202 protein-coding genes, 3 pseudogenes and 3 riboswitches (1 of these 208 only partly in view) are annotated in these 214337 nt (G+C 67.8%); of the genes and pseudogenes, 95 read left to right on the plus strand and 110 right to left on the minus strand.

All coding sequences use genetic code 11. The annotated features are described in order from the left end of the window. Nucleotides 1–157 carry the start of an alkane 1-monooxygenase gene (locus CA951_RS21850; RefSeq protein ID WP_087558810.1) on the minus strand. 1076 nt of this gene lie to the left of the window's left edge, so the window shows 157 of its 1233 coding nt (coding positions 1–157); the start codon lies at nt 155–157; its stop codon lies off the left edge, out of view. Nucleotides 158–424: 267 nt separating this feature from the next. Further along, the gene (locus CA951_RS21855) at nt 425–775 is read right to left on the minus strand and encodes a YrdB family protein (RefSeq protein ID WP_087558811.1); all 351 of its coding nucleotides are present in this window, start codon (nt 773–775) and stop codon (nt 425–427) included. A 63-nt stretch (nt 776–838) separates the two neighbouring features. Here CA951_RS21855 and CA951_RS21860 point away from each other — a divergent pair, with 63 nt between their 5' ends. Both CA951_RS21860 and CA951_RS21865 read left to right on the plus strand, forming a co-directional pair. Continuing rightward, nucleotides 839–2887, plus strand: coding sequence for a M13 family metallopeptidase (locus CA951_RS21860; protein ID WP_143543084.1), 2049 nt, complete (start codon nt 839–841; stop codon nt 2885–2887). Between the two features lie 119 nt (nt 2888–3006). Beyond that, nucleotides 3007–4089, plus strand: coding sequence for a diacylglycerol kinase (locus CA951_RS21865; protein ID WP_087558813.1), 1083 nt, complete (start codon nt 3007–3009; stop codon nt 4087–4089). 32 nt (nt 4090–4121) lie between these two features. On the opposite strand, the gene CA951_RS21870 is transcribed toward CA951_RS21865, so the two are convergent. The 5 genes and pseudogenes from CA951_RS21870 to CA951_RS21895 form a co-directional block, all read right to left on the minus strand. Further along, nucleotides 4122–4820 (minus strand): HAD family hydrolase, encoded by a 699-nt coding sequence (locus tag CA951_RS21870; protein WP_087558814.1) that lies wholly within the window; start codon nt 4818–4820, stop codon nt 4122–4124. 52 nt (nt 4821–4872) lie between these two features. Then, nucleotides 4873–5196 carry a putative quinol monooxygenase gene (locus CA951_RS21875; RefSeq protein ID WP_087558815.1) on the minus strand — a complete coding sequence of 108 codons (324 nt, stop codon included), beginning with the start codon at nt 5194–5196 and terminating at the stop codon, nt 4873–4875. 603 nt (nt 5197–5799) lie between these two features. Beyond that, nucleotides 5800–6036: pseudogene (locus CA951_RS43820) on the minus strand (DUF1348 family protein); the annotation flags it as partial. Nucleotides 6037–6041: 5 nt separating this feature from the next. Continuing rightward, nucleotides 6042–7424 carry a recombinase family protein gene (locus tag CA951_RS21890; protein ID WP_087558816.1) on the minus strand — a complete coding sequence of 461 codons (1383 nt, stop codon included), beginning with the start codon at nt 7422–7424 and terminating at the stop codon, nt 6042–6044. Nucleotides 7425–7616: 192 nt separating this feature from the next. Beyond that, nucleotides 7617–8096 (minus strand): nuclear transport factor 2 family protein, encoded by a 480-nt coding sequence (locus CA951_RS21895; protein WP_087558986.1) that lies wholly within the window; start codon nt 8094–8096, stop codon nt 7617–7619. A 203-nt stretch (nt 8097–8299) separates the two neighbouring features. On the opposite strand from CA951_RS21895, the gene CA951_RS21900 reads away from it, so the two are divergent. Together CA951_RS21900 and CA951_RS21905 are read left to right on the plus strand one after the other, a co-directional pair. Continuing rightward, the gene (locus CA951_RS21900) at nt 8300–8905 is read left to right on the plus strand and encodes a TetR/AcrR family transcriptional regulator (protein WP_179220270.1); all 606 of its coding nucleotides are present in this window, start codon (nt 8300–8302) and stop codon (nt 8903–8905) included. A 131-nt stretch (nt 8906–9036) separates the two neighbouring features. After that, nucleotides 9037–10227: an acyl-CoA dehydrogenase family protein gene (locus tag CA951_RS21905; protein WP_087558817.1), complete on the plus strand. Its 1191-nt coding sequence runs from the start codon at nt 9037–9039 to the stop codon at nt 10225–10227. Nucleotides 10228–10328: 101 nt separating this feature from the next. Here CA951_RS21905 and CA951_RS21910 read toward each other — a convergent pair whose 3' ends face one another. The 6 genes and pseudogenes from CA951_RS21910 to CA951_RS21935 form a co-directional block, all read right to left on the minus strand. Beyond that, nucleotides 10329–10658: a VOC family protein gene (locus tag CA951_RS21910; RefSeq protein ID WP_087558818.1), complete on the minus strand. Its 330-nt coding sequence runs from the start codon at nt 10656–10658 to the stop codon at nt 10329–10331. A 117-nt stretch (nt 10659–10775) separates the two neighbouring features. After that, complete coding sequence (locus CA951_RS21915) at nt 10776–11555, minus strand: thioesterase II family protein (RefSeq protein ID WP_256974028.1); 780 nt, start codon at nt 11553–11555, stop codon at nt 10776–10778. 58 nt (nt 11556–11613) lie between these two features. After that, nucleotides 11614–11994 carry a VOC family protein gene (locus CA951_RS21920; RefSeq protein WP_087558819.1) on the minus strand — a complete coding sequence of 127 codons (381 nt, stop codon included), beginning with the start codon at nt 11992–11994 and terminating at the stop codon, nt 11614–11616. Nucleotides 11995–12007: 13 nt separating this feature from the next. After that, nucleotides 12008–12766, minus strand: coding sequence for an ArsR family transcriptional regulator (locus tag CA951_RS21925; RefSeq protein ID WP_087558820.1), 759 nt, complete (start codon nt 12764–12766; stop codon nt 12008–12010). Nucleotides 12767–12835: 69 nt separating this feature from the next. Then, nucleotides 12836–13084 (minus strand): annotated as a pseudogene (locus CA951_RS21930) (cupin domain-containing protein); the annotation flags it as partial. A gap of 119 nt (nt 13085–13203) precedes the next feature. Further along, entirely contained in the window at nt 13204–14031 is an 828-nt protein-coding gene (locus CA951_RS21935; RefSeq protein WP_087558822.1) for an LLM class flavin-dependent oxidoreductase, read from the minus strand. Between the two features lie 144 nt (nt 14032–14175). Between CA951_RS21935 and CA951_RS21940 the strand changes: the two genes are divergently transcribed. Beyond that, nucleotides 14176–14877, plus strand: a complete 702-nt coding sequence (locus tag CA951_RS21940) for an MspA family porin (protein WP_087558823.1) — start codon at nt 14176–14178, stop codon at nt 14875–14877. A 248-nt stretch (nt 14878–15125) separates the two neighbouring features. Here the strand turns inward: CA951_RS21940 and CA951_RS21945 are convergent, their stop codons facing one another. The 3 genes from CA951_RS21945 to CA951_RS21955 form a co-directional block, all read right to left on the minus strand. Next, nucleotides 15126–15503 (minus strand): CD225/dispanin family protein, encoded by a 378-nt coding sequence (locus tag CA951_RS21945; RefSeq protein ID WP_087558824.1) that lies wholly within the window; start codon nt 15501–15503, stop codon nt 15126–15128. 89 nt (nt 15504–15592) lie between these two features. After that, a complete protein-coding gene (locus tag CA951_RS21950) occupies nt 15593–16030 on the minus strand; it encodes a carboxymuconolactone decarboxylase family protein (RefSeq protein WP_087558989.1) in 438 nt (145 codons plus the stop codon). 32 nt (nt 16031–16062) lie between these two features. Continuing rightward, the gene (locus tag CA951_RS21955; protein ID WP_087558825.1) at nt 16063–16701 is read right to left on the minus strand and encodes an HD domain-containing protein; all 639 of its coding nucleotides are present in this window, start codon (nt 16699–16701) and stop codon (nt 16063–16065) included. Nucleotides 16702–16826: 125 nt separating this feature from the next. Here CA951_RS21955 and CA951_RS21960 point away from each other — a divergent pair, with 125 nt between their 5' ends. Next, the gene (locus CA951_RS21960) at nt 16827–17813 is read left to right on the plus strand and encodes a GlxA family transcriptional regulator (protein ID WP_087558826.1); all 987 of its coding nucleotides are present in this window, start codon (nt 16827–16829) and stop codon (nt 17811–17813) included. A 27-nt stretch (nt 17814–17840) separates the two neighbouring features. Here the strand turns inward: CA951_RS21960 and CA951_RS21965 are convergent, their stop codons facing one another. Next, entirely contained in the window at nt 17841–18485 is a 645-nt protein-coding gene (locus CA951_RS21965) for a TetR/AcrR family transcriptional regulator (RefSeq protein WP_087558827.1), read from the minus strand. Between the two features lie 235 nt (nt 18486–18720). Here CA951_RS21965 and CA951_RS21970 point away from each other — a divergent pair, with 235 nt between their 5' ends. Both CA951_RS21970 and CA951_RS21975 read left to right on the plus strand, forming a co-directional pair. Beyond that, on the plus strand, nt 18721–19233 hold the full coding sequence (locus CA951_RS21970; RefSeq protein WP_087558828.1) for a DUF4863 family protein: 513 nt from the start codon (nt 18721–18723) through the stop codon (nt 19231–19233). Nucleotides 19234–19266: 33 nt separating this feature from the next. Next, nucleotides 19267–20007, plus strand: coding sequence for a nitroreductase (locus tag CA951_RS21975; protein WP_256974029.1), 741 nt, complete (start codon nt 19267–19269; stop codon nt 20005–20007). A gap of 48 nt (nt 20008–20055) precedes the next feature. Here CA951_RS21975 and CA951_RS21980 read toward each other — a convergent pair whose 3' ends face one another. After that, a complete protein-coding gene (locus CA951_RS21980; protein ID WP_087558830.1) occupies nt 20056–20568 on the minus strand; it encodes a DoxX family protein in 513 nt (170 codons plus the stop codon). Nucleotides 20569–20863: 295 nt separating this feature from the next. Between CA951_RS21980 and CA951_RS21985 the strand changes: the two genes are divergently transcribed. The 5 genes from CA951_RS21985 (at nt 20864) to CA951_RS22005 (ending at nt 25794) form a co-directional block, all read left to right on the plus strand. Beyond that, nucleotides 20864–22231 (plus strand): MFS transporter, encoded by a 1368-nt coding sequence (locus CA951_RS21985; RefSeq protein ID WP_087558831.1) that lies wholly within the window; start codon nt 20864–20866, stop codon nt 22229–22231. A 172-nt stretch (nt 22232–22403) separates the two neighbouring features. Then, nucleotides 22404–22784: a hypothetical protein gene (locus CA951_RS21990; protein WP_087558832.1), complete on the plus strand. Its 381-nt coding sequence runs from the start codon at nt 22404–22406 to the stop codon at nt 22782–22784. A gap of 18 nt (nt 22785–22802) precedes the next feature. After that, nucleotides 22803–23597 (plus strand): methyltransferase, encoded by a 795-nt coding sequence (locus CA951_RS21995; protein ID WP_087558833.1) that lies wholly within the window; start codon nt 22803–22805, stop codon nt 23595–23597. 80 nt (nt 23598–23677) lie between these two features. Then, nucleotides 23678–25153 (plus strand): MFS transporter, encoded by a 1476-nt coding sequence (locus tag CA951_RS22000; protein WP_087558834.1) that lies wholly within the window; start codon nt 23678–23680, stop codon nt 25151–25153. Continuing rightward, nucleotides 25150–25794: a TetR/AcrR family transcriptional regulator gene (locus CA951_RS22005; RefSeq protein ID WP_087558835.1), complete on the plus strand. Its 645-nt coding sequence runs from the start codon at nt 25150–25152 to the stop codon at nt 25792–25794. Before CA951_RS22000 ends, CA951_RS22005 begins: the two co-directional genes overlap by 4 nt. A gap of 22 nt (nt 25795–25816) precedes the next feature. Here CA951_RS22005 and CA951_RS22010 read toward each other — a convergent pair whose 3' ends face one another. From CA951_RS22010 to CA951_RS22030, 6 genes are all read right to left on the minus strand, one after another. After that, a complete protein-coding gene (locus CA951_RS22010; RefSeq protein WP_256974030.1) occupies nt 25817–27025 on the minus strand; it encodes a S9 family peptidase in 1209 nt (402 codons plus the stop codon). 215 nt (nt 27026–27240) lie between these two features. Next, a complete protein-coding gene (locus tag CA951_RS22015) occupies nt 27241–27726 on the minus strand; it encodes an SRPBCC domain-containing protein (RefSeq protein WP_087558837.1) in 486 nt (161 codons plus the stop codon). A gap of 3 nt (nt 27727–27729) precedes the next feature. After that, a complete protein-coding gene (locus CA951_RS22020; RefSeq protein WP_087558990.1) occupies nt 27730–28071 on the minus strand; it encodes a helix-turn-helix transcriptional regulator in 342 nt (113 codons plus the stop codon). A 392-nt stretch (nt 28072–28463) separates the two neighbouring features. Continuing rightward, a complete protein-coding gene (locus tag CA951_RS22025; RefSeq protein WP_087558838.1) occupies nt 28464–28742 on the minus strand; it encodes a hypothetical protein in 279 nt (92 codons plus the stop codon). A 170-nt stretch (nt 28743–28912) separates the two neighbouring features. After that, nucleotides 28913–29053: a hypothetical protein gene (locus CA951_RS43495; protein WP_179220272.1), complete on the minus strand. Its 141-nt coding sequence runs from the start codon at nt 29051–29053 to the stop codon at nt 28913–28915. A gap of 549 nt (nt 29054–29602) precedes the next feature. Then, nucleotides 29603–30619, minus strand: coding sequence for an AraC family transcriptional regulator (locus tag CA951_RS22030; RefSeq protein ID WP_087558991.1), 1017 nt, complete (start codon nt 30617–30619; stop codon nt 29603–29605). A gap of 204 nt (nt 30620–30823) precedes the next feature. On the opposite strand from CA951_RS22030, the gene CA951_RS22035 reads away from it, so the two are divergent. The 4 genes from CA951_RS22035 to CA951_RS22050 are packed head-to-tail and all read left to right on the plus strand — an operon-like array spanning nt 30824 to nt 35535. Beyond that, on the plus strand, nt 30824–32431 hold the full coding sequence (locus CA951_RS22035; RefSeq protein WP_087558992.1) for a bifunctional 3-(3-hydroxy-phenyl)propionate/3-hydroxycinnamic acid hydroxylase: 1608 nt from the start codon (nt 30824–30826) through the stop codon (nt 32429–32431). Further along, entirely contained in the window at nt 32428–33531 is a 1104-nt protein-coding gene (locus CA951_RS22040) for an alpha/beta hydrolase (protein WP_256974031.1), read from the plus strand. Before CA951_RS22035 ends, CA951_RS22040 begins: the two co-directional genes overlap by 4 nt. Next, complete coding sequence (locus CA951_RS22045) at nt 33521–34612, plus strand: maleylacetate reductase (protein ID WP_087558839.1); 1092 nt, start codon at nt 33521–33523, stop codon at nt 34610–34612. The genes CA951_RS22040 and CA951_RS22045 overlap by 11 nt, the downstream gene beginning before the upstream one ends. Then, nucleotides 34609–35535: a dioxygenase gene (locus CA951_RS22050; protein WP_087558840.1), complete on the plus strand. Its 927-nt coding sequence runs from the start codon at nt 34609–34611 to the stop codon at nt 35533–35535. Before CA951_RS22045 ends, CA951_RS22050 begins: the two co-directional genes overlap by 4 nt. A gap of 13 nt (nt 35536–35548) precedes the next feature. Here CA951_RS22050 and CA951_RS22055 read toward each other — a convergent pair whose 3' ends face one another. The 11 genes from CA951_RS22055 to CA951_RS22105 all read right to left on the minus strand — a co-directional run bounded on the left by CA951_RS22055 (nt 35549) and on the right by CA951_RS22105 (nt 48015). Continuing rightward, complete coding sequence (locus CA951_RS22055) at nt 35549–36454, minus strand: NAD-dependent epimerase/dehydratase family protein (protein ID WP_256974032.1); 906 nt, start codon at nt 36452–36454, stop codon at nt 35549–35551. A gap of 34 nt (nt 36455–36488) precedes the next feature. Further along, nucleotides 36489–37376 (minus strand): SMP-30/gluconolactonase/LRE family protein, encoded by an 888-nt coding sequence (locus CA951_RS22060; RefSeq protein ID WP_087558842.1) that lies wholly within the window; start codon nt 37374–37376, stop codon nt 36489–36491. A 42-nt stretch (nt 37377–37418) separates the two neighbouring features. After that, on the minus strand, nt 37419–38393 hold the full coding sequence (locus CA951_RS22065) for an LLM class flavin-dependent oxidoreductase (RefSeq protein WP_087558843.1): 975 nt from the start codon (nt 38391–38393) through the stop codon (nt 37419–37421). Between the two features lie 42 nt (nt 38394–38435). Beyond that, on the minus strand, nt 38436–38834 hold the full coding sequence (locus tag CA951_RS22070; RefSeq protein ID WP_179220273.1) for a nuclear transport factor 2 family protein: 399 nt from the start codon (nt 38832–38834) through the stop codon (nt 38436–38438). A gap of 16 nt (nt 38835–38850) precedes the next feature. Then, nucleotides 38851–39816 carry an alpha/beta hydrolase gene (locus tag CA951_RS22075; protein ID WP_087558845.1) on the minus strand — a complete coding sequence of 322 codons (966 nt, stop codon included), beginning with the start codon at nt 39814–39816 and terminating at the stop codon, nt 38851–38853. A 70-nt stretch (nt 39817–39886) separates the two neighbouring features. After that, nucleotides 39887–40717, minus strand: a complete 831-nt coding sequence (locus CA951_RS22080; protein WP_087558846.1) for an SDR family NAD(P)-dependent oxidoreductase — start codon at nt 40715–40717, stop codon at nt 39887–39889. Between the two features lie 65 nt (nt 40718–40782). Further along, on the minus strand, nt 40783–42384 hold the full coding sequence (locus CA951_RS22085) for a class I adenylate-forming enzyme family protein (RefSeq protein ID WP_087558847.1): 1602 nt from the start codon (nt 42382–42384) through the stop codon (nt 40783–40785). Nucleotides 42385–42416: 32 nt separating this feature from the next. Next, nucleotides 42417–43364 (minus strand): VOC family protein, encoded by a 948-nt coding sequence (locus CA951_RS22090; protein ID WP_087558848.1) that lies wholly within the window; start codon nt 43362–43364, stop codon nt 42417–42419. A gap of 75 nt (nt 43365–43439) precedes the next feature. Continuing rightward, nucleotides 43440–44642, minus strand: coding sequence for an amidohydrolase family protein (locus CA951_RS22095; protein WP_087558849.1), 1203 nt, complete (start codon nt 44640–44642; stop codon nt 43440–43442). Beyond that, a complete protein-coding gene (locus tag CA951_RS22100) occupies nt 44639–46330 on the minus strand; it encodes an NAD(P)/FAD-dependent oxidoreductase (protein WP_087558850.1) in 1692 nt (563 codons plus the stop codon). The genes CA951_RS22095 and CA951_RS22100 overlap by 4 nt, the downstream gene beginning before the upstream one ends. Nucleotides 46331–46356: 26 nt before the next feature. Then, nucleotides 46357–48015: an NAD(P)/FAD-dependent oxidoreductase gene (locus CA951_RS22105; RefSeq protein ID WP_256974033.1), complete on the minus strand. Its 1659-nt coding sequence runs from the start codon at nt 48013–48015 to the stop codon at nt 46357–46359. Between the two features lie 388 nt (nt 48016–48403). On the opposite strand from CA951_RS22105, the gene CA951_RS22110 reads away from it, so the two are divergent. Then, nucleotides 48404–48928: a DoxX family protein gene (locus tag CA951_RS22110; protein WP_087558852.1), complete on the plus strand. Its 525-nt coding sequence runs from the start codon at nt 48404–48406 to the stop codon at nt 48926–48928. An 11-nt stretch (nt 48929–48939) separates the two neighbouring features. Here CA951_RS22110 and CA951_RS22115 read toward each other — a convergent pair whose 3' ends face one another. The 3 genes from CA951_RS22115 to CA951_RS22125 all read right to left on the minus strand — a co-directional run bounded on the left by CA951_RS22115 (nt 48940) and on the right by CA951_RS22125 (nt 52033). Next, a complete protein-coding gene (locus CA951_RS22115; RefSeq protein WP_087558853.1) occupies nt 48940–49230 on the minus strand; it encodes a hypothetical protein in 291 nt (96 codons plus the stop codon). 54 nt (nt 49231–49284) lie between these two features. Then, on the minus strand, nt 49285–51594 hold the full coding sequence (locus tag CA951_RS22120; protein ID WP_087558854.1) for a LuxR C-terminal-related transcriptional regulator: 2310 nt from the start codon (nt 51592–51594) through the stop codon (nt 49285–49287). Between the two features lie 136 nt (nt 51595–51730). After that, on the minus strand, nt 51731–52033 hold the full coding sequence (locus CA951_RS22125) for a putative quinol monooxygenase (protein ID WP_179220274.1): 303 nt from the start codon (nt 52031–52033) through the stop codon (nt 51731–51733). Nucleotides 52034–52244: 211 nt separating this feature from the next. Here CA951_RS22125 and CA951_RS22130 point away from each other — a divergent pair, with 211 nt between their 5' ends. Next, on the plus strand, nt 52245–52919 hold the full coding sequence (locus CA951_RS22130; protein WP_179220275.1) for a TetR/AcrR family transcriptional regulator: 675 nt from the start codon (nt 52245–52247) through the stop codon (nt 52917–52919). A 237-nt stretch (nt 52920–53156) separates the two neighbouring features. On the opposite strand, the gene CA951_RS22140 is transcribed toward CA951_RS22130, so the two are convergent. Beyond that, complete coding sequence (locus CA951_RS22140) at nt 53157–54281, minus strand: helix-turn-helix transcriptional regulator (protein ID WP_087558858.1); 1125 nt, start codon at nt 54279–54281, stop codon at nt 53157–53159. Between the two features lie 107 nt (nt 54282–54388). Between CA951_RS22140 and CA951_RS22145 the strand changes: the two genes are divergently transcribed. Both CA951_RS22145 and CA951_RS22150 read left to right on the plus strand, forming a co-directional pair. Next, the gene (locus CA951_RS22145) at nt 54389–55408 is read left to right on the plus strand and encodes a methyltransferase (RefSeq protein ID WP_087558859.1); all 1020 of its coding nucleotides are present in this window, start codon (nt 54389–54391) and stop codon (nt 55406–55408) included. 27 nt (nt 55409–55435) lie between these two features. Then, complete coding sequence (locus CA951_RS22150) at nt 55436–56563, plus strand: NAD(P)/FAD-dependent oxidoreductase (RefSeq protein WP_087558860.1); 1128 nt, start codon at nt 55436–55438, stop codon at nt 56561–56563. A gap of 285 nt (nt 56564–56848) precedes the next feature. Here the strand turns inward: CA951_RS22150 and CA951_RS43500 are convergent, their stop codons facing one another. The 8 genes from CA951_RS43500 to CA951_RS22190 all read right to left on the minus strand — a co-directional run bounded on the left by CA951_RS43500 (nt 56849) and on the right by CA951_RS22190 (nt 65371). Beyond that, a complete protein-coding gene (locus CA951_RS43500) occupies nt 56849–57082 on the minus strand; it encodes a hypothetical protein (protein WP_087558861.1) in 234 nt (77 codons plus the stop codon). A 124-nt stretch (nt 57083–57206) separates the two neighbouring features. Beyond that, nucleotides 57207–59282, minus strand: a complete 2076-nt coding sequence (locus CA951_RS22160) for a 3-hydroxyacyl-CoA dehydrogenase NAD-binding domain-containing protein (protein WP_087558862.1) — start codon at nt 59280–59282, stop codon at nt 57207–57209. Between the two features lie 43 nt (nt 59283–59325). Then, nucleotides 59326–60102 carry an SDR family oxidoreductase gene (locus tag CA951_RS22165; RefSeq protein WP_087558863.1) on the minus strand — a complete coding sequence of 259 codons (777 nt, stop codon included), beginning with the start codon at nt 60100–60102 and terminating at the stop codon, nt 59326–59328. After that, the gene (locus tag CA951_RS22170; protein WP_087558864.1) at nt 60102–61301 is read right to left on the minus strand and encodes an acetyl-CoA C-acyltransferase; all 1200 of its coding nucleotides are present in this window, start codon (nt 61299–61301) and stop codon (nt 60102–60104) included. The genes CA951_RS22165 and CA951_RS22170 overlap by 1 nt, the downstream gene beginning before the upstream one ends. A 55-nt stretch (nt 61302–61356) precedes the next feature. Then, a complete protein-coding gene (locus tag CA951_RS22175; protein ID WP_087558865.1) occupies nt 61357–62340 on the minus strand; it encodes a phosphotransferase family protein in 984 nt (327 codons plus the stop codon). A gap of 143 nt (nt 62341–62483) precedes the next feature. Next, nucleotides 62484–63905, minus strand: a complete 1422-nt coding sequence (locus CA951_RS22180) for an NAD(P)(+) transhydrogenase (Re/Si-specific) subunit beta (RefSeq protein ID WP_087558866.1) — start codon at nt 63903–63905, stop codon at nt 62484–62486. Beyond that, nucleotides 63905–64258, minus strand: a complete 354-nt coding sequence (locus tag CA951_RS22185) for an NAD(P) transhydrogenase subunit alpha (protein ID WP_087558867.1) — start codon at nt 64256–64258, stop codon at nt 63905–63907. The genes CA951_RS22180 and CA951_RS22185 overlap by 1 nt, the downstream gene beginning before the upstream one ends. Continuing rightward, nucleotides 64259–65371: a Re/Si-specific NAD(P)(+) transhydrogenase subunit alpha gene (locus tag CA951_RS22190; protein WP_087558868.1), complete on the minus strand. Its 1113-nt coding sequence runs from the start codon at nt 65369–65371 to the stop codon at nt 64259–64261. It abuts the gene before it with no gap. Nucleotides 65372–65642: 271 nt separating this feature from the next. Between CA951_RS22190 and CA951_RS22195 the strand changes: the two genes are divergently transcribed. Both CA951_RS22195 and CA951_RS43505 read left to right on the plus strand, forming a co-directional pair. Next, nucleotides 65643–66044 carry a DUF488 domain-containing protein gene (locus CA951_RS22195; RefSeq protein WP_072945947.1) on the plus strand — a complete coding sequence of 134 codons (402 nt, stop codon included), beginning with the start codon at nt 65643–65645 and terminating at the stop codon, nt 66042–66044. Then, on the plus strand, nt 66041–66205 hold the full coding sequence (locus CA951_RS43505; RefSeq protein ID WP_179220276.1) for a hypothetical protein: 165 nt from the start codon (nt 66041–66043) through the stop codon (nt 66203–66205). Before CA951_RS22195 ends, CA951_RS43505 begins: the two co-directional genes overlap by 4 nt. Before the next feature lie 11 nt (nt 66206–66216). Here CA951_RS43505 and CA951_RS22200 read toward each other — a convergent pair whose 3' ends face one another. Beyond that, nucleotides 66217–67758, minus strand: coding sequence for an AMP-binding protein (locus CA951_RS22200; protein WP_087558869.1), 1542 nt, complete (start codon nt 67756–67758; stop codon nt 66217–66219). 167 nt (nt 67759–67925) lie between these two features. On the opposite strand from CA951_RS22200, the gene CA951_RS22205 reads away from it, so the two are divergent. Together CA951_RS22205 and CA951_RS22210 are read left to right on the plus strand one after the other, a co-directional pair. Next, nucleotides 67926–68744 carry a maleylpyruvate isomerase family mycothiol-dependent enzyme gene (locus CA951_RS22205; RefSeq protein WP_087558870.1) on the plus strand — a complete coding sequence of 273 codons (819 nt, stop codon included), beginning with the start codon at nt 67926–67928 and terminating at the stop codon, nt 68742–68744. Between the two features lie 5 nt (nt 68745–68749). Then, on the plus strand, nt 68750–69433 hold the full coding sequence (locus tag CA951_RS22210; protein WP_087558871.1) for a Type 1 glutamine amidotransferase-like domain-containing protein: 684 nt from the start codon (nt 68750–68752) through the stop codon (nt 69431–69433). Nucleotides 69434–69462: 29 nt separating this feature from the next. On the opposite strand, the gene CA951_RS22215 is transcribed toward CA951_RS22210, so the two are convergent. Further along, nucleotides 69463–69792 carry a hypothetical protein gene (locus CA951_RS22215; RefSeq protein ID WP_011594545.1) on the minus strand — a complete coding sequence of 110 codons (330 nt, stop codon included), beginning with the start codon at nt 69790–69792 and terminating at the stop codon, nt 69463–69465. A 513-nt stretch (nt 69793–70305) separates the two neighbouring features. On the opposite strand from CA951_RS22215, the gene CA951_RS22220 reads away from it, so the two are divergent. From CA951_RS22220 to CA951_RS22245, 6 genes are all read left to right on the plus strand, one after another. Beyond that, a complete protein-coding gene (locus CA951_RS22220) occupies nt 70306–71679 on the plus strand; it encodes an FAD-binding oxidoreductase (protein ID WP_087558994.1) in 1374 nt (457 codons plus the stop codon). A gap of 110 nt (nt 71680–71789) precedes the next feature. Then, nucleotides 71790–72980 carry a DUF4185 domain-containing protein gene (locus CA951_RS22225; RefSeq protein ID WP_087558872.1) on the plus strand — a complete coding sequence of 397 codons (1191 nt, stop codon included), beginning with the start codon at nt 71790–71792 and terminating at the stop codon, nt 72978–72980. A gap of 64 nt (nt 72981–73044) precedes the next feature. Then, nucleotides 73045–73320: a GNAT family N-acetyltransferase gene (locus tag CA951_RS22230; RefSeq protein ID WP_012688515.1), complete on the plus strand. Its 276-nt coding sequence runs from the start codon at nt 73045–73047 to the stop codon at nt 73318–73320. Continuing rightward, the gene (locus CA951_RS22235) at nt 73304–73843 is read left to right on the plus strand and encodes a DUF3558 domain-containing protein (RefSeq protein WP_087558873.1); all 540 of its coding nucleotides are present in this window, start codon (nt 73304–73306) and stop codon (nt 73841–73843) included. The genes CA951_RS22230 and CA951_RS22235 overlap by 17 nt, the downstream gene beginning before the upstream one ends. After that, on the plus strand, nt 73840–74367 hold the full coding sequence (locus CA951_RS22240) for a DUF3558 domain-containing protein (RefSeq protein ID WP_087558874.1): 528 nt from the start codon (nt 73840–73842) through the stop codon (nt 74365–74367). Before CA951_RS22235 ends, CA951_RS22240 begins: the two co-directional genes overlap by 4 nt. Before the next feature lie 83 nt (nt 74368–74450). Continuing rightward, nucleotides 74451–75692 carry an MFS transporter gene (locus CA951_RS22245; protein WP_087558875.1) on the plus strand — a complete coding sequence of 414 codons (1242 nt, stop codon included), beginning with the start codon at nt 74451–74453 and terminating at the stop codon, nt 75690–75692. On the opposite strand, the gene CA951_RS22250 is transcribed toward CA951_RS22245, so the two are convergent. After that, entirely contained in the window at nt 75685–77238 is a 1554-nt protein-coding gene (locus CA951_RS22250; protein ID WP_087558876.1) for a carboxylesterase/lipase family protein, read from the minus strand. The genes CA951_RS22245 and CA951_RS22250 overlap by 8 nt on opposite strands. Nucleotides 77239–77350: 112 nt before the next feature. Here CA951_RS22250 and CA951_RS22255 point away from each other — a divergent pair, with 112 nt between their 5' ends. The 5 genes from CA951_RS22255 (at nt 77351) to CA951_RS22275 (ending at nt 81544) form a co-directional block, all read left to right on the plus strand. Next, entirely contained in the window at nt 77351–78028 is a 678-nt protein-coding gene (locus tag CA951_RS22255) for an NUDIX hydrolase (protein ID WP_087558877.1), read from the plus strand. A gap of 57 nt (nt 78029–78085) precedes the next feature. Then, nucleotides 78086–78181: riboswitch (TPP riboswitch) on the plus strand. Then, nucleotides 78175–78897 (plus strand): TenA family protein, encoded by a 723-nt coding sequence (locus CA951_RS22260; protein WP_087558995.1) that lies wholly within the window; start codon nt 78175–78177, stop codon nt 78895–78897. (Overlaps the previous riboswitch by 7 nt.) Continuing rightward, the gene (locus CA951_RS22265; protein ID WP_087558878.1) at nt 78882–79940 is read left to right on the plus strand and encodes an ABC transporter substrate-binding protein; all 1059 of its coding nucleotides are present in this window, start codon (nt 78882–78884) and stop codon (nt 79938–79940) included. The genes CA951_RS22260 and CA951_RS22265 overlap by 16 nt, the downstream gene beginning before the upstream one ends. Beyond that, on the plus strand, nt 79918–80739 hold the full coding sequence (locus CA951_RS22270) for an ABC transporter permease (RefSeq protein WP_087558879.1): 822 nt from the start codon (nt 79918–79920) through the stop codon (nt 80737–80739). The genes CA951_RS22265 and CA951_RS22270 overlap by 23 nt, the downstream gene beginning before the upstream one ends. Next, on the plus strand, nt 80732–81544 hold the full coding sequence (locus CA951_RS22275; protein ID WP_087558880.1) for an ABC transporter ATP-binding protein: 813 nt from the start codon (nt 80732–80734) through the stop codon (nt 81542–81544). Before CA951_RS22270 ends, CA951_RS22275 begins: the two co-directional genes overlap by 8 nt. A 13-nt stretch (nt 81545–81557) precedes the next feature. Here CA951_RS22275 and CA951_RS22280 read toward each other — a convergent pair whose 3' ends face one another. Next, a complete protein-coding gene (locus CA951_RS22280) occupies nt 81558–82916 on the minus strand; it encodes a wax ester/triacylglycerol synthase family O-acyltransferase (protein WP_087558996.1) in 1359 nt (452 codons plus the stop codon). Nucleotides 82917–83094: 178 nt separating this feature from the next. Between CA951_RS22280 and CA951_RS22285 the strand changes: the two genes are divergently transcribed. Then, complete coding sequence (locus CA951_RS22285; protein WP_087558881.1) at nt 83095–84084, plus strand: alpha/beta hydrolase; 990 nt, start codon at nt 83095–83097, stop codon at nt 84082–84084. Between the two features lie 10 nt (nt 84085–84094). Here CA951_RS22285 and CA951_RS44935 read toward each other — a convergent pair whose 3' ends face one another. The 4 genes from CA951_RS44935 to hutH form a co-directional block, all read right to left on the minus strand. Beyond that, nucleotides 84095–84238 carry a 4Fe-4S binding protein gene (locus CA951_RS44935; protein WP_373414146.1) on the minus strand — a complete coding sequence of 48 codons (144 nt, stop codon included), beginning with the start codon at nt 84236–84238 and terminating at the stop codon, nt 84095–84097. Next, nucleotides 84187–85011: an FAD-binding protein gene (locus CA951_RS22295; RefSeq protein ID WP_256974035.1), complete on the minus strand. Its 825-nt coding sequence runs from the start codon at nt 85009–85011 to the stop codon at nt 84187–84189. Before CA951_RS22295 ends, CA951_RS44935 begins: the two co-directional genes overlap by 52 nt. Before the next feature lie 149 nt (nt 85012–85160). Continuing rightward, nucleotides 85161–86303 (minus strand): RNA-guided endonuclease TnpB family protein, encoded by a 1143-nt coding sequence (locus tag CA951_RS22300; protein WP_179220277.1) that lies wholly within the window; start codon nt 86301–86303, stop codon nt 85161–85163. A gap of 96 nt (nt 86304–86399) precedes the next feature. After that, nucleotides 86400–87947, minus strand: a complete 1548-nt coding sequence (gene hutH, locus CA951_RS22305) for a histidine ammonia-lyase (RefSeq protein ID WP_087558883.1) — start codon at nt 87945–87947, stop codon at nt 86400–86402. Nucleotides 87948–88423: 476 nt separating this feature from the next. Here hutH and CA951_RS22310 point away from each other — a divergent pair, with 476 nt between their 5' ends. From CA951_RS22310 to CA951_RS22335, 6 genes are all read left to right on the plus strand, one after another. Then, nucleotides 88424–88879, plus strand: a complete 456-nt coding sequence (locus CA951_RS22310; protein WP_087558884.1) for an SRPBCC family protein — start codon at nt 88424–88426, stop codon at nt 88877–88879. A gap of 43 nt (nt 88880–88922) precedes the next feature. Continuing rightward, nucleotides 88923–89435, plus strand: coding sequence for a hypothetical protein (locus CA951_RS22315; protein WP_087558885.1), 513 nt, complete (start codon nt 88923–88925; stop codon nt 89433–89435). Next, nucleotides 89410–90447 carry a MerR family transcriptional regulator gene (locus CA951_RS22320; RefSeq protein ID WP_087558886.1) on the plus strand — a complete coding sequence of 346 codons (1038 nt, stop codon included), beginning with the start codon at nt 89410–89412 and terminating at the stop codon, nt 90445–90447. Before CA951_RS22315 ends, CA951_RS22320 begins: the two co-directional genes overlap by 26 nt. A 63-nt stretch (nt 90448–90510) precedes the next feature. After that, on the plus strand, nt 90511–91224 hold the full coding sequence (locus tag CA951_RS22325) for a phosphatidylserine decarboxylase (RefSeq protein ID WP_087558887.1): 714 nt from the start codon (nt 90511–90513) through the stop codon (nt 91222–91224). Further along, complete coding sequence (gene pssA, locus CA951_RS22330) at nt 91221–92084, plus strand: CDP-diacylglycerol--serine O-phosphatidyltransferase (protein WP_087558888.1); 864 nt, start codon at nt 91221–91223, stop codon at nt 92082–92084. The genes CA951_RS22325 and pssA overlap by 4 nt, the downstream gene beginning before the upstream one ends. A 27-nt stretch (nt 92085–92111) precedes the next feature. After that, nucleotides 92112–94295: an AAA family ATPase gene (locus CA951_RS22335; protein ID WP_087558889.1), complete on the plus strand. Its 2184-nt coding sequence runs from the start codon at nt 92112–92114 to the stop codon at nt 94293–94295. Nucleotides 94296–94334: 39 nt separating this feature from the next. On the opposite strand, the gene CA951_RS22340 is transcribed toward CA951_RS22335, so the two are convergent. After that, the gene (locus tag CA951_RS22340) at nt 94335–95087 is read right to left on the minus strand and encodes an isocitrate lyase/phosphoenolpyruvate mutase family protein (RefSeq protein WP_087558890.1); all 753 of its coding nucleotides are present in this window, start codon (nt 95085–95087) and stop codon (nt 94335–94337) included. Nucleotides 95088–95197: 110 nt separating this feature from the next. Here CA951_RS22340 and CA951_RS22345 point away from each other — a divergent pair, with 110 nt between their 5' ends. After that, nucleotides 95198–96550, plus strand: coding sequence for a hypothetical protein (locus CA951_RS22345; protein WP_087558891.1), 1353 nt, complete (start codon nt 95198–95200; stop codon nt 96548–96550). Here CA951_RS22345 and CA951_RS22350 read toward each other — a convergent pair. Beyond that, on the minus strand, nt 96547–97005 hold the full coding sequence (locus CA951_RS22350; protein WP_087558892.1) for an NUDIX domain-containing protein: 459 nt from the start codon (nt 97003–97005) through the stop codon (nt 96547–96549). The two genes, CA951_RS22345 and CA951_RS22350, sit on opposite strands and share 4 nt — an antisense overlap. Nucleotides 97006–97171: 166 nt before the next feature. On the opposite strand from CA951_RS22350, the gene CA951_RS22355 reads away from it, so the two are divergent. Genes CA951_RS22355 through mnhG form a run of 6 tightly spaced genes read left to right on the plus strand, consistent with a single transcriptional unit; the run spans nt 97172 to nt 103352 of the window. Next, nucleotides 97172–100003, plus strand: a complete 2832-nt coding sequence (locus tag CA951_RS22355) for a Na+/H+ antiporter subunit A (RefSeq protein WP_087558893.1) — start codon at nt 97172–97174, stop codon at nt 100001–100003. Next, nucleotides 100003–100572, plus strand: coding sequence for a Na(+)/H(+) antiporter subunit C (locus tag CA951_RS22360; protein WP_087558894.1), 570 nt, complete (start codon nt 100003–100005; stop codon nt 100570–100572). Before CA951_RS22355 ends, CA951_RS22360 begins: the two co-directional genes overlap by 1 nt. Continuing rightward, nucleotides 100569–102191, plus strand: coding sequence for a Na+/H+ antiporter subunit D (locus CA951_RS22365; protein ID WP_087558895.1), 1623 nt, complete (start codon nt 100569–100571; stop codon nt 102189–102191). Before CA951_RS22360 ends, CA951_RS22365 begins: the two co-directional genes overlap by 4 nt. Then, nucleotides 102188–102760 carry a Na+/H+ antiporter subunit E gene (locus tag CA951_RS22370; RefSeq protein ID WP_087558896.1) on the plus strand — a complete coding sequence of 191 codons (573 nt, stop codon included), beginning with the start codon at nt 102188–102190 and terminating at the stop codon, nt 102758–102760. Before CA951_RS22365 ends, CA951_RS22370 begins: the two co-directional genes overlap by 4 nt. Beyond that, the gene (locus CA951_RS22375) at nt 102757–103017 is read left to right on the plus strand and encodes a monovalent cation/H+ antiporter complex subunit F (RefSeq protein WP_005251754.1); all 261 of its coding nucleotides are present in this window, start codon (nt 102757–102759) and stop codon (nt 103015–103017) included. Before CA951_RS22370 ends, CA951_RS22375 begins: the two co-directional genes overlap by 4 nt. After that, on the plus strand, nt 103014–103352 hold the full coding sequence (gene mnhG, locus CA951_RS22380) for a monovalent cation/H(+) antiporter subunit G (protein WP_005264391.1): 339 nt from the start codon (nt 103014–103016) through the stop codon (nt 103350–103352). The genes CA951_RS22375 and mnhG overlap by 4 nt, the downstream gene beginning before the upstream one ends. Here the strand turns inward: mnhG and CA951_RS22385 are convergent. The 5 genes from CA951_RS22385 to CA951_RS22405 form a co-directional block, all read right to left on the minus strand. Beyond that, nucleotides 103321–104604: a phosphatase PAP2 family protein gene (locus CA951_RS22385; protein ID WP_087558897.1), complete on the minus strand. Its 1284-nt coding sequence runs from the start codon at nt 104602–104604 to the stop codon at nt 103321–103323. The two genes, mnhG and CA951_RS22385, sit on opposite strands and share 32 nt — an antisense overlap. A 118-nt stretch (nt 104605–104722) precedes the next feature. After that, the gene (locus CA951_RS22390; RefSeq protein ID WP_087558898.1) at nt 104723–105847 is read right to left on the minus strand and encodes a glutamate--cysteine ligase; all 1125 of its coding nucleotides are present in this window, start codon (nt 105845–105847) and stop codon (nt 104723–104725) included. Between the two features lie 75 nt (nt 105848–105922). Further along, nucleotides 105923–106624, minus strand: coding sequence for a superoxide dismutase family protein (locus CA951_RS22395; protein WP_087558899.1), 702 nt, complete (start codon nt 106622–106624; stop codon nt 105923–105925). Nucleotides 106625–106697: 73 nt separating this feature from the next. Next, on the minus strand, nt 106698–107246 hold the full coding sequence (locus tag CA951_RS22400) for a LytR C-terminal domain-containing protein (protein ID WP_087558900.1): 549 nt from the start codon (nt 107244–107246) through the stop codon (nt 106698–106700). A gap of 24 nt (nt 107247–107270) precedes the next feature. Next, entirely contained in the window at nt 107271–107612 is a 342-nt protein-coding gene (locus CA951_RS22405) for a DUF3263 domain-containing protein (RefSeq protein ID WP_087558901.1), read from the minus strand. Nucleotides 107613–107790: 178 nt separating this feature from the next. Here CA951_RS22405 and CA951_RS22410 point away from each other — a divergent pair, with 178 nt between their 5' ends. The 3 genes from CA951_RS22410 to CA951_RS22420 are packed head-to-tail and all read left to right on the plus strand — an operon-like array spanning nt 107791 to nt 110174. After that, entirely contained in the window at nt 107791–108381 is a 591-nt protein-coding gene (locus tag CA951_RS22410) for a peptide deformylase (protein WP_087558902.1), read from the plus strand. Beyond that, nucleotides 108371–109336: an N-acetyltransferase gene (locus CA951_RS22415; RefSeq protein ID WP_087558903.1), complete on the plus strand. Its 966-nt coding sequence runs from the start codon at nt 108371–108373 to the stop codon at nt 109334–109336. Before CA951_RS22410 ends, CA951_RS22415 begins: the two co-directional genes overlap by 11 nt. Nucleotides 109337–109370: 34 nt before the next feature. After that, entirely contained in the window at nt 109371–110174 is an 804-nt protein-coding gene (locus CA951_RS22420) for an exodeoxyribonuclease III (RefSeq protein ID WP_087558904.1), read from the plus strand. Nucleotides 110175–110209: 35 nt separating this feature from the next. On the opposite strand, the gene CA951_RS22425 is transcribed toward CA951_RS22420, so the two are convergent. Both CA951_RS22425 and CA951_RS22430 read right to left on the minus strand, forming a co-directional pair. Beyond that, the gene (locus CA951_RS22425) at nt 110210–110593 is read right to left on the minus strand and encodes a GNAT family N-acetyltransferase (RefSeq protein ID WP_087558905.1); all 384 of its coding nucleotides are present in this window, start codon (nt 110591–110593) and stop codon (nt 110210–110212) included. Nucleotides 110594–110698: 105 nt separating this feature from the next. Beyond that, entirely contained in the window at nt 110699–111082 is a 384-nt protein-coding gene (locus CA951_RS22430) for a GNAT family N-acetyltransferase (RefSeq protein WP_087558906.1), read from the minus strand. A 134-nt stretch (nt 111083–111216) separates the two neighbouring features. Further along, a riboswitch (TPP riboswitch) is annotated at nt 111217–111325 on the plus strand. Between CA951_RS22430 and thiC the strand changes: the two genes are divergently transcribed. Beyond that, nucleotides 111318–112961 carry a phosphomethylpyrimidine synthase ThiC gene (thiC, locus tag CA951_RS22435; protein ID WP_087558907.1) on the plus strand — a complete coding sequence of 548 codons (1644 nt, stop codon included), beginning with the start codon at nt 111318–111320 and terminating at the stop codon, nt 112959–112961. It overlaps the preceding riboswitch by 8 nt. 10 nt (nt 112962–112971) lie before the next feature. Next, nucleotides 112972–113817 carry a bifunctional hydroxymethylpyrimidine kinase/phosphomethylpyrimidine kinase gene (gene thiD, locus CA951_RS22440; protein ID WP_087558908.1) on the plus strand — a complete coding sequence of 282 codons (846 nt, stop codon included), beginning with the start codon at nt 112972–112974 and terminating at the stop codon, nt 113815–113817. A 32-nt stretch (nt 113818–113849) separates the two neighbouring features. Here the strand turns inward: thiD and CA951_RS22445 are convergent, their stop codons facing one another. From CA951_RS22445 to thiO, 7 genes are all read right to left on the minus strand, one after another. Further along, the gene (locus CA951_RS22445) at nt 113850–114704 is read right to left on the minus strand and encodes an adenylate/guanylate cyclase domain-containing protein (RefSeq protein WP_087558909.1); all 855 of its coding nucleotides are present in this window, start codon (nt 114702–114704) and stop codon (nt 113850–113852) included. A gap of 52 nt (nt 114705–114756) precedes the next feature. After that, on the minus strand, nt 114757–116211 hold the full coding sequence (locus CA951_RS22450; protein ID WP_179220278.1) for a M20/M25/M40 family metallo-hydrolase: 1455 nt from the start codon (nt 116209–116211) through the stop codon (nt 114757–114759). A gap of 145 nt (nt 116212–116356) precedes the next feature. Next, nucleotides 116357–117151 (minus strand): ABC transporter permease, encoded by a 795-nt coding sequence (locus CA951_RS22455; RefSeq protein ID WP_087558911.1) that lies wholly within the window; start codon nt 117149–117151, stop codon nt 116357–116359. Beyond that, nucleotides 117151–118092 (minus strand): ABC transporter ATP-binding protein, encoded by a 942-nt coding sequence (locus tag CA951_RS22460; RefSeq protein WP_005251715.1) that lies wholly within the window; start codon nt 118090–118092, stop codon nt 117151–117153. Before CA951_RS22460 ends, CA951_RS22455 begins: the two co-directional genes overlap by 1 nt. Before the next feature lie 113 nt (nt 118093–118205). Next, a complete protein-coding gene (locus CA951_RS22465; protein WP_179220279.1) occupies nt 118206–118973 on the minus strand; it encodes a thiazole synthase in 768 nt (255 codons plus the stop codon). Beyond that, a complete protein-coding gene (gene thiS, locus CA951_RS22470; protein ID WP_087558912.1) occupies nt 118966–119190 on the minus strand; it encodes a sulfur carrier protein ThiS in 225 nt (74 codons plus the stop codon). The genes CA951_RS22465 and thiS overlap by 8 nt, the downstream gene beginning before the upstream one ends. Before the next feature lie 2 nt (nt 119191–119192). Continuing rightward, nucleotides 119193–120260, minus strand: a complete 1068-nt coding sequence (gene thiO, locus CA951_RS22475; protein ID WP_087558913.1) for a glycine oxidase ThiO — start codon at nt 120258–120260, stop codon at nt 119193–119195. Further along, a riboswitch (TPP riboswitch) is annotated at nt 120257–120371 on the minus strand. It overlaps the preceding gene by 4 nt. A gap of 24 nt (nt 120372–120395) precedes the next feature. Between thiO and thiE the strand changes: the two genes are divergently transcribed. Next, complete coding sequence (thiE, locus tag CA951_RS22480; protein WP_072948505.1) at nt 120396–121094, plus strand: thiamine phosphate synthase; 699 nt, start codon at nt 120396–120398, stop codon at nt 121092–121094. On the opposite strand, the gene CA951_RS22485 is transcribed toward thiE, so the two are convergent. After that, nucleotides 121095–121853, minus strand: coding sequence for an NUDIX hydrolase (locus CA951_RS22485; protein ID WP_087558914.1), 759 nt, complete (start codon nt 121851–121853; stop codon nt 121095–121097). Between the two features lie 123 nt (nt 121854–121976). Between CA951_RS22485 and CA951_RS22490 the strand changes: the two genes are divergently transcribed. The 3 genes from CA951_RS22490 to CA951_RS22500 are packed head-to-tail and all read left to right on the plus strand — an operon-like array spanning nt 121977 to nt 126699. Continuing rightward, nucleotides 121977–123359, plus strand: a complete 1383-nt coding sequence (locus CA951_RS22490) for a hypothetical protein (protein WP_087558915.1) — start codon at nt 121977–121979, stop codon at nt 123357–123359. Then, nucleotides 123356–124330: a glutamate ABC transporter substrate-binding protein gene (locus tag CA951_RS22495; RefSeq protein ID WP_087558916.1), complete on the plus strand. Its 975-nt coding sequence runs from the start codon at nt 123356–123358 to the stop codon at nt 124328–124330. The genes CA951_RS22490 and CA951_RS22495 overlap by 4 nt, the downstream gene beginning before the upstream one ends. An 8-nt stretch (nt 124331–124338) precedes the next feature. Then, nucleotides 124339–126699: a serine/threonine-protein kinase gene (locus CA951_RS22500; RefSeq protein WP_087558917.1), complete on the plus strand. Its 2361-nt coding sequence runs from the start codon at nt 124339–124341 to the stop codon at nt 126697–126699. Between the two features lie 3 nt (nt 126700–126702). Here CA951_RS22500 and CA951_RS22505 read toward each other — a convergent pair whose 3' ends face one another. Next, nucleotides 126703–127896, minus strand: coding sequence for an acetate kinase (locus CA951_RS22505; protein WP_087558918.1), 1194 nt, complete (start codon nt 127894–127896; stop codon nt 126703–126705). Further along, complete coding sequence (gene pta, locus CA951_RS22510; RefSeq protein ID WP_087558919.1) at nt 127893–130013, minus strand: phosphate acetyltransferase; 2121 nt, start codon at nt 130011–130013, stop codon at nt 127893–127895. Before pta ends, CA951_RS22505 begins: the two co-directional genes overlap by 4 nt. A 63-nt stretch (nt 130014–130076) precedes the next feature. Between pta and CA951_RS22515 the strand changes: the two genes are divergently transcribed. After that, entirely contained in the window at nt 130077–130586 is a 510-nt protein-coding gene (locus tag CA951_RS22515) for a nitroreductase/quinone reductase family protein (RefSeq protein WP_087558920.1), read from the plus strand. A 32-nt stretch (nt 130587–130618) separates the two neighbouring features. On the opposite strand, the gene CA951_RS22520 is transcribed toward CA951_RS22515, so the two are convergent. The 9 genes from CA951_RS22520 to mdo all read right to left on the minus strand — a co-directional run bounded on the left by CA951_RS22520 (nt 130619) and on the right by mdo (nt 142223). After that, the gene (locus CA951_RS22520) at nt 130619–131932 is read right to left on the minus strand and encodes an HNH endonuclease signature motif containing protein (protein WP_087558921.1); all 1314 of its coding nucleotides are present in this window, start codon (nt 131930–131932) and stop codon (nt 130619–130621) included. Between the two features lie 252 nt (nt 131933–132184). Next, nucleotides 132185–133849 carry an ABC transporter permease gene (locus tag CA951_RS22525; protein WP_087558922.1) on the minus strand — a complete coding sequence of 555 codons (1665 nt, stop codon included), beginning with the start codon at nt 133847–133849 and terminating at the stop codon, nt 132185–132187. Continuing rightward, nucleotides 133846–134781 (minus strand): ABC transporter ATP-binding protein, encoded by a 936-nt coding sequence (locus CA951_RS22530; protein WP_087558923.1) that lies wholly within the window; start codon nt 134779–134781, stop codon nt 133846–133848. Before CA951_RS22530 ends, CA951_RS22525 begins: the two co-directional genes overlap by 4 nt. Before the next feature lie 71 nt (nt 134782–134852). Next, nucleotides 134853–135539 carry a response regulator transcription factor gene (locus CA951_RS22535; RefSeq protein WP_087558924.1) on the minus strand — a complete coding sequence of 229 codons (687 nt, stop codon included), beginning with the start codon at nt 135537–135539 and terminating at the stop codon, nt 134853–134855. After that, nucleotides 135536–136876 (minus strand): GAF domain-containing sensor histidine kinase, encoded by a 1341-nt coding sequence (locus CA951_RS22540; RefSeq protein WP_087558925.1) that lies wholly within the window; start codon nt 136874–136876, stop codon nt 135536–135538. The genes CA951_RS22535 and CA951_RS22540 overlap by 4 nt, the downstream gene beginning before the upstream one ends. A 4-nt stretch (nt 136877–136880) precedes the next feature. Then, nucleotides 136881–138068, minus strand: a complete 1188-nt coding sequence (locus tag CA951_RS22545) for an iron-containing alcohol dehydrogenase (RefSeq protein WP_306300856.1) — start codon at nt 138066–138068, stop codon at nt 136881–136883. A gap of 131 nt (nt 138069–138199) precedes the next feature. Then, entirely contained in the window at nt 138200–139738 is a 1539-nt protein-coding gene (locus CA951_RS22550) for a VWA domain-containing protein (RefSeq protein ID WP_087558927.1), read from the minus strand. A gap of 2 nt (nt 139739–139740) precedes the next feature. Further along, nucleotides 139741–140847 (minus strand): MoxR family ATPase, encoded by a 1107-nt coding sequence (locus tag CA951_RS22555; RefSeq protein ID WP_087558928.1) that lies wholly within the window; start codon nt 140845–140847, stop codon nt 139741–139743. A 104-nt stretch (nt 140848–140951) separates the two neighbouring features. After that, nucleotides 140952–142223 (minus strand): NDMA-dependent methanol dehydrogenase, encoded by a 1272-nt coding sequence (gene mdo / locus CA951_RS22560; protein ID WP_072948386.1) that lies wholly within the window; start codon nt 142221–142223, stop codon nt 140952–140954. Nucleotides 142224–142544: 321 nt separating this feature from the next. Between mdo and CA951_RS22565 the strand changes: the two genes are divergently transcribed. Beyond that, a complete protein-coding gene (locus CA951_RS22565) occupies nt 142545–143600 on the plus strand; it encodes a ferredoxin--NADP reductase (RefSeq protein WP_087558929.1) in 1056 nt (351 codons plus the stop codon). Between the two features lie 5 nt (nt 143601–143605). Here CA951_RS22565 and CA951_RS22570 read toward each other — a convergent pair whose 3' ends face one another. Together CA951_RS22570 and CA951_RS22575 are read right to left on the minus strand one after the other, a co-directional pair. Then, the gene (locus CA951_RS22570) at nt 143606–144202 is read right to left on the minus strand and encodes a CHAP domain-containing protein (RefSeq protein WP_087558930.1); all 597 of its coding nucleotides are present in this window, start codon (nt 144200–144202) and stop codon (nt 143606–143608) included. Between the two features lie 25 nt (nt 144203–144227). Beyond that, the gene (locus tag CA951_RS22575; protein WP_373414167.1) at nt 144228–144956 is read right to left on the minus strand and encodes a DNA alkylation repair protein; all 729 of its coding nucleotides are present in this window, start codon (nt 144954–144956) and stop codon (nt 144228–144230) included. A gap of 161 nt (nt 144957–145117) precedes the next feature. Between CA951_RS22575 and CA951_RS22580 the strand changes: the two genes are divergently transcribed. Together CA951_RS22580 and CA951_RS22585 are read left to right on the plus strand one after the other, a co-directional pair. Further along, nucleotides 145118–145483 carry an SPW repeat protein gene (locus tag CA951_RS22580; protein WP_179220280.1) on the plus strand — a complete coding sequence of 122 codons (366 nt, stop codon included), beginning with the start codon at nt 145118–145120 and terminating at the stop codon, nt 145481–145483. Between the two features lie 86 nt (nt 145484–145569). Continuing rightward, complete coding sequence (locus CA951_RS22585) at nt 145570–146223, plus strand: TetR/AcrR family transcriptional regulator (protein WP_087558933.1); 654 nt, start codon at nt 145570–145572, stop codon at nt 146221–146223. On the opposite strand, the gene CA951_RS22590 is transcribed toward CA951_RS22585, so the two are convergent. The 4 genes from CA951_RS22590 to CA951_RS22605 all read right to left on the minus strand — a co-directional run bounded on the left by CA951_RS22590 (nt 146211) and on the right by CA951_RS22605 (nt 151578). After that, nucleotides 146211–146984, minus strand: a complete 774-nt coding sequence (locus CA951_RS22590; protein WP_087558934.1) for a glutamate racemase — start codon at nt 146982–146984, stop codon at nt 146211–146213. The two genes, CA951_RS22585 and CA951_RS22590, sit on opposite strands and share 13 nt — an antisense overlap. 32 nt (nt 146985–147016) lie before the next feature. Further along, on the minus strand, nt 147017–148198 hold the full coding sequence (locus CA951_RS22595; RefSeq protein WP_256974036.1) for an NAD(P)/FAD-dependent oxidoreductase: 1182 nt from the start codon (nt 148196–148198) through the stop codon (nt 147017–147019). A gap of 70 nt (nt 148199–148268) precedes the next feature. Continuing rightward, on the minus strand, nt 148269–150800 hold the full coding sequence (locus tag CA951_RS22600; RefSeq protein WP_087558936.1) for an ABC transporter permease: 2532 nt from the start codon (nt 150798–150800) through the stop codon (nt 148269–148271). A 4-nt stretch (nt 150801–150804) separates the two neighbouring features. Continuing rightward, nucleotides 150805–151578, minus strand: a complete 774-nt coding sequence (locus tag CA951_RS22605) for an ABC transporter ATP-binding protein (protein ID WP_087558937.1) — start codon at nt 151576–151578, stop codon at nt 150805–150807. 143 nt (nt 151579–151721) lie between these two features. Here CA951_RS22605 and CA951_RS22610 point away from each other — a divergent pair. The 5 genes and pseudogenes from CA951_RS22610 (at nt 151722) to CA951_RS22630 (ending at nt 157328) form a co-directional block, all read left to right on the plus strand. Continuing rightward, nucleotides 151722–152640: pseudogene (locus CA951_RS22610) on the plus strand (hypothetical protein). A 72-nt stretch (nt 152641–152712) separates the two neighbouring features. Continuing rightward, entirely contained in the window at nt 152713–154275 is a 1563-nt protein-coding gene (locus tag CA951_RS22615) for a long-chain-fatty-acid--CoA ligase (RefSeq protein WP_087558938.1), read from the plus strand. Next, on the plus strand, nt 154272–154700 hold the full coding sequence (locus tag CA951_RS22620) for a YchJ family protein (protein ID WP_087558939.1): 429 nt from the start codon (nt 154272–154274) through the stop codon (nt 154698–154700). The genes CA951_RS22615 and CA951_RS22620 overlap by 4 nt, the downstream gene beginning before the upstream one ends. Before the next feature lie 24 nt (nt 154701–154724). Next, nucleotides 154725–155327: a hypothetical protein gene (locus CA951_RS22625; protein ID WP_087558940.1), complete on the plus strand. Its 603-nt coding sequence runs from the start codon at nt 154725–154727 to the stop codon at nt 155325–155327. 102 nt (nt 155328–155429) lie between these two features. Beyond that, a complete protein-coding gene (locus tag CA951_RS22630; protein ID WP_087558941.1) occupies nt 155430–157328 on the plus strand; it encodes an ABC transporter ATP-binding protein in 1899 nt (632 codons plus the stop codon). Here CA951_RS22630 and CA951_RS22635 read toward each other — a convergent pair. Then, nucleotides 157309–158712, minus strand: coding sequence for a phosphotransferase (locus tag CA951_RS22635; protein WP_087558942.1), 1404 nt, complete (start codon nt 158710–158712; stop codon nt 157309–157311). The two genes, CA951_RS22630 and CA951_RS22635, sit on opposite strands and share 20 nt — an antisense overlap. Further along, the gene (gene treS, locus CA951_RS22640; RefSeq protein ID WP_087558998.1) at nt 158709–160565 is read right to left on the minus strand and encodes a maltose alpha-D-glucosyltransferase; all 1857 of its coding nucleotides are present in this window, start codon (nt 160563–160565) and stop codon (nt 158709–158711) included. Before treS ends, CA951_RS22635 begins: the two co-directional genes overlap by 4 nt. Before the next feature lie 183 nt (nt 160566–160748). Here treS and CA951_RS22645 point away from each other — a divergent pair, with 183 nt between their 5' ends. Continuing rightward, the gene (locus CA951_RS22645) at nt 160749–161300 is read left to right on the plus strand and encodes a DinB family protein (protein WP_087558943.1); all 552 of its coding nucleotides are present in this window, start codon (nt 160749–160751) and stop codon (nt 161298–161300) included. 87 nt (nt 161301–161387) lie between these two features. Beyond that, a complete protein-coding gene (locus CA951_RS22650; RefSeq protein ID WP_087558944.1) occupies nt 161388–162017 on the plus strand; it encodes a hypothetical protein in 630 nt (209 codons plus the stop codon). 33 nt (nt 162018–162050) lie between these two features. Here CA951_RS22650 and CA951_RS22655 read toward each other — a convergent pair whose 3' ends face one another. After that, nucleotides 162051–163817 carry a DEAD/DEAH box helicase gene (locus tag CA951_RS22655; protein ID WP_087558945.1) on the minus strand — a complete coding sequence of 589 codons (1767 nt, stop codon included), beginning with the start codon at nt 163815–163817 and terminating at the stop codon, nt 162051–162053. Between the two features lie 109 nt (nt 163818–163926). On the opposite strand from CA951_RS22655, the gene CA951_RS22660 reads away from it, so the two are divergent. The 4 genes from CA951_RS22660 to CA951_RS22675 all read left to right on the plus strand — a co-directional run bounded on the left by CA951_RS22660 (nt 163927) and on the right by CA951_RS22675 (nt 168147). Then, nucleotides 163927–164724 (plus strand): carbon-nitrogen hydrolase family protein, encoded by a 798-nt coding sequence (locus tag CA951_RS22660; RefSeq protein ID WP_087558946.1) that lies wholly within the window; start codon nt 163927–163929, stop codon nt 164722–164724. A 59-nt stretch (nt 164725–164783) separates the two neighbouring features. Next, nucleotides 164784–165413 carry a phosphoribosyltransferase gene (locus tag CA951_RS22665; RefSeq protein ID WP_087558947.1) on the plus strand — a complete coding sequence of 210 codons (630 nt, stop codon included), beginning with the start codon at nt 164784–164786 and terminating at the stop codon, nt 165411–165413. A gap of 99 nt (nt 165414–165512) precedes the next feature. Then, entirely contained in the window at nt 165513–166217 is a 705-nt protein-coding gene (locus CA951_RS22670) for a heme peroxidase (protein ID WP_087558999.1), read from the plus strand. Nucleotides 166218–166356: 139 nt separating this feature from the next. Further along, the gene (locus tag CA951_RS22675) at nt 166357–168147 is read left to right on the plus strand and encodes a long-chain fatty acid--CoA ligase (protein WP_087558948.1); all 1791 of its coding nucleotides are present in this window, start codon (nt 166357–166359) and stop codon (nt 168145–168147) included. Between the two features lie 51 nt (nt 168148–168198). On the opposite strand, the gene CA951_RS22680 is transcribed toward CA951_RS22675, so the two are convergent. Next, entirely contained in the window at nt 168199–168822 is a 624-nt protein-coding gene (locus CA951_RS22680) for an alpha/beta hydrolase (RefSeq protein ID WP_143543087.1), read from the minus strand. A 78-nt stretch (nt 168823–168900) separates the two neighbouring features. Between CA951_RS22680 and CA951_RS22685 the strand changes: the two genes are divergently transcribed. Then, a complete protein-coding gene (locus CA951_RS22685; RefSeq protein WP_087558950.1) occupies nt 168901–172368 on the plus strand; it encodes a bifunctional RecB family nuclease/DEAD/DEAH box helicase in 3468 nt (1155 codons plus the stop codon). On the opposite strand, the gene CA951_RS22690 is transcribed toward CA951_RS22685, so the two are convergent. Together CA951_RS22690 and CA951_RS22695 are read right to left on the minus strand one after the other, a co-directional pair. Beyond that, nucleotides 172353–173531: an amino acid deaminase/aldolase gene (locus tag CA951_RS22690; protein WP_087558951.1), complete on the minus strand. Its 1179-nt coding sequence runs from the start codon at nt 173529–173531 to the stop codon at nt 172353–172355. The genes CA951_RS22685 and CA951_RS22690 overlap by 16 nt on opposite strands. An 81-nt stretch (nt 173532–173612) precedes the next feature. Beyond that, nucleotides 173613–174257, minus strand: coding sequence for a TetR/AcrR family transcriptional regulator (locus CA951_RS22695; protein ID WP_087558952.1), 645 nt, complete (start codon nt 174255–174257; stop codon nt 173613–173615). A gap of 101 nt (nt 174258–174358) precedes the next feature. Here CA951_RS22695 and CA951_RS22700 point away from each other — a divergent pair, with 101 nt between their 5' ends. Together CA951_RS22700 and CA951_RS22705 are read left to right on the plus strand one after the other, a co-directional pair. Further along, entirely contained in the window at nt 174359–175675 is a 1317-nt protein-coding gene (locus CA951_RS22700; protein WP_087558953.1) for a D-arabinono-1,4-lactone oxidase, read from the plus strand. A gap of 10 nt (nt 175676–175685) precedes the next feature. Then, nucleotides 175686–177050, plus strand: coding sequence for an amidase family protein (locus CA951_RS22705; protein WP_087558954.1), 1365 nt, complete (start codon nt 175686–175688; stop codon nt 177048–177050). A gap of 12 nt (nt 177051–177062) precedes the next feature. Here CA951_RS22705 and CA951_RS22710 read toward each other — a convergent pair whose 3' ends face one another. The 3 genes from CA951_RS22710 to CA951_RS22720 all read right to left on the minus strand — a co-directional run bounded on the left by CA951_RS22710 (nt 177063) and on the right by CA951_RS22720 (nt 180148). Then, entirely contained in the window at nt 177063–178028 is a 966-nt protein-coding gene (locus tag CA951_RS22710) for an adenosine deaminase (protein ID WP_072948338.1), read from the minus strand. A gap of 26 nt (nt 178029–178054) precedes the next feature. Further along, entirely contained in the window at nt 178055–179251 is a 1197-nt protein-coding gene (locus tag CA951_RS22715) for a class I adenylate-forming enzyme family protein (RefSeq protein ID WP_087558955.1), read from the minus strand. Nucleotides 179252–179344: 93 nt separating this feature from the next. Continuing rightward, complete coding sequence (locus tag CA951_RS22720; protein ID WP_087558956.1) at nt 179345–180148, minus strand: enoyl-CoA hydratase/isomerase family protein; 804 nt, start codon at nt 180146–180148, stop codon at nt 179345–179347. A gap of 40 nt (nt 180149–180188) precedes the next feature. Here CA951_RS22720 and CA951_RS22725 point away from each other — a divergent pair, with 40 nt between their 5' ends. Further along, complete coding sequence (locus CA951_RS22725) at nt 180189–181553, plus strand: FAD-binding oxidoreductase (protein ID WP_087558957.1); 1365 nt, start codon at nt 180189–180191, stop codon at nt 181551–181553. On the opposite strand, the gene CA951_RS22730 is transcribed toward CA951_RS22725, so the two are convergent. Continuing rightward, the gene (locus CA951_RS22730) at nt 181507–183006 is read right to left on the minus strand and encodes an MFS transporter (protein ID WP_087558958.1); all 1500 of its coding nucleotides are present in this window, start codon (nt 183004–183006) and stop codon (nt 181507–181509) included. The two genes, CA951_RS22725 and CA951_RS22730, sit on opposite strands and share 47 nt — an antisense overlap. 2 nt (nt 183007–183008) lie before the next feature. Further along, nucleotides 183009–183623, minus strand: coding sequence for a PadR family transcriptional regulator (locus tag CA951_RS22735; RefSeq protein ID WP_087558959.1), 615 nt, complete (start codon nt 183621–183623; stop codon nt 183009–183011). An 81-nt stretch (nt 183624–183704) separates the two neighbouring features. Here CA951_RS22735 and CA951_RS22740 point away from each other — a divergent pair, with 81 nt between their 5' ends. Beyond that, nucleotides 183705–184427: a GNAT family N-acetyltransferase gene (locus tag CA951_RS22740; RefSeq protein ID WP_087559000.1), complete on the plus strand. Its 723-nt coding sequence runs from the start codon at nt 183705–183707 to the stop codon at nt 184425–184427. 32 nt (nt 184428–184459) lie between these two features. Continuing rightward, nucleotides 184460–185497, plus strand: coding sequence for a glutathione S-transferase family protein (locus CA951_RS22745; protein WP_087558960.1), 1038 nt, complete (start codon nt 184460–184462; stop codon nt 185495–185497). Nucleotides 185498–185507: 10 nt separating this feature from the next. Here CA951_RS22745 and CA951_RS22750 read toward each other — a convergent pair whose 3' ends face one another. Together CA951_RS22750 and CA951_RS22755 are read right to left on the minus strand one after the other, a co-directional pair. Continuing rightward, nucleotides 185508–185903 (minus strand): VOC family protein, encoded by a 396-nt coding sequence (locus tag CA951_RS22750; RefSeq protein ID WP_087558961.1) that lies wholly within the window; start codon nt 185901–185903, stop codon nt 185508–185510. 4 nt (nt 185904–185907) lie between these two features. After that, nucleotides 185908–186762: an AraC family transcriptional regulator gene (locus tag CA951_RS22755; protein ID WP_087558962.1), complete on the minus strand. Its 855-nt coding sequence runs from the start codon at nt 186760–186762 to the stop codon at nt 185908–185910. A gap of 99 nt (nt 186763–186861) precedes the next feature. Here CA951_RS22755 and CA951_RS22760 point away from each other — a divergent pair, with 99 nt between their 5' ends. Next, a complete protein-coding gene (locus tag CA951_RS22760) occupies nt 186862–187548 on the plus strand; it encodes a hypothetical protein (RefSeq protein ID WP_087558963.1) in 687 nt (228 codons plus the stop codon). A 1-nt stretch (nt 187549) separates the two neighbouring features. Here CA951_RS22760 and CA951_RS22765 read toward each other — a convergent pair whose 3' ends face one another. Further along, on the minus strand, nt 187550–188935 hold the full coding sequence (locus CA951_RS22765; RefSeq protein ID WP_087558964.1) for a glutamate decarboxylase: 1386 nt from the start codon (nt 188933–188935) through the stop codon (nt 187550–187552). 126 nt (nt 188936–189061) lie between these two features. On the opposite strand from CA951_RS22765, the gene CA951_RS22770 reads away from it, so the two are divergent. The 4 genes from CA951_RS22770 to CA951_RS22785 all read left to right on the plus strand — a co-directional run bounded on the left by CA951_RS22770 (nt 189062) and on the right by CA951_RS22785 (nt 198805). Beyond that, the gene (locus tag CA951_RS22770) at nt 189062–190210 is read left to right on the plus strand and encodes an ABC transporter ATP-binding protein (protein WP_087559001.1); all 1149 of its coding nucleotides are present in this window, start codon (nt 189062–189064) and stop codon (nt 190208–190210) included. Further along, nucleotides 190207–190986, plus strand: a complete 780-nt coding sequence (locus CA951_RS22775) for an ABC transporter permease (protein WP_087558965.1) — start codon at nt 190207–190209, stop codon at nt 190984–190986. The genes CA951_RS22770 and CA951_RS22775 overlap by 4 nt, the downstream gene beginning before the upstream one ends. A gap of 49 nt (nt 190987–191035) precedes the next feature. Next, nucleotides 191036–194914, plus strand: a complete 3879-nt coding sequence (locus CA951_RS22780) for an ABC transporter ATP-binding protein (RefSeq protein ID WP_087558966.1) — start codon at nt 191036–191038, stop codon at nt 194912–194914. Nucleotides 194915–195025: 111 nt separating this feature from the next. Further along, nucleotides 195026–198805 carry a multifunctional oxoglutarate decarboxylase/oxoglutarate dehydrogenase thiamine pyrophosphate-binding subunit/dihydrolipoyllysine-residue succinyltransferase subunit gene (locus CA951_RS22785; protein ID WP_087558967.1) on the plus strand — a complete coding sequence of 1260 codons (3780 nt, stop codon included), beginning with the start codon at nt 195026–195028 and terminating at the stop codon, nt 198803–198805. A gap of 152 nt (nt 198806–198957) precedes the next feature. Here the strand turns inward: CA951_RS22785 and CA951_RS22790 are convergent, their stop codons facing one another. Further along, nucleotides 198958–199596, minus strand: a complete 639-nt coding sequence (locus tag CA951_RS22790) for a TetR/AcrR family transcriptional regulator (protein ID WP_087558968.1) — start codon at nt 199594–199596, stop codon at nt 198958–198960. Between the two features lie 70 nt (nt 199597–199666). Here CA951_RS22790 and CA951_RS22795 point away from each other — a divergent pair, with 70 nt between their 5' ends. From CA951_RS22795 to CA951_RS22805, 3 genes are read left to right on the plus strand one after another with little or no spacing between them, the layout of a single operon-like run. Further along, a complete protein-coding gene (locus CA951_RS22795; protein WP_087558969.1) occupies nt 199667–201268 on the plus strand; it encodes an NAD(P)/FAD-dependent oxidoreductase in 1602 nt (533 codons plus the stop codon). After that, nucleotides 201265–202095 (plus strand): SDR family oxidoreductase, encoded by an 831-nt coding sequence (locus CA951_RS22800; protein WP_087558970.1) that lies wholly within the window; start codon nt 201265–201267, stop codon nt 202093–202095. Before CA951_RS22795 ends, CA951_RS22800 begins: the two co-directional genes overlap by 4 nt. A 7-nt stretch (nt 202096–202102) precedes the next feature. Then, nucleotides 202103–203023, plus strand: coding sequence for an alpha/beta hydrolase (locus CA951_RS22805; protein WP_087558971.1), 921 nt, complete (start codon nt 202103–202105; stop codon nt 203021–203023). Here CA951_RS22805 and CA951_RS22810 read toward each other — a convergent pair. Next, a complete protein-coding gene (locus CA951_RS22810; RefSeq protein ID WP_087558972.1) occupies nt 202982–203929 on the minus strand; it encodes an ABC transporter substrate-binding protein in 948 nt (315 codons plus the stop codon). The two genes, CA951_RS22805 and CA951_RS22810, sit on opposite strands and share 42 nt — an antisense overlap. Nucleotides 203930–204073: 144 nt before the next feature. Between CA951_RS22810 and CA951_RS22815 the strand changes: the two genes are divergently transcribed. The 4 genes from CA951_RS22815 to CA951_RS22830 are packed head-to-tail and all read left to right on the plus strand — an operon-like array spanning nt 204074 to nt 207620. Next, nucleotides 204074–205048 (plus strand): ABC transporter substrate-binding protein, encoded by a 975-nt coding sequence (locus tag CA951_RS22815; protein WP_087558973.1) that lies wholly within the window; start codon nt 204074–204076, stop codon nt 205046–205048. Between the two features lie 10 nt (nt 205049–205058). After that, the gene (locus CA951_RS22820; protein WP_087558974.1) at nt 205059–206216 is read left to right on the plus strand and encodes an ABC transporter ATP-binding protein; all 1158 of its coding nucleotides are present in this window, start codon (nt 205059–205061) and stop codon (nt 206214–206216) included. A 4-nt stretch (nt 206217–206220) separates the two neighbouring features. Then, nucleotides 206221–206919, plus strand: a complete 699-nt coding sequence (locus CA951_RS22825; protein ID WP_087558975.1) for an ABC transporter permease — start codon at nt 206221–206223, stop codon at nt 206917–206919. After that, nucleotides 206916–207620, plus strand: a complete 705-nt coding sequence (locus CA951_RS22830) for an ABC transporter permease (RefSeq protein ID WP_087558976.1) — start codon at nt 206916–206918, stop codon at nt 207618–207620. Before CA951_RS22825 ends, CA951_RS22830 begins: the two co-directional genes overlap by 4 nt. Nucleotides 207621–207701: 81 nt before the next feature. Here CA951_RS22830 and CA951_RS22835 read toward each other — a convergent pair whose 3' ends face one another. The 3 genes from CA951_RS22835 to CA951_RS22845 form a co-directional block, all read right to left on the minus strand. Further along, nucleotides 207702–208895 (minus strand): NADP-dependent malic enzyme, encoded by a 1194-nt coding sequence (locus CA951_RS22835; protein WP_087558977.1) that lies wholly within the window; start codon nt 208893–208895, stop codon nt 207702–207704. A 378-nt stretch (nt 208896–209273) separates the two neighbouring features. Next, nucleotides 209274–209633 carry a hypothetical protein gene (locus tag CA951_RS22840; RefSeq protein ID WP_087558978.1) on the minus strand — a complete coding sequence of 120 codons (360 nt, stop codon included), beginning with the start codon at nt 209631–209633 and terminating at the stop codon, nt 209274–209276. Further along, nucleotides 209630–210484 (minus strand): PHP domain-containing protein, encoded by an 855-nt coding sequence (locus CA951_RS22845; RefSeq protein ID WP_087558979.1) that lies wholly within the window; start codon nt 210482–210484, stop codon nt 209630–209632. Before CA951_RS22845 ends, CA951_RS22840 begins: the two co-directional genes overlap by 4 nt. A gap of 146 nt (nt 210485–210630) precedes the next feature. Here CA951_RS22845 and corA point away from each other — a divergent pair, with 146 nt between their 5' ends. After that, nucleotides 210631–211722, plus strand: coding sequence for a magnesium/cobalt transporter CorA (gene corA / locus CA951_RS22850; protein ID WP_087559002.1), 1092 nt, complete (start codon nt 210631–210633; stop codon nt 211720–211722). Here the strand turns inward: corA and CA951_RS22855 are convergent. Further along, nucleotides 211719–212306 (minus strand): suppressor of fused domain protein, encoded by a 588-nt coding sequence (locus CA951_RS22855; RefSeq protein WP_179220281.1) that lies wholly within the window; start codon nt 212304–212306, stop codon nt 211719–211721. The genes corA and CA951_RS22855 overlap by 4 nt on opposite strands. Nucleotides 212307–212371: 65 nt before the next feature. On the opposite strand from CA951_RS22855, the gene CA951_RS22860 reads away from it, so the two are divergent. Together CA951_RS22860 and CA951_RS22865 are read left to right on the plus strand one after the other, a co-directional pair. After that, nucleotides 212372–213067: a metallophosphoesterase gene (locus tag CA951_RS22860; RefSeq protein WP_015889788.1), complete on the plus strand. Its 696-nt coding sequence runs from the start codon at nt 212372–212374 to the stop codon at nt 213065–213067. After that, a complete protein-coding gene (locus CA951_RS22865; RefSeq protein WP_087558981.1) occupies nt 213057–213938 on the plus strand; it encodes a chromosome partitioning protein ParB in 882 nt (293 codons plus the stop codon). The genes CA951_RS22860 and CA951_RS22865 overlap by 11 nt, the downstream gene beginning before the upstream one ends. Before the next feature lie 25 nt (nt 213939–213963). On the opposite strand, the gene CA951_RS22870 is transcribed toward CA951_RS22865, so the two are convergent. Then, nucleotides 213964–214337: zinc ribbon domain-containing protein (locus CA951_RS22870; protein WP_143543086.1), on the minus strand; the 374-nt coding region annotated here is incomplete at its 5' end.

Here is a 214337-nt window from a genome sequence, read left to right on the forward strand (position 1 = left end):
CCGACCATCCGAGTTGGTTGAAGGCCCACACCAGCCCCGCGGCGAGGAACAGTGCGGTCGGGGGTATCAACCCCATCAGCCACAGGTAGCGCTTGCGGTCGCGCCAGGCTTCCGGGGGTGCTTCCTCTGTCGTCCTGCCGATATCCGACGTCGTCACGGTCCGAACCTCCTCGTCCAGTAGCTGTCGCGGTATGAACCAGCTCACTCTCCCTTGGACAGTACACGGACTTGGATCCAAGGTCTAGACAAAATTAGTAATTTGTAAATCACGACAGGACGCCGCTTTAACGCCGGGGTCGTCCCGGCCGATAGACGGTGCGACACCGTTTCCCTGTGCGGAGGAGGTCCTCGATGTTCCGCGACCCCGGACTGCCCGACTGGCTCGAATTCGTTCTCGGCCTGCTCGGGTACCGCTGGTAGTCCTCTACTCCGGCGTGCGTAAGCGCGCCGCGAATGTCGCCGTCGCCACGACGGCGAAGACCAGCCCCCACCACGGGTGACCGGCGAATGCGACGAGCACGCCGGTGACCGCGAACAGTGCGGTCTGGGCGACCAGTCGCGCGGGGTTGGGTAGTCGTCGGGTCGATTTCGGGGCCATCGCGACGCCCCAGATCACGGCCGCTGCCACTGGGAGGAGCACCGCGAGTACCACCTGCACGACCGTCGAGTTCGCGAGCGACCACCCCGCGACGGCAAGCAGGACCAGCATCGCCATCTCGCAGGCGAACGCCACGACGTCGAGAGCACCCACTCGTTGCGCGCCGGCCTCGCTCATCGACCCAGCTTAAATGCGTACGTTGGAAGGGACGGCGAATACGGGACGACGGAAGAGAGACTGGTGCAGTTCGGGCGCAGACGATGGTTCGCGGTAGTGGCGACGGGGGCGGCCCTGACGATGGGCGTCGCGAGTTGCTCGTCGCCGCCGGCCTCGGACACCGCGTTCGACACCACCGAACTGGACTCCGCGATCAACCCCTGTGACGACCTCTACGGGATGGTCAACGACACCTGGCTCGCGGAGACCCCGATCCCGGACGACGAATCCGGGTACGGCGTCTTCAACCAGCTGCGCGACGAGAGTCTGGAGACGCAGCGGGGGATCGCCCAGGACGCCGCGGAGACGCTCGGGAGTGAGGACGCCAATTCGGACCGGTCCAAGATCGGCGCGCTCTACGAGTCGGCGATGGACGAGAAGTCCATCGATGCAGCCGGTGTCGCCCCGCTGCAACCGGAGTTGGCTCGGATCGATGCCATCGGATCCGCTGCGGACGTCGCGACATTTCTCACCGAGGATGCCGCGGACGGCGGATCGATCGTCTTCGGCCTCACCGCGGGCGCCGACTACCGGGATGCGACGAAGCAGATCGGATTCGTCGCCCCGACCGGAATCTCGTTGCCGTCCAAGGACTACTACAGCGACCCGCAGTACGCACCGATCCTCGATGCCTACCGCAGCTACCTCGGAACGTCACTCGACCTGATCGGCGCCGACGCGGCGCAGGCCGATCAGGCCGTCGAACTCGAGAAGGCGCTGGCGGACGCGTCGCTGTCACCCGAACAGGCACGCGATCCCGCGACGCAGTACAACCTCGTCACCGTGGATCAGGCGAACGCGACGACGCCGGCATTCGACTGGCGGCAGTACCTCGCCGCGCAGGGCGTCTCGCCCGACGCGGGATTCTCCCTCGCCGCCACCCCCTACTTCACTCGCGTGAACGAACTCCTGGAACGCGCTCCCGTCGACCAGTGGAAGTCCTACCTGCGCGCACAGGTGGTGTCCCGCTCGGCCGAGCGGCTGTCGAAGCCGTTTCGGGACAACCAATTCGCATTCGACAAGCAGATCTCGGGCAGCACCGCGCAGAAACCCCGCTGGAAGACTGCCGTCGCGGACGTGAACACCGCGATGGGTGAGGCGATGGGCGAACTGTACGTGCAGGAGGCGTTCGACCCGGCAGCGAAGGACCGCGCCCAGCAACTCGTCCGGCACGTCCTCGACGCGCTGAAGGTGCGCATCGAGAACGTGGACTGGATGAGTCCGGAAACCAAGCAGAAGGCACTCGACAAGTGGTCGCAACTGGTCCCCAAGATCGGCTACCCCGACACGTGGCGCGACTGGTCCGGTTTGCAGATCAGCCGCGGCGACTACTTCGGCAATCTCGCCGCAGCCGACAAGTTCAATCACGCCTACGATCTGGCGAAGATCGGGAAACCGTCCGACCGCACGCAGTGGGCGATGACCCCACAGACCGTCAACGCGTATTACAGCCCGAGCGACAACACGATCAATTTCCCCGCCGCGATCCTGCAGGCCCCGTTCTTCGACCCGAACGCCGACGACGCCCTCAACTTCGGCGGCATCGGCTCCGTCATCGGGCACGAGGCCACCCACGGGTTCGACGACCAGGGCAGCCAATTCGACGGCAAAGGTAACAACGTGAACTGGTGGACCCCCGCGGACAGCGAACAGTTCGCGGCCCGGACGGAGAAACTCGTCGACCAGTTCGACGGCTACGCCCCGATCCCCGGCCGGCCCGACATCCACGTCAACGGCAACCTGACGCTCGGGGAGAACATCGCCGACCTGGGCGGCGTCAACGCGTCGTACGACGCACTGCAGGCCGCGCTCGATTCCGACCCCGGGTCGGCGGAGGAGAAGATCGACGGCTACACGCCCGGTCAGCGGTTCTTCCTCAACTACGCCCGGGTGTGGCGCGAGAAGACCCGCGACGAGGCCCTGATCACCCAGCTGAGCAGCGACCCGCACGCGCCGTCGGATCTTCGCGTCAATGGGGTCGTCGCGAATGTCCCGGGATTCGGGGAATCCTTCGACTGCCCGCCGGGATCCCCGCTGGTGCACGAGGGCGACGAACGGGTGGTGATCTGGTAGTGGCTTCGCCCCGTGAGTACTTGTTAACCGCCGGCGGTTAATAAGTACTCACAGGTCGGAGCGCTAGAACCTGTTACATTCGCGGGAGGGGTACTGCTTCTGGAACGAGGAGAGAACTCATGAGCTACCGCGTCGTCGAATGGTCCACCGGTACGGTCGGGCGTCACGCCATCGCAGGCATCGACGCCCGCGACGACCTCGAATTGGTCGGCGTGTGGGTGTCCGACCCGGCAAAGGTCGGGAATGACGCCGGCGAACTGGCGGGACTCGGCCGCGACCTCGGGGTGACGGCGACCGGCGACAAAGCCGCACTTCTCGCGCTGAAACCGGACTGCATAGTGCACACCGCGATGACGGACGACCGCATCTTCGACGCCATCGAGGACCTGATCTCCTTCCTCGAGGCGGGCATCAACGTGGTGTCGTCGGGGCCGGTTCTGTTGCAGTACCCCATCGGGGTGGTCCCGGACGAACTCGTCGACCGCCTCCGGAGCGCCGGCGAACAGGGAGGCGCGAGTCTCCACGTCAACGGTATCGATCCGGGGTTCGCGAACGACGTTCTCCCGCTGGCCATGACGAGCCTGTCGCAGCGGATCGACGAGGTGCGCTGCTCCGAGATCGCCGACTACTCCACCTACTACCAGCCGGTGGTGATGAGCGAGATCTTCGGCTTCGGCAAACCCGTCGACGAGACGCCGATGCTGTTCCAGCCGGGCGTGCTGTCGCTGGCGTGGGGGAGCGTCGTCCGCCAGATCGCCTCGGGACTGGACCTCACCCTCGACGAACCGCTGGTCGAGAAGTTCGAACGCATCCCCGCCGAGGAAGACCTGGACATCCTGTCGTGCCACATCGCGAAGGGAACGGTGGCGACGGTGCGGTTCGAAGTAGTCGGCACGGTCGACGGGGTGCCGCGCGTGGTGCTCGAGCACATCACCCGCACCCACCCCGGCCAGCAACCGGACTGGCCGAAACCCACCCGCGGCGACGGGTGCTACCGCATCGACATCACGGGCGAACCGATGATGACGCTCGAATTCGACCACCACGGCGAGCACGGCGACCACAATGTGTCGGGGATGATCGTCACCGCGATGCGTCTGGTGAATTCGGTGCAGGCGGTGGTCGAGGCGAAGCCCGGGCTGGTGACCGCACTGGACCTGCCGCTCGTCACCGGTCGCGGCTTGTGCGCTCCGCGCCCGTGAGTACTTGTTAACCGCCCGACGTTAATAAGTACTCACAGGCCGAAGGCACTCAATGCATTCCGGAGACCGTCCGGGCGCTCCGCGAGGGGGACGGGTTCGACGAGCGCGAACGCGCAGCCCACGTTCCGCGCGGCGCCGTCGGCTTCCTCGCTGTCGCCGATCATCAGGGTGCGCCCGGGCTCGGAACCGAGTGCGGCGAGGGCATGCTCGAAGATCTTCGGGTCCGGTTTGAACGCGCCCACCTCGAACGACAGCACGAACGCGTCGACGAGGTGCTCGACTCCCAGATCCGCGAACGCGGGCCGGATGTCGAACGCGATGTTGCTCAGCACCGCGACCTTGATTCCACGGTCCTTCAGCGACGCAAGCACTTCCGCGGTGTCGGGGTATGCGCTCCAGCATCCCGGGTCGATCACCCGCTCGTACAGCCCGACCGCCTGGTCCTCGTGCGCGACCCCGGACTTGCGCAGCACGTCGAGGTACGCCTGCCGGTGGAACCGCGGGTCGAGGTCGCGGTTGGTCCACGCGTGGTGTTCGGCGGCGTCCATCTCGACGGTCTGACCGACCGGCGCCGTCATGCGCCGCATCAACTCGGCCTGCTGGTGCAGGTCGAACGGTTCACCGTCGTGGTCGGTGAGGTCGGCCATCCAGCTGTCGTCCTCCTCGAGCCGGAACAGCGTGCCGGAGAAGTCGAAGATCACTGCGTCGAATTCGGTGAGATCGGAAGCCACGATTCCAGGCTAACGCGCCGTGCGTGTGGCTTCAGCGTGAAGCCGGACGCGGTCAGTCGACCTCGAGCTCACCCATCTGTGACCACTCGGTGCCGTCGATCGTGGTGTTGATGATCCGCGGCGTCCGGGCGAGGGCGGGCTTCAATACGCGCAGCGCATTCTGGAAATGCTCGCTCTGCACGTGGGCGGCCGCGGCGTCGTCGTCGCGGAACGCTTCGACGAGAACGTACAGGTTGGGATCGTTCACCGACCGCGACCAGTAGAACCACAGGTTGCCCGGTTCGTTTCGGGTCGCGTCGGTGAACGGCTGCACCAGGTCGAGCCAGCCGTTCGCGTGGTCCGGTTTCATGGTGAAGTTCACGACGATGAAGATCACGGCTGCCTCACTTCGCGAGTTTCCGCATTCGGTGACGAATCGTACGCGCGTGATTGCGTCGAATCCGCGACTGCGCGGCGAAGCCGGATCAGGATCCGCGTGAAGCTGTCTGGATCCCCGTGCCAACCTCCTCGGCAAGCGCACGCGACTGCCTGCCGTGGCCGGCGTCGGCGACGGCACCGGCGAGCGAATCGACCCAGTCGGTGAAGTAGGCCCGGACCCGATCCGCGACGCGTTCGCGTTCGAGGCCAGGCGCGAACGCGCCGAACAGGCAGATTCGGGCGTCCCGACCGGAAGTGCGTCTCGACCCCGTCGAACATCCGCTCTAGACGGGCGGCGGCGGGCTCGGACGCTCGCAGCAGCCCGTACACGGCGGTCTGGGACCAGGCGTCAGCCACGTCGAGGACGGCCTCGGCCATCTCGTCCTTTCCGCGGGGGGAGAGGTTGTACGGACTGCCTTTGCCGAGTCCGGTGTGTTCGGTGAGAACGGCCAGACTTGCGCCGTTGATCCCGTGGGATCGGAATTCCGCCGCCAGCACCGGGACGACGTCCCCGCGCTCGGCTACTGCTCGTGGCATGACTAGTCCTCGTGTGCCGGTCAGAGCCGAGATCGCTCAGCCCGGGGTGATCTGACGGTCGCACGCCGGACATGTCCCAGAAGAACTTGCGGTCGGATTCGTCGATCGGCACGTCGTTGATGCTGGCGTGACGCCACCGCATAAGACCGTTGTCGTCGAACTGCCAGTTCTCGTTGCCGTACGCGCGCAACCGCTGTCCATCGGTGTCGTGGAACTCGTACGCGAACCGGGCCGCGATCCGACTACCTTCGTGCGCGAACAATCATTTCAGACACGCCACTCCAGTACGACGCAAGCCTTGTCGAAGAATCGCGTCGGCTGTTTGAGTACCGTGACCCGCACAATCGACCGCACGAGGTCGCGTTGCTCGATGAGGGACAACCCGGTCCAACTTTCCTGTGCGCCAGGTCCTGCGACCTTTGTCACCATCGGGTTGATGAATACCTGACGCCCGCGCTGTTCGGCTTCCTCGATCTGTGGCAGAAGTCGAGACTCGATGTGGCCCAGGGCAGCAGCCGTAATATCGCCTTCTGACGCAGCTATGTAGAACTCTTCAAGGCGAATTCGAAGGGCTCGCGCCGTATCGAGGTGTTCGTTTTCGGCACGCTCATCATTCATCGCCGCGATCAGGCGGGGATCTTGTAGTACTGCCAGCACAGCACCCGTCACGTACTCGTCGAGGTGCTTCACGCTCCGGCTGACATGTCGACCTTTCGCATCGCAGGTGTATGCCGGGTAACCGTGGCCCTTCAAGCGGCGCATTGGTCCGCCGCAGACGCCACACTCCGCGATACCGGACAGCAGATGGGCGGGCTCGGGGCCTCGGTGCGTTAACCGCTCGGGAGCCTCGAGTATAGCTGTCAGCCTGCGGTATTCCTGTTCGGTGATCAGTGCTTCCCACCGGCCGGGTCCGATGATCTCGCCGTTGTGCGATCTGAGCCCGGCATACGTGGCGCGCCGCATCATTTTCGAGATGTGGGAGCCGTGCCACTTGGTCGACTTGCCTGGTGTTGGCACGCTTCGCTCGGTGAGATCAGCGGCGATTCGGTAGAGCGACTCGCCACCGAGTAGGCGCTCGACGATTTCGCGAATCACCTTCGCCTCGGCATCATCGCGCGCTCGCTGGACAATCCGACCAGTGACGGGATCGCGGACAGCTTTGTAGCCGTACGGGATCTTTCCGTGGGCTCGTCCGGCTGCGGCGTTCGCACTCAGCGCTCGGAGAGTGCGTGCGCTCATCTCATCTGAAGCCCGCTCGGCAAGCAGTGCATCGAGTGCGGTCGTGAATCGGTCATTGCCCTTGCTGAGGTCGTAGGTCTGGCCGCTGTAGGACAGCAGCACGCTGCGGTCATGGCATAAGTTCCGCAGCTGTACGTAGGCTTCGAGGTCCCGTTGCGCGCGTGACGCTTCCCAAACGACAAGCACATCATTGGGGCGCAGTACTTCCCAGAGTCGTTCGTATCCCGGTCTTGCCTTGCGGGCGTAACGACTCGCCGACAGGTCATTATCCTCGATAACCATTGCGACACGCCAACCTTCGCGTTCGCAGATCATGCGGCACTCGGCTTTCTGCTCGGCGACCGATCGACCGTGACCCTTAGCGTCGCTGCTCACACGGACGTAGACGATCGCCCTACGCAACTCAGTCATGTGGGACTCCCCCCGAAGTCGGCAATCATGTTGAGCTGTAATGATATCTCCGATGTCGATGAGTTGTGAGCGCATCGCCCCTCGAGTCACTTTTCGCGACGTACAGCCGGCGGCGACGCCGCAGTTCGACGAACTCGGGTAGCGCGAGGATCGGCGACCATGCTCTCGACGCCGCGGTGGGCGATTCGGTGGTCATGCGTTCACCGCCGCGCGCCGCGCCGACTCGAGGGCGAACCGGTTCTCGTCCCAGCCCTCGGCCAGCGGCCCGAAGTAGTGGAAACGCACCTGCTTGACGCGATACAACCAGCGACCGTCGACCTTGACGGCCTCGTCGGTGTAGCGGCCGGCGGCGATCGAGGCGGTGCCGTCGGTCACGCACGGCTGCCACAGGAACGAGCGGACGGTCGCGCGATCTCCGTCGAGGTCGATCTCCAGGTTGGTGATGAAGTGCCAGAACGCGGTGAGCCCACCGGGAGCGAGTCCGGCGAAGAACTCCCGCACCTCGCTCTTGCCCTTCGGGTTGGACAATCCGTCGAATTCGCCGTCGTCGGTGAACAGGTCCATCAACGCGTCCCAGTTGCCGTCGTCGAGATGGCGGCAGTACTGCGCGTCGAGGTATCGGATGGCCTCCAGGTCTTCCAGTCGGCCAATTCGTTCTTCGAGGGTGCTCAAGGTGGCATACCTCCACGGTGCGATGTGCGGAATGTGCGAAGCGATCATTAACGACCGTTCATGTGATGGGGACCATAATCGACGTTGTGTCGTGGGTCAAGGCCGAGCGTCGGTCCCACGCATCCCCTCCATGGAGTGGCGCTGAACAGCTATTTCCGGCCGGATCGTTGCCCGCGTCGCGCGCTGCCTCTACCCTCCGAGGGATGAACACTCGGTCAAGCAGCGCGTTGATTCCCCACGTCAGGGAGCGGATTCTGGACGCAGCACTGGAGGAGTTCTACACCGCCGGCTTTCATGCCGCGACCATGCGAACCATCGCCAAACGTGCCGGGTGCAGTGCCGCCAACGTCTACAACCACTTCGACAACAAGGACGAACTCCTCGTCGAGATCCTGCGCGCGGCCAGCGACGAGCAGTTCACCGCGACCCGGAACGCGCTGCGCAAGGCGGGTGCCGCGCCCGCGGAGCAGTGGACGGCCGCGGTGGTCGCGCACTCGCTCTACACCGCACGCAACCAGCGCGCATGCCTGGTGGCCAACACCGAACTACGCTATCTCGACGAGGTCGATCGCAAACGGGTCGTGGGCTCGCGCGACGCCCAGGAGCACCTGTTCGTCACCATCGCCGAGGCGGGGGTCGCGGGCGGTGACTTCGACGTCCCGCACGTCCACCAGGCGGTGACCGCCGTGCTGACCATGTGTGCAGGCATCGCGCTCTGGTACCGGCCGGACGGCCCCCTGTCCGCGCAGGCGGTAGCGGATTCGTACGGCGTGTACGCGCTCAACCTGGTGGGCTACCGCCCGGCCTGATCCGCGCAGTTCGGCATTGACGATGCGCTCCCGGCCGTGCTCTACTGGGTGAACAAGCGTTAATGTGATCCGAGTGCGGAACCGCGAGTTCCCCGTTTCACGCGCCCCGTAGTACGAGTGGAGGAGCCTTCATGACGCATCGGCCGTCGCAGCCGCGTACCGATTCACCGCGGTATCTGACCGAGGACCGCNTGGCGATCCGGGACCTGGCTCGCGAGTTCGCGATGACGCAGGTGCTGCCGGTCGCGAACGAGTTGGATCCGGTGCAGGGCACGATCCCGGANACGTTGAAGAAGGCGATGGCCGAGGTGGGGTTCTTCGGGATCATGATCCCGGAGGAGCACGGTGGTCTGGGGTTGGGGGTGTTCGAGTACTGCCTGGTGGCGGAGGAGTTGTCGCGGGCGTGGATGAGTGTGTCCGGNNTGCTGGCCCGCGGCAACGGGATGGGCGGCGGNTTCACCCCGGAGCAGGAGTCGGCGCTGCTGCCGAAGGTCGCGCGGGGTGAGTATCTGGGGGCGTACGCGTTGTCGGAGGCCGAGGCNGGGTCGGATGTGGCGAACATTTCCTGCCGCGCGACCCGCGACGGCGACGACTGGGTGGTCAGTGGCACGAAGATGTGGTGCACCTACGCCGACGAGGCCGATTANCTGGTGTTGTTCGCGCGCACCGACCCGCACAAGGATCCGGCGAAGCCGCACCGCGGGATCAGNGCGTTCCTGATCGACAAGGAGCGCGGGGGGTTCCCGGCCGGGGTCAGCGGGACGAAGATCCGCAAGATCGGGTACTTCGGGTGGAGCACCTGGGAGCTGTCGTTCGACAATTTCCGGGTGTCGGCGACCGCGATGCTCGGCGAGGAGGGCAAGGGCTTCTACCTGGCGGTGTCCGGGTTGGAGGTGGGTCGGGCGCACACGGCGGCGCGGGCGATCGGGTTGGCGCGGGCGGCGTTGGAGGATTCGATCGCGTATCTGCACACCCGNCGNCAGTTCGGGCGCGAGTTGGCGGATTTTCAGCATCTGCGGTTCAAGGTCGCGAAGATGGCGGCCGATATCGAGGCNGCGCGGCAGTTGATGTATGCGGTGGCCACCGATATCGATACCGGTCGGCGGTGTTCGTTGGAGGCGTCGATGTGCAAGTTGGTGGCGACGGAGATGGCGGAGCGGGTGACCAGTGAGGCGGTGCAGATCCACGGCGGTGCCGGGTACACCACGGATTTCCAGGTGGAGCGGCACTGGCGGGATGCCCGGTTGACGAAGATCTTCGAGGGCACCAGCGAGATCCAGATGCGGATCATCTCCGACGAACTGCTCGGCGCCACAAGGTAATTGTCTGAATTCACTGCCCGCGTCGAAGCCGGTTCAACGTGATAAAGCGGACAAGGGCCGGGACCCGCCGAACGTGGCGTAGGTCCCGGCCACGCCGACTGCTACTTGCCGCGCAGACCGATCGGGTTGCCGTCGGCGTCGGCGAGCACGCACACCCGCGCCTCCGGGGCGACCTGGCGCGGGGCGCTGCGCTCGGTCGCACCTGCCGCGAGCAGGGTCTCGCGGGCCGCATCGAGATCCTCGACGTCGGCGAAGGCCACCGGTCCCCCGCCCTCTTCGCCGGGATTCAAGGCGACCTCGAAGCCGTCGACGTTGTATCCGACGTAGTAGGGCTGGTCGGTGTGCGGTTCGCCGAGCAGCGCGGTGTAGACGGCCTTCGCGGCGTCCAGGTCGGATACCGGAATCACCAGGCTGCGGATCGTGGCACTCATACTTGTCTCCTCAGGGTCCGGCGGCCGAGTCGGCGACCGCTCGATGTCCACGCTAAGGGCAGTCCTAGGACCGGCGCTTCTTTATTCCTGATCGGTCTGCTACCTGTTTCGTCCGGCTCAGTCGAATCGGGAGCCCACCAGAGAAGCGATCTCGTCCACGTGGTCATCGATATAGAAATGACTGCCCGAGAATTCGCGGGTGTCGAAGGACCCGGTCGTGAATTCGCTCCAGAGCCGGATGTCGGTCTCGGTCACCGACGGGTCGGCGTCGCCGCGAAGGGCGACAATCGGACATGACACGTCCGGCCCGGACTTGTACCTGTAGGTCTCCACGGCCTTGTAGTCGTTACGCACGCTCGGTAACACCATCTCCGCCAGGTCGGGGTTCTCGATCAGCATCTGCACCACGTTCGAGTCCGCACCGCCGAGCCGGCGCATGTCGCCGAGCAAGGCCTGATCGCCGGCCAAGTGCAACATCGTCGGCTGGACGACACTCGGTGCCGTTCGACCAGAGACGAACAGTGCCACGAGCGCGTGACCTCGCTGCTCGAATCGTCGCGCCGCCTCGAACGCAACTGTGGCACCCATACTGTGACCGAACACTGCAAGACGCCTACCCGCAGGCGGAGTCGACTCGCGCACAACCTGCTCCGCGATAGCGCCGATGTCGGACATCATCTCGTCGCCGAGGCGATCCTGCCGACCCGGATACTGCACCGCGAGCAACTCGATTCGCGGGAAAAGTGCCTGGGCCAGTTTTCGATAGGCACCTGCTGTCCCACCACCATGTGGAAAGCACAACAAAACCCCGGATGCGTTCGGGGAGGCCTGGAAACACCTGATCCACATTTTCACTGACCACTCCCCGCTGTCGAGATGACGGTGGACGGTGTTCACGGTAGCGCGTCTCGTGTCGATCACCCGGACGAGCCGGCCAGCCGATCCCACCGGCTCCTCAGGTGGCGGGCTGGAACAGTTCGATCAGATTGCCGGCAGGGTCGGCGATCAGGATCTGACGCCCGCCCGGACCGGCGACCACATCGCTGTGGAATGCGACGCCGGCATCGCGCATGCGGGTGACTTCGGCGTCGAGGTCGCCGACGATGAGGTGAATGCGGTTTCTGCCCGCACCGGCATTGTCGGCCGGGGTTGCGCGAGCACCCGAACTGGCCGGGCCCGACAGCAGGAGCCTCAGCGACCCGCGGATCACGTCGGCGAAGGCGGGGGCCGGATTGGAGTGCAGGGTGAAACCGAGGTGGCTGGTGTAGAAGTCGATGGCTGCGGCCACATCATCGACAAGGTAGCGAACACTGGCGTATTCGTCGGGTGAGGTCATCGCAAACTCCTTTTCACGTTTCGGCGGTGAGGATTGGTAACAGGTACCGGATGCGGGTGTCGATCTCGGCGGCGGTCGCCTGGAATGCCGGGTATGTGTCCGCGTCGGTGCCGCCGGGAGCCGACGGGTCCGGGATGCTCCAGTGGATCCAGCGCGCGTCGTCGCCGAAGTCCGGACAGACTTCACGGGCTTTGTCGCACAGGGTGACTACCGTGTCGAACCGGTGGTCGGCGAGGGTATCGAGGTGGCGGGGATCCTGGCCGGAGATGTCGATCCCGAACTCTTCTCGCAGCACCCGCACCACATTCGGGTGCATTACTGATTTCGGACGGGTACCGGCACTGTGCGCTTCGACCCCGCCGTTCGTGCGCTGCCGCAGCAGAGCCTCCGCCATCACGGAACGGGCACTGTTGCCGGTGCACACGAACAGCACCGAGACCGGTGCGTGCGAATCTAACCGCGGGGATGCGGGATTCAGTCCGAGCGCCGGGTGCAGCGCGGCGGCGGCGCCGGTCAGCATCTCGGCGCAGCAGTCCAGATCCAGGTGGTAGTAGCTGTCACGGCCGTCGAAGCTGCTGCGGGTAGCCCTCACCAGCCCGCCGTCGCGCAGCAGGCGCAAGTGATAGGAGATGAGGTTCTGCGGTTGACCCACCAGAGTCACCATCTCCCGGACCCGGTAGTCGCCGCCGGACAGCGCCGCCAACAGCTGCCACCGCAACGGATGAGCAGCCAGTTGCACGAACGACGGGACGGGCTGACGCACCAACACCACAACACCAGGATACCACCAGATACATCAAATCAGTTTGATGTAAATGCCCGGACGGGTGCGTGAGGACGGCTATCCCGCCAGGTATTCGTCGTCGGTGACGTGGTCGAGCCAGGTCGTGGTGGTGGCCGGGTCGTCAGCGTTGTCGAGCATGGCCAGGTGTTCCATGAACGAGTCGGAGCTGGCTCCGTGCCAGTGTTCTTCGTTCGGTGGGCAGTAGAGGGTTTGGCCGGCATGCGCTTCGACCTTCTGGCCGCCGCGAGACTGCAAAAAGGCGGTTCCCTGGATGATGTGCAGGGTCTGACCGTGGGCGTGCGAGTGCCCAGGAAGAAGTCGACACCGAACACGACGCTCCCCACAGTCCGCGGTGATCTCAAAGCACACGGGTGACCGTCGCCGACATCAGGACACGAGCATGCGTCGCAGACCCCTTACGGTCTCTACCGATCCGGGACGCGAGGCGGTCCGGCCCGCAGGCGGTCCCGCATCTGCCCGGCGCGCCCACCGAACGGGTACAGACTCTCCAGCCACCATGTCGCACCGGCCCCGACCCACTCCGACACCGCGGCAACATCATCGGGCCCAGACGTCGAGCCGCTCGCCACGTACGCGAAATCGTCCTCCCGCCCGACCGCGACCCGGATCGCACGGAGGTCATCGGTGGTGATCAGCCCCGTTTCGTCGTCGGCCTTGCGGGGAACCACGCCTTCGAAGCGAACCGCCCGCTCGAACGGCGCCCGGTTCGGCCAGTGACCGCCGACCCAGATCGGGATCGCGCCGTTCACCGGCGTCGGCAGCATCGGTGGGCAATGCACGTGGTGGTATCGGCCGTCGAAGTCGACCGGACCACCGGCGAACATCGCCGCCAGGACGGCCAACGATTCGTCGAGGACCTCACCGCGAGCCGTCAACGGCTCCCCGAAGACCTTGAAGTCGTAGTCAGCGCCCAAGCCCACGCCCAGGAGCGCGCGTCCACCCGAGAGATGGTCGACGGTCAGGACCTGACGTGCCAAAATCTGCGGCCGCCGACGCGCCAGCGGCGTCACCAGCGTCCCCAGCAGCACGTGAGAAGTTGCCGTCGCCGCGGCAGCCAGACACGTCCACGCGTCAGCGATGGGCGGCGCGCCACCCCACGCAGGGTTCCACGTCACGTGATCCCACAGGAAGAAGCCATCCCAGCCCGCCGCATCCGCCTCGGCTGCCATCTCGACAACCGTCAACGGGTCGGACCACTCCACGAACGGTGGCAGCGTGACGCCATAACGCATGAGGCCAACCTACCGAGACGACGCCCCTCGGACGCAGGAAGTTCGTCGTGAACTTCTGATCAATACCGAGATTCTGTGCGGCCCCGTGGTTACGCTTCGCATATTTCTTCATCTCTGTTTTGAAGCACTCTGAATGGGGTCGGCATGACGGACATCAGCACATCTCGCTTTGGGTACATGAGATTGACTCGGACTGTCGCTGTCGCGGGCATCGCAGCGCTCGCCATGGTCATGGGCAATGGCACGGCGTCGGCCGGCGTGGACAATTCCAGCTCGGTCGTCGACGCCGCCGGTAACCGGATCGAAGTCCTGCAGGGCGACACCTCGTACCAGGTTGTACCGCCGCTCGACGGCGTACCCACCAGCGTGGAGTTCTTCCACAACGGCTATGCCGGGGTCAACATCACTGGGCCGAATGCGGCGGAATTCAAGGGCACACAGCTCACCGTCGGCTACCAGATCGGTTACCCGATTGCGTTGGCAGGCGCAACGATCGTCCTGAACACACCCGGTCTCGGGTTTGCGATCGGCTCGAGCAACGGCATCGACCTCGGGCTCGTCCCGGACCTCACTCTGGGACTGAACGCGGGCACCAGCGCCACACTCGCGGGCGACATCATTCCGTCGCAGGAACTCGACATCGACCTGGAGCCGGGCGGAATCACCACCGTCCCGATCCTGGAGGGACAGGAGTTCGACGGACCGGCGGCCTCGGTGAGGATGCAGGGCGTCCACGGTTCCATTTCCGGCGCTCTCGGTGCGGTCACGATCCGTCCGTACGCCATGGCAGTCACCGCGGACGGTGACACGGTCATGACTTACGGTGTGCCGCAGAAGCTCAACTAGTTCACACCGGCACGAACGACGATGCGCAGGCCGACGCGACACAGTCGCGTCGGCCTGTCGTTGCGCACGGTCCGCACAGTACATTACCGAGACTTGTTCGGAAAGAACAGAATTCGTCGCTGTTCGGTCGATTTGTACGAGTAGCATTCAGTATGTGCTGCAAGTTCGATGCAACCGATCCAGCGGCATGTCGGCCCCCGCTCACTGCCCTCGAAAGCAGTGGCGGGGGCGCGTCGCGCGTACGTCGGTTACCCGTATCGGTAGTGCATCATGCCGTGATGGCCACCGCCATGAGTGATGACCACGACAGCGACCAGGATGTAGAGGATCACGAAGAGGAGCAGCAGACCCCCGAAGATCCACAACGAGAGTTGCCCGAGTCGGCGCACTCGGTCCGACGCGTCCTGTGCGCCGTCGACGTCGCCGCTCGCCCATAGCGGATACACGTTGAATGCATGCGTGAATGCGGAAAAGGCCAGCGGCCAGAAGAACAACACGGAGGCCACGGCCCAACCGGCATTGGCCGCCGGCCGTGGCTGCGGCCTGAGCGACTCACCCGAAGTGCGGGCGGCAGTACTGGGCGAGGTCGGATCCGAAGGAATCGGATCGGTGGCGGAGGACGACATGGCAGCGCTCCTGGGGATCAATGGGTTCTCTGCTCACGGTAGGAGCCGAAGCTGAGCAGCGCCTGAGATCCCGCTGGCAATGTTGCACTCTACGGCGCAACCGGATAGTGGCTGGTGACCGCGACCCGGTTCCAGGCGTTCATCACAGTCGCGAGCCAACTGATCGCGGACACCTGCTCGTCGGTGAGCGAGCCGTCGTCCCAGGTGCGCCGTTCCGGAACGGCAAGAGCGGTGACCTGTTCGGCGAGAGCGAGCGCAGCGCGCTCCTGATCGCTGAAGTACTGCGCCTCCCACCACGCCGCGACAACAGCGAGCCGATCGGTCGTCTCCCCCTTCGCGACGGCGTCGCGGGTGTGCATGCGAAGGCAGAAGGCACAGCCGTTGAGTTGCGAGACGCGAATCTTCACCAACTCCACCAGGAGCGGATCCACTCCCGCCGTTTCCAGGGCAGCCTTCACGTCCGCGTCCAGCTTCATCAAACTCTTGTACACGGACGGGTGCTGCTTACTGAGATTCACGCCGGTCATGATGTTCCCTTCGAGTAGGCGGTGCGTGCCGGTCACGCAGACCAGGCCGATTCCATGATCCGCTCCACCATGCTCACGCGGCGGAAACCCGGAACGAAATGTTCGAGCACGTCGGCATTGACGGTGCCGTACGTCGTGTCCGGCCGGTAGCCGAGCCCGTCGACGAATGCCTGCAGAAACTCGTTCTTGAAATCGCCTCGCGGATGAACGGCGAGGATCTCCTCCACCTGCCCCGGATCCAGCCCGTCCAAACCCAACCCCACCACATCGGTGAGGACACCGAAGTTGGTCGCAGCGACCTCGTCCCCCATCCGGCCCGGAATCCCCGGCGTGGTGTGCAACGCGATCGCCGTCCAGACCACCTCGGCAGCGGTACCGGAAAAACCCCGATCGAGCAGGAATTGGCGAGCGTGGTCGGCGCCATCGAGCTCGAACCGCTGCTCGACATCCGAGAACGGGCGGAGCAGGCCCGCGTCATGGAACAGGGCAGACAGGTACAGCAGCTCGGGGTCCGGCCGCAGGCCGAGCTCCCGGCCCCTGAGCGTGCTGAAGAGGAACACCCGCCGAGAGTGGTGGAAGATCAGCGGGTTCGTCGTCTCTCGAATCAGGCGCGTCGCCTCCTCCGCCGCCGGTGTCTCGGGAATTTCCACTCCTGCGATGATTTCGGACATGGGCCCTGCCCTTCCAGATGTCGATGTTGTAGAACGGACGGTGTGCCCGTCCCCCTTACGATGCCGAACATCCCGGCCCAGCGCCGCCCCCTTTTGGCCATGAAGCACCCGAATCAGGACAGGCGATAAGAGTGGACAGCAGCCCCCACCCGCATCGGGTCGCGATCCTCGTCTACGACGGCGTGAAACTGCTCGACGTCGCCGGTCCTGCCGAGGTGTTCGCAGAAGCCAATCGCTGCGGCGCCGACTACCGGATCGCGCTGCTCTCCCCCACCGGCGCCGACGTGGCCTCGTCGATCGGCATCCACCTCTCAGTCGACGGCAACGCCGAATCGGAGCCCGCCCCCGACACCTTCCTCGTCGCCGGCGGCGACATCTACCCCCGAACCGCCGTCGCCCGCGACCTCGTCGACGCCACGAACACTCTCGCCGCGCGCGCGACCCGGGTCGGGTCGATCTGCACCGGGGCGTTCATCCTCGCCGCGGCCGGACTCCTGGATGGCAAACGCGCCACCACACACTGGAAAGTCGCACACCAACTCGCCGCCCGGCACCCCACGACCCACGTCGAACCCGATTCGATCTACGTCCGCGACGGCGCCACCTACACCTCCGCCGGTGTCAGCGCGGGCATCGACCTGGCACTGGCACTCGTCGAGGAAGACCACGGCCCCGACCGGACCCGCGACGTCGCCCAGCACCTCGTGGTCTACCTGCAGCGCGCCGGCGGACAATCACAATTCTCTGCCCCACTCCAGGGCCCACCACCACGAACACCCGCCCTGCGACACATCGTGGACCTGGTGACAGCGGACCCCGCCGGGAACCACTCCCTCACCGAACTCGCCACACACCTCAACGTCAGCGCCCGACACCTCACACGCCTGTTCCGAACCGAACTGTCCACCACCCCGGCCCGCTACGTCGAACTGATCCGCTTCGACATGGCAAAGGCCCTCCTCGACCAGGGACACAACGCAACACAGGCAGCATCACTCGCCGGATTCCCCAGCTACGAAAGTCTCCGACGCGTCTTCGTCCGAGAGCTGTCGATGTCACCGACCGCCTTCCAACGCCGCTTCGGCACTGCCCAGCGCGCCGACGCCGAGTAACTGGGCGCGGGACTGTCGTGGCTACGGTTACTCGGCCGCGATTCCCGGCCACAGCGTCGCCGCGACCTTCTCGGCCAGATCCTCGCGATCGCTGTCGCCGCGGAGAAAGGCGGCGTAATAGCTGCCGAAGCAGATGGTGGCCAGGGTGTGGGTGTCGATGTCCTTGCGCACTTCGCCGCGACTTCGGAGATCATTGAGCACGCGCTCGACCAGATCGACGCGTGGTTCCACTGCGTGTTCACGCACGATCTCGAGTAGTTCGGGTGTTCGGAAGGCCTCGCCCATGAAGTTGCCCATGAGAATCATCGCGTCCGGATTGAAGTAGCACGGGTCGACGCGCCTGATGGCCTCGGTGAAGGCCTCGAACGGTCGCAATCTCGCGAGTTCCAGATTCGGGTAGGTCGCACGTTGCGCGCGGAAGCCGAAGTCGAGGGCGTCGACGACGAGTTCGAATTTTCCCGGCCACCGCCGGTAGAGCGTGGGGCGGGTGACACCTGCATCGGATGCGATGTCGCCCAATGTCATTCGCGAGTAGCCGTCGACCACCAATCGTCGGCGCGTCGCCTGGATGATGGCGTCGTCGAGGGATGGATCACGGGGCCGGCCCCCTCGGGTGGCGGCCTCTGCGTCGGCACCCTCCTGCGAATCCGTGCCGACTGCCTTCTCCGCCATGACCCACCCCTTGCTCGTTCCGTTACGGTCGACAATCGTAACCGAGCCAGCTCCCGCTTCGGGGACCGAGGCTGGAACCTCCGATTGCGTGCCGGCGGCGCTACGAGGCTGTCGAGTTGCCGAATCGGCCACCTCACAGTCCAACAGTTTCGTTACACATATTGACTGTAACTTAACTGAGTCATATTCTGGCTGTAGCCACAGACGTGGCAGAAGTCTCATCCAGGAGCGCGTCATGAATCCCAGCCAGGCCCTGATCGATCGCAGTATCCCGTTTCTCGACGAGGTCAAGAACCGGACCGCCGGCGGCGAGTTGGAGGGGTGGCTCAACACCAACTACGGCCCCGGGACCGAGTTGTACGACGACCTGGCTCGAATGATCACCGAAGGCGTCAACGACGGGTGGGCCGCAAATGTGGAACTCGACGGACCGAAATATCGCCGCAGCCGAATCGCCTCGCCGACTGAGGAACTCCACTACTTCAGTGTCACCGCGGTCTACATGAACAGCATTTCCCGGTACCGCGGCCAGTATCACCAGCATCCGTACGGTGAACTCAACTTGGTAGTACCCCTCGATCCCGGCGCCGAGTTGGCCGGTCCGCGCGGATGGTGCGGCGCAGGCTGGACCGCACCCGGACCGGGAAGCCACCATTACCCGGAGGTGCGAGGCGGTGCCCTGATCGCTCTGTTCTACCTGCCCGCTGGACGGATCTCCTACGACATCACACCCGCCGCCACCGTCTGATCAAGGAAAGGGGGTGCATGCACTGTGAATGACGTGACCACCACCGCCCCGCCGTCGTCCCGCGCCGCACGCCGTGCGAATGACGACACGACCGTCGAGCAGGCGTTACTGAGCAGGCGAAGTGTTCGGGCCTTCCTGCCGACACCGGTCCCCCGCGACGATGTCGAACACCTGCTCGAGTTGGCCGCACGGTCAGCCAGCAATTCGAACTGCCAGCCGTGGCAGGTCCATGTCGTCACCGGCTCAGCGAAGACGCGCCTGACATCAGCACTTCTCGCTGCCCACGAATGCGAGGAGCATGTCAGTACGCGGGAGTACAACTACCAGCCCAAACCGGACGAATGGGCGGAGCCGTTTCGTACGCGTCGGCGCCAATTCGGTGAGGGCCTGTACGGCAACACCTTGGGCATCGCGGCAACCGACTCAGCGGCCAGGCTGGCCCACCATCGCCGCAACTACGACTTCTTCGGCGCTCCCGTCGGCATCATTCTGTCGGTCAGTCGGCATCCACTCGACGGTGCGCTCGTAGACGCGGGCCTCTTCCTGCAGGCATTGATGCTCGCTGCCCGTGGCGCTGGACTCGCCACATGCCCCCAGGCATCGTTCATCGACTTCTACCCGGTTCTGCGCAGGCATCTCGACATCCCCGACGATCAGGTGATCGTCTGCGGACTTGCGCTGGGATATGCGGACCATGAGCACCGGCTCAGCCGGCACCGAACTCCCCGAGAACCCGTCGCCTCATTCGCCACCTTCCACGGCGACTCCCCATAGGCCGGTGGCCCCCACACGAGTGTGGGGGCCACCGCCGTTTTCGGATTCCTAGGCGCCCACCGCGACCTTCGAGGGCCGATAGAACAGCACCAGTTGTCCTACTCCGCCGAGAATTCCCACCCCGGCAGCAATGACGAGGCCCGCCCACCCGGCGACCGGATTGCCGCCGAACACCAACTGCTCGATACTGAGCCGCCCCGCACCGAGCACCGCAACGCACACCGCGGATACCGCGATGACCAGTGTGTACTCCCAACCCGAGGTCATCACGTAGAAGCCCTTGGTGCGGTGCACGGTCCACGCTGCAACAAGCATCAGCGCCACAAACACTGCCGCGGCGACGGTTGTGAAGAGTCCGGCCGCGAGACCGATTCCGGCGACGATCTCCGTCCCGGCCGCCACCCGAGCATGCAGGAAGCCCGGACGCATGCCCAAGCTTTCGAACCACTTGGCGTTACCTGAAATTCGGCCACCGAGAAAGATCTTGTGGTAGCCGTGAGCAGCCATCGTCACGCCGAGCGTGACGCGCAGCAGCAGCATGGCGAGATCGAATGAGTTCATCGTTGGTTTTTCCTTCGGGATGATGGGTAGATCGGCCCCGGCGGCATCGAGTGCCCCCAATGGTTTCGCACCGACCTCCGGCGGTCGAAGCCTAGATTGACGTTTCGTTACAGTCAATGTTCGTAATGTAATACCGCCTGTTTAGTTACAGCTATTGACTGTAACGGAACACGATTCTATGGTTTCAGCACCGGCCCCGATCCACCGTCCGCTCCCAGAAGGGCTCGCGGCACGCGACGAAAGCCGCAGAACCACCATTCAACTCACCTCGCACCTGAGCGAAAGCGAAGTCTCAATGGCCTCTGAACTCTCCAGTTCGCACGCATCCGTCACCGACATACGCGTCGGTGAACTCATCGACCGGCAGCCCGTGGGCCGCTTCCACCACCTTCTAATCGCTCTCGCAGGCGCGGTCATGTTTCTCGATGGCTTCGACACTCAGGCAATCAGTTTCGCGGCCCCGTCCATCGCCCGCGAGTGGGGACTACCCGTTGCCTCCCTCGGTCCGATCTTCTCCGCGGCCATCGTCGGCCTGATGGTCGGCTACCTGTGTCTTGCACCGCTCGCTCATCGATCCGGACAGCGACGCGCAGTTGTCTTCTGCACCGCGATGTTCGGCATCTTGACCCTGCTGTGTGCATTCGCAGAATCGCCGCTGCAATTGATCGCACTGCGATTCCTCACGGGGGCTGGGCTCGGCGCCGCCATTCCCAGTCTCGTCGGAATTGTCAGTGAGTTCGCGCCGGCACGGCGACGCTCGTCCTTCGTGATGTTCATCTACTGCTGGTACGCCTTCGGATTCGTTGCGGCCGGGGTCGTCTCCGGATTCCTCATTCCGCTGTGGGGTTGGCGCGCGATGTTCATCGTCGGAGGCACCGTACCTTTGGTGCTGTTGATGTTCTTGCTGCGTTACCTTCCGGAATCCCCCCGATACCTGCTTCTACGCGGCGCCGGCGATCGCGCAAATGCCACTCTTCGCCGCCTTGATCCCGCCCTGCCCTGCAACGCCATCGTCCGGACGGACGCATCAGAAGACAGCCACCCCGCGGAAAAGGGGAAAACCTCAGCGGTTCTCGACCTCGTACGGGGTCGGTGGTTGCTGAGCACCCTTCTACTCTGGCTTGCCTTCGGTGCGAACCTGGCGGCGTTCTATGCCATCCAGAGCTGGCTTCCGACAATCGTCGGCTCCCTGGGTGAATCGTCACGCGTCGTCATCGCTTGCACTGTTCTCACCACTGTGGGTGGCATCGCCGCGGCCATGTTCATCGGCCCTGCCATGGACCGCACCAACCCATTTCGCACACTCGGAACGGTCTATCTCGTCGGTGCCGGTTTCGTGGCCCTACTTGGATGGGTGCTCGGCGGCGGCAGCACCGTGGTCCTTCTGGTCGCGGCGTTCCTCACGGGGACATGCGTCACCGGCGGTCAGATGAGCGTGATCGCGTTGGCGACAGTCCTCTATCCGACCGACATGCGCTCGACCGGAGTGGGGTGGGCACTCGGAATCGGCCGACTCGGTGGAATCGCCGCCCCACTGATCGTCGGTGCCGCGCTGAGCGCCGGCGTTGCGCCCCGCGAGGTCTTCTCCGCGATGGCGATGATCCTCGTCGTCGCGGGCTTCAGTGTGCTCACACTCGAACGGCGTGTGCGGGCCGCTCTGTAGCCGTAGCCCCCGGATCGCCGTCCCCCGCGGATCCACCCCGAGGAGTGGAATTCGACCCCGCACAGGGTGGGGGGGATGCCCACCCTGTGGGTGTTACCACCGGCCCGCTCCCGGAGCAGAGTGGGTGTCGTTCGCAAGACGCGGACGACACCCACCAGGCAGGAGTAACACAATGACCTCGATCAACACCCGCACCGCCGTCGCAGCCGCCGCAGGCGTCGCCGTAGGACTGGGGGTGTTGATGGCGCAGGGTGCCACCGCTGGTGCCGCACCCGCCGACGGGGCCGCTCCACACGCAGTGTCCCCGTACACCGTCCAGGTACGAGACCGCATCGGATGCGCCGACGCCTGGCCCATGGTCTCCTGCGACGCCCCGGACGAGGACCGGCCCCCGCAGGTCACCCTCGTCGAACCCGGCACCTCGCTGACCCAGCCCGGCGGCACCGACCTCTTCGGATCCTCGAGCGCCCAGTTCCACCCGGCGAACTACCCCCTCGAGCCCGACGACGGCGTGATCTCCCACCCACTCGATCCCGACATGCCCTGGATGTGAACCCAATATCGTGGAGTGGTGGGCGACGACAGCTGGGAAAGTTTGGCCGACCATTTTGCCGACGAGGCGTACGCCTCGGTGAAGGGGCTCGTGCGCACCACTGTGTTGCACCAGCAACTGCTCGAGCATCTCCCGGCGCCGCCGACGGCGGTGCTCGACGTCGGAGGCGGCGCCGGCCATCAATCGTTTCCGCTCGCCCGAGCCGGCTACGACGTGACCCTGCTCGACCCGTCCGCGGCGATGCTGGACAAAGCCCGGCAGCGACTCCGGCAATTGCCCGATGACTCCCGGCGCCGTGTGACGGTACTACAGGCCGACGGCGAGAACGCCGACGAGGCGGTCCACGGCCGACGCTTCGCCGCTGTGCTGTGTCATGGTGTTCTCGGATACCTCGACGACCCGGAACCGTTGATCGACCAACTGTGCCGGTGCGCCGATGACGGAGGAGTCGTCTCGATCATGGCGGGCAACGCCCGCGCGATGGCGGTTCGCCCGGCTCTGGAACGACGGTGGGACGACGCCCTGGCCTCGTTCGATGCCCGCAGCGAGATCGGGGTGCTGGGCGTTCCGACCCACGCCCACACCGTCGAGGAACTCAGCGGCCTCATACGGGACCGCGGTATCGAGCCGGTGCGCTGGTACGGGGTCTGGCTGTTCGTGGACTGGCTCGACCTCGGCGGCGCCCGGCTGGATCCGGGCGATTCCGAGCAGGTCGCCGCGGCCACCGCCGTCGAACTCGAAGCCGGCCGACGGGACCCCTACCGCCAACTCAGCCGCATCTTCCACCTCGTCGGACGCAAAGGCCCGAACTGACCGGGATCACGCACCCGCACCGCGTCGAATGATAGATTCCCACTATGCGGAGTGAACGCTCCGCTTCGTAGGGAGTATTCATGAAAACCGCTTCGCCGCGGACGCACTATCAATTGACATTTTCCGTTCTCACTATCGGTGTCGGCGCCTTCGCCCTTCTGCAGTCGCTGGTGATGCCGGTGCTGCCGACCCTCGAGTCGGCACTGGGCACGAATCAGGCCGACGTCACGTGGGTGTTGACCGCCTACCTGTTGTCGGCGTCGATCTTCACCCCGGTCATGGGACGCCTCGGCGACATGCACGGGAAGAAGCGCGTGTTCGTCATTGCACTCACCGCGCTGGCGGTGGGGTCCCTGCTCGCCGCCCTCGCCACGTCTCTGCCGGTGATGATCGCGGCTCGGGTGATCCAGGGCATCGGTGGCGGTGTGCTGCCCTTGGCGTTCGGCATCATCCGCGACGAGTTCCCCGAGGAGAAGGTGGCGGGAGCAGTCGGCACCATTGCCGCACTCAGCGCTGTCGGCGCAGGTCTCGGCATCGTCCTCGCCGGTCCCATCGTGGCCGTGCTGAGTTACCACTGGCTGTTCTGGATTCCGCTGATCATGGTCGTCCTCGCGGGGGTGGCCGCGCAGATCCTGATCCCCGATTCCCCCGTGCACACCGCCGGCAAGATCAACGGGCTCACCGCACTGCTGCTCTCCGCGTGGCTGGTCGCACTACTGCTCGGTGTGAGTCAGGCGCCGTCGTGGGGTTGGGGCTCACCGATCGTCATCGGGGTGCTGGTGGCTGCCGCGATCCTCGTCGTGACGTGGGTGGTCGCCGAAGCGCGATCTGCCAACCCGCTGATCGACATGCGGATGATGCGGGTCCGCAGCGTGTGGGCGGCCAACCTGCTGGCGCTGCTGATGGGCGTCGGCATGTATGCCGCATTCGGCTTCCTGCCGCAGTTCCTGCAGACACCCACGTCCGCCGGATACGGCTTCGGAGCTTCGGTCACCGAGTCGGGTCTGATGCTGCTGCCCCTGAGCGTGGGAATGTTCGTACTCGGACTCGCCTCCGGTCGCCTGGCCGCTCGACTGGGTTCGAAATTCCTGCTCATCGCTGGGTCGATCGTGGGTGCGATCGGTTACTTCGTGGTGGCTTTCGCGCATGACACCGAGATCGACATCTACCTCGCCACGTCATTGATCGGGATCGGTTTCGGGCTGGCCTTCTCGGCGATGTCGAATGTCGTGGTCGCGGCGGTGCCGCCCGAACAGACCGGTGTCGCGAGCGGGATGAACGCGAACATCCGCACGATCGGCGGCTCTGTAGGCGCTGCACTCATGGCCAGCATCGTCACCGCGGGGGCGTCCTCCACGGGAGTTCCCCCGGAATCCGGTTACACCCATGGATTCGTCATGTTGGGCGCGGCAGTGGGTCTCGGCGCAGTTGCGGCCATGTTCATCCCGGCGATGCAGCGGGACGAGATCACGCGTCTCGAGGAATCGGCCGCGCTGCGGCACCCGGAACTCGCGATGGTCGCGGGAGGCACTCTGGTGGGCGACGAATCCGAATGAAGTCCGACGTGAGGGTTCGGGGAAGCGAAAGGGCGCTGCGCCGCGACGCCGCGGAGAATCGGCAGCGGCTACTCGACGCGGCAGCGACGGTGTTCAGCGAGCGCGGCCTGGATGTGGGTGTCGACGAGATCGCCCGGGTCGCCGGCGTCGGGATCGGCACCCTGTACCGCCGGTTCCCCACGAAGGATGCATTGGTCAGTGAACTCGTCAGACAGGTATACGACGACTTCCTGGCCGTGGCCGACGAAGCCCTGTCCGCGCCGGACGGTGAAGGCCTCGAGCAGGTTCTGTACGGCACCGGTGCAATCCTGGCGTCCAACCGCGGATGTTTGTCTCGTATGTGGAACGACGACGAGACCAGGATCCTGCGGGACGAGTACCGGCGGATCCTGTTCGAACTCCTGGCGCGGGCCAAGCAGCACGGCCGCATCCGCGAGGACGCCGTCGACGCCGACCTGGACCTCATCTTCTGGTCCGTGCGTGGCGTCGTCGCGACAACCCGCGGCGTCACCGACACCGGGTGGCGGCGGACCATGGCGATCATGATCGCGGGACTGCGGCCCGGCGCGGACACACTCGACGCGAGCCCGATGAGCGCCCAGCACGTTGCACAGATCATCGACAACATGTCGGCCCGATAGGGCACAGCGGATCCCTGCTGCTTCAGGCACGGCGCAGGTGGCCGGCCGTCCAGTCGGCCACCTGCGACAGCACCTCCGGATCCACGGCGTCGCGCACGAGTCGCCGATAGGCGCGCAGCGACGGCGGATCCGCATCGCGCCGGATCAGATGCGTCAGGTCCGGCACCCGTACGGTGTCGACCTCGCCGGGCACGAGTTCTGCGATCACCGCGAGGTCGTCGGGATCCACTTGCACGTCCTTGGCTCCCGTGATCGCGAGAACCGGCGCGGTGTTCTCCCGCAACAGCGGTGCCGGGTCGAAGTCGAGAAACTCGCGGAACCATCGCGCATTCACCCTGCGACCACCCATCCGCGCAGTATCCGTGGTGGTCCGGGACAGCTTCTCGAGCGCCGCGCGTTGGCGTTCCTTCACGTCGATGCGCAGTGCCCGCAGGACTGCGCGCACCGGAGTGGGCAGGCCGGCGATGACCTTATCCGACTGCCAATGCAGCACCTGCCGTCCCGTCACCGCCGGACACGCGAGTAGCACCAGCGCGGCCGGGTCGACCCCTCGATCTGCTCCCAGCGCCACTGCCAGGCAGGCGCCCTCGCTGTGTCCGATGACCGCGATCGCATCTCGTCCGAATCCCCCGGTCGTGCGTAACCAGTCGACGGCGGCAGCGGCGTCGGCGATGTTGTCCGACAGGCCCGCCGACAGGTAATCGCCGCCCGAGCGCGCGACCCCGCGTTTGTCGTATCGCAGCGACGCGACACCGGCCTGGGCCAACGCCTCCGCGAGGGCACGGCTCACGCCGATCGGGAGCTTTGCGTGGTCGCCGTCGCGATCGAGCCGGCCGGACCCGGTCAGAATCACCGCCGCCGGACCACTCTCAGCACCCGCCGGAACCGTCACAGTGCCGGTCAGTACGGTGCCGTCGCCGGACCGGAACCTCACGTCGCGTTCGGATACTCCCACTGGTTCGAATTCGAGCACGTCGCGGATCTGCGCCGTGACGTCAACGGCATCGGGCACGGTCACGATCAGTTCGTCGAACTCCGCTCCCGAGCCCCGTCCGAGGGTGCGCACGCGAACCGCCGGGACACCCGCCCGGGCCACGACGAACGTGCGCACTCCCCTGCCGCGCCAGGTCCCGATACACCGACGCCGCGGAATCCCCAGACCCGGTGACCGCACACCCCGGATGTTCGCGAACGGGTCGGCGATCACCTCGGCGCCCCGAATCAGTGGCATGGGGACGGCGACGTCCCCGTGCAGTCCCGCGATTTTTTCGAACCTGGACAAAGTCAGACGTACCTCGCTCGCGCTCACACCGATCTCGACCATCGGACGCCCTCCCGTCGGTGCTGTCCCATGTCGATCTCATCACTGTGTGACCGCTTCGCGCACTGAATTGGAGTCGCCGCCTCGCACCGGGACGGCGAGGCGGCGATGGTGAACCGGCACGCTCAACCCTTTATCAGGTCGTCGATCTGGCCGATCGCCTGCGAGGATCCCTCGACCACGCCCATGTCGAGCACCTGCTGGAGACCTTCGGCGGTCGCGTAGGTACTGACGTAGGTGGCGACGGTGCTGCCGTCCTTGTCCTCGAAGGAGAACTCGTTGGTGGATACCGGCATCGATTCGACCGGGGTGAAGTCCGCATCGGCAAATCCGTCGGTGAAGGTGAAGCCGGTCGGCTCGTCGACGGAGATGATGTTCCAGTAGCCCGCGTGCTTGTCGCCCTCGGGGCCGGTCATGTAGTAGGTGACCCGGCCCCCGGGGGCGAACTCGTGGTCGACGACCGTCGCCGGGTACGTCGGCGGGCCCCAGACCTTCTCGAGCTGGCGGGGATCGGCGTAGATCTGCCAGATCCGCGCTCGGGGTGCGGCGAACTCGGCTGTGATGGTCAGGGTCAATGCGTCGGTGTCCTGGCTGACATTGGTGACAGGCATCGTTCATTTCTTCCGTTGCGGTTCGGTTGCGATCAGTTCGTCGATGCGGGCGATACGGCCACGCCAGACCTGTTCCAACTCGGCGAGCATGGACGACACCTCGCGCACTGCTTCCACATCGCCCGTGGCGAGTTGTTCACGGCCGCTGCGTCGCTTGACGAGTAAGCCGGACTTCTGGAGGACGGCGACGTGCTTCTGGACGGCAGCGAAACTCATGTCGTACTTCGCTGCCAGTGCCGAGACGGAGTGTTCTCCGGCCAGCACGCGACGCATGATGTCGCGCCGCGTTCGGTCGGAAAGCGCGTGGAACAGGGCGTCGGCCCGGTCCTCATCTGTCTTTGACACACCCAAAACATACAACCAATTGGTTGTACGTGCAAGGCTTCGAGCCCTGACCCTTCCGGGCGCGACCATCGAACGGCCAGGAAATACATGTGTGGTATAGATCACATGTCCGCGATACGGCCGACCGGTGGATCTACCATTTTCTCGCGACGGTACACACCCAGTGCGCCTTCCCGATACACTCTTCGCCAGCCAAATCCTCACCGGCCGACGGCGATTGGCGCCATTTGTTGCGCCGAGAGCCACCGACCCGACGAGTGCGGCGGGGACCGAAGCGGTGTCCTGCAATACGTCACGGCGAGGCCCGGTCAGAGCGGAAATCCACTCCGACCGGGCCGCTTCGATTCATCCGGAGAATGACCGCATCGACGGACGGACCGATGCTCGCGATCTCATCCGACGCAGATCAGCACACCGACGATCACTACCGCAACCAGCGAGGCGCCGCCGCAGATCAGCCACGCCTGGGTTGCAAGTTGTCGCCACCGATCGCACCGACCGGTCATTTCGGCGACGGCGACCGATCGCCCCTCGTTCACATCGGACGCAGGTGACTCCGAAAGACGGCGGGCCTTCGCGTCCGCGCGTGCCGCCACACCGAACGATACGGGGACAACCAGCAGCGCAACCACCAGCAGGCCCACCATCGCACCCAAACCCGTCCCGAACATTCCCAATTCCTTCCACACCGGACGACGCCCGTCACAGGTGCCGCGCGTCTGTCACCGCCCACCCGCACCCACGGGCACAATCAATCCCCCGTCAGCTATATCGCCAGACGGCGGCCTGGTGTTGCACCCCCGACCGCGGGCACTCGCGAAGGACAAGATTCATAGCCGGACTACACGCCCGGTACCGGGAAGTTCCACATCGCCACGACGATCACACCCATGACCAGTCCTGCGCACACGACGGTGCCAATGACGCTGACACGTAACGCATCCAATAGATCGGCCCCCGATTTCTTGCTGATCCATGCCATGACAACTCTTTCTTTTACGTGCAGGGGTTCCTGACTGCCACGTCGATGACGCTGCACCACATACACTCGCCCGACTTCACCACCGGCACAACGGCCGATATACGTACACCCATACCTCCATCGGGCTTCGGGCGGGGTCGTGAATCACAACTCACACCTGAGCGCCGACCTTCTCCGCAGAATTACGTGTGTTTCATGTCACATGTTTGGGTTTCGGCTTGGTCGAAGCGCCATGGACTTCGAAATCACACCTACCGGTCGGTAATTCAGGTCGCCGGAAAATTATGCAATGGCATAGGTCACACTCTATGGACTTCCGCGCTGCGCCTCACGAAAATCGTTGATACGCCGCTCATTACTACGGGCGGGCTGTCCGTGTAGCGCCCCTGCCAGCTGATATCCATCGTTGGCGGGGGCTGCGCTTGGTTTGCGCCGCAAGATCGCATACGAAGCCCCGGCAACCCGACCTCAGAGCCGACCGTACGGCCTTGTATTGCGGCGCAATTCGCCGGGGCATCATGAGATGTCGACAGACTTTTGATCCGTGCATCAATGATTTATCGCGCGAAACCTTGTGTCAGAAGGGGTTTCGCCGTAACGCCGCCGATACGCTGCCGCGAAGCGGGAGAGGTGAACGAATCCCCACCGGTAGGCGATGTCGGTCACCGACTCCGCGTCCCGACTGCTCGGTGCGAGAAGATCCTCTCGGACCCGGGCCAATCGAAGCGATTGGAGATAGCGGCTCGGGGACGTGCCGAGATCCTCCTGGAACGCGCGTTGCAACGACCGCACGCTGACACCGACGTGCTGGGCGACGTCGCCGATCGCCACCGGCTCGGTGAGGTGTTGTTCGTAGTACTCCATCGCGCGGGTGAGTGCGCGGCGCGCCAGCCGCGGCTGATCGTGTTGGTGGAGGACAGCCGAGTAGGTGTGTGGCTGTGCGAGGAGCAGACCGGTGAGCAGCATGTCCTGCACGCTCGCGGCGGCCAAGGGGTGGGCGGTCAGGCCGCCGTCCGCGTCCAGGTCGCGGATCAGTACCTGCAGTGACGACATCCAGGTGGACAGTTGGGGCGTCGTCAGGTCCACGGACAGATCGAAGATCACGGGCGCGGGAACCGACCGTCCGATCAGGCACTCCAGTCGACGGTCGAGGGCGTGTTGTTCGATGCGCAGGTGCATCTGCCGGTAGTCGGCATCCATCTGCATCCGGGCGCGCATCCTGGGCGACAGCACTGCGGCGTGGGCAGGCCCGACGTAAGTACGAGCGTCGTCGCAGGTGATCTGGTTGGTGCCGTCCACTGCGAGCATCAGGTCGTAGTAGTCGAGGTGTTCGAGGATGTCGACGTCGATACCGATGCCTTGTTCCAGATAGACCAATTGCAGATCGCCGAGCGACGCCGCACGCACCCGGCCCCGGAACGGCGCCGTGTCGACCGCACGGCGGATGCGGTGTTCGCTGAGCAGACTGGAGGCCCGGTGGCGGAACTCGTCGACGCTGGCGGTGTCGAGTGTGCAGTGGCGCGCCAGTGGGCCCGGCAACGCGGAGGCGTGTCCTGGGTTGTGCATTTCGAATTGGTGAGTGCCCACGTCAACCTCGTCCGATCGAGCGTCCGGTCATCCCGATGGTATCCCCGGCGGGCACCCGGGCGGCCGCCTCCGGAAGTTCTGGCGTGATGCGGCTACGACTGGCGCGTTGCGGATAGCTACCTCGGTCACACCCTCGTAGCTTCGTGGCATCGGGCAGAAAGCCCCAGGTAGCAAGGAGTTGTGGTGTCCCCAGATTTCGATGTCGCGGTGGTCGGATACGGGCCGACCGGTCTTGTGCTCTCGTCGCTTCTCGGTCGCGCGGGCCACCGGGTGGTGGTGTTCGAGCGGTGGCCGGATTTGTACGGTCTTCCGCGCCTGACTCACATCGACGGTGAGACCGCGCGAATCGTTCAGGCGGCGGGCGATATCGAGTTCGCACTGCGTGACGCGTCCCCGAAGCAGGTGTACGAGTGGCGCGGGTGCGACGGCGAATTGTTGCTGGAGGTGGACTGGTCCGGGCAGTCCAGCGGATTCGACGCCCATTATTCGATGTACCAGCCGGACATCGAGTCGGCGATCGATCAGCGCACCCGGTCGTACCCGAATGTGGAGGTCAACCAGGGAGTCGGCGTGGTCGCCGTCGAGCAGGATCCCGGCCAGGTGGCGCTCGTGGTGCGGCCGTGGAAGCGGGACCGGGACGAGCAGTGGTCCAGCGGAACCGAGGACCGGACTGTGACCGCGCGGTATGTGGTGGGCGCCGACGGCGCCAACAGCTTCGTGCGCAACGCGTTGGGTATCGAACGCTCGGACTTACACGTCGAGGACCGCTGGTTGAACATCGACACCGAGCGTCTTCGCCCCCTCGGCCCCGAGTTCGAGGTCACTCGCCAGTATTGCGATCCGGCGCACCCGAACATGTTCATGCCCATCGGACGCAGCCGGCAGCGATTCGAGGTCGCAGTGTTGGCGGGCGACGATCCCGAGCAGATGGAGTCCACGGAATTCGCGTGGCGGTGGTTCCGCGAGCGGCACGGCCTGGGCCCGGAGGACATCCGGATCCTGCGGCAGATCGTCTACACCTTCTCTGCCCGCACGGCCGACAGCTGGCGCAGTGGTCGGGTGCTGCTCGCCGGCGATGCCGCGCACACGATGCCGCCGTACATGGGCCAGGGCGCGTGCTCCGGGATGCGGGACGGGATCGCGCTGGCATGGAAGTTGGATCTGGTGTTGTCCGGGCGGGCAGGCCACGGTCTGCTCGATACCTACGAGTCCGAACGCCGGCCCCACGTCGAGGTCATCCAGCGGTGCGCGGTCGAACTCGGCCGGGTCGCGAATCTGAAGGATCCCGCGGCGGCGGCCGCCCGCGACGCCGCGTTCCGCCGCGGCGAGATTCCGCCGATGCCACCGTTTCCCATCCTCACGACCGGGATCATCGCCACCACTGCGGACGGGACTCCGCAACCCTTGGCGGGGACGTTGTCACCGCAAGGCGTCGTCGCGGTCGGAAGCCGGGTGGGCCGATTCGACGACGTACTCGGGTGGGGCTTCGTCGTCGTCACGGCAACCGATCCCCTCGCGGTGCTCGATGCCGACCACCTGGACTTCCTGAATTCGCTCGGCGCGGTCCTCGCAACCATCGAGCCGGACAGCGCGCATTCGTTCACCGACGTCGACGGGACCTACACCGATTACCTGGCCGCGCACGGAATCGAGGCGTTCCTCGCGCGGCCCGACTTCCATCTCTACGGCGCGGGAACGATGCTGGAGCTTCCCGGCCTCGTCGATGGGCTGCGTGCCGCGTTGGGCACTGCAGAGGTGCCGGCCCGCCGGCCCGAGGGAGCCGCACTGTGACCGACACCGTCATCGACGCTGCGCTCTCGGCGGAGAATGCGGCGCACCGTCGGGCGATGCCGGCCACCCGGTTGCTCGACGGCGGCATGCTCTACGCCGATGTCGTCCTCCTCGAACAGGCGATCGTCGCCGGCGACCACTGGGATGTGGCCGCCGAACGCCTGGGCGAGCACCGGTTGGAGCTGGCCGAGTGCGCGCTGGGGTCCGGGCACGCGGTGACCGCCCGGCAGCAGTTCCGGGCCGCGGCCGCCGCCTTCGTGTTCGCGCAGATGGCGATCAATTCGGACACGGACCGCAAACGGGAGCTGTACGGCAGATTCGGGGCCGCGGTCTCCGCGGCAGCCGCGGTGGTTCCGTCGTCGATGCGGAAGGTCGAATTGCCCTTCGCGGGTGGTTCGTTGGTCGGCTGGCATGTGCAGCCGGCGGGCACTCCGGTGGGCACGGTGGTGGTGTTCGGCGGCCAGAGCGGTTGGGGTGCCACGTATCTGCGCTATGCCGACGCGCTCGCCGAGCGTGGTGTGGCGACCATTCTGGCCGAGGGCCCCGGGCAGGGCGAGACGCGCCTGCGGCACGGAATCTACCTGAACGTCGACGTTGCTGACGCGTACGGCCACTTCGTGCGATACGCGGCCGAACAGGCAGGCGGCCCGGTCGGAGTGTGGGGCAACAGTGTCGGCGGACTGTTCGCGGCACTGACTGCCGCCCGCAATCCCGCCGTCCGCGCATGTTGTATCAACGGTTCGTTCGCCGCGCCCCGGTTGCTCCCGTTCCGCACGTTCACCGAGCAGGCCGCCGCCATGTTGGGCACCACCGACGAGGCCGCGATCACGGCCAACTTCGCCCGTCTGCGCTTCGACCCGGGCATAGAATCGATACGGTGTCCACTACTGGTACTGCACGGAGGCGCCGATCCACTCGTGACCGTGGAGGACCAGCAACCGTTCCTCGACGGAGCGACAGGCGGCGACGTGGCCCTGCGGGTCTGGGACGATGGTGAGCACACCCTCTACAACCACGCCGACGAACGCAATGACGTCGTTGCCGACTGGTTCGCCGACCGACTCTCACTGAGCAAAGGGAACACCCACCATGCGTTTTGAACACGAAACCCTGCCGCAGCGTGTCTGTTTCGCCACGGGTGAGGCGAAAGCGATGCTCGCCGGCGAGGTCGCACGGCTGGACGCGTCGAGGGTGATGGTGATCGCCTCGGCGGCCGAGGCCGGGCGCGCCGAACACGTCGTCGGCGACCTTCCGGTCGTGTACCGCCACGACGAGGTGGTGATGCACGTGCCGGTGTCGGTGGCCGAGCAGGCCCGGGCCGCGGCCAAAGCACACGACGTCGACGTCGTGGTCTGCGTCGGGGGCGGGTCGGCCACCGGGCTGGCGAAAGCGGTGGCGTTGACCACGGGGCTGCCGATCGTGGCGGTCCCGACCACCTACGCCGGCTCGGAAGCGACGAACGTGTGGGGTCTGACCGAGGCATCGCGCAAGACCACCGGCATCGACGACCGCGTGCTGCCGGTGTCGGTGATCTACGACGCCGAGCTGACGCTCTCGCTCCCGGTGGGGCTGTCCGTCGCGTCGGGTGTGAACGGGCTCGCGCATTGCATCGACTCGATGTGGGCGCCCCGCGCCGACCCGATCAACGGCGCCCTGGCAGTGGAGGGTATTCGGGCACTGGCCGCCGGACTGCCCGCGATCGCGACGGACCCGCACAACGTTCCCGGCCGCGAGCAGGCCCTGTACGGGGCCTACCTCTCCGCGGTTGCCTTCGCGTCCGCCGGCTCCGGGTTGCATCACAAGATCTGCCACGTTCTCGGCGGTGCCTTCGACCTCCCGCATGCCCAGACCCACGCCACCGTGCTGCCCTACGTTCTCGCCTTCAACGCCGCGGCGGCCCCGGAAGCCGAACGTCGTATTGCCTCCGCTTTCGGGGCGTCGACAGCCGTCGATGGGCTCGAGCGGCTGCGGCGGCAACTCGGTGCTCCGACAGCGTTGCACGACTATGGATTCCGCTCTGCAGATATCGACGGAGCGGTCGAGGCGATCCTGCCGGTGGTGCCGAGATCCAACCCCCGCCCCGTCGCGGCCGAGGAACTGCGGCGTCTTCTCGACGCGGCACAGCGCGGATCCGATCCGAGAACGATGACCATGAAGACGACCGACCGGAGCCAACCATGACCGAGCAGAGCGCGACTGCATCCGATTCAGCCACCGCTGAGCGTGACGACGAGCAGCGAGCAGTCGAGGAGGAGCTTGTCGAACGAGTGGCCGCCTCGTTTGCCGGCACTGCGGATCCGCGGCTGCGGCAGCTCATGCAGTCCCTGGTGAAGTATTTGCACGGTTTCATCCGGGAGGTCCGGTTGACCGAGGCCGAATGGAACACCGCCATCACGTTTCTCACCGAGTGCGGGCGCATCACCGACGACACGCGGCAGGAGTTCGTCCTGCTCTCCGACGTGCTGGGCGCTTCCATGCAGACGATCGCGGTGAACAATCAGGCCTACCAGGGCGCCACCGAGGCGACCGTGTTCGGCCCGTTCTTCGTCGACGACGCCCCCGAAATCCCGTGCGGTGGCGATATCGCCGGCGGTGCGACCGGACAACCATGCTGGATCGAGGGCACCGTCACCGACACCGACGGGCGTCCCGTCGCCGGCGCCCGCATCGAGGTGTGGGAATGCGACGAGGACGGCTACTACGACGTCCAGTACGACGATCATCGGATCGCCGGCCGGGCCCACCTGTATTCCGACGACAACGGACGGTACCGATTCTGGGGGCTGACACCGGTCCCGTACCCGATCCCGCACGACGGTCCGGTCGGCCGGATGCTCGAGGCCACTGGCCGCTCCCCCGTGCGGGCGGCGCACCTGCACTTCATGGTGTCCGCACCGCACCAGCGGACGCTGGTCACCCACATCTTCGTCGCGGGCGATCCGCAGATCGACATCGGAGACTCCGTCTTCGGTGTCAAAGACTCGCTGATCACCCGCTTCGATCAACAACCCGCCGGAACCCCCACCCCGGACGGACGCGAACTGACTGGGCGCAGCTGGGCCAGAGCCGATTTCGACATCGTCCTGGCCCCCGAAGGCACCTAGAGTGGGGTTTTCGTCAGGTCGCCGGTCGGCGCAACGCCGGGTGCCCCACCTCCTCGAGGATGTCGAGACGATCGGGATCGGGCATCCAACCGAGTTCGACGCGACTGCGCGGCGCCCGCGAGCGACTGCACACACTGAACGCGATGATCGCGGTGAACTTGTCCCAGATGCCAACGGCTTCGGCGAGATCGATACTGCGTGTCGGTACGCCGAGGTCCCGGGCCACCGCTTCGGCGATGGTCCGGAAGTTCGTCTCTCCCGACACCGCGTGATACAGCGCACCGGGCTTCCCCTTCTCCAGCGCGAGGTGGAACAGTTCCGCCACGTCGTCGACATGGACGTTGGAGTAGAGGTTGAGTCCCCGGCCCACGTAGCAGACGGATCCGGTCTGCGCAGCCGACGCGTAGAGGTTCCTGATCATCGGACAGCCGCCGCGACCCCAGACCATCGAGGGCCGCACCACGATGCCCCGGATTCCTCGGCGGTTCGCGGCGAGAACGAGATCCTCCGTGTTTCGGCGAGCCCCGATGTATTTCGACGGTACGAAGTCGTCCTCCTCCGCGAATACATCGGCACTCCACTCCCCGTCTGTCCGCTGGGACAGCACTGCGGTGCCCGAGGTGAAGATGAAGGTCTTCCCGGTGCCGTCGAGTGAATCCAGCATGGCCGAGACGACGCGATATTCGGGCTCGAGCATGAGTTGTGCGGCGAATACCACCGCGTCCGCGTCCCGAAGCAACCCGAGTGATCCGTGTGGGTCGGTAAGCTCTACCAGGGCAGGGACCGCACCGAGGTCGCGTACGTTCGCGGCCGCTGCATCGCTTCGCACCGCCCCGGTCACGGAATGTCCTGCTGCCACGAATCTCTCGACGAGCGCGGCGCCGAGGTAGCCGCTTGCACCGAACACGACTACGTGCACTGGTGTGTCTCCTCTCCGTTCGACTGTTCGTCGGCTACGCCACGGACTCCCGGGCCGCTCCGTCGACTCGTGCCCCGGACCGGCCGACGGTCGCGGTGGCGATGTACCCGGCGGAGCGGCCCTCCTGGAATTCCTGCAGGCTCGTGGCATTGCAGGTGAGGTAGAGGGTCTCCAGATCCGGCCCGCCGAATGCGCAGGCAACGGCCCAGGCGCCGTCCACCGGGATCTTGTCGGTGATTTCACCGCCTTCGACAACTCGGTAGAAGCCACTGTCGTCGTCGGAGGTCATGGCGTTGCCGAACCACACACCGCCCGCGGCGTCGAAGGCGATGCCGTCGGGATGGTAGGTGTCCGGGAGTTGTGCCCAGACTCGGTGGTTGGTCAGCGATCCGTCACCGTTGATGTCGAACGCACTGATGCGGTGAGCGAAGGTTTCGGCCAGAAGGAGCGATCCGTCAGGGGTCAGTGCCGCACCGTTGGGGAACGTGACGTCTCCCTCGACACGGGTGACCTTGCCCGCGGCGTCGATGTGCGCGAGGTTGGTCGGCTTCGGGGCCTCCTGCAGGACTGCGAATCCGAAGTTTCCCACGTAGGCATGCCCGGTTTCGGTCACCAACATGTCGTTACCCAGTCCGCCGGCGATGTCGCTGAAATCGGCGTACTCCGCTGTGGAGCCGGAAGTATCGATGCGGAGGACCTTGGCGTCCGCTTGGGAGACGACCAGGACGGATCCGTCGCCGAGGAATCCGAGGCCCGAGGGGGCGCCGGAGAGCTCGGCAACGGTGTCTGCGGAACCGTCGGGGTGAAATCTCAGAACCTTCTTGGCGAAGAAGTCGCTGGCCCAGAGTTGGCCGTCATGCCATCGAGGTGTCTCGAGGAACTGATGCCCGGACGAAAACACGTTCAGACCATGTTGTTTCATCGTTCTCTCCTGGTTGTCGATGATGAGTGTCGGGTCGGTCGCTCACGTTGTGACCGCCTTCATGAACGCCTCCAGCTCGTGCGGGACGTCTGGCCCGGAGGGTGTGTAGGTGACCTCGGTCGCTCCGCCCGCCTCGAGCGCGTCGACCTTGTCCCGCCATGCACCGGCGGAGAGCGCCATTCCGCTCTTGATGAGGATGTCGCCGTCGATGAACGGGCGGTCGACGGCCGATACGAATACACCGTGTCCCTCGTGCAGCACCAGGTGACGGGTATCGGCGGGAACGTCGGAATACGCGTTCGCCCAGTCCGTCGCATCGAAGGGAAGCTGGTTTACGCCGTTGAATTCGATGGCGTAGTGCAGCATGATCGCGGCGCCCGGTCCCCCGGCGTCGAGAACCCGTTGCGAGCCCGGGTCCTCCCCCTCGTCGAGAACGGTGCCTTGCGCCATGACCATGCTCCAGTCCCAACCACGGTGTGGTGCGAAGGCTCCGATCGCGCCGTCTGCGAGTTCCCGGGCAACCGCCATCCCCTTCGGTCCGTCGGCCGCTACGAGAAAGGGGACGTCGATCGGCCGGTCCGGGCCGGTGAGCGGTCCGTGCAGCAGTTTGACGCTGCTGCCTTCCCACGGGACGGTCTCGCCGCGCAACAACGCACGGACGGTCTCGATATACGCCGCGACATAGCTCCATTTCGACGGCCGCTGACCAGTGACGATTGCGCCGCTGAACCCGCTTCCCACGCCGACCGCCACACGGTCGCGGCCTGCGATCGAGACGAGTGTCGATATCGCATTGGCGGTGGTGATCGGGTGACGCAATGCCGGAGCCAATACGCCCGTCGCGAGTCTGATGCGACCGGTGCGATCGGCCGCTCGGCCGAGTTGCATCCACACATCCGCGCACACCGGCGCCGTATCGAACATCCACGCCGTGTCGTAACCGAGTTCTTCGGCGATTCGCGCGTGTTCGTGGCTGTCGAGTGATGTTGCCAGGCCGCACGACAGGGTCAACGCCATTGTGGATCTCCTCCGGACGTGGTCGAGGGCAGCATGCCCGGCTCAGCTGTCCTGGGCGCTGGTGAAGGTCTGCTCGCCATAGAAGATGGTCAATTCCACAACCTTGCCGTCGCGCACAGTCGACTGTTCGGCGATGTAGACGTCCTGACCCGACGCCACCTCCGGCGCATGGAACGTGACGAAGCACTTCTCGCCCTCGGCCACCATGCCCTCGATCACGATCTTGGTGAGGTCGATCTTCTGCACGAGGGTGCCGAAGAGTCCGAGGAACTGCTCGTGCCCCGTATACGTCCCACCCCAGGGGAGGTAGGCGGGCTCGTGGACGACGACGTCCTCGGCAAGGCTCGCGAGCAGACCTTCGACGTCCCCTGCGGAGCCGGCGGCGTAGAGCCCTGCCACCACTGTGCGGGTCTGCTCGGTCTGCGAAATCGTGTCGGTCATGGTGTCTTCCCTTTCATCAAGACGCCCACGTCGAGTGAGTGAGCGGTTCGTTCTGTTCGCCGGCATGCGGCGGCATCGCCAGGCCGAGCAATGGTCGGACCCACGAGCCCATCCGCTCGATCGCCCGATCTGCTTCGGGCGCCCGGCCCGCGAGGCATGGATAGATGTGCTGCATCCCAGGTTCGGTCTCGACGGTCACGTCGACCCCGGCGGACCGTGCTTTCGCGGCGAAGCGAATCGAGTCGTCGAGCAGAGCTTCGTTGGAGCTGACGTGGATGAGAATCGGTGGCAGTCCCGTCGGATCCGCGTACAGCAGGTTGATCGACGGATTCGATATCGCGTCGTCGGGCACAGCCAGACGGCGGATCGTCTCCAGCATCGCCCGGTTCACCGTCAGATCGTGTTCGGCGTTGGTGTCGAGGCTCGCGCTCCCGAGTTCCATGTCCAGCCACGGCGATATCGGCATGATGGCCGCAGGCGGGGCGTCACCGTCCGCTATCAGCTCGAGAGCTACTGCAATGCAGAGGTTTCCACCTGCCGAATCCCCGGCGGTGGCGATGTGCTGCGCGTCGATACCCTGCTGCCGCAGCCAGCGGTATACGGTGACGGCGTCCTCCAGCTGTGCGGGAACCGGATGCTTGGGTGCCCGTCGATACTCCGGCACGAGAACCCGGGCTCCGACCGCCTTTGCCAGGTGCCCGGCCAGCTTGCGGTGCGAATGCCGGGACCAGAACAGGAACCCGCCGCCGTGCAGGTAGAGCACCGCCCGGTCCATCGCGCCGCCGCTCGGTACGCACCACATCGAGGGCACGCCGTCGGCATCGATCTCCTCGTATCTCACGCCGGTCGGCTCGATCGTCGCACGGTGCCACTCTTCGAGCATTTCCCGGTTGGCGGCGAGGCTCATGTCCGGCTGAGCGGCGGCGCGTTCCGTCCAGCTGGAGTACAGCTCTGCCAGGTAGCCCGATTCCGTGCTCGCCATCTCGTCTCCGTTCGTGTTCTCGCGTCCGTGTCGGCAGCGAAGGGTGAATCTCCGGCAGGTGCGCCGATGGTCAGCTCGGGCTGGGTGTCTCGTACGGGAAGATGACGTTCAACCCACCGTCCACCGTGATGTTCTGGCCGGTGATGTAGCCGGACAGCGGGGTGGCCAGGAACAGGAGCGCCGACGCGATGTCCTCGGGGTACGCCCTGCGGCGCAGAGGGGTGTTGTTGCCGTTCCGCTCCCCCAGCTCCTCACCGAGCATTTCAGCGATTCGCGGAGTCCAGACGAGACCGGGGGCGATCGAATTGACCCGAATGCCCTCGGGCCCCAGCTCGACAGCCGCGGTGCGGATCAGCGACATCAGGCCGGCCTTCGCGACGCCGTATCCGACATGTCCGGGCGCACTCGAGATGCCGGACACCGACGACACGAACACGAGCGGTCCGCCGCCGTTCCGGGCCATCAAGGGCGCCGCACTCTGGATCACGTAGTACGCGTGCCGGAGCACGATGTCGTGGTGGAAGTCCCAATGCTCGTCATCTGCGTCGAGCAACGAGGTCCAGCGACCCATTCCGACGATGTCGACGACACCGTCAACCCCTCCCATCTCGGCGACGGCGACGTCGAAGATTCGCTCGACCTCGTCCCGCCGGGTGACGTCGGCGACGAGAGGTATCCCGTCGATCTCCGCGGCGACCTGGTCCGCCCGCGTCTGGTCGACGTCGACGAGCAGCACCTTGGCGCCGACACCGGCGAGGGCATGGCAGGTCTGCCGGCCGATGCCCACGCCGCCGCCGAGTACGACGAAACGCTGTCCGTCGAGTCTCGACATCGCCGCGTAGTCGGGGACCTCGCTGTAATCCTGTTCGATGGCGGGCTCAGCGCTTGTTGTAGTCGTCATGGTCTTCTCCTGCGGTCGAATTGTTCAGCTGAAATGTCGTGCACGGCCGTGTCGACGGCCGGGAGTTACGCGGGCTGCCGCTGCGTGAACCGCTCGCGCAGAGCCAATTTGGCGACCTTCGCCAGGCCTGTGCGAGGCAAGGTGTCGACCAACTCGAGTTGCTCGGGCAGCTTCTGGCGAATCAAACCGGCTTCGCTGAGCCACTCCGTCAGGGACCGCAGATCGATCACCGGGGCGCCTTCCCGCAGCGCGACCACCGCGCAGATCCGCTCGCCACGCTCCTCGTCCGGAAGCCCGATGACCGCGACCTCGGCCACCGAGGGGTGGCCGGCGAGCAGCCCTTCGATCTCCGCGGGAGCCACGTTCTCACCCTTGCGGATGATCATGTCCTTGGTGCGACCGACGACCTCGACGATGTCCCCGTCGCGGACCCTCCCGGTGTCGCCGGTGCGGAGCCAGCCGTCTTCGGTGAAGTTCACCGAGGTCGCCGCCTCTTCCGTGTAGCCGAGGCACAGCGCGCGTCCGGACACCTCGAGTTCACCCGTCGATCCGTCCGTCAGCAACTGCCCGTCGAGGCCGCGCACCCGCACCCGATTTCCCGGGAGAATGTGACCGTCGGTGTCGGCGAGGAGATCCTGCGAGTCCTGGGGATCGCCCACCGCGATCAAGGGGACCTCGGTCATTCCGTAGTCGTGGGCAATGACCACGCCCAGTTCGTCTCGCGCCGCCTCGAACAGACTCGCCGAGCACGGTGCCCCACCACCGACGAGTTTGCGCAGGTCCGGATACAGCGGAGTGCCCGGGTGAGCGCGCTGGTGTGCGAGCAGCATCTGGTAGAACGGCGTGGCGCCGCCGGTGACCGTCACCCGATGGCGGGCGAAGAGTTCCACGGCGCCCGCGGCGTCGAACGCCTCGATCAGCAGAGCCGGGAACCCGCCGGACAGCAGGGTGGCAGTGAACGAGATTCCTCCGCTGTGCGCGAACGGGAACCCGAGTGCCGCGACTTCGTCCTCGCGTTCGCCCAGGCGGCCGTGCGCCGCGAAACCGAATGCGCCGCTGAGCAGACTGCGGTCGCAGTGCCGGACGCCCTTGGGCATCCCGGTCGAGCCGGAGGTGAAGTACATCCACAGTGCGGCCTCGGGATCGACCGGATTCGGAGGCAGGGTCGTGAGGTCGTCGCTTTCGGGTGCGTCTTGGTCGATGACCTCGACGCGTGTCGCGATCGCCCCGCTCGCGTTCAACTCGGCTGCCATCGCGGAATGGTCGAAACCGTTCCACGTGCCCGGCACCAACAGGAGGTCGGCCTGCGCGAGTTGCACCGCGGTGGTGACCTCACGTTCCCGGTAGATCGGGATGATGGGGGCCTGCAGTGCGCCGAGTCGGCGCAGTGCCACCATGACCAGGACCGTGCTGATCCGGGTCGGTAGCTGCCATGCCACATGACTTCCGGGTCCGACTCCGAGTCCGGCGAGTGCAGCCGCGACTCGTTCGGCCTTGTCGCGGAACTCTCGGCAGCTGAGCACGGTCCCGTCCTCGGCGATCAGGAGTCGTCGATCCGGAGTGGTGGCGGCTCGCCGTTCCACCAATTCCCAGATCGTCGGCGCGGTCAGTACCCAGGGCCAGGCCTGGAATGCCTCGGCGAGGTCGAAGTCTTCGTCTGATGTCATCAGGGCTCCTGCGGGGTGAGCGGATCGTGGTCCTAGATCGTCGAGACGCGCGGCATGTAGGTCTGGTCAGGTGCCGCGGGCCGGCGGACCGCCGATCGAGGTCGCTCGACAAGCTCGACCATGGTGCCGTCCGGATCGCGAAGGAACAGGATGGTGAATCCACCGGTCGGAATGTCCTCCATCGAGATGTGCGCGGGTTCGGGGATCCCGTCGTACTTGTCGGCGAGCGCGTTTCGGGACGCCCACACGTCGTCGACGGCGAGTGCGATGCGGTACAGACCCTGTGTGTTCGCCGCAAGGTTCCGGTGCGCGGCGATCTGCGAGGCGTCGACGTCGGCCTGTTCGAACTCGAGGGAGAAGGTCGGGTCCTCGGGCAGAACCAGCGAGACCACGTCGCCGCGGGTCTCCCCGGCCACCACCTCGAAGCCGATGTCGCGGTACCAGGCAACCGTTGCGGCCAGGTCGGCGCAGCGGGCGCGCAGGTGTGAGAACAACGTGGTGTGCGGCTCGTCGGCACTGGGAGCGACCTCGACTACTTCGAAACCGATGCCCTCGCCGTCGATGCCTTTCACTGCCCTGCGCGAGTGTCCCAGAACGGTGACGTCGACCTTCTCGGTTGCGCGGCCGGCGCTGTCGAGTCGCGCCGCGACCACGTCCAGTGCCGGCGTGCGGAAGCCTGCCGCGAGGTAGCCCAGCACCTTGTCGCCCGAGGAGGGAATGACGGCGGGATGCTGCCAGTCGACGAGTTCGAACGAAGGCGCGGATCGCGGGCCGCGGGCATCCCACAGGAAACGGGTGTCGCTCGTGGCGGGTTCGGTGAGGCCCATGGGGGTGACGTCGGTGCCGTTTCCCAGCGACGTCATCTTCGTGGTGTGGTCGAACGCCGTGTTGTAGAAGGTCTCACTGGCTGTGATGTCGGTCGTGTTGAGATTGCAGTGGAGGACGGCGTGCGCGCGTAGCGCGTCGGTGTGTTCGGACAAGGAATGTCTCCGGATCGATGTCGTAGGTGGTCGGTCACGGGCAGGCATCAATGCGACCCCGTGAGGTGCACGAAACTAGACGCCCGCCGGCGTGGCCACCGGGAGATTCATCAGGCGTCTGGCGTTGTCGCCCATGAAGTCCCGGGTTCGCTTCTCGTCCATCCCTTCGGCGTAGGCGAAGAAGCCCTTCGGTTCGGTCAGGCCCTCCGGGTGCGGCCAGTCGGAGCCGAACAGCACCTTGTCCCAGCCCAGCCACTCGACGACGTCGGCGACGTTGCCTTCCCAGAACGGGCTGACCCAGCAGTTGCGGCGCAGCACCTCGATCGGGTTCTCCTCGAAGTTCTGCGGCATCTTGGCGTAGGTCGCCTCGAGGTCGTCCATCAGCGGCTTGATCCACGCACTGCCGTTCTCGACGCTGGCGATTCGCAGTTTCGGAAAGCGCGTCAAGGTGCCGTGGCAGACGAGGCTGGCGAGCATGTCGGAAATCTCGCGGTGGCCCAGCGCCACGTACTTGAAGGCGGATCCTTCGAAGACGTTGACGGAGTTGTCGGGCTCCCACTTGAGCACGTAGTCCTCGAGAGGCGGTTGACTCGCGTGCAGGCCGACCGCGATGCCCGAGTCCTCGACGTCCTTCCAGAACGGGTCGAACTCCGGCAGGGCCGGGGAGCGCCACCCGCGGTAGCCGTACACCGGTGCCGGCTTGATCAGCACGATCTTGGCGCCGTTTTCGACGACGTATTCGAGTTCACGGCGGGCCTCGTCGACGAGCGCACAGTTGATCACCGGCGTCATGAAGAGACGGTCCTGGTAGGTGTATCCCCAGACGTCGAGCATCCAGCGGTTCAGGGCGTGGATGACCGCGACAGTCAGATCGGGGTCCTCGGCCGTGGAATGCTCGACCAGGTTCGCCAACGTCGGGAACACCATCGCCTGCTGAACCCCCTGCTCCTCGAGCACCTTCATGCGGGGCTCGGGCTCACGGAACGCCGGAATGGATTCCATCGCGTGTTCGTGGGACATCTCTTTGAGCGACTTGCCTTCCGGATTCTGGCCCGAATAGAAGGCCTCGTGTGCACCGGGGGCAGCGACCCGCTCGAACGTCGGATTCGGGATGAACTCCCTGATCTTGCCGAGGATGGAGATCTTCGTCCGGCGACCGGACTGGACGAACTCGATCGCATTCTTGAACCGGTCCGGCAAGTACCGGGTCAGCGCATCCGGGGTTTCGTACATGTGAGTGTCGAAGTCGAAGATGGGTACGTCGGTGTACTGAGTCACTGTGTGCCTCCAATGAGTTGAGATGTGCGAATTGTGCGACGGCGATGTGAATGAATACTTTCGATGCTGAATCCGCCATAGCCACCGTCCGCGGCGGCCTGACACGTCTTGCGGTAGGTGCCGACCCCACCGAAGAAGAACAACACTCCGCGGGGCTTGCCGGGAATGTTCGCGCCGAGAAACCAGGAATGGCGGCCCCGCGGCAACAATGTCGCGTTGATGTAGTCCTGTAAGAGTTGCCACCAGGATTCGACGGACTCGGCTGTCGGCTCGATGGTGTCGAGTTCGTTCATCCGCAGGTGCGCGATTGCGTCACCGATCCACTCGACTGTCCCTTCGACCACGACCGGGATGTTGCCGAACGGACTCTGAGGCCCGCTGACCATGAACATGTTCGGGAATCCGTCCACGGAGATACCCAGATGTGTGCGTGGACCTTCCGCCCACTTCTCTCTGAGGGTCTGTCCGCCCCGTCCGCGGATGTCGATGTGGTTGTAGGCCCCGGTGCCCGCGTCGAAGCCGGTGGCGAACACGATGACGTCGGCGGAATACTCGTCATCGCCGACACGAACGCCATCCGCCGTGATCTCGGTGATCGGGGTACTGCTGATGTCGATCAAGCTGACGTTGTCCCTGTTGAAGGCCTCGTAGTAGAAATGCCCGAGCGGGGGCCGTTTCGACACGATCGGATAGTCCTTGGGGCAGAGCACATCCGCCGTGTCCGGGTTCTTCACTATCGTCCGGATCTTCTCGCGCACGAACTCCGAGGCGATCTCGTTCGCCTCCTCGTCGAGCGTGATGTCGTCGAAGGTCTCGAAGATGAACCGGAACCCGCCTGTCTCCCAGCCGCGCTCCAGAATGTTCCGGTGCTCGTCCGCGGTGACGTCCTTCTTGGTGACACCGGCCCGGTCGAACGCGTACCCGAAGGGATGCTTCCTGGCCTTTCGCCAGATTTCGTCGTACGAAGCGCGGATACTCTGACGATCGAAATCGGTCAGGGTGTGGTTGCGGGCCGGAAGTACGTAGTTCGGCGTCCGCTGGAACACGGTGAGCTGTTCGGCTGTCTGCGCGATCAGCGGAATGGCCTGAACAGCTGTGGCACCGGTGCCGATGACCGCAACGCGCTTGCCGGCGAACTCGACGTTCTCCCGGGGCCACCGACCGGTCACGTACCACTCTCCTTCGAACTTGTCGATGCCGTCGAAGTCGGGCTTGTAGGGCAGTGACAGCAGGCCGAGCGCCGTGACGAGGTACTGGCAGTGGTAGCGCTTCCCGTCCTCCGTGGTGACCAGCCAGCGGCCTGTCTCCTCCTCGTAGACCGCGGAGACGACCCGGGTGTCGAAGACGATGTCCTTGCGAAGATCGAATTTGTCCGCCACGTGACGTAGATACCGATGAACCTCGTCCTGAGTTGGAAAACGCTCGGACCAGTCCCACTCGTCCTGCAACTCCGTCGAGAACGAGTACGCGTAGGTCCAGCTCTCGCTGTCGGTCCGCGCTCCTGGATAGCGGTTCCAGTACCACGTGCCGCCGAGGTCCGGGGCGGCCTCGAGAATGTGCGCACGGAGTCCTCGCCCGCGAAGCTCGTGCAGCATCCGCAGTCCGCCGAAGCCGGCGCCGATCACGACCGCATCGATCTCGACGACATTCGCGCCCGCCACCGCGTGGTTGTTCGATTGGTCTGACATCACGTGCCTCTCTGGTTCGTGTGGTGTCACGGGATGGCCGGTGCCGCGGCACGCAGTTCGAAGCCCTCGTACCCGTTCGCTGTCGCCTTGTCGATCAGCTCGTTGTACGCGGGACCGCCACCCAGATACACCAGGCAGGCCCGCGGCTTCCCGGGGATGTTGGCGCCCATGTACCAGGAGTTCGCGTGAGGCAGCAGGGTGTATGACGCGATCTCACGCGTCTGCCGATCCCATCCGTCCTCCGCTTCGGCCGACGGCTCCACCGTCTCGAGACCGTTCTCACGCATGTGCCGTATCAGATCGGCAGTCCAGTCCGCAGTGTCCTGCACGGCGAAGGGGATGCTGTAGAGCGCCGACGGGCTCTGCGGTCCGAGCGCCATCACGAGATTCGGGAACTGGTGCATCATCCGGCCGAAGTACGTCCGCGCTCCGTGCTCCCAGTGCTCCGCCAGCGGAACTCCGCCACGACCGCGCAGGTTCATCCTCAACAGCGGACCGGTCAGTGCATCGAATCCCGTCGCGAGGATGATGTCGTCGAATTCGTACTCGACGTCACCCGCCTGGATGCCGTTTTCGGTGATCCGCACGATCGGAGTGGTTCGAAGATCGATGAGTTCGACGTTCTCCCGGTTGTAGGTCTCGTAGTAGTTCGTTTCCAGCGGCGGCCGTTTCGTGGCATACGGGTGATCCCGAGGAGTCAGCAGATCCGCGACCGCCGGATCCGTCACGCGCTGGCGAATCTTGGCCCGAATGAACTCGGCCGCCAGTTCGTTCGACTCCGGATTGAATGCCAGGTCGGCAAAGGAGTCGAAGCAGAGTCGAAATCCGCCTTGACGCCATTTCTCCTCGAAAGTGGCGATCCGCTCCTCGTCGCTGACCGCCACCGCGGAGGGCTGGGCGGTGTCGTACGGGATGCCGGCATAGGTTCGGCGTGAACGCTCGATCAGCGTGGCGTGATTCGCCTTGATCTGCGCCTGGAACTCGGGGTCCATGACACCGTTTCCGAGGGGGGTGGCGTAGTTCGGAGTCCGTTGGAACACCGTCAATGCGCGGGCCTCCTGTGCGACCAGGGGGATGAGCTGAATGCCGCTCGATCCGGTGCCGATGACAGCCACTCGCCGACCGGTGAAATCGACGCCCTCGTGGGGCCAGTGCGACGTCCGGTACACATTGCCCGTGAAGTCCTGCAGACCCTCGAACGCCGGTTCCTTCGCCGCCGACAGGAAGCCCACACCGGAGTGGAGGAACTGCGCGGTATAGGTGTCGCCGTCCTTCGTCTCGATCACCCAGCGGTTACGCTCTTCATCGAACGTGCCCGAGCTGACTTGCTTTTCGAACAAGTAGCTTCGCCGCAGGTCGTACCGGTCGGCGACATGGTTGAGATAGCGCAGAATCTCCGGTTGGCCGGCAAACCGCTCGCTCCAGTTCCAGTCCTGAACCAGTTCCGGGTCGAAGGAGTACGAGTAGTTGTAGCTTTCGACGTCGCAGCGTGCACCGGGGTAGCGGTTCCAGTACCACGTTCCGCCGACGTCGGTCGCTGCGTCCAGACCGAGCACCGCCAGTCCCTCGATGTTGCGGTACTTGTGCACGGCGTAGAGCCCGGCGAAGCCGGCGCCGACGACGATGACGTCGAAGTCTTTCTGTGGCGTTGCGTCGCCGTTCTGGCCGTGAGTCGAACTGGGCACCGTTCCTCCTCGGTAGTTTTCGGTCGAGCCGTGCGCTGATTGCATTCCGCGGCAGGGCGCGTACAGGTATCGGTGTGCGGTTCGGGCGGAGCAACTCTCGCCCTGACGCTGTGGCCGGTCACCGCCGGGATGTTCGAAGCTCTCCTGTTGACGTGACCTATGCCACTATCGGCCTCCGGGCCCCGTCGCCGCATCCCGCAAAGTACGTAGAGGCATGACTAGACGCGCGAGATACGCACTTCTTCGGCCTCTCCATCCCCCGTTTGGCGTCAATAATCAAAGTTGACGACAGGTTCAATTGGCTTGTTCGCTCAGACTGCGTCCAGCCTCCGCAATCCGCTCGGTGGCGCGAGGCGCAAAGAATTCCCACTTGAAGAGGTGAACTCGAATGAGCAATTTTGACGTCGCAGTAGCGATGATTCGCGTTGTCGTCGGCGGCACGATGATCGCGCACGGCTACAACCACCTATGGGGCGGCGGGGGGCTCGCGGGGACCACACGCTGGTTCGATGCCCTCGGAATGCACCCAGCGAAGTTGCACGCCCTGCTCTCGGGCGCCGGGGAACTGGCCGCGGGCGTCGCGCTCGCGGTGGGACTTCTCACTCCCTTGGCCGCAGCGTTCGTGGTCGGCACCATGACGGTCGCCGCCGTCACCGCCCACCGCCGCAACGGCTTCTTCGTCTTCAAGGACGGCTACGAATATGTGTTGATGATCGGCATCGTGTCCATTGCCCTCGCGATACTGGGGCCGGGCAGCCTATCGATCGATCACGCGGCGGGACTTCACGCTGGACTGGACGGAGGCGTCGGTGCAGCTGTCGCAGCCGGTGGAGGTGCGCTCGGCGCGGTCGTACTCCTCGGGACGACGTGGCGCCCACCACGGCGCGACCCGGTCGAGACTGCCCAGCAGTGACCACGGTGACGCTATCGGTGGAAGCTGAATCCGACCGTGCACGGAGCGGCGATCGAAACCGACTCGACGCGATCGTCACGCCCATCGGGAAGGCCGGTGAAGAGCGCGGCAGCATGCTCGGCTCGCATGACGACCTCGACCCGGTCGCACGATTCAGGCTCTTCGATGTCCCCGAAGAGGACATGGAAGGACAGTGTGCCGTCGGCGCCGACCGACGCGACAACCGAACCGTCGACGACGCCGGGGATGGACCGCAGGACGGCCGGAGGGGTTGCCGGAATCGGCGACGATCGAGTGTTCACCGCACGGACACTAGTTGAAGTTCATGTCACGTTCAAGCGAGACCCTAAGGCGGATCAGGCTTTTCGCGCCGTGATCCACGCAGCGATACTGGTCCGCGAGGTGAAGCCCAGTTTGACGAGGACATTTTCGACGTGCGTTGCGACCGTCCGCGGCGAGATCACGAGCCGCTCGGCGATCTCGCGATTGGACAGGCCCTCGCTCACCAAGCCGGCGACCTCCGTTTCGCGCGGTGTCAGTATGTCGCGCTGCGACGACGGCGCCACCGGCGCCGGGACCGGGCGCCCCTCGAGCGCGTATGCCAGCACCTCCTCCGGAGGCAGTCCCGCACCGCGCTCGAAAGAACTGTCGAACAACCGGTTACCTGCATCCCGCCGCGCCGACTCTTCACAGCGCTCGCGATGCACCTGCCACGATCTGGAGCCGAACAACTGCTGTCCGAGGCTCGACCACAGACGTTGAGCACATCCGAGGAAGAAGGCGGCTCGCTCGGGCTCACGATTGTCCGCACACACCCAGGCGTACAGGTCGAGCGCCATGGCTCGGCCGAGCGAGTCCGGAAAGACTTGGTACAGGCGCAATGCGTCGCGCACACCGCGTTCGGCCGGTTCGAGTTGGCCCTGCGCGAAATCGACGAAGGCACGGCCGTAGATTGCGTAAGACAGCATCCAGCGTTCGCCGTGGCTCTCGGACAGCGTTCGACTGCTCTCGAAATGCTCGAGGGCGACCTCGGGTTGCTCCAGGAAGATGTATGCCAGTCCCAGCCCGATCCGCAGGTTGGAGACCAGGCCGGCGGGAGCGCCCAGCCTCGTGTACCGAGCCAGGGCCTCGGTCATCGCCTGTACACCGAATTCCCCATCACCTGCGAGGTATGCCAGCATGCCACGGATATGACGGCCGTACGCCACGGTCAACTCGTCGCCGAGGTCGGTGGCCTCGGCAAGGCAGTCGTCGAGTGAAACCGCCGCAACCGCATGGTCCCCCTGCAGAGCGGTGACGAATCCTCTCGTTGCGAGCGCCCATGCGTGCTCCTGGCTGCGTCCGGATTCGACAGCGAGCAGCCGATCGAGCCAGTGCCTGCCTTCGGCGAGGGAGAACGCCCAGAGAAACCACGCCGGCCCGGCGATGCGTAGACCCGAGGACAGCTTCCCCGATTCCGTGAGGCAGTACTCGAATGCGGCGCGCAAGTTCGGCTGCTCCTGGCGTAGGCGCGCGAACACATGCTCCTCGGTCGGGCCGAACCAATCCTCCACGGCGGAATCCATCAGCGCCGCAAACCAGCTCAGGTGCCGATCACGTAACGCCGGTACCGCCCGGCTGTCGCGCAGCTTGTCCTGGCCGTACTCGCGGAGCGTCTCCAGCAACCGGAACCGAACGTGACCGTCACGATCCTCCCGCGCGATGATCGACTGGTCGATCAATCCGGAAAGTCCGTTCAGAATCGAATTCTGATCGAGCCCGTCGCCGCTGCATACTGCCGTCGCCGCAGCCAGATCGAAACTCCCGGCGAACACCGCAACCCGAGTCCACAGGAGTTGCTCCGACGGGCTGCACAGATCGAAACTCCAATCGATCGTCGCCCGCAGCGTCTGATGCCGAGCCGGTGTGATGCGTGAGCCTTCGGTCAGAAGCTGCAACCGGCGATCGAGCCGATCGGCCAGATCGGATACCGACAGCACCTTGAGCCGCACTGCCGCCAATTCGATCGCCAGCGGGATACCCTCGAGCTGCTGACAGATACGGGCCACCTCGGGAAGGTTGGTCGGCGACACCTCGAAACCAGGCACCGCGGTCGCTGCCCGATCGGCGAACAGGACCAGCGCGGCGTAGCGCTGATCGGACCCGGCGGCCACAGGTTCGTCCGGGGCGGGAACCGGTAACGGCGACACCGACAGCACCCTCTCGCCGGGGACCCCCAGTGCTTGGCGGCTGGTGGCGATGATGCGCAGGTGAGGAGCACTGTGCAGCAGCCTCACGCCGAGCCGAGCAGTTTCGGCCAGCAGTTGCTCGCAATTGTCGAGGACGAGCAACACATGCCGCGATCGAAGATAGTCCTCGATGGCTTCGACCGAGTCCCGCGCCGACACTTCGGTCAATTTGAGCGAGTCGACGACGGTCTGCGCCAGGAGCCGTGGTTCCCGCAGCGCCGCGAGTTCGACTATACGAACGCCGTCACGGAAGGACCGCTGCACTTGCGTGGCCGTCCTAAGAGCCAGCCGCGTCTTTCCCACTCCCCCGAGACCGGTCAGGGTCACCAGACGATTCTCGGCGAGCAACTGACGTGTGTGCGACAGTTCCTCCCGGCGACCGACGAAGGTCGTCAACTCCGGGTCGAAATTCGTGCGGGGCGCTGACTCCGATCCCATCGCGCCAACCACCCCTATCTCGTGCGATGCCGGCGTCGGTGTCGACTGCCACCTGCCTCGGCGATCTCGAGGTGAACCTCGAGAATCACGGTAGCACCAATCGGCGACGGTAAGAACCCCGGGACAGGTAACACGATCAGGTCGTCAGCGACACACGGCGCTCGTAGTGCTCCGCTCCGCCGGTACCCGCCAGGTGCGCGCCCATCGCGGCATAGAATTCTTTGAATTCTGGAGTGCTCCGGTAGTTTTCGTGCGATTCAACGCTGTCCCAGGTGATGACTATCAGGCAGGCATCCGGACTCTCGACCCCCTGCAACACCTCGGCGCTCGTGGGGACACCGTCCGACAGCAGACCGAGCAGGCCTGCCTCGACGTCCGCGAGGAAGGTGTGCAGACGACCTTCCGCGACCTGGACCCGCACCACTTCGACAACACTCACTGGGACTCCCTGGGCCCCGGCGACAGGGGCACTTGTCGGATCGACACTCGCCGACCATGACGGAGTGGCCGGCGGATCAAGAGTTACAGTCGACATCAAGTTCGACTTCTATGTCCAAAGTAAACAGCCAGCCGTCGAGAAGTCAATGGCCGCCCGGCCACTCATCGTCGATAATTGAAGTTGACCATAAGTTCAGGGTAGGTTGAAGGGCGTGACAGCCGCTCCGAAGTCGAAGAAGTCGCCGGGACCGTCGAAAACCCCGCAGGGCCTCCTCCGGGAGCTGCCTCCCACCGACCGCGGCGCCCGTCGCCGCGCCGCCCTGATCGCCGCCGCGCGCAAGGTGTTCGAACGATCGGGCTACGTCAACACGCGTTTGTCGGATATCACGGAAGAGGCCAAGTGTTCGGCCGGAACCTTCTACACCTATTTCAAGACCAAAGAAGAGATCTTCGCTGCACTCCTGGAGACGGTCCAGGAAGAAATGCTGCATCCGGGCGCCGGCAGCGAGGTCGTCGACGCGGCCTCCGCGTACGAGGTGCTCGAGGCCAGCAACCGTGCCTACCTGGCGTCGTACAAGCGTAACGGTAAGTTGATGGGCCTCCTCGAGGAAGTGGCGCTTGTCGACCCGGTCTTCGGCGACCTGCGGCAGCGTCGCGCAGACGCATTCATCAGCCGGAATGCCCGCAACATCGCCGAACTGCAGAAGCGCGGGGTTGCCGACCCGGATCTCGATCCCGAATTGACGGCGCGGGCGTTGTCCGCAATGGTCAGCCGCACCGCGTACCGATATTTCGCCGCTGCCACCGGGCGCAAGCGCGTGAACTTCGACAAGCTCGTCGAAACGATAACGCGGATCTGGGCCAATGCGTTGCGGATTACGCCCTGACGCTATCGCTCCGAGGGGAATTCACCATGCCCCACGGTGAGGACGAACGGAGGAAATCGGGGCCACCTCCGTTCGTTGCGGCGGCGACAGAATGTGCAAGGGGCACCTTCCTGGTCGACGGCAAACTGTCGGTGAGCGCCAGCGTCGTGGAAGTAGAGATGGTTCGGGCGGTGAACCTTCTTGGTTGGCGCGCCATTTGCCGTGAAGCAGATGCGGACAGCTGAGAGTTCGGCGAATTCAGTTGATGCCCTTCGCCCACCATCCGGATGGCGGGGATGCCGCACGCTCCCAGCGTGGCGCGTAGTGCTCGAGGAATATCTGCCCCACCAGTTCCCCGCGGCTGCGCACCCCGGTCTTGGCGAAGATCGACTTCATGTGGTCTTGAATTGTGTAGACGGATAACGACATTGCGTGCGCCATCTCCCTTGTCGATCGCCCCTGGACGCACAGCGCAGTGAGATGGCATTCGCGTTGGGACAGTCCGTAGGCCATGGCTATGACGGGCGCGATCTCATGCGGCGTCGCGGGTTGGACGATGACGGCGGTGCGTCCGTCTTCGACGCCGGAAAGCCTGGTCCCGTACAGCAACAGCCAGGCGCCGGATCGCGTGCGTACCCGCGAGCGCGCGGCAAGTTCCAGCGGATCGGTGCCCGGTTCGATCGCCCTCGCCCGGGCCGCGATGGCCTGCACGACCTTCGATTCGAACGGCGTCGACGGCGCCGGGACCTCGACAATTTCGTCGATCCAGCGTTCCGCGGCGGGTGAGACCGATTCCGGGTTGCCCGCGGCGTCGAAGACCACCACGCCGGGGCCGTAGTCCACGGTCGTCACGGCGACCTCGACCTCGTGGAGCATCGAACGTCGCAGACCGGTCGCGAGCGCGGGCGCCAGCGCGGCGATTGCGCGGACGTGCTCGGCGGTGTACCACGGCGCGCCCGCATCGCGCAGGAATGCCGCTGCACCCCAGTAGACCCCGTCCGACACCAGGGAGACCCGCAGCTCGTCGCCGATTCCGTACGCCTCGTGCGAACGGTGCCGTGCACTGCGGGACAAATCTCCGTGGGTATCCAGACCAAGTGCACCCGCCAGGCGGCCACTGTGCGCAAGAAACGCCCACTTGTCGACGTCCTCGACCTCGTATTCGTAGTGCGCCAACCAGGATCCGGAACACCCAACGTTCCGGTTGACGCTGCCGGTGAACAGGATGGTGCCCGGGTCGACGGTGTGCCAGCAGCAGCGGTCATGTGGGATCACCGTGCGCAGAGCCTCGCTCATTCGCACGCTGTACCCCACCCAGTCCAGCTGGTCGGCGACGGCACGCGAGATTTGATCACGGACGTGTGGCAGCAAGCTCTGCGCCATGTCCAAAGTGTATCGCAGCAGGTTAGGGCTGCCTACCCCAGAAATCTGGGTGAATTCCCCAGGATTCAGGGCTATGACGCAGAACCGACGACGACGACGCTGGTTTCATGACGATGACAGCCCATACCTCCGCCGAAACCGACCACGACCTGCCTAGCCCGGAGCTGATCATGCATCTGGCGTCCGGGTTCATGGCCGCCAAACACCTCTTCGCCGCCAGCGAACTCGGTTTGTTCGAGGCGTTGGGCGAGGGCCCCACCGACCTGCACGGCCTGGCCGCCCGCACCGGGCTTACTGCCCGAGCGACCCGGATCAGCGCCGACGCCATGGTCGCGCTGGGTATGCTCGAACGCCGAGGCGAACAGTATGTCAATACCGAGACGGCGGCCGCGTTCCTCGCCGGCGGATCGCCCGCCGACCTGCGTCCGCTGCTGCGGTTCTGGGACAAGATCAGCTTCCCGGTGTGGGAAGGCCTGGCCGGCGCACTCGCCCGCGGACCGAAACGTCAGATCTTCGACCTAGACGCCGCCCTGCAACCCATCGCCTCGATCGGTATCGAGGCGTTTTCGGCCGGCCCCTCGCTCGCCCTGCCGGACACGGTCGACCTGTCCGGCAGTCATCGACTCCTCGACATCGGCGGCGGCACCGGCTCCTGGTCCATCGCGGTGGCGCGCCACTGCCCGCAACTGAGCGCGACTGTGTTCGAGCTGCCGGCGGTTGCCCAGACCTCGCAGGACCGCATCGCGTCGGTCGGCCTGGAGGGGCGAATCGACGTATGCGCCGGCGACGCGATGGCCGACCCGCTGCCCGTCGGGTACGACGCCTTCCTGGTCGCGAACCTGGTGCATTACTGGTCGCCGGAGCAGAACCGTGCGCTGCTACAACGCATTCGCGACGTCGCCGCACCCGGCGCCACGCTACTGATTGCCGAATTCTGGACGGACCCCACCCACACCCAGCCGGTCGCGGCCGCCCTGATGGCGGGGGAATTCGCGGTCCACCTCGAACACGGCGACGTCTACAGCGTCGGAGAAGGCGTCGCCTGGCTGCAGGACACTGGCTGGCGCTACCGCGACCATCGCTCGCTGACCGGCCCGATGAGCGTCATTGTCGCCGAAACCGCATGAAACAAGACAATACCCAAGGAGCACACGATGAGCGAGCATCAAGTCGCAATCGTCGGCGCCGGCACCTCCGGGGTCGCGGCGGCGGTGGCCCTCGCCGACCGTGGCATCAACCCGTTGCTGATCGACCGAGCCGACCAAGTCGGTTCGTCGTGGCACTCTCGTTATGACCGGCTGCGACTGAACACCGGCAGGCAGTTCTCCCACCTGCCGAACCGCCCCTACCCGAAGGGCACACCGACCTTTCCCACGCGGGAACAGGTGATCGAGCATCTCGAGCGGCACGCACGCGCGGACGGGATCGAGCTGCGCCTGGGCTGCCCGGTGGAACGGCTCGACCTAACGGACGGGCACTGGCGGTTGACCACCGCTGCCGGTTCGGTCGACGCTGCCGAGGTGGTGGTCGCGACCGGCTTCGATCATGAGCCCTTCGTCCCGGACTGGCCCGGACGCGAGTACTGGCGGGGTGCACTGGTTCATTCGTCGCAGTACCGGAATCCCTCGCAGTACAACGGGAAACGGGTCCTCGTGGTGGGAGCGGGCTGCTCGGGCATGGAAATTGCCTACGACCTCGCCACCGGAGGCGCGGCAAAGGTCTGGCTTTCGGCTCGCACGCCGCCGAACATCATGCTCCGCCAGGGACCTGGTGGCATAGCGGGAGACTTCATCGCGACGCCGCTCTACCATGCCCCGGTCCCTATCGCGGACGCAATCGCTCGGTTCGGCCGGGAGAGGAGCATCGGCGACCTGCGCGAGTTCGGATTACCGATCCCCGACGAGGGGATCTTCGCCCGCAGCGCCCGCCTCGGCGTGGCACCGGCGATCGTCGACAAGGAGCTCATCGCCGCGATCCGAGACAGGTCCATCGAGGTCGTTCGCGGAGTCGAGTCACTCGACGCGGACAGCGTGTGGCTGGTGGACGGTATGCGAATCGACCCGGACGCGATGGTCTGCGCGACGGGGTTCCGCCGGGAACTCGAAAAGCTGGTCGGGCACCTCGGCGTACTGGACGAGCGAGGTTGGCCGCACGCCACCGGTGAAAAGCCGGCCGCCGAGAGGTTGCGTTTCATCGGATTCGTGCCCAGGCCGTCGCAGATCGGGTTCGCGGCGAAGCAGGCTCGCCGCGCGGCCCGAGCGATCGCGCGGGAACTGCAGTGAGCGTCGGCGGTAGGATTCTCCCGCCCTGCCCCGGCGCTCGAACAATGGCGGGTCTGCGCGGAGACGGCCGACCGGTCAAATCCCCCCGCACAAACGGTCGTTCATGAGACATCACTGACCGGTTGACGTTTACCCGGTCGGATGTGTAGAGAACACCGTGTACGGAACAACGTCACGTTGTCGGGGGTACGCGATACATTCCCCGATATGAGGATCGGGTACGGCCGAGTGTCGACTCGGGGGTTGGATCGTGGGCGGCGTGCCGGGTTGGTGCGCCCGAGAAGTTTATCGATGACGCCAGAGCGCAGCGACGGCTTTATGGTCGTGATGGGGAAATGCGCTGTGCGACAGTGATCGGCGGGTGATCCGCAGGGCGGCGACGAAGGACATTCGGTCCGGGCCGTGCCCGCCGGCGGTGTGACCGAACTCCTCCGCATCGACGAATCCGGCCGCCTCCAACTCCGACGCGAGAGTCGCAGCCGGATTTCGCTGGGTGTTAGAGGAGTCCGGTTCGGCCATCGTCGAACTCAGCGTCCGTGGAGTGCAACGTCCGGCGCACCGCGTTCAAAGGCATCCATCTGTCCGGTGTCCCTTCGCCGATTCGGGCGTACTCCTCAGGGCGCGGGCCTCTGGCAGTGCGTGTTCAGAGCCGGCTGAAGGTCCCGCCTTCACGTGCCAACCGCACCAACAGCGATGCCGGTTCCCAGCCCGGAGGGGCAAAGCGGCGCAGCGCTGTCAGAACGATGCCCAGTCCGACGGTGTCTGCATAGAACATCGGCCCACCGCGGTGGCGCGGGAACCCGTATCCGGACATGTACACCACGTCGATGTCGGACGCGCGCGAGGCGATTCCCTCCTCGAGAATCCTCGCGCCCTCGTCGACCAGGGCGAAGATCAGTCGTTGCACGATCTCTTCCGGCTCGAAGGTCTGGAGTGCCGCATCCCGCGATGCGCGGAAGGATGCCAGCAGCGCATCGACCGTCGGGCTGGGCAGCGCGACCCGACTCCCGGCCTCGTAGTCGTACCATCCACCTCCGGTCTTCTGCCCGAATCGACCCAGCTCGCAGAGAGCGTCACTGATCGCGTCACGGGGAGATTCCGGTTGCTCGGCGTAGCGACGCTTGCGGATCGCCCAACCGATGTCGTTGCCTGCAAGATCAGCCATCCGGAACGGCCCCATCGCGAGGCCGAACCCCTCGATCGCGTTATCGATCTGTGCGGGCGTCGCACCCGCGTTGAGGACCACCTTGGCGGCGGCCTGGTATCTGGCGAGCATCCGGTTCCCGATGAACCCATCACACACCCCGGAGACCACACCGATCTTGCCCACCCGGCGTCCGGTCTCCATCGCGGTGACCAACACGTCGTCGGCGGTCTCTTTGCCACGGACGACTTCCAGCAACGTCATCACGTTTGCGGGGCTGAAGAAATGCATGCCGACGACGTCGCCCGGCCGCGAGGTGATCGCCGCGATCGCGTCGATATCGAGGGTCGACGTGTTGGAGGCGAGGATCGCACCTCGCTTCGCGGTCGCGCCGAGGGCGGCGAAGACGTCTCTCTTGACGTCCATGTCCTCGAACACTGCTTCGATGACGAGATCGCAGTCTGCTATGTCCACGTAGTCGAGCGTCGGCGTCAACAGGTCCATCCGTTGTTGCAGCGCGGCGGCGTCAAGTTTTCCCTTGTCGACCTGCACTTGGTAGTTCCGCCGGATGGCCTGGATTCCCCGGTCGAGTGATTCGGACTTCGTTTCGACGAGCGTGACGGGGATCCCGGCGTCGAGGAAGTTCATGGCGATGCCGCCGCCCATCGTCCCGGCCCCGATCACCCCCACCGTCTCGACTGCGCGGGAGCGGATCCCCCGGGGCAGACCGGGGATCGTGCGTGCTGCTCGTTCTGCGAAGAAGGCATGCCGAAGCGCGGCCGATTGCTCCCCGGCGACCAGGGCAGCGAAGGTGTGGCGTTCGGTGTCCAGCCCCTCCGCGAAGGGCAGGGTGGTGGCCTTCGCGATGAGGTCCAGGGCGGCGAGTGGAGCGAGAGAACCGCGGCTTCGCTGATGAAGCTGTTTTCGCGCCGCGTCCGTCACAGCGCCATTGTCCGGCGCCGCGAGATCGCGGATACGCGGCAAGTGCTGCACCCCCGTGACCCGCTGAGCAAACTGCGATGCCGCGCCGACCGCATCATCGTCGACGACGAGGTCGAACAGCCGTTGCCCGGGCAGGTCGGCGAGACTGCGAGCCGTGCGCGGATTTCCGTGGGCGATCATGTCGATCGCGGTCTCGAGATCGACGACCCGCGGTAGACGCTGCGTGCCGCCCGCACCGGGCACCAGTCCGAGCTTCACCTCGGGTAGCGCTATCCGGCTGTCGGCGGTGGCCACACGGAAGTGCGCACCGAGTGCCAGTTCGAGGCCGCCTCCGAAACAGATGCCGTCGATCGCGGCGATTACCGGCTTGTCGGCGGCGTCGAATGCGTCGATCACGGTCTGCAAGGATGGTTCCGCCGCGGCATTCGGTGTTCCGAATTCGGTGATGTCGGCGCCGGCGGAGAAGAAGTCTCCCCCTCCGGTGAGGACGACAGCGTCCACCTCGGGTGACTCGAGAGCGCGGCGCAGGTCTGCCAGGATCCCGGCGCGGGTGGAGTGCCCCAGTCCGTTGACGGGAGAATTGTCGAGGCGAATCGTCGCGACGTTGCCCGCGACACTGTACTGGGTTGGCATGGTGGCTTCTTTCTGAATGGTGTGATGGCGCGACGAGTAGAGTTCAGTTCGCTCCGCTGACGCCTCCGTCGACAGGGATCACCGCGCCGGTCAGGTACGCACCGGCGCGCGAGGACAGGAAGAGCGCCGTGCCCGCGATATCTTCCGGTGTGCCCGTCCGGTGTAGCGGCACTTTGTCCGTCATCCGTCGGCGGGCCGCATCGTCGTCCAACGCATGCGCCATCATCTTCGTCGGAAAGAGGCCCGGGGCAATGGCATTGACGGTGATGTGCTCGGCTGCGAGGGCTGCGGCCGTCTTCCTGGTCAGCATATGGACCGCGGCCTTGCTCGCGGCATAGGAGAAATTGTCGGCACTCGATACGCGGAGTCCGTCGATCGAACCGATGTTGATCACCCGCGCGGGGTCTTCGACGCTCGCGGCCACTCGGAGCTGGGGCAGCAGTTTCTGGGTGAGCAGGAAGACCGCCTTCACGTTGACGCCCATGACCTTGCCGAATCCGCTGCCGGGGAACTCGCCGAGCGGTGCCCCCCATGTTGCTCCCGCATTGTTGACGAGCACGTCGAGTGATGGTGCGATCTGTGCCGTCCGCTCGGCAAGACTGTCGATACCCTCGTCGGTGGTGAGGTCGGCGGCGTGGGCGATGCACGTCCCGAACCGGGACAACTCCGTCTCCGCCTCCTTACAGATGTCGGCCTTGCGAGAGGAGATGATCACGGTTGCCCCGGCCTCGACGAATCCCCGGGCGATCATCAGACCGATGCCACGGGAACCACCGGTCACCAGCACGTTCTTGCCGGTGACGTCGAACAGGCCCCGCATCACAGAACCTCGAACAGTCCGGCTACGCCCATCCCGGCGGCGACACACATCGTGACCACGACATACCGCACTCCGCGACGTTTACCCTCGATCAGGGCATGGCCGACAAGGCGCGCCCCTGTCATCCCGTACGGGTGTCCGACCGAGATTCCGCCGCCGTCGACGTTGAACCGGTCGGGGTCGATCCCGAGTTCGTCGCGGCAATACACCGCCTGGGATGCGAACGCCTCGTTCAGCTCCCACAGGCCGATGTCGTCGACGGTGAGATTGTGGGTCCCGAGTAGTTTCGGGATCGCGAACACCGGGCCGATACCCATCTCGTCGGGCCCGCAACCGGCCACCGCGATACCCCGGTAAAGTCCGAGCGGTGTCAGGCCACGCCGCTCCGCCTCCCCCGCTTCCATGAGTACCGACGCCGACGCGCCATCGGAGAGCTGCGACGAGTTACCCGCCGTGACGGTCGATTGCTTGGTCACCTGCCCGTCGGGCAGTACCGGGCGCAGGCCGGACAACCCGTCGAGAGTGGTGGACACTCTGTTTCCTTCGTCATGCGTGAGGATCACCTCCTCGGAGCGCACGGCGCCGGTGGCTTTGTCGGTGAGTGTCTTGACGCTCGGCATCGCGACGATCTCCTCATCGAATCGCCCGCCGTCCTGCGCGGCGGCGGTGCGCCGCTGCGACGCCAATGCGTACTCGTCCTGACGGTCTCTGCTGACGCCGTACCGCTCCGCGACGATCTCCGCCGTCTGCAACATCGGCATGTAGAAGTCGGGCTTGTGCTCGGTGAGCCACGGATCCGCCGCGCGGTGCCGGTTCATGTGGTCGTTCTGGACCAGCGAGATCGATTCCACCCCACCGCCGACCGTCACCTGCATGCCATCGGTGATGATTTGTTTTGCGGCGGTGGCGATCGCCATCAGTCCCGATGAGCACCTCCGGTCGATCGTCATCCCCGGGACCGAGTCCGGTAGCCCGGCGCGAATCACGGCCTGGCGGGCGATGTTGCCACCCGCAGTGCCTTCCTGGAGCGAGCAACCGAGGATCACGTCCTCGACTTCGCCGCCGTCGATTCCCGCGCGCTGGACAGCGTGCGACAACGCGTGAGCGGCGAGTTCCTGCGCTTGGGTGTCGTTGAATGCCCCGCGGTACGCCTTGCCGATCGGCGTGCGTGCAGTGGAGACGATGACTGCTTCTCTCATGGTGCTACTTCACTTTCTTCATCATGGTCGATTCTTTGCCCGCTTCGCCTACGTCTCACATGCCGGCGTCATCGGCGATCTCGTGGGCCTTGTCGACGAGAGCGCTGACCCGTGCCGCCGTGGGAGTTCCCGCGGCAGCCCTGTTCTGGGGCTCGTCGATCGCGCGTTTGCGCACTCCCTCTGCGATGACGGCGATCTTCCACAATCCCAGGGCATGCCAGAATTTCAGTGCCGCCGGATCTCTGCCCGTCTCGGTGAGGTAGATCTGGGCGAGCTCGTCGCGGTATGGGAATCCGTCGAGTGTGGAGGCTGCGAAGTCGCTACACATCGCCTCTCCCCGCTGTGGCCAATAGGCGAGCAGGGTGCCCATGTCTGCGAGCGGGTCGCCCAGTGTCGCGAGCTCCCAGTCGAGCGCCGCGATCACCTCGCCGTTCTCGGATGAGGTGATGACATTGCGCAAATGGAAATCGCCGTGCACCAATGTCAACTCGCGTTGCGAGGGAACCGCTGCGGACAGGCGTCCGGTGAGGCTGTCGAGCGCAGGCAGTTCCCGAGTCTTCGACTTCTCCCACTGCATACTCCATCGCCTGAGTTGGCGTTGGGCGTACGAGCGGTGGCTTGACAGGTCGCGCAAGCCGGCGGACTTCAGGTCCACCGCATGGATCTTCGCCAAGGTTCGCGGTAGCGATCGGCCGATGTCGCGGCGCAGGCGCGGTGCCAGTTCTCGAGCGATGGGCATGCGGTCAACCACCAGGCCGTCGACGAACTCCATCAACACCAGCGGCGCGTCGGTGACAGCTGCATCCGCCGTGACGCCCAGGATTCGCGGGACCGGGACCTCGGTTGCCTCGAGCGCGGACAAGATCCTTGCTTCTCGCACCACGTCGTGCGCGGACGCGAGCAGCTGTCCGAGCGGCGGTCGCCGCAGCACCCATTTCCGTTCGGCTCGATCGCGAACCAGATAGGTGAGGTTCGATTGCCCGAGGCCGATCCGATCGAAGCGAAGCGGCCCGGTCACGGCCACACCGAGGGTGATCATCCAATCAGCAACCTTCACCGGTGCTGAGGGTTCGCGTGGAAACACGGTAGCTCCTGAGGGTGTTGACGAGAGTAGGCGGCTCCGCCGCCCGTGCGCCTTTTTGGTAGCTCCCACTACCAGAAAGGCGCACGGGCCCGGAGGGCCTACAGGGCNTTGAGTTCCTCGGTGACCTCGGAGACCGACTTCTTCGCGTCCCCGAACAGCATCGAGGTGGTGTCCGCGAAGAACAGCGGGTTGTCGATGCCGGCGAACCCGGAGTTCATCGACCGCTTGAGCACGATCACCGACTTCGACTGGTCCACATTCAGGATGGGCATNCCGTGGATCGGTGACGACGGATCATTGCGGGCGGCCGGGTTGGTGACATCGTTCGCGCCGATCACCAGGGTGACATCGGTGCGTGAGAACTCGTCGTTGATGTCGTCCATTTCCTTCATCGCGTCGTACTCGACGTCCGCCTCCGCCANNAGCACGTTCATGTGCCCGGGCATCCGGCCCGCGACCGGGTGGATCGCGTACTTGACCTCGACNCCCTTCGACTCGAGCAGCTTGGCCATGTCCTTGACCGCGTGCTGGGCCTGCGCCACCGCCAACCCGTACCCGGGGACGACGATGACCTGGTTGGCGTACGCCATCTGGATCGCCGCATCGGCCGCCGAGGTGGCCTTCGCCGTCTTCGCGGTGCCGTCCCCGACCGCCGCCGCGCCGCCGCCGCCGAACCCGCCGGCCACGATCGCCGGGATGGACCGGTTCATCGCCTTCGCCATCAGGTTGGTCAGGATCGAACCCGACGCGCCGACGATCATGCCGGCCACGATCATCGCCTGATTGTTCANNGCCAGACCCGCCGCCGCCGCGGACAGACCGGTCAACGCGTTGAGCAGCGAGATCACCACGGGCATGTCGGCGCCGCCGATCGGCAGCACCACCATCAACCCGAGCACCGCCGCCAACACCAGCACCCCGACGATCCACCACTGCGAGGTGGGTCCGGTCGGGTCGATCGCCTTGATCCCGATCGCCACCGCCAACGCGACCGCCCCGACCAGCAGCACCGCATTGAGGGGTTGCTGCAGTTTGCCGATGCCGATCGGCCGGCCCGGCAGCGTCTCCTGCAGCTTCAGGAACGCGATCACCGAACCCCAGAACGAGATCGACCCGATGACCGCCGCGAACAGCGACGCGATCACGATGTGCACCGTCGGGGACTCGCCGTGCGCGAACGCGGTGAACCCGTCCGAGTCCAGGAATTCCGCATACGCGATCAGCGCGACGGTGCCNCCACCGACACCGTTGAACAACGCCACCAGCTGCGGCATGGCGGTCATCTTCGTCCGCAACGCCGGCGGCACCCCCAGCACCACACCGATCACCAGACCGGCGACGATCAGCACCCAGTTGGAGGTGTCCCGGATCGAGATCAGGGTNGCGACCACGGCCACCCCCATGCCGACCGCGGCGATCTGGTTNCCGCGGACCGCGGTCTTCGGGCCGGTCAGACCCATCAGACCGTAGATGAACATCGAGAACGCCACGATGTAGAGCACGTTGACGAGGTACTCCATTACCGGTCCCCACCCTTCTCAGACACAGCGGCAGTGACATCAGAAACCGCGGGAGCGGTGGGGGTCGGCTTGGACTTGAACATGCCCAGCATCCGGTCGGTCACCACGAAACCACCGACCACGTTGATCGTTCCGAACACCAGCGCCACGAACAGGATCACCTGCAACCCCCACGGCGGGTTCTCGACCTTGCCGAGCACCACCAGGGCGCCGAGCACCACGATGCCGTGGATCGCGTTGGTCCCCGACATCAGCGGGGTATGCAACGTGTTCGGGACCTTCGAGATCACCGCGAACCCCACGAACCCGGACAACACCAGGATCGCGATGTTCGCCAACAATTCGGTATACATCTAGGACACACCCTCCTCACGGGTGACGCAGGACGCGGCGAGGACCTCGTCCGAGAAATCGGGGGCCAGNGCGCCGTCGACGAGCATCAGCTCCAGCAGNGCGGAGATGTTCTTCGAGTACAGCTCGGAGGCGTGCTCGGGCATGCTGGCGGGCAGGTTCAGCGGTGAGCAGATCGTCACCCCGTGCTTGACGACGGTCTGACCGGGTTCGGTGAGTTCGCAGTTGCCGCCGGTCTCGCCGGCCAGGTCGACCACCACACTGCCGGGTTTCATGCCCTCCACCGCGGCCGCGGTCACCAACCGGGGTGCCGGGCGGCCCGGGACCAGGGCGGTGGTGATGACCACGTCGAACCCCTTGATCGCGTTTTCCAGGGCCTGCTGCTGCTGCGCCCGCTCCGCCTCGGTCAGTTCGCGGGCGTAGCCGCCCTCACCGGCGGCGTCGATCCCCAGATCGAGCCACTGNGCACCGACCGAGCGGACCTGGTCGGCGACCTCGGGGCGCACGTCGTAGCCGGTGGCCCTCCCGCCGAGCCGCTTCGCCGTCGCCAGGGCCTGCAGGCCGGCGACACCGACCCCCAGNACCAGCACCGTNGCCGGTTTGACGGTGCCGGCGGCGGTGGTGAGCATCGGGAAGAACCGNGTCGACTCCGACGCCGCNAGCAGCACCGACTTGTAGCCGGAGACGTTCGCCTGCGACGACAACGCGTCCATCACCTGGGCGCGGGAGATCCGCGGGATCGCCTCCACCGCGAACGCCGCCACCCCGGCCGNCTTCAGCGCGGCCACCTGATTGTCCTGATTGCGGGGGGCGAGGAACCCGATCAACGTCTGCCCGGCATGNAGCCGGCCCACTTCCTCGTCCGACGGCGGCGCGACCTTCACGATCACNTCCGCCGACCACGGGTCGGCGATCTTCGCCCCCACCCCGGTGTACAACTCGTCCGGAATCAACGCGCCCAACCCGGCACCCGACTCGACCACCACGTCGACGCCCTTGGCGATCAACGACGCCACGACCTTCGGCACCAACGCCACCCGACGCTCACCGTCGTTCGATTCCCGAACGACGCCGATCGTCGGGCGCGCGGTGGACGCGCTCTGCGATGTATCCATGTATCGACTTCCTGCGGTAGATGGTGTGTGTGCCGCGACGAGCGGCGATCAACCGATGACGAGCGGGAAAAAAATTCCCCCGATTCGACTGAGTTAGCTGATAGTAGCCAGAGAACGCGTGACGTAGGGAACAGAGAACGCCGTGCGTACGCGTCTGAATCGAGTCCGAACAGTCGTTCTCACAGATCTTTCTGCTCGTTTGTGAACCCGATCACAGGGCGATTCGTCGTAGTCTGACGGTAGACAGCCGCAAGGAAGCGGAGGTTCGGCCATGAGCAAACCGAAGGAACGGAGCGCGGAGGACGTCACCGCGGATCCGCCGGTGATCGTCGAGCGGGTCTACGACCATCCGACAGAGGGCGACGGACTGCGACTGTTCGTCGACCGGCTGTGGCCGCGGGGGCTGCGCAAGGACGCGTTCCATTTCGACGACTGGGCCAAGGACCTGGCGCCGTCGACGGAGTTGCGTCATTGGTACTCGCACGACGTCGCCGCGTTCAGCGAGTTCCGCGAGCGGTACGTCCACGAGCTCGATTCGCCGACCGGTAGGAAGGCGGTCGCGCGGGTGCAGGAACTCGCGCAGGGGCGGCCGATCGTTCTGCTCACCGCGACGAAGGATGTCAGCCACAGTCATGCCGAGGTCCTCGCCGAATACATGCTGGATCGGTTGTGAGGTCTCCCGGCGACGAGACCCTGCCCACCGCCGAGCCGGACGACGACCTCGGCGGCGATCCGGTCTGCTGGCTCGACCGCGTGTGCCCCGACTGCGGGTTGTTCCTCACCGACCGAACCGCGAGCACCTGCCCGCGCTGCGGTGCGGCGCGGGACAGGTGACGGCCGGGGGGTCAGCCGGCGTTCAGGTACCGCGCGCGGAGTTTGTGCTTGACGAGTTTGCCGGTGGGGGTGCGCGGCAGGTCGTCGGAGAAGTCGATGCTGCGCGGCGCCTTGTAGTGACTGACCCGCTCCCGCACGTAGTCGAGTAGCTCGCGGGCGACGGCGTCCGACGGCTCCACCCCGTCGACGAGTTGCACGACGGCTTTGACCTGTTCGCCCATCTCCTCATCGGGCACCCCGATCACCGCGACGTCGAACACCTTGGGATGCATGGTGAGAACGTTCTCCGACTCCTGCGGGTAGACATTCACTCCGCCCGAGATGATCATGAACGCGGCGCGGTCCGTGAGGTAGAGGAAGCGGTCGGAGTCGATGTACCCGATGTCGCCGCTCGTGGTCCACGTCGGGTGGTCGGGGTGCGTCGCGGAGTCGGTCTTCGCAGGGTCGTTGTGATACTCGAACGGCCGCTCCTCCCGTTCCCAGTAGACGGTTCCGACGTCGCCGACGGGGACATCAGCGCCGGAGTCGTCGCAGATGTGCACGATGCCCATGACCCCGTCGTGGCCCACCGACCCGGGCTTGGCGAGCGCCTGTGCGCTGTCGATGAACGTGGCACCGGCGCCCTCGGTGGAGGCGTAGTACTCGTGAATGACCGGTCCCCACCAGTCGATCATCGACCGCTTCACGTCGGGCGGGCACGGCGCGGCCGCGTGGATCGCCACCTTCAGGCTCGACACGTCGAACTTGTCGCGAACGTCCTTCGGCAGCTTGAGCATCCGGACGAACATCGTCGGAACCCACTGACTGTGGGTCACCCGGTACTCCTCGATGAGCCGCAGCGACTCCTCGGCGTCGAAACGGTCCATCAGCACGATCGTGCCGCCGACGGAGGTGATGGTGCCGCAGAAGCGCAGCGGCGCAGCGTGATACAGGGGCGCCGGGCACAGATAGACGGTGTCGGAATCGAATCCGTACATCGGGGCGAACACCGCCGTGTACGGGTCCGTCGTCGTGTTCACTTCGCCGTCGGGGAGTGCGGGTTTGATCCCCTTGGGCCTGCCGGTGGTGCCCGACGAGTACAGCATGTCCTGTCCGCGGGGCTGGGAATCGAGCGGTGCGGCCGACTGCGCCGCCACGGCGTCCTCGTAATTGTCGAATCCGTCCAGTGCACCGCCGTAGACGAGCCGGTGGCGGACGCGGGGCAGCTGATGCGGGTCGCGGGGCACGGCGCCGGCCGCGTCGGCGGACACGATGAGAACCTCGGCGCCGCAGTCGTCGACGACGTAACCGGCTTCCTCCGGGGTGAGGTGCCAGTTCACCACGGTGATGTACAGCCCGGATCGCAGCGCAGCCCAGTACACCTCGAGGACCCGGAGGTCGTTGCTCGACACGAGCGCCAGGTGGTCCCCGACCTTCAGGCCGAGCGAGCGCAGGTGCCGGGCGAGGCGGGTGGACCGCTCGTCCAGCTCCCGGTAGGTCAGCCGCTCCCCCGTCGAGGGACGTATGACGGCGGGCTTGTCCGGGGTGGTCGCCACGAAGTTTCCAGGGAACATCCGCACTCCTTTTGTTAATGGAGATTCTCACAATCGGTCTACCACACCGAACCCCGGACGGGGAGGCCTTCGACGCTCTCACCGGCGCATTCGCCCGCCCGCGGCGAAAATGCTCGGACTCTCCGGCGGAAGGTCCTAGAGTTGAGGCAAAAGGAGGCGTACGACCCGTGAATGCCCTGCAGAAGGAACCGATCCTCGACGCACTGTTCGAGGAATGGGACGTACTCGACGACGTGCTGTCCTCGTTGTCCGGCGACGCGTGGTTCACACCCACCGCGCTGCCCGGGTGGACGGTGCACGACGTGACCGCGCATCTGATCGGCACGGAGTCGTTGCTCGCCGGAATCTCCGCGCCGCACACCACCATCGACGTCCGCGGCCTCGCCCACGTGCGCAACGAGATCGGTGCGTTCAACGAAGAGTGGGTCGAGGGACTACGGGGGTGCTCCGGCCCCGAGATGCTCGAGCGTTTCCGGATGATCGTCGCCCGCAGGCGGTCGGAGCTGGGCGAGATGACCGACGAGATGTTCGAGGCCGAGGCCACCACACCGGTCGGGCCGGCACCCTATCTCCGGTTCATGCGCATCCGCCTGTTCGACTGCTGGATGCACGAGCTCGACCTGAGGGACGCGCTCGGGCTGCCCGGCGACGAGGGCGGCCTGCGCGGGGAGACGGCGTTCGCGGAGATCGCAGGCGCCGTCGCATTCCTCGTCGGCAAGCGCGGAAAGGCCCCGGACGGGTCGAGGATCACGCTCGAGCTGACGGGACCGCTCGCCCGGAACATTCACATCGCCGTCGACGGCAGGGCCGCGGTGGTCGACGAACTGCCGTCGGAGGCCACCACGAGGGTGACTCTCGACTCCCGGCTGTTCACCCGGCTGGCGGGTGGCAGGACGACGGCCGCGGACCACCGCGACGAGATCGCGTTGCGCGGCGACACCGACGCGGGCAAGCGGATCGTCGACAACCTCGCGTTCACGATCTGACCGCGGTGCGCCTGTTCCTGTCCTCGTACCGGTTCGGTGCGGATCCCGCGCCGCTGCTGTCGCTCGTCGGCCGTCCGGGGCGCGTCGCGGTGATCGCGGCGGCGGCGGACGCGTGGCCGCGGACGGCGCGGACGTCGGCGGTCGTGAGTGACGTGATGCCGCTGACGCGCCTGGGCTTCACCGCGGAGGAGGTGGATCTACGCGACTACGTCGGCGACGACGGGCAGCCGTGTGCGGCCGCGCTGAGGCAGCGGCTCGACGGGTTCGGCTTGGTGTGGGTGCGCGGCGGGAACACGTTCGTGTTGCGCGCGCAGATGGCCCGGAGTGGGGCTGACCGGGTGATCCCGGAACTGTTGGCGAGCGATTCGCTCGTGTACGCCGGCTACAGCGCGGGGGCGTGTGTGATGACTCCGACGCTGCACGGTCTCGACTCCTCCGATGACCCGGCGGAGGTGGTCGCGACGTGTGGCGTGGAGCCGCGCTGGGACGGATTGGGGATGGTGGGCTTTGCGATCGTGCCGCATTACCCGCCTGCGGAGCTTCCAGGGGCCGGGAACGCGGTGCCCTTGGAGGACGCGGCCGCCGTTCGGCGCACGGTCGACGCCCTGAGGCTCGCCGGCATCGAGTACCGCACCTTGACGGACGATCAGGCGATCGTCGTGAACGGAGATCGAACCGAACTCGTCTGACGACGGCGAGCCCTGCGGCGGGAGGGCCGTCAGCCGAAGACGGCGACCGGCACGGACGGGGTGAAGGGGGCGACGCGGTCGAGTGCGGCCCAGGTGACCTCGCAGCGCTTGGCGGTGACTTCGTCCGCGTCGGCGAGGAGCGTGTTCAGGAGGGTCTTCGGGTTCAGGCGCCATTCCTGGACCATCGACCGGACTTCCTCGTTGGTGAACAGTCCCGAACCGGCGAGTGCGAAGATCCATTCGTCGAACTCGCCACGGTGGATCTGCTCGATGGAGTCGTAGTCGATTCCACCATCGAGGAACTCGTACGAGAACATCGCGGAGATGTAGCTGCTGGGATCTCGGTGGAGTGCATTCATCGGTGCGGGTCCTTCCAGGGTCGGTGCGGCAAAACCCGGCCCCAACGGTGTTCTGGCTCACATTTCGTGAGAATCTCCGTTTGGGTGTAACGCCTCGCCGGTGTTTGACGATGCAAGACGCTAACCCGTAGAAGTGGGTTTTTGCATTGCCTGGTCGATACGATCCGGTAACAGAGTGACGATTGTGACCTGTGTTACACCCGATTTGTCCGGGTCCGCCCGGTTCGCGGGACGCCCCTACCTGCATTTTCCCCTCCGGGCACGGGTACATACCCCATCGGTGGACCCCTCGAAAAAATTCACCCCCCTGATCCCACATCGTGAGACTCCTACGCGTAAGTAACTAACAGATGGGCTATTGGCGGGTCGCTTCTGCACCGAACGTCCAGGTTGGAGCGATATCCAGGAAACACGGTCGGAATCGGTTCAGTTGGACGCATGACCAAATCGGGGACACTCGTCGTCCGCCGGGCTACCGTCGAGGTCCCCGACACCCGCATTCCAGGAGTCACGATGACGGTCACCGACGACGCACTCGCGGCGCTCTCGAGCACGCTCCCCCGAGGCTGCCTCGTCACCGATCCGGACGTCCTGGCGTCCTACCGCCAGGACTGGGCGCGCGACCCCGACGCTGTCCTCCCCCTCGCCGTCGCCCGCCCCACGACCACCGAGGAAGTCCAGGTGGTGATGCGCTGGGCGACCGAGCACCGCGTCCCCGTGATCCCGCGCGGCGCCGGGTCCGGGCTCAGCGGCGGCGCCACCGCCGTGGCGGGCAGCGTGGTGGTCAGCACCGAACGCATGCGCCGGATCGAGGTGGACCCGGTGACGCGGATCGCCGTCGTCGAACCGGGACTGCTCAACGCCGAGGTCAAGGCCGCGGCCGCCGAACACGGCCTCTGGTACCCGCCCGATCCGTCGTCGTTCGAGATGTGCTCGATCGGCGGCAACGTCGCGACCAACGCGGGCGGGCTGTGCTGCGTCAAGTACGGCGTCACCACCGACTACGTCCTCGCACTGCGGGTGGTTCTCGCGGACGGGACGGACGTGCGCCTGGGCGGGCCGCGCCTGAAGGACGTGGCCGGCCTGTCGCTGACCAAGTTGTTCGTCGGGAGCGAGGGAACGCTCGGCATCGTCACGGAGGCGACGCTGCGGCTGATCCCGGCCCAGCCGCCTGCGAGCACCCTCGTCGCGTCGTTCGCCTCCGTGCAGGCGGCCGCCGACACCGTGCTCGCCATTACCCGCACGCTGCGACCGTCGATGCTCGAGTTCATGGACCGCGCCTCGATCGGCGCCGTCGAGGACGCACTGAAGATGGGCCTGGACCGGACGGCGGAGGCGATGCTCATCGCCCGTTCGGACGCCCCCGGTGCGATTGCGGCCGAAGAGATTTCCGTCATGGCGGACGCCTGCACGGCGAACGGCGCGACCGAGGTCTTCACCACCGACGACCCCGACGAGGGCGAAGCGTTCGCCGCGGCAAGACGATTCGCGATCCCCGCGGTCGAGAGACTGGGCACCCTGCTCCTCGAGGACGTCGGGGTCCCGCTGCCGAAACTGCCGGCGCTGGTAGAGGGAATCGCGGCCATCTCCCGCGAGCGTGACGTGATGGTCGCGGTGATCGCCCACGCCGGCGACGGAAACACGCACCCGCTCATCGTGTTCGACCCCGGGGACGCCGCGATGGCCGAGCGCGCCCATCTCGCTTTCGGCGAGATCATGGACCTCGCAATCGCTCTCGGCGGCACGATCACCGGCGAGCACGGTGTCGGCCGCCTGAAGAAGGCCTGGCTGCCCGACCAGTTGGGCCCGGACGTCATGGAATTGACGCAGCGGATCAAGACGGCACTCGACCCGCTGGGGATACTCAACCCCGGAGCGATTCTGTAGCTACCCGGCGTTGGTGCGATACCCAATGGTTACCCAAGGGACTGGTGTGACAGGTGAGGTATTGCTAGCGTGACCGGACCGAACTCGACTCGTCGCAGAGAGGTGCGCTCGTGACCAGACTCCGCCGTGTCGCCTCCCTGGCGATGCCCGCCCTACTCGCGTCCACCTGCACGTTTTTCACGATGGCACCCCCTGTTGCGACGGCGGCGCCGTGCCTCGGCGGAACCGGCAGCCTCGGATCGAGTGGCTCGGGCCAGGGCATCAATCCCATCCCCTGGCTCAACGGCAGCGACGGCCGCCTTCCCGAGCTGCGTGGCAAAACTCAGGCAATCGCGCACATCACCGGGCCGCGCAGCCCCAACGACACGATCGGCAGGTTCCGGGTACTCGGCACCGACCTCGGCATCATGTGGGACAACGGCGGCGGCGAGATCCTCACCGCGTTCGGCGACACCGTCGGGCTGAGCGACAACCCGCTGTGCGGTCTGGTCGGCGACTGGCGCAGCAACATCCTGCTGCGCAGCTCCGACAAGGACCTCACCGACGGGATGGGCATCGACAATTCCCCGGTCGATCTGCCGAATCATTCCAAGGAGATCATCCAGAGCCAGAAGATCCCGGGCGTGGAGCAGACCGTCATCCCCACCACCGGCATCTCGGTCGGCGCGGGTCCGGCCGCGACGCAGTACATCAACTACATGTCGGTGCGCAGCTGGGGCGCCCCGGGCGAGTGGGACACCAACGCGTCCGGCATCGCGTACTCCGTGGACAACGGCGAGAACTGGGTCACCGATCCCCTGACGCTGCGGCCCAACGTGCCGGGCACGGGCGCCGAGAACTTCCAGATGGGCTCGTACGTCAAGCACGACGGATTCGTCTACGCGTTCGGCACCCCGTCGGGGCGGTCCGGCGACGCCCGGTTGTCGCGGGTGAAGGAGGCGGACCTCCGGAACCTCTCGCTGTACGAGTACTGGGACGGCAAGGGGTGGGTGAAGGCCAACGCGACCGTCGCCACACCGGTGATCGCGGGACCCGTCAGCGAGTTGTCCGTGCAGTACAACGAATACCTGGGGCAGTTCGTGGCGATGTACACCGATGCCGGCAACTCGGTGGTCATGCGCCGGTCCGACCACCTCGAATCCGGCTGGAGCGAACCCGAAGTGCTCGTGAGCAGCCGGGACGTGCCCGAGCTGTACGGCGCGTACATGCACCCGTGGTCGAAGGGATCCGACCTGTATTTCCTGGCCACCACCTGGTCGGACTACAACGTCATGCTGCTGCGCACCAACCTGGCGGACTGACGTAATCTGCGAGTGACAGCGTGCGCGGGACAGCGCGCACGCCACACGAGCAGAGGAGCGATCTGTGGCGGCCACGGTGGAACACGACGTGTCGGAATCCCGGTTCGAGATCTACCTCGACGGCCAGCTGGCCGGATACGCCGACTACTTCGAGCGGAACGGCGCCCGCGACTTCCACCACACCGTGACGTACCCGCAGTTCCGCGGGCAGGGTCTGGCGGCCGTGGTGGTGAAGGCCGCCCTCGACGACACGAAGTCCAGTGGGCTCTCCGTGATCCCGTCGTGCTCGTACGTGGAGAAGTACATCGCCGAGAATCCGAGCTATGCGGAGCTCGTCTGATCCGCTCCGCCCCGTCGTCCGCGCGACGTGTCTTCTCGCCGCGACGGTCGTGCTGGCCGGCTGCGGTTCCGACGGCGGTTCCGACACCGGTCCGGCGTCCGCACCGACGAACTCGGTGGCCGCGCAGCCCGGCCCGTTCGTGGGTGAATGCGGTTCGCTGACCGACGCCGAGGTGTACGAGCGGGCGGGGATCGCCGGTCTCACCCCGGTGTCACGGAACGGCATCAAGTGCCGGTGGGAAGCGGACGGCGGCGAACGGTACGTGATGTTCACCTGGTACCGCGGCAGCCCTATCGACAGGGAGCGCGCGGTGGCCAAGGGCATCGGTCACGAGGTCCACGACCTCGAGATCGCCGGGCATCGCGGATTCTCCTCGCAGAACGTCGGGTTCTGCGAGGTCGCGCTCGGCACCGGTTCCGATTTCGTGCACTGGCTGGTCCGCTACGGCGCGGGCAATGCACCCGCCGATCCGTGCGAGGCCCCGACCGCGCTCGGCCGGCTGACGCTGGAGAAGGCCAAGTGAGCGGCGCCCGGCGACTCGCCGCGGCGGTCGCGTCGGTGATCGTACTGGCCGGTTGCGGCACGTCCGTCACGGGCACTCCCCTGCCCGAGGGCGCCGCGTCCTCCGACGACGGCGGCTCGCCGCAGTTCGACAAGCTCCTGCGCGAATGCGACGCCGTCCCCGACGACAAGATCGCGGAGACACTGCACGGCGCAGGCATCGACCAGTACTTCTACGGTGCGGTGTGCATGTGGACGGTGTCGTCCGCCGCCGGATCGATCGACGTCACGTTCGGCTGGTTCGAGAACAACTCGCTGCAGCGGGAGCGAACGGTGGCCGACCAGCTGGGCTATCAGGTGGAGGCCACGACGATCGCGGGCACGTCGGCGTTCAGCGCCCGGCGGCCGGGTGATTCGGCGGCGTGCGGGATCACCGCCGCCTACTCCGGTGTCATCACGTGGTGGGTGCAGCAACGGTCTGGGACGGGCGACCCGTGCGACGGCGCGCGCACGCTCGCCGAGTTGACTCTGCAACGCAACCAGTAGCGGCCGAAATTCGCTCGCGGTGGCCACGACCTCGCTGTTAGCGTCGAAGGACCACCGACCGAGCCGACCAGAGGACCCCTGCCGTGACCGCCACCGAGACGGCTGTGACTCGCCGGTTCGGGCCCCTGATCCTGCTGAACGTCGCGACGCTGTTCTCCTCCACGGGCAACGGGATCGTGATCGTCGTGCTGCCGTGGCTCGTGCTCGAGCAGACCGGTCGCGCGTCGGACGCCGCGATCGTCGCGGGCGCGGCCACCCTCCCGCTGCTGCTGTCGAGCCTGTTCGCGGGCACGTTCGTCGACCTGTTCGGACGACGCCGCACGTCGCTGATCTCCGACTGCCTTTCGGCCCTGTCCGTGGCGGCCATCCCGGTGATCGCGAACACGACGGGCCTCACCGTCACGGTGATCGCCGTCCTCGCCGCGATCGGCGCCGCGTTCGATCCGGCCGGCATCGCGGCCAGGGAGTCGATGCTGCCCGCCGCCACGAAGTCCGCGGGGTGGTCCCTCGACCGGATGAACAGCCTCTACGAGGCCAATTACAACGTGGCGTATCTCGTCGGCCCGGGCATCGGCGGCGTCCTCATCGCCACCGTGGGTGCGGTGAACACGTTGTGGGTCGCGGCCGCCGGATTCCTGCTGTCCGTCGCGACGATCGCGTTCCTGCGTCTCGAGAACGCCGGCCGACCGGACACCGCAACGCGCCCGACGTCCATCTGGCACGGCACGCTCGAGGGGCTGAAGTTCGTGTGGCACAACCGGCTCCTGCGCACCATCGCTCTCGTGGACATGGCGGTGGTCGCGCTGTACATGCCGGTCGAATCGGTGGTGTTCCCGGTGTACTTCACCGAACTCGACAAGCCTGCGCAACTGGGCTCGGTCTTGATGGCGCTCAGCATCGGCGGCGTGGTGGGCGCCCTCGCGTACGGACCGCTCGCGCCGTTCGTGTCGCGCCGGATGCTGATGGTGGTGGCGGTGACGGTGCTGGGCGCGGCGATGGTCGCGATGGCGTTCCTGCCGCCGCTGTGGGCGATCCTGGCGCTGGCTCTCCTGCAGGGTCTGGTGTTCGGTCCGGTCGGCCCGATCGCCAACTACGCCATGCAGACTCGCAGTCCGGAGCACATGCGCGGCCGGGTCACCGGGGTCATGACGTCCACGGCGTATGCGGCGGGTCCGCTGGGCTACCTGCTGGCCGGTCCGATCCTCGACAAGTGGGGAATCCAGCCGACGTTCTTCGTGCTCGCGATCCCGGTCCTGATGATCGGACTGGCGTGCTTCGCGCTGCCCGTGCTGAAGGAACTGGACGAGAAGGTGCCGGTCAGTTGAAGCCCATGACGTCGTTGCCCCACGCGACCCGCATCTCGTGGTCCGGGTCCTTCACGAGGGTGTCCGCGCCGTCGATCAGCAACGTGGCGCGGTCCTCCTCGTCGTAGGGGGCCCAGTGCTTGGACCCGTCGAGGGCGGCGGGGACACCGTGCCGTGCGAACGCGAGCCACCGGCGCTGGATGCGGCCGGACACCTCGAGTGCCGTCTTCCGGCCGCCGAGCCAGAACGTCGGGTCGATGTTGAGGGTGTCGAAATTGCCGAAGACATACGGGAGTTCGGTGGCGTGCCCGGCTCCGATGCGTGCGGCCTTGAGCATCGGCGTGGCCTGGTCGAACCGGTACATCCACGTCGGCGAGTGCCTGCTGTGGGCGTCGGCCACCCACAGGGCGGGCATCCGGAACGCCGCGTCGCGGGACATCGCGAGCGCGCCCTTCGGTTTCCCGCGGTCCGGGTACGCCGACAGGATGTCGGCGAGGCGGGCCGCGGGCAGTTCCGGGTGATCCGTCGCGATCGCCCGCAGCATCTCCTGCACCGAATCCGAAGTGACCGGCAGCAGAGGCGATTTCATGAACTTGAAGATCGACGACTCGTCCTTGTTGGAACCGATGATGAGGGGGATGCGGTGGGAGTAGCCCTTCTGGAACGCGGCCACCGGGTAGCGGGGCAGGAAGTCGCGGTCCACCACGGGCGCCATGGCGAGTGTGCCGGGAATCTTCGTCGGGACCTCGTTGACGAGCGTGTCGCTGGCCTCGATGATCGTGCGGTACGGGAGGCGCAGCAGCGTGTCGATGCGGTCGCGTTCCACGTCGAGGATGTCGAGGAACTGTTTCGCGACGGTGGCCGCCCGTTCGCTGCCGTACACCGACGTGGCGGGTGGGCTCTGGGCGATCGCGCGGTGGAACAACCCGTCCGCGCTCGGGCACGTCATCAGCGTGGTGATCGACCCGGCTCCCGACGACTCCCCGAACACCGTCACCTCGTCCGGGTCACCGCCGAAGAACGCGATGTTCTCGCGCACCCATTCGAGGGCGGCGACCTGGTCGCGCAGCCCGCAGTTGGTCTCGAACACCCGATCCGCCGTCGAGAACGACGACAGGTCGAGGAAGCCGAGCGCCCCCACCCGGTAGTTGAACGAGACCAGCACGACGTCGCCGAGAGTGGACAGGATCCGGCCGTTGTAGATGCCCTGAGCAGCGGTTCCCAGGCAGTAGGCGCCGCCGTGGATCCACACCATCACCGGCCGCGGGGTGCCGTCGGGCCGGGGTGCCCACACGTTGACCGACAGGCAGTCCTCGTCCATCTCGAGTCCGGCGTCGATCGGGACGGCGGTGCCGTGGCCCTGCGGGGCCATCGGGCCGAAGTCGACGCAGTCGCGCACGCCGTCCCACGGGGCGGGCGGGACCGGCGCCCGGAACCGCAGATCGCCGACGGGGGCCGCGGCGAACGGGATGCCCTTCCACGCGTAGACGTCGCCTTCGGGGTAGCCGCGCACGTCGCCGTCCCGGGCGCGGACGACGAGTGTGTCGCCTGACTTCTCGACATCCACGGCCGAATCTCCTCACGCAGCGCGTACGGGAATCTCTCGCCAAACTACCAACGATGCGCAGGCAGGACCGTTCGAACGTGACATAGATCAACCGCGCGCTAACATTTGCTCCGTGGCCGCATCGACCGATCCCGAGGGCAAGAGCCTCCTCGACTATCCGCGGCCGTCCGTGGCGGTCGACGTCGCCGTCCTCACCGTGGACGGCGCCGATCTGAAAGTTCTTGTGGTCCCGCACCGTTCGGGCCGGCTCGCGCTTCCGGGCACCTTCCTGCACGAAGGCGAGCGTCTACGGGACGCCGCCGAACGGTGCCTGCGGATCAAGGCCGGTCTGGCCGGAGCCGAGTTCCACCAACTGGCGATGTTCGACGACCCCGCCCGCGACGATCGCGGGTGGGTGCTGTCGATGACACACGGGGCGGCACTCCCCCGCACGGCACTCCCCCGCGACGCCCTGCTGATCCCCGTCGACGGCGACCGGGTGACGCAGCACCTCGCGTTCGACCACGCGGACGTCGTCACGCTCGCCGTCGCCGACCTGCGCGAGCGGTACGCGCGGTCCGTCGACCCGTCGGGGCTGGCCGGCGACACGTTCACGGTGCTCGAACTGCGCCGGGTCTACGAGGTGGTGTTCGGCCGCCCCCTCCCGAAGGACTCGTTCCGCCGGCACATGATGCCCGCTCTCGAGCACACCGGCGACATGGCCGTCGTCGGGACGGGCAGGCCCGCCGAGATCTACAGGCGCGGCCCCGCGGCCCTCCCGCCGGGCGCGGCCGCGTTCCTCGCCGGCTGAGCCCGGCCACCCACCCGGGCCTTTCCGTTCGCGGCACGGCCGGTGCTAGGGTCGGCTTGTTCTGACACGGGGTGCTCCGCACGGGCGGGGCTGAGAACACACCCGGGAACCTGCTCAGGTAATGCTGACGAAGGGATGTCAACGTTGTGAATAGCTCTGTCCAAGGTGCTGCGGGCGCAGGCCAGCACGCCCGATTCACGGACCACTTGTGGGACCGGACCAAGGTGCTGCGCGAGGCGATCGACGAACTCGAGTTCCTGCGCCGCCTCGGCGACGGAACGCTGCCGCTGGACGTGTTCCGCACGTACATCGAGCAGGATTTCCTGTACCTGACCGGGTACGCGAAGGCCCTGTCCCTGGTCGCCGCGCATGCGCCGGGTCCCGTCGAGGCCGGCTTCTGGGCCGGCTCGGCGGCCGAGGCCGCGACGGTCGAGGCGACGTTGCACCAGAACCTCCTGACCAGCGGGCGACTCCCCGCGTCGGACGTCGAACCGCAGCATTCGCAGGCCTGCCTCGGGTACATCTCCTACCTGACGGCCGTCGCCGCCACCGAGCCGTACGCGGTGTCCGCCGCCGCGGTGCTGCCGTGCTTCTGGATCTACGCGGACGTGGGACGCCGGCTGGCGGCGAGCGCCCGCGAGGTGCTGTCCGCCGACCCGTCGCACCCGTACGCACAGTGGGTGACCACGTACGACGCGGAGGAGTTCCACGCCGCCGTCGCGAAGGCCCGCGAACTCGTGGACGCCGCCGCGGAGGCCGCGACCGACACCCAGCGCGAGGCGATGGTGGAGGCGTTCACGATCGCCAGCCGCTACGAACTCATGTTCTGGGACACCGCACTCAACAAGCAGGAATGGCCGGCGTCGTGACACTTTTCTCCCGCACCAAGCGTTTCTCCCGCACCAAGCGCGCTGCCACCGCAGCCGTCATCCTCGTCTCGGCCCTGTCGATGCTCACCGGCTGCGCCGGTGACTCGCAGTCCGACGACACCATCCGGTTCGCACTCGACTGGACGCCGAACACCAACCACACCGGTCTGTTCGTCGCCCAGCAGGAGGGTTGGTTCGCCGACGCCGGACTCGACGTGCAGGTTCTGCCGTACAACGACACCTCGCCCGACACCCTCATCGACGCCGGTAACGCCGAGTTCGGCGTGAGCTTCCAGAGTTCCGCGACGTTCTCGAAGGCCGCGGGCGCCCAGACCACGTCGGTGATGGCCCCGTTGCAGCACTGGGCGACGGGCATCGCGGTGAAGGCGGATCGCCCCGACATCACCCGCCCCCGGGATCTCGACGGCAAGATCTACGCCGGTTTCGCGGACCCGGACGGCGAGGAGACGCTGAAGCAGATCATCCGGAACGACGGCGGCAAGGGCGAATTCACCACCGTCACGCTCGGCACGTCGGCGTACGAGGCCGTGTACTCCGGCACCGCCGATTTCACCGTGTCGTTCTTCGGCTGGGAGGGCATCGAGGCCGAGCACCGGGGCACCCCGATGCGTTACTTCCACTACACCGACTACGGATTCCCGGACGCGTACGCACTCGTCATCGAGGGCAACGAGCAGTGGATGGACGAGCACCCCGAGCAGGCCCGCAAGTTCGTCCAGGCCCTGCAGCGCGGCTACCAGTTCGCCGCCGACCGGCCGGACGAGGCCGCACAGATGTTGATCGACGCCAATCCCGGCGCCTTCACGGACGAGTCCCTCGTGCGGGAGAGCCAGCAGATGCTGTCCTCTCAGTACATGAAGGACGCGTCCGGAAAGGTCGGGACACAGACGGCCGAGCAGTGGGCGGGATACTCCGGTTTCCTGTTCCAGCACGGCCTGCTCACCGGCCCCGACGGGGCACCGCTGACCACGGAACCCGACTGGTCGACCTATTTCACCAATGAGTACCTCGCTCAGCCCTGACCCGACCGTCCGGACCCCGGCCCCGGGCACGTCCCCGCTGCTGCGGCGGGTGCTGCCCGCGGTCGTGGTCGTGGCACTGCTGGTGGTCGCGTGGCAGGTGTACGTGACGGTCAGCGGTATCCGGCCGCAGGTGCTGCCGTCGCCGCTGCGGGTCGTCCAGCAGGGCTGGAAGGCGCGGGACGCCATCTCCGGTCACGCCTCCGCCACGCTGCAGGTGACGCTGATCGGGTTCGCCGTCTCGCTGCTCTTCGCGTGGGCTCTCGCCGTGCTCGTGGACTTCTCACCGTGGCTGCGACGCGCGTTCGTTCCGCTGTTCGTCGTGTCGCAGACTCTGCCGATCATCGCGATCGCGCCGCTGATGATCATCTGGTTCGGATTCGGTCTGCTGCCGAAAGTCCTCGTGATCGCCCTCGCCACGTTCTTCCCGATGACGATCGGCCTGATCGAGGGTTTCGCCGCCGCCGACCGGGAGGCGGGTGCGCTGTTGCGCAGCATGGGTGCCTCCCGGTGGCAGGAATTCCGCTACGTCCGGTTGCCCTCGGCAATCCCCCGGTTCTTCACCGCCCTGCGCATCGGCATCACGTACGCCGTGGTGGGCGCCGTATTCGCCGAATACGTCGGGGCCACGTCCGGTCTCGGCATCTACATGGCCACGCAGAAGAACTCCTTCCGCACCGACCTCGTGCTGGCGGCGGTGCTCGTGACCGCCGTGATCAGCGTCAGCCTCTACCTGCTCACGTTCGCGGTCGAACGCGTCGTCGCCCCCTGGATCAAGAACGAAAGGGCCCGGCATGAGTGAGACCGCGCGCGTCGCACTGTCCGGACTGAGCAAGGGATTCCCCGTCCGCGGCGGCATCCGTCCCGTCCTCGACAACGTCTCGTTCACCGTCGAACCGGGCGAGTTCGTGTCGGTGATCGGCCCCAGCGGATGCGGGAAGAGCACCGCGTTCGCCATGCTCGCCGGACTCGACCAACCGGACACCGGCACCGTCACGATCGGCGGCGAACCCGTGCGTCCCGCGGGCAGTGGCCCGTCGAAATGCGCGTACATGCCGCAGAAGGATCTGCTGTTCCCGTGGCGCAGCGTCCTCGACAACACCACCCTCGGACTCGAGGTGCAGGGCGTGCCCCGGAAACAGGCGCGGGACAAGGCCCGGGAACTGTTCTCCGTCTTCGGTCTCGGCGGATTCGAGGACGCCCGCCCCAGCCAGCTGTCCGGCGGGATGCGGCAGCGCGCCGCGATGCTGCGGACCGTCGTCCAGGACCGTCCGGTGCTGCTGCTCGACGAGCCGTTCGGCGCCCTGGATTCGTTGACCCGCACCGAGATGCAGACCTGGTTGCAGGACGTGTGGCAGCGCTACCGGTGGACCGTGCTGATGATCACCCACGACATCCGGGAGGCCGTGTACCTGTCGGACCGGGTGGTCGTGCTGTCCGCCCGGCCCGCCACCGTGCGCCGCGAGGTGACGGTGGGCCTGCCCCGCCCCCGCGAACTGTCGATGATGACGTCACCCGAATTCGCGGACGTCGAACACGAACTGCTCGGCGTGCTGCACGAGGAATCGCGGCGGGCCCTCGTCGAGCAGGAGTCGGGCCGACGCTGAAACCCGCGCTGCCTCACAGCAGTGCGGTTTCCAGTTCGCCGAGGGCAGTCTCCAGGTAGTGGAGGATGCGTTGCAGGCTCGGCACCGAGCGGCGGCACCCGATGACACCGAAATCGAGGTTGCCGCCGTTGGTGGTGAGCGTGATGTTCAGCGCCTGCCCGTCCAGCACCACCGACGTCGGGTAGATGCCGTCCAGCCGGGAACCGTTCCAGTACATGATCTTCCGCGGTCCGGGGACGTTGGAGATGATCACGTTGAACGGCGGCGGCGTGAAGCGGACGAAGCCCGGCACCGGGGTCAGGGCGATCGGCGACATGTTGACCGCGGACCACGCCAGCGCCTGCAACGAGGTGAGGCTGCCGAACAGTTCCTTCCCCTGCGACATGGACGCGGAGATCGCCGTCAGACGCTCCGCCGGGTCATCGACGTCCGTCGCCAGGTTGCACAGCGTCACCCCTACCGCGTTGCCGCCGGCGTCGGCCTTCTGCTCGTCGCGCAGCGACACCGGAACCATCGCGATCAGCGGTTCGTCCGGCAGCGCGTTCTGTTCCGCGAGGTAACCGCGCAGCCCCCCGGCGCACATGGCCATCACGACGTCGTTGACACTGACGCCGGCAGCCTTCCGCACGGCATGGATCCGGTCGAGCGGCCACGACTGCGCGGCGAACCGGCGCGCGCCACCGATCGGGACGTTGAGCATCGTGCGAGGCGCCTCGTACGGAAACCTCATGTCGTGCTGACCCATCGCGGTGCGTGCGATGCGCAGCGACGCCGGCGCGAGACCGGCCACGTCGCCGACCGTGCGGCGGACCCCGTTCACCACCGACCAGAGGTCGGGGGCGGCGGCTCCGTTCGCCGACGCCGAGCGCGGCAGGTTCCACGGCGGCGGGGCGTCGCGTACGTCCGGGTCGGTCGACAACGTCCGCATCAGCAGTCGCAGCCCGGAAACCCCGTCCATCAGCGAGTGGTGGAGTTTGGTGTAGATCGCGAACCGGCCGTCGGAGAGTCCCTCGATCAGATACATCTCCCACAGCGGGCGATGACGGTCCAGGAGCGTGCCGTGCAACCGGGACGTCAGCGTCAGTAATTCCCGGACCCGGTACGGCGCGGGCAGGGCCGAATGACGCACGTGGTATTCGAGATCCACATCCGCCTCGTCGGCCCACCACAGGTTCCCGAGACTGCCGACGGGGCCCGCCGGCTTCTTCCGGAACGTGGGGTCGACGTCCGTGTGCTTCAGCAGTGTGTCGTGCATCGACTTCACGTAGTCCGGCCCGGCATCCTCCGGCGGTGTGAACAATTCGAGCGACCCGACATGCATCGGATGCTCTCGCGATTCGCCGAGAAGGAATATCGAATCGGTAACCGGCATGATCCCCACCTGGACGTTCACCCCCGCTCGGTCACTATCCCATTACGACTTCCGCCTGGATGCTACGTCGGGCGTAGCGTCCGTGCGACCTACTTCGATGTAGACCGTACGGCGCAACGAGGTGGCAAACCTGAAGGCAGCACGTCGAAGGGCACCGAGGCCGGGACGGAGGCAGACAATGAGCACTGCGACTTACGAATTCTGCCCGTCACCGCTCCCGGTGACGCGGCGGGAGTTCGCCGGGACCAGCCTGCAGTCGGCGGCCCTCGCACACACTCTCCGCCGCACGGTCCGGCCGTTCCTCGACGGGTGGGCACGCTACCCCGAACTGCCGTGGCCCACCGGAGTCGTCGACCTGTTCGGGTACTCGCTCGGCCCCATCCGCGGAACCCAGCGCAGGCCCGTCCGGCTGCCGCACTGCCGCGCCGAGTGGATCCGGCCTCCCGGTGAGCTCGGCGACCGGGCGATCCTCTACCTCCACGGCGGGGCGTTCCTGTGCTGCGGGATCAACTCGCACCGCCAGATGGTGTCCCGGATCTCGGCGGAGTCCCAGGCGTCGACGCTGAATGTCGAGTACCGGATGATCCCGCGGAACCCCATCCGCGCGGCCGTCGAGGACGGCGTCGACGGGTACCGGTGGCTGCTCGCGCACGGGTACACCGCAGACCGCATCGTCGTCGCCGGCGACTCGGCGGGCGGATTCCTGACATTCATGGTGACGCTCGAAGCTCTCCGCCAGGGGCTGCCGCGGCCCGCCGCGGACGTCGCCCTGTCGCCCCTCACCGACCTCGACCCGGTGAACAAGCTGGCCCATCCCAACGCCGACCTCTGCGCCGTCTTCCCCAAACGCGCGGTCGGTGCCCTGTCCAGGCTGATCGAACGCCTGGACACCCGGGGCGGGCACGAGCCGTCCACGTCACCCGTGGACGGCTCCCTCGCCTCCATGCCGCCGGCCCTGATCCAGACCGGGTCGCAGGAAATGGTGTACGTCGACGCGGAACTGATGTCCGAGCGGCTGTCCCAGGCAGGTGTGCCGTGCGAACTGCAGGTGTGGGAGCGGCAGGTGCACGTCTTCCAGGCCGCAGCCGGCCTGCTCCCCGAGGGCACCCGCGCCATCCGCGAGATCGGCCGGTTCATCCGCAGGGCCACCCCCGTGAGTACTTGTTAACCGCCGGCGGTTAGGAAGTACTCACAGGTGCGAACACATCCGTCGGGCAGACCTTGATGCAGATGTCGCACTGCACGCACCGGTCGGCGAGAACGACCTCGATCACGACGCCACCGTCCTGGTCTCGGCGGCGCCGTGTTCCGGCCGCACCCACACTTCGCCCAGTCCGCCCGACAGCAGGCGACGGGTCTGCGCCGGATCGGTGTCGGGCAGGTCGGTGCGCACGTGCATGCCGCGGGTCTCGGTCCGCGCCAGCGCGGAGTGGGTCGCCCACCGGGCCGCGGCGAGCATCGCGGCGGCCGAACGGGCCTGCAGCAGTTCCCGTTCGCTCCCGCCGAGCAGATCGGCCGCACCCGACCAGGCTTCGTCGAGGGCGGTCACGCTGTCCTGCAGGCTCGCCGCGCTGCGCCGGTAACTGCGCCGCAGCGGCAGGGTGTGCTCCTGGACCAGTCCGACGATGGCGCGCGACGCCTGCCTCCGGGCGGACGGGCCGCGCAGCCCGGCCGCTCCCGCGCCGCGCACTCCGTCGGGGACCGGACGCCCCCGCGCGAACCGGGCGGCACCCGCGCCCGCCCACGTTCCCGAGGAGATCGCCCAGGCCCCGTTGTGGCTGCCGCCGCCGCTGCGGCCGCCGGTGATCAACTCGCGGGTGGCGGCGTCACCGGCCGCGAACAGGCCGGGAACGTCACCGGCGCAGTCGGTGCCGGTGATCCGGATGCCTCCGGTTCCGCGCACCGTTCCCTCCAGCACCGCCCGCACGGGATACTTCTGCGTGAACGGGTCGATGCCCGCCTTGTCCAGCGGCAGAAAGTAATTCGGTTGCGACGTGCGCATGGCCGCGCGGATGTCCGGCCGGGCCCGGTCCAGCCGCGCATACACCGGGCGGCCGGTGGCGAGGTGCGCCATCGCGGCGCCGCGCGCGGACAAGCCGCCGTCCCCGAGCGGCCCGCCGTCCGCGTCGTAGTACGTACGTGGCGAACTGCATCTTGACTTCCTCTCGGCCGTGAACGACCGAGATTCCCCGCGAGACTCACGTCCCGAGGTTCCTGTTTCACCGACAGTCGCCTCCCCGCACGTTATGTGCGGGGTGGTCTCACACCGTCTCCGCAGGCTGTCGCCGTCAGTCCGACGGCCAAAATATTCCTTGCCGCATTCACATCCCGGTCGTGGACGGCGCCACATGGGCATGTCCATTCCCGTACGTTCAGCGGCATCGTCGAGGCGATCTTCCCGCACACCGAGCAGGTCTTCGACGACGGACAGAACCGGTCGATCGCCACCACCCGCCGCCCGTACCAGTCGGCCTTGTACTCGAGCATCGACCGGAACTCCGACCACCCCGCATCCGAGATCGCCCGCGACAACGACCGATTCTTCACCATGTTCCGCACACTCAGATCCTCGATGGCGATCACTTGGTTTTCGCGCACCAGTCGAGTGGAGAGTTTGTGCAGATAATCGCGCCGCCGATCGGCGATCCGGCCATGAATCTTCGCGACCTTCAGTCGGGCCTTGGCCCGGTTACNNGATCCTTTCTGCTTCTTGGCCAGTGCCCGNTGCGCCTTCGCCANCCGNNCACGGTCCNTGCGCTCNTGTCGCGGGTTGGTGATCTTCTCCCCCGTCGAGAGCGTGTACAGGCTGGTGATCCCGGCGTCGAGCCCCACCACTTGATCGGACGGCTCAAGTTCGGGAATCACGTCTTCGACGAGGATCGAAACATGGTACTGACCGCGAGCATTNCGCGANACCGTCACCTGCGACGGCACNGCCCCCTCCGGNAGCGGCCTCGACCACCGGATATCCAGGGGTTCGGACTGCTTGGCCAACCGGAGCTGCCCGCCGCGGTAGGTGAAGCAGTTCGAGTAGTACGTCGCCGAATCCTTCGATTGGCCCTTCTTCTTGAACTGCGGGTAGCAGGTCTGCCCGCGCCAGAACGTCTCGAACGCACCCTGCAACTGCCGCAGCGACTCCTGCAACGGCCCCTTCGACGGCTCCGCCAACCACTCCGTCTCGGCATCGCGCTTCCATCCGGTGAGCATCGTCGAGGTGTCCGCATAGGTGACCCGGCGCTGCTCCTGCGACCAGGCACGCGAGCGCTCGGCCAACGCCCGGTTGTAGACATACCGGGTGCACCCGAACGTCCGCGCGAGCTGTTCCGCCTGTACCGCAGTCGGGTAGAAACGGTACTTGAACGCCCGCTTCACCATCCTCCCCACCATGACCCAGACACTAGCCATACGGTCCGACAAATCCAGATCGGCTACCCCGGACCCGAAGGACCGGGTTTGCGCCGAAAGACTCACGGATCAACGGCGTCAGTCCAGCCGCCCCACCACGGCCTCCGCACTCCTGACCAGCGCACCGGAGGCGGCGAGCGCGACCGCGGCCTCGATCTCCGGCGCGAGGTGACGGTCGGTTCCCGGCCCGGCGACGTGCTCACGGATCGTCTCCCGCACCGCCCCCGTCGCCGGCGACGGGGCGAGAGGGGCCCGCAGGTCGAGCGCCCGAGCGGCCGTCAACGCCTCGACGGCGAGAACCCGGGTGAGCCCGTCGACCGCCCGGCGCAACTTCCGGGCAGCGGACCACCCCATCGACACATGGTCCTCCTGCATCGCCGACGACGGAATCGAGTCGACACTCGCCGGCGCCGCGAGCCGCTTCAGTTCCGACACGATCGCCGCCTGGGTGTACTGCGCGATCATGTGGCCGCTGTCGACACCGGGATCGTCCGCCAGGAACGGCGGCAGCCCGTGGTTGCGGGCGACGTCGAGGAATCGGTCGGTGCGGCGCTCGCTCATGCTCGCGACGTCTGCGACGACGATGGCCAGGAAGTCCAGCACGTACCCGACCGGCGCCCCGTGGAAATTGCCGTTCGACTCCACCCGGCCGTCGAGGGTCACGACCGGGTTGTCGACGGCGCTCGCCAGTTCCCACGACGCCACCTGCTCGGCGTGCGCGAGGGTGTCCCGCGCGGCGCCCGCGACCTGCGGCGCGCATCGCAACGAGTAGGCGTCCTGCACCACGGTGCAACTCGGGTTGGCGTGACTCTGCACGATCTCGGAGCCGGCGAGCAACCGGACCATGTTCGCGGCGGCCCGCGCCTGGCCGGGGTGGGGCCGCAGCGCCTGCAGGTCGGGGGCGAACACCTTGTCGGTGCCGAGCAGTCCCTCCACGCTCATCGCCGCCGTGACGTCGGCCAACCGCAGCAGGGCGCGAAGGTCCTCGCACGCCAGCAGCAGCATGCCGAGCATGCCGTCGGTGCCGTTGATGAGGGCGAGCCCCTCCTTCTCCTCGAGGACCACCGGCGCGATCCCCGCAGCGGACAGCGCTCTCGCGGCCGGCACGAGTCCGCCGTCCGCGTCCCGCACGGTGCCCTCGCCGATCACCGCGAGCGCGACGTGGGCCAACGGCGCCAGATCGCCGGAGCACCCGAGGCTGCCGTACTCGTGCACCACGGGAGTGATCCCCGCCGACAGCAGCGAGGCGTAGACCTGCGCGACTTCCGGCCGGGCGCCGGTCCTGCCGGTGGCGAGGGTCGACAGCCGCAGCAGCATCAGAGCGCGTACCACCTCGCGTTCCACCTCGGGCCCGTTTCCGGCGGCGTGCGAGCGGACGAGGCTGCGCTGCAGTTGCGTGCGCAGGGCGGAGGGAATGTGCCGGGTGGCGAGGGCCCCGAACCCCGTCGAGATGCCGTAGACGGGCTTCGGGTCCTCGGCCAGCGCCTCGATGCGCTTGCGGGTTTCCGCCATCGCCGACATCGCGTCGCGCGAGATCCGCACCGGCGCGTCGTGGCGCGCCACCCGGATCACTTCTTCGGCGGAGACCGCACCGGTTCCGACCACGACACACTCTTCGGCTCCCACAACCCCAGTCTCCCCCGGGTCCGGGCGGAGAGTGACGGGATTGCGGGAGCCACGACGGCGTCTACAACCGGCCGCGGAGAGCTTCCTCGATTTCGCGTGGCGTCATCAAACGTTCGAGTTTTTCACTCGGCCACGAGGACGGACGTCCTTGCAATCGGGCTGATTCGAGTAGAGGGAGAGGGCTGCGGTCCCACCGCAGGATCGAATGGACATTCACTACCGATCACTTCCGAACACCGACTCGACAACTTTCCAATTTGCGCCATTGCATCGGCGACAGTTCGTCGCACTATTGACTCATCGCCAATCGTGCCCCTTTGGTTACACGGTTTCGATGAGGCGCGCGGAAGTACTGGAAAACTGCGGTCCGGGCACGGTTTCAGTGACCTACCGCACAGCCCTTTGGCCACAAGGCCTACCATGACGCAAAAGTAATTGTTACCTTACGTACCACCTTCCCTGACTGGAGACAGCCGATGGCAACCACCCTCGAAGCAAGCATCGACATCGACGCGACCCCGCAAGACGTGTGGGCCGTCGTCTCGGACCTGAAGCGGATGGGCGAATGGAGCCCCCAGTGCCGAAAGATGCGCGTCCTCGGCGGCGTCGTCGAAGAGGGCACGAAAACCGTCAACATCAACCGCAAGGGTCTCCTCGTGTGGCCGACCACGTCGAAGGTCGTGACGTTCCAGCCCAACAAGGCCATCGCCTTCCGGATCCTCGAGAACCGCACCATTTGGTCGTACGAACTCGAGCCGACCGCAAACGGAACCAAGGTCATCGAGCGCCGCGAAGCCCCGACCGGAACGTCCAAGGTGTCGCAGTTCCTCGTCAAGACCGTCCTCGGCGGCAACGACGACTTCGAGGTCGACCTCGTGAACGGCATGAACACCACCCTCGCCCGGATCAAGTCCGCCGCCGAGGGCAAGTAGCCGGGTTGACCCTCGACCTGGTCGAGGCCTCAGCGTTGTCCGCATGGACACACCGGACGCCGTCATGGCGAGGATCGCGCAGGGGCAGGAACGGGCGGTAGGGGGTGATCGGGAGGGCGCCCGCCGCATCTTCGAGGAGGTGTGGGACGCCCTCCAGGGCTCCGGCGACACCGCGCCGGACCCGCTGCACGTCGTCACGCTGGCCCACTACATGGCGGACGTCCAGACCGACCCCGCCGAGGAACTGCGCTGGGACCTGCGAGCCCTGGATGCCGCCGACTCGCTGACTGACGACCGCGCGAAGGAGCATCACTCGTCACTGTCGGTCGCGGGCTTCTACCCATCGCTGCACCTCAACGTGGCGGCCGCTCGTCACGCCCTCGGCCAGTCGATCGAGGCACGCCACCATCTCGATCGGGCAGCGCAGTGCTGCGAACACCTCGCGGACGACGGCTACGGGCGGATGATCCGCGGGGGCATCGCCCGACTCCGCGCCGAACTGAACGCGACTGTCGGACCGCCGGGGCAGAGTGGGCGCCGTGCTCAGCATCGGTGAACTCGCCCGCGCGTCCGGTCTGTCGGTCAGCTCGCTGCGGTTCTACGACAAGGCCGGGGTGCTCACCCCGCACGCGGTCGACCCGCGCACGGGGTACCGCTGGTACACGGACCGGCAGGTGGATGCCGCCGTCCTCGTCGCCGCGATGCGCCGGGTGGGGATGCCGGTGAAGGAAATGGCGTCCGTGCTGAGCGGCACCGACGCGCACGGACTTCTGGACCGGCATCTCGGCCGGCTGGAGCAGGGCCTTGACGACGCCCGCCGCGAACTGACGCGGATCCACCGCCTGCTCGACGCCCGAGCGGACCGGACGCGGACGGTCGTCCTCCGCACCGCCGACCTTCTCGCCGCGGTCGGTGCGGTGCGGTTCGCCGCCGACGCCGACTCGGAGTTCCCGGTGCTTCGCGGCTGCCTCTTCGAGACGGACCAGGGCGTGCTGCGGCTCGTCACCACCGACCGCTACCGGCTGGCGGTCGCCGCCGCGGCCGTGCTCGAACCGCCGGTTGACCCGATCTCCGTGGTCGTCCCGTGCACGTTCCTGGACGACGCTGCCGGCTTGCTGCGGCGCCACCGCACGGTGACCGTCGTCGTGGGCGGCGACTCCATCACCCTCCGCTGCGGCCGCGAGCAGCTCACCACCGGCCTCGTCGACGGCGCCTTCCCCGACCATCGCAGCCTGTCGCCCAGCGACCCGGGAATCGAACACACCTTCTCCTCGGTGACCCTGCGCGCACTCCTGGCCGACGGGGGCGACCGGGTGGATCTGGGGGTTCTCGAGTCGGGTGAGATCGTCGTCGGCCACTTGGGCACCGAGCAGCCCGTCCGCTTCCACGTGCAGGTGAACGCCGGTTTTCTCCTCGAAGCCGTCGATGCGCTGCCGGGCGAGCAGTTGACGTTCCGAGTCGGTGGACCCATCACGCCCCTCGCCATCCGGCCACGATTCGTTCACACATCGGACTCCGCGAGTGCGTACTCTCTCCTGATGCCGTTGCAGCCGGAAGCGCTCACGTAATCTGTGGGTGCGGCGCGATGGCGCGCAGGCAGCACGTCCGTCCGAACACAGTTAGAGGAGCCCGTGGCACGCAAGCCCACACCCCCCGGAACCCCGCAAGCCACGAGCGTCGGGCACATCGTCGACCTCGTCCGCGGAGCAGTTCCGCCCCTGCATCCGGCCGGGCTGCCCTTCGTCCTCGCACCACTCGGCGTGGCCGTCCTCGGCCGCAACCGCAAGTGGGTTCGTCGCGGAGCACTGACCTCCGCCGCTGCCTGCGCCGCATTCTTCCGGCATCCGCACCGCGTTCCGCCGAACCGAGTCGGCGTCGCAGTCGCACCCGCCGACGGTGAGGTCGCACTCGTCGACTCCGCGGTCCCGCCGTCCGAACTCGACATGGGAACCGAGCCGCTCCCCCGGGTCAGCATCTTCCTGTCCGTGCTCGACGTGCACGTCCAGCGCAGCCCCGTCGGCGGTGAGGTGACGAAGGTCGTCCACCGGCCGGGCAAGTTCCTCTCCGCCGACCTTTCCGACGCCAGCGAGGTCAACGAACGCAACAGCATGCTGCTGCACACATCGGAGGGCCACGACGTCGCCGTCGTCCAGATCGCCGGTCTGCTCGCCCGCCGGATCGTCTGCGACGCCAAGGTCGGCGACACCCTCCCGATCGGTGACACGTACGGCCTGATCCGGTTCGGCTCCCGCGTCGACACGTACTTCCCGGCGGGCACCACGCTGCTCGCCGAGCGGGGACAGCGGACGATCGGCGCCGAGACCGTCATCGCTCAACTGCCGTGATCGCCAACGCGAAGAAACAGCGGAGGGGACGACCCCAGCAGGCGGTGCGGCTCCTGCCGAGCGTTGTCACGATCCTCGCGCTGTGCGCGGGACTGTCCGCCGTCAAGTTCGCGCTGGACGACGATCTGGGAACGGCGCTGGCCATGATCGGCGCCGCCGCGGTCCTCGACTCGCTCGACGGGCGGATCGCGCGACTGCTCGACGCCACCAGCAAGATGGGCGCCGAACTGGATTCGCTCGCCGATTCCATCTCGTTCGGCGTCGCCCCGGCTCTCGTCCTCTACGTCACGCTGCTGGACGGGCAGAGTTTCGGCTGGATCATCGCCCTGATCTACGCGGTGAGCATCGTGCTGCGGCTGGCCCGGTTCAACACGCTCCTCGACGAGGACGACATGCCGGGGTACGCCAACGAGTACTTCACGGGTGTCCCGGCGCCGGCGGGTGCGCTGGTCGCGCTGGCCCCGCTGGCCGCCGCCGCGCAGTGGGGCGACGGTTGGTGGTCGTCGTATCCCGTCGTCGTGGCATGGACCGTGCTCTCCGCGGCGCTGATCGTCAGCCGGATCCCCACGCTTGCACTGAAGACGGTGTCCGTGCCCCCGCACATGGCGGCCGGTCTGCTCGTCCTCGTGGCGCTCGCGGCGGCGGCCCTGGTCACCTACCCGTACATCCTGCTGATCGTCCTCGTCGCGGTGTACCTCGGGCACATTCCGTTCGCCGTCCACTCGAAGCGGTGGGTGGCCGCGCGACCCGAGACGTGGGACATCAAGCCGTCCGAGCGGCGAGCCATCCGGCGTCAGCCCGACGCCCGCGGCAGGCGGTCCGCGGCACGGCTCGGACTGCGCCGTCCCCGGGCCCGGTAGGTCGCTCCCGCACGTAGGCTCGACGGCGTGACCTCACCGGAACTCGCGCTCACAGTCCGACTGAACACCTCGGCCGTCGACACCCGGCGCGGCGTGGTCCGGCTGCATCCGGAAGCCTTGGCCGCGCTGGGACTCCGCGAGTGGGACGCGATCGCCCTGATCGGTGCGCGCCGCACTGCCGCCGTTGCCGGTCGCGCGCCGGCCGGAACCCCCACCGGGACCGCGCTCCTCGACGACGTGACTCTGTCCAATGCCGGGCTGTCCGAGAACAGCACCGTCGTCGTGACACCGGTGACGGTGTACGGCGGGAAGGCGGTGACCGTCAGCGGCTCCAATCTGGCCGTCAACTCCGTCTCCGACGTCACCCTGCGTCACGCCCTGCTCGGCAAGGTCCTCACCGTCGGCGACACGGTGTCGCTGCTCCCCCGCGATCTGGGCCCCGGAACCAGCACCGCCCCCGCGACCCAGGCCCTGTCCCGGACGTTCGGTGTCGCCTGGACGTCAGAACTGCTCACCGTGACCGGGGTCGACCCGGCCGGTGGTGCGGTGAGCGTGCAGCCCAACACCGCGGTCGGGTGGGGTGAGGGTGTGCGCGCGACGGTGACCGCGTCGCCGTCGCGGCTGCCCGCGCCGCCGGTCCGGACCGCCGAGGACGTGCCCCCGGTCCCGGTCGAGGACCTCGTCGGCGCCCGCACCCAGGCGGCCAAACTCACCGAGTGGCTCGGGTTGGCCCTCGACGAACCCGAACTGCTCCGCACCCTCGGGGCCTCACCCCATCTGGGCGTCCTGGTGACCGGGCCCGCCGGTGTCGGGAAGGCGACGCTCGCCCGTTCGGTTCTCGCGTCCCGGCGGGTGGTCGAACTCGACGGGCCGAGTGCCGGCGCGCTCGAGGCGGGCTCCCGGTTGCAGCGGGTCACCGCAGCGGTCGAGGCGGTCCGCAGCGGCGGGGTCCTGTTGATCACCGACATCGACGCCCTGCTGCCGTCCACCCCGGAACCGGTGTCGGCGCTGATCGTCGAGCAACTCCGCCGCGCGGTCGAGACCGTCGGGGTCGCGTTCGTCGCGACGTCGGCGCACCCGGAGTCGGTCGACACCCGGTTGCGGGGGCAGGACCTGTGCGACCGCGAACTCGCCCTCACCCTGCCCGACGGCTCCACCCGCCGGGCCCTGCTGGAACTGCTCCTGCGGAAGGTGCCCAGCGACGGCATCGCCCTCGACGCGATCGCGGCCCGCACACCGGGGTTCGTCGTCGCCGACCTCGCCGCGCTGTGCCGGGAAGCCGCCCTGCGCGCCGCGTCCCGCGCGGCCAGGAAACCCGTCGAGCCGGCCCTCACGCAGGACGACCTCCTCGGCGCACTCGACGTCATCCGCCCGCTGTCGCGGTCGGGCAGCGAGGAACTCGCGATCGGCAGCGTCACCCTCGACGACGTCGGGGACATGGTGGAGACCAAGCAGGCGCTGACGGAAGCGGTGCTGTGGCCGTTGCAGCACCCGGATTCGTTCGCCCGGCTGGGTGTCGATCCCCCGCGCGGCGTGCTGCTCTACGGTCCGCCCGGCTGCGGAAAAACGTATCTCGTTCGGGCACTGGCCAGTTCGGGACATCTGAGTGTGCACGCCGTCAAGGGCGCCGAGCTGATGGACAAGTGGGTGGGCGCGTCCGAGAAGGCGGTCCGCGAACTGTTCCAGCGGGCACGGGATTCGGCGCCGTCGCTGATCTTCCTCGATGAAGTGGACGCTCTCGCGCCGCGCCGCGGCCAGAGTTCCGATTCCGGTGTGGCCGACCGGGTGGTCGCCGCGCTGCTCACCGAACTCGACGGCGTCGAACCGCTGCGCGACGTGGTGGTCGTCGGTGCCACCAACCGGCCCGACCTCATCGACCCGGCCCTGCTGCGCCCCGGCCGCCTCGAGCGGCTGGTGTTCGTGCCGCCGCCGGACGGCGACGCCCGCCGCGCGATCCTCCGGACGTCCGGGAAGGCGGTCCCCCTCGCCGACGATGTCGATCTCGACGCCCTCGCGGACGATCTCGACGGCTACTCGGCCGCCGACTGCTCGGCGCTGCTGCGGGAAGCCGCGCTGGCCGCGATGCGCCGGAACATCGACGCCGCCGACGTCACCGCGGCCGACGTGGCCGAGGCACGCGAAAAGGTGCGCCCCTCACTCGATCCCGAGCAAGTGGCGCACCTGAAGGCCTATGCGCTGTCGCGCCCGTGAGTACTTGTTAACCGCCGGCGGTTAACAAGTACTCACGGGTCAGGACCAGCGGCCGAGCAGAGTGGCCGCGTGTGCGGCGAGGGCGGCCTGGAAGAACGGGCCGAAACTCACCCGCGCGACGCCGAGCGGGCCGAAGCTCGCCGGATCGTCCTGATCGGGCAGCCCGATCGCGTTGACGGGCCGCGGAAGCTCCGACGTGAGCCGCTTCTGGGTGGCGTCGTCGTGACGGCCGACGGGGTAGAGCACGTCGGCTCCGGCCTCGGCGGCGAGCTTGAGTCGCGCGATCGCGCGGTCGACACGGTCGGACTCGTCGCCCACCTGCTTCACGAACAGGTCGGTCCGCGCGTTCACGACCACGTGGACCCCGGCGGCGTCGGCGGCCTGCCGTAACCCTCCGACGAAGTCGGCATGCTCCTGCGGCTCGCGGAGCCGTCCGCCCTCGCTGTGGACCGTGTCCTCGATGTTCAGACCCACCGCTCCCGCACCGATCAGACCCTCGATGAGGCGGGCCGGCTCGAGCCCGTATCCGGATTCGATGTCGACCGACAGCGGCAGCTCCACCGCGGCGGTGATCTGCGAGATGCGGTGCAGCAGCTCGTCGAACGTGATTCCCTCGTTGTCGGGCTTGCCGATCGAGTCGGACACCGGATGGCTTCCGACCGTCAGCGCCTGAAACCCGGAGGACACAGCCAGATTCGCGGACCACGCATCCCACACGGTGGGCAGGATGACGGGGTTGCCGGGCCGGTGCAGCTCCAGCAGTGTGGTGGCCTTCTCGTTGATCGACGTCATAGGGGGCTCCTCGCCTCGGGGTATTCGATCGGAGTCGTTCTCGGGCACGCCTTCGGTGCCAACACCGGGTTCGCCATTTCCATTCCTACCCGCTCGAGTACCGTGAGCAGATGGACTTCCGGGAACCCCTGTCGGCCGCGGCTGCTCTCGCGTCCGGCGCACTTGCCGGGTTCGTCCTCACCAATCCTCGCAACCGGGCGTGGACGATCAACGCCTCCGATCGCGAGATCGACCGGTGGATCAGCAGTCAGCCGACCGGTGTGGTGGTGGCCCTGGTTCTCGCCGTCATCGCGGTGGGCGGTCTGCAACGGTCGGGCTCCCGCCGGGTGTCGTGGCTCCTGGCCGCGGCGTGCGCGGTCATCCTGATGGGCGCGCGCTGGGCGGTGCCGGGTGCCGGCAGCGTCGACACGTTGATCGCGCTGCACTTCGCCAAGACGGCGACTGCCGGGTTCCTGTTGGGCGCGGCGGTCGCCGCGGTGTGGGGTCGCTGGGCTTCGCAGCTGGCGCTGACTCTCGGGGTCGCGGGCGCGTTCCTCCTCGCAAGTGTGCAGAAACTGCCGCGCGGCGACACCGCGTATGTCGAACCCGCGAGCATGAGCACCTCGGCGATCGGCGAACCTCCGCAGGGGCTGCTGATCGGAGTTCTCGTGCTCGCGCTCGCGTCGGCGGTGCTGGCGCGGTCGCAGTTCCGGGTACAACGCCTCGAACGGAAGACCCTGCTGACCGCGCTGGTCGGGGCCCTCGGACTCGCGCTGCTCAACCGGCTGCTCGGGGCGTGGATCGACGATCAGGAATTCGGCGAACCCCTGACGGTCTGGCTGATCGTCGCGTTCTCGATCGCCGTGATCCTGACGGTCACCGTGCTGATCGGGCGACGGCTCCCGGGGATCGACGGACATTTCCTCCTCGCGGCGACCGGGGTCACCGCCGCGGCCGTGCTCGTCCTCGACGATCTCCGGACCCCCCGGGTGACGACGCCCGCGCCGGCGTTGCTGGCGGTCGGCGTCGTCACCCTCGCCGCGGGAATGGCGGTGGCGGTCAGGGTTCCGCCGAAGTGGCGACGGCCCGGGTGGGGTCTGTGTCACGCCGCCGTCGTTCCGCTGGTCGCCACCATCTCCCCCGACTTCGGCAACGACGGCGTCGCGCTCCTGCTCCGGCTGGCGGTCCTGGGCGGAGGGACGGGTTTCGCGCTCGCCTCCGCGCTGCCGGGTTCTGCGCCCGTCGCGGTGCTCGGTCTGGCGCTGCCGTTCGCGTCGCTGGTGTTCGTCGCGGCGACCACGGTCCCCCGCAGCCGGGTGGTCTATTCGGGTGCGCCCAGCGAGCACCATCTGCCGTCTTCGCCGGCCTCGACCGCCGCGTCCGACCATCTCGCCGGTGTCGCGATGCTGCTCGTCGTCGCGTTCTGCGTCTACTCGCTCCGTGAGCGCCACAGTGCACCGGAGGGCACCGCGCCACTCACCTAATCGAGGAGGCCCAGCGACTGCAGCCGGCGGAACACGAGCATCGAGCCGGGCGCGACGTCCGGCATCGCCGCGTATTCGTCGACGGTGAAGTACCGCAGTTCGGCGATCTCGCTCGTCGGCCGCGGCTCGGAGCTCAGTTCGGCGAGAAAGCAGGTCATGTGCAGGTCCGTGCCCTCGGGATGTCCGTATGCGGGAGCCTCGAAAACCCCCAGGCGTGCGAGTGTCCCGTCGACGATTCCGGCGTCGAGTTCTTCCCGGATCTCTCGGTGCAGAGCCTGTTCGGCGTTCTCCCCCGGGTCGATCTTGCCGCCGGCCATGTAGAAAGCGGTCTTCCCCACCGAACGGGTCTGGAGGAGTTTGCGATCACGGATGTGGGCGAGCGCGGCGGTTCGGATCTCGGCGGGCACCGACCCAAGATAGATCAGTCGGGCACGCACCCATAACCACGCGCCCATAACACAGCACGCCCCTTTAGTCCGATTTGCCGCGATTAAGAGTCCGAATAACCGACCCAGTAGGATGTACCCGTAGCCCAGTTCGCTAGCTGAGCGAACGGTCTACACGACTCGGTTCGTTTCGTTCCGACACCCCGCCGCCCGCTGACCCCCGACGGAGTGCCTTTTGCTTGCTGTTCTGCTCGCCCATGCCGTTGCCGCCGTTCTGGCTCCGCTTGTGGTGCGCAAGTTCGGCCGCAACGGTTTCTATCCCCTGTCCCTCGTCCCGCTGGTGTCACTCGGATGGGTGATCGCGAACTGGGGCACGGTCCAGACCGTGTCCGTCGAGTGGGCCCCGGGCCTGTCGATGGACCTCGACTTCTGGTTCGATCCGCTGGCCGCGATCATGTCGGTGCTGGTGCTCGGCATCGGCACGCTGATCCTGGTCTACTGCGCCCGCTACTTCACCGACGACGAACCCCGTCTCGGCATCTTCGCCGCCGAGATGGTGGCGTTCGCCGGGGCCATGTTCGGGCTCGTCGCCAGCGACAACATGTTGCTGCTCTACATCTTCTGGGAACTGACGACGGTCCTGTCGTTCCTGCTGGTCGGGCATTACGCCGAACGCGCCTCCAGCCGCCGCGCCGCGACGCAGGCCCTGCTCGTCACCACCGCGGGTGGTCTGGCCATGCTCGTCGGCATCATCATCCTCGGCCAGGTGAGCGGCACGTACAACCTGTCCGAACTGATCGAGGTCGCGCCTCGCGGCTGGCTCGCCGGTGTCGCCGTCGTGCTCGTCCTCATCGGTGCGCTGTCGAAGTCGGCGATCGTCCCGCTGCACTTCTGGCTGCCCGGCGCGATGGCCGCCCCGACCCCGGTCAGCGGCTATCTGCACGCCGCCGCGATGGTGAAGGCCGGCATCTACCTGGTGGCCAGATTGTCGCCGGGTTTCGCCGACGCGGCGCCCTGGCGGTTCACGATCATCACGCTCGGCCTGCTGACGATGGTCCTCGCCGGGTGGCGGGCGATGCGCGCCTTCGACCTCAAACTGGTGCTCGCGTTCGGCACCGTCAGCCAGCTCGGCTTCATGATGGTGCTGGTCGGTCTCGGCACCCGCGACGCCGCGCTCGCGGGCATGACGATGGTCGTCGCGCACGCGATGTTCAAGGCCGCACTGTTCATGGTGGTCGGCATCATCGACCACACGACGGGGACCCGCGACATCCGCAAACTCGCGCACCTCGGCACTCGTGCGCCTGCACTGATGGTGTTCGCCGCGCTGGCCGCGGCCAGCATGGCCGGGCTGCCGCCGTTCCTCGGGTTCGTCGGCAAGGAGGCCGCGTTCGACTCCCTGCTGAGCACCACCGTCCTCGCCGACCCGGCGCGGATCGCCACCGTCGGCGTCGTCGTGCTGGGTTCGATCCTGACGCTCGCCTACAGCGTGCGGTTCATGTGGGGCGCGTTCGGCCGCAAGCGGCTCGCGCGGCCGAGCCCGGCCGTGCAGGGCATGCACGCTCCCGGACCGTTGTTCCTCGCCGCGCCTGCCGTTCTCGCGGTGCTGAGCCTGGTGGCGGGACTGGCGGCGCCGCAGCTCGAGAAGCTGCTGACGCCGTACTCACGCACGCTGCCCGCGGAGGCCGCCACCGACTACCACCTGGCGCTGTGGCACGGCGTCAACACCGCGCTGCTGCTCACGCTGCTCGTGTTCGCCGTCGGCACCGCGCTGTTCGTGGCGCAGCGCTGGGTCAACCGGTTGCGGTTCGAGCATCCCCCGCTCGGCAACGCCGACCGCATCTACGACGCGACGCTGCGCGGCATGGACGCCCTGTCGATGCGGCTGACCGGCGCCACCCAGCGCGGTTCGCTGCCGCTGACCCAGGCGACCATCCTCGGGACCCTGGTGCTGGTGCCGCTGGTGCTGCTCGTCGTCGGCACCGATACCGGCGCCGACGTGCGCCTGTGGGATTCGCCGGTGCAGTTCGTGATCGGACTGATGATGGTCGCGGCCGCACTCGCCGCGACCGTGATGCGCAACCGCCTGGCCAGCGTGATCCTCGTCGGTCTCAGCGGCTACGGCTGCGGTGTGCTGTTCGCTCTCCACGGCGCCCCCGACCTGGCGCTCACCCAGTTCCTGGTGGAGACGCTGACCCTCGTCATCTTCGTCCTCGTGTTCCGGAAACTACCCGCCGAGGTGGACGAGCGCCGGGCGATCGGATTCAAGCTTCCGCGGGCGCTGCTGGCGGTCGCGGTCGGTGCCACCATCACCACGATCGGCGCGTACGCCATCAACGCCCGGAACTCGGCGCCGATCTACGAGCGGCTCCCCGACGCGGCGTACTACCTCGGCAACGGCAAGAACGTCGTCAACGTCCTGCTCGTCGACATCCGCGCCTGGGACACGCTCGGCGAGATCTCGGTGCTGCTCGTCGCGGCCACGGGTGTCGCGAGCCTGGTGTTCCGCAACCGCCGCTTCGGCAGCGCCCCCCGGGTGGCCGACGCCCCCGCGGTCACGGCCGAGTCTTCGGCCTCGCATTCCGAGACCACGTGGCTGCTCGGCGGCGACCTCATCGATCCGAAACACCGCTCGCTGGTCCTCGAGGTGACGACCCGGCTGATCTTCCCGACCATCATGGTGTTGTCGGTGTACTTCTTCTTCTCCGGCCACAACGCGCCCGGCGGCGGTTTCGCCGGCGGCCTCACCGCCGGTCTGGCGCTGGTCCTGCGGTACCTCGCGGGCGGGCGGTACGAACTCGGCGAGACCGTCCCGATCGACGCGGGCAAGATCCTGGGGCTCGGGCTGACCCTCGCCGCGGGCACCGCGCTGGCCTCGCTGTTCCTCGGCGCCCCCGCGCTCTCGTCCGCGGTCTTCGAGGTGACACTGCCGGTGATCGGTCACGTCAAGATGGTCACCGCCCTGTTCTTCGACCTGGGTGTGTACCTCATCGTGGTCGGACTCGTACTCGACGTACTCCGCAGCCTCGGGGCACGTCTCGACGCACAGGTCGAGGTGAACCAGTAATGAGCGCGAACCTCGGATTTCTCGTCATCATCGGCGTCCTCGTGTCGGCCGGCGTCTACCTGCTCATCGAACGCAGCATCACCCGCATGCTGCTGGGGTTGCTGCTGTTCGGCAACGGCATCAACCTCCTCATCCTCACGTCCGGTGGGCCGGACGGCAATCCGCCCATCGTCGGCCGCGAATCGATTCACGAGTCGATGGCCGACCCGCTGGCTCAGGCGATGATCCTGACGGCGATCGTCATCACGATGGGCATCGCCGGCTTCGTGCTCGCGCTCGCGTACCGGTCGTTCAAGATCACCACGCAGGACGCCGTCGAGAACGACCTCGAGGACACCAAGGTCCTGCGGCGGCGGTCGCCTGCCGAGGCCCCGGACCGCGACCGCTCCGACGACCCGGTCACCGGTGAGCCGAGTTTCAGCGGCGACGCCTTCGACAAGGACGGAAACCCCATTCCCCTGGACGAACTGAAGAACCTCGAAGACCTCGAATGCTACGAAGACCTGCACGAGGGTGACTTCGACGACGACGAGGACATCGACAAGGCCGGGATCGGGGAGAAGTCGTGACCATTTCCCCGTACGTCATCACGGCGCTCGCGCCGCTGCCCGTCCTCGTCCCGATGCTCGCCGCCGCGGCCACGCTGGTGCTCGGCCGGCGTCCACGGGCCCAGCGGATCATCACGCTCGTCGCGTTGATCGGCGTCCTCGTCGTGTCGGGACTGCTGCTGTTCCTCGCGGACCGCGACGGGACGACGGCCGTTCAGGTGGGTGGCTGGGATTCGCCGATCGGCATCACGCTGGTGGTCGACCGACTGTCCGCGATGATGCTGGTGGTCTCGTCCATCGTGCTGCTCGCCGTCATGGCCTACGCCGTGGGTCAGGGTATCCGCGACGGCAGTGAGGATCAGCCCGTCTCGATCTTCCTGCCGACGTATCTGGCGCTGACGGCTGGCATCTCCAACGCGTTCCTGGCCGGCGACCTGTTCAACCTGTACGTCGGTTTCGAGGTGCTCCTCGCCGCCAGTTTCGTGTTGCTGACGCTGGGCGCGAGCGCCGATCGCGTCCGCGCGGGTGTCTCGTACGTGATGGTGTCGATGGTGTCCTCGCTGATCTTCCTGGCGGGTATCGCGTTCGCCTACGCGGCCACCGGCACCCTCAACCTCGCCGACATGGCCACCCGCCTCGACGGCATCCCGTCCGGCACCCGCACCGCCATCTTCGGCGTGCTGCTGGTTGCGTTCGGCATCAAGGCCGCGGTGTTCCCGCTGTCGACGTGGCTGCCCGACTCCTACCCCACCGCGCCGGCCCCCGTCACCGCCGTGTTCGCCGGGCTGCTCACCAAGGTGGGTGTGTACGCGATCATCCGCGCGCACACGCTGCTCTTCCCGGAGGGCGAACTCGACAACGTGCTGATGGTGTGCGGCCTGCTGACGATGCTCGTCGGCATCCTCGGTGCGATCGCGCAGAGCGACATCAAACGTCTGCTGTCCTTCACCCTGGTCAGCCACATCGGGTACATGGTGTTCGGTGTCGCGCTGTCCACACAGTCGGGGCTCTCGGGTGCCATCTACTACGTAGCTCACCACATCCTCGTGCAGACCACACTGTTCCTCGTGGTCGGTCTGATCGAACGTCAGGCCGGGTCCTCGTCGTTGCGGCGTCTCGGCGGGCTCGCCGCGGCCAGCCCCGTCCTGGCCATCGTGTTCCTCATCCCGGCCCTCAACCTCGGTGGCATTCCCCCGTTCTCCGGGTTCATCGGCAAGGTCGCGTTGTTGCAGGCCGGCTCCGCGGACGCGAGTGTGCTGGCGTGGACCCTCGTTGCCGGCGGAACCGTCACCAGCCTCCTCACCCTGTACGTCGTCGCACGCGTGTGGACCAAGGCGTTCTGGCGGGCCCGCGCCGACGCCCCCGAGGGCGACCTGGCAGACGTCAGCCCGTCGGCGCTGCTCGACGAGTCCGAGGCCGACATCGCGTTCGACGACCGCGCCGACGTGGGCCGGATCCCCGCGATGATGCTGATCCCCACCGTCGCCCTCGTCGCCGTCGGGCTCGCGATGACGGTGTTCGCCGGCCAGATCATCCAGATCAGCGATCGCGCCGCGAGCGATCTGCAGAACCGGTCCATCTACATCGACGCCGTCCTCGGCGGTCACCCCAGCGGCGAAGCGCAGGAGGCACCGCGATGAAACGCGAGAGAATTCTCCAGTTCGGCGCGTTGCTGTGGCTGATGTCCGTGTGGATCCTGTTGTGGGGCAACGTCAGCTGGGGCAACATTCTCGGCGGACTCGCCGTCGGCGCGCTCATCATGGTGCTCATGCCCCTGCCGCGGGTGCCCGTGGAGGGCCGGGTGCACTTCCTGCCGCTGCTGCGGCTGGCCGTGATGTTCGTGTTCTACTCGCTCCAGTCGAGCCTCCAGATCGCGTGGCTCGCACTCCGGCCCGGGCCCCCGCCCGTCACCGGCGTCCTGCGGTACCAGCTGGGGATCAAGTCGGATCTCGTGCTGACCCTGTGCATCGACGTGCTGAACCTCATCCCCGGGACCATGGTCCTCGAGATCGACCAGGTCCGGCGGATCGTCTACGTCCACGTCCTGGACATGGGCTCGCAGAAGGCGGTCAGCCAGTTCTACCGCACCGTCGCGCAGTTGGAACGGTTGTTCATCGAGGCGTTCGAACGGGACTCCGACTGGAAACCGAGCCCCTGGCACAACCGCGACCAGCAGTACGACGACCCCGCTCAGGAGGGCAGCTCATGACAGTCGTATCGGTCATATCCGGAATCATCCTGGTCGTCGCCGGGGTGCTGACGACGTTCCGGCTGCTCGACGGTCCGAACTCGCTGGATCGTCTCGTCGCCCTCGACACCCTGATCGCGCTCGCGATGTGCGGCCTCGCCGTGTGGGCGGCGTACACCGGCGACACGACGATCGTGCCCGCCATCGTCGCGTTGTCGCTGGTGGGGTTCATCGGCTCGGTGTCGGTGGCCCGGTTCCGGGTGAGTGACAAGTCGTGACCACCGTGCTGAACGTCATCGGGGCCACCCTCATGCTGTGCGGTTCGCTGCTCGCGCTGACGGCCGCCATCGCCATCGTCCGGTTCCCGGACACCCTGCGCCGCATGCACGCCGCCACCAAACCGCAGGTGGTCGGTCTCATCATGGTTCTCGCGGGCGCCGTCCTCGAATTGCGCGGCAACGTCGACATCTGGATGCTGATCCTCGTCGGCATCTTCACCCTGTTCACCGCGCCGGTCATCGCGCACAGCGTCGGCCGCGTGGCGTACCGCGAGCAACGCGATCAGGACGGGCTGCTGATGATCAACGAGTTGGAGCCACCAGAACGTCCGTGACCGCCGCCTTCGCGCCGCTGCCCCACCGGGCCAGCGCGGTGTCGGGCCGGGCGAAGAACGTCGCGTAGAAGCCTAGACTCATCGCGGCGAGGGCACCGAGAACGAGCGGTCCGGACACCTCGGGGAATCGGCTCATCGGCACCGCGAGGTAGCGGTAGCTGAGCAGCAGTCCCGCCAGCACCAGCGCGCCGCCGCCGACGAGGCGGACCCGGAACCAGCCCCACCCCCGTTCGGGGTCGCGGAGCGCGGATTCGATGGTCAGGCACAGGACCGCTCCGGCGACCAGGTCGACGCCGTAGTGGTAGCCGAACCCGAGGGTCGCGGTCAGTGTGCACACCAGCCAGAACGTGCCGCCGAGCCGCAGCCACCAGGCACCCTGCCGGGAGTGGATGAACAGTGCGAGGGCCCACGCCGTGTGCAGGCTCGGCATGCAGTTGCGCGGCGTCGTCGAATCGAACGACAGGGGTTCGGGCGCGAAGCCGGGTGCCGGAACGAGGTTCGGCCAGTAGTCGCTGACCTGGAACCCCTGCCCTTCGGTACCGAATGCGAAGATCGGACCGACCACGGGGAACAGCACGTAGAAAACGGGACCGACGAGACCGATCAGCAGGAACGTGCGCACCAGGTAGTGCGAGGGCCAACCGTTCCGCAGCTGGTAAACGGCCACCGCAATCGCCGCGACCGGCAGTTCGATGTAGACCCAGTGCAGGATGCCGTACCCGACGGGACCGAGCGCGTCGACGAACTGCCCCATGTGCCACGACGGGCTTCCCAGCGCGTGATCCGCGAGCTGGGCGAACTCGTCGAGGACCATCGGCCCGGCCATGATCGTGACCTGCAGCCAGGCGTCGCCGAACTTGGTCGCGAGAATCAGCAGCGCACCCAGCCCGACACCTTTGAGGGCGCTGCGCCGCTGCTCGCCGGTCCACCGGACCGCCGCGTAGACACCGACCGCGGTGAGTACCCACGTCGCGCCGTTCCCGACGGTCAGCGGGCCACCCGACAGGTAGCGCACAACGGCGACCACCACATCGATGCCTGCCGCCGAACACAGCGCGACGATGCGTTGCCGGTTGGTGAGCCCGACCATCGCAAGCGCGAGGCCGGCCCACGGAACGGACGCCGACTTGGGGGTCAGGACGTAGTCGCGGAACAGGCTCTCCAAGGGACCCTGGAAACCCTGGACGGACGCGACCGACTGGACCACGACAAGCAGGATCGCCACACCGAGCGCCCCGCCCGCAACGAACATGCGGGAACGATCGACGGGCCCACCCGGCCGTACAACGGCAACATCGTCGATCGACACCCGCCAAGTGTAAACAACACGTGAACGGCAAGTGGACGAGTGTCCTGCCCGAGACCGACTTTCAGGTCCCGAGCTCCTTCACCAGCGCATCGACCACGGCCACCAGGTCACCGCCGGTGGCCTCCGCGACCTGACGTTGCCGCTGGTAGGAGGCGCCGCGGCGGGGAATCTCGGCCACGGCGGCCAATTCGTCCGCGCAGCCGAGTCGCACGGCGGTCGGCGCCAGCTTCTCCAGCAGGTCGTTCAGGTCGTCGGTGACGAGCCGCTCGTTGCTGTCCTCGTCGAGAATGATCTCCGCGTCGAGTCCGTACCGCGCAGCCCGCCACTTGTTTTCCTTCACGTGCCACGGCTGCAGGTTCGGCAGATTCTCGCCCGCCTCGAAACGCCGGTCGAGGTCGACGATAAGACAGTGCACGAGCGCGACGAGGGCACCGAGTTCGGCGCGGGTGGAGATGCCGTCGAAGACGCGGACTTCGATGGTGCCCCACCGCGGTGCGGGCCGAATGTCCCAGTGCATCCCGCCGATCTTGGTGATCACCCCGGTCTTCATCTGGTCGCTGATGAAATCCTCGTACTGCGCCCAGTTCGCGAACTGGTACGGGAGCCCCGCGGTGGGGAGTTGCTGGAACATCAGGGCGCGATTACTCGCGTACCCCGTGTTCACTCCCGCCCACATCGGTGACGACGCGGACAGCGCGAGCAGATGCGGGTACCGCTGCAACAGCGCGTTGAGGATCGGGAACACCTTCTGCGGCGAAGACACCCCCACGTGGACGTGCACACCCCAGATCAGCATCTGACGGCCCCACCACTGGGTGCGCTCGATCAGCTCGTCGTAATCCGGTGTGCGCGTGACCAGTTGGGTCGACCACTGCGCGAACGGGTGCGTTCCGGCGCAGATGAGATCGACCCCGAGCGGGTTCGCCGCCCGCCGCAGCAGGTCGAGCGACTCGTCGAGGTCGCCCATTGCCTCCCCGACGGTGGAGTGGATGCCGGTGACGAGTTCGACGGTGTTGCGCAGCAACTCCTTGGTGATCCGCGGATCCTCCGGACCCGCGAGATTCTCGACCGCGTCGAACACCTCCGCGGCCGTGTTGGAGAGATCCCGCGTGACCCTGTCGACCAGCGCGATCTCCCACTCGACACCCAGCGTCGGCCGCGGCGAACCGGGAAAGGGAACTACCACGGTTTCGATCCAACCACAGGCCGCAGCCCGCGGCAGCGCGCCGACACCCCGGCTGCAGCCGGGGTGTCACGCAACTCAGCCGGCGCCGATGACACCGCAGGCCACGCGAGAGCCCGCGTCACCGGTGTTCAGGGTTTCCTGATCGGGAGCGGGTGCGTAACGGGTGGGGATGTTCGCGAAATTGTCGGGACCCGAGTGGATCATGACCGCGGTGCCGCTGTCGCCGTTCTTCAGGTCCTCGACCGTGAAGGCGTCGGTGCTGGTGACCAACTCGGCGGTGCCGTCCTCCAGCACCTGCAGCGACGTGAGGTCACCGCTCGCCGGGTGCCCCGAGTGGCCCGCGGCCTGGAAGTGCCCGCCCGCGGACAGGAAGTTTCCGGGCGCACCACCGGTCGGTGCCACGGAGTTCGTCTCACACTTTCCGACGGAGTGCACGTGGAAACCGTGGAATCCGGGCGTCTGGTCCTTCACGGACACGGTGACCTCGACGTGACTGCCCGACTGCTTGAACGTGGCGGTACCCACGCTCTCGCCCTCCGCGTTCTTCAGCGTCGCGGTGAGCGCGCCGCTCTCTGCGTTCTCGCCCGAACCGCTTTCGGCGTCGCCGGGAACGCCTGCCGCACTGGGATCGGCGGCGCCGGTCCAGACGGGAGGAGTGGTGCCGGGAACGTCGGTCGGCGCCTCGTTGTTACTGCAGGCGGTCAGCCCGAAAGCTGCAATGGCCACCACCGGGGTGACAATGCGCCAGGACATCCGACGGGTAGAACTCGAGGCCATCAAACCGCTCCTTTGAGGTGGCGAAGAAGTGCACCTGATCATAACCGCGGCGCCGACGCACCGACCGTCCGGTCTACTGCGCAGAGGTGACGATGACGACCACACCGGCCGACGAATTCGCGATGCCCGGGAACTTCGGCTCCGCCGACACCCCGAGTTGCGCCGCGATCTCGGTGGCCGCTTCCTTCTCCGCGGCGGAAGTGCCGTAGTACACGGTGGTTTCGGAGATGGTGCCGTCGCTGTAGTTGCCGGTTTCCGACACCGTCCACCCCGAGGACATCAGTTCGGTGGCGGTCTGGCTCGCGAGCCCCGTGACGTTGCTGTTGTTGAGCACCCGCACCGGCACCGACGCCACATCGGCAGCCTTCGTGGTGCTGGACGCACCGGACGTCGTGCTCGCCGCGGAAGCGGAGGTGCCTCCCCCCGCTCCGGCGGCCGTCGTCGGACGGGCGGCGGTGGTCGTGGCAGCCGCCGAAGTGGTGACGGTGGCTGCGGTTTCCTCCGAGTCCGAACCTCCGAGCGAGGCGAACCCGAGACCTGCGAAGAGAATCGCGAGGGCGATCAGCACCATCGCGAGAGCACGTAACGGCGGGCCGGACGATTCGGGTTTCGGAGTACTCACGATGTCGACCTTAGCGACCGGTTGCTACGTGACGTCGAACCCGAGGCGACGGGCCGCGCGGGCCTTCTGCCTGCTCGCGCGCAGCCGTCGCAGGCGCTTGACGAGCATCGGGTCGGCTGCGAGCGCCTCCGGCCGGTCCACCAGCGCGTTGAGCACCTGGTAGTACCGGGTGGCGGACATGTCGAACAGCTCTTTGATCGCTTCTTCCTTCGCGCCGGCGTACTTCCACCATTGGCGCTCGAAGGACAGGATGTCGTGCTCCCGACGCGAGAGACCGTCGTCGTTGCCGACGTCGTCGACCCCTACGGAAGTGTCGCCGTCGATGCGCTCGGACTGGTTCCGACTACGCGCTGTTGCGCCGTCCATCTCACTCCTCGACTACTAGCTCTCGCCCGACCTCAGCGAAACCACGTTCCCCCGGCTCCTCGATCGCGTGGCCGATCGAGCAACGAATTACACAGCTGTACTTCAGCGACTATTCAACCACGACGAACGCCGCGGGCAGTGCGAACGGCTCGGGCGCGCCGCACTATCCTTGACGACCATGGCCATCCTCCCCATCCGGATCGTGGGCGACCCGGTATTGCACGAACCGACCGAGACGGTGTCCCAGTCACCTGCGGAACTCGCAGACATCATCGCCGACATGTACGACACGATGGACGCCGCCAACGGCGTCGGGCTCGCCGCCAACCAGGTCGGCCTGCCGCTGCGGTTGTTCGTCTACGACTGCCCGGACGTCGACGAGACCGGAAAGCCGTTCCGCCGCCGGGGCTGCGTCGTCAACCCGGTCCTCGAGACGTCGGAACGCCCCGAGACCATGCCGGACCCGGACGACGACGTCGAGGGCTGCCTGTCGGTTCCCGGCGAGCAGTTCCCCACCGGCCGGGCCGAGTGGGCCAAGGTCACCGGCACCGACGCCGACGGCAACGCCGTCGAGATCGAGGGACGCGACTTCTTCGCGCGCATGCTGCAGCACGAGGTCGGTCACCTCGACGGGTTCCTCTACGTCGACATGCTCGTCGGCCGCAACGCACGCGCCGCGAAGAAAACCATCAAGCGCGCCGGCTGGGGAGTTCCCGGGCTCAGCTGGGTGCCGGGAACGGTCGAAGACCCGTTCGGACATGACGACTGACATTCCGCTCGGAAGCCGGGTGGTGCTGCGATACCAGCTGCCGCCCGGTTCCAGCCATCCGATGACCGACGTCATCGGAGTACTCGAGAGCGTCGAGCCGCTCGTGGTCGTCCGCGACGCGGCCGGCTCCGCGATCGAAGTGGAGCCGGAGCGGGTGGTCGCACTGAAGGCGGTCCCCGCACGCCCCGTGCGGGCGAGCGAGATCCGGTCCCTCGAACTGGCCTCCGCCGACGGCTGGCCGGGGATCGAGCACGTATGGATCGACGGCTGGCTCGCCCGGTACGGCCACGGCTTCACCGGACGCGCCAACTCGGCGGCGCCGCTCGGCGACCGCGGGTCGGTCGGGAGTCTGGACGACCCCTCCCCCGGCGGCACGCTCGACCGTCTGCGCGAGTGGTACGCCGAACGGGACCGCCCGCTGCGGTTGCTGATCCCCGACCGCCTGGGCGAGGTGCCGCTGGGCTGGAACGTCAGCGACGAAGTGGTCGTGATGGCCGCCGACGTCGACAACCTGGCGCTGCCCGAGGGTCCGCGGACCACGACGGTCACCGATCACCCCGATCCGGACTGGCTCGCCCTCTACCGCTACCGCGGGTCCGCGCTCCCCGACTTCGCGGTCGACGTGCTGAACTCGGTCCGCGGCGGGACGCTCGGCTTCGGCCGGATCGGCGCCGCCGACTCGACGCTCCTCGCCGTCGCCCGCGGATCCGTCACGACCGCGCCCGACGACCGTCGATGGGTCGGGCTCACCGCTGTCGAGGTGGCGCAGGACCACCGCCGCCGCGGAATCGGCAGCCTGATCTGCGGCGACATGATCAATTGGGGACGCGAGCACGGTGCGACCCACGCGTGTCTGCAGGTCGCCGTCGAGAACGAGGGCGCGCAGGCGATGTACCGGAACGTCGGCTTCGTGACGCACCACCGGTACCGCTACGCCACCGAACCCGGCGGCTGAAAATCTGTCGGCCAGTGCCGCTAGGGTGGCTGCCGTGCGCATCGCAACCTGGAACGTGAACTCTGTTCGTGCCCGTACCGACCGGATCCTGGACTGGCTCCAGCGGTCCGACGTCGACGTGCTGGCGATGCAGGAAACCAAGTGCAAGGACGAGCAGTTCCCGTACGAGCGGTTCCGCGAACTGGGGTACGAGGTCGCGCACGTGGGCCTCAGCCAGTGGAACGGTGTCGCGATCGCGTCCCGTGTCGGCCTCGACGACGTGCAGATCGGCTTCGAGGATCAGCCCGGGTTCCACAAGGACCCGGAGGTCGCGCCCGCGCAGGAAGCCCGCGCCATCGGCGCTACCTGCAACGGCGTCCGCATCTGGAGCCTGTACGTCCCCAACGGGCGTGAGCTCGCCGATCCGCACTACACGTACAAGCTGGACTGGCTGGCGAAGCTGCACACGGATGCGGTCGGATGGCTGGACCGGAATCCGGACGCGCAGATCGCGCTGGTCGGTGACTGGAACGTCGCGCCCACCGACGAGGACGTCTGGGATCCGGCACTGTTCGAGGGCAAGACCCACACGTCCGTCCCGGAGCGGGAGGCCTTCCAGGCGTTCGTCGAATCGGGATTCGCCGACGTCGTCCGGCCGCACACCCCCGGTCCGGGCGTCTACACCTACTGGGACTACACCCAGCTGCGGTTCCCGAAGAAGCAGGGCATGCGCATCGACTTCGTGCTCGGGTCGCCCGCCCTCGCCGGCCGTGTCGACAAGGCCGAGATCGACCGCAACGAACGCAAGGGCAAGGGCGCCAGCGATCACGCGCCCGTCATCGTCGACCTCGGCGACTGAGGCGCAGCAACCCGAGACGAACGGCGCCCCGGTTTCTAGTCGGCGACCAGAATGTCGAGATGCTCCGGGTTCAGCGCCACGTAGCGCCGGACGTACGTGCAGATGGGACGCACCTTCCAGCCCCGCCTGCGCGCTGAACCCAGCGCCTCTCCCACGAGAACCGCAGCGAGGCCGCGGCCACCGAGGTCTTCCACGATCACCGTGTGCATGAACGCGACCACCTCGCCGGGCTTGGCGGTGAACCCGGGAATGTCGTCCTCGTCGCGATAGCCGAGGATGCCGACCAGCTCGTCCCCCAGCCACAGGTCGAATCGTTCGTGGGCGGGGTTGTCGAGTACGCGAGCATCAGTGGTCGTGATGCCAGCATCAGTGGCCGTGATGCTCCCCGACGGCTCGGGAACGTTCGAAATGTGATCCATGCCACTCATGGAATCAGCCCATGGGCACCGTCGCGAGTGGAATCACCGGCCCCGGAACCGTTTCGTTGCCGACGAGTGGTCGTTTCGTGTCCCGACCGACCGCCGTCAGGCCTCCACCGGGACCACGAGGTCGCGGTACTCGGGATGCCCCGCGACGAAGCGCTGCACATAGGTGCACACGGGCCGGACCTTCCAGCCGTACCCGCGAGCGAGGTCGAGGGAGCGCCCCACCATGAGTGCGGCGAGTCCGCGGTGACCGAAGTCCTCGACGATCACCGTGTGCATGAACGAGACCACCGGAGCCTGTCGCCCCCGGCCCCTCTGGCCCGGCGGCCGGGCCACCACGCCCACTCCCGCACCCGCACCCGGCGGGGTGTCCGCGAGGGCGAAATACCCGAGGATGCCGACCAGGTCACCACTCAGTCGAAGTTCGAATCGGTTCTGATCGGCGTTGTCGATCACGTCCACAACCTGCGCATCTGTCAGCATGGCTATCTCCTGGGGGTATGTGTCGTAATCGAAATGTGATGTTCATCACCCTTTATACCGATGTACGGAAGCCCTGTCCAAGTTTCCCCCGAATGTTTCACTCACAGAGATCTCGGTTACAGTCTCCGGGACAACTACACATCCACGGGGGCTCGCACCAGCGGGCTGAGAGGACGGCTAGGGGCCGTCGACCGTCGAACCTGTCCGGGTAATGCCGGCGTAGGGAGCATCATCGATGAGCACAACCATATCTACAGCCACGTCCGTCACCACGGGACCGATCCAGGGCAGCACCAAGCAGTACCTGCAGTCGGGCGACGTCCGGGTGCCGGTCCGGCGCGTACATCTCACCAACGGTGAGCACCTCGACGTGTACGACACGTCGGGCCCGTACACCGACGCGGACGCCACGATCGACCTGGACGCGGGGCTTCCGCACCTGCGGGCGTCGTGGATCGCCGACCGGGTCGGCACCCAGCTCGACGCCGCCCGCGCCGGAACCGTCACCCCCGAGATGCGGTATTGCGCTGCACGCGAAGGTGTTTCACCCGAGACGGTGCGCGCCGAGGTCGCGGCGGGTCGTGCCGTGATCCCGGCCAACCGCTGCCACCCCGAACTCGAGCCGATGATCATCGGCAAGGCGTTCGCGGTCAAGATCAACGCGAACATCGGCAACAGCGCGGTGACGTCGTCGATCGCGGAGGAGGTCGAGAAGATGGTGTGGGCGACCAGGTGGGGCGCGGACACCATCATGGACCTGTCCACCGGCAAGAACATTCACGAGACCCGGGAATGGATCCTGCGCAATTCGCCGGTGCCCGTGGGAACCGTGCCGATCTATCAGGCACTGGAGAAGGTCGGCGGTGATCCGACGGCACTCACCTGGGAGATCTACCGCGACACCGTGATCGAGCAGTGCGAGCAGGGCGTCGACTACATGACGGTCCATGCCGGGGTGCTGCTCCGCTACATCCCGCTGACCGCGCGCCGGGTCACCGGCATCGTCTCCCGCGGCGGTTCGATCATGGCGGCGTGGTGTCTGGCCCATCACCGGGAATCGTTCCTGTACACCCACTTCGACGAACTCTGCGAGATCCTCCACCGCTACGACGTCACGTTCTCGCTCGGTGACGGTCTGCGCCCCGGGTCGATCGCGGACGCCAACGACGAGGCCCAGTTCGCCGAACTCCGCACCCTCGGTGAGCTTACGAAGATCGCGAAATCGCATGGCGTGCAGGTGATGATCGAAGGACCCGGACACGTGCCGATGCACAAGATCGTCGAGAACGTGCGTCTCGAGGAGGAGCTGTGCGAGGAGGCGCCGTTCTACACGCTCGGACCGCTCGCCACCGACATCGCACCGGCGTACGACCACATCACGTCCGCGATCGGGGCGGCGATGATCGCGCAGGCCGGCACCGCGATGCTCTGCTACGTCACCCCCAAGGAGCACCTGGGGCTGCCGAATCGGGACGACGTCAAGACCGGGGTCATCACGTACAAGATCGCGGCGCACGCCGCGGACCTCGCGAAGCAGCATCCGCGGGCGCAGGAACGGGACGACGCGCTGTCGAAGGCCCGGTTCGAGTTCCGCTGGCACGACCAGTTCGCGCTGTCCCTCGACCCGGACACGGCGCGGGAGTTCCACGACGAGACGCTGCCCGCGGAGCCGGCGAAGACGGCCCACTTCTGCTCGATGTGCGGCCCGAAGTTCTGCTCCATGCGGATCTCCGCCGACGTGCGGGAGTACGCACAGCAGCACGGGCTCGATTCGATCGAAGCCATCGAGGCGGGCATGGCCGAGAAGTCGAGCGAGTTCGTCGGTGCAGGTGGCCGCGTGTATCTGCCCGTCGAATCCGTCACCTCAGAGAATCGGTAAGGTCCCCTTCGTGAAGCTGCTGCCCCTGACCCCCGACGGCCAGACCCCCGTCCGCGTCCTCACCATCGCCGGCACCGATTCCGGCGGTGGCGCCGGGATCCAGGCGGACTCGCGGACGATGGCGCTGTGCGGCGTCCACGCATGTGTCGCGGTCGCCGCGGTGACGGTGCAGAACTCGGTGGGGGTCAGCGGTTTCCACGAGATTCCGCCGGAGACGGTGGCCGCGCAAGTGCGGTGCGTCGTCGACGACATCGGGGTCGGGGCAGCGAAGACGGGGATGCTCGCGTCGACGGCCATCATCGAGGCCGTCGCCGCCGTGTGCACCGAGGTCGGGATCGGCAGGGACCAGCCGGTCCCGCTGGTCGTCGACCCGGTGTGCGCGTCGATGCACGGCGATCCGCTCCTGCACGCGGAGGCGCTGGACGCCGTGCGGAACACGCTGATCCCGATCGCCACGGTGGTCACCCCGAACCTCGACGAGATCCGGTTGATCACCGGCATCGAGGTGGTCGACGACGCGACCGCGCGCCGGGCCGCGGAGGCGCTGCACGCGCTCGGCGCGCAGTGGTCGATCGTGAAGGGCGGGCATCTCCGGACGTCGGCGTCGAGCACCGATCTGCTGTTCGACGGCGACCGGTTCCTCGAGTTCAGCAGTCCCCGGATCGACACCGGCAACGACCACGGCGGCGGCGACACCCTCGCGGCGGCCATCGCGAGTGCGCTCGCCCACGGGTGGTCCGTGCCCGACGCGGTGGCGTTCGGCAAGGAATGGGTCACCAAGTGCCTGGAGGCGTCGTACGACCTGGGTGCCGGTCACGGCCCCGTCTCACCCTTGTGGCGCCTGCGGCACCCGTGAGTACTTGTTAACCGCCGGACGTTAACAAGTACTCACGGGCGGCGGAGCCGCAACCGCCAGATACCGAGGTCGGAGGGCACTCCGCTGGGGGCGGGGGCGAAGAAGGCACGCCGCCACGGCTTGACCCCGACCCCCAGTTCGTCGAGGGTGCCCGGCTGCAGGCTCGACAGCGTGGCGGACGACGCCATCACGTTGCCGTCGCCGCCCAGTTCCATCATCCGGGCGGCGACGGTCACGTCGACGCCGAGCCAGTCGCTGCCGATCTGCCGGGGCGAACCGGTGTGGATGCCGACGCGCATGCGGGGGCGGTAGCCGTCCACCTCGACGTCCGCGAGGGCTTCCTGCGCGGCGAAGACGGCGTCGATCGCGCGGTCCGGGCTGGGGAAGACGGCCATCACGCCGTCGCCCAGTCGTTTCACCACATGCCCGCCCCGGTCCACGATGGGCGTCTCAACGGCCCGGGCGACGTCGCGCAGCAGGGCGAGGGTGGCGCTGTCGCCGGCGGGCAGCGACCAACTGGAGAACCCCACGAGGTCGGTGAACACGATGGTCACCTCCCGCGTTCCCCGCCCGCGTCCGGTGCGCTCGAGCAGCGCCTGCCACACCTGCAGCGCGCCGAGGCTCATCTCGCGGGACGCGCCCGGCTGGTGGTCGAGGAAACGGTCGGCGACGCGGGCGATGGCCCGGGCGCTCCCTGGGCCGGCCGTCGACAGCGGGTCGCCGAACGCGGGATCGCCGGGGAGCGCGCGACGCACCTTCCGCAGCCCCTCGATCAGCTGCGGCTGCCGATTCACCGATCCCACCCAGCCCAGCACCTTGTCGCCCCGTTTCGGTGTCTGCGCAGCGCCCGGCTGGGCACTGCTCTCTTCGGCGGGGTCGTCGCTCACGGGAGTAAGAGTAACTCAGCGTCACATGCACAAACCCGTGACGAATCGGACTTCACTCGGTGGCCCGCGCCTTCTCCCGGTCCGCGCCGACGGGGACTCCGTTCGGACCCGTGAGCGACTCCGCGTACACCCCGACGGCATAGGCGACCGCGGCGGCATTCTTGGCGAGCGCGGCCCGGTCCACGTTCTCGAGGGTATCGGTCGCGCTGTGGTAGTTCTTGTCGTACACGACACCCGGGGTGCCGCCCCACTTCTGCGCCTGCTCGGGGGTCTTCGTCTCGTCGGCGCCGCTGAACACCCCGCCCGAGGGGATGCCGTGCTCGATGAACGGTCCGTAGTCGGATCGGCCGTCGAAGTCCGTGCCGTCCGCGGCGATGCCGTTGCCCTGGAGGAACTCGGTGAACGTCCGCTCGATGCCCGCGGAACCCTCGGGTCCGGGGCCCTCGCCGACGTTGTCGGAGTTGTCGCCGTCGTAGGCGAGGTAGCCGGCGTTCTCGGAACCGAGCATGTCGAAGTTCAGGTACAGAGCGATGTCGTTCCGCTGCTCATCGCTGAGACTGTCGACGTAGGCCTCCGACCCGAGCAGACCCAATTCCTCGGCGCCCCAGAACGCGAAGCGAACGGCGTTGTCGACGTCGGGCGAACCGCCGAGTTGCACGGCCGTTTCGAGGGTCGCGGCGACGCCGGTGCCGTTGTCGTTGATGCCGGGGCCGTCGGGGACGCTGTCCAGGTGGGCACCGACCATCACGACGTCGTCCGTCGAGCCGGTCTTCGTCTGGGCGATGACGTTGCGCGCGGTGCTCGACTCGGTGGTGGTGTCGAGCGTGAGCGTGACGTCGCCTCCCGCCTGTTCGAGCGCAGCGCCGTCCGCCTTGCTCACCCCGCCCGTGGGGACCTTGCCCACGTCCGGGTCGCCGAGGGTACCGCCGCTCATCGGTCCGTCCTCGTTGTTGACGACGATCACGCCTGCGGCGCCGCGCTCGGAGGCCACCTGCTGCTTGGCCGCGAACGGGCACACCCCGCGGTTCACGAGGACGATCGCCCCGGTCACGTCGAGGCCGTCGTAATCGGTGGCCTCGCATCCCGGACTGTCGTCCTTGCGAGCGGGCACCAGGCGGGCGGTGAGCCCCTGCGGACCGGTGGACGGCGAATACGACAGCGCCCGGACGTCGAAGTCACGATCGCCGGACCGCAGGGCCTCCGTGTGCACGTCGAACTTGTGGAACTCGAATTCCGGGGTCTGGACGTCGAAGCCCTTGTCTTCCAATGTCTGTGCGACGTAGTCGACGCTCGCGTCGTAGCCGGAGGTTCCGGCCGCGCGGTTGCCGTCGTTGCTCTCGGCGATCGTCTGCAGTTGCTCGAGGTGCCCCACCACACCACTCTCGGTGACCGAAGCCGCGAGAGCGCTCGCGTCGACCGGCGGCGAATCGGGTTCGCTCGTCGACGAGCACCCGGCCAGGACCATCGCACCGGCCACTCCGACTGTGAAAACTCCCCGTAGTCGCATGTCGGGAGCCTAACGCAGAAGCACCTGTGGGCCGGCGCGAATGGATTTCGCACCGGCCCACAGGCTCCCGCCCCACCGTCACCCTCAGCCAGGTCTCCCGACGATCACCTGGCGGAGGAGCAGGGCGAGATCACTGTATCGGGTGTCAGGCGTCGCGCTTGTTGACGACCACCAGTCCGGCCCCGAAGATCACGAAGACGAACACCGCGAAGTACACGAGGCTGCCCCACGGGCCCCAGTGGAAATCGGCTCCTTGCGACGCTCCCAGGAAGTTGTTGGCGTTGAGGAACGGCAGGAACGGCATGATCTTCTGGCCGAACGAGCCGAACAGGTTGAACAGGCTCTCGATCAGCAGCGGCCACAGCAGCAGCAGGGCGATCGCGCCCGCCGACTGACGCAGCAGGGTGCCGACTCCGACAGCGAGGACCACGCACAGGAACGCGTAGATCGGGACGCCGTAGATCGACCGCCACGCGTCCGCACCGGTCAGTGTGAGTGCCGCTCCCGCTTCGTCGCCGGCCGTCGCCTTCGCGATGGCGTACGCCCCGAACGTGAGGACGAACGTCAGCACGGCGCCGAACGCGCCGATCAGGCCGGCCTTCGCGATCAGGACGGACGCCCGATTCGGAATCGCCTGGAACGTGGTGCGGATGACGCCGAACCGGTATTCGCTGGTCACGGCGAGCGCGGCGAGGATCATCAGCACCAGCACGCCGAATCCGGACACACCGCCCACGGCGTCCGCCATCTGCGGCAGGAACGGATCGAAATCCGGTTGCCTACCGTCCGCGATCTGGTTGTTGAAGGAGTTGATACTGGCCTTCGCGCTGAGCCCGATGACTGCGGCGAGGCCGAGTCCCAGCACGATGATGATGACCGTGCACCACCACGGCGACCTCGTCGACGTGATCTTGATCCGTTCGGCATTGAGAACAGCCATTACAGTGCACCCCTCATCACATCTTCGACGCCCTCTGCGTGGTACTGCACGTCGTCTCCGGTCAACTTCATGAAGGCGTCCTCCAGCGATCCGCGCTGAGATGCCAACTCGTGCAGGACGATGCCCTGCGAACCGGCGATCCCGCCGACGACGTCCGTCGACGAATCCACCACGACGAGCGCCTGCTGCCCGTCGGATCCGTCCTCGCGCACCGTGAGTCCGTTGGACGTGAGCGCGCTGCGCAGCGCGTCCAGCTGTGGGCTCCGCACGCGCACCGTCGATTCCGAGGACTTGCTGACGAACTCGGACACGGTGGTGTCGGCGATCAGTCGGCCCCGGCCGATGACCACCAGATGTTCTGCGGTGAGCGCCATCTCGGACAGCAGGTGGCTCGACACCAGCACGGTGCGGCCCTCTGCCGCGAGGCGCTGCATGAACTTCCGGATCCAGACGATGCCCTCCGGGTCGAGCCCGTTCACCGGCTCGTCGAACAGCAGCACCTTCGGGTCGCCGAGCAGCGTGGCGGCCAGGCCCAGTCGCTGGGACATGCCGAGCGAGAACCCGCCTGCCTTCTTCCCCGCCACCTCGGTGAGCCCGACGAGGTGCAGCACCTCGTCGACGCGGCTCTTCGGCAGCGAGTTGGACGCCGCCATCCACTGCAGATGGGCTCGGGCCGAGCGGTTGGGGTGCACCCACTTCGCGTCGAGCAGGGCCCCCACCGTCCGCAACGGCTGCACCAGGTCGCTGTACGGTTTGCCGTCGATCAGCGCGCTGCCCGCCGTGGGGCGGTCCAGCCCGAGGATCATGCGCATCGTCGTCGATTTGCCTGCACCGTTCGGACCGAGGAAGCCGGTGACCATACCCGGCTTCACGTTGAACGTCAGGTTGTCCACCGCCTTCGTCGCACCGAAGGTCTTTGTCAGTCCCCTCACTTCAATCATGATGAGAAGGATGCCGGAACCTGCGGCCGGCGCGCATCGGCCGCAGGTCTACTCCCGACTCGTCCCCTGGTACCGGTCGGCCCCTGAACCGGACCCCGACGCGACCCCGAGATCTACGACGACGCCTGCGCCCAGAACCGCTTGGGGATGCGGCCCGCGTGCCGGGCCTCGTACCCCGCCACCACGGCCCCGCGCATCGCCGACGCCATGAGCGCCGGATCCTTCGCCCTGGTCACCGCGGTGGCCAGCAGGACGGCGTCGCAGCCGAGTTCCATCGCGAGGGTCGCGTCGCTGGCGGTCCCGATGCCGGCGTCGAGGATGACCGGTACCCCGGCACCGTCCACGATCATCTCGATGTTGTGCGGGTTCGCGATACCGAGCCCGGTGCCGATCGGCGAACCCAGCGGCATCACGGCCACACAGCCGACGTCCTCGAGCCTGCGGGCCAGGACCGGGTCGTCGGTGGTGTACGGCAGGACGACGAATCCGTCGTCGACCAGTTGCTCGGCGGCGCTGACCAACTCGATGGCGTCGGGCATGAGGGTGCGTTCGTCGGCGATGACCTCGAGCTTCACCCAGTCGGTTTCGAGTGCCTCCCGGGCGAGTTGCGCCGTCAGCACCGCCTCCGCCGCGCCGCGACAGCCCGCGGTGTTGGGCAGCGGCGCGATGTCGAGCCGGCGCAGCAGGTCCAGCACCCCGGTGCCACCGACGGCGTCGACGCGGCGCATCGCGACCGTGGTCAGCTCGGTGCCGGACGCGACGAGCGCCTCTTCGAGCACCGTCAGGTTGGCGGCGCCGCCGGTGCCCATGATCAACCGTGAACCGAACGTGCGGCCCGCGATCGTGAGGCCCTTCTGCACGCCGGGAGTCGTGTCAGCCACCCTGCACCGCCGTGAGGATCTCGATCTCCCAGCCCCGGACCACGAACTCGTCCCACCGGGCGCGGGGGAACACGGCGCCGTTCACGGCCACCGCGATGCCCTTGGTCGGCAGGTTCAGCGCCTCCAGCAGCCCGGTGACGGTCAACGGTTCCGTGAACTCGTGATCCTCGCCGTTGACGCTGATGCCGATCGGCACCACTACTTGCTGCTCACTCATCTCTACCTCGCTACTTTCTCGAAACGTTCGGGGTCGGCGGCTTTCGCCTCGACCAGTGCCGAGCCCTCCAACAATGCCACCGTCGCGTCGGCGGTCACCGGGGTGAGCAGAATGCCGTTGCGGCCGTGTCCTGTCGCCACCACGACCCGATCGGATACCCGGCCGATCAGCGGCAGGTTGTCCGGGGTCATCGGACGCAGACCCGCCGAGGTCTCACGCAGTTCGTACTCGCCGATGGCGGGCATCAGCGCCTCGGCATCCGCGATCAGGTCCCGCACACCGGCCACCGTGACCTGCGTGTCGTTGCCCGATTCGTACTGGGTGGCGCCGACGACGATGCCGTCCGCGCGCGGCACCAGGTAGGCGGGCCTGCCGTGGACGCTGCCGCGGATGGTCCGGCCCGGCGCCGGGGTCACCCCGGGGCGAGCCCGCAACCGCAGGATCTCGCCCTTCACCGGTCGCACCGGAAGTCCCGGCCACAGTGCCGGTGACGCGATGCCCGCGGTGACGACGATCTGGTCCGTGCCGAGGCCGTCGAGACTGCGCACGGCCTCATCGATCAGCTCCACCCCGGCGTCGACGGCGCACCGCTGCAACGCCTGCAGGAGCAGCCTGTTGTCGACGGCCAGTTCGTCGACGGCCAAGAGCCCCAACCGGACTCCGCGACCCAGCATCGGCTCGAGGGCGCGGACTTCGGCGCGATTCAGGATCTGCAGATCCCGGCCCTGCGCCCCCACCCACTCGGCGATGGTCCGGAGGTCTTCGGCGTCGGCGCCGTCCAGCGCGACGGTGAGCGAACTCTCCGACGTGAACAGGTCGACGCCGGCCCCGGCCTCCAGTTCCTTCCCGAATTCGGGCCACCGGTCGAGCGACGCGCTCCCCAGTTCGAGGACGCTCTCCTCACCGGGCCAGCCCTCGGACAACGGGGCGAGCATGCCGCCCGCCACCCAGGACGCTCCCGAACCGATCGACGGGTCGTACAGCTTCACCGACCAGCCGTTGCGGGCTGCTCGCCACGCAATCGACAGGCCGATCACTCCGCCTCCGACGACGGATACCGATCTCGCCATTGAACTCCACCTCACTTCCTGCGCCGGCATGATCCGGGTCAGGTATGACGGTCGGGCTCGGCGTGAGCCCCTCTCAGCCCCACGTTCCCCGGGACTCCCGTGTTGCACTTTCACCGTAGAGGCTACCGTCATGCCGTGACCACCTCGCATCACAGCAACCTCACGGACCGTCGGCGCCGCCTCGGAACAGCACGTTTGTACCTGTGCACCGATGCTCGGCGCGAGAAGGGCGACCTGGCGCAGTTCGCCGAGGCCGCGCTGTCCGGCGGCGTCGACATCATCCAGCTCCGCGACAAGGGCTCGGCCGGTGAGAAGAAGTTCGGCACGATGGACGCCAGGGACGAACTGGCGGCACTGTCGGTGCTCGCGGCCGCGGCCAGGCGGCACGGGGCACTGCTCGCCGTCAATGACCGGGCCGACATGGCGCTGGCCGCCGGTGCCGACGTCCTGCACCTCGGCCAGGGCGACCTGCCCGTCCCCTACGCGCGGACAGTCGTGGGTTCGGATGTCCTGATCGGCCGGTCCACGCACAGCCGCGCCCAGGCCAGCCTCGCGGCGATCGAGGACGGCGTCGACTACTTCTGCACCGGACCGGTGTGGGCGACCCCCACCAAGCCCGGACGGACCGCGTCGGGCATCGACCTGGTGCGCTCGACCGCCGACTCCGCTCCGAACCGCCCGTGGTTCGCGATCGGTGGCATCGACGAGTCCCGGGTTCCGGAGATCCTCGCCGCGGGCGCCGACCGGATCGTCGTCGTCCGGGCCATCACCGAGGCCCGCGACCCGCAGGCCGCGGCGCGCTCACTATCGGCCCTGCTGCAGCAGAACGCGTAGTTACGCCTGCTCGAGCCAGTCGCGCACCGTGGCGGGCGGCAGGATCACGACGGTGGCGGGCAACTGTTCGATCAGGTCGGGGTCGGTGGTGACGACCGCGGTCACCGTTCCCAGCGTGGTGCCGTGACCCGCCGGTTCGGCAAGGCGACCGACCGTGTCCAGTGCCTCGAGCACCTCGATGCGCGGCAGCCACCCGTAGGTGCCGCCGGGCAGGTGCACGGTGCGGGGCAGCGCCCTCGACAGTTGCGCCGGCGCGCCGCTCTCACCCAGCACGTCGTGCCGGTCGAGCAGCAGTCGCACCTCGGTGGTGCGTAGTTGCGGCCACCCCGCTTCGAATCCGGGGTGTAGTGGCAGCCCGGCGACGTCGGTTTCCCGCACCCAGCGCAGTTCGGTGCTCTCACCGTTCGCGACGGTGGGCAGTGGACGCTCGGCGTCGGCGATCACCGTGGTGTAACTCCAGCCGCTCGCGGCCTTCATGGTGACGACCTCCGTGCGGACGCGGATGGTCGCACTCTCGATGCCGGCTTCCTCGTGCGCCTCGCGCACCGCGGCGTGGGTCGTGGTCTCGTGGCTGTCCCGGGCACCGCCGGGCAGCGCCCACGTCCCGCCCTGGTGGCTCCAGGCCGCACGGTGCTGTAGCAGCACGGCCGGCGTCTCGTCCGGGAGCGGCGCACGCAGCAACAACCCGGCCGCACCGTGCTTGCCCCAATGACGACTGCCGTCCGGCCCGGTCGCCCAGCCGTCACCGTCACCACGCATCGACTACCCCTGTCCGACCTGATGGGTCTCCCTGCAGTTCCCTCACACTAACGGTTTCTGCCGGAAGTGCCCGATATCCCCGGTCACCGACTCCTGCTTATATGCTCCCCACAAGGTGCGGCCGTGACACGGGAGGGGTGCGACGTGGTTCTGCGTGAGGCGCCGTCGATCGAACCCCACGGCAGCCGCGCCCTGTCTGCCGCCGCGGACGACGACGTCGACCCCGCTGTGGCACGTCGTAAGGAACTGCGTGCGTTCCTGGCGTCGACACCCGCCAAGCTCACCGCCCTCGGCGCGCTCCTGGTGCTGCTCACCCTGACCGCCGGTCTCGTGGCCGCGTCGTCGGTGAACAGCAGGGAGGCCACCCTCGACAGCGTCCTCGCCGAGACCGAACCGCTGTCGTTCTCGGCGCAGAACCTCTACAGCGCCCTGTCGGTGGCGGACGCCGCGGCGACGACGGCGTTCATCTCCGGCGGTCTCGAACCCCCCGAACTCCGGGACACGTACGCGCAGGCGCTCGGCACGGCCTCCTCCGACCTCGTGTACGCATCCGGCGGGCTCGCCGCAGGCGACGTGGACAGCAGACGTCTGCTCGCCTCCATCTCCACCGACCTCAGCGTCTACTCCGGTCTCGTCGAGACCGCGCGGGCCAACAACCGCACCGGTCATCCTGTGGGCGCGGCCTACCTCAGCGAGGCGTCGACGCTGATGCAGACGAGCATGCTGCCGAAGGCCCAGGAGTTGCACGCCCGGCAGGAAGCGGACGTCGCGGACATCCAGCGGGACTACTCCCGTCCGCCCTGGACGGCGCTGATCCTGGTCCTCGTCGCACTCGTCGCGCTGCTCGTCGCACAGGTCGTCCTCGCGCGGCTCAGCAGGCGCACGTTCAATCTCGGGTTGATCCTGGCGTCGTCGTGCACCGCCATACTCCTGGTGTGGATGCTCGTCGCCGGGGTGGTCTCCTCGGTCGACACCAAGCGCGCGCTGACCCAGGGTGCCCGCCCGATGCACGAGTTGACCGCGGCGCGCATCCTGGCGCAGCAGGCCCGCACCGAGGAGACACTCAAACTGGTCCGCCGGGATTCGAACGGCGACTACGACGCCGCCTTCGAGGACAAGTCCGGTCAACTCGACACCCTGCTGTCGGGCTATCCGCACGACGGCGACCGCGCGGTCGGCCACGACGAGGTGGCACGGGCCGAGGAGGCCTGGAAAAGCTGGTCGTCGGCGCACGATCGCATGAACGAGATCCTCGCGAAGGGCGACTTCGTCTCGGCGGCAACGGTTGCGATCGGGCCGGGACCCTCGGATTCCGCGGCTCAGTTCGATGCCGTCGACGACGCGCTCACCGACGGCATCGGGACCGCCCGCGACCATCTGCGGTCGAACGTCGAATCCGCGGCCCGGGTGCTCACCGCGCTCGGCTCCGGCGCCGTCGTCCTCACACTCGTCGCGCTCTGCGGAATTATCATCGGGTTGTGGCCCCGGTTGAGGGAATACCAGTGAGGCGGCACCGGATCGCGCTGGTGCTGCTGGCGGCCACGTTGCTGATCGGCGGGTGCGCGGAGGCCGCCCCGGAGCACGTCGGATCCCCGAGCGTGTCCTACACCGAACCCCCGCTTCCCGCCGCCGCGGCACCGGCCCCCGAGACCAGCGCCGCCCCGCCTACTCCCGAGAAGGACTGCGGCGATCCCACCGCGAGCCTGCGCCCGTTCCCCGACACCGACACGCCGATGCCGACGGTCGACGCAATCCGCGCGCGGGGACGTCTCGTCGTCGGACTCGACACGGGCAGCAACCTGATGAGTTTCCGCGATCCCGCGACCGGCGCCATCGAGGGCTTCGACGTCGACATCGCCCGGGAGATCTCGCGGGACCTGTTCGGCGACCCGGACCGGCTCGACTACCGCATCCTCACGTCGGCGAATCGTGAGAAGGCACTGCAGGAGTCGATGGTCGACATCGTCGCGAAGACGATGACCATCACCTGCGACCGCAAGGAACGGGTGGCGTTCTCCTCCGAATACTTCGCGGCGCAGCAGCGGGTTCTGGTCGTGAAGGGCTCCCCGATCCGCAGCGCCGCCGACCTGGACGGCAAACGGGTCTGCGTCGTCCGCGGCACGACGTCGCTCACCCGGTTGCAGAAGGTCGCGCCCACCGCCGAGATCCTCACGGTCCCCATGTGGTCGGATTGCCTGGTGGTCCTGCAGCAGCGGCAGGTCGACGCGGTGACCACCGACGACACGATCCTCGCCGGCCTGGCGTCCCAGGACCCGTACCTCGAGATCGTCGGGGACAGCATGGGCGCCGAACCGTACGGAATCGGCATCACCAAGGCGAACGAAGACCTCGTCCGGTTCGTCAACCGCACACTCGAACGGATCCGCGGCGACGGAACCTGGACCAGAATGTACGACCGGTGGCTGTCGGTGCTGGGCCCGTCCCCCGCCCCGCCGTCCGCCGTGTACCAGGACTGAGGGGACGCATGCCGCAACATTCGAAGAACCCCGAGTCCACCGACCCGGACCTGGCCACCCAGGCCGCCGTCCGGGAAGAACTGGACCAGGCCACGCGAGCCGCAGTCCGGGAAGAACTGGACGAGGCCACGCAGGCAGCAGTTCGGGAAGAACTGGACGACGGGCCGGCCACCCAGGCTGCTTCGCCGACGTCCCGGCCGTCCGGTGCGTCCGGCACCGGTCGCTCGACGCGCTCACCGCGCACCCGATCCGGGCAGCGCCTGCGTCTCGGCGGCGGACTCGTCGAGGTGCCCGTCGTCAAGACACTCGACCCGGCGTCGGCGGTGATGACCGACCCGAAGGTCCCCGAGGCCAAGCGCTTCTGCTGGAAGTGCAACAAGCCGGTCGGCCGCGGCGGCCCCACGTCGGAGGTGTCCGAGTTCGGTCTGTGCCCCTCGTGCGGAGCGACTTTCGACTTCCGGCCACTCCTCGAGCCGAACGACCTCATCGGCGGCCAGTACGAGGTGCAGGGCTGCATCGCGCACGGCGGCCTCGGCTGGATCTACCTGGCCATCGACCGCAACGTCAGTGACCGGTGGGTGGTTCTCAAGGGGCTGTTGCACTTCGGCGACGCCGAGGCTCAGGCCGTGGCGGTGGCCGAACGTCAGTTCCTCGCGGAGGTGGCGCACCCGAGCATCGTGAAGATCTTCAACTTCGTGGAGCATCCCCGGGCGGACGGGACGCCGATGGGCTACATCGTCATGGAGTACGTGGGCGGTCATTCGCTACGCGACGTCCTGTCGACGCACACCCGGCCCGAGCGCATGCCCGTCGAGCAGGCCATCGCGTACGTGCTCGAAATCCTTCCCGCGCTGGCATATCTGCACTCCACCGGTCTGGTGTACAACGACCTCAAACCCGACAACGTAATGGTCACCGAGGACGCCCTGAAGTTGATCGACCTCGGCGCCGTCGCCGGCATCGAGGACTACGGGTACCTGTACGGCACGCCCGGCTATCAGGCGCCGGAGATCGTCAGGACCGGCCCGACCGTGGCCTCCGACATCTACACGGTGGGGCGCACACTCGCGGTGCTGACGCTCGACATGCCGTCCGAGAAGGGCCGGTACCTCGACGGGATCCCGTCCCCCGAACAGGCGCCGGTGCTCGCGGAATACGAGTTCTTCCACCGGCTCCTGCTGCGCGCCACCGACCCCGATCCGCGCAGGCGCTTCGCGTCCGCCGAGGAGATGTCCGGTCAGCTCACCGCAGTCCTCCGCGAGGTGCTCGCGCAGCAGACCGGCGAGGAGCATCCCGGACTGTCGACGGTGTTCAGCAAGCAGCGAACGACTTTCGGCACGGACGATGCGGTCGAGCAGACGGACGTGTACGTCGACGGCGTCGAACGGGACAGGAATCTCGACCCGCTGTCGGTGGCGCAGGCGCTGGCGGTGCCGCTGATCGACCCGGCCGATCCCAACGCCCAACTCCTGGCCGCCGCGGTGCACAGCGAACCGCAGCAGACCCTGGACTCCATTCGGCACGCCCGCGAGAACGGGATCGAGCGGGTCGTCGACGACCTGGACGTGTCGTTCTCCCGGGAACTGACCCTCGCCGAGATCAAGGCTCACCTCGACCTCGGGGACGCCGCCACCGCCACCGCACTCCTCGGCGACGTAGAGGCAGAGATGGGCGGGAACTGGCGCGTCGACTGGTACGCCGGACTCGCGACGCTGATCGACGGCGAGCACGAGACGGCGTTCTCCCGGTTCGAGTCCGTGCTGCAGGCGATGCCCGGTGAGACGGCTCCCAAACTCGCGCTGGCGGCCACCGCCGAACTGATTCTGCAGCACTGCGAAAGCTCCGATTCCCACCGGTGGCGGACGTTCGCCGAGACGTACTATCGGACGGTGTGGCGCACCGACCACAGCCTCGTGAGTGCCGCATTCGGGCTGGCCCGCCAACTCACCGAACGCGGAGATCTGCCCGGCGCCATCGCCGCCCTCGATCAGGTTCCCCCGACGTCCCGGCACTTCACCATGGCCCGGATGACGAGTGTGCTGATGCTGCTGTCCGGACGGCCGATCGAGGAGATCGACGAGCTGGCGCTGCGGGAGGCGGCGCTCCGCGTCACCGCGCTCGCACCCGAGGAGAGCCGGGCACTGCAGATGCGCACGCTCGTACTGGGCACGGCACTGGACTGGATGCGTGCCGGTCACACGTCGGAGACGGAACTCGAGCAGATCCTGGGTGTGCCGTTCACCGAACGGGGCCTGCGCAAGGGCGCCGAGGCCGGTCTGCGGGCGCTGGCCCGCAACGCCCCCGAGCGCACTCACCGGTACACGCTGGTGGATCTCGCCAACGCCATCAGGCCCAGGAGTCTGCTGTAACGCTCAGGCCCCGATCAGCTCCACCGCCGCACGGGCGATCGCCAACTCCTCGTTGGTCGGCACGACCAGCACCTGGACGTCGGACTCGTCCGCCGAGATGCGGCGGGCGTCACGGGAACCTTCGCGGTTGCGGTCGTCGTCGACGACGATGCCGAGGCGGCCCAGCCCCGCCAGGCTGTCGCGGCGGACGTCGACGTTGTTCTCGCCGACTCCCCCGGTGAACGTGATGACGTCCACGCCACCCAGTTCCACCAGGTAGGCGCCGATGTATTTGCGGAGCCGGTGCACGTAAACGTCGTAGGCCAGCGCCGCGTCCTCGTCGCCCTCGCCGACGAGTGCCAGCAGTGCCCGGAAGTCGTTGACCCCCGACAGTCCCTTGAGTCCGGAATGCCGGTTCAGCAGGTCGTCGATCTGATCGACACCCATGCCGCTGCGGTGCAGGTACAGGATCACCCCGGGATCGACGTCGCCGGACCGCGTGCCCATGACGAGTCCCTCGAGCGGAGTCAGGCCCATGCTCGTGTCGACGGCCAGTCCCCCGCGGATCGCGGACGCCGACGCGCCGTTACCGAGGTGCAGCACGATCTGATTCAGCTCCGACAGGTCCCGGCCGAGGAACTCGGCCGCCCGCCCCGACACGTACTGATGCGAGGAGCCGTGGAAGCCGTACCGCCGGATGGCGTGCTCCTGCGCGACGTTCCGGTCGATCGCATACGTCGACGCCTCCGCAGGCAGGGTGTGGAAGAACGCGGTGTCGAACACCGCGACGTGCGGGATGTCCGGCAACTCCTCCCGCGCCACCTCGATCCCGATCACGTTCGCCGGATTGTGCAGCGGCGCAAGGGTTGACAGGTCCGAGATGGCCTGCACCACCGAGTCTTCGATTATCGTCGGTTCGTAGAACACGTCGCCGCCGTGGACGATGCGGTGTCCGACCGCGACGATCCCCGCCTCCCGCAGCGGGCGACCCACCTCGGCGACGATGTCCGACAACATCTTCAGCCCCGCGCGGTGGTCGGCGATGTGGACGTGACGCTCCGCCAGCCCGGTGCGGTGGTGGTACACGATGCGCCCCTCTGGTTCCCCGATCCGCTCGATGAGCCCGGACGCCGACGACTTCCCGGTGTCCGGGTGGATCAGCTGGAACTTGATCGACGACGAACCTGAATTGAGTACCAGTACGGAACCCTCGGTCACTGCTCTGCTCCCTGCGCCTGGATCGCCGTGATGGCCACGGTGTTCACGATGTCCTCGACCAGCGCGCCTCGAGACAGGTCGTTGACGGGTTTGGCGAGCCCCTGCAACACCGGCCCGACGGCGATCGCACCGGCGCTCCGTTGCACCGCCTTGTACGTGTTGTTGCCGGTGTTGAGGTCGGGGAAGATGAAGACCGTCGCCTTGCCCGCAACCTCCGAACCGGGCATCTTCTTGTCCGCCACGCTCTGCTCGATGGCGGCGTCATACTGAATGGGGCCTTCCACCAACAGGTCCGGCCGGCGTTCCCGCACCAGTTTGGTCGCGGAGCGCACCTTGTCGACATCCGCGCCGCTGCCGGAGTCGCCCGTCGAATACGACAGCATCGCGATGCGCGGATCGATGCCGAACTGGGACGACGTCTGCGCCGAGGAGATCGCGATGTCGGCCAGCTGTTCGGCCGTGGGGTCGGGCACCACCGCGCAGTCTCCGTACGCGAGAACCCGATCGGACAGGCACATCAGGAACACACTCGACACGGTCGACACACCCGGTTGCGTCTTGATGATCTCGAACGACGGCCGGATGGTGTGCGCCGTGGTGTGCGCGGCACCGGAAACCATGCCGTCCGCGATTCCCAAGTGCACCATCATGGTTCCGAAGTACGAGATGTCGGTCATCACCTCGCGGGCGCGATCCACACTCATGCCCTTGTGGGCGCGGAGCCGCGCGTACTCCTCCGCGAACGGACCGGCGTGTTCGGACGTCCGCGGGTCGAGGACCTGCGCGTCCGCCAGGTCGACACCGAGTTCCGCCGCGCGGCGACGTACCTGCACCTCGTCGCCGAGAATGGTCAGCTGCGCCACCTGCCGTTGCAGCAGCCTCCCGGCCGCCCGGAGGATGCGGTCGTCACCTCCCTCCGGGAGCACGACGTGCTTGCGGTTCCGGCGGGCACGATCGATCAGCTGATACTCGAACATCTGCGGGGTGACCACCGACGGGATGGGCAGCTTCAACCGGTCCAGCAGCGTCGGCGCGTCCACCCGGAGTTCCATGACACTCAGGGCGGTGTCGATTTTGCGCTGCGAGCCGACCGCCACCCGGCCACGGGTCTGAGCCGCCGCACTGGCCGTGTCGAACGTGCCCAGGTCGGTGGTGAGGATCGGCAACCGCGGCTTCAGGCCGGCCATCAGCTTCGCGATCGCCGGGTGCGGCACCAGCCCACCGTTCATGATGATGCCCGCCAGCGACGGGAACCCCTCGGCCTCATGCGCATTCACCATCGCCAGCAGCACGTCGGACCGGTCGGCCGGGGCGATCACCACCGTGCCCTCCGTCAGCCGTTCGAGAATGTGCTCAGCCGTCATTCCGCCCACCAGCACCCGCAGCGCCTCCCGGTGCAGCAACTCGGGGTCGCCACTGAACAGGCTGCCGTCGATCGACTCGAGAAGTTCGGCCATCGTCGGTGCGACCAGCAGCGGGATCTCGGGCAGACTCCACGCGGGCACACCGGTGGATGCCAACGCGTCGGTGACGGCGTCGAGTTCGTCGGGGTTGCACCGGTTGGCGACCACGGCCAGCAGGTGCGCGTGGTGGGCGGTCAGTTCACCGATGGCGAGTTGCGCGAGCTGCGCGACCTCCTCGGGGGTGCGCCGGACTCCCTTCACGGCGAGCAGCACCGGTGCGCCCAGGTTCACGGCGATCCTGGCGTTGTAGCCGAGCTCGCTCGGGCTGGCCACGTCGGTGTAGTCGCTGCCGATCACCACGACGGCATCGCACTGCGCCGCCACCTGGTGGTACCGGGCGACGATCTCGCTGAGCGCACCCTCCGGGTCGGCGTGGACATGCTCGTACGTGACTCCCAGCGACTCCTCGTACCCGAGGTCCGCCGTCGTGTGCTCGAGGAGCAATTCGAGGATGTAGTCGGTCTCCTCCGTCGACCGGGCGATGGGACGGAAGACACCCACCCTCGCCGCCGACGCGCACAGCATCTGCAGGACACCCAGCGCGATGGTGGACTTTCCGGTGTCCCCCTCCGGTGAGGCGATGAAGATACTCGACGGCTGAGGACGTGCGGGTGGATTCACGGGCGAGGGTGTCGCGGGCGCAGCCATGGCCATAGCGTATCCGGACACCTCCTCCCGGGTGATTGACACCGCTCCCGCCCGGCGGTCAGATGGCGTATGGCCGAATCACCCTTCCCCGATGTCCGATGGGGCAGCGAGACCAGCTTCCTCCGCGAACCCGCCGCCAAGTTTGCCGCCACCCGACCCGGATCGTGGGTGATCCGGAACCTCGCCGGAGTGGATCGCCTGCTCCTGCAGAAGAGCCGGGGACGCTTCACGATCCTCGGCCTCATCGCCGCACCGGTGGTCCTGCTGACCACCACGGGTCGGAAGTCGGGCGCGCCGCGGACGAGCCCACTCCTGTACTACCGCGAAGGACAGCAGATCTTCGTCGTGGGCAGCAACTTCGGGCAGGATCACCACCCGGCGTGGTCGGCGAACCTCCTCGCCCAGCCGAACGCGAACGTCACGATCGGCGGGAAGGACATCCCCGTCACCGCAACTCTGCTCGCAGAACCGGAGCGGACCCGGATCTATCGCGAATTCGACGAGATGGTGCGCGTCTACGGCGTCTACGAGCACCGAACGAACCGCACGATGCGGGTGTTCGCCCTCACCGCTTCGTGAGACGTTTCGCGAGGCGGAGACCCGGTTCGAGTTCATGACGCTCGCAGGTGTGCGATGAGGATCGCCTCGATTTCCGACCTCCGTGCCGCGGACGGCAGGCGTGGGGCCGCGGACCGGTAGTGATGCCCGGTCGGGGTACCGAGGTCGAAGAGATGCGTACGGCCGTGCCGCCTGACGGGGCGGGCGGTCCACCCGTCGCCTTCCTTCGCGTANTTGCAGGCCGCGCACAAACCCGCCCCGTTGTGGGCCGTGGTGGCGCCCTTGTTGCGGCGGGAGAGGATGTGGTCGTGATGGCGGATCGGCGCATCACACCACGGCGTCCGGCACGTCCGATCCCGCAGATCGATCAACGTCCGCAAGCTCTTCGGGAACGCCCGCGACTGCGACTCCATCGCCGTCAACGCCCCCGACAACGGACACGAGTACACGTTTCGCAAGGTCACCGCGGTATCACCATCGAGGGCATTCGCCACCAACTGCCGCGCGATCCCCGCCGGCACCGGCCCGAACCCCGCCACATCCGCCGCCTCGCTCTCNCCTGCCAACAACGCCTCGTCGGAGATCACCAGATTCACCGCCACCGGCACNCCNNCNGCCACCGAGGCTCCGGTGCCGCGGTCGAACAACATGTCCGCCATCACCTGGTTCCGGGTGCGGCCACCGCTGCCCCCGGTCGCGATCAGACTGTCCGCATCACGACCCAACGTCGCTTGCAGGCACACTGCCTGCTCCATCGGCAGCAGCACACTCAGGTACGCCATCGAATCCGGTGCCGGCCGCGTCGTCACCCGCCGCTCCGACACCGCCTTGCGGTACCGGGCCACCACCGCGGCAGCNTCGAGTTCCACCGCCAACGCCTTCGCCTTCGCGACCANCCCGCGGTCNCCGACCCCGTCGAGAACGTCCGGATCCGAACACAACCGNNGATCNACNACCNNNCGATCCNNNGCCGACANACANGCNGNNTCCCGCACCANNAGNGTNGCGCGCCATTCGTTCAACCGNCCCGACCGCAACAACGCCAACGTGTGCGGCATCTCGTGCACCACNGCCTGCGCGAACCCCAGATGCCTACCACCGCGATTCGGGGATTCCCTGCGCGCCAACGCGATCTGCGAGGCAATACCGCGGTCCCACTCCGCCCGCGGCAACCCCCGGGCCCTGCGATCCTCCCGCATGCAGGCGGCCACATCGTCGGTGACGACCGCCTGCACCGCGCACCCCACCGACTTCAACGACTCCACCGCGTCGAGCCACTCGATCCCCAACCCCGCATCGCCACACGCCTCCACGCACCGCAACCGCGTCGTGAACGCCCGCAACTCCTCCAGATCCGGTGCCTTCATTTCCCCCACGACCAACCCTCCCCCGAGGTATTCGAAACTTTGTTCGACTCTAGCAGTCCGACACACGCTGAGCAATGGGCGCGCGTCGGCGTCGTGCTGTCAGCGGTGCCCGAGTCCAATGGCGAGTGGGATGCCGGTGTCGAACCAATAGCATTGGAGCGCTGTGATCTTGGCTCGGAAGGGTAGGCAAACGAAGCATCCCGACGTACACCTTGCCGTGGCGCCGGATCGCAGATCCCCACCACCCGGTCGCTAGGAATTCGTGAGATCCCGCCGCCGGAACAGCGCCACTCCGGCAGCGCCGGCGGCGACGGCGATCGCCGCGAGCCCGATCAGCGGGGCGGCCGTGACTTCCGCGGCGGGAAGTGCGGGGACGTGCGTGAACGGTGACAGGTCCCGGACCGTCTGCGGCAGTCCGAGTATCGATCCGAGGAATCCGAAGATCAGGCAGAGCGCGAGCACACCCCAGGACAGCCCGGCCGACCAGACCGGGAAGCCGCCGAACGCCAGCACCGCCAATGCCGCGACTACCGCGATCGCCGGCACGAAGACGAGGGCAGCCCCCGTGAGGCTCACGACCTTTCCCGGCACGTCTCCGGACACGAGGCCGTACGCGAGGCCGGTCGCCGCCCCGGTGAGCGCCTGCAGGACGACGATGCCCACCGTGACCAGGCCGACGTGTGCCAGCATCCATCGCGGACGCGAGACCGACGTCGCGAGAACGGGTTCGAGTCGCCCCGCCGCCTCCTCACCGCGCATCCGGAGCAGTGCCTGCACGGCGTAGCCCGCCACCGCGATCGCCATGATCCCGAAGATGGCGGCGAAGTAAGCGTCGACCATGTCGGTCGTGCCGCCACCGAGTTGTTCCATCATGTCGGCGACCTGCTGACCCTCGCCGAGGAAGTCGTCGATCTGGTCTGCGATCGCGCCGTACACCACGGCGAGGACGGCGATCCCGAATGCCCACCAGAACAGGATCATCCGTTGTATCCGCCACGCCGATCCGACCGCCGTCGGCAGTGAGCGGGATGCGCGGGCGGGGCCCGGTCGGGTCGGCACGAGTCCCGAGCCGACGTCGCGGTGCTCGGTGAGGACGAAGCCGACGGCACCGGTCGCGAGCGCGAACACGAGGGGCAGCGCCAGCACCCACCAGGCATTGTCGTCGTAGGGGCGGACCTGCTCGGCCCAGCCGATCGGCGACAGCCACGTCGGCCAGCCACTGACGACCCGGGTACCGTCTTCCGTCACCGTCCCCGTCATGTCGCCGACGGCGCGCAACAGGAATGCGACGCCCAGGGCGGCCCCGGCCAGTCCGTTGGCGGTGCGGGCGCTGTCCGTCACCTGCGCGGTCACCGCGGCGATCGCGGCGAATGCGATGCCGGCACCCGCGACCGCCGCACCGAGCGCCACCGACCCGTCCAGTGGCAAACCCGCTGCCACCAGCAGTGTGACGTTGAGCAACGCCAGGACCAGGTTGGCACCGACCGCGACCACAAGCGCGGCGGTGAGCAGCGCTTTCCGGCCGACCACGGCTGCCTCGACGAGTTCGGCGCGGCCGGTCTCCTCGTTCTGGCGGGTGTGCCGCACCACGAGGAGGGTGGTCATCAGGCACGCCGCCAGCGACATCGGCATCACGATCTGACAGGCGAGCACGGCACCGGCGCTGTATCCCGACACGAGGCCATTGGTGGCCAGCGCGACCGGCGACGCCGCGGTGGCCATCGCGAAGCTGCGCAGGTCGGGCTCCGTGGGATACAGGCCGAGCACACTCGACGCCGAGAACGCCTGCAGCGCAGCGAGAGCGACCAGCCACACCGGCAGCTGGACGCGGTCGCGGCGCAGGGCCAGGCGCACGAGCCGCGGGGTGCCCGCGTAGCGGCCGCGGCCGGTGGTCTTCGGCGCAGTCACCGTGCTCATCGTGCCTGCGTCCCGGACTCGGCCCGCCGGTGATTCTCGCCCTCGCGGGCCAGTTCGTCCCCGTAGTGGCGTAGGAACAGCTCCTCCAATGTCGGGGGCGTCGACGTGAGCGATGCGATCCCGAACGGCAGCAGGTGGCGCAGCACGCCCTCGATTGCACTGGTGTCCACCTCGCATCGGGTGTGCAGGCCGTCGACCCGCACGTCGTACACGCCCTCGACGGTCTCGAGTCCGGTCACCGGCTGCTGTGTCTCGGCGGTGATCGACGTGCGCGTGAGGTGCCGCAGTTCCGCGAGTGTGCCGGTCTCCACGGTGCGGCCCTCGCGGATGATGCTCACCCGATCGCACAGCGCCTCGACCTCGGCGAGGATGTGACTCGACAGCAGGACCGTCTTCCCTGCGTCGGACATCTCCTCGACGCAGTCCTGGAAGACGGACTCCATCAACGGATCCAGCCCGGACGTGGGTTCGTCGAGGACGTACAGTTCGACGTCCGACGCGAACGCGGCTACCAGCGCGACCTTCTGCCGGTTGCCCTTCGAGTACGTGCGCGCCTTCTTCGTCGGATCGAGTTCGAATCGCTCGAGCAGTTCCGCGCGCCGGGGCTCGTCCAGCCCGCCGCGCAACCCGGCGAGGAGGTCGATCGCCTCGCCGCCGGTGAGGTTGGGCCACAAGTTCACGTCTCCGGGTACGTAGGCGAGCCGCCGGTGCAGCGACACCGAGTCGTGCCACGGGTCGCCGCCCAGGAGGGTGGCAGTGCCCGAGTCCGCGCGCAGCAGGCCGAGCAGGACCCGGATGGTCGTCGACTTGCCGGACCCGTTGGGCCCGAGGAATCCGTGCACCTGCCCCGTTCCCACCTCGAGGTCGAGGCCGTCGAGTGCGCGGGTCGGCCCGAACGTCTTGACGAGATTCTCCACCGAGATCGCAGCCATGGTGGGGACGCTACGCCGGTTCGCGCGTGGTCACGACGGGTTTCCGCGGTCGCGGGCGCGGCGGTGCCGGATCAGATCAGGCCGAGCTTGCCCGCCTCGTAGACGGCCTCGGCGCGCCGTCCGACGTCGAGTTTGCGCATGATGTTGCTGACGTGGAATTTCACCGTCGTGGCCGAGATGAACAGCCGCTCACCGATTTTCGCGTTCGACAACCCCTTGGCGAGGAGTTGCAGGACCTCGAGTTCGCGTTCGGTGAGCCCTTCGCGTGGTGTCGTCTGACCGTTGAGCGAGCGGATCACCGCGGAGGCGCTGCGGGAGTCGAAGGCGCTCTCGCCGCGGGACACGGCACGGATGGCGCGCACCAGTTCGGTGGTGTCGACGTCCTTGACCACGTATCCGCGGGCGCCGGCGTGAATGGCGCGGACGACGAGTTGTTCGTCGAGGAACGTCGTGAGCACGAGCAACCCCATCTTGCCGTCCGCGGCGGACAGCTGCGCGCACAGTGCCAGCCCCTCGTAATCGGAGCCTGCCGACAGTTTCAGGTCCATCAGCACGACGTCCGGCGCGACGTCACGGACGACGGCCAGCGCCTCCTGACTGGACGAGGCCTCCCCGACTACCTCGAGATCCGGTTCCCGCTCGAGGACGGAGCGCAGACCCTGGCGGAGTATCGCGTGGTCGTCGACGAGCACGAGTTTCACCACCGACGTGGGGCGGGCGGACGCGGTCTGGTCACGCACCGAGGTTCGTATGGTCATCGGTCCACCTCACTGTCGGAATGTAACGGAATGCGGGCAGCCACCCGGACTCCGCCGATCCTGGCCCGCGCCACGTCGAGTGTGCCGCCCAACTCCACTGCCCGGGCCTGCATGTTCGCCAACCCGCGGTGGTGCCCGTCGAGGTCGTTGTTCGCCGCCATCCGCAGCATCAGGCGCATCCGCTTGGGGTCGCCGTCGCCGTCGTCGGCCACGGAGAGCAGCACCGAATCGGCCGAGTACGTGAGCCGCAGGACGGCGCGGGTCGCGTTGGCGTGGACGGCCGCGTTGAACAGCGCCTCGCCGGCGATCCTCAGCAGCGCGTGTTCCCGTTCGCTGGACAGCTCGGCGGGGGTTCCGCCGACGCGGACGGTGACCGCGAGTTCGTCGGGCATGTGCACCACCCCGAGTTGTTCGAGCATCTCCGGCAGCGACGTGCGGTCGGAACCGCCGGAGTGGTTGAGCGCGTAGATGGCCGAACGTAACTGCTCCACCGCGCGGCGCGTCAATTCCTTTGCGAGATCGAGCCTCTCACTGCGTTCGTCGTCGGGGACTCCGCTGCGGCACACTTCGATCTGCATGCCCGCCGACAGCACGGCCTGGGTGACGCTGTCGTGGAGTTCGCGGGCGATCCGGTGCCGTTCCTCGTCGAGCACCTGGTGCCGGTGGGCCGCGCCGAGTTGACGCTGGGTGGATTCGAGTTCGGCGTTGCGCACCGCGAGGTCGGAGGCGGTTCGGCGGGCCTCCGAGTACGCGTGCTCGGCCCGTTCGAGCAGCAGTTGGCCGCGCTGGTACAGCGCCGAATTCTGCAGTGCCACGGCGGTCTGGCTCGCCAGGATGCTGAGGACCGCGCCGTCGGTGGTGTCGAGTGTGCGGTGCTCGGCGGTCCAGGCGGCGAACGCACCCACGACACCGCCCTCGAGAACGATCGGCACGAAGGCGTGGTGTGCGTCGATGACGGGGGCGCCGCCGGTGCGGGCGGACCGGATGTCGGCCAGGCACGTCACCACCTCGTCCGGCAGTGGTGGGCCCTCGACGTTGTCAACGAGGAACGGCGTCGCGTCCGGCCCCAGCACCAGCCGGCGCGGGCCTGCATCGGGCAGCATGCCGTCGGCGAGGGCGAACGCGATCCACCGCGCGTCCAGGTGGGCCCGTGCCGCCTCGGCGACGGCGCAGATGAGCGTCTCGGGACCTTCGACGGTGCGGACGAGGGCCCGTGAGATGAGTTCGAGTGCGTGGACGACGCGTTCGAGACGTTCCGCGGCGCCCCGGTACTGGGGGTAGAACGTCGGTTTGCCGGACCGCAGGCCGGTGAGCGTCGACAGGTCGGGGGCGTTCATCTGCTCACAGCGCCGTCCGGAACAGTGCCACCATCTGTTCCTGCGTCGCCGTGCGCGGGTTGGTGGACATGCACGCGTCGCGGAGCGCGAACTCGGCCAGACGCGACAGGTCGGTCTCGCGAACCCCCAACTGTCCCAGACCCTTCGGAACCCCGACCTCCCGGGCGAGGCGTTCCACCCGGTCGGCCACGGCGAGGGCGGCCTCCTCGGGTGTTCCGCGGCGTTCCTCGAGACCGAGGGCAGCGGCGATGGCGACGAACGGTGTGGCGTCGTCGGTGGCGTTGAACCGGATCACGTGCGGGAGAAGGATGCCGTTGATGACTCCGTGCGGAAGGTCGAGCAGTCCCCCGACCTGATGGCTCATCGCGTGCGCGGCACCGAGGATGGCGTTGGTGAACGCGAGGCCGGCTTCCAGGCTCGCCTGCGCCATGACGGCCCGCGACTCCATCTCCATCGGCTCCTCGATGGTACGGACGAGGGTGTCGGTGACCAGCCCGACCGCGCGGAGCGCGTGGTGGTCGGTGAGCGGGTTGTGGGCCAGCGACACGAATGCCTCGATGCCGTGGGTGAGGGCGTCGAGTCCGGTCGCGGCGTTGAGCCACTCCGGCATGGTGGTGAGCAGCCGGGGGTCGATCACGGTCACGTCCGGCACGAGCGCGCGGCCGATGATGGTGATCTTGGTTCCCCGCCTCGTGTCGGTGACGATGCAGAACTGCGACACGTCGGCGCCGGTGCCCGACGTGGACGGCACCATCACCAGCGGCGGGATCGGACTGGTCGCCTGGTCCACTCCCTCGAAGTCGAGGATGTTGCCCCCGTTCGCGGCGAGCACCGCGACGCCCTTCGTCGCGTCGATGACCGAGCCGCCGCCCAGCGCGACGAGAACGTCGCATTCGCCCTCGCGGTAGGCGTCGTGGCCGGCCGCGATCTCGTGGTCCTTGGGGTTGGGTGTCAATGCACTCCACACGACCGGGGTGAGGCCCTGTTCACGGAGCTGATCCTCGAGTTCCGACGCCCAGCCCGCCTCGATCAGACCCGGATCGGTGACGAGCATCGGCCGTGCCCCACCGAGGCGGAGTACCGCGTGCGCGGCCTCGACCATCGACCCGATACCGAACACGATCTCGGGTGCGTGGAATTTCACCAGCCTGCCGGGGGCGGTGGTGCGGGTGGACGGATAGGACACGGACAAGTCGACACTCCTCCCGGCACCTGCGTGCATGTGATCCAGATTACAAGACCTTGGCCTCGACCCTACGGCCCGGGAGAGGGCTTCACACCCACCGAAGGACAGGCGCGGTACCTACCCGATCGGGTAGGTACTCACCGCAGCGCGTGCCCCAGCTCGGCGGCGCGGGACATCAGCTGGGCGGGATCGCGTGCGACGACGACACGGTCGCAGACCTCCGCGTACTCCGGCATCGCGCACGACGCCTGGTTCCAGTACCGCTCGGGTTCCGGCGTGATCCAGGCCAGCCGGTGCACCTTGCGTCGCAGTTCGGCGAACTCGTCGACACCCGGCGGCAGGCCGTTGCATCGCCCGTCGCCGACGACGATCACCGAGGTGCGGGAGTTGACGTCGGTGCCGAACTCGGTCAGCACGTCGGAGAAGACCCGGCCGTAGTCGCTGCTCGCCTCCAGATCGATGCGCGGGTCGGCGAGCACCGTGGCCAGCGCGTCGTCGTCGGTGCCGGCGAGGAGGGTGTCCGTGACGTCGACGGGCCGGTCGACGAACGCCAGCACCTGACAGCGGCTCGCCCGGCGGTGCATGGCCTGCGCCAGCCGGAGCGTGAATGCAGTGACGGGACGCACCGACAGCGACACGTCCGCGAGGATCAGCACCCGCACCCGGTCCGGGCGCGGCGCCTTCACCATGAGGTGGAACGGGACACCCTCGGTTCGCAGGCTCGCGCGCACGGTGCGGCGCATGTCGAGGCGGCCCCGGGCCAGTTCGCGCGGGCGGGGACGCGACGGCCCGCGCATCCGCCGAAGCACCTCGTAGCACGCCTGATTCACCTCGGCACGCGACGTGGCCGCCACCGCTGCGCTCGCAGACTCGGCCGGCGCCGGCGCCTGTCCCGTAGACAGGTCCCGGGCGTCCGCCAGCGCACCGACGAAGGCCTCCACCGCCTCCGCCAGCCGGTTCAGCTGGGCCGCGGTGAGGGGTTCGGCCCCGCCGGAATCGGCGTAGACCTTGCTCGGGTCGTAGGCGTCGAGCCACGCGAGAATCGACTCCGGGTCGTCCCAGGACAGCGATCCGACGACGGCACCGCTCGTCGACGACGCCAGGTCACCGACGGCGGTACTCGCCGCCCGCTCGACCTCGACGGTGTACGTGACACCGCGGCGTCCGGACTCGGCCTCCGAATCGACGGACAGGTCTGCCTCGCTCGACGTCATGCTGACGTCGTCGTCGTCCTTGTGGGGGTTGAACCCCTTCTCCGCCTCGGGGGTGTCGAAGTGGTCGCCGACTTCGGCGGCGCGTTCGTTGTACTCCGCGTACCGCGCGGTTTCCGCGTTGTCCGCCACCTCCAGCGCGGACGGCAGGCCCTCCGCGAACTCGGCCCGGGACGGAGACCGAGAGTCGGGAGCAGCGTCGGCGACCGCCCCGAAGAACACGTCGAAGGCGCGGTCGAAACCCTGCTGCTCGTACGTGTACTTCGCGCACACCGCGCGCAGCGACGCCCGCAGCGTGGCCGGGTCCCGGCCCCCGACCAGCCCGAAGACCCGGCGAACCTCGATGACCTCGGCGGGAGACGCGGCGACGCCGTAGCGGCGCAACACCTTGCCGAACGACGCCGCGAGCACGTCGAGGAGTTGCGCGGGAAGGGACGGCGAGGGATCGGAGGCCGGGTGGAGCATCGTCAGCGCCCGCCCTGGCGGCCCGCGCCGATGCCGCCGCGGCCGCGGCCACCGTGTCCGCGGAACACGGCGGTGGTCGTGTTGGCCGGCCGTGATGCGACCGTCACCCGCTCCGGGGGCCCGGCCGGAGCGGTGTCTGCGCCGTCCGCCGGGAGCGGCTGTTCGCCGGACAGGCGAGTGCGGGCCAATTCGACGTCGCTGGTGTACTTGAGCAGGGCGGTGAGCAGGATGTCCCGGACCGCAGCCTGCGCACTCACGGCCACCCCCGTCGACTTCAGGACCACCGCCGCGCGGGCCGCGTCGATGACTTCCGCGATCGACGGACTCTTGCGGAGCGGCAACTCCCGCAGCGTACGCGCCAGATCCACCACGTCCGCCGCGACGGCGTCCTCGACCTCGGGCGCCCTGGCCGTCACGATGTCCCGCTCACGCTGCGGCGTCGGATAGCCGAGATGGTAGTGCAGGCAGCGACGCTTCAGTGCGGGTGACAGTTCGCGAGTGTCGTTGGACGTCAGGATCACCCACGGCGCCGAACGAGCGGCGAACGTCCCCACTTCGGGAATGGTGATCTGCCCCTCGGCAAGTACTTCGAGGAGCAACGCCTCCATCGACTCCTCGGTGCGGTCCACCTCGTCGACGAGCAGCACCACCGGTTCCGGCGACAGGATCGCCTCGAGCAGGGGACGCACCGACAGGAAGTGCTCCGAATACAGCCCGAAATCCTGGGCCGCCAGGAATTTCGACGCGTCGGCGATGTCGCCGAACGCGGCCAGCTTCTCCCCGATGCGGTCGCGCAGCATCTGCACGTGCAGAAGCTGTTTCGCGTAGTCCCACTCGTACAGCGCCCGGTTGTCGTCGAGACCTTCGTAGCATTGCAGCCGGACGAGCTTGCGCCCCGACGCCTCGGCCAGCGACTTCGCCAGCTCCGTCTTGCCGACGCCGGCTGGCCCCTCCAGCAGCAGCGGGCGTTCGAGCGCGGTCGCCAGGTGGACGACCACCGCGAACTCGTCGTCGGCGATGTAGTCGACCTCGCGCAACGCTTCCTTCAGTTCCGCGCCGTCGGCGAAGCGGACGTCCTCCGGTTCCGGGGCCGTGTGCGGTGCAGTCATGATCGGGGCATCCGTCCTTCGTCAGCAGGGTGGTGGTGGGAACGCATCCGGGGCGGGGCCGGGCTGGGGTGAGGCGCCCGCCCCGGACGCGAGTTTCAGGTCGGTCAGTACGCGCTGTTGATCGCGTGATCGACCACGGGGATCATCGACTCGACCGTCACCTCGCGCGGGTTGCCCGGTGTGCACCAGTCGCCCTGGATGTGCTCGGAGATCGCGCGCACGGTCTTCTCGTCACCGCGGATGGTGTCGCCGCGACCCTCGTACTTCTTCGTGTTCATCTGGTTCTTCTCGTACGAGTCGGTGCGCACCTGACCGAAGTTGTCGGGAATGCCGACGTCCTTCGCCAGACGGATGGCGGCCTCGACCGCCGCGTCCGCGGCCTGCACCGTGGTGAGGTTGCGGGTGTCGACCCCGAGTGCGCCTGCCAGCTGGGCGTAGCGCTCGTACCGCGACGGCAGGTTGTACTCCCAGACGCGGGGCAGGGCGATGGCGTTGTTCAGTCCGTGGTGGCTGTCGAAGAACGCGCTGACCGCGTGCGAGATCGAGTGCACGATGCCGAGGCCGCCGGAGTTGAAGGCCTGGCCGGCGATGTACTGCGCGTTCATCATTCCCTCGCGGGCCTTGAGGTTGCGCGGCTCGAACACGGCCTCCCGCAGGTTCTTCGCGACGAGTTCGACCGAGTACAGAGCGTTTCCGAGCGAGGGCGCGAAGTCGAGACGCGACACGTACGGTTCGCTGCCGTGCGCCAGGACGTCGAATCCGCAGTACGCCGTGAAGTGCTGGGGGCAGGTGTAGTAGAGCAGCGGGTCGTCGATCGCGAGGGTCACGATGGTCGCCTCGTCGAAGCCCACCCACTTGTGCGGGTTGTTCATGTCCGACGTGTCGGTGATGACGTACGCCCACGAGGTCTCCGAACCCGTACCGGCCGTGGTGGATACGGCGATGTGGGGCGGGTTCTCCTTGTTGGTGGACTTCGCGAATCCCTCGAACTCGTTGATGTTGCGGCCGTCGTGCGCGACGACGACCCGGGCGCCCTTGGCGGCGTCGTGACTCGAGCCGCCACCGACGGAGATGATCGAGTCGCACTTCTCCTTCTGGTAGAGCGCGGCCGCCTCCATGACGTTGTAGTCCTTGGGGTTCGACTCGACCTTGTCGTAGAGCACGACCTCGACGCCCTGGTACTCGATCTTGCCGACCAGTTCCTCGATGATGCCCGAGCCGCGCAGACCGGTGGTCATGAGCAGGGTCCTCTTGAATCCGAGGTTCTTCGCCTCGACGCCGATGATGTCGTGGGCGCCCACTCCCATCAGGGCCCGCGGGAACGGGTGGAATTCCTTGATGGGGAAGTCCCAGATCTGGTTGAGCTCGATGGCCATGGCCGTCTCCTCGATTAGTCGATGTCGGATCTGAAGCGTTGGGGAAGGGGACGCAGTGGATGTGATCGGCGTCTCACCTGGAAACCACTGTGACCTAGTTCGGGCCCCGGTTACAGACCTGCGAGACCGAACCGTCCGACCGCGGCGGACAAACTGCCCGATCGGGCAGGTGCGGCCGGGCGGAGCCGGACAGGTGGGTACTCGATAGGCTGTCCACTCCGCACGGAGTGGACAGCTAGGCAAAAACTAGAACCTGTTCTATTCTTGGGACAGGTAAGCGAGCGTTCCGGCGCTGCGAAGTACGGAAGGACTGCACACACGATGACGACTGTCGAGGTGCCGCACAGCTCACGATCGGTGGTGCTCACCGTGTCGGGTGTGGTCGAGGAAACCCCCGATTCCCGGTCACTGGTCTTCGACGTCCCGGCAGACCTCGCCGACAGGTTCGCCTACAAGCCGGGTCAGTTCCTCACCCTGCGCGTCCCCAGCGACCGCACGGGATCGGTCGCCCGCTGCTACTCGCTGGCCAGCTCGCCGTTCACCGACGGCGCCCCCAAGGTGACCGTCAAACGGACGGCCGACGGCTATGGGTCCAACTGGCTCTGCGACAACGTCGCCGTCGGCGACACCCTCGAGGTCCTCCCCCCGTCCGGAGTGTTCACCCCCAAGTCGCTCGACCACGACTTCCTGCTGTTCGCGGCGGGCAGCGGCATCACTCCGGTGATCTCGATCCTCAAGTCCGCCCTCACCGAGGGGTCCGGCAAGGTCGTCCTCTTCTACGCCAACCGCGACGAGAAGTCGGTCATCTTCGCGGAGGAACTGCGCACACTCGCCGGCCGGTACCCGTCACGACTCGTGTCCATCCACTGGCTCGAGACGGTCCAGGGACTGCCCGGCGTCGACCAGCTCGCCTCCGCCGTCGCCCCCTACCTCGGGCACGAGGCATTCATGTGCGGGCCTGCGCCGTTCATGGACACCATCCACAAGGCCCTCGCCGACGCCGGGATGCCCCGCACCCAGGTGCACGCCGAGGTGTTCAACTCGCTGGCCGGCGACCCCTTCCGGGACGCCGACGTCGTGGAGGTCACCGAGGACGAGGCCGCCGACGCCGCCACCGTGGAGGTCGAACTCGACGGCGAGATCCACAACCTGAGCTGGCCCCGCAAGCAGACCCTCGTCGACATCATGCTGGCCGAGGGAATCGACGTGCCCTACTCCTGCCAGGAGGGCGAGTGCGGGTCATGCGCGTGCACCGTGCTCGAAGGCAAGGTCGAGATGGAGAACAGCGAGATCCTCGACCCCGAGGACATCGAGAGCGGCTACATCCTGGGCTGCCAGGCCCGGCCGGTCACCGACCACCTCAAGATCGAATTCTGAGCCCCTCAACCCAGTCGGCCGAAACCGACGACGGCGGAGTCGCTCGCCCAGTCCACCGTGTGCACGCGTATCCGGCCGAACTCGTTGCCGCCGACCGTCGTAGCGGTGTCACCGTCGACGGCGACGACGATGTTGGTGTGCTGGCCGACCCAGCTGCTGTTGTCGTAGAGCACCACGTCCCCGACGGCCGGGCGGTACCCGCCGCCGACCTCCTGGAACCGCGACTGCGACTCGTAGTACTCCTGCAACGTGTAGACACCGGGGATCCGCCAGTACCCGGAATTCGGATTCGACAGCGGCAGGCCCGCTTCCCGCATGATCCAGCTGACGAAGTCCGCGCACCAGGGCTCTTCGACCCCTTCGGAGTAGAACGTCCCCGGTCGCTGCGTGCCGTGTTCGGCCTCGAGCAGCCCGACGATCCGCGCCTGCTGCGGTGACAGTGCGGTCGTGTCGACGGCCGGGAATTCGGCGGTGTCCCAAGGCAGGTAGCGGTCCGGAGCCAGCCACAGCACCCCTCCCGCCACGACGGCGATCACCGCGACCACCGCGCTGAGGATCAGCCCCACACGTCGGCGACGGCGGGTGGGCGCGGAAGCAGTCATGCCACCGAATGTAGCGGGAATCCGGTCAGCGCATCGCGCGGTAGCCCGCGCGCTCCTCGGCCGTGAGGTGCTCACACGCGTACGTCAGGGCCGTGCGGCCCATCGCCGCGGCGTTCCGGTCGAGGAAACCGGTCAGCAGGGCGCGGTCGACCCGCTTGCCGACCTCCCGCAGCATCCATCCCGTCGCCTTCTGGGTGAGATCGCGGCGATCCCCGAGGACGGACTCCGCGACCTCGAGCGTCGTGGACGCGTCACCCCGCCGGATGAAGCCGAACGTGGTGAGCAGCGCGACGCGGCGCCGCCAGAGGTCGTCGTCCGCGGCCAACTCGTACACCAGATCCCGCGGGCGGGTGAACAACCACCCGCCCAGGATCCGCTCGGCGGACGCGTCCACCAGATCCCAGTTGTCGACCCGGCCCCGCATCACCAGGTCGAGATAGAAGGACGCGATCTTCTCACCCAGGGCGTCGTCGCCCGCCTTCGCCGACCTGTCGAACTGTGCGACGAGCACCAGCAGCCCCGCCAGGCGATGCTCGTGCACCGGGCTGTCGAGCAGCACCGTCACCTCCGGCAGGTCCAGATCGGCGTGCGCCCGGACCACGCTGCGCGTCCGGGGAACCCGCACGCCGATGAAGACGTCGCCCTCCCCGTACTCCCCCGGACCGGTCTTGAAGAACCGTGCCAGAGCGACGGCGTCGGCCTCGTCCGACACGTCGTCGAGAGCGCGCTTCACGTCGTCTGCGGTGGAAGTCACGAAGGCACTGTCCCACACGTCACCGACAGTGCGAGCGAAGATCACAAAACATGCTCCGACCTGCGGTTCGCGTTATCCGAATGCAACGGTCATAGTATTGATCGGGCGGTCAATCAGGCGTGTACTCGAGGTGGACACAATCCATTTCGAGGAGGCCGGACATGAGATCGTGGAGTCGTATGCAAGATGTGGTGGCGATCGTGATCGGAGTCTTCGCGGCGCTCTCGCCGTTGTGGCTCGACACCAACAACGCCGCGATGTGGTCACTCATCGTCCTCGGTGTACTCGTGGCCCTCTCCGGTCTCGTCCATATGGCCCGCCCGGAGATGACTGTGGCCGAGTACGCGATGGCCGTCTTCGGAGTGCTGTTGTTCATCGCCCCGTGGGTGATGAACTTCGATGCCTTCACCGGCGCGTCGTGGACCGCATGGGTCGTCGGTGTCCTGGCAGTCGTCTTGGCTGTCACAGGGTTGCCGATGATGAGTTCCCGGATGCACGGACACGGAGGGCTGGCAACACATCACTGATCTGTGAACCACAGCACCGAGAACATCGATTCGGGCGGGGCGCAGGCTTACGGCCTGCGCCCCGCCGTTCACGTCGGGAAAGGCCCATGCCAGTACCCCATCTCGGAAAGCCCGGTGGCCCCCAACCGCGGAAAGGCAGGCGGCGGCGCAGCGCGAAGATCGACGGCGATGCCCGGGAGTTGATTCTCGACGCCGCCGAATCCCTCATCGCCGTACACGGATTCGATGCCACATCCACCGCATCGATCGCCTCTACCGCACACGTCCCGAAAGGACTGGTGTTCTACTACTTCCCCTCCAAGACCGACATCCTCCTGGCCCTGCTGTCCGAGCGACTCCCGACCGAACCCTTCGGCGACGTGGGACCCCTGGTGACTCCGGGCGACCCCGCCGCCAGCCTCGTCAACCTCGACGCCGCACTGAATCTCCGCGATCACCACTCGTCGGTGATGCGGGTGATCATCTGGCGCGAGGCCGAGACCCACCCGGACGTCCGCGCCCACCTGAGACGGTTCCGCGACTACCTCAGCGACATCACCGAGCGACTGCTGCAGGCCAGTTCGCCGTACCCCGTGCAACCCGGGACGCTGCGGGCCTGCGCGACGGCGTGGGTGGCCGCGATGTTCTCCGTCGCGGGCAACGACCGCCTCCACGACCTCGACGACCTGCCGCGACAGCACGGCGAGGAACTCGGCAACGTCGCACGGGTGGTGGCGGCCGGGATGGTTCAGCTCGGTTGAGATCTTCCCGCGGCCAGCAGCTGACCGGCGGGGAACGCCTCCGCGCTCGCGGGCAGCCGTCCGGGCCTGCCGCTGAGGAACACCTCGACGGTGCCCTCCCCCGTGCTCGGCCGGTTCAGCGCATCGATGCGGCGCAGCGTCTGCGCCGCCACCGCCTCGGCGCTGTCGAACAACCGCACCCCGGCAGGCAGCTGCGCCGCGATCTCGTCGGCCATCAACGGATAGTGGGTGCAGCCCAGCACCACCCCGCCGACGTCGCCGGGCGTCCGCTCCACGGCGGACGCGATGGCAGCGATCGCTGCGTCCCGCTCACCCCGGTCGATGGCCTCCGCGAGACCGTGGCACGCCACCCCCACCACCGCACTGCCGTTCCCGAACTTCTCGATCAGATCGGCCTGATACCGGCTCGCCGTCGTCGCCGCGGTCGCCCAGACGGCCACCGACGCGAACGCGGCGGCGGCCGGCTTGATCGCCGGAACCGTCCCGACGACCGGAACCTGCGGTCCGACGAACTCCCGGACGTGGTCGAGTGCGGTGACGCTCGCCGTGTTGCACGGCAGCACGATCACCTCGGCGCCGCGGTCGAGGCTGCGCTGCGCGGTCGCGAGAACACGGTCGATCACCCACTGCTCCGGCTTGGGACCCCACGGGGCTCCGTCCGGATCCAGAGCGAGGATCAGATCCAGTTCGGGTCGCAACTTGCGCAGCCACGCCGCCGTCGGCAGCATGCCGAGACCCGAGTCGATGAGCGCAACAATCACCCGGAGAATCTATCGCGCCCCCGCCCCGGCTCCTACGCCGACGCGGCCTCGAGGACCTCACCGATCGGAGTTCCCGCCGCGATCTTCGCGCGCATCTTCATGACACCGCCCGCCATCCCGCCGCCGACGACACCCGCCAGGATGCCGTCCCGCTCGTAGTAGGCGAGGAACTTGCGGCCGTCGTCCTTGATCACGTGCACCTCGTCGGTGGCCGCCACCGTGCCCAGGGCCTGGATCTTGATGTCGTACTGATCGCTCCAGAAATAGGGCACCTGAGCTGCGGCGTTCTCGTCACCGGTGCCGGTCAGCGCCCCGGCGAGGATCTTCGCCTGCTCCCCGGCGTTGCTCCAGTGCTCGACGCGCTTGCGGCCGCCCACCTGCAGCTGCCACGCGGCCACGTCGCCGACCGCCCACACGTGCGGGACCGCCGTGCGTCCGACGCCGTCGCACACCACCCCGTTGTCCAGTTCGACACCCGAGCCGTCCAGCCACGCGGTGACCGGGACCGAGCCGACCCCGATCGCCACGACGTCGACGTCCACCTCGCTTCCGTCACCGAGGACGGCCCCGGTGACGCGGTCGGTGCCCACCAGTGAGGTGAGCCCGACACCGGCGCGCAGGTCGACTCCTTCGTTTGTGTGCAGCCGGGCGACGAGCCCCCCGATCTTCTCGCCGAGCACGGACGCGAGCGGCGTCGGCTGCGGCTCGACCAGCACCACGTCGAGGCCGCCGGCCCGCATGCTCGCCGCCAGCTCGCCGCCGATGAATCCCGCCCCGACGATCAGCGCCCGCCTGCCCTCCACGAGGTCCGCGCGCAACGCCAGGCTCTCGTCGATGGAACGCAGAACGTGGACGCCCGCGAGGTCCGGCAGTCCCGGGATCCGCCGCGGCACGAGACCGGTGGCGATCACGAGTTCGTCGTAGCCGAGTTCGCTGCCGTCGGCGAGTCTCAGGATGCGGGATTCGGTGTCCACCGAGGCGGCCTCGACCCCCAGCCGCAGGTCGATGTTCTTCTCGTCGAAGAACTCCCGCGGCTTGAGCGTGGTGTCGCTCTTCTCCCCGCGCATCACTTCCTTCGACAGCGGCGGGCGGTCGTAGGGAAGGTGCGGTTCACCTCCGAGAAGAATCAGGTCATCCTCGTATCCGGCCCGCCGGAGTTCCTCCGCGGTGCGCAGGCCCGACAGACCCGCCCCGACGATCACAATTTTCTGCACGCCAACACATTAGGCGCTTCGCGCCCCGTGAGTACTTGGTAACCGCGGGCGGTTACCAAGTACTCACGGGTCAGAGGTCGGCGATGGCCTCCAGCGGGCGGGTGCGGGCGGCGCGGCTCGCCGGCCACAGCGCCGCGAACACACCGACCACACCGGATCCGAGGAGCATCGCGACGACCTGCCCCCACGGCACCGTCACCTGGCCGAGCCCCTGGTCCTTCAGGGTGCTCACGAAGCCCCAGCCGAACGCGATGCCGAGCAGCACGCCGACGGCCGCACCGAACACCGCGATGAGCATGGACTCCAGGTAGATCGTGCGGCGCATCTGGGACCTCTGCATTCCGACCGCGCGGAGCATGCCGATCTCCCGCCTGCGCTCGACCACCGACAACGCGAGCGTGTTGATGATGCCGAGGATCGCGATCACGACGGCGAGTGCGAGCAGTCCGTAGAGGATCGCGAGGAGCGTGTCGATCTGCTGGCCCTGCGTTCCCTTGAACTGGTCGCGGTCCTGCACCTGCACCACGACGAACTGTTTGGTCGCGGATTCGAGGTCGGCGCGCAGCTGCGTCAGGTCCGCACCCGGCTTCGCGTCGATGAGCACCGCCAGATCGGGGATGGTCGCGGCCGGCATGACCTGCCGGTACACCTCGTCCGACACGAGCCAGTCGCCGACCAGCTGGTTGTCTTCGAAGACGCCGGTGACCTCGGCGTCGACGACCTTTCCGTCGGCGCTCGTCATCGGGACGGTCGTCCCCAGCGTCCAGCCCTTCTGCGCGGCCGTGGTCTGGGACACGACGAGGTGGTTGCCGGTCAGGTCGGCGCCGCCCTCGACGAGCTTGTAGTCGAGAACGCCGTCGAGGGGTCCGTCCAGCGACGCCCCCTGCTCCCGCTCGTCGTCGACCGTCACGGACACCGGGTGCAGGGCGGCGGCGCTCTGGACGTCGTCGAGGTTCCGTACCGCCCTCGCCGCGCCGCTGGGCACGCCGATCTGGTTGGGGCCGGTGAGCACGTAGTCGGCGGACACCCCCGAGTCGACGAGCTGGTTGACGCTGGCCTTCGCGGACGCGCCGAACACCCCGATCACGGACACGAGCATCAGTCCGAGTGTCAGCGCGAACGCGGTGGCGGCGGTGCGGCGGGGGTTGCGCACGGCGTTGGTGCGGGCCAGGCGCCCGACCGGGCCGAACGGCTTGGCCAGTACCGCTCCGAGCGCCCCGACGATCGGCCGGGACAACGCTGGGGCGGCGAACAGCACGGCCAGGATCAGACCGAGCGCGCCCGCACCGACGACGGCGGCAGCACCGCCACCCGTGCCCCGCGAACCGATCACGAGCCCCACCGCACCGAGGACACCGAGCACGGCACCGGCGATGGTGCGCACGTGCAGTGAGTCACCGGTGGACGCGAACTCCTCGCGCATCGCCGCGACGGGCGGCACCTTGGAGGCGCGCCGGGCCGGGGCGTACGCGCTGACCGTCGTCACGAGGACGCCGACCACGAGGGCGATGAGGATCGTGCGCGGACCCACCTGCAGCGGCCCCTCGGGCAGTCCGACGTCGAACGCGTTCAGCAGGGCCCGCAGTCCGTAGGCGAGACCGACGCCGGCGGCGATCCCGATCGCGCTGCCGATGACACCGACCACGAGGGCCTCGAAGACGACGGACCGCCCCACCTGCTTGCGGCTCGCGCCGATCGCCCGGAGCAGCGCGAGTTCACGCAGGCGCTGCGCGACGATCATCGAGAACGTGTTGTAGATGATGAACGTGCCGACGAGCAGCGCGATCGCCCCGAACGCGAGGAGGAAGTAGTTGATGAAGCTCAGCGCCTCCGTCACCTGCGCCTTGGTCTCCTCGCGCACCTCGTCGCCGGTCTGGACCTTCGCATCGGGGAGCGCCGCGGCGATCTCGTCGCGCAGGTCGCCCTGCGACACACCCGTCCCGGCGACGTCGATGTACTCGACGTGCTTGCCGTCGGTGAACAGTTCCCGGGCCTGCGAGTCGACGAACGTCGCGCCGATGAAGCCACCGGTCTCGTTGCCGGTGTCGTAGATGCCGGAGACGGTGACGTCGATCATGCCCCGGGCGGGCACGAGGACCTTGGCGGTGTCGCCGACCGCGAGTTGTGCGCGTTCGGCGGCGCTGGCGTTGACGGCGATCTGGCCGGCCTGCGCGGGCGGGGTTCCCTGCACGTACTCGTCGGGTTCACCGAGCGCCTGACCCGGCGGCAGGTACGACTCCCCGATGCTCGGCGCACCGCCCGTCTGGACGGCGGCGCCGTCGGAGTCGATGAGGACGATCTGCCCGCTGACGGCCGGGGCCACCGCGCGCACCCCGCCCAGAGCGGAGATGGTGTCGAGATCTGCGAGGGGCACCCCGCTCGAGTTGCGCTCCTCGGGCGACACCCGCACATCGACGCCCTGCGCGGTGTTCTCGAAGATCGAATCGAACGTCTTCTGGAGAGTGTCGGTGAAAACGAAGGAACCGGCAACGAACGCGGTGCCGAGCACCACGGACAGCACCGTCAGTGCCAGCCGGACCTTGTGTGCCGCCAGGTTGCGCAGCGACACCTTGCGCATCGGCGCACCGGATGTGGACGCCATGCGGTCAGACCGCCGCGTCGGACGTGAGGGCGTGGGCGGGCTCGTCGAGTCGCTTCATCGTGTCGAGGACCGAATCGGCCGTCGGCTCACGCAATTCGTCGACGATCTTGCCGTCGGCGAGGAACACCACCCGGTCGGCGTAGGCGGCCGCGCGGGGGTCGTGGGTGACGATGACGACGGTCTGGTGGAATTCGTCCACCGCCGCGCGCAGGATCGACAGCACCTCGCCGGAGGACTTCGAGTCGAGGTTGCCGGTGGGCTCGTCACCGAAGATGATCTCCGGCTGCCCGGCGAGGGCGCGGGCACACGCGACGCGCTGCTGCTGACCTCCGGACAACTCGCCGGGGCGGTGCTCGAGACGGTCTTTCAGGCCGAGCTTGGTCAGCACGCTCTCGAGCCACGCGGCGTCCGGCTTGCGGCCCGCGATGTCCAGCGGAAGGGTGATGTTCTCCAGCGCCGTCAGCGTCGGCACCAGGTTGAATGCCTGGAACACGAAGCCGATGCGGTCTCGTCGCAGCTGGGTCATCTGCTTGTCCGTCAGCGTCGTCAACTCGGTGTCGCCGATGAGGACGGAACCAGAACTGGCCGCGTCGAGCCCGGCCAGGCAGTGCATCAGCGTCGACTTGCCGGAACCGGACGGTCCCATGATCGCGGTGAACTCACCACGGGCGAACTCCGCGGATACCGCGCTGAGCGCGTGGACCTGGGTGTCGCCGGTGCCGTACGTCTTGGACAGCTCGACAGCACGGGCAGCGACAGCGGGGGCATGCGTGCTCATGATCGCCTTTCGTCATTCTCTTGTAGCGGTCCGGCCCCGTGGTGACGGGCCGGGACGGTGCACGCGCGGCGCACTCCTCCATCTTGTCGACACCCGCGGCGGCCCGCCATCAGGGACCACCCTGATCTCGAGTCCGAGAGGACGTGATCCCGGACACGGCGACCCGCCCGGAAACGCCCACGACGGAAGTGCCGAACTGGGAGAATTCCGGTATCGCCGGTGCGAAGGAGAGCCCTCATGGCCATCGAACCCCCCAAACCCCGGGCAGGATCGCGTTTCGTCGACGCGTTCCTCCAATCACCGTTCGCCGGCCTGGCGCCGTGGATCGTGATGTCGCTGCTGTCCGGCCCCGGGCGGTTCGAGGAATCGGTCGCCACCGCTCTCGGGTTGTCGATCCTGTTCCTGTTCCTCAGCCACCGCCGCGGCGGAAGCCTCAAACCCATGGAAGTGTTCGACATCGTCTATTTCGGCTGCCTCGCCGCGATCGGCCTGTTCGCCTCCGACAGCCTGATCACGTGGCTGGAGAAGTGGTCGGGCGAGATGTCGAGTCTGGCGCTCGTCGCGTTCGCGTTCGGCTCGCTGTTGCTGCGCAATCCGTTCACCCTGCCGTACGCGAAAGAGACTACGCCCGAGGAATATTGGACCTCCCCTCTGTTCCTGAAAGTCAACCAGCTCATCACCCTGGTGTGGGCGCTGTCCTTCACGGTGTCGGCGGCATCCGGACTGTACGGCGACCTCGTCCTCGATCAGCCGGACAATTTCTGGACGGGCTGGATCATTCCGATCGGGGCATTGCTGTTCGCGCTGTCGTTCACCGAGTGGTACCCGGACGTGGCGAGCGCGCAGGCGCCGCGGGAACCCGGGGAGCCGGAAGAGGTGGCTCCGCCGCTCGTCAAACTGTTCGACTTCCTGCCGCCGTACGTGATCGGCGTGGGGATCGCGATGCTCGTCACCGACAACGATCCCGACTGGCTGGGCATCACCCTGATCGTGGTCGGCGCCCTCGGCAGTGCGGCATTGCGGCGGGCGGGCACGCAGAGCCGAAGCAGTTCGACCGCATGAGGCAAAACGTCACTGATCGGAGCACCGGCCACTAGCCTGATGTGACTGACGTCACAGACGAGAGGTGGGCGCATGTCGGACGCCGAGAACGAGGTCATCTTCGACCGACTCGCGCACTGGGCGCAGGTTCGACCGGACGACGCCGCCGTGCAGTTCCAGGGGGCCGAGTACACGTGGTCCGGGTGGCACGACCGGATCCTGCACGTCGCGGGGGCGTTGGCGGAGGGCGGAATCGGGGCGGGCGACACGGTCGCGTTCGTCGACAAGAATCACCTGTCCTGCCTCGAGGTCACCTACGCCGCCTCCCTCCTCGGCGCGGCGGCCGCTGTGCCCAACTGGCGACTGGCCGGCGAGGAACTCGACTACGTGATCAACGACTGCAAGGCTCGAATCCTGTTCGTGGGCAACGAGTTTCTCCAGCAGGTCATGGCATTGCGGGACCGGCTGACCGGCATCGAGCAGATCATCACCGTCGGCGGGGAGCACGACGAGTTCGAGCCGTGGCTCGCCGAGGCGTCCGTCCTGTCGTCGAGGCCGGAGGTGGCCGGTGACGCCACCGCGCTGATCCTGTACAGCTCGGGAACCACCGGCAGGCCCAAGGGTGTTCAGCTGACGCACCGCAACCTGATCGCGCACAGCGTCGCGGTGCTCGACATCCTGCCTGCACGGCACGACGACTGTCTGCTTGTCGCCATGCCGCTGTTCCACGTCGGCGGGAGTTGCTACGCCATCATGGGGGTGCACGCCGGCGCCCGCTGCCATTTCACGAGGGAGGCCGACGCCCCGTCGCTGTTCGGCGCGCTCGCGGCCGGTGCGAACATCGCGTTCCTCGTACCCCCGGTGATCGCCGGAGTGCTCGCCGCGGGCGAGCAGGCCGTGGCCGCGTTCGGCGCGCTGAACCGCATCACGTACGGCGCGGCCCCGATGCCGCTGCCGTTGCTGCGCAGCGCGCTCGCCGCCTGGCCGAACGCGGAGTTCGTCCAGGTGTACGGAATGACCGAGTGCGCGGGGGTCGTCACCGCACTCCTGCCGGAGGTGCATCGCGACGAGGCGCAGGAGGCGAGGATGGCGTCGGCGGGGCAGCCCATTCCCGGTGTGGAGATGCGCATCGTGGACCCGGCCACCGCCGAGGACGTCGCCACCGGTGAGACCGGGGAGTTGTGGTGGCGGTCGGACCAGCGCACGCCCGGCTATCTCGGCAAGCCCGAGGCGACGGCGGAGGCGATCACCGCGGACGGGTGGTTGCGCAGCGGCGACATGGGCCGCGCGGACGCCGACGGTTTCGTGTTCATCGAGGACCGGCTGAAGGACATGATCATCACCGGCGGCGAGAACGTGTACTCCCCGGAGATCGAACGGGTCCTCGTCGAACACCCGGCGGTGGCGGAGGTGGCGGTGATCGGCGTGCCCGACGACCACTGGGGTGAGACGGTCAAGGCCGTCGTGGTGCCGGTGACCGGAAGCAGCATCGAACCGGACGAACTGATCCACTACACCCGTCAGCGCCTGGCGAAGTTCAAGTGCCCGACGACGGTCGACGTCGTCGACCTGCTGCCGCGCAACCCCACCGGCAAGATCCTGAAGCGGGAACTGCGCGCACCGTACTGGAAGGACCGCACCCACAAGCTCGTGTGAGCTCGGTCCATACTGGGACCGTGACCGTTCGATGCCCCTGCCTGCTCGGTGAACCCTACGACGAGTGCTGCGGGAGGTATCACCGCGGCGAGGCGAAGGCGCCCACGGCCGAGCGCCTGATGCGATCCCGTTTCAGCGCATTCGCGGTCCTGGACGCCGACTATCTCATCGCGACGTGGCACCCGAGCACGCGGCCCGCGGATCTGGATCTCGACCCCGAGCAGCGCTGGACCCGCCTCGACATCCTGGGGACGACCGGCGGCGGTCTGCTCGACACCACCGGCACCGTCGAGTTCCGTGCCCACTACGTACTGGACGGCCACCGCGAATCGCTGCACGAGAACAGCCGATTCGTCCGTGAGGACGGCGACTGGCTGTACCTGGACGCGATCGCGACGCCACGCCCGGGGCTCCCGCGTCTCTGATCGGCCCCGGCTTACGATCGGATCATGATCAACCACCGGATCGGTCCCTTCGCCGCGTTCGCCGCCTGCGCGCTGGCCCTGACGCTCACCGGATGCTCGGAGTCGAACTCCGCCAGCAGTGTGGCTGCGACGTCGCCTGCCGCCGCGGCCACCACGAGCAGCGCACTCGAATCCGAGTCGGCACCGATCCCGACCGACGCGGCGCCGAAGTCGTCCGCGGCGTCCGAGTCCGCGAAGCTCACCGTCACCGACGTCCGCGTCGGCGGGCACGAGGGATTCGACCGCGTGGTGTACGAACTCGGCGGCAAGGGCACCCCCGGCTGGCGGGTCGGATACGTGGACCAGGCCGTGCAGGACGGCAGCGGCAAGACGATCCCGGTGGCGGGCAACGGCATCCTGCAGGTGCAGATCGACGGCTCGGCGTACCCGTTCGACAGCGATGTGGAGGGCTACTCGGGCCCCAATCCGGTGCCCGGTGTTCCCGGCGGCACGGTGACCGAGGTCAACGGTGCGCTCGTGTTCGAGGGCGTCACCCAGTCGTTCATCGGCGTGACCGCACCCGGCCGTCCGTTCACGGTGTCCACCCTGTCCGATCCGACGCGGGTGGTCGTCGACGTCGCTAAGTGACGCTTCCCGCGGCCGCGACTTGACCTCGAGTAAAGTTGAGGTTCTACCGTCGTGTCATACCCCGGCTCTACCGTGGGGGGACAGCGACAGGAGGCCGCCGGCATGAGCATGGAAGTCACGGCATGGAACGCCATGTACAACGCGATGCACGCCCAGGAGGATCGACGCCCCTTCTCCCGGACGACGTTGCGGCGGATCGCCCGTTTCGCCCGCCCGCACCGCCGCAACCTCGCGTGGTACCTGCTGCTCAGCGTCGTCACGGCCGCGCTGGCCGTGGCCACCCCGGTGCTGGCGGGCCGCGTCGTCAACGCCATCGTCGGCGGCGACGCGGTGTCCGTGATCGTGCGTCTCGCGGCGCTCATCGCGGTCATCGCCGTCCTCGAATCCGCACTCGCGCTGTGGACGCGGTGGTTGTCGGCGAGCATCGGCGAGGACCTGATCCTCGACCTGCGCACCGCCGTGTTCGACCACGTGCAGCGGATGCCGATCGCCTTCTTCACCCGCACCCGCACCGGCGCGCTGGTCAGCCGCCTCAACAACGACGTGATCGGTGCGCAGCGCGCGTTCAGCGACACCCTGTCGGGTGTGGTGTCCAACCTGGTCACGCTCGGCATCACGCTGATCGTGATGATCGGGATCTCCTGGCAGATCACGCTGTGCGCACTGCTGCTGCTGCCGATCTTCGTCCTGCCCGCCCGCACGATGGGCGCGCGGCTCGCACAACTCAATCGTGAGGCGGCCAACCACAACTCGGTGATGAGCACGCAGATGACGGAGCGGTTCTCGGCGCCGGGCGCCACCCTCGTCAAACTGTTCGGCCGCCCCTCCGAGGAGTCCGCCGAATTCGCGGTCCGTGCGCGGCGAGTGCGGAACATCGGCGTCCGCACCGCCATGCTGCAGTCGGTGTTCGTCACCGCGCTCACCCTCGTCTCGGCGCTCGCGCTGGCCCTCGTCTACGGGCTCGGCGGGTTCTACGCACTGCGCGGACAACTCGACGCGGGAGCGGTCGTCGCGATGGCGATGCTGCTCACCCGCCTGTACTCGCCCCTCACCGCACTGGCCAGCGCACGCATGGACGTGATGAGCGCGCTGGTGAGCTTCGAGCGCGTCTTCGAGGTCCTCGACCTGAAGCCGCTGATCGCGGAGAAGCCCGACGCCGTCGCGGTGCCCGAGGGCCCGGTGTCGGTGGAGTTCGACTCCGTGGAGTTCGCGTATCCCTCGGCCGACAAGGTGTCGCTGGCGTCGCTCGAAGAGGTCGCGACCCTCGACACCCGTGGCGGCGTCGAAGTGCTGCACCGACTGTCGTTCCGCGCCGAACCCGGGCAGATGGTCGCCCTGGTGGGATCGTCCGGGGCCGGCAAGTCCACCATCGCCCAACTGGTTCCCCGGCTCTACGACGCGGACGCGGGCTCGGTGAAACTCGGCGGGATCGACGTGCGGGACCTGACCGCCGACTCCGTGCGGGCCACCGTCGGAATGGTGACCCAGGACGGGCACCTCTTCCACGAGACCGTGCGGGCCAACCTCCTGCTCGCCCGTCCCGGCGCCACACCGGCGGAACTCGCCGAGGTCCTGGACCGGGCGCGGCTCACCGACCTCGTCGCCGCCCTTCCCGACGGCCTCGACACGGTGGTCGGTGAACGCGGCTACCGGCTGTCCGGCGGCGAACGGCAGCGGCTGACCATCGCCCGCCTGCTGCTGGCGCATCCGCGGGTGGTCATCCTCGACGAAGCGACGGCGCACCTGGACTCCACGTCCGAGGCCGCCGTGCAGGAGGCGCTGGGCGAGGCCCTCACCGGCCGCACGGCGGTGGTGATCGCCCACCGGTTGTCGACCGTGCGCGCGGCCGATCTGATCCTCGTGGTCGAGGCCGGCCGCATCGTCGAACGCGGCACGCACTCCGAACTGCTCGCCGCGGGCGGCCGGTACGAAGAGCTGTACCGCACTCAGTTCGACACGGGCACGGTCTCGTCCCCGGCGCTCACCGAGGTGCTGCGGTGAGTCTGCGAATCGCGGAGAGGGGCAAGCCGATCCACTTCGGGCGGTTTCTCGCCTCGTACACCGTCTCGTACACCGCCTTGTCGAGTTCGTAGGCCCGGAGCAACGCCGCCGCCTCGCGTGGATCGGTGCCCGACACCGAGGCATAACCCTCGCAGAAGGCGTCGGCGTTGCGCTGGGCCCACTCCCTCGCCCGGAAGTCCCGCTGCGACGCCGCCCCCATCGCCCCCATCGGCACCGAATCGGCCAGCAGGTGGTGGGCGGCGTAGTCGAAGGACCGCAGCATTCCCGCGACGTCCCGCAACGGACTGTCCCGTTCCCGGCGCTCGTCGAGCGTCTTGGCGGGCTCCCCCTCGAAGTCGATGAGCAGCCACCGCTCCGGTGTCCGCAGCACCTGACCGAGATGCAGGTCCCCGTGAATCCGCTGGACGGCGGTGGCACCCAGCGCTTCCGCCTCGGCGAACTTGTCCCGCACCGCGGCGGCCACCTCCCCCAGTTCCGGAACGATCCCGGTGGCGGCGTCCAGCCTCCGGGTCATCGCCTCCACCGTCGTCGACGCGACCTGCCGCTCCTCCGCACCCAGCGCACCCGCCAGCGTCGCGTGCACCTCGGCGACGGCGGCGCCCATGCGATGGGACTCACCGGCGAAGTCCGTCCCCAACTCCGCGGCGTGGAGATCCGCCTCGATCAGGAGGTCGCGGACGCTGCCGAGCGCCATGCTCCACCCGTCCGCCGAGTTGGCCTCGAAGTCCTGCACCATCGCGAGCGTGGTCAGAATCCCGGCCACCTCCGTCTCCATCCACGCCCGCAGCGTGGCCACGTATTCACTGCCCGCGCCCGCGAGCGCCAGATGGAGTTCCACATCGGGATTCACCCCCGGGGTGACCAGGCGGAAGATCTTCATCAGCAGCTTCTCCCCCAGCACCACCGACGTGTTCGACTGCTCCGCGCCGAGCGTCCGCCCACGCAGTCCCGGCTCGATCACCGTGCCCGGCACGGTCTTCAACTGCACCGGCCCGGAACTCTGCGCCTCGGCCAGCAGGTCCGCGTACAGGGTGATGACCTCGGCGTCGTGCAGTCCGTCGTACGCGATCATGGCGTTGCCCTCGCCGTCCGGCAACGCCCACGGTTCGAGCTCCTCGGGAAGATGACTGCGGAACCCGAGCGGCACCTGGTACACCTGCGCCGGGCCCGCTTCGAACTCCACCGACACCAGCAGGTGCTCGGCGGAGAACCCGAAGACCGACGTCAGCTCGTGGCGGAGCAGGATCCGCACCGCCGAGATGGTGTTGCCCTTCGCGGCGAACCACCGCCGGTCCGGCAGCCACCGGACGAGTTGCCGCTCGAGGGTCTCGTCGGGAATGCGTCCACTGGTGGGTTCGTTCACTGCTGCACCGCCTGTTCCGCTTCACTGCTGACCGGATGTCCGCTCACCGCGCCATCGGATTTGGGATCCGGTTGCAGCGCGAACCAGAAGAAACCGTGACCGGGCAGCGTGATCATGTACCCGTCGTCCCCGATCGTGGGAAAGGGAACGGAGCCGGTGAGCTCCACGGGGATTCGGCCGGAGAACTGTGTGAGGTCCAGTATCACCGCCTGCGGGAACCGGGACAGGTTGTTGACGCACAGGATGACGTCACTGTACGGGCGGTCCTCGCTCGGCGGGGTCTCCCGTACATACGACAGGACGGCCGGGTTCGCGCTGCCGAGTTCCGTGAACGAGGCCGTCCCGAACGCCGGGTGCTGTTTACGGACCTGGATCAGCCTGCGGGTCCAGTGCAGCAACGAGTTGGTCGAGTTCATCTGCGCCTCGACGTTCACCGACTGATAGCCGTACGTGGGATCCATGATGACCGGCAGGTACATTCGCGCCGGGTCGGCGCGGGAGAATCCGGCGTTTCGGTCGGGCGTCCACTGCATCGGCGTCCGCACCGAGTCCCGGTCGCCGAGCCAGATGTTGTCGCCCATGCCGATCTCGTCACCGTAGTAGAGGACGGGCGAACCCGGCAGGCTCAGCAGCAACGCGGTGAACAGCTCCAGCTGGTTGCGGTCGTTCTCGAGCAGGGGCGCGAGGCGTCGCCGGATGCCGATGTTCGCCTTCATCCGCGGGTCCTGGGCGTATTCGGAATACATGTAGTCACGCTCCTCGTCCGACACCATTTCGAGCGTCAACTCGTCGTGGTTCCGGAGGAAGATTCCCCATTGGCACGAACTCGGAATCGGCGGGGTCTGCGCGAGGATCTCGGAGATCGGAAAACGGTTCTGCCGCCGCACCGCCATGAAGATGCGCGGCATCAGCGGGAAGTGGAACGCCATGTGGCATTCGTCCCCGACGTCCGGCTCCCCGAAGTACTCGACGACGTCCGACGGCCACTGGTTGGCTTCGGCGAGCAGCGCCCGCCCCGGGTACTCGGCGTCCATGACGGCCCTGCACCGCTTGAGGAAGGCGTGGGTCTCGGGCAGGTTCTCGCAGTTGGTGCCGTCCCGCTCGAACAGGTAGGGCACCGCGTCCAGCCGGAAACCGTCGATTCCGAGGTCCAGCCAGAACCGCAGCACGTCGATCATCGCGTCCTGGACGTCGGGATTGTCGTAGTTCAGATCCGGCTGATGGGAGAAGAAGCGGTGCCAGTAGTACTGCTTGCGCACCGGATCCCACGTCCAGTTGGATGTCTCCGTGTCGACGAAGATGATGCGCGCGTCCGGATACCCTTCGTCGCCGTCGGACCAGACGTAGAAGTCGCCGTACGGGCCGTCGGGGTCGTTGCGCGACTCCTGGAACCAGGCGTGCGTGTCGGACGTGTGGTTCATGACCAGGTCGGTGATGACCCTGATCCCGCGGCGGTGCGCCTGGTCGAAGAGCTGGACGAAGTCCTCGACCGTCCCGAACTCCGGCAGCACGGCGCGGAAGTCGCGGATGTCGTAGCCGCCGTCGCGGAGCGGTGAGTCGTAGAACGGCGGCAGCCACAGACAGTCCACGCCGAGCCAGGACAGGTAGTCGAGTTTCGACGTCAGCCCCCGGAGATCGCCCGTTCCGTCGCCCGAGGAGTCGAAGAACGCGCGGACCAGAACCTCGTAGAACACCGCGGTCTTGAACCACTCGTTGTCGACCTGCAGTTCTCTGGCGTGGAAGAAGTCCTCGGACCGGGCCTCGATGATGTGGCCTTCCAGGTCGTGCTCCGGCGGGACGGCACCCTCACGCGACGGGTCGGCGTGGGCGGACGACGAATCTTCCAGGGGCATAAGCACCTCGGCTTGCGACTCGATCACAGGAACAGGGACGTTCACGGACACTTGTGTCGATCGTAGGGCGGGTCCGCCCGCGCCGCTGGGAACGCGCCCAGCCGGACACCCGGCCCGCCGAAGATCCCGGCAACTCCCCGATCGAGGACAGTAGGTGTCCGCTATCCGCGCCACACTGAATGCATGAACGAGACACCCAGCACCCCGGCCCTCATTTCCGACGAGCGCGGACTCCTGCTCCTCATGCTGGACAACCAGCGCACCGCGTTCCGCAACGCGGTGTCCGGACTGACCGAGGAGCAGGTCCGCAGCGTGCCCAGCGCCAGCGAGATGAGTCTGGCGTCCGTCCTCAAACACGTCATCGACGGCGAAGAGGCGATGACCGCGCGCATCACCGGAACCCCGCGCGGTGGCGGCGACGATCCGGTGGCCGCGTGGATGGCGGCATGGAACGTCGCCGACGACGAGACCGTCGACGTCCTCCTCGCCCGCTTCGACGCGGCCCAGCGCGCCACCGAGGCCGCGGTCGCCGCCGAAACCGACCTGGACCGCGACGTCGACCTGCCCGCCGACGTGGCGCAGTGGATGACGTCGGGCGTCGTGTTCACAGTCCGCTACATGCTGCTGCACCAGATCGAGGAACTCGCCCGGCACGCCGGTCACGCCGACGTGATCCGGCAGTCCCTCGACGGCGCGCGGGCCGATACGCTGGCCGGCGGCGGCAGCTGGTCCTGACTGTTTCCCCGCTGTCGGGTAAATTCTCCGCTCGGGCGGCGCTGCAGAGCTGCCCGGACGAGACAATGAGGAGTTCAGGTGGACGGTATGAGCGTGATGCGACGCACGATCGCGGTGGCAACGGTCGGTATCGCGGCTTTCGGCCTCGCGGGCACGGCAGCGGCAGACCCGGCCACCCCCGACGTCCCCGGACTCGCCGAACTCCGCACCCAGGCCGACAAGCCCGAGGAGAAGGCCGCGGTCGAGGCGCTGGCCACGTCGACCGTGCTGCGTGACGTCGCGGGCGAGAACACACCGTTCTTCTACACCGCACCGACCGTGGGATGCGGCACCGTCGCCCCGGTCACGCTGACGCTGGCGTCGGGCACCACCGGGCCGACCGCCGAGGTGAAGGCACACGAGATCAGCTTCCAGGCCCTCTCCGCCTATCCCGGTGTCGTGAGGTCGTCGGGACTGAACGTCGCGTGGATCAACACCAGCACCGGCGGCAGCGGCATCCTGCCCCTCGACGGGCTCACGGAAGACGGCTACCCCGCGCTGAACAAGGTGGTCGCGACGGGCGCGGGCACCGTCGTGGCATCGATCTTCGGCACCGTCGACTACACCAGCGCGACCTGCTATGTGCTGCCGACCGTCGGTTCGTTCTTCGTTCCCGAGGAGGGCCCGCTGCCTGCCGAGGCGGCACAGCCCGCCCCGGCTCCCGCTCCCCCGGCGTAACCGCCGGAGAACCCGGTCAGGGCCGCGCGAGGACTACTCGCGCGGCCTTTTCCTGTTGTCTCGGTCGCGCTGGAACTTTCCGCCGGCCCGGTCGTCGCGGCCACCACGGCCCGGACGACCCGACGGCGGCCCCGAGTCGGGCTGCAGCTGGATCAGCACCCCGGAGATCCGGGTACGGCGCAGTGCCTCGAGGGTTTCGCTGGACAGGTCTGCGGGCAATTCCACCAGGCTGTGGTCCGGGCGGATGCTGATGTGCCCGAAGTCGCTGCGCCGCAGCCCACCCTCGTTCGCGATGGCACCGACGATCGCACCCGGCACCACCCGGTGCCGCTTGCCGACCGCGATGCGGTACGTCGCGAGCTCCTGGCCTTCCGGCCCGCGCGAGCGGGTCGGGGGGCCGTCGTCGAAACGGCGCGGCGGGCGGGGTTCACGGGGTTCCCGTTCACGGCGGGGCGCGGGCGGCGGTTCGGGCGCCATCAGGAACGCCTCCCCGTCGCGCGACTGCACCGCGAGCGCCGCGGCGATGTCGGCGAGCGGAACGTCGTGCTCCTGCTCGTAGTCCTCGATCATCTTGCGGAACAACGCCAGGTTGTCGGAGGTCAGGCTCTCGGTGATCGAGTCGCCGAACTTGGACACACGCTGCGCGTTGACGTCGTCGACGCTGGGCAGCTGCATCTCGGCGAGCGGCTGACGAGTCGCCTTCTCGATGGCCTTGAGCAGGTGCCGTTCGCGCGGCGCCACGAACAGCAGCGCCTCGCCCGCGCGCCCGGCGCGACCGGTTCGGCCGATCCGGTGGACGTACGACTCCGTGTCGTGCGGGATGTCGTAGTTGACGACGTGGGAGATGCGTTCGACGTCCAGGCCACGTGCGGCGACGTCGGTGGCCACCAGGATGTCGAGGGCGCCGCTCTTGAGCTGGCCGATGGTCCGCTCACGCTGGGCCTGCACGATGTCGCCATTGATGGCCGCGGCGGAGAACCCGCGTGAACGCAGTCGTTCCGCGAGGTCTTCGGTGGCCTGCTTGGTGCGCACGAAGATGATCATGGCCTCGAAGTCCTCGACCTCGAGGACACGCGTGAGGGCGTCGAGCTTGCGCTGGTGCGCCACCTGCACGTACCGCTGCGAGATGTTGGAGGCCGTCGACGTCTTCGACTTCATCGTGATCTCGACGGGGTCGTGCATGTACTGCTTCGAGATCTTGCGGATGGCGCCCGGCATGGTGGCCGAGAACAGGGCGACCTGCTTGTATTCGGGGGTGTCGGCGAGGATGCGCTCGACGTCCTCCTGGAACCCCATCTTCAGCATCTCGTCGGCCTCGTCCAGGACGAGGTAGGAGAGCTTGGACAGGTCGAGGGTGCCCTTCTCCAGGTGGTCGATCACGCGACCGGGCGTGCCCACGACGACGTGCGCGCCGCGCCGCAGTCCCGACAGCTGGACGCCGTAGCTCTGACCGCCGTAGATCGGCAGGACGTGCAGGCCCGGAATGTGGGCGGAGTACTTGCCGAACGCCTCGGCGACCTGCAGGGCCAATTCCCGGGTCGGCGCGAGGACCAATGCCTGCGGCGACTTCTGCGCCAGGTCGATCTTCGAGAGGATCGGTACCGCGAACGCAGCGGTCTTGCCGGTGCCGGTCTGCGCCAGGCCGACGACGTCGTTGCCGGCGAGGAGGGGCGGAATGGTGGCGGCCTGGATCGGCGAGGGCGACTCGTAGCCCACATCGGACAGTGCCTTCAAGACCCGATCGTCGATGTCGAGGTCGGCAAAAGTGGGGGGTTCGGGGTCACGCTCGATATCACTCATTGACCAGCAGTTTAGTGCACGAGTCCACACTGCAACGCCACGCCGCGGAAATAGGCGGCGACCGGGACGGGAGAGACCCGCCGCGGCGTCGTCGCCTAGCGTGGACGGCATGGTCGATGTCGCTGTCATTCAGTTCGCTCCCGGTCAGGACAAGCAGGAGAACCTGCGCACGGTCCGCACGCTCGCCGCCGAGGCCGCGGGCCGCGGCGCGAAGGTGGTGGTGGCGCCGGAGTACGCGATGTTCACGGCGCCCAGAACGGACGAGCGGATCGTCGAATCGGCCGAGGCCCTCGACGGCGAGTTCGTCGGCGGGCTGGCCGCGACCGCGAAGGAACTCGACGTCCATCTGGTGGCGGGAGTCAACGAGGCGCTGCCCGGCGACGATCGCATCTCCAACACCCTCGTCGCGCTCGGGCCCCGCGGCGACATCGTCGCCACCTACCGCAAACTCCACCTGTACGACGCGTTCGGCTACAAGGAATCCGACGTCATCCGCGCCGGGGAGATCGGCGCACCGGAGACGTTCGCGGTCGACGGCCTCACGTTCGGCATGCAGACCTGCTACGACCTGAGGTTCCCCGAGGTCACCCGACGGATCGTCGATGCGGGCGCCGACGTGCTGCTGCTGCCGGCGCAGTGGGTGCCCGGCCCGCTCAAGGAGGATCACTGGTCGACCCTGATCCGGGCGCGCGCCATCGAGAACACCGTGTACGTGGCGGCCGCCGATCAGAGCGCGCGCACCGGGGCCGGAAACAGCATGATCGTCGATCCGATGGGTGTGACCCTCGTTTCGCTCGGTGAGCGGGTGGGCACCGCGGTCGCGTCGGTCGATGCGGAGCGGATCACCGCGGTGCGGGAGAAGAATCCCGCCCTCGCCCTGCGCCGATTCACCGTCAGCGAGATCTGAGCGGCCACATCGGGAGTAGCGTCGGAGACGAACCGTTCTTCACGATCACGGAGCGTTCGATGTTCTACACCAGTCGCGCCGACGCCGGTCGCCGACTGGCCGCCGCACTGGACCACCTGCGCGGAACCGACCTGGTGGTGCTCGGCCTGCCGCGCGGCGGCGTCCCCGTCGCATTCGAGATCGCCGCGGCCCTGTCGGCACCCCTCGACGTCGTGCTCGTCCGCAAATTGGGTGTGCCGTGGCAGCCGGAACTCGCGATGGGCGCCATCGGCGAGGGTGAATCCCGGGTGATCAACGACGACGTTCTCCGCATCGCCCGGGTCAGCAAGACGTCGCTCGCCATGGTGGAGGCGAAGGAACGCCACGAACTCGAGCGGCGGGCACGGGTGCTGCGTGGCAACAGACCCCGGGCGTCGCTGAGGGGCCGCATCGCCGTCCTCGTCGACGACGGCATGGCCACGGGCGCGACCGCAGCGGTGGCCTGCCAGTCGGTGAAGAAGCTGGGCGCAGCCCGGGTGATCGTCGCGGTCCCGGTGGCCGCTCCCGAGGCCGTCGGCCGGCTGCGCGTGACGGCCGACGAGGTGGTCTGTCCCTACACCCCAGCCGATCTCGGCGGCGTCGGCAACGCGTACGCCGATTTCCATCAACTCTCGGACAGCGAGGTCACAGACCTGCTGACGCCCCGCTGACGGTCATTCTCGAGGAATCTTCAGCTTCAGTGCAACGTTCCCGGAGGCCCTGTCGATACACCGGAAAGAGCACAGAACAGACTGCCTTTGGAGGATCTCGTGACCGTCTCTGCCGATACCGTCGAAACCGTCGTCACCGCGTGCCGCGACCGATTGGGCGACCCGTCCGGTTGGGTCACCTCCGATGCCTACCGGCACAGCCTCGCTCTCTGCATCATCGAATCGGTGCAGTCGAGCGCCGGGCACAGCGAGGTCGCCGTCGTCGACCGTTACCTGGCTTACCGGCGGGCGCACCCCGATCAGCCCCTCACCGACGGCGCCCGCGACCTCCTCCGCACGTTCGAGGAGGCGGGCAGCTCGGATCAGTGGGCGGGCAAGGTCGGCTCGTACAAGCGGCGGTACACCGCCACCGGCGTGCCGATCGAGGCACGTCACATCCAGCTGGCGGCCGAGCGACTACACCAGCTCCGCATCAACAGCATCGACGACCTCCTCGAGGCTGCCAGGGACGAAGCAGCCCTGGAGCAGATCCACGACGCGTGGATCGAGGTGTGCGGGGAGAGCAGCGACGTCACGTGGGCGCACTTCCTGATGCTCGCCGGCATCCCCGGGGTCCGGCCGAACCGGGTGGCGGACGTCTTCATCAGCGGCGCGCTCGGCATCTCGGAAGCCACCGACGACGGCCTGGCCGAGGAGATTCTCGCGGCGACCGCGACCGAACTCGGGGTCGATCCGGACCAGTTGAACTACGCGATCCGGCGCTGGCTGTCCGCCAACTCGCGCCGCCTGGAAGAGGCCGCCTGAGTTATCAGTTTACGCCGAGTTACACTAATCTCCGCTGGTCAGAACAGAAATACACATAACGGACATCGACCCTGGTGCGAAACCAGGACAAATGTGATCGAATGCACATCCGTCATGTCGTTTCAGTGGAGGGGTCATAGTGCGTGAATTCTCGGTACCGCAGTCGTTCTCAATTCCGGAGGACGCCTCCATGGCGGACACGGTCTTCCGTCACGCCGAGGAAGACCCGAAGTTCGTTCCGTTCAAGCGCCCGGGCAACGGTGGATGGGTAGACGTCACCGCCGCCGAGTTCGCGGAGCAGGTCGCCGCCGTCGCGAAGGGCCTCATCGCCTCGGGCATCGAACTCGGTGACCGCGTCGCGATCCTCTCCGCCACCCGCTACGAGTGGGTCGTCATCGACTACGCGATCTGGACAGCAGGCGGGTGCACCGTCGCGATCTACGAGACGTCCGCACCCGATCAGGCCAAGTGGATCCTCGAGGACTCCGGCACGTCGCTGCTGGTCGTCGAGAACGCGAAGCAGGCCGATGCACTGAAGGTCGTCACCGACGGCGCCCCGGACCTGCGCGAGGTCCTGCAGATCGAGGGTGCGGGCGCGATCGAGGAACTGTCGAGGCGCGGCGAGAGCGTCACCGACGAGCAGTTGCACGAGCGTCGCCACCAGGTGCGCGCGTCCTCCCCCGCGACCCTCATCTACACGTCGGGCACCACGGGCCGCCCCAAGGGCGTGCAGTTGACGCACTCCAACTTCTACGCGGAGTCCGCGGCCGTGAAGCTGGCGCTCAGCGACGCGATGTACGCGGGCAGGCGCACCCTGATGTTCCTGCCCCTCGCGCACGTCTTCGCGCGCGCCATCTCGTTCGGGGCGTTCGACGCCAAGGTCACGGTCGCGCACACCGCCGACCTCACCACCCTGCTCGACCAGTTCGCGGCGTTCAAGCCGCACTTCATCCTGTCGGTGCCGCGCGTGTTCGAGAAGGTCTACAACTCCGCCAAGCAGAAGGCGTACGACGGCGGCAAGGGCAGCATCTTCGAGAGGGCGTCCGCCACGGCGATCGCGTACAGCGAGGCGCAGGACACCGGCGGCGCCGGGCTGGGCCTCAAGCTCAAGCACGCCCTGTTCGACAAGCTCGTCTACTCGAAGCTGCGCACCGCGCTCGGCGGCGAGTGCGACCGCGCCGTCTCCGGTGGCGCCGCGCTCGGCGCCCGCCTCGGCCATTTCTTCCGCGGCATCGGCGTCCCGGTGTACGAGGGCTACGGTCTCACCGAGACCAGCGCCGCCATCTCCGTGAACACCACCCGTGCGCAGAAGGTCGGCACCGTCGGCAAGCCGATCGACGGCCACGCCGCGAAGATCGGCGAGGACGGCGAACTGCTCCTGAAGGGTCCCGTCGTGTTCGGCGGGTACTGGCACAACGATCAGGCCACCGCGGATTCGATCCGGGACGGCTGGTTCCACACCGGCGACCTCGGCTCGATCGACGAAGAGGGCTACATCTCGATCACCGGCCGCAAGAAGGAGATCATCGTCACCGCGGGCGGCAAGAACGTCGCGCCTGCGGTCCTCGAGGACGCCCTCCGCGCGCACCCGCTGATCAGCCAGTGCCTCGTGGTCGGTGATGGGAAGCCGTTCATCGGCGCGCTCATCACCCTCGACTCGGAGACCCTCCCCGGCTGGAAGGAACGCCACGGGCTGGCCGCCGACACCCCGGTGTCCGAACTGGTGAAGAACCCCGACCTGGTCGCCGAGATCGACGAGGCGGTGGCCGAAGGCAACAAGAAGGTGTCCAACCCGGAGCGGATCAAGAAGTACCGCATCCTCGAGGTCGACTTCACCCAGGAGACCGGTGAACTCACTCCCACGCTGAAGCTCAAGCGGAACGTCATCCACAAGGAGCACGGCGCGGCCATCGAGGCCATCTACGCGTAAGCGGCTCCGCCGCCCGTGAGTGGTTGAGGAGTCCCTGCACTCCTCAACCACTCACGGGCGCGCAGCGCCCAGCACGAAATCGCGGACCACCGCGGTGACGGCGGCGTGGACCTTCTCGTGCAGCAGGTCGTGTCCGGCGTCGTCGAATTCCCGTAGTTCGAGGCCCGCGATCCCCGCCGCCCACTCCCGGACGGGGTCGATCGGGGCCATGCGGTCGTCCACGCCGTGGACCGCGAGCAACGGGATTTCCAGCGAACCCAGCGCGTCCGCCGTCTGCTGCACGGCGGCGGTCTTCGGGGTCCCGCACAGAATCGCGCCCCGGAATCCGGAGTCGCCGCGCATGAGAAGTTCCATCGAGACGGCGGCCCCGAGGGAATGCCCCATCAGCACGCGCGGGACGTCCGGTGCGTGCTGCTCCGCGAGGCGGGTGAGGAGCGCGGCGTCCTCCGCCAGTTCCGCGACGGACCCGGGGTGGTCGCCCTCGGACAGGCCGTGACCCGCCTGGTCGATTCCCCACACCCCGATTCCCGCCGGCGTCAGCCCGCGCGCGAACCGGTGGTAATGCCCCGTGTGCTGCCCCATCCCGTGCAGAAACACCAGCTGGACGACGGGTCCCCCCACCGCGCTCCAGTGCCGGTAGTGGACGCGTCCGGAGTGGCCGTCGAAGAAGGGCATGGCTGCCATTCTGGACGTGTCGCCCCCCGATGGCACAATCGGGCGGGTGAACTCACCGGCAGAACTGGGGACGTAGCTGTGTTCCTCCTCGACGACACCATCGTCTACAGCGCCAGCGACCTCTCCGCGGCCGCCACCTGCGAGTTCGCGTTGCTGCGCCGGTTGGATGCCACGCTCGGGCTCGGCGGCCCCGGCGCCGCGGCCACGTCCGTCGACGACGATCCGATGCTGCGACGGACGTCGAGCCTGGGCGACGCGCACGAGCATCGCCGGCTCGAGCAGTTCCGCGCCGAGTTCGGCGACGGGGTGGTCACGATGGACCGGCCCGAGTACACCACCGTGGGTCTGTTCGACGCGAACCTGGCCACCGTGGAGGCGATCCGCGGCGGCGCCGACGTCGTGTACCAGGGCACGTTCTTCGACGGCCGCTTCCTGGGTTTCTGCGACTTCCTCGTCCGCGACGGCGACACGTACGCCGTCTACGACACCAAGCTGTCCCGGCACGCGAAGGTGTCGGCTCTCCTCCAGCTCGCCGCCTACGCGGAAGCGCTGGCCGGCAACGGAATTCCGACGTCCCCGGACGTGCACCTGCTCCTCGGCGACGACAGCGACTCGGCGCACTCGCTCGGCGACATCGTCCCGGTGTACTCCGCGCGGCGCGCCTCGCTCGAACGAATCCTCGACGAGCACCGCGACGAGCAGTCGGTCGCGGAGTGGGGCGACCCCCGGTACACGGCGTGCGGTCGCTGCGACACGTGCACCCCGGAGGTCGAGCAGCACCGCGACCTGCTGCTGGTGGCCGGAATGCGCTCGACGCAGCGGAGCCGGCTGGTCGCGGCCGGGATCGGCACTCTCGACGCGCTCGCCGCGCATGCGGGCAGCGTCGAGGGGCTGCCCGAACGCACTCTCGAATCGTTGCGGGCCCAGGCCGCTCTGCAGTTGCGGCAGGAGTCCTCGGGCACCCCCGAGTTCCAGCTGTACGCCCCGCAGGCGCTGGGTGGACTGCCGGAACCGGACGACGGCGACATCTTCTTCGACTTCGAGGGAGACCCGCTGTGGGCCGAGAACGGTTCCACCGACTGGGGTCTCGAATACCTCTTCGGCGTGGTCGAGGGTCCCGCCGGCGCCGCCGTGTTCCGGCCGTTCTGGGCACACGACCGCGCGGAGGAGCGGCAGGCGCTCGTCGACTTCCTCGACTACGTGACGGCGCGACGTCAGCAGTACCCGAACATGCACATCTACCACTACGCCGCGTACGAGAAGTCGGCGCTGCTGCGGCTGGCGGGGCGGCACGGCGTCGGCGAGGAGACCGTCGACACCCTGCTGCGCGACAACGTCCTCGTCGACCTGTACCCGGTGGTGCGGGGATGCCTGCGGATCGGTGAACGGTCTTACAGCATCAAGAAACTCGAACCGCTGTACATGCCGGAGCAGCCGCGCGACGGCGACGTCACCAACGCCGCCGCGTCGGTGGTCGCGTACGCCGACTACTGCGATCACCGGGACAACGGCCGCGACGAGGAGGCCCGCGCGCTGCTGCAGGGGATCGCCGACTACAACCAGTACGACTGCGATTCCACGTTGCGGCTGCGCGACTGGCTGATCGGGCAGGCGCGGACGCACGACGTCCCGCTCCGGCCGCCGGGCGACGGGCCCACCCCGGTGACCGAGGAATGCACGCCCGCGGAGGCGGCGTTGCGCGAATTCGCCGGGCACGGTCCGAGCGAGCACCGCGGCCACGACCAGCAGGCCGCCGCACTCATGGCGGCGGCGGTCGGCTATCACCGGCGTGAGCGGAAACCGTTCTGGTGGGCGCACTTCGATCGGCTCGTCGTGCCGCACGACGAACTGTCCGATATCCGGGACGTCCTGGTGGTGTCGTCCGCGGTCGTCGAGGAGAGCTGGCACAAGAGCAGCCCCCGGCAGCGCAAGCTGCGCCGGCGTCTCGAGCTCACCGGCCGGTTCGGGACCGGGAGCACGGTGGGGCCCAAGACCACGATGTACGCGCTGTACGACACTCCCGCGCCGGAGGCGGTCGCGGGCGACAATCCGCAGCAGCGAGGAACGTGCACGGTCAACGTCCTCGAAGTCGGTAAGGACGGCCGCCGCCGCGACGTGGTGATCGTCGAGGAACTCCTGAACGGCGAGGAGTACGGGCAACTTCCGACGGCGATCACCCCCGGGCCACCGATCACCACCGACCGCATCGAATCGGCGATCGCGGTGGCCGCGGACGGCATGTGCTCACCGCTGCCGGAGCTTCCGCTGTGCGCGTCCGTGGACATCCTGCGGCGGTCCGATCCGCGCACCCGGAGCGGGAATCCGCTCCCACCCGTCGACGACACGGACTACGCGGGCGCGATCACCGCCGCCCTGCTCGACCTCGAGGACTCGTACGTCGCGGTACAGGGTCCGCCCGGCACCGGCAAGACGTACACCGGGGCCCGGGTGATCAAGGCACTCGTCGAGCAGCACCACTGGCGGATCGGCGTGGTCGCGCAGTCCCATTCGGTGATCGAGAACATGCTCGGCGGCGTCGTGAAGGCCGGGCTCCCCGCCGAACTCGTCGCGAAGAAGGACGGGCGGCATCGCGCTGCGACGTGGACCGACATCAGTTCCAACGATTACCCCGGCTTCATCGACCAGGCGGAGGGAACGGGCTGCGTGCTCGGCGGAACCGCCTGGGACTTCGCCAACACCGATCGCGTTCCGCCCGGCAGTCTCGACCTGCTGGTCATCGACGAGGCCGGGCAGTTCGCACTCGCCAACACCATCGCCGTGGGCGGTGCGGCCCGCAATCTCCTTCTGCTCGGCGATCCCCAGCAGCTCCCCCAGGTCAGCCAGGGCACCCATCCGGAACCGGTGGACGCGTCGGCTCTCGGGTGGCTCGCCGAGGGGCACGGGGCGCTGCCCGCGAGCCGGGGCTACTTCCTCGAACGCACGTGGCGGATGCACCCGCAGCTGTGTGCTCCCGTCTCGACGCTGTCGTACGACGGCAAGCTGCGTTCGCAGGAATCGGCCAGTGCTGCACGGCGGCTCGACGGAATGGCCGCCGGGGTGCACACCGTCTTCGTCGACCACCAGGGCAACGCGACCCAATCCCCCGAGGAATCGCGGGAAGTGGTCAACCGGATCACGAAGCTGCTCGGATCCGGCTGGACCGACCCCAGCGAATTCGAGGGCACCCGCCCACTCGACGAGTCCGACATCCTGGTGGTGGCGCCGTACAACGCGCAGGTCGGGTTGATCGAACGCGATCTGGCCGCCGTCGGCCTCGACAAGATCGAGGTGGGCACGGTCGACAAGTTCCAGGGGCGGGAGGCGGCCGTCGCCATCGTGTCGATGACCGCGTCCGCAATCGAGGACGTGCCGCGCGGCATGTCGTTCCTGCTGTCGCGGAACCGGATGAACGTGGCCGTCTCCCGCGGCAAGTGGGCGGCGATCATCGTCCGGTCGGAATCGCTGACCCAGTACATGCCGAGCACCCCCGAAGGACTCACCGAACTGGGCGCCTTCATGCGGCTCACCGATCAGCCGAAGCACTGACCTTCGCCGCGGTAGGTGGGCACGACGGTGCGGGATCCGTCCGACTCGACGAAGTGCACCTCGGTGAACCGCTCGCACAGCTCGCCGGCTTTCGCGTGCCGGAACCATACCCGGTCGCCGATCCCGAGATCGGCTGCCGCCCTTCCGGTCACCGGCGTCTGGACCTCGCCGGCGCCCTCGTTGCGCAGTAGCTTCAGGCCCGACGGCCACATCGGTGCGGGCACGCGGCTGCGCCCGGCGGGTCCGGAGGCGATGTAGCCGCCGCCGAACAGCGTCGCGATGCCGGGTGCCGGCCGCCGGACCGTCGAGAGGGCGAAGTACAGCGACGGGCGCGGGCGGAACGAGCGGTACCGGTCGAAGAGCGTGGGGACGTACAGACCGGACCCGGCCGTCACCTCCGTGACGACCGGGTCGGCGGCGCTCACCTCGAGCGAACCGGTGCCGCCGCTGTTGACGATCTCGAGTGCCCCGACCTCCGATTGCACGGCGTTCACCACGGCGCCGCGGCGGGTCGCGAGTTCCCTGGCGGACGCCCGTTTCATCCAGCCGATCGGTCGACTGGAGTCGGGCAGTCCCGCGATCTGCGCTTCGTAGAACATGACTCCGACGACGGCGAACCCCCGCCCGGCGGCACGTTTCGCGAACGCGGCGACGGCGGACGGTTCGCGGAGCGGGGAGCGGCGGACCCCGATGTGGACGGGTCCGAGCCGCAGCGACGCGTCCACGTCGATGCATAGCCGGGCCCGGAGGGACGTCGTGCCGGCGGCGGCGGACACGAAGTCGAGGTGGTCGTCGCTGTCGACCATCAGAGTGATCCGGTGCAGCAGTTCGGGTTCTGCCGCCAGTTCGGCGAGGGCCCCGCGGTCGGCCGTCGGGTAGCCCATGAGGATGTCCTGCGCACCGTGCCGGGCAAGCCAGATCGCCTCGCGAAGGGAGTACGCCATGATCCCGCGAAAGCCGCCGGCCGCGGTGAGATTCTCACCGAGCGCGACCTGGAGTACCGCACGGCAGCGGACTGATTTACTGGCGACCCGGACCGGGATACCGCCGGCCCGCCGAACCAGGTCGGCGGCGTTGGCGCGTAGCGTCGGCAGGTCGAGAGCGGCCAACGGCGGGTCGATCTCGGTCGTCGAGGCGATGAGACGGTCGAGCGTGGGCGTCACAGTTCGTCCAATCGTTGTGCGGCGATCTGCGACGCCAGTCAACCATCGAGTTGGACGATTGTCCAGATCGATCGGGCCCAATCAGGCCTGCTCGACCGCCTTCGCCGTGATCACCTGCACCATCTCGTCCAGCGCCGCGATCATCGCCTCGCTGTCCCGGTCGACGAGCCACCGCAGCACGAGCCCGTCCAGCATGGCCAGCCCGAACCGCGCGATCGCCTCGACCGGAGTGCCCCAGCCGACGCCGGCGATCCGGGCGCACTCGGCGAGGAATTCGATCGCCTCCTCGTCCATCGTCCGGTACTGCTGACCGGCGATATCGCCTGCGCGCTCACTCCCCGACGCCCGGTGCCGCAACGCCTGCGCGGTGATCTCGTACGTCAGCAACTGGCGGTCGGGGGTGGCCTCGATGATCGGCCACATCCCGCTGATCCCGATGTGGAGCAGTTCGCGCAGACCGTCGATCCCCCGCAGGTCCGGCGCGTGCCGCACCTGACCGAACGCCAGCCGCATCGACGCGCTGAGCTGCAGAACCAGGCTCTCGCCCATCGCGGCGAGGAGCTCTTCCTTGCTCTCGAAGCAGTAGTGCACCACACCGAGAGAGACGCCGGCCTCCTCCGCCACGGCCCGCACCGTGACCGACGCGACGCCGCGCTGCTCCGCGATGGCCAGCGCCGACTCGACGAGTTGGGCACGACGTTCATCCGCAGGAAGCCTGTTCAGCATCCTCTGATCGTAGAACCTGAGGGGGCCTCCCCCGCGACCAACACGGACGCCCGACCAACCCGGCATTTGCCTGGACGAGCGTCCAGGTTCATGATGGGCGAATGGCACAGGACACATGGCGCAACTGGGCGGGCACCGAGACGGCGAACCCGCTGCGCTTCGCGACCCCACGCTCGGTGGAGGACCTCTGCGCGCTCATCGTCGGTGCCGCGCGGCAGGGACAGCGGGTCAAGGCCGTGGGGTCGGGCCACTCCTTCACCGGGGTCGCCGTCACCGACGGGATCCTGGTCAGCCTCGACGCCCTCACCGGCATCGAATCCGTCACCCTCGACGAACCGGCGGGCGCCCTCGTCACCGTCCTCGCCGGCACGCGACTACGTGATCTGAGCGAGCAACTCTGGCACCGCGGCCTGGCCATGATCAACCTGGGCGACATCGACGTACAGTCCGTGGCGGGTGCGCTGTCCACCGGAACGCACGGCACCGGAGCGCGTTTCGGAGGTCTCGCCACCCAGGTCCGCGCCCTGCAGGTGGTGCTGGCGGACGGCTCGGTGGCCGACTGCTCCCCCACCGAGAACCCCGGACTGTTCGAGGCCGCACGCCTGGGCCTCGGCGCGGTCGGCATCATCTCGAAGGTCACCATCCAGTGCGTGCCGAACTACGTGATGCACGCCGTCGAGAAACCGGAGTCGCTCGATGCCACCCTCGACCGCCTCGACCACGACCGCGCCACGGTCGACCACTTCGAGTTCTACTGGTTCCCGCACACCCGCCGCGTCCTGACGAAGCGCAACACCCGGTTACCCGGCGACACGCCGACGTCGCCCCTCCACCCGGTCCGCGCGTACGTCGACGACGAACTGCTCTCCAACGTCCTGTTCGAGGGCATCAACAGAGTGGCGGGCCTTGCGCCGTCGACGATTCCGAAGATCAACCGGATCTCCTCCCGCATGCTGAGCGCGCGCGAGTTCACGGACCGCAGCTACCGCGTCTTCGCATCGGAGCGCCGGGTCAAGTTCCGCGAGATGGAGTACGCGGTACCCACCGAGACGCTTCCGGACACGCTCGCGGCGATCGACTCGTGGGTGGAGAAGTCCGATTTCACGGTCGCGTTCCCCGTGGAGGTCCGCTTCGCCGCGGGTGACGACGTGTGGCTGTCGACGGCGAACGGGCGGGACACCGCGTACATCGCGGTGCACCAGTATCACCGCCGCGATCACGAACCGTACTTCTCCGCCGTCGAGGCCATCGCCCGGGAGGTGGACGGGCGGCCGCACTGGGGCAAGATGCACGGCCGCACCGCCGAGGACCTGCGGCCCGCATACCCGAACTTCGACGAGTTCGTCGCCGTGCGCGACAAGTACGATCCCGAGCGAATGTTCGGCAACGCGTACCTCCGGACGGTCCTCGGTCGCTAACGTGGGATAGGTGGCCCCCAGTCGATCTTTCGACCGTCGCAACTTCCTCCGCGTCGCGGGTGCCTCCGGGGCGGCGGCGTTCGGTGCCGCGATGCTCGGTGCCTGCGGGGAACGCTTGCACGATCCGGAGGTTCCGCCGCTGCCCGACGGCCTGTCCGTTCCGAGTGGCGGAGGGGTGTCCGAGTTCGCGCCCGTCGACAAGGCGACATGGCGTGTGCAGGGCGATCCCCTGGTCGCCCCGACCGGCGACGGGTCCCTCGCCGGCATGCGACTGGCCGTGACCGACCTGTATGCCGTTGCGGGACAGCAGATCGGCGCGGGCAGCGGGCGAAGGCTCGCCGAGGCGCCCGTCGAAACCGGCACCGCCGCGGTGGTGGCGCGCCTGCTCGGGCAGGGCGCCCGCGTCGTCGGCCTGGCGCAGACCGACGACCTCGGTTACGGACATTCCGGCGTCAACCGTCAGTTCGGGACGCCGCCCAACCCCCGTGCCGAGGACTGCCTGCCCGGCGGCGCGACTTCGGGCGCCGCGAGTGCGGTCGCGCAGGGCGCCGCCGACATCGGGCTGGGCGTCGACACCACCGGTTCCGTCCGCATCCCGGCGTCGTATCAGGGCCTGTACGGCTTCGCGCCGTCCCGGGGCGCCGTCTCCACCGACGGACTGTTCCCGCTGTCCCCCACGTTCGACACCCCGGCGTGGGTGTGCAGCGACGTCGACACGCTCGTCGCGGTGTCCGGCGCCCTTCTCCCGCTCACCGCGGAGACCCCGTTCCGCGGCGCCCTCACCTCGGACGGCATCAACGCCGTCGCCGAGGCCGGGGCGCTCGGCGCGGTGCGGCGCGCCCTCACCGCGTGGGAGAAGAGTTCCCTTCCGCGGCTGACGTGGACCGACACGGACATCGGCCGGCTGCCCGACTGGTACGACGCCGTCGTCGACGTGCAGGGCTACGAGGCGTGGCGGCTGCACGGCGAGTGGGTGAGCCAGACGATGTCGTCGCTCGGCGACGAACCCGGCCGCAATTTTGCCGCCGCCAGCCGCATCTGGGAAACGACGTACGGGCGGAAGCTGACCATGCTCGCCGAGGCGTCACAGACGATCACCGCATACGTGGGCGACAGCCTGCTCCTGCTGCCCGCGACGTCGTCCGTCGCCCCCGAGCGGACGGGCGACCCCAGCGGCGGACGGTTCCGGAACACGATGCGCGCCACCGGCATGCTCACGTGCCTCGCGAGCATCTCGGGGCTGCCCAACGCGACCGTGCCGTTGCGCACAGATGACGGGGTTCCCGTGGGCCTGTGCCTGGTCGGGCCGTACGGCCGCGACCGCGACGTCCTGGCCGTCGTCGCGAGTCTCGGCGACACAGGGCTGACGGACTGACGACCGGGGTGATCAGCCGCGGAGCAGTTGCGCCTTGCGTGCGTCGCTCGCGAACGACGCCTTGATCGAGTTGCGGGCCAGGGTGTCCCGCTCGGCATCGGTGAGGCCGAGCTGGTCCCGCAGTTGCGCGAAGTTGTCGTCGACGTATCCGCCGAAGTAGGCGGGGTCGTCGGAATTGACGGTGACGAGCAGACCCGCCTCGAGCATGGTCCGCAGCGGGTGCTCGGACAGCGAGTCGACCACGCACAGCCGCACGTTCGACAGCGGGCACACGGTCAGCGGCACTTCCTCGTCCACCAGGCGCGCCACGAGCGCCGGGTCCTCGAGCGCCCGCACCCCGTGGTCGATGCGCTCGGCGCCGAGGAGATCGAGTGCCTGCCAGATGTACTCGGGCGGCCCCTCCTCGCCCGCGTGCGCGACCACGTGCAGCCCCTCCGACCGGGCGCGCGCGAACACGTCCTCGAACAGCGACGGCGGGTTGCCCACCTCGGCCGAGTCCAGTCCGAGCCCGACGATCGGCGTCTGCAATCGGATGATCTCGGAGAACACTTCCTCCGCCTCGTGCACGGGACGGTCGCGCAGGATCGCGGCGATGGCGGCGCTGCTGAGGCCGAACTCCCGCTCGCTGGTGCTCACCGCGTCCATGATCCCGTCGAGCACGTCGTGCAGCGGGACACCACGATTGACATGGGCCTGCGGGTTGAAGAAGAACTCCACGTGCGCGACGCCGCCCGCCGACGCCCGCGCGAAGTAGGCGCGGGTGAGGTCCGCGAAGTCCTGGGCCGTCCGCAGCACCTGCATGTTCGCGAAGTACAGGTCGAGGAACGACTGCAGGTCGGTGAACTGGTACCGCGACCGGAGATCGTCGAGGTCCGCGTACGGCAGCTGCACGGAATTCCGTTCGGCCAGCGCGAAGATCAGCTCGGGTTCGAGGGAACCCTCGATGTGCATGTGCAGCTCGGCGACGGGAGAGCTCACGGGTGGATACCTGCCTTTCGCACCACCTAGGCAGCGGTGTCGCGGTCGACGATACGGACGAAGCCGTCGCCGTCGATATTCGCGGTGTCGCCGGTGTGAAACCAGCCACCGGTGAACGTCTTCGCGGTCACCTCGGGCCGGTTCCAGTAGCCGCGACTGACTCCCGGACCGCGACACAGCAATTCGCCGACACCGCGGCCGGCGTCCGGCCCGAGGAGCGCCACCTCCATCCCGCCGAACGCGACGCCGACACTGCCCGCGTGTGTCAGAGCGCACTCGTCGGGCAACGCCAGCCCGGCCCCGCACGTCTCGGTCATGCCCCACCCGAGGAAGTGTCTGGCCTCGGGGAACGTTCGCCGGAGGAGTTGCGACTGGTCGAGGGACAGACCCGAGCCGCTGTAGTCGATCCAGCGCACCGCGCGCCGGCCGAAACTCGTCACCCGCGAACTCTCGACGGCGCGCAGGAGAACTGCGGGCGCCGCGGTGAGCACGTCAGCTCCCGTGCCACGCCACGACGCCGCGTCGGTGCTCCCCGTCAGCAGGACCGTTCCGCCCACCACCAGCGTCGACAACAGTTCGACGAGCGATCCGACGGTGTGCAGTTCGGGTTCGACGAGGAGATTCCGCAGTCCCTCGGAGCTGAACCCGCGCGCGTGGAGCACGGATTCGATGGTCGAGAGGACGTTCTCGTTGCTCAGCTCCACCCCCTTCGGGGACTCCGACGGGCCCGGCGTGTACGACAGCAGCACCAGCTCGTCCGGGCTGGCGCCGTCGTCGATGAACGAGATGCCCTCCGGCAGTTCGCCGTCGAGGGTCAGTACCGACTGGCTGTCGGCGAGCACCTGACCGGTCCGCGCGTCGTCGAGCGCCGGGCTCACCCCGACCGGCACGCCGCCGGCGAGCAGCACCCCGAGGAACGCCTCCACCCAGCGGACGCCCACGGGCTGCCGGACCGCGACGCGGTCGCCGATCTCGACGCCCTTCGACTTCAGCCCGCCCGCCACCCGGGCCGCGGATGTCCACAGTTGCGAGAACGTGAGCGACCGGCCGCCGTCCTCCTCGACGGCGATCCGGCCCGCGTAGCGGTGCACGGAGATGTCGAGCAGTTCGGTGAGCGACGGGTTGAGGCCGCCGTACCGGAGCAGTCCGTCACGACCGCGGACCACGCGATCGTCGTGGAAGAACGGACCACTACTCGGGTACTCGACGAGGGACGACGGCATCTGCACCTCCGCTGACGACACTGCTGCGCGACCGGGACGTTTGCCACGACTATATGACGCCCGTCACAGTAGCGGGGAGCGGATCGCCGACGCCTACCGCCCGCGGTACGTCGCCTTGCCCGGTCCCACGTCGAGGAAGCTGCGGACCGCACCCCGGAGGTCCTCGGTCTCGAACAGCGCACCCGACACCTCGGGCGTGACCGAGTCGGCGTGCGCGACGCCACCCGATCGCCACGCGGAGATGATCTGCTTCGTGGCGTCGTGTGCACGCGTCGGACCATCCGCCAGGCGTGCGGTGAGCGCGCGGGCCTCGGTGTCGACGTCCTCGTGGACGGCGTTGACCACACCCCAGCCGTGCAGCGTCGCGGCGTCGTACAGATCGCCGGTCATCACCAGTTCCCGGGCGCGGCCGGATCCTGCCCGCTCGGCCAGCCGCTGCGGACCGCCCATCGACGGGGTCAGCCCCACGACCGTCTCGACCAGTCCGAACTTCGCCCTCGGTGCGGCGAGGATGATGTCGCAGGCGAGCGCGATCTCGAAGGCGGCGGTCAGCGTCAGCCCGTGCGCCGCGTACACGACGGGGCACGGCAGCGCCTCCAGCGGATGGCAGATCTCGGCGAACAACTCCTGCCACAGGTCCGCGCCCTGCTCCGCGGTGAGCCCGTCGAACACGTGGACGTCCACCCCCGCCGAGACCACCTTGCCCTCGGCGCGCAGCAGCACCGCCCGCGGCGGATCCTCGGCGAGCACCGCGACGTCGGCCTGCACGGCGTCGAACATCGCCTGATCGAAGAGGTTCAGTGGGCCGTGGGCGAACGTCAGGATCGCGATCTCGGCGCCGGCGTCGGTGCGGACACGCTCGAGTCGGGTGGGATGCGCGGCGGCAGGCTCAGTCATGCGGCCAGACTGCCACACGTGTTCCGCCTACGATCAGGGTGTGGACTCGCTGCGTGCGGCGCTGGCCGAGGTCGTCGGAGAACGGTTCGTGACCATGGACGCGGACGTGCTCGCCGCCCGCGCGACCGACCACACGGGGCGCTACAGCGGGCGGGCGAGCGCACTGGTCCGCCCGGCGGACGCCGCGGAAGTCTCGGCCGTGCTGGGCATCTGCCGCCGCACCGGAATGAAGGTCACGGTGCAGGGCGGCCGCACCGGACTCGAGGCGGGCACGGTTCCCGAGCACGACGACGTGCTGCTGTCGACGGAACGGCTGACCGCGGTCGGTGCCGTCGACCGCGAGAACCTGCGCGTCACCGTCGGCGCCGGCGTCACCCTCGCCGCGGTACGCCGCGCCGCGTCCGGCGCCGGACTGCTGTTCGGCGTAGACCTCGCGTCCCGGGATTCCGCGACGATCGGCGGCATGGTGTCGACCAACGCCGGCGGGCTGCACACCGTGCGGTACGGCCACATGTCCGCGCAGGTGCTGGGCCTGGAAGTGGTGCTCCCCGATGGGGCGATCGTGCGGCGCAGCATGCGGGTGGGCGCCGAGAACTGCGGATACGACCTGCCCGCGCTGTGGGTGGGCAGCGAGGGCACCCTCGGTGTGGTCACGGCCGTCGATCTGGCGCTCCACCCGGTGCCGGACTTCCGTGTGACCGCCCTCGCCGGGTTCGCGCACCTGTCCGGGCTGATCGACGCGGCGCACGTAGTCCGGCGGCTCGAGGGCGTCGACGCCGTGGAGATGCTCGACGGCCGCGGGCTCGACCTGGCCTCGTCGCGGCTGGGTTTCGCGGTTCCGACGGGACTGCCGTGGTACCTCCTGGTGGAACTGGCCGGGCACCGCGATCTCACCGTCGACCTCGCCGACGCGCTGGAGCGGTGCGATCCCGACGACGAACCCGCCGTCGGGATCGATCCCGCAGGCCGCGCCCGGGTGTGGGCGGCGCGCGACGCGTTCGCGGACGTGGTCGGGCTGTTCGGCCCGCCGCTGAAATTCGACGCCGCCGTCCCGTTGGACGCTCTCGCCGCGTTCGTCGCCGACGCCGTCGCGCTGGTGGCGAACCGGGCACCCGACGCGATCCCGATACTGTTCGGGCACGTCGCCGACGGCAACGTCCACCTCAACGTGCTGCGCTGCCCCGACGAGTCCGTGCTGTACCGGGCGGTGACGGAACTGATCCGTGACCACGGCGGCAACATCGCCTCCGAACACGGCGTCGGCGCACACAAGCGCAACTACCTGGACCTCGCCCTCAGCCGCGAGGACATCGCCGCGATGTGGACGATCAAGCGGGCGTTCGACCCCGACGACTACCTCAACCCCGCAGTGATGTTTCCCGACTGGCTGCGTCCTCCGCGCTGACCCCGGGCTCCTTCTCACGCGACGGTCGCGCAAAGCAGACGGAGGCGACGAAACCGATCAGCAGGATCGCGGCGGGCAGCCAGATCGACTGCGACATCGCCGTGGCGAACGGTTCCTTCACGAACTCGGGCATCTCGCCGACGCCGGCCTCCTGGCTGTCGGCGTTCAGCCCCTGCGCGGACAGGCGGGCCGTGATGAGCGCACCGATCGCGGCGCTACCGAGGACGGCGCCGACCTGGCGGGTCGTGTTGTAGACGCCTGCCCCGGCGCCCGCCTGATGGGGCGGCAGGTTGTGGGTGGCCGTGGCCGCGAGCGGCGACCAGATGCACGCGTTGGCGAGACCGATCAGCCCGATCGGCAGTAGCAGTTCCCAGATCGCCACGTCGGGCGACATCACCATGGACAGCCAGCCGAGCGCGATCGAGAACAGCAGGAACCCGGCGCCCGCGATGTACCGCGGGTGGGTGCGGTCGACGAGTTTGCCGATGAACGGGGCGAACACACCGGTGAGGACGGCCATCGGCACGAGCAGCAGCGCCGACCGGGTGGGCGACAGACCGCGCACCGCCTGCGTGTAGAACATCAGCGGCAGGACCATCGCGGTGATCGCGAATCCCATCGACGTGATCGCCACGTTGGCGAGCGAGAAGTTGCGGTCCTGGAACAGGCCCAGCGGGAGCAGCGGCTCGTTCTTGTTCCAGGACTGGTACCAGACGAAGACGCCGAGCAGGACGAGGCCTGCGGTGATCGACGCGAGCACCGTCGCCGACCAGTCGTAGGAACTGCCTTCCTGGATTCCGAACACGAGGAAGAACATGCCGAGCGCGCTGAGGACGACCCCGGGGATGTCGAACTTGTGCTCGTGGGTCTCCAGCGCAGGCACCAGCCGCCAGGCCAGCACGAACGCGATCACGCCGACGGGGACGTTGACGATGAAGATCCATTCCCAGCCGAGGTTGTCGACGAGCACGCCGCCGGCGAGTGGTCCCACCAGCGTGGCGACACCCGCGACGGCGCCCCACAGACCCATCGCGGTGCCGCGGCGGTCCGGCGGGAACGTCCGGGTGATGACGGCCATCGTCTGCGGCGTCATCAGTGCGGCGCCGAGTCCCTGGAACACGCGCGCGACGATGAGCATGGTGATGGTGCCGGACAGTCCGCACCACAGCGACGCCCCGGTGAACAGGACGAGCCCGATCAGGTAGATGTTCTTGGGACCGAAGCGGTCACCGAGGCGGCCGGTGACCAGCAGCGGCACCGCGTACGCCAGCAGGTAGGCGCTGGTGACCCAGACGACCTTGTTGATGTCGGTGTGCAGGTCGTTCATGATCGCCGGGTTCGCCACCGCGACGATGGTGCTGTCGACGAGGATCATGAAGAAGCCGATGACGAGGGCCCACAACGCGGGCCAGGGATTTCGGTGCTCGGGTGGTGCGGTGCGCTCGGTGTCCATCATCAATCCTTTGCTGAACCGGATGGGATCCGGCGTGAGTGTGTCAGTCGTTCGACGAGTTCCGGCGAGAGCCACGGCAGGGCGCCGGAGTCGATGTCGGCCACCAGGGCCCTGAGCCATTCGCGCTCCGCGCGGGCGACGGTGACGAGGTATTCGTTGCCGAGGAGGAAGATCCTGGGGATCTCGGTGGAGCAGGCGAGCGCGGCGGCGGTGTCGAGTTCGTCGATCTCGCGGGCGAGGTGATCGAGCCGTTCCCGGAGCAGTTCCACCACCGTGTGCGCGTCGACGTTGTGCGCCTCGGCCAGCGCGAGCGGGAACTGCGGGTACTCGGGCACCGGGGTGGCGAGCATGTCGCTCACCCGGTGGACGAGGGCCTCCCGGCCCGCGTCGGTGACCTCGTACATGGTGCGTTCGGGCCGGTTTCCCGCCCGGTCGGTGCCGGTGGTGCGCACCAGTCCTTGACCTTCGAGCCTGCTCACGGTGTGGTACAGCGACCCCGGCCGGATCTTCACTACGCGTCCACGACGGGCGTCGGCGAGTTGATACATCTCGTACGGGTGCATCGTGCGCTCACACAGCAGGCCGAGGATGGTGACGCCGAGCGGCGTGAGTGCCATGGTCACCACCTTTCCACTACTCCGAGTCGAATACTCCACGTGGAATATACCGTCCGGGCTTTCGCGGAACAAGCGGCTACCGTGGGCCCCGTGGACTCCCATCACCTCGACATCATTCGACTCGCCTGGTCACGCGAACTGGGATTGCCCGACGACGCACTGGCCACCCGCCCGGACGCCGACGACCGCGCGGTCCGGGTGGACGACGAGACCGACACGATCCGATTCCTGCGTCTGAGCGAGACGTCCGCGCTCATCGGACCGCGGTGGGCGATCGAGCGCGCCGACGGGCACACGGCGGAGGAACTGACGGAATCCGCGACGCTGCTCGCCCTCACCCAGGACCGGTCCGGACGGTGCGCCGGCCCGGTGGTGCTCGCGTACGGCACCGACTACCAGGATCCGGTGACCGGCCCGCCACCCCTCGTCTCGCACGAACGTGACCACGTCCGGCAGGTCGAGGCGGCCTGTCCCCCGGACGACGTCGCCGAGGCCCGGGTGGCAGAGCGCGAACGGTGGTTCACGATTCTCGACGACGCGCAGCAACCGGTCGGGTGCGCCGGTTACACCGAGTTCCAGGGATTCCTCGCCGACGTCGGGGTGCTCACGGCACCGGAGTTCCGGCGCCGGGGACTGGGCGCGACGGTCGCCGGGATCGCCACCGACGACGCACTCGACGCCGGCCTGATCGCCCAATGCCGTTCACCGCGCGACAATCCGGCCGCGCGCGCGCTCGCCGCCCGCGCCGGGTACCGGGAACTGGGAACGTACGCCGAGGTCACGATCTCGCGACGTACGCTCTGAGACGACAGCGAAAGACGGGGAACGAGTCGACCATGACAGATCGAACGGCAGAACCGCACGGCACGGAAGGCGCCTACGTCGAATCCGGCGCCGAGTTCACACGCGACACCCACTACATCCCCACCCGCATCACGGCCGACGGCCGCGACGGCTACCCCGTCGAACCCGGCCGCTACCGTCTCGTGGCCGCCCGCGCCTGCCCCTGGGCCAACCGCGCGATCATCGTCCGGCGACTGCTCGGGCTCGAGGACGTGTTGTCGATGGGGCTGTGCGGCCCCACCCACGACAAGCGCAGCTGGACCTTCGATCTCGACCCGGGCGGGCTCGACCCCGTGCTGAAGATCCCGCGCCTGCAGGACGCGTACTTCGCGCGCTTCCCCGACTATTCGCGGGGCATCACCGTGCCTGCGATCGTCGACGCCCCCACCGGGCAGGTGGTCACCAACGACTACCCCCGGATCACCCTCGACTTGTCCTCGGAATGGACGCGGTACCACCGCGACGGCGCGCCCGACCTCTATCCCGGGCCGCTGCGCGACGAGATCGACGAGGTCGCCGATCTCGTGTTCCGCGACGTGAACAACGGTGTGTACCGGTGCGGTTTCGCCGGGTCCCAGGACGCGTACGAGTCCGCCTACGACCGCCTGTTCGCCCGTCTCGACTGGCTCGAGGAGCGGCTGAGCGACCGCAGGTACCTCGTCGGGGACACGATCACCGAGGCCGACGTGCGGCTGTTCACCACCCTGGCACGGTTCGACGCCGTCTATCACGGGCACTTCAAGTGCAACCGGAACAAACTCGACGAGATGCCCGTCCTGTGGAGCTACGCGCGCGACCTCTTCCAGACGCCCGGGTTCGGCGACACCATCGACTTCACCCAGATCAAGCAGCACTACTACATCGTGCACACCGACATCAATCCCACGCAGATCGTGCCGAAGGGCCCGGACCTGTCCGGCTGGCTCACACCGCACGGCCGTGAAGGGCTGGGCGGCAAGCCGTTCGGGGACGGCACCCCGCCGCCTCCGCCGAAGCCCGGCGAGGCGGTCCCGGCCGGGCACGGCGCGTGATCGGGCGGATCTAGGTGCCGGCGTAGGTGCCGAAACTCCAGAACACGCCCTCAGGGTCGCGGCAGGTGAATCCGCGCGAGCCGTAGTCCTCGTCCTTCAGCCCGGCGACGATCGTGGCACCGGCGGCCACGGCGCGCTCGTGGAGCGCGTCGGGGTCGTCGACGACGAGGTACACCGATCCCGTCCCCGGCGGCAGGTCGCTGATGACCGAGTCCTCGCGGGGTGAGCCGAGCATGATGCCGCCGCCCTTCGGCCAGCCGAGTTCGGCGTGATCGACCCGGTCCCCCTCGCCGTACACCGCCTTCTCGTCGAACCCGAAGGCCTCGACGAGGAAGCGGATCGCGGCCCGCGCGTCGCGGTAGACGAGCGTGGGCCACACACATGTGGTTTGCGTCGAAGTAGTCATGACATCACCGTGCTCCGTCTTCGGGGTCGGGGTCTTGGACGAATGAGAAGGGGTCGATCTCCCGCCACCGCGACGGCGGGACGCCCGCGAGGTCGCGCCAGTCCCGCGCCATGTGCGCCTGGTCGTAGTAGCCGCACACCGCGGACACGTCGGCGAGGGTCGCCCCGGCGGCGCCTTTGAGCATCCGGTGCGAACGATCGAAGCGGGACAACCGCACCACATCCTTCGGCGTCACGCCGTACTCCGCGACGAACCTGTTCACCAGATGCCTTCTGCTCCAGCCGACCTCGTGCGCGACGTCGGCGACCCGGACGCCGCCGCCGGCGACGATCAGGTGCCAGGCGCGGGTGAGATGCGGGTCGATCTCCGCAGGCTCGGCGCGGCGCGTGAGGATCTCGTCGAGGATCGCGAACCGTCCGTCCCAGACGGGTTCGAGGGACAGCCGTTCCGTCAACTCCCCCGCATCGGGACCGAGCAGGTCCTCGAGGCCGACGACCCACGCGCCCAGGGCGGCGGTGGGCACGCCCAGCAGCGCCCGGGCGCCGAGCGGGCTGAGGGCCAGCTGGACGCCGTGCTGGTTGCCGTCGTGCCGGATCGTCACCGGCGCCGTCGCGATGCCGCCGGCCAGAGTGTCGTACCGGCCGGGCGCCTGGCCGGGAGCCGCCTGGGCGGCGATGTCGAGGGGCTCGCCGATGGTCACGATCACCGTCAGGCAGGGCGAGGGCAGACCGAGGTGGATGCCGGGCTCGAACCCGGCCAGCCGGTAGCCGTCGTACCCCGTGACCAGCGCGCGCAGCGGCGCCGCCGGGCGCCGGAAGGCCCCGGACGACACCGCGGTATCGCTGTCGGCGACTCTCACGACACCAGCCTAGGCAACGGTGCCGACAACGGTCACGGCGTTCGCTCACCTACAGTCGGTGCCAGCACACTCGAAGCACTAGGCGAGACGGGAGCCCCGATGGCTGGCAATGGTGGACCGGTGGAGAAGGTACTGGTCTCGGTCCTCGACAACGGAAGCCGACTCCAGGCGCCCGCGGTGGCCAAGTACGTCGAATGGGTCCGGCGCTCGCACCCCGGTGAGTCGCCCGCGCAGATCGTCGAACGCATGGAGAAGATGTTCCTGCTGGGCGTGACGGGCAGCGGCAGCGCTGTCGGCGCCACTGCCGCCATTCCCGGTGTCGGAACCGTCGCCTCCATCGCGGCCGTGGGCGCCGAATCGGCGTTCTTCCTGGAGGCGGCGGCGCTGCTCACGCTCGCCGTCGCGTCGGTGCACGGCATCTCCGCCGCCGATCACCAGCAGCGGCGCGCACTGGTCCTCTCGGTGGCCCTCGGCGAATCGGGCATGGAAATCGTCCAGAAGGCGACGGGCGTGACGGCGAAGAACTGGGCGAGCGCCATCACCAGCCGCATCCCCGGCCCCACGATGAAGGGCATGAACAGCACGCTGGTGCGCAAGTTCATCACCAAGTACGCCGCCCGCCGGAGCGCGCTGATCCTCGGCAAACTGGTGCCCGCGGGCATCGGCGCCGCCATCGGCGGCGCCGGCAACCGGGCCATCGGCAAGGGCGTCATCAAGAACTCGCGCGAGGCGTTCGGTCCCGCCCCGGCCCGCTGGCCGGACGAGCTCCGCGCGGTCGAAGCGTGATCTAGTGCGCGAAGTGCTGTTCCGTCGAATGCCCGCCGCCCTTCTCGGCGAGTTCGGCGCACACTTCCTCGATTGCCTCGGCGACGAGGGTCCCCAGGTCGGCGCTGAAGCCCTCGCGCACGACGATGCGCAGAACCGCCACGTCCTCCGCGTCGGCGGGCATCGTGTACGCGGGCACCTGCCACCCCCGGGCCCGCATCTCGTGTGACACGTCGAAGACCGTGAACCCGGGATCGCCGACCAGTTCGAACGCCAGCACCGGTATATCGGTTCCGTCCGTGATGAGGGTGAAGTGTTCGAGCTCGGCGATGCGTTTGCCGACGCGGACCGCGGTGTCACGCAGCGTCTCCATGATCGACCGGTAGCCGGCCCGGCCGAGCCGCAGGAAGTTGTAGTACTGGCCCACCACCTGATTGCCGGGCCGCGAGAAGTTGAGGGTGAACGTCGGCATGTCGCCGCCCAGGTAGTTGACCCGGAACACCAATCCCTCGGGAAGGTACTCACGCTCACGCCACACCACGAACCCGATCCCCGGATACGTCAGCCCGTACTTGTGACCACTCACGTTGATCGAGGCGACGCGCGGAACCCGGAAGTCCCACAACAACTCCGGTTGCAGGAAGGGGACGACGAAGCCACCGCTCGCCGCGTCCACGTGGATCGGGACGTCCGGGCCGCCGGACGCGGCGAGCGCGTCGAGAGCTGCCGCGATCTCCGCCACCGGCTCGAGTTCCCCGGTGTAGGTGGTGCCCACGATCACGATCGCACCGATGGTGTTCTCGTCGACCGCGTCGCGCACCTGCTCCGGCGTGATGACGTAACGGCCCTTCTCCATCGGCAGGTACTTGGGCTCGACGTCGAAGTACCGGCAGAACTTCTCCCACACCACCTGGACGTTGCTGCCGAGCACCAGATTCGGCCGGGCCGTGTCCTTCCCGGCCGCCTCCTGCTTCGCCCGCCACCGCCACTTGAGCGCAAGACCACCGAGCATCACCGCCTCGCTGGAACCGATCGTCGAGACGCCGGTGGCGCTGGCCGGGTCGGTGGTCGACAGGTCGGGGGCGTGGAACAGATCGGCCACCATCGACACGCAGCGCGCCTCGATTGCCGCCGTCGCGGGGTACTCGTCCTTGTCGATCATGTTCTTGTCGAACGTCTCGGCCATCAATTTGTCGGCCTCGGGATCCATCCACGTGGTGACGAACGTGGCCAGGTTCAACCGGGAACTGCCGTCCAGCATCAACTCGTCGTGGATGAACCGGTACGCGGCCTCGGGATCGGTCTCGTCGTCCGGCAACCGCAACGCCGGGAACGGGTCGATCGACAGGCGCCCGGTGTACGCGGGAGAGATGACGTCGCGATGGTGATGATGATGGTGCTTGCTCATGTGCGTCCCCAATCGATTGGTGTCAGCAAGCGCCGTCACGACGCCTGTACGTCAGTTGGTGAATCTCGGCACGGCAGCCCAGTAGGGTCGAAACAGTTCCATTCGATTGTGGCAGGGGAGGACGGGTTGACCACAGCAATCCCGGGAAGTTTCGCGGCGCCGATCGAGGTGCGGGGGCTGTCCAAGCGCTTCAAGAACGTCGACGCGGTCACAGACCTCTCCTTCACCGTGCCGCAGGGATCGATCACCGGATTCCTCGGGCCCAACGGCTCGGGCAAGACCACGACGCTGCGGATGATCCTCGGTCTCGTGAAGCCGACGTCCGGCACCTCCACGGTCGCCGGGGTCCCGATCCGCTCCCTCGCGGATCCCGCGCGCACGGTCGGCGCCGTCCTCGACTCGCAGAGCCTGCACCCCAACCGGACGGCACTCGACCACCTGAAGGTGTACGCGTCCGCGATCCGCGTTCCGGACGCCCGCGCACGCCAGGTGCTCGCACTCGTCGGGCTCGAGGACGTCGCGGGGCGCAAGGCCGGCGGCTTCTCCCTCGGCATGCGGCAGCGGCTGTCGCTGGCGACGGCGCTGCTCGGTGATCCGCGGATCCTGATCCTCGACGAACCCGCCAACGGACTCGACCCCGAGGGCATCGCGTGGCTGCGCGAGTTCCTGAAGGGCTTCGCCGCATCCGGTCGCACGGTGCTGATCTCGAGCCACATCCTCCGCGAGGTGGAGCAGACCGTCGACAATCTGGTGATCGTCAGCCGCGGCTCCCTCGTCTATCAGGGGCGCATGGAGGAGTTGCGCAAGTCGCAGCAGAGCCGGCTGCTGGTCGCGTCGTCGAGCCCGGCCGCGCTGGCGACCGCCCTGGCCGCGAAGGGCATCGTCGACGCCCGCTCGCTGGCCGACGGGCGCCTCGCCGTCGTCGGTGCGTCCCTCGAACTCGTCGAGTCCGTCGCCGCGGGAGCCGGGGTGACGATCTTCGGGGCCGTCGGCGATCACATCGACCTCGAGCAGCTCTTCCTGTCGATGACCGCAGGCCAGTACGTGGCCGGGGCGAGCCCCGCCGCGCCCTCGGGGTACGGCCCGCCGCCGACGTATGCTCCCCAGCCCGGGTACGCACCGCCGGGCTACGCCGCACAACCGGGTTACGCCCCGCAACCCGGCTACGGCCCGCCGCCCGGCTACGCCGCACAACCGGGATATGCCCCGCAACCGGGCTACGGCCCACCACCCGCACACCCCCAGCAGGGTCCGATGTCCGGAGGTCCGCGATGACAACGCTGCTCACCGCAGAATTCCGCAAGGTCACCACGCTGCGCTTCTGGTGGATGCTCGGTCTGGCACCGCTGATCGTCGGAATGTTCTCGAGCGCGATCACCCTTCCCGTGATGCGCGCGTTCACCGACGCGTTCGAGGCCGATCCGAACGAGGCCAACCTCGCCGCCACCCTGTTCGGGCTGGCCGTCGCCGTCGCCCTCGTCGTCCTGTTCGCCGCACTCTTCGGGGCGGTCAACGTGGGCACGGAATTCCGGTACAAGACGCTCACCACCACGTTCCTCACCGCCCGCGGCCGGGACGGGGTGATCGGCGCCAAGCTCGCCGTCACCGCGGCGTTCGGCTTCTTCTACTGCCTCGTGGTGGAGGTGGTCAGCGTCGCCCTGCTGCTGACGTTCGGCGGTGACACGTTCGAACTGCGCGGATCGCTGTTCGCCATGCTCGGCGCCGCCCTGATCTGCGCGACGCTGTGGGCGCTCATCGGCGGCGGCGTGTCGATGCTCACCGGCTCGTCCGTCGGAAGCTGCATCGCCCTCGTCGTCTGGTACACCCTCGGCGAGATGATCCTCCGCTCGATCCTCAGCGGAATCGGCATCGGCTCCGTCGGCAGCATCCTCCCCGTGTCCGCCACGCTCGGGACGGTCGCCAACGCGGCCGCAGGCAACGAGATCGACTGGCTGACGCTCTGGCCTACCGCGCCCCTCGCCCTGCTCGTGTGGACCGCGGTCCTCGTCGCGGGCGGCTGGGCGCTCACCCGGCAGCGCGACATCACCTGACGCCGCACCGATACCGGCCCTGTCGGTGCCCGGCGCTAACGTGGACCCAGTGGTAAGTGAGAGTGCGTCCGGTTCGGTGATCGAACGAGAACAGACGCTGGAGCGGGATCAGGCACGGCCGGGCTGGATTCGACGGCTGAGCGGTGAGTGCTGGGCACACCGCCGCGTCGCGCTCGGCGCGCTGACCGTGACGGTGATCGCCGCCGGCATCGACATCTCGTTCCCCCTGCTCACCAAGTACGCGGTCGACGCCGCAGGCTCGGGTCGCGCCACCGAGGTGATCGGCACCGCGGCGCTGCTCATCGCACTGCTCGCGTGCGTGCGGTTCGGCTGCCAGTTCGGCCGCCGGATGCTCGCGGGCAAGCTGTCCCTGGACGTCCAGCACGACCTGCGGCTGGGCCTGCTCGGCGCGCTGCAACGGCTCGACGGGCGGGGGCAGGATCAGATCCGCACCGGCCAGGTGGTGTCCCGGTCGATCACCGACCTCCAGTTGGTGCAGGGACTGCTCGCGATGGTCCCGCTGTCGGCGGGCGCGCTGCTCCAGTTCGTCCTCGCCCTCGCGATCATGGCATGGCTGTCGCCGCTGCTGACCGTCGTCGCGCTGGTGATCGTCCCCGCGGTCTGCCTCGTCGTCTACACGATGCGACCGAAGCTGTTCGCCGCCACCTGGTCCGCGCAGCAGCGGGCGGCCGACCTCGCGCAGCACGTCGAGGAAACCGTCACCGGTGTCCGCGTGGTCAAGGGCTTCGGTCAGGAACGCCGGGCCGTCGACCAACTCGAGGACCACAGCCGGTCGCTGTACGCGGAACGCCTGCGGGCCGCCCGGATCAACGCGCGATTCGCCCCGACCATGGCGGCGCTGCCCCAACTCGGCCTCGTCGGCGTCATCGCGATCGGCGGCTACCTCGCCCTGCACGGGACCATCACGATCGGTACGTTCCTCGCCTTCGCGACATACGTTGCCACGATGACCGGCGTCACCCGCACCCTGTCGTCGGTGGTGATCATGGCCCAGCTGTCCCGGGCCGCCGTCGAGCGCGTGTACGAGGTGATCGACACCGAACCGGAGGTCGCGGACCCGCCGCACCCCACCGCGCTGCCCGGCGGACCGCTGGGTGTGGATCTGCGCTCGGTGACGTTCGGGTTCGAATCGGAACGCAACGTCCACCGCGGACTCGACCTGCGGATCGCACCCGGCGAGACGGTCGCGGTGGTCGGCATGGCCGGCTCCGGCAAGACCGCGCTGTCGCTGCTGCTCCCCCGCTTCTATGCGCCGTCGTCGGGTTCGGTGTCCCTCACGTCCGGCGGCGAATCGTTCGACGTGTCCACCCTGAGCGCCGAGCAGTTGCGTGAAGCGGTCGGCCTCGTGTTCGACGAACCGTTCCTCTTCTCCGACACCATCGCGGCCAACATCGCACTCGGCAGGCCCGACGCCAGCGCCGAGGAGATCCGCGCCGCCGCCGCCATGGCCGCCGCCGACGAGTTCGTCTCCGCGTTGCCGGAGGGCTACGACACCGTGGTCGGCGAACGTGGTCTCACGCTGTCGGGCGGGCAGCGGCAGCGGATCGCGCTGGCACGCGCACTCCTCACCGACCCGCGAGTGCTGATCCTCGACGACGCCACGTCCGCAGTCGACGCCACCACCGAGGCGTCGATCTTCGAGGCACTGCGGGCCAACCGCGGCCGGACAGCGCTGATACTGGCGCATCGCCGCTCGACGCTGTCCCTCGCGGACCGCGTCGCCGTCCTCGACGGCGGACGGATCGTCGATTCCGGCACGGTCTCCGAACTCGACGAACGGTGCCCGCTCTTCCGCGCCCTGTTCACCTCCCCCGACAGCGCGGGCCCCATCGACGTCAGCGTCCCCGCACCGAGCGACCCGATGCCGTATCGGCGCATACCGTCCGAGTCCGAGTTGTGGCCGGAGGACGCCGAGGAATGGGACGGACCCGTCGCCACCGCCTCGTCCGGCCGCACCCCGGCCCCGGGCGCGGGACCCGGCGGGCGGGCAGGCGGCGGACCGATGGCGGGAGCGCTGGGCAGCGTGGCCGCCACCCCGGAACTCCGGGACGCCGTGAATGCGCTGCCGCCGGCCGTCGAGAGCCCGGGCATCGAGACCCGGAACCTGCGCCTCCCCGAACCCGACTTCCGGCTGTCGCGGATCCTGCGGCCCGTCCGCGGTCTGCTCGTGGCCGTCGTCGTCTGCCTCGCGCTCGACGCGCTGGCGGGGATCGCGTTCCCATCTATCGTCCGCTTCGCGATCGACCACGGAGTCGTCCCGCAGGACGCCGCGACACTCTGGACCGCCGCGGGGGTGGGCGTCGCGCTCGTCGTCGCCGGCTGGCTCGTCGTCGCCCTGATGACGGTGCTCACCGCGCGAGCGGGAGAACGGGTGCTGTTCGGGTTGCGGGTGCGCAGCTACGCCCACCTGCAGCGGCTCGGGCTCGACTACTACGAGCGCGAACTGTCCGGCCGCATCATGACGCGGATGACCACCGACGTCGACGCGCTGTCCTCGTTCATCCAGACGGGGTTGTCGACCGCGGTGGTGAGCGTGCTGACCGTCCTCGGCATCTCCATCGCCCTCGTCGTCACGAACGTCACGCTCGCGCTGGTGGCGCTCGCCGTCATCCCGCCGCTCCTCGTCGCGACGCTGGTCTTCCGCCGGATCTCCTCGGTGGCGTACACGGTCTCGCGGGAGCGGATCTCCCTCGTCAACGCCGACTTCCAGGAGAACGTCGCCGGGCTCCGTGCCGCGCAGGCCTACCGCCGCGAAGAGTTCGCCGCCCGCCGGTTCGCGGAGCGGGCCGACAGCTACCGGCGCAGCCGGATGCGGTCGCAGCGGGCGATCTCGCTGTACTTCCCGTTCATCGCGTTCCTCTCGGACCTCGCCCTGGCCGCCGTGGTGTTCGTCGGTGCACACCAGGTCGCGGGCGGCGACACGACCACCGGCACGCTCGTCGCCTTCGTGCTGTACCTCGGGCTGCTGTTCGGGCCCATCCAGCAGCTGTCGCAGGTGTTCGACGGATATCAGCAGGCCAGTGTGGGCCTGCTCCGGATCGGGGACCTGCTCCGCACACCCAGTTCCATCGAGCGGGCGACCTCCCGTGACGATCTCCAGCCGATCGACGGGCATCTCCGCGGAGAGCTGTGCCTGCGCGACGTCGGGTTCCGCTATCAGGGCGCGGACAGCGACGCCCTCACCGACATCGACCTGCACATCCCGGCAGGCACCACCGTCGCACTCGTCGGCCGGACCGGTGCGGGCAAGTCGACCATCGTGAAACTGCTCGCCCGCTTCTACGACCCGACGTCGGGGGCGGTGCTCGTCGACGACGTGGACCTCCGCCGGTACCCACTCGGCGAGTACCGCGGACGGCTCGGCGTCGTCCCCCAGGAAGCCCACCTGTTCACCGGGACCGTCGCCACCAACATCGCGTACGGCCGCCCCGATGCGAGCCGCGCGGAGATCGAGGACGCGGCCCGCGCGGTCGGCGCACTGGGCACGATCGCCGAACTGCGGGGTGGGATGCATCACCCCATCGGCGAGCGCGGGCAGGGCCTGTCGGCGGGCCAGCGCCAGCTGATCGCGCTCGCCCGGGCCGAGTTGGTCGACCCCGATCTGCTTCTGCTCGACGAAGCGACCGCGACGCTCGATCCGGCCACCGAGCAGGTAGTTCTCGAGGCGAGCAGCCGTGTGACACGCACCCGCACATCGGTGGTGGTGGCCCACCGGCTGGCCACCGCGGCCCGCGCAGATGTGATCCTCGTCATCGACAAGGGGCGGGTGGTGGAGACGGGATCGCACGCCACCCTGCGCTATGCCGGTGGCCACTATTCGGGACTGTGGGATGCGGCGGAGACCGGGGCGGGGAATAATCGCGGGGCGAGAACCGTCATCGATGGTGACCCCATCGGTTGGCCGTGAGACAGCTCACACGTGCAGGCCTGGCGATCTACACGTCACACGCGAGGGCTAGTCTCATGTATATAGGCGCTCTGATCGGGTACCGAAATAGAAACGAGGCGAACACCTGCCGTGAGCAGCAGCTCTACATCCCAGTTCGGACAGAACCAGTGGCTGGTTGACGAAATGTACCAGCGCTTCCAGGACGATCCGTCGTCCGTGGACGCGAGTTGGCACGAATTCCTGACGGATTACTCTCCCGACGCAGCCGCCGCCAAGGCAGGCGCAGCCAACGGACACGGCACGAACGGCACCACCACCGCCGCACCTGCTGCCGCTCCCTCCGCCAAGGCTTCGACTCCCCCTGTTTCCGAGTCCGCGACCGCACCCAAGCCTCAGACCAAGCCGGCCAACGGTGCCGCAGCCAAGACTGCACCCAACGGTGCAGCTCCGAAGGCTGCCGCCCCGAAGACCGAGGCCCCCAAGAAGGCCGCACCCGCAAAGGACGCCCCGGCGAAGGACGCGAAGGCGTCTGCCCCCGCGCCTGCCGCCGACGAGTCGAAGGTTCTCCGCGGCGCAGCTGCTGCCGTCGCGAAGAACATGTCGGCCTCGCTGGCCATTCCGACCGCCACCAGTGTTCGCGCCATCCCTGCGAAGCTGATGTTCGACAACCGGATCGTCATCAACAACCACCTCGCCCGTACCCGCGGCGGCAAGATCTCGTTCACGCACCTGCTGGGTTACGCGATCGTGCAGGCGGTCAAGGCGTTCCCGAACATGAACCGGCACTTCGCCGAGATCGACGGCAAGCCCAACGCGGTCACCCCCGCACACACCAACCTCGGCCTGGCCATCGACCTGCCGGGCAAGGACGGCAACCGATCCCTCGTCGTCGCCGCGATCAAGAACACCGACACCCACAACTTCACGCAGTTCTACAGCGCCTACGAGGACATCGTCCGGCGCGCGCGTGACGGCAAGCTCACCGCCGAGGACTTCTCGGGTGTCACGATCTCGCTCACCAACCCCGGCGGCATCGGCACCGTGCACTCCGTGCCGCGCCTGATGAACGGCCAGGGCGCCATCATCGGCGCCGGCGCCATGGAATACCCGGCGGAGTTCCAGGGTTCGAGCGACGAGAAGATCGCCGAGATGGGCGTCGGCAAGCTCATGACGCTGACCTCGACGTACGACCACCGCATCATCCAGGGCGCGGAGTCCGGCGACTTCCTTCGGACCATCCACAAGCTGCTGATCAGCGACGAGTTCTACGACGAGATCTTCCACTCGCTGCACATTCCGTACGAGCCGGTCCGCTGGCGCCAGGACGTCTCCGAAGGCGCGGTCGACAAGAACACCCGCGTCCTCGAACTGATCGCGGCGTACCGCAACCGCGGCCACCTGATGGCCGACACGGACCCGTTGCAGTTCGTCAAGGACAAGTTCAAGAGCCACCCCGACCTGGACGTCACGACGCACGACCTGACGCTGTGGGACCTCGACCGCGAATTCAAGGTCGGCGGATTCCACGCCCAGGAGAAGATGAAGCTGCGCGACGTGCTCAGCGTGCTGCGCGACGCGTACTGCCGCCACGTCGGTGTCGAGTACACGCACATCCTGGAGCCGGAGCAGCAGCAGTGGCTGCAGGACCGGGTCGAGGCGCACCACGTCAAGCCCACGGTCGCTCAGCAGAAGTACATCCTGAGCAAGCTCAACGCCGCCGAGGCCTTCGAGACGTTCCTGCAGACCAAGTACGTCGGCCAGAAGCGCTTCTCGCTCGAGGGCGCCGAGTCCGTCATCCCGATGATGGACGCCGTCATCGACCAGGCCGCCGAGCACCAGCTCGACGAGGTCGTCATCGGCATGCCGCACCGCGGTCGCCTCAACGTTCTCGCGAACATCGTCGGCAAGCCGTACTCGAAGATCTTCACGGAGTTCGAGGGCAACATGAACCCGGCGGCCGCGCACGGCTCCGGCGACGTGAAGTACCACCTCGGTGCCGAGGGCACGTACATCCAGATGTTCGGTGACAACGACATCACCGTGTCGCTGACGGCCAACCCGTCGCACCTCGAGGCTGTCGACCCGGTCCTCGAGGGCCTGGTCCGCGCGAAGCAGGACATCCTCGACAAGGGTGAGGACGGCTTCACCGTCCTGCCTCTGATGCTGCACGGCGACGCCGCGTTCGCCGGTCAGGGTGTCGTGGCCGAGACGTTGAACCTGGCGCTGCTGCGCGGATACCGCACCGGCGGCACCGTGCACATCGTGGTCAACAACCAGGTCGGTTTCACCACCGCCCCGGAGCACTCCCGTTCGTCGGAGTACTGCACCGACGTCGCGAAGATGATCGGCGCGCCGATCTTCCACGTGAACGGCGACGACCCCGAGGCATGTGTCTGGGTCGCCCAGCTCGCTGTCGACTTCCGGGAGAAGTTCCAGAAGGACGTCGTCATCGACATGATCTGCTACCGCCGTCGCGGTCACAACGAGGGCGACGACCCGTCGATGACGCAGCCGGCGATGTACGACGTGATCGACACCAAGCGCAGCGTCCGCAAGAGCTACACCGAATCCCTGATCGGCCGCGGCGACATCTCGCTGAAGGAAGCCGAAGACGCACTGCGCGACTACCAGGGTCAGCTGGAGCGGGTGTTCAACGAGGTTCGCGAACTCGAGAAGTACACGCCGGAGCCCAGTGAGTCGGTCGAGCTCGACCAGGTGCTGCCCACGAAGTTGAAGACGTCGGTCGACGAGTCGGTGCTCGAACGGATCGGCGACGCGTTCGTCAACGTTCCCGAGGGCTTCACCGTGCACCCGCGCGTCAAGCCGGTCATCGACAAGCGCCGCGAGATGTCCCGCGAGGGCAAGATCGACTGGGCCTTCGCCGAGCTACTCGCGTTCGGTTCGCTGGTCGACCAGGGCAAGATGGTTCGCCTGTCCGGCCAGGACTCGAAGCGCGGCACGTTCACGCAGCGTCACTCGGTCCTCATCGACCGCAAGACGGGCGCCGAGTACATCCCGCTGCAGAACCTCGGCAGCGAGAACCCCGGCAAGTTCCTGGTCTACGACTCCGCGCTCAGCGAGTTCGCCGCCGTCGGCTTCGAGTACGGCTACTCCGTGGGCAACCCGGACGCGCTCGTGCTGTGGGAGGCGCAGTTCGGTGACTTCGTCAACGGTGCGCAGTCGATCATCGACGAGTTCATCTCGTCCGGTGAGGCCAAGTGGGGCCAGCTGTCCGACGTCGTGCTGCTGCTGCCGCACGGCCACGAGGGTCAGGGTCCCGACCACACGTCCGGTCGTATCGAGCGCTTCCTGCAGTTGTGCGCCGAGGGTTCGATGACCGTGGCCGTGCCGTCCACCCCGGCCAGCTACTTCCACCTGCTGCGTCGTCACTCGCTCGACGGAATCCGCCGCCCGCTGGTCGTCTTCACGCCGAAGTCGATGCTGCGCAACAAGGCCGCGGTCTCCGATGTCGAGGACTTCACCACCGGCAAGTTCCGGTCGGTGTTCGAGGAGCCGACGTACGAGACGGGCGACGGCGAACGCGACAAGGTTCGCCGTGTCCTGCTCGTCAGCGGCAAGCTGTACTGGGAGTTGCTGGCGAAGAAGCAGAAGGACAACCGCGAGGACATCGCGATCGTCCGCATCGAGCAGCTGTACCCGGTTCCGAGCCGTCGTCTCCGCGAGACGCTGGACCGCTACCCGAACGCCACCGAGTTCCGGTGGGTTCAGGAGGAGCCGGCGAACCAGGGCGCGTGGCCGTTCTTCGGTCTCGCACTGCCCGAGTTGCTGCCCGACAAGCTGTCCGGAATCAAGCGCATCTCGCGTCGTTCGATGTCGGCACCGTCCTCGGGTTCGAGCAAGGTGCACGCTGTGGAACAGCAAGAGATCATCGATGAAGCCTTCGGCTGAAGAGCGTGAAACGGCTGAAGCCTTCGGCTGAACAGCTGAGCGTTTTGATTGACTGATCTGCCATTGAGCCGGGTCGAGTTCACTCCGCGGAGTGGATTCGACCCGGCTTCGTGGTTTCTGCCTCCGCCTCGGCGTCGGGGCACTAGGAGGTGTCAGGTCGTGGTGGCCGACACGAGCGCGGCGGCGATCTCGGGTGCGGCGGCGATGGCCAGCGCGGGCAGGGCCTGGACGTTGAGTTCGATCAGTTCTTCGCGGGTCAGGTGCGGGTCGCGCAGCCAGGTGATCGTGACTTCCTCGACGTAGGCGATCCAGCCCCGGACGGCGAGGTCGACCGCGCGGGTGGGCTCGATACCGATCGCGGGCAGTTGTTCGAGGGTGCGTTCGGACATCACGGCGCGGGTCTGCTCGAAGACTGCCCGCATGTCCGGGTCCCCACTTGCCGTTCCCCGCAGGAGCGAGACGTACGTGCCCCGGTTCTCGGTCACGTAGTCGACGTACGACGCGAGCACCGAACGCAGGATCTGCATCGGATCGCGCGCTTCCTCGACGTACGGGTCGGGGGCGGTGCGGGCGAGCATCTCGCTGCTGGTGTGCCGGACGATCTCGAGGTGGAAGTCGTGCTTCGACGCGAAGTAGTGGAACAGCAGGCCGCGGGAAACACCGGCCTGATCTGCGATGTCCTCGACGGAGATCTGCTCCAGGGGGCGCTGCGCCAGCATCTTGGCGCCGAGGTCGATCAGTTGCGCGCGCCGCTGTTCGGGGCTGAGACGGGTCCGCTTCACAACGTCCATGAGACAAGACTACTGAATGAAGGTCAATAGGCTATTGACTACCCCTCAATAGCGCCCTATGGTTTCTTACATGAGTCTCCCCGTCACAGATACTTACGCCCCCACCGCAGGTGTCCGCCACGTCGACACACTGATCATCGGCAGCGGGTTCGCCGGCCTCGGCGCGGCGATCAAGCTGACCCAGGCAGGCAAGACCGACTTCCTCGTGCTCGAACGCGGCAACGAGGTCGGTGGTACCTGGAGAGACAACACCTACCCGGGTGCGGCGTGCGACGTGCCCTCGCACCTGTACTCGTACTCGTTCGCGCTGAACCCGGAGTGGACCCGGTCGTTCTCGACGCAGCCCGAGATCCAGAAGTACATCGAGTCGGTGGCGGACAAGTACAAGGTGCGCGACAAGCACCTCTTCGGCTGTGACGTGCAGTCCGCCCACTGGAACGAGTCGAGCACTCGCTGGGAGGTCACCACCACCAAGGGGAACTTCGTCGCGAAGGTGGTCGTCTCCGCGGTCGGCGCACTGTGCGAGCCGTCCCTCCCCGACATCAAGGGCATCGAAGACTTCGAGGGCGAGATCTTCCACTCCGCCCGCTGGAACCACGACGCCGACCTGACGGGCAAGCGCGTCGCCGTCATCGGCACCGGCGCCTCGGCCATCCAGATCGTGCCCGCCATCGGCAAGAAGGTGTCGCACCTCGACGTGTACCAGCGCACGGCGCCGTGGATCCTCCCCCGGGCGGACCGCGAGTACACGACACTCGAGCACACCGCGTTCAAATACCTCCCCGGCTTCCAGAAGCTGTGCCGCACCGGCATCTACTGGATGCGTGAGAGCCAGGTCGTCGGACTCGCGAAGGCCCCGGTCTTCATGAAGCCGCTGCAGTTCGCGGCCGAGCGTCACCTGCGTCGTCAGATCAAGGACAAGGCTTTGCGCAAGAAGGTGACTCCGAACTTCCAGATCGGCTGCAAGCGCATGCTCATCTCGAACAACTACTACCCCACCCTCGCGCAGGACAACGTCGACCTGGTCACCGACGGCATCGCCGAGGTCACGGCGAACTCGGTGATCTCGAAGGACGGCACCATCCGCGAGGTCGACGCCATCGTCGTCGCCACCGGCTTCCACGTCACCGACTCCCCCACGTTCGAGGGCATCTTCGGCAAGGACGGCCGCTCGCTGGCCGCGGTCTTCGACGAGGGCGGACAGCAGGGCTACAAGGGCGCCGCGATTGCGAACTTTCCCAACATGTTCTTCCTGGTCGGCCCGAACACGGGCCTGGGCCACACCTCGATGGTCTTCATGATCGAGTCGCAGCTCAACTACCTCGTCGACGCCCTGCAGACGATCGACAAGTACGGCATCGGCAAGATCGAGGTCCGTCAGGACGCCCAGGACCGGTACAACGCAGACCTCCAGGAGAAGCTGTCGCACAGCGTCTGGAACAACGGCGGGTGCGCGAGCTGGTACCTCGACAAGCACGGCAACAACACCACCCTGTGGCCGGGCTTCACGTTCCAGTTCCGGAACGAGACCAGGCGCTTCGATCTCACCGCGTACGACAGCGTGGCCACCGCCGATCTGCCTGCGCCCGTGCACGTGAACGGCAAGACCCCCGGATCCGCCGCCATCCCGGCGCAGATCGACCTCGACGACGACAAGGTGACAGCACAGTGAGCGAGTTCGCAGGCAAGGTAGTCGTGATCACCGGAGCCGGCTCCGGCATCGGCAGGGCGCTCGCCCTCGACCTGGCGCGCCGCGGTGCCCGGCTGGCGATCTCGGACATGGACACCGTCGGGCTCGCCGAGACCGCACGTCAGGCGGAGACGCTGGGCGCCGAGGTCAAGGCCGATCACCTGGACGTCACCCAGCGCGAGGCGGTGCTCGCGTACGCCGACGAGGTGCGGGCTCACTTCGGCAAGATCAACCAGGTGTACAACAACGCCGGCATCGCCTACCACGGTGAGTTCGAGAAGTCCGAGTTCAAGGACATCGAGAAGATCATGGACGTGGACTTCTGGGGAGTCGTCAACGGCACCAAGGCATTCCTGCCGCATCTCATCGCGTCGGGCGACGGCCACGTCGTGAACGTCTCGAGCCTGTTCGGCCTGCTGTCCATGCCCGGCCAGAGCGCGTACAACTCGGCGAAGTTCGCGGTGCGCGGTTTCACCGAGTCGCTGCGCCAGGAGATGCTGATCGCCAAGCACCCTGTGAAGGTGACGTGCGTGCATCCCGGCGGCATCAAGACGGCCATCGCCCGCAACGCCACCGCGGGACCGGGCGAGGACCTCGACACGTTCGCGAAGTTCTTCGACCAGAAGCTGGCACGCACCACTCCGGAAGCGGCGGCCGAGACCATCGTGACCGGTGTCCGTAAGGGCAAGGCGCGCGTGCTGATCGGCGCCGACGCCAAGTTCCTCGACGCCTGGGTGCGGCTTGTCGGGCCGAGCTACCAGCGGGTGGTCGCGTTCGTCGCCGGACGCGTCCTCCCCAAGTCGAACTGAGGTACCGATGAGCTTCCACCTACCGCTTCCGGTCGTCGCGACGGCCCTCCGGCCGTTCTACCGCCTCAGCCTCAACGCACGACTTCCGTACTCGGTGCAGCGGACCCTTCTCGATGTGGGCGCTCCGTTGCAGCAGGTGCCCGCCGGTGCCGTCGTGCGCCCGACCGTCCTGGCCGGGCGGCCCGCGGAGCGGATCACGGTGGGAGCCACCGAACGCCGGACCGCCGTCCTCTACCTGCACGGCGGTGCGTACACGATCGGTTCGCTCGCCACCCACCGATCGCTGGCCGCCCACATCGCCCGCGAATCGGGCAGCGTCGTCTACACCCTCGACTACCGGCTGGCTCCGGAACATCCGTTCCCGGCCGGGCTCGAGGACGCGGTCGCCGCGTACATCGAGCTGAACACCGAACATGGTTACGAGACAGAACAACTCGCCATCGCGGGCGATTCGGCGGGCGGCGGCCTGACCGTCGCCACCGCACGCCGCCTGATCGACCGGCACGGCGTGACGCCTTCGGCGTTGGCGCTGATCTCCCCGTGGGTCGATCCCGGCAGGCGCGACACGTCCCGGGACCGGGATCTCGTCGTCAACACGGCGTGGTCGTTCGACGCCGCCGAGAAGTACCTGGGCAACGGCGACGCGCGGGATCCGGGTTACGCACCGTTGCAGGGAAATCTGGCGGGACTGCCGCCGACGTTGATCCACGTCGGGGTGGACGAGGTGCTCTACCCGCAGATCATGGAGTTCGTCGACAAGCTGAACGAGTCGAACGTGGACGTCACGCTCACCGAATACGCCCGGCTGTGGCATGTCGCCCACCTGCAGGCGTCCCTGGTCCGCGAGGCCGCGGACGCGGTCGCGGAACTCGGGGCGTTCCTGGGTTCACAGATGAGCGTCCAGCCACACCCGCGCCACGTCGGCTGAATCGGCACCACCGCGGACCTGGCCGATCATGTCGGCCAGGTCCGCGGTCGTCAGTTCACCCGCCACGACGTTCAGCGCCTTCAGCTGGGCTTCGCTCAGGGTCCCGATCCGGAACAGTGGCACCACGTTCTGCGCGGTGAACACGTGTTCGTCGTCGGACAGCAGCACCAGATCCGCGTCCGCGACGTCGGGCGACGCCGTGGTCACCCCGCCCACCACCGATCCGCCCGCCGGTGCCGGGACGGCGAGTTCACCGACCGCGGCGGCGTCGTCGGCCACCCTCCGCGTCTGCGCGAACGTGCAACCGGTGAGGCCTGCGAGAGCGTCGGCCTCGAAGGCCGGGGCGAGGACGGCGGTGCTCGTTCCGCACGCGGGAACGAGGTCGTCGAGGGTGGTGAGACCGAGCTGTTCGGATGCCTGCGGAGTCACCGCCAGCGCCGACCTGTCCTCGGCGGCGGCGAAGTCGGAGATCGAAAGTCCCTGTGGCAGAGCCCTGCTCAACGCATCGAACACATCGTCCTGCTCGGTCTCCGTCGACTCGGGGTCGTAATAGCGCAGCAGCCGGCCGGTGAACTCCGGCACCAGCGTGACGCTGCCGGCATCGAGTTGCCCGAGATAGTCGGTCCGGTCACCGAGGCCGCCGTCGGTGGTGACCTGAGCGCCCGTCGAACGCAGGGCACCCGCATAGATTTCGGCCAGTATGCGGCTCTCCGCTCCGTCGCCGGCACCCACCACGATCTCGCCCGGCCCCTGCCCCGCGGAACCGTCGAGGGTGGTGTCGCCACCTGCGCATCCCGACGCCAGCCCCGCAGCGAGAACCAGCGCGGACGCGGCGGTCAGTGCGCGGGACCACGCCGCCGGGCGGTGCCTGCGGCGGGCCGATTGGTCTGTGCGTGTGTGTGCCACGTCGCGCCTTTCGTTTACCTCGAGCCGGCCGAAAACCGTGCTCTGTCCGCCCCTATCGTTACACTGGCCAACCGATGGCGCGGACACGCGTCCACCGGCTTTCGGTCGGCAGGTCCGGCGCCGGTGACAACGGGAAGGACGCTCATGCGCACCTCACGAATTCTGTCGGGCTTCACCCGCCGCTCCGTGGGCGGTCTCGCTCTCGCGACGGTCGCCGTCGTGTCGCTCGCGGCGTGCGGTGGCGGCGGATCCGACCCCCTGTCCGGTGGCGGCGAGGGCTCCGGCGACGACCCGAACGCGATCATCGTGGGATCGGCGAACTTCCCCGAATCGGAGACGGTCGCGAACATCTACACCGAGGTGCTCCGCGCCAACGGGTTCGACGTGACGACGAAGTTCAACATCGGCTCCCGCGAGGCGTACATTCCCGCGCTGAAGGACGGGTCGATCGACGTGATCCCCGATTACACGGGCAACCTCCTGCAGTATCTCGACCCGGCTTCCACCGCCACCAGCGCAGCCGACGTCGACGCGGCGCTGCCCGCCGCGCTGGGCTCGGAACTGACGATCACGACCCCGGCCCCCGCGGAGGACAAGGACGCCGTCGTCGTCACGAAGGAAACGGCGGAGCGCTGGAACCTCACCTCCATCGCGGATCTGGCGGCGCACTCGAACGAGGTGAAGTTCGGCGCACCGGCCGAATTCCAGGAACGCCCCGGTGGCCTGCCCGGCCTGAAGGCCAAGTACGGCCTCGACATCACGCCCGACAACTTCGTGCCGATCGCCGACGGCGGCGGTCCGGCCACGGTGGACGCTCTCGCGTCGGGACAGATCACGGCCGCCGACATCTTCACCACGTCTCCGGCGATCGCAGAGAACGGTTTCGTGGTGCTCGCGGACCCGCTGAACAACTTCGCGGCGCAGAATGTCGTCCCGGTGGTGCGCACCACCAAGTCCTCCGACAAGCTGACCCGCGCCCTCGACGCTCTGTCCGCGAAGCTGACCACCGAAGAGCTTGTCGCGCTCAATAATTCCGTCTCGGGTGATGCCAAGACCGAACCGGCGGCGGCCGCGAAGCAGTGGGTGACGGACCAGGGGCTCGACAAGCCGGTCTCGTGAGGAGCCTGCCGTGATCACGTTCTCGGGAGTCACCAAGCAGTACCCGGACGGCACGACGGCGGTGGACGGCCTCGACCTGCAGATCGAGGCCGAATCGTTCACGGTCTTCGTGGGGCCGTCCGGTTGTGGGAAGACCACGTCGATGCGGATGATCAACCGGATGATCACCCCGACCGCGGGCACGATCACGGTCGACGGCCGCGACATAGCCCGGACCGACGCGGTGAAGCTTCGCCTCGGCATCGGGTACGTCATCCAGAGCGCAGGGCTGCTGCCGCACCGCACGGTGGTCGACAACGTCGCGACCGTGCCGGTGCTGCGCGGCGACTCGAGGCGCAACGCCCGCAAGGCCGCGCTGGCGGTGCTCGAACGCGTCGGACTCGACCCGGCGCTGGCGTCCCGCTATCCCGGTCAGCTCTCCGGCGGCCAGCAACAGCGCGTCGGGGTCGCCCGGGCGCTGGCCGCCGACCCGCCGATCCTGCTGATGGACGAACCGTTCAGCGCCGTCGATCCCGTTGTCCGCGAAGATCTGCAGGCCGAGATGCAGCGGCTGCAGGCCGAGATGCGCAAGACGATCGTGTTCGTCACCCACGACATCGACGAGGCCGTCAAACTCGGCGACCGGGTGGCGGTCTTCGGTCCGGGCGGCCGGTTGCAGCAGTACGACGCGCCCGACACGGTGCTGTCCGCACCGGCCACCGATTTCGTCGCCTCGTTCGTGGGTCGCGACCGCGGGTACCGCGGGCTGTCGTTCCGGACGGCGGATCAGGTTCCGCTGCACACCCTGCGGACGGCGACCGAGAACGAATTGCCCGGGCTGCGGCTCGAACAGGGTGAATGGGTCCTCGTCGTCACCGACGCGGGCGTGCCGCGGGGGTGGATCGACGTCACCGGCGTCGAGGGCGCGCGGGCCGGCCGGCCCGTCTCCGAGTGCACTGCGGCGGGCGGATCGCTCTTCACTCCCGGCGCCGACCTGCGGCAGGCGCTGGACGCGGCGATCTCCTCGCCGTCCGGCATCGGGGTGGCCGTCGACGCGAACGGTGCGGTCTCGGGCGGCGTCCTCGGCTCCGAGGTGATCGCGAAGCTGGCCGAGCAGCGGGCAGCCGAGGACCGCGCGCGGGGTGAGCACTACTTCACTGCCCAGCAGGCGACCCCGGACGGGCCGTGATCCCGTGCGCTGGCTCATCGACAACTTCTCGGTCGTCGTCGACCTGACGAAGACCCATCTCTATCTCGCGCTGGTTCCGCTGCTGATCGGGCTGCTCATCGCGGTCCCGGTGGGGACGGCCATCCGGGGTGCATCCTGGCTGCGGAAGGTCACGCTGATCGTGGCGGGCATCGCGTTCACGATCCCGTCGCTGGCGCTGTTCGTGACGATCCCCTCCGTCTTCGGACTGCAGATCCTGGACCCGCTCAATGTGGTGATCGCGCTGACGATCTACTCCACCGCACTGCTCATCCGCGCCGTGCCGGAGGCTCTCGACTCCGTTCCCGCGGATGTCGTCGACTCCGCCACCGCGATGGGTTTCACGCGCCTCCGCCGGGCCCTGACCGTCGAATTGCCACTCGCACTGCCCGTTCTCATCGCGAACGTCCGGGTGGTGGCGGTGACCAACATCTCGCTGGTGTCGGTGGGTTCGCTGATCGGGATCGGCGGCCTCGGCACCCTGTTCACGCAGGGCTACCAGCGGGACTACCCCGACCAGATCCTGGCGGGAATCATCTCGATCGTCGTGCTGGCCCTCGCGTTCGACCTGCTGCTGTTCCTCGTCGGCCGGGCACTGACACCGTGGACCCGGCAGCAGAAGGTCCGGCGCGCACCGCTGGTCGCGGGACAATCGACGGCCCCGGCGCCGGAGGAGGCTTCGTGAACATTTTCGGCGGCGCCTGGGAGTACATCGTCGACCCGGGCAACTGGTCGGGCAGCACCGGAATCGGCGCCCGCATCCTCGAACACCTCTGGTACAGCTTTCTGGCGGTCGCGCTGTCCGCGGTGGTGGCGGTGCCGATCGGCCTGATCATCGGGCATCTGCGCAAGGGTGACGTGGTCGTCGTCGGTCTCGTCAACGCGCTGCGGTCGCTGCCGACGCTGGGCCTGCTGACGTTCCTGGTGCTCCTGCTCGGGCTGGGTCTGATCCCACCGATCCTGGCCCTGGTGATTCTCGGGATCCCGCCGGTCCTCGCGGGCACGTATGCGGGTGTCGCGAACGTCGACCGGACGGTCGTGGACGCCGCCCGCGCGATGGGGATGACCGAATGGCAGGTCCTCACGCGGGTCGAGGCCCCGAATGCGCTGCCGCTCATGCTCGGCGGACTACGCAACGCAACCCTGCACATCATCGCCACCGCAACGGTCGCCGCGTACGTCAACCTCGGCGGCCTGGGCCGCTACATCTTCGACGGACTGGCGCTGCGCCAATACGACCGGGTGCTCGTCGGCGCGCTGCTGGTGACGATTCTGGCTCTCGTCGTGGACGGGTTGCTCGCGCTGGCGGTGTGGGCGTCTGTTCCGGGAACCGGCCGCCTGCGGCGGAACCCGAGCGCCGGGCAGATCGCGGAGCGCGCGTCGTAAAGAGTTCCCCCACAACGGCGAACACCCCGACACCGGAACCGTGGGTGCGGGTTCCGGATCGGGGTGTTCGACGGATTCTCGCTAGTCGGTGACGCCTTCTGCGCGAGCAGCGGCGGCGACTGCCTCCGCGACAGCGGGGGCGACGCGAGGATCGAGCGGGCTGGGAACGATCTTGTCTACAGCCAGCTCGTCACCGACGACCGAGAGGATNGCCTCGGCGGCGGCGAGCTTCATGCCTTCGGTGATGCGGCGGGCGCCGGCGTCGAGNGCGCCCTTGAACACACCGGGGAAGGCGAGCACATTGTTGATCTGGTTCGGGAAGTCCGAGCGNCCGGTGGCGACGATCGCCGCGTGCTTGCGGGCGACGTCGGGGTGGATCTCCGGGTCCGGGTTCGACAGCGCGAACACGATGGAGTTCNCCGCCATCGTCGCGATNAGCTCCTCCGGGACGGTGCCCGCGGACACGCCGAGGAACACGTCTGCACCGTCGAGTGCTTCGACGACACCGCCGCGGCGGGCGGCCGGGTTGGTGCGGGCGGCCAGGTCGACCTTGATCTCGTTGAGGTCGGTGCGGTCGGCCGAGACGATGCCCTTCGAGTCCAGCACCGTCACGTCCGCGATCCCCGCGGCGAGCAGGATGTTCGCGCAGGCGACACCGGCGGCGCCGGCACCGGAGATGACGACCCGCAGGTCGTGGAGGTCGCGGTCCTGGACCTTGACCGCNCCCTTGAGGGCGGCGAGGACGACGATGGCGGTGCCGTGCTGGTCGTCGTGCATGACCGGGCAGTCNAGGGCCTCGATGACGCGCTTTTCGATCTCGAAGCAGCGGGGTGCGGAGATGTCNTCGAGGTTGACGGCGCCGAAGCTGGGGCGCAGCCGGATCAGGGTCTCGACGATCTCGTCGGGGTCCTTNGTGTCGAGGACCAGCGGGATCGAGTTCAGGCCGGCGAAGTTCTTGAACAGGGCGGACTTGCCTTCCATCACGGGGAGGGAGGCGCGGGGGCCGATGTCNCCGAGGCCGAGGACCGCGGAGCCGTCGGAGACGACGACCACGAGTCGGTTGGTCCAGGTGTAGCGGTCGGCGAGGGTCTCGTCGGCGGCGATGGCGCGGGAGACCTGCGCGACACCGGGCGTGTAGGCGATGGACAGGGCGCGCTGCGAATCGAGGGGAGCGGTGGTCTCGACCGAGAGCTTTCCCCCGATGTGGCCGGCGAAGATCTCCTCGTCGGTCAGTTCGACCTTCTGCGGTGTGGTGGGTTCGGACACGATGGACACGATGACACTCCTGATAAGTCCAGGCTCACTCGGGGCCGGGTTACTGAGAAGTAACCGTAGGGATCGGCGCTGATCCTCACAGTTACTCCACGAACGACAACTGGGGTGAAGCTTCCGGGGTGCGCGATCACGATGGCCGCAGAACGTCCGAAGCGTCATGGCACTGGGCGGGTGAGCCCCTGGCAACGCTGCCATAAAACCCCCGCCGAAGGGCGGTGGCGCCGACGTCGGAGTGGTGCTAAGTCTGGCACGAATATCGATGCACAATCAAATTGCCACGACAGTCAGATGTCTCACGTTTTCGGGCCTCTACCTGTGAGAACAAGTTACCGGCGGGTCACTGTGAGAGCCGGTTTCACCTATCGGGACGTACGTTGCTCAACCCCACCACTGGGTGGCCAGCAGAAGTGCCGCCGCAGCGAGGACGGCCACGGACGCGACCACGGCGGCGAGTCCGTCTCGGCGGTCCGCAAACCGCTGCGCCACGATCACGAACACGGACGCGACCACGTGCGCGGTGATCGAGACCGCCCCGGGGCCCGGGAAGCCCCGGCCGCCGCCGACGTAGGCGGAGCCGATCACGACGAGGCAGAGGATCACCACACCGGCGGCGACGGCCCCGCTGAGGGCGCGCAGCGCGCGGACTGGAAGCGGACTGCGCCGCGGTTCGGTGGCCGCCACCGTCCTCGGGAGGGCGGGACCGTAGGGGTCGTATCGCTCGGACTCGTGCGTGTTCATGCCGAGACCACCTGTACCCCTGATGCTTTCGATACGAGGGTGTCGAACTCGTCGGCCGTCGTCGTGAACTCGCCGAGCCGGATGGCCTTGTTCGTCCCGTGGTAGTCGGAGGAGCCGGTGACGACCAGACCGCGCTCGTCGGCGAGGGCGTGCAGCACCCGCGCGTCTTCCGGCGAATGGTCGGGGTGATGCACCTCGAGCCCGTGCAGACCGGCTCCCGCCAGGTCACGGACGTGATCGAGCGACAGCAGCCGCCCCCTCGTGCGGGCTCGTCCGTGGGCGAGGACGCTCACTCCCCCGGCCTCCGCCACCAGTTGCACGGCCTCGTCGAGCGGGGTGTCCGATTTGTCGACGAAGTACCGGCCGCGCGGGGCCAGCAGGTCCACGAACGCCTCACCGACGCTGCCGACCACGCCTGCGCGCATGAGGGCCCTGGCCAGGTGCGGGCGCCCGGCCGCCGGTCCCGCTTCCGCGAGCACCTCGTCGGCGTCGATGGGGAGGCCGTCCTCCATCATCAGCTCCGCCATGGCGCGGATCCGGACGATGCGCTCGTTCCGGAGGCGTTCCCGTTCCCGTGCGAACGCAGCGTGCGCGGGATCGAACAGGTAGGCGAGAAGGTGCACGGCGACCGGGCGTCCGTCCTCCCCCCGCCCCTCGCAGGACATCTCGATGCCCCGCACCAGAGCGAGCCCCGCGGGCAGCGCCGCGACCGCTTCGGCCCACCCCGCGGTCGTGTCGTGATCGGTGATCGCCACGATGTCGAGTCCCGCCGCGCCCGCGGCGCGCACCAGGTCCGCCGGGCTGTCGGTTCCGTCGGAGGCCGTCGAATGGGTGTGGAGATCGATGAGCACCAGACCAGTCTGTCAGGTGTCGCCGCACCGGGTCCGAGCGTGCGGCCCGGAAGCCTGGCGTGTCGTGCGACGCCGCCCGGCCCGGACCCGGTGCTGACGTACGATTCACCGGCAGCGTTTCCGACTCGACGGTGAAGGAGGGCCCCGTGCCGTCTGTGCCCTCGCTCCCCCGGCGCGGCAGCGACAAGGAACAGCGCGACGGCGACAAGGACCCGGGTTCGAGGATCCGCATCCCGACCGCGCGGGCCATCGTGGACTGCGGGGTGTACGTCGACGGCACGAGGCTTCCCGGCAAGTACACGCACCAGGCGGCGATGGCCGAGGTCCGCAAGCAGGGTCAGGGGTTCGTGTGGGTCGGGCTGCTGGCTCCCGACGAGGGGCAGATGGAGAGCGTGGCCGAGACGTTCGGGCTGCACGAGTTGATGGTCGAGGACGCCGTCCACGCCCACCAGCGGCCGAAGCTCGAACGCTACGACGACGTTCTGTTCCTGGTGCTGCGGACGGTCAACTACGTGCCGCACGAGTCGGTGGCCACTGCCAGCGAGATCGTCGAGACAGGCGAGATCATGGTGTTCGTGGGCGCGAACTTCGTCATCACCGTGCGGCACGGTGACCATTCCCCGCTGTCGAACGTCCGGCACGCGCTGGAGGCGAACCGGGAGCGGCTCGCCCTCGGCCCGTACGCGGTGCTGCACGCGGTCGCGGACCACGTGGTGGACACGTACCTCGAGGTCACCCAGGCCATCGAGGAGGACGTCGACAGCATGGAGGAGGCGGTGTTCAGTCCGCGCAGCAGCGTCGCGGTCGAACACATCTACCTGCTCAAGCGGGAGATCGTCGAACTCCGCAAGTCGGTGAACCCGCTGTCCAATCCGTTGCTCCGGCTGACGCGGTCACCGGGCAATCCGGTGCCGAAGGAGATCCGCCGCTACTTCCGCGACGTCCTCGACCACCACACCACCGTCGCCGAGCGGATCGCCGAATACGACGAGGTGCTCAGCTCACTCGTCGATGCCGCCCTCGCGAAGGTCGCCGTGCAGCAGAACACCGACATGCGCAAGATCTCGGCGTGGGTGGCCATCGCGGCCGTGCCGACGATGATCGCGGGCATCTACGGCATGAACTTCGACAACATGCCCGAACTCCACTGGCAGTACGGCTATCACGGCGTGGTGTTCGTGATCGCGTCGGTGGCGGTGGGCCTGTTCGTCACGTTCCGCCGGAACAACTGGCTCTAGAGCGACGCGGCGCCGCGGTGCGGATCGCGGACGTCGATGCCCGCCTCCGCCCACGCCTCACGCAGGGCGCCGGCGCCACGCAACCGGACCCACGCCGCCTCGGTGCCGGTGAGCGGCACGACCGAGAGGAACCGCACGGCCTCCGCGGGTTCGGGCAGCGGCAGGTCCGGGATCGTCGACTCACCGAGCAGCACTGCGGTGAACGGTGCGTCCTTCCACAGCGGCTCCCCCAGGTCGAGCAGCGCATCCTCGACGAGGACGACACCTTCCACCGACGGCGCCGCCGCCAGCACCGCGAGGGTGCGCGCGACTCCCGACGCCACCCCGGCGCCGCCGCGCAGAGTGAGGATCAGTTCGGCGCGGGGGCCGCGGAGGGCGTCGGCCACCAGTTCGCCGGGGTCGCTCATCGGGTGCCGCGAGCACCCCAGGGTCACGTAGCGGACCAGATCCTCGTCGTCGGGTGCGAACCGCAGCACGTCCAGCGGTTCGACGCCCAGGAACGTCACCGACGCCGCAGTCGGTTCCGGTCCCCCGATCTGCCCCAGCAGGTGCGCGCGAACGGAGGCCACAACGCTGTCAGTCACCCCGCCATCAAACCACCGAACCCGCTCACCCGTCCTCCGGCCTCCCGAGCCGGTAGCGTCGGAGCATGGTCTCGGTACTCGCAGTGTCCGACGAGACGATCGAGTCGCTGTGGAGTTCGCAGGTGCGCGCCATGGACGTCGACCTGATCCTCGGTGCGGGCGACCTCCCGTTCGACTACCTGGAATACCTGATCGACGCCCTCGACGCGCCGTGCGTCTTCGTGCCGGGCAACCACGACGCCGACCTGTCCGGCTACTCCGCGGGACGGGTCGGGTGGATGCGGGCGGGACTGCCCTCGGCGTGGCCGGGACCATGCGGCGCGGTCAACGCGGACGGCCGGATCGTACGGATCGCGGGCCTGCGCATCGCAGGACTCGGCGGTTCCATCCGCTACAACGACGGCCCCAATCAGTGGACCGAGCGGCAGCAGCGGCGGCGGGCGCGCAACCTGGCGCTCACCAGCGCGTGGCACGCGCGCCGCTCCGGAGTGTCCGGCGTCGACGTGCTGCTCACGCACAGCCCGCCGCGGGGAGTCGGCGACCAGGAGGATCCGCCGCACCGGGGTTTCGAATGCTTCGAGAACCTGGCGGGCAGGTTGCAGGCCCGGGTCATGATCCACGGGCACGTGCACCCGTACGGCCGGGCGGCCGAGGACCGCACGCTCGGCGCGACGACCGTCATCAACACGGTGGGATTCACCCTGATGGAGTTGTCGCCCGGCGCCGAACCGAGCATCGTAAGGCGCCGGCATGGCACGTGACACCGGATTCCCCGCCGCCGACGCGGAGAACGACTTCACCCGCCAGCGTCGCCGCGCCGAATTGTCGCGGCTGGTCAGCTGGCTGCGCCGCGAACCGGACGACGTCAACGAGATCCTGCCGTTCGACGAGGTGGTCGCGGCCGTCGGCCGGGTCGGGGAACGGTCGCTCGGACTGCAGGTGATCCCCGTCAACTCCATCGTCGGCAGCGTCGACCGCACGCGCGACTTCGACCGGTTCTTCCGGCCCACGTCCACCCGGGTGCGCGAGCGCTGGCAGCGGCTGGCCGCCGCGCAGCGCCGGGGCGAGTCGGTGCCCCCGATCCAGGTGTACCGGATCGGGTCGATGCACTTCGTCAGCGACGGACACCACCGCGTCTCCATCGCCTACGCGATGCACTGGAGCACGATCGACGCCTACGTCACCGAGATCCAGACGAAGATCTCCCCGGACGGGATCGCGCAGCGCGGCGACCTCGTGATCAAGGACCACCGCCGCCTGTTCCTCACACGGGTGCCGCTGAGCGGGCCGCAGCGGGCGGCCGTGGTCGTCACCGATCCGTGGGAGTACGCCGAGATCAGCCAGAGCGTCGAGGCCTGGGGGTTCCGGCTCATGCAGGAGGTGGGCGAATTCCTCAGCCGGGAAACCGTGGCCCGGCGCTGGTTCGGTGAGGAGTACCTGCCGGTGGTCCGGATGCTGCGGGCAGCCGAGATGCTGCCCGATCACACCGACGCCGAGGCCTACCTGTGGGTGGCACGCGAGCGGTACCGCCTTGTGCGCCAGCATGTCTGGAACGACGAGATCATCGCCGAGCTCAGTCACCTCGCACCGCGGAGGCACAAACCGGCTAGCTCATCAACTACCCGGTCCTGAAGGACGCGGGTTTGCTGCTCACGTTCTAACTGGCTGTGAGAGGGGTGGCTGCTTTAGGCACGGTTGATTGGGCGGCCCGATAATTGCTGTGTCCGAGTGCGGCAATGTTGGCGGCGGCGTTATGGCCGGCGTGGCCGGCCCATCCGCAGCCGCGGCACCGGAAGAGTGCTTGACTGTGCCTGTTCGCGGTGTCGCAGTGCCCGCAGAGGTGGCACGTCTTACTGGTATTGCGCGGGTTGATCACCTGCACCGGCACTCCTGCGGCGTGTGCCTTATAGGTGATCTGGTCGCGCAGTTGCGCGTATGCCCAGGAGTGCAGTTGTTGCCGTTGTCTGCGTGCGAGCCGTACCCGGTCCCGGATTCCCGACAGGTCTTCGACCGCGATCCCTTGACCGGTGC

This window comes from Rhodococcus sp. NCIMB 12038 (assembly GCF_002165735.1).
GTDB lineage: Bacteria > Actinomycetota > Actinomycetes > Mycobacteriales > Mycobacteriaceae > Rhodococcus_F.

Excerpts from the sequence above, each read along its gene's own strand:
- CA951_RS22455 (WP_087558911.1), bottom strand. The coding sequence starts at position 117,151 with ATGGCTGTTCTCAATGCCGAACGGATCAAGATCACGTCGACGAGGTCG.
- CA951_RS21865 (WP_087558813.1), top strand. The coding sequence starts at position 3,007 with ATGAGCTACCGCGTCGTCGAATGGTCCACCGGTACGGTCGGGCGTCAC.
- CA951_RS22200 (WP_087558869.1), bottom strand. The coding sequence starts at position 67,758 with ATGTTCCCTGGAAACTTCGTGGCGACCACCCCGGACAAGCCCGCCGTC.
- CA951_RS22170 (WP_087558864.1), bottom strand. The coding sequence starts at position 61,301 with ATGAGAGAAGCAGTCATCGTCTCCACTGCACGCACGCCGATCGGCAAG.
- CA951_RS22660 (WP_087558946.1), top strand. The coding sequence starts at position 163,927 with ATGGTCGATGTCGCTGTCATTCAGTTCGCTCCCGGTCAGGACAAGCAG.
- CA951_RS22110 (WP_087558852.1), top strand. The coding sequence starts at position 48,404 with ATGAGCAATTTTGACGTCGCAGTAGCGATGATTCGCGTTGTCGTCGGC.
- CA951_RS22765 (WP_087558964.1), bottom strand. The coding sequence starts at position 188,935 with ATGAGCAAGCACCATCATCATCACCATCGCGACGTCATCTCTCCCGCG.
- CA951_RS21910 (WP_087558818.1), bottom strand. The coding sequence starts at position 10,658 with ATGAGTGCCACGATCCGCAGCCTGGTGATTCCGGTATCCGACCTGGAC.
- CA951_RS21980 (WP_087558830.1), bottom strand. The coding sequence starts at position 20,568 with ATGAACTCATTCGATCTCGCCATGCTGCTGCTGCGCGTCACGCTCGGC.
- CA951_RS22600 (WP_087558936.1), bottom strand. The coding sequence starts at position 150,800 with ATGGCGTCCACATCCGGTGCGCCGATGCGCAAGGTGTCGCTGCGCAAC.
- CA951_RS22060 (WP_087558842.1), bottom strand. The coding sequence starts at position 37,376 with ATGAAACAACATGGTCTGAACGTGTTTTCGTCCGGGCATCAGTTCCTC.
- CA951_RS22385 (WP_087558897.1), bottom strand. The coding sequence starts at position 104,604 with ATGTTCGTTGCGGGCGGGGCGCTCGGTGTGGCGATCCTGCTTGTCGTG.
- CA951_RS21920 (WP_087558819.1), bottom strand. The coding sequence starts at position 11,994 with ATGACCTCACCCGACGAATACGCCAGTGTTCGCTACCTTGTCGATGAT.
- CA951_RS22265 (WP_087558878.1), top strand. The coding sequence starts at position 78,882 with ATGGCCGGCGTCGTGACACTTTTCTCCCGCACCAAGCGTTTCTCCCGC.
- CA951_RS22795 (WP_087558969.1), top strand. The coding sequence starts at position 199,667 with ATGAGTCTCCCCGTCACAGATACTTACGCCCCCACCGCAGGTGTCCGC.
- CA951_RS22450 (WP_179220278.1), bottom strand. The coding sequence starts at position 116,211 with ATGCGACTACGGGGAGTTTTCACAGTCGGAGTGGCCGGTGCGATGGTC.
- CA951_RS21900 (WP_179220270.1), top strand. The coding sequence starts at position 8,300 with ATGAACACTCGGTCAAGCAGCGCGTTGATTCCCCACGTCAGGGAGCGG.
- CA951_RS22045 (WP_087558839.1), top strand. The coding sequence starts at position 33,521 with ATGCGTTTTGAACACGAAACCCTGCCGCAGCGTGTCTGTTTCGCCACG.
- CA951_RS22615 (WP_087558938.1), top strand. The coding sequence starts at position 152,713 with ATGTCGGACGCCGAGAACGAGGTCATCTTCGACCGACTCGCGCACTGG.
- CA951_RS22345 (WP_087558891.1), top strand. The coding sequence starts at position 95,198 with ATGGACTTCCGGGAACCCCTGTCGGCCGCGGCTGCTCTCGCGTCCGGC.
- CA951_RS22500 (WP_087558917.1), top strand. The coding sequence starts at position 124,339 with ATGCCGCAACATTCGAAGAACCCCGAGTCCACCGACCCGGACCTGGCC.
- CA951_RS22025 (WP_087558838.1), bottom strand. The coding sequence starts at position 28,742 with ATGTTCGGGACGGGTTTGGGTGCGATGGTGGGCCTGCTGGTGGTTGCG.
- CA951_RS22080 (WP_087558846.1), bottom strand. The coding sequence starts at position 40,717 with ATGACGACTACAACAAGCGCTGAGCCCGCCATCGAACAGGATTACAGC.
- CA951_RS22735 (WP_087558959.1), bottom strand. The coding sequence starts at position 183,623 with ATGGCACTCACGCCGCTCGGCGTCACCATCCTCGGCCTGCTGTGTGAG.
- CA951_RS22525 (WP_087558922.1), bottom strand. The coding sequence starts at position 133,849 with ATGAGCACGGTGACTGCGCCGAAGACCACCGGCCGCGGCCGCTACGCG.
- CA951_RS21940 (WP_087558823.1), top strand. The coding sequence starts at position 14,176 with ATGACGGACATCAGCACATCTCGCTTTGGGTACATGAGATTGACTCGG.
- CA951_RS22515 (WP_087558920.1), top strand. The coding sequence starts at position 130,077 with ATGGCCGAATCACCCTTCCCCGATGTCCGATGGGGCAGCGAGACCAGC.
- CA951_RS22140 (WP_087558858.1), bottom strand. The coding sequence starts at position 54,281 with ATGGCGCAGAGCTTGCTGCCACACGTCCGTGATCAAATCTCGCGTGCC.
- CA951_RS22630 (WP_087558941.1), top strand. The coding sequence starts at position 155,430 with ATGAGCATGGAAGTCACGGCATGGAACGCCATGTACAACGCGATGCAC.
- CA951_RS22220 (WP_087558994.1), top strand. The coding sequence starts at position 70,306 with ATGACGGTCACCGACGACGCACTCGCGGCGCTCTCGAGCACGCTCCCC.
- CA951_RS22530 (WP_087558923.1), bottom strand. The coding sequence starts at position 134,781 with ATGGCTGCGATCTCGGTGGAGAATCTCGTCAAGACGTTCGGGCCGACC.
- thiS (WP_087558912.1), bottom strand. The coding sequence starts at position 119,190 with ATGAGTGAGCAGCAAGTAGTGGTGCCGATCGGCATCAGCGTCAACGGC.
- CA951_RS22010 (WP_256974030.1), bottom strand. The coding sequence starts at position 27,025 with ATGCCACTGATTCGGGGCGCCGAGGTGATCGCCGACCCGTTCGCGAAC.
- CA951_RS21855 (WP_087558811.1), bottom strand. The coding sequence starts at position 775 with ATGAGCGAGGCCGGCGCGCAACGAGTGGGTGCTCTCGACGTCGTGGCG.
- CA951_RS22655 (WP_087558945.1), bottom strand. The coding sequence starts at position 163,817 with ATGAGTGATATCGAGCGTGACCCCGAACCCCCCACTTTTGCCGACCTC.
- CA951_RS22790 (WP_087558968.1), bottom strand. The coding sequence starts at position 199,596 with ATGGACGTTGTGAAGCGGACCCGTCTCAGCCCCGAACAGCGGCGCGCG.
- CA951_RS22215 (WP_011594545.1), bottom strand. The coding sequence starts at position 69,792 with ATGAATGCACTCCACCGAGATCCCAGCAGCTACATCTCCGCGATGTTC.
- CA951_RS22680 (WP_143543087.1), bottom strand. The coding sequence starts at position 168,822 with ATGCCCTTCTTCGACGGCCACTCCGGACGCGTCCACTACCGGCACTGG.
- CA951_RS22750 (WP_087558961.1), bottom strand. The coding sequence starts at position 185,903 with ATGACTACTTCGACGCAAACCACATGTGTGTGGCCCACGCTCGTCTAC.
- CA951_RS22585 (WP_087558933.1), top strand. The coding sequence starts at position 145,570 with ATGCCAGTACCCCATCTCGGAAAGCCCGGTGGCCCCCAACCGCGGAAA.
- thiO (WP_087558913.1), bottom strand. The coding sequence starts at position 120,260 with ATGGCGAGATCGGTATCCGTCGTCGGAGGCGGAGTGATCGGCCTGTCG.
- CA951_RS22185 (WP_087558867.1), bottom strand. The coding sequence starts at position 64,258 with ATGTATACCGAATTGTTGGCGAACATCGCGATCCTGGTGTTGTCCGGG.
- thiC (WP_087558907.1), top strand. The coding sequence starts at position 111,318 with ATGAGCACAACCATATCTACAGCCACGTCCGTCACCACGGGACCGATC.
- CA951_RS22085 (WP_087558847.1), bottom strand. The coding sequence starts at position 42,384 with ATGACATCAGACGAAGACTTCGACCTCGCCGAGGCATTCCAGGCCTGG.
- CA951_RS22860 (WP_015889788.1), top strand. The coding sequence starts at position 212,372 with ATGGTCTCGGTACTCGCAGTGTCCGACGAGACGATCGAGTCGCTGTGG.
- CA951_RS22350 (WP_087558892.1), bottom strand. The coding sequence starts at position 97,005 with ATGGGCGCGTGGTTATGGGTGCGTGCCCGACTGATCTATCTTGGGTCG.
- CA951_RS22550 (WP_087558927.1), bottom strand. The coding sequence starts at position 139,738 with ATGCTCCACCCGGCCTCCGATCCCTCGCCGTCCCTTCCCGCGCAACTC.
- CA951_RS22805 (WP_087558971.1), top strand. The coding sequence starts at position 202,103 with ATGAGCTTCCACCTACCGCTTCCGGTCGTCGCGACGGCCCTCCGGCCG.
- CA951_RS21990 (WP_087558832.1), top strand. The coding sequence starts at position 22,404 with ATGACCTCGATCAACACCCGCACCGCCGTCGCAGCCGCCGCAGGCGTC.
- CA951_RS22410 (WP_087558902.1), top strand. The coding sequence starts at position 107,791 with ATGGCCATCCTCCCCATCCGGATCGTGGGCGACCCGGTATTGCACGAA.
- CA951_RS22360 (WP_087558894.1), top strand. The coding sequence starts at position 100,003 with ATGAGCGCGAACCTCGGATTTCTCGTCATCATCGGCGTCCTCGTGTCG.
- CA951_RS22395 (WP_087558899.1), bottom strand. The coding sequence starts at position 106,624 with ATGGCCTCGAGTTCTACCCGTCGGATGTCCTGGCGCATTGTCACCCCG.
- CA951_RS21985 (WP_087558831.1), top strand. The coding sequence starts at position 20,864 with ATGGCCTCTGAACTCTCCAGTTCGCACGCATCCGTCACCGACATACGC.
- CA951_RS22700 (WP_087558953.1), top strand. The coding sequence starts at position 174,359 with ATGGCACAGGACACATGGCGCAACTGGGCGGGCACCGAGACGGCGAAC.
- CA951_RS22570 (WP_087558930.1), bottom strand. The coding sequence starts at position 144,202 with ATGACTGCTTCCGCGCCCACCCGCCGTCGCCGACGTGTGGGGCTGATC.
- CA951_RS22030 (WP_087558991.1), bottom strand. The coding sequence starts at position 30,619 with ATGCACAACCCAGGACACGCCTCCGCGTTGCCGGGCCCACTGGCGCGC.
- mdo (WP_072948386.1), bottom strand. The coding sequence starts at position 142,223 with ATGGCCATCGAGCTCAACCAGATCTGGGACTTCCCCATCAAGGAATTC.
- CA951_RS22540 (WP_087558925.1), bottom strand. The coding sequence starts at position 136,876 with ATGAACGCCCCCGACCTGTCGACGCTCACCGGCCTGCGGTCCGGCAAA.
- CA951_RS22460 (WP_005251715.1), bottom strand. The coding sequence starts at position 118,092 with ATGATTGAAGTGAGGGGACTGACAAAGACCTTCGGTGCGACGAAGGCG.
- CA951_RS22275 (WP_087558880.1), top strand. The coding sequence starts at position 80,732 with ATGAGTGAGACCGCGCGCGTCGCACTGTCCGGACTGAGCAAGGGATTC.
- CA951_RS21950 (WP_087558989.1), bottom strand. The coding sequence starts at position 16,030 with ATGACCGGCGTGAATCTCAGTAAGCAGCACCCGTCCGTGTACAAGAGT.
- CA951_RS22370 (WP_087558896.1), top strand. The coding sequence starts at position 102,188 with ATGAAACGCGAGAGAATTCTCCAGTTCGGCGCGTTGCTGTGGCTGATG.
- CA951_RS22730 (WP_087558958.1), bottom strand. The coding sequence starts at position 183,006 with ATGGACACCGAGCGCACCGCACCACCCGAGCACCGAAATCCCTGGCCC.
- CA951_RS22415 (WP_087558903.1), top strand. The coding sequence starts at position 108,371 with ATGACGACTGACATTCCGCTCGGAAGCCGGGTGGTGCTGCGATACCAG.
- CA951_RS21970 (WP_087558828.1), top strand. The coding sequence starts at position 18,721 with ATGAATCCCAGCCAGGCCCTGATCGATCGCAGTATCCCGTTTCTCGAC.
- CA951_RS22865 (WP_087558981.1), top strand. The coding sequence starts at position 213,057 with ATGGCACGTGACACCGGATTCCCCGCCGCCGACGCGGAGAACGACTTC.
- CA951_RS22605 (WP_087558937.1), bottom strand. The coding sequence starts at position 151,578 with ATGAGCACGCATGCCCCCGCTGTCGCTGCCCGTGCTGTCGAGCTGTCC.
- CA951_RS22485 (WP_087558914.1), bottom strand. The coding sequence starts at position 121,853 with ATGCGTGGTGACGGTGACGGCTGGGCGACCGGGCCGGACGGCAGTCGT.
- CA951_RS22775 (WP_087558965.1), top strand. The coding sequence starts at position 190,207 with ATGACAACGCTGCTCACCGCAGAATTCCGCAAGGTCACCACGCTGCGC.
- CA951_RS21965 (WP_087558827.1), bottom strand. The coding sequence starts at position 18,485 with ATGGCGGAGAAGGCAGTCGGCACGGATTCGCAGGAGGGTGCCGACGCA.
- CA951_RS22065 (WP_087558843.1), bottom strand. The coding sequence starts at position 38,393 with ATGGCGTTGACCCTGTCGTGCGGCCTGGCAACATCACTCGACAGCCAC.
- CA951_RS22285 (WP_087558881.1), top strand. The coding sequence starts at position 83,095 with ATGAGCACTGCGACTTACGAATTCTGCCCGTCACCGCTCCCGGTGACG.
- CA951_RS22175 (WP_087558865.1), bottom strand. The coding sequence starts at position 62,340 with ATGATCACCCTCGGTGTGGCCGTGACCGGGCCGCTTCGCTTCGATCGG.
- CA951_RS22375 (WP_005251754.1), top strand. The coding sequence starts at position 102,757 with ATGACAGTCGTATCGGTCATATCCGGAATCATCCTGGTCGTCGCCGGG.
- CA951_RS22535 (WP_087558924.1), bottom strand. The coding sequence starts at position 135,539 with ATGACCATACGAACCTCGGTGCGTGACCAGACCGCGTCCGCCCGCCCC.
- CA951_RS22425 (WP_087558905.1), bottom strand. The coding sequence starts at position 110,593 with ATGGATCACATTTCGAACGTTCCCGAGCCGTCGGGGAGCATCACGGCC.
- CA951_RS22695 (WP_087558952.1), bottom strand. The coding sequence starts at position 174,257 with ATGCTGAACAGGCTTCCTGCGGATGAACGTCGTGCCCAACTCGTCGAG.
- CA951_RS43495 (WP_179220272.1), bottom strand. The coding sequence starts at position 29,053 with ATGGCATGGATCAGCAAGAAATCGGGGGCCGATCTATTGGATGCGTTA.
- pta (WP_087558919.1), bottom strand. The coding sequence starts at position 130,013 with ATGGCCATGGCTGCGCCCGCGACACCCTCGCCCGTGAATCCACCCGCA.
- CA951_RS22625 (WP_087558940.1), top strand. The coding sequence starts at position 154,725 with ATGATCAACCACCGGATCGGTCCCTTCGCCGCGTTCGCCGCCTGCGCG.
- treS (WP_087558998.1), bottom strand. The coding sequence starts at position 160,565 with ATGCCCCTGGAAGATTCGTCGTCCGCCCACGCCGACCCGTCGCGTGAG.
- CA951_RS22015 (WP_087558837.1), bottom strand. The coding sequence starts at position 27,726 with ATGCCTGTCACCAATGTCAGCCAGGACACCGACGCATTGACCCTGACC.
- CA951_RS21955 (WP_087558825.1), bottom strand. The coding sequence starts at position 16,701 with ATGTCCGAAATCATCGCAGGAGTGGAAATTCCCGAGACACCGGCGGCG.
- CA951_RS22650 (WP_087558944.1), top strand. The coding sequence starts at position 161,388 with ATGAGCGTGATGCGACGCACGATCGCGGTGGCAACGGTCGGTATCGCG.
- CA951_RS22075 (WP_087558845.1), bottom strand. The coding sequence starts at position 39,816 with ATGGCGAGCACGGAATCGGGCTACCTGGCAGAGCTGTACTCCAGCTGG.
- CA951_RS21945 (WP_087558824.1), bottom strand. The coding sequence starts at position 15,503 with ATGTCGTCCTCCGCCACCGATCCGATTCCTTCGGATCCGACCTCGCCC.
- CA951_RS21935 (WP_087558822.1), bottom strand. The coding sequence starts at position 14,031 with ATGCGTTATGGCGTCACGCTGCCACCGTTCGTGGAGTGGTCCGACCCG.
- CA951_RS22815 (WP_087558973.1), top strand. The coding sequence starts at position 204,074 with ATGCGCACCTCACGAATTCTGTCGGGCTTCACCCGCCGCTCCGTGGGC.
- CA951_RS43500 (WP_087558861.1), bottom strand. The coding sequence starts at position 57,082 with ATGGCCGAACCGGACTCCTCTAACACCCAGCGAAATCCGGCTGCGACT.
- CA951_RS22195 (WP_072945947.1), top strand. The coding sequence starts at position 65,643 with ATGAGCAAACCGAAGGAACGGAGCGCGGAGGACGTCACCGCGGATCCG.
- CA951_RS22160 (WP_087558862.1), bottom strand. The coding sequence starts at position 59,282 with ATGCCAACCCAGTACAGTGTCGCGGGCAACGTCGCGACGATTCGCCTC.
- CA951_RS22720 (WP_087558956.1), bottom strand. The coding sequence starts at position 180,148 with ATGACTGAGCCTGCCGCCGCGCATCCCACCCGACTCGAGCGTGTCCGC.
- CA951_RS22555 (WP_087558928.1), bottom strand. The coding sequence starts at position 140,847 with ATGACTGCACCGCACACGGCCCCGGAACCGGAGGACGTCCGCTTCGCC.
- CA951_RS22235 (WP_087558873.1), top strand. The coding sequence starts at position 73,304 with ATGCGGAGCTCGTCTGATCCGCTCCGCCCCGTCGTCCGCGCGACGTGT.
- CA951_RS22005 (WP_087558835.1), top strand. The coding sequence starts at position 25,150 with ATGAAGTCCGACGTGAGGGTTCGGGGAAGCGAAAGGGCGCTGCGCCGC.
- CA951_RS22430 (WP_087558906.1), bottom strand. The coding sequence starts at position 111,082 with ATGCTGACAGATGCGCAGGTTGTGGACGTGATCGACAACGCCGATCAG.
- CA951_RS22715 (WP_087558955.1), bottom strand. The coding sequence starts at position 179,251 with ATGCCGTCGTCCCTCGTCGAGTACCCGAGTAGTGGTCCGTTCTTCCAC.
- CA951_RS22580 (WP_179220280.1), top strand. The coding sequence starts at position 145,118 with ATGAGATCGTGGAGTCGTATGCAAGATGTGGTGGCGATCGTGATCGGA.
- CA951_RS22070 (WP_179220273.1), bottom strand. The coding sequence starts at position 38,834 with ATGACCGACACGATTTCGCAGACCGAGCAGACCCGCACAGTGGTGGCA.
- CA951_RS21890 (WP_087558816.1), bottom strand. The coding sequence starts at position 7,424 with ATGACTGAGTTGCGTAGGGCGATCGTCTACGTCCGTGTGAGCAGCGAC.
- CA951_RS22270 (WP_087558879.1), top strand. The coding sequence starts at position 79,918 with ATGAGTACCTCGCTCAGCCCTGACCCGACCGTCCGGACCCCGGCCCCG.
- CA951_RS22145 (WP_087558859.1), top strand. The coding sequence starts at position 54,389 with ATGACGATGACAGCCCATACCTCCGCCGAAACCGACCACGACCTGCCT.
- CA951_RS22150 (WP_087558860.1), top strand. The coding sequence starts at position 55,436 with ATGAGCGAGCATCAAGTCGCAATCGTCGGCGCCGGCACCTCCGGGGTC.
- CA951_RS22645 (WP_087558943.1), top strand. The coding sequence starts at position 160,749 with ATGAACGAGACACCCAGCACCCCGGCCCTCATTTCCGACGAGCGCGGA.
- CA951_RS22840 (WP_087558978.1), bottom strand. The coding sequence starts at position 209,633 with ATGAACACGCACGAGTCCGAGCGATACGACCCCTACGGTCCCGCCCTC.
- CA951_RS22165 (WP_087558863.1), bottom strand. The coding sequence starts at position 60,102 with ATGCGGGGCCTGTTCGACGTCACCGGCAAGAACGTGCTGGTGACCGGT.
- CA951_RS22120 (WP_087558854.1), bottom strand. The coding sequence starts at position 51,594 with ATGGGATCGGAGTCAGCGCCCCGCACGAATTTCGACCCGGAGTTGACG.
- CA951_RS22565 (WP_087558929.1), top strand. The coding sequence starts at position 142,545 with ATGACGACTGTCGAGGTGCCGCACAGCTCACGATCGGTGGTGCTCACC.
- CA951_RS22310 (WP_087558884.1), top strand. The coding sequence starts at position 88,424 with ATGGCAACCACCCTCGAAGCAAGCATCGACATCGACGCGACCCCGCAA.
- CA951_RS22745 (WP_087558960.1), top strand. The coding sequence starts at position 184,460 with ATGACAGATCGAACGGCAGAACCGCACGGCACGGAAGGCGCCTACGTC.
- CA951_RS22315 (WP_087558885.1), top strand. The coding sequence starts at position 88,923 with ATGGACACACCGGACGCCGTCATGGCGAGGATCGCGCAGGGGCAGGAA.
- CA951_RS22050 (WP_087558840.1), top strand. The coding sequence starts at position 34,609 with ATGACCGAGCAGAGCGCGACTGCATCCGATTCAGCCACCGCTGAGCGT.
- CA951_RS22280 (WP_087558996.1), bottom strand. The coding sequence starts at position 82,916 with ATGCCGGTTACCGATTCGATATTCCTTCTCGGCGAATCGCGAGAGCAT.
- CA951_RS22665 (WP_087558947.1), top strand. The coding sequence starts at position 164,784 with ATGTTCTACACCAGTCGCGCCGACGCCGGTCGCCGACTGGCCGCCGCA.
- CA951_RS22340 (WP_087558890.1), bottom strand. The coding sequence starts at position 95,087 with ATGACGTCGATCAACGAGAAGGCCACCACACTGCTGGAGCTGCACCGG.
- CA951_RS22405 (WP_087558901.1), bottom strand. The coding sequence starts at position 107,612 with ATGGACGGCGCAACAGCGCGTAGTCGGAACCAGTCCGAGCGCATCGAC.
- CA951_RS22760 (WP_087558963.1), top strand. The coding sequence starts at position 186,862 with ATGGCTGGCAATGGTGGACCGGTGGAGAAGGTACTGGTCTCGGTCCTC.
- CA951_RS22000 (WP_087558834.1), top strand. The coding sequence starts at position 23,678 with ATGAAAACCGCTTCGCCGCGGACGCACTATCAATTGACATTTTCCGTT.
- CA951_RS22100 (WP_087558850.1), bottom strand. The coding sequence starts at position 46,330 with ATGTCAGACCAATCGAACAACCACGCGGTGGCGGGCGCGAATGTCGTC.